General features: G+C 55.5%; 169 protein-coding genes, 2 tRNA genes and 1 riboswitch (1 of these 172 running past the window's edge). Of the genes, 101 read left to right on the top strand and 70 right to left on the bottom strand.

Annotated elements, in window-relative coordinates; translation table 11 throughout:
• The 4 genes from H6G53_RS04755 to H6G53_RS04740 form a co-directional block, all read left to right on the top strand.
• Positions 1–282, top strand: the 3' portion of a protein-coding gene (locus tag H6G53_RS04755) for a DUF3181 family protein (protein ID WP_099534787.1). The gene continues 27 nt to the left of window position 1, outside the view; only the last 282 of its 309 coding nucleotides appear in the window; its start codon lies off the left edge, out of view; its stop codon occupies positions 280–282.
• A 233-nt stretch (positions 283–515) separates the two neighbouring features.
• Positions 516–1,721 (top strand): argininosuccinate synthase, encoded by a 1,206-nt coding sequence (locus H6G53_RS04750; RefSeq protein ID WP_190531163.1) that lies wholly within the window; start codon positions 516–518, stop codon positions 1,719–1,721.
• A 304-nt stretch (positions 1,722–2,025) separates the two neighbouring features.
• A complete protein-coding gene (locus H6G53_RS04745; RefSeq protein WP_190531160.1) occupies positions 2,026–3,627 on the top strand; it encodes a HAMP domain-containing sensor histidine kinase in 1,602 nt (533 codons plus the stop codon).
• Positions 3,628–3,651: 24 nt separating this feature from the next.
• Positions 3,652–4,350, top strand: a complete 699-nt coding sequence (locus H6G53_RS04740) for a response regulator transcription factor (RefSeq protein WP_234407061.1) — start codon at positions 3,652–3,654, stop codon at positions 4,348–4,350.
• A 17-nt stretch (positions 4,351–4,367) separates the two neighbouring features.
• Here the strand turns inward: H6G53_RS04740 and H6G53_RS04735 are convergent, their stop codons facing one another.
• Positions 4,368–6,338, bottom strand: a complete 1,971-nt coding sequence (locus H6G53_RS04735) for a hypothetical protein (RefSeq protein ID WP_199309119.1) — start codon at positions 6,336–6,338, stop codon at positions 4,368–4,370.
• 66 nt (positions 6,339–6,404) lie between these two features.
• Between H6G53_RS04735 and cobJ the strand changes: the two genes are divergently transcribed.
• The 3 genes from cobJ to H6G53_RS04720 all read left to right on the top strand — a co-directional run bounded on the left by cobJ (position 6,405) and on the right by H6G53_RS04720 (position 16,508).
• Positions 6,405–8,306, top strand: a complete 1,902-nt coding sequence (cobJ, locus tag H6G53_RS04730) for a precorrin-3B C(17)-methyltransferase (protein ID WP_190531158.1) — start codon at positions 6,405–6,407, stop codon at positions 8,304–8,306.
• 1,440 nt (positions 8,307–9,746) lie between these two features.
• Positions 9,747–11,237 (top strand): response regulator, encoded by a 1,491-nt coding sequence (locus H6G53_RS04725; RefSeq protein WP_190531156.1) that lies wholly within the window; start codon positions 9,747–9,749, stop codon positions 11,235–11,237.
• Between the two features lie 600 nt (positions 11,238–11,837).
• Positions 11,838–16,508: a chemotaxis protein CheW gene (locus tag H6G53_RS04720; RefSeq protein WP_190531154.1), complete on the top strand. Its 4,671-nt coding sequence runs from the start codon at positions 11,838–11,840 to the stop codon at positions 16,506–16,508.
• On the opposite strand, the gene H6G53_RS04715 is transcribed toward H6G53_RS04720, so the two are convergent.
• Positions 16,505–16,705: a hypothetical protein gene (locus H6G53_RS04715; RefSeq protein ID WP_190531152.1), complete on the bottom strand. Its 201-nt coding sequence runs from the start codon at positions 16,703–16,705 to the stop codon at positions 16,505–16,507. The two genes, H6G53_RS04720 and H6G53_RS04715, sit on opposite strands and share 4 nt — an antisense overlap.
• 188 nt (positions 16,706–16,893) lie before the next feature.
• Here H6G53_RS04715 and H6G53_RS04710 point away from each other — a divergent pair, with 188 nt between their 5' ends.
• The gene (locus H6G53_RS04710) at positions 16,894–20,424 is read left to right on the top strand and encodes a GAF domain-containing protein (protein ID WP_190531150.1); all 3,531 of its coding nucleotides are present in this window, start codon (positions 16,894–16,896) and stop codon (positions 20,422–20,424) included.
• Between the two features lie 151 nt (positions 20,425–20,575).
• A complete protein-coding gene (locus H6G53_RS04705) occupies positions 20,576–23,638 on the top strand; it encodes a hybrid sensor histidine kinase/response regulator (RefSeq protein WP_190531148.1) in 3,063 nt (1,020 codons plus the stop codon).
• A gap of 64 nt (positions 23,639–23,702) precedes the next feature.
• Here the strand turns inward: H6G53_RS04705 and H6G53_RS04700 are convergent, their stop codons facing one another.
• A complete protein-coding gene (locus tag H6G53_RS04700; protein WP_190531146.1) occupies positions 23,703–24,956 on the bottom strand; it encodes a hypothetical protein in 1,254 nt (417 codons plus the stop codon).
• Between the two features lie 88 nt (positions 24,957–25,044).
• Positions 25,045–25,929, bottom strand: a complete 885-nt coding sequence (locus H6G53_RS04695) for an NAD(P)-dependent oxidoreductase (RefSeq protein WP_190531144.1) — start codon at positions 25,927–25,929, stop codon at positions 25,045–25,047.
• A gap of 254 nt (positions 25,930–26,183) precedes the next feature.
• Here H6G53_RS04695 and H6G53_RS04690 point away from each other — a divergent pair, with 254 nt between their 5' ends.
• Positions 26,184–27,608 carry an AAA family ATPase gene (locus H6G53_RS04690; RefSeq protein ID WP_190531142.1) on the top strand — a complete coding sequence of 475 codons (1,425 nt, stop codon included), beginning with the start codon at positions 26,184–26,186 and terminating at the stop codon, positions 27,606–27,608.
• Here H6G53_RS04690 and H6G53_RS04685 read toward each other — a convergent pair.
• Entirely contained in the window at positions 27,533–27,856 is a 324-nt protein-coding gene (locus H6G53_RS04685; protein WP_190531140.1) for a hypothetical protein, read from the bottom strand. The two genes, H6G53_RS04690 and H6G53_RS04685, sit on opposite strands and share 76 nt — an antisense overlap.
• Before the next feature lie 102 nt (positions 27,857–27,958).
• On the opposite strand from H6G53_RS04685, the gene H6G53_RS04680 reads away from it, so the two are divergent.
• The 6 genes from H6G53_RS04680 (at position 27,959) to H6G53_RS04655 (ending at position 33,129) form a co-directional block, all read left to right on the top strand.
• Positions 27,959–28,744, top strand: a complete 786-nt coding sequence (locus H6G53_RS04680; protein WP_190531138.1) for a hypothetical protein — start codon at positions 27,959–27,961, stop codon at positions 28,742–28,744.
• 172 nt (positions 28,745–28,916) lie between these two features.
• Positions 28,917–30,293: a hypothetical protein gene (locus H6G53_RS04675; RefSeq protein WP_190531136.1), complete on the top strand. Its 1,377-nt coding sequence runs from the start codon at positions 28,917–28,919 to the stop codon at positions 30,291–30,293.
• Between the two features lie 174 nt (positions 30,294–30,467).
• Positions 30,468–30,704 carry a DUF4160 domain-containing protein gene (locus H6G53_RS04670; RefSeq protein WP_190531134.1) on the top strand — a complete coding sequence of 79 codons (237 nt, stop codon included), beginning with the start codon at positions 30,468–30,470 and terminating at the stop codon, positions 30,702–30,704.
• Positions 30,685–30,981 carry a DUF2442 domain-containing protein gene (locus tag H6G53_RS04665; RefSeq protein ID WP_190531133.1) on the top strand — a complete coding sequence of 99 codons (297 nt, stop codon included), beginning with the start codon at positions 30,685–30,687 and terminating at the stop codon, positions 30,979–30,981. The genes H6G53_RS04670 and H6G53_RS04665 overlap by 20 nt, the downstream gene beginning before the upstream one ends.
• A gap of 15 nt (positions 30,982–30,996) precedes the next feature.
• Positions 30,997–32,352, top strand: coding sequence for a formylglycine-generating enzyme family protein (locus H6G53_RS04660; protein ID WP_190531130.1), 1,356 nt, complete (start codon positions 30,997–30,999; stop codon positions 32,350–32,352).
• A gap of 246 nt (positions 32,353–32,598) precedes the next feature.
• Positions 32,599–33,129 carry a transposase gene (locus H6G53_RS04655; protein WP_190531123.1) on the top strand — a complete coding sequence of 177 codons (531 nt, stop codon included), beginning with the start codon at positions 32,599–32,601 and terminating at the stop codon, positions 33,127–33,129.
• A gap of 163 nt (positions 33,130–33,292) precedes the next feature.
• Here H6G53_RS04655 and H6G53_RS04650 read toward each other — a convergent pair whose 3' ends face one another.
• Both H6G53_RS04650 and H6G53_RS04645 read right to left on the bottom strand, forming a co-directional pair.
• Positions 33,293–33,625, bottom strand: a complete 333-nt coding sequence (locus tag H6G53_RS04650) for a DUF86 domain-containing protein (protein WP_190531121.1) — start codon at positions 33,623–33,625, stop codon at positions 33,293–33,295.
• A gap of 2 nt (positions 33,626–33,627) precedes the next feature.
• A complete protein-coding gene (locus tag H6G53_RS04645; protein WP_190531118.1) occupies positions 33,628–33,987 on the bottom strand; it encodes a nucleotidyltransferase family protein in 360 nt (119 codons plus the stop codon).
• Positions 33,988–34,183: 196 nt separating this feature from the next.
• On the opposite strand from H6G53_RS04645, the gene H6G53_RS04640 reads away from it, so the two are divergent.
• Both H6G53_RS04640 and H6G53_RS04635 read left to right on the top strand, forming a co-directional pair.
• Positions 34,184–34,600, top strand: a complete 417-nt coding sequence (locus H6G53_RS04640; RefSeq protein ID WP_190531116.1) for a XisH family protein — start codon at positions 34,184–34,186, stop codon at positions 34,598–34,600.
• Positions 34,585–34,905 (top strand): element excision factor XisI family protein, encoded by a 321-nt coding sequence (locus tag H6G53_RS04635; protein ID WP_190531114.1) that lies wholly within the window; start codon positions 34,585–34,587, stop codon positions 34,903–34,905. Before H6G53_RS04640 ends, H6G53_RS04635 begins: the two co-directional genes overlap by 16 nt.
• Here H6G53_RS04635 and H6G53_RS04630 read toward each other — a convergent pair.
• On the bottom strand, positions 34,902–37,295 hold the full coding sequence (locus H6G53_RS04630) for an NACHT domain-containing NTPase (RefSeq protein ID WP_190531112.1): 2,394 nt from the start codon (positions 37,293–37,295) through the stop codon (positions 34,902–34,904). The genes H6G53_RS04635 and H6G53_RS04630 overlap by 4 nt on opposite strands.
• Positions 37,296–37,363: 68 nt before the next feature.
• Positions 37,364–38,203 carry a hypothetical protein gene (locus tag H6G53_RS04625; RefSeq protein ID WP_190531110.1) on the bottom strand — a complete coding sequence of 280 codons (840 nt, stop codon included), beginning with the start codon at positions 38,201–38,203 and terminating at the stop codon, positions 37,364–37,366.
• Positions 38,204–38,673: 470 nt separating this feature from the next.
• Here H6G53_RS04625 and H6G53_RS04620 point away from each other — a divergent pair, with 470 nt between their 5' ends.
• The 7 genes from H6G53_RS04620 to H6G53_RS04590 all read left to right on the top strand — a co-directional run bounded on the left by H6G53_RS04620 (position 38,674) and on the right by H6G53_RS04590 (position 42,977).
• Positions 38,674–38,922: a hypothetical protein gene (locus H6G53_RS04620; RefSeq protein ID WP_099534335.1), complete on the top strand. Its 249-nt coding sequence runs from the start codon at positions 38,674–38,676 to the stop codon at positions 38,920–38,922.
• Positions 38,923–39,155: 233 nt separating this feature from the next.
• Positions 39,156–39,293, top strand: coding sequence for a 50S ribosomal protein L34 (rpmH, locus tag H6G53_RS04615; RefSeq protein WP_099534334.1), 138 nt, complete (start codon positions 39,156–39,158; stop codon positions 39,291–39,293).
• 62 nt (positions 39,294–39,355) lie between these two features.
• Positions 39,356–39,778, top strand: coding sequence for a ribonuclease P protein component (gene rnpA, locus H6G53_RS04610; protein ID WP_099534333.1), 423 nt, complete (start codon positions 39,356–39,358; stop codon positions 39,776–39,778).
• Between the two features lie 100 nt (positions 39,779–39,878).
• Positions 39,879–40,265, top strand: coding sequence for a PH domain-containing protein (locus H6G53_RS04605; protein ID WP_099534332.1), 387 nt, complete (start codon positions 39,879–39,881; stop codon positions 40,263–40,265).
• A gap of 355 nt (positions 40,266–40,620) precedes the next feature.
• Complete coding sequence (gene yidC, locus H6G53_RS04600; protein WP_099534331.1) at positions 40,621–41,847, top strand: membrane protein insertase YidC; 1,227 nt, start codon at positions 40,621–40,623, stop codon at positions 41,845–41,847.
• Entirely contained in the window at positions 41,847–42,341 is a 495-nt protein-coding gene (locus H6G53_RS04595; protein ID WP_099534330.1) for a R3H domain-containing nucleic acid-binding protein, read from the top strand. Before yidC ends, H6G53_RS04595 begins: the two co-directional genes overlap by 1 nt.
• A 129-nt stretch (positions 42,342–42,470) precedes the next feature.
• A complete protein-coding gene (locus H6G53_RS04590; protein WP_190531298.1) occupies positions 42,471–42,977 on the top strand; it encodes a YceD family protein in 507 nt (168 codons plus the stop codon).
• Between the two features lie 66 nt (positions 42,978–43,043).
• On the opposite strand, the gene H6G53_RS04585 is transcribed toward H6G53_RS04590, so the two are convergent.
• The gene (locus H6G53_RS04585; RefSeq protein WP_190531108.1) at positions 43,044–43,706 is read right to left on the bottom strand and encodes a hypothetical protein; all 663 of its coding nucleotides are present in this window, start codon (positions 43,704–43,706) and stop codon (positions 43,044–43,046) included.
• A gap of 65 nt (positions 43,707–43,771) precedes the next feature.
• Complete coding sequence (locus H6G53_RS04580; RefSeq protein WP_099534327.1) at positions 43,772–44,332, bottom strand: response regulator; 561 nt, start codon at positions 44,330–44,332, stop codon at positions 43,772–43,774.
• Between the two features lie 653 nt (positions 44,333–44,985).
• Here H6G53_RS04580 and lipA point away from each other — a divergent pair.
• A complete protein-coding gene (gene lipA / locus H6G53_RS04575; RefSeq protein WP_347343093.1) occupies positions 44,986–45,906 on the top strand; it encodes a lipoyl synthase in 921 nt (306 codons plus the stop codon).
• Positions 45,907–45,990: 84 nt separating this feature from the next.
• Here the strand turns inward: lipA and H6G53_RS04570 are convergent, their stop codons facing one another.
• The gene (locus tag H6G53_RS04570) at positions 45,991–46,527 is read right to left on the bottom strand and encodes a hypothetical protein (RefSeq protein ID WP_190531104.1); all 537 of its coding nucleotides are present in this window, start codon (positions 46,525–46,527) and stop codon (positions 45,991–45,993) included.
• 435 nt (positions 46,528–46,962) lie between these two features.
• On the opposite strand from H6G53_RS04570, the gene H6G53_RS04565 reads away from it, so the two are divergent.
• The 5 genes from H6G53_RS04565 to H6G53_RS04545 all read left to right on the top strand — a co-directional run bounded on the left by H6G53_RS04565 (position 46,963) and on the right by H6G53_RS04545 (position 55,055).
• Complete coding sequence (locus tag H6G53_RS04565; RefSeq protein WP_099532479.1) at positions 46,963–47,958, top strand: aspartate carbamoyltransferase catalytic subunit; 996 nt, start codon at positions 46,963–46,965, stop codon at positions 47,956–47,958.
• 58 nt (positions 47,959–48,016) lie between these two features.
• Entirely contained in the window at positions 48,017–49,000 is a 984-nt protein-coding gene (gene holA / locus H6G53_RS04560) for a DNA polymerase III subunit delta (RefSeq protein ID WP_190530077.1), read from the top strand.
• Positions 49,001–49,225: 225 nt separating this feature from the next.
• On the top strand, positions 49,226–50,299 hold the full coding sequence (cheB, locus tag H6G53_RS04555) for a chemotaxis-specific protein-glutamate methyltransferase CheB (RefSeq protein WP_190531102.1): 1,074 nt from the start codon (positions 49,226–49,228) through the stop codon (positions 50,297–50,299).
• 86 nt (positions 50,300–50,385) lie between these two features.
• Entirely contained in the window at positions 50,386–53,952 is a 3,567-nt protein-coding gene (locus H6G53_RS04550) for a DNA polymerase III subunit alpha (RefSeq protein ID WP_190531100.1), read from the top strand.
• Positions 53,953–53,972: 20 nt separating this feature from the next.
• On the top strand, positions 53,973–55,055 hold the full coding sequence (locus tag H6G53_RS04545) for a hypothetical protein (RefSeq protein WP_190531098.1): 1,083 nt from the start codon (positions 53,973–53,975) through the stop codon (positions 55,053–55,055).
• Between the two features lie 65 nt (positions 55,056–55,120).
• On the opposite strand, the gene H6G53_RS04540 is transcribed toward H6G53_RS04545, so the two are convergent.
• From H6G53_RS04540 to purM, 3 genes are all read right to left on the bottom strand, one after another.
• Positions 55,121–56,485, bottom strand: a complete 1,365-nt coding sequence (locus tag H6G53_RS04540) for an esterase-like activity of phytase family protein (protein WP_242030736.1) — start codon at positions 56,483–56,485, stop codon at positions 55,121–55,123.
• Between the two features lie 205 nt (positions 56,486–56,690).
• Entirely contained in the window at positions 56,691–57,527 is an 837-nt protein-coding gene (gene lgt / locus H6G53_RS04535; RefSeq protein WP_190531294.1) for a prolipoprotein diacylglyceryl transferase, read from the bottom strand.
• A 137-nt stretch (positions 57,528–57,664) separates the two neighbouring features.
• Positions 57,665–58,693 carry a phosphoribosylformylglycinamidine cyclo-ligase gene (purM, locus tag H6G53_RS04530; protein ID WP_190531096.1) on the bottom strand — a complete coding sequence of 343 codons (1,029 nt, stop codon included), beginning with the start codon at positions 58,691–58,693 and terminating at the stop codon, positions 57,665–57,667.
• Between the two features lie 365 nt (positions 58,694–59,058).
• Here purM and H6G53_RS04525 point away from each other — a divergent pair, with 365 nt between their 5' ends.
• Together H6G53_RS04525 and H6G53_RS18655 are read left to right on the top strand one after the other, a co-directional pair.
• Entirely contained in the window at positions 59,059–59,451 is a 393-nt protein-coding gene (locus H6G53_RS04525; protein WP_190531094.1) for a hypothetical protein, read from the top strand.
• A gap of 317 nt (positions 59,452–59,768) precedes the next feature.
• The gene (locus H6G53_RS18655; RefSeq protein WP_190531092.1) at positions 59,769–60,824 is read left to right on the top strand and encodes a septal ring lytic transglycosylase RlpA family protein; all 1,056 of its coding nucleotides are present in this window, start codon (positions 59,769–59,771) and stop codon (positions 60,822–60,824) included.
• A 128-nt stretch (positions 60,825–60,952) separates the two neighbouring features.
• Here H6G53_RS18655 and nadA read toward each other — a convergent pair whose 3' ends face one another.
• Both nadA and H6G53_RS04510 read right to left on the bottom strand, forming a co-directional pair.
• Positions 60,953–61,909, bottom strand: a complete 957-nt coding sequence (nadA, locus tag H6G53_RS04515; protein WP_099532482.1) for a quinolinate synthase NadA — start codon at positions 61,907–61,909, stop codon at positions 60,953–60,955.
• Positions 61,910–62,317: 408 nt separating this feature from the next.
• Positions 62,318–63,607 carry a glucose-1-phosphate adenylyltransferase gene (locus H6G53_RS04510; RefSeq protein WP_099532439.1) on the bottom strand — a complete coding sequence of 430 codons (1,290 nt, stop codon included), beginning with the start codon at positions 63,605–63,607 and terminating at the stop codon, positions 62,318–62,320.
• A gap of 269 nt (positions 63,608–63,876) precedes the next feature.
• On the opposite strand from H6G53_RS04510, the gene H6G53_RS04505 reads away from it, so the two are divergent.
• Positions 63,877–64,758 (top strand): DUF1838 domain-containing protein, encoded by an 882-nt coding sequence (locus tag H6G53_RS04505; RefSeq protein ID WP_099532440.1) that lies wholly within the window; start codon positions 63,877–63,879, stop codon positions 64,756–64,758.
• An 81-nt stretch (positions 64,759–64,839) separates the two neighbouring features.
• On the opposite strand, the gene H6G53_RS04500 is transcribed toward H6G53_RS04505, so the two are convergent.
• The 15 genes from H6G53_RS04500 to H6G53_RS04430 form a co-directional block, all read right to left on the bottom strand.
• Positions 64,840–65,148, bottom strand: coding sequence for a DUF3593 domain-containing protein (locus H6G53_RS04500; protein WP_190355739.1), 309 nt, complete (start codon positions 65,146–65,148; stop codon positions 64,840–64,842).
• A gap of 15 nt (positions 65,149–65,163) precedes the next feature.
• Positions 65,164–65,619, bottom strand: coding sequence for a hypothetical protein (locus H6G53_RS04495; protein WP_099532442.1), 456 nt, complete (start codon positions 65,617–65,619; stop codon positions 65,164–65,166).
• Between the two features lie 79 nt (positions 65,620–65,698).
• The gene (locus H6G53_RS04490) at positions 65,699–68,935 is read right to left on the bottom strand and encodes a valine--tRNA ligase (protein ID WP_190531090.1); all 3,237 of its coding nucleotides are present in this window, start codon (positions 68,933–68,935) and stop codon (positions 65,699–65,701) included.
• Between the two features lie 172 nt (positions 68,936–69,107).
• Positions 69,108–75,191: a PAS domain S-box protein gene (locus H6G53_RS04485; RefSeq protein WP_190531084.1), complete on the bottom strand. Its 6,084-nt coding sequence runs from the start codon at positions 75,189–75,191 to the stop codon at positions 69,108–69,110.
• A 638-nt stretch (positions 75,192–75,829) separates the two neighbouring features.
• A complete protein-coding gene (aspS, locus tag H6G53_RS04480; protein ID WP_190531082.1) occupies positions 75,830–77,635 on the bottom strand; it encodes an aspartate--tRNA ligase in 1,806 nt (601 codons plus the stop codon).
• A gap of 419 nt (positions 77,636–78,054) precedes the next feature.
• On the bottom strand, positions 78,055–79,566 hold the full coding sequence (locus H6G53_RS04475; protein ID WP_190531080.1) for a GMC oxidoreductase: 1,512 nt from the start codon (positions 79,564–79,566) through the stop codon (positions 78,055–78,057).
• Between the two features lie 133 nt (positions 79,567–79,699).
• Positions 79,700–80,227 (bottom strand): heme-copper oxidase subunit III, encoded by a 528-nt coding sequence (locus H6G53_RS04470; protein WP_347278348.1) that lies wholly within the window; start codon positions 80,225–80,227, stop codon positions 79,700–79,702.
• Positions 80,228–80,321: 94 nt separating this feature from the next.
• Positions 80,322–82,004: a cytochrome c oxidase subunit I gene (gene ctaD, locus H6G53_RS04465; RefSeq protein ID WP_190531078.1), complete on the bottom strand. Its 1,683-nt coding sequence runs from the start codon at positions 82,002–82,004 to the stop codon at positions 80,322–80,324.
• Positions 82,005–82,089: 85 nt separating this feature from the next.
• On the bottom strand, positions 82,090–83,028 hold the full coding sequence (locus H6G53_RS04460; RefSeq protein WP_190531075.1) for a cytochrome c oxidase subunit II: 939 nt from the start codon (positions 83,026–83,028) through the stop codon (positions 82,090–82,092).
• Complete coding sequence (locus H6G53_RS04455) at positions 83,025–83,642, bottom strand: DUF2231 domain-containing protein (protein ID WP_190355757.1); 618 nt, start codon at positions 83,640–83,642, stop codon at positions 83,025–83,027. The genes H6G53_RS04460 and H6G53_RS04455 overlap by 4 nt, the downstream gene beginning before the upstream one ends.
• On the bottom strand, positions 83,642–84,139 hold the full coding sequence (locus H6G53_RS04450; RefSeq protein ID WP_190355758.1) for a DUF2231 domain-containing protein: 498 nt from the start codon (positions 84,137–84,139) through the stop codon (positions 83,642–83,644). The genes H6G53_RS04455 and H6G53_RS04450 overlap by 1 nt, the downstream gene beginning before the upstream one ends.
• Before the next feature lie 717 nt (positions 84,140–84,856).
• Positions 84,857–85,447 carry a Uma2 family endonuclease gene (locus H6G53_RS04445; protein ID WP_190531073.1) on the bottom strand — a complete coding sequence of 197 codons (591 nt, stop codon included), beginning with the start codon at positions 85,445–85,447 and terminating at the stop codon, positions 84,857–84,859.
• A 96-nt stretch (positions 85,448–85,543) separates the two neighbouring features.
• Positions 85,544–86,185: a hypothetical protein gene (locus H6G53_RS04440; protein ID WP_190531071.1), complete on the bottom strand. Its 642-nt coding sequence runs from the start codon at positions 86,183–86,185 to the stop codon at positions 85,544–85,546.
• Positions 86,186–86,307: 122 nt separating this feature from the next.
• On the bottom strand, positions 86,308–86,955 hold the full coding sequence (locus H6G53_RS04435) for a hypothetical protein (protein ID WP_190531069.1): 648 nt from the start codon (positions 86,953–86,955) through the stop codon (positions 86,308–86,310).
• A gap of 87 nt (positions 86,956–87,042) precedes the next feature.
• Positions 87,043–88,113: a DUF262 domain-containing protein gene (locus H6G53_RS04430; protein ID WP_190531067.1), complete on the bottom strand. Its 1,071-nt coding sequence runs from the start codon at positions 88,111–88,113 to the stop codon at positions 87,043–87,045.
• A 174-nt stretch (positions 88,114–88,287) separates the two neighbouring features.
• Between H6G53_RS04430 and H6G53_RS04425 the strand changes: the two genes are divergently transcribed.
• On the top strand, positions 88,288–89,787 hold the full coding sequence (locus H6G53_RS04425; protein WP_190531065.1) for a DUF2079 domain-containing protein: 1,500 nt from the start codon (positions 88,288–88,290) through the stop codon (positions 89,785–89,787).
• Between the two features lie 117 nt (positions 89,788–89,904).
• Positions 89,905–91,869 (top strand): FAD-dependent oxidoreductase, encoded by a 1,965-nt coding sequence (locus H6G53_RS04420; protein ID WP_099532456.1) that lies wholly within the window; start codon positions 89,905–89,907, stop codon positions 91,867–91,869.
• A gap of 15 nt (positions 91,870–91,884) precedes the next feature.
• On the opposite strand, the gene H6G53_RS04415 is transcribed toward H6G53_RS04420, so the two are convergent.
• Both H6G53_RS04415 and H6G53_RS04410 read right to left on the bottom strand, forming a co-directional pair.
• Positions 91,885–93,324: a sensor histidine kinase gene (locus H6G53_RS04415; protein ID WP_190531062.1), complete on the bottom strand. Its 1,440-nt coding sequence runs from the start codon at positions 93,322–93,324 to the stop codon at positions 91,885–91,887.
• 444 nt (positions 93,325–93,768) lie between these two features.
• Positions 93,769–96,357, bottom strand: a complete 2,589-nt coding sequence (locus H6G53_RS04410) for a glycogen/starch/alpha-glucan phosphorylase (protein WP_190531292.1) — start codon at positions 96,355–96,357, stop codon at positions 93,769–93,771.
• Between the two features lie 711 nt (positions 96,358–97,068).
• On the opposite strand from H6G53_RS04410, the gene H6G53_RS04405 reads away from it, so the two are divergent.
• Complete coding sequence (locus H6G53_RS04405; RefSeq protein WP_234406659.1) at positions 97,069–97,743, top strand: VWA domain-containing protein; 675 nt, start codon at positions 97,069–97,071, stop codon at positions 97,741–97,743.
• A 273-nt stretch (positions 97,744–98,016) separates the two neighbouring features.
• Here the strand turns inward: H6G53_RS04405 and H6G53_RS04400 are convergent, their stop codons facing one another.
• Together H6G53_RS04400 and H6G53_RS04395 are read right to left on the bottom strand one after the other, a co-directional pair.
• Positions 98,017–98,937, bottom strand: a complete 921-nt coding sequence (locus tag H6G53_RS04400) for an NF038130 family PEP-CTERM protein (protein WP_190531060.1) — start codon at positions 98,935–98,937, stop codon at positions 98,017–98,019.
• A gap of 593 nt (positions 98,938–99,530) precedes the next feature.
• The gene (locus H6G53_RS04395; protein WP_099532461.1) at positions 99,531–100,067 is read right to left on the bottom strand and encodes an adenine phosphoribosyltransferase; all 537 of its coding nucleotides are present in this window, start codon (positions 100,065–100,067) and stop codon (positions 99,531–99,533) included.
• 362 nt (positions 100,068–100,429) lie between these two features.
• Between H6G53_RS04395 and H6G53_RS04390 the strand changes: the two genes are divergently transcribed.
• The 7 genes from H6G53_RS04390 to H6G53_RS04360 all read left to right on the top strand — a co-directional run bounded on the left by H6G53_RS04390 (position 100,430) and on the right by H6G53_RS04360 (position 107,762).
• On the top strand, positions 100,430–101,065 hold the full coding sequence (locus tag H6G53_RS04390; RefSeq protein ID WP_099532463.1) for a DUF3038 domain-containing protein: 636 nt from the start codon (positions 100,430–100,432) through the stop codon (positions 101,063–101,065).
• On the top strand, positions 101,062–102,540 hold the full coding sequence (locus H6G53_RS04385; RefSeq protein WP_190531058.1) for a DUF4335 domain-containing protein: 1,479 nt from the start codon (positions 101,062–101,064) through the stop codon (positions 102,538–102,540). The genes H6G53_RS04390 and H6G53_RS04385 overlap by 4 nt, the downstream gene beginning before the upstream one ends.
• Before the next feature lie 86 nt (positions 102,541–102,626).
• Positions 102,627–103,952 carry a CAP domain-containing protein gene (locus tag H6G53_RS04380; RefSeq protein WP_190531056.1) on the top strand — a complete coding sequence of 442 codons (1,326 nt, stop codon included), beginning with the start codon at positions 102,627–102,629 and terminating at the stop codon, positions 103,950–103,952.
• A 174-nt stretch (positions 103,953–104,126) separates the two neighbouring features.
• The gene (locus H6G53_RS04375) at positions 104,127–105,002 is read left to right on the top strand and encodes an aldose epimerase (RefSeq protein ID WP_190531054.1); all 876 of its coding nucleotides are present in this window, start codon (positions 104,127–104,129) and stop codon (positions 105,000–105,002) included.
• 67 nt (positions 105,003–105,069) lie between these two features.
• Complete coding sequence (locus H6G53_RS04370) at positions 105,070–106,533, top strand: AAA family ATPase (RefSeq protein WP_190531052.1); 1,464 nt, start codon at positions 105,070–105,072, stop codon at positions 106,531–106,533.
• A complete protein-coding gene (locus H6G53_RS04365; protein ID WP_190531051.1) occupies positions 106,530–107,501 on the top strand; it encodes a hypothetical protein in 972 nt (323 codons plus the stop codon). Before H6G53_RS04370 ends, H6G53_RS04365 begins: the two co-directional genes overlap by 4 nt.
• A gap of 188 nt (positions 107,502–107,689) precedes the next feature.
• Positions 107,690–107,762 (top strand) — tRNA-Thr (locus H6G53_RS04360).
• Between the two features lie 41 nt (positions 107,763–107,803).
• Here H6G53_RS04360 and H6G53_RS04355 read toward each other — a convergent pair.
• The 3 genes from H6G53_RS04355 to murG form a co-directional block, all read right to left on the bottom strand.
• Entirely contained in the window at positions 107,804–109,480 is a 1,677-nt protein-coding gene (locus tag H6G53_RS04355) for a glycosyltransferase family 39 protein (RefSeq protein WP_190531050.1), read from the bottom strand.
• Positions 109,481–109,565: 85 nt separating this feature from the next.
• Positions 109,566–111,497 (bottom strand): hypothetical protein, encoded by a 1,932-nt coding sequence (locus tag H6G53_RS04350; protein WP_190531049.1) that lies wholly within the window; start codon positions 111,495–111,497, stop codon positions 109,566–109,568.
• A complete protein-coding gene (gene murG / locus H6G53_RS04345; RefSeq protein WP_190531048.1) occupies positions 111,494–112,585 on the bottom strand; it encodes an undecaprenyldiphospho-muramoylpentapeptide beta-N-acetylglucosaminyltransferase in 1,092 nt (363 codons plus the stop codon). The genes H6G53_RS04350 and murG overlap by 4 nt, the downstream gene beginning before the upstream one ends.
• A gap of 133 nt (positions 112,586–112,718) precedes the next feature.
• Between murG and H6G53_RS04340 the strand changes: the two genes are divergently transcribed.
• Positions 112,719–113,525 carry a nuclear transport factor 2 family protein gene (locus tag H6G53_RS04340; protein ID WP_190531047.1) on the top strand — a complete coding sequence of 269 codons (807 nt, stop codon included), beginning with the start codon at positions 112,719–112,721 and terminating at the stop codon, positions 113,523–113,525.
• A 61-nt stretch (positions 113,526–113,586) separates the two neighbouring features.
• Here H6G53_RS04340 and H6G53_RS04335 read toward each other — a convergent pair whose 3' ends face one another.
• Positions 113,587–116,478: a filamentous hemagglutinin N-terminal domain-containing protein gene (locus tag H6G53_RS04335; protein WP_190531046.1), complete on the bottom strand. Its 2,892-nt coding sequence runs from the start codon at positions 116,476–116,478 to the stop codon at positions 113,587–113,589.
• A 353-nt stretch (positions 116,479–116,831) separates the two neighbouring features.
• Complete coding sequence (gene smpB, locus H6G53_RS04330; RefSeq protein ID WP_099532473.1) at positions 116,832–117,296, bottom strand: SsrA-binding protein SmpB; 465 nt, start codon at positions 117,294–117,296, stop codon at positions 116,832–116,834.
• 413 nt (positions 117,297–117,709) lie between these two features.
• Here smpB and H6G53_RS18920 point away from each other — a divergent pair, with 413 nt between their 5' ends.
• The 3 genes from H6G53_RS18920 (at position 117,710) to H6G53_RS04320 (ending at position 120,047) form a co-directional block, all read left to right on the top strand.
• Positions 117,710–117,832, top strand: a complete 123-nt coding sequence (locus H6G53_RS18920; RefSeq protein ID WP_255512335.1) for a hypothetical protein — start codon at positions 117,710–117,712, stop codon at positions 117,830–117,832.
• Between the two features lie 51 nt (positions 117,833–117,883).
• Positions 117,884–118,039: riboswitch (Glutamine riboswitch) on the top strand.
• A gap of 39 nt (positions 118,040–118,078) precedes the next feature.
• Positions 118,079–118,546, top strand: a complete 468-nt coding sequence (locus H6G53_RS04325; RefSeq protein WP_099532475.1) for a DUF4278 domain-containing protein — start codon at positions 118,079–118,081, stop codon at positions 118,544–118,546.
• 541 nt (positions 118,547–119,087) lie between these two features.
• A complete protein-coding gene (locus H6G53_RS04320; protein ID WP_099532476.1) occupies positions 119,088–120,047 on the top strand; it encodes an ion channel in 960 nt (319 codons plus the stop codon).
• 109 nt (positions 120,048–120,156) lie between these two features.
• Here the strand turns inward: H6G53_RS04320 and H6G53_RS04315 are convergent, their stop codons facing one another.
• Entirely contained in the window at positions 120,157–121,803 is a 1,647-nt protein-coding gene (locus tag H6G53_RS04315) for a glycosyltransferase family 39 protein (protein WP_190531044.1), read from the bottom strand.
• A 284-nt stretch (positions 121,804–122,087) separates the two neighbouring features.
• On the opposite strand from H6G53_RS04315, the gene H6G53_RS04310 reads away from it, so the two are divergent.
• The 7 genes from H6G53_RS04310 to H6G53_RS18910 all read left to right on the top strand — a co-directional run bounded on the left by H6G53_RS04310 (position 122,088) and on the right by H6G53_RS18910 (position 130,378).
• Positions 122,088–123,587, top strand: a complete 1,500-nt coding sequence (locus H6G53_RS04310; protein ID WP_099532478.1) for a hypothetical protein — start codon at positions 122,088–122,090, stop codon at positions 123,585–123,587.
• A gap of 95 nt (positions 123,588–123,682) precedes the next feature.
• Positions 123,683–124,879: a tetratricopeptide repeat protein gene (locus tag H6G53_RS04305; RefSeq protein WP_190531042.1), complete on the top strand. Its 1,197-nt coding sequence runs from the start codon at positions 123,683–123,685 to the stop codon at positions 124,877–124,879.
• Positions 124,880–124,944: 65 nt separating this feature from the next.
• Positions 124,945–127,770 carry a PD-(D/E)XK nuclease family protein gene (locus H6G53_RS04300; protein WP_190531040.1) on the top strand — a complete coding sequence of 942 codons (2,826 nt, stop codon included), beginning with the start codon at positions 124,945–124,947 and terminating at the stop codon, positions 127,768–127,770.
• Positions 127,771–127,971: 201 nt separating this feature from the next.
• Positions 127,972–129,066 (top strand): potassium channel protein, encoded by a 1,095-nt coding sequence (locus tag H6G53_RS04295; protein ID WP_347343092.1) that lies wholly within the window; start codon positions 127,972–127,974, stop codon positions 129,064–129,066.
• Between the two features lie 90 nt (positions 129,067–129,156).
• Entirely contained in the window at positions 129,157–129,954 is a 798-nt protein-coding gene (locus H6G53_RS04290; RefSeq protein ID WP_190531038.1) for a pentapeptide repeat-containing protein, read from the top strand.
• Positions 129,955–129,979: 25 nt separating this feature from the next.
• Positions 129,980–130,069 carry a cytochrome b6-f complex subunit PetN gene (petN, locus tag H6G53_RS04285; protein WP_099531567.1) on the top strand — a complete coding sequence of 30 codons (90 nt, stop codon included), beginning with the start codon at positions 129,980–129,982 and terminating at the stop codon, positions 130,067–130,069.
• Between the two features lie 174 nt (positions 130,070–130,243).
• A complete protein-coding gene (locus H6G53_RS18910; protein WP_255407478.1) occupies positions 130,244–130,378 on the top strand; it encodes a hypothetical protein in 135 nt (44 codons plus the stop codon).
• 301 nt (positions 130,379–130,679) lie between these two features.
• On the opposite strand, the gene H6G53_RS19165 is transcribed toward H6G53_RS18910, so the two are convergent.
• Positions 130,680–131,258: a M23 family metallopeptidase gene (locus tag H6G53_RS19165; protein WP_370567064.1), complete on the bottom strand. Its 579-nt coding sequence runs from the start codon at positions 131,256–131,258 to the stop codon at positions 130,680–130,682.
• Between the two features lie 1,391 nt (positions 131,259–132,649).
• On the opposite strand from H6G53_RS19165, the gene H6G53_RS04275 reads away from it, so the two are divergent.
• From H6G53_RS04275 to H6G53_RS04255, 5 genes are all read left to right on the top strand, one after another.
• On the top strand, positions 132,650–133,546 hold the full coding sequence (locus H6G53_RS04275) for an alpha/beta fold hydrolase (protein ID WP_190531037.1): 897 nt from the start codon (positions 132,650–132,652) through the stop codon (positions 133,544–133,546).
• A 328-nt stretch (positions 133,547–133,874) separates the two neighbouring features.
• A complete protein-coding gene (locus tag H6G53_RS04270; protein WP_199291319.1) occupies positions 133,875–134,345 on the top strand; it encodes a bis(5'-nucleosyl)-tetraphosphatase in 471 nt (156 codons plus the stop codon).
• Positions 134,346–134,449: 104 nt separating this feature from the next.
• Positions 134,450–134,767, top strand: coding sequence for a hypothetical protein (locus tag H6G53_RS04265; protein ID WP_190531036.1), 318 nt, complete (start codon positions 134,450–134,452; stop codon positions 134,765–134,767).
• 117 nt (positions 134,768–134,884) lie between these two features.
• Entirely contained in the window at positions 134,885–135,460 is a 576-nt protein-coding gene (locus H6G53_RS19160) for an IS607 family transposase (protein ID WP_190531035.1), read from the top strand.
• Entirely contained in the window at positions 135,363–136,541 is a 1,179-nt protein-coding gene (locus H6G53_RS04255) for a transposase (protein WP_190531286.1), read from the top strand. Before H6G53_RS19160 ends, H6G53_RS04255 begins: the two co-directional genes overlap by 98 nt.
• A gap of 89 nt (positions 136,542–136,630) precedes the next feature.
• On the opposite strand, the gene H6G53_RS04250 is transcribed toward H6G53_RS04255, so the two are convergent.
• Together H6G53_RS04250 and H6G53_RS04245 are read right to left on the bottom strand one after the other, a co-directional pair.
• Positions 136,631–136,843: a DUF2555 domain-containing protein gene (locus H6G53_RS04250; RefSeq protein ID WP_304441447.1), complete on the bottom strand. Its 213-nt coding sequence runs from the start codon at positions 136,841–136,843 to the stop codon at positions 136,631–136,633.
• Positions 136,844–137,031: 188 nt separating this feature from the next.
• The gene (locus H6G53_RS04245; protein ID WP_099531564.1) at positions 137,032–137,325 is read right to left on the bottom strand and encodes a cytochrome c; all 294 of its coding nucleotides are present in this window, start codon (positions 137,323–137,325) and stop codon (positions 137,032–137,034) included.
• 356 nt (positions 137,326–137,681) lie between these two features.
• Between H6G53_RS04245 and petG the strand changes: the two genes are divergently transcribed.
• Positions 137,682–137,795, top strand: coding sequence for a cytochrome b6-f complex subunit V (gene petG, locus H6G53_RS04240; RefSeq protein WP_099531563.1), 114 nt, complete (start codon positions 137,682–137,684; stop codon positions 137,793–137,795).
• 402 nt (positions 137,796–138,197) lie between these two features.
• Here the strand turns inward: petG and chlP are convergent, their stop codons facing one another.
• Complete coding sequence (gene chlP / locus H6G53_RS04235; RefSeq protein ID WP_099531562.1) at positions 138,198–139,418, bottom strand: geranylgeranyl reductase; 1,221 nt, start codon at positions 139,416–139,418, stop codon at positions 138,198–138,200.
• Positions 139,419–140,356: 938 nt separating this feature from the next.
• On the bottom strand, positions 140,357–140,506 hold the full coding sequence (locus H6G53_RS04230) for an isochorismate synthase (RefSeq protein WP_099531561.1): 150 nt from the start codon (positions 140,504–140,506) through the stop codon (positions 140,357–140,359).
• A gap of 260 nt (positions 140,507–140,766) precedes the next feature.
• Here H6G53_RS04230 and rsmD point away from each other — a divergent pair, with 260 nt between their 5' ends.
• From rsmD to H6G53_RS04190, 8 genes are all read left to right on the top strand, one after another.
• On the top strand, positions 140,767–141,348 hold the full coding sequence (gene rsmD, locus H6G53_RS04225) for a 16S rRNA (guanine(966)-N(2))-methyltransferase RsmD (protein WP_190531034.1): 582 nt from the start codon (positions 140,767–140,769) through the stop codon (positions 141,346–141,348).
• Between the two features lie 350 nt (positions 141,349–141,698).
• A complete protein-coding gene (locus H6G53_RS04220; RefSeq protein ID WP_190531032.1) occupies positions 141,699–143,573 on the top strand; it encodes a TrkA family potassium uptake protein in 1,875 nt (624 codons plus the stop codon).
• A gap of 372 nt (positions 143,574–143,945) precedes the next feature.
• Positions 143,946–145,721 (top strand): ATP-binding protein, encoded by a 1,776-nt coding sequence (locus H6G53_RS04215; protein ID WP_190531031.1) that lies wholly within the window; start codon positions 143,946–143,948, stop codon positions 145,719–145,721.
• A 108-nt stretch (positions 145,722–145,829) separates the two neighbouring features.
• Positions 145,830–146,471, top strand: a complete 642-nt coding sequence (locus H6G53_RS04210) for a class I SAM-dependent methyltransferase (protein WP_099531557.1) — start codon at positions 145,830–145,832, stop codon at positions 146,469–146,471.
• Positions 146,472–146,759: 288 nt separating this feature from the next.
• On the top strand, positions 146,760–147,659 hold the full coding sequence (locus H6G53_RS04205; protein ID WP_099531556.1) for an alpha/beta fold hydrolase: 900 nt from the start codon (positions 146,760–146,762) through the stop codon (positions 147,657–147,659).
• A gap of 55 nt (positions 147,660–147,714) precedes the next feature.
• Positions 147,715–147,915 carry a hypothetical protein gene (locus H6G53_RS04200; protein WP_190531030.1) on the top strand — a complete coding sequence of 67 codons (201 nt, stop codon included), beginning with the start codon at positions 147,715–147,717 and terminating at the stop codon, positions 147,913–147,915.
• Positions 147,916–148,035: 120 nt separating this feature from the next.
• Positions 148,036–149,568, top strand: coding sequence for a hypothetical protein (locus tag H6G53_RS04195; RefSeq protein WP_099531555.1), 1,533 nt, complete (start codon positions 148,036–148,038; stop codon positions 149,566–149,568).
• Positions 149,569–149,722: 154 nt separating this feature from the next.
• Positions 149,723–151,252, top strand: a complete 1,530-nt coding sequence (locus tag H6G53_RS04190; protein WP_190531029.1) for a bifunctional pantoate--beta-alanine ligase/(d)CMP kinase — start codon at positions 149,723–149,725, stop codon at positions 151,250–151,252.
• 107 nt (positions 151,253–151,359) lie between these two features.
• On the opposite strand, the gene H6G53_RS04185 is transcribed toward H6G53_RS04190, so the two are convergent.
• On the bottom strand, positions 151,360–153,645 hold the full coding sequence (locus H6G53_RS04185) for an ATP-binding protein (RefSeq protein WP_190531028.1): 2,286 nt from the start codon (positions 153,643–153,645) through the stop codon (positions 151,360–151,362).
• 523 nt (positions 153,646–154,168) lie between these two features.
• Here H6G53_RS04185 and gcvP point away from each other — a divergent pair.
• Positions 154,169–157,069 (top strand): aminomethyl-transferring glycine dehydrogenase, encoded by a 2,901-nt coding sequence (gene gcvP / locus H6G53_RS04180; RefSeq protein WP_370567786.1) that lies wholly within the window; start codon positions 154,169–154,171, stop codon positions 157,067–157,069.
• 126 nt (positions 157,070–157,195) lie between these two features.
• On the opposite strand, the gene H6G53_RS04175 is transcribed toward gcvP, so the two are convergent.
• The 6 genes from H6G53_RS04175 to H6G53_RS04150 all read right to left on the bottom strand — a co-directional run bounded on the left by H6G53_RS04175 (position 157,196) and on the right by H6G53_RS04150 (position 167,735).
• Positions 157,196–157,645, bottom strand: a complete 450-nt coding sequence (locus H6G53_RS04175; RefSeq protein WP_242030734.1) for a cupin domain-containing protein — start codon at positions 157,643–157,645, stop codon at positions 157,196–157,198.
• 276 nt (positions 157,646–157,921) lie between these two features.
• Entirely contained in the window at positions 157,922–158,698 is a 777-nt protein-coding gene (locus H6G53_RS04170; RefSeq protein WP_190531025.1) for a Uma2 family endonuclease, read from the bottom strand.
• Positions 158,699–158,832: 134 nt separating this feature from the next.
• A complete protein-coding gene (locus H6G53_RS04165) occupies positions 158,833–163,602 on the bottom strand; it encodes a PAS domain-containing protein (protein WP_190531024.1) in 4,770 nt (1,589 codons plus the stop codon).
• A gap of 876 nt (positions 163,603–164,478) precedes the next feature.
• On the bottom strand, positions 164,479–164,646 hold the full coding sequence (locus tag H6G53_RS04160) for a metallothionein (RefSeq protein WP_099532687.1): 168 nt from the start codon (positions 164,644–164,646) through the stop codon (positions 164,479–164,481).
• 401 nt (positions 164,647–165,047) lie between these two features.
• Positions 165,048–166,832, bottom strand: coding sequence for an NAD+ synthase (locus H6G53_RS04155; RefSeq protein ID WP_190531023.1), 1,785 nt, complete (start codon positions 166,830–166,832; stop codon positions 165,048–165,050).
• A gap of 297 nt (positions 166,833–167,129) precedes the next feature.
• On the bottom strand, positions 167,130–167,735 hold the full coding sequence (locus H6G53_RS04150) for a gamma-glutamylcyclotransferase (RefSeq protein ID WP_099532689.1): 606 nt from the start codon (positions 167,733–167,735) through the stop codon (positions 167,130–167,132).
• A gap of 241 nt (positions 167,736–167,976) precedes the next feature.
• Between H6G53_RS04150 and H6G53_RS04145 the strand changes: the two genes are divergently transcribed.
• The gene (locus tag H6G53_RS04145; protein WP_099532690.1) at positions 167,977–169,173 is read left to right on the top strand and encodes a homocysteine biosynthesis protein; all 1,197 of its coding nucleotides are present in this window, start codon (positions 167,977–167,979) and stop codon (positions 169,171–169,173) included.
• Positions 169,174–169,209: 36 nt separating this feature from the next.
• Here H6G53_RS04145 and H6G53_RS04140 read toward each other — a convergent pair whose 3' ends face one another.
• The gene (locus tag H6G53_RS04140; RefSeq protein ID WP_234406718.1) at positions 169,210–169,626 is read right to left on the bottom strand and encodes a response regulator; all 417 of its coding nucleotides are present in this window, start codon (positions 169,624–169,626) and stop codon (positions 169,210–169,212) included.
• Positions 169,627–169,928: 302 nt separating this feature from the next.
• Complete coding sequence (locus H6G53_RS04135; protein WP_190531022.1) at positions 169,929–170,174, bottom strand: hypothetical protein; 246 nt, start codon at positions 170,172–170,174, stop codon at positions 169,929–169,931.
• 993 nt (positions 170,175–171,167) lie between these two features.
• Between H6G53_RS04135 and H6G53_RS04130 the strand changes: the two genes are divergently transcribed.
• The 5 genes from H6G53_RS04130 to H6G53_RS04110 all read left to right on the top strand — a co-directional run bounded on the left by H6G53_RS04130 (position 171,168) and on the right by H6G53_RS04110 (position 181,085).
• A complete protein-coding gene (locus H6G53_RS04130) occupies positions 171,168–173,411 on the top strand; it encodes an ATP-binding protein (protein ID WP_190531021.1) in 2,244 nt (747 codons plus the stop codon).
• Positions 173,412–173,482: 71 nt separating this feature from the next.
• A complete protein-coding gene (locus H6G53_RS04125; protein ID WP_099532695.1) occupies positions 173,483–175,171 on the top strand; it encodes a protein-glutamate O-methyltransferase CheR in 1,689 nt (562 codons plus the stop codon).
• A 686-nt stretch (positions 175,172–175,857) separates the two neighbouring features.
• Complete coding sequence (locus H6G53_RS04120; protein ID WP_190531020.1) at positions 175,858–176,985, top strand: chemotaxis protein CheW; 1,128 nt, start codon at positions 175,858–175,860, stop codon at positions 176,983–176,985.
• A 95-nt stretch (positions 176,986–177,080) separates the two neighbouring features.
• On the top strand, positions 177,081–178,547 hold the full coding sequence (locus H6G53_RS04115) for a methyl-accepting chemotaxis protein (protein WP_190531019.1): 1,467 nt from the start codon (positions 177,081–177,083) through the stop codon (positions 178,545–178,547).
• Between the two features lie 21 nt (positions 178,548–178,568).
• Positions 178,569–181,085, top strand: a complete 2,517-nt coding sequence (locus H6G53_RS04110; protein ID WP_190531018.1) for a hybrid sensor histidine kinase/response regulator — start codon at positions 178,569–178,571, stop codon at positions 181,083–181,085.
• 536 nt (positions 181,086–181,621) lie between these two features.
• On the opposite strand, the gene remA is transcribed toward H6G53_RS04110, so the two are convergent.
• The gene (remA, locus tag H6G53_RS04105; RefSeq protein WP_099532739.1) at positions 181,622–181,882 is read right to left on the bottom strand and encodes an extracellular matrix/biofilm regulator RemA; all 261 of its coding nucleotides are present in this window, start codon (positions 181,880–181,882) and stop codon (positions 181,622–181,624) included.
• A 479-nt stretch (positions 181,883–182,361) separates the two neighbouring features.
• Positions 182,362–183,099, bottom strand: coding sequence for a histidine phosphatase family protein (locus H6G53_RS04100; RefSeq protein WP_099532697.1), 738 nt, complete (start codon positions 183,097–183,099; stop codon positions 182,362–182,364).
• A 152-nt stretch (positions 183,100–183,251) separates the two neighbouring features.
• Between H6G53_RS04100 and H6G53_RS04095 the strand changes: the two genes are divergently transcribed.
• Complete coding sequence (locus H6G53_RS04095) at positions 183,252–183,584, top strand: NAD(P)H-quinone oxidoreductase subunit M (protein ID WP_190356055.1); 333 nt, start codon at positions 183,252–183,254, stop codon at positions 183,582–183,584.
• Positions 183,585–183,760: 176 nt separating this feature from the next.
• Here H6G53_RS04095 and menD read toward each other — a convergent pair whose 3' ends face one another.
• Both menD and H6G53_RS04085 read right to left on the bottom strand, forming a co-directional pair.
• Positions 183,761–185,503, bottom strand: coding sequence for a 2-succinyl-5-enolpyruvyl-6-hydroxy-3-cyclohexene-1-carboxylic-acid synthase (menD, locus tag H6G53_RS04090; protein WP_190531017.1), 1,743 nt, complete (start codon positions 185,501–185,503; stop codon positions 183,761–183,763).
• A gap of 75 nt (positions 185,504–185,578) precedes the next feature.
• Positions 185,579–186,769, bottom strand: coding sequence for an RNA-guided endonuclease TnpB family protein (locus H6G53_RS04085; RefSeq protein ID WP_190531016.1), 1,191 nt, complete (start codon positions 186,767–186,769; stop codon positions 185,579–185,581).
• Between the two features lie 274 nt (positions 186,770–187,043).
• Between H6G53_RS04085 and H6G53_RS04080 the strand changes: the two genes are divergently transcribed.
• Both H6G53_RS04080 and H6G53_RS04075 read left to right on the top strand, forming a co-directional pair.
• Positions 187,044–187,574 carry a DUF4330 domain-containing protein gene (locus H6G53_RS04080; RefSeq protein ID WP_099532700.1) on the top strand — a complete coding sequence of 177 codons (531 nt, stop codon included), beginning with the start codon at positions 187,044–187,046 and terminating at the stop codon, positions 187,572–187,574.
• 220 nt (positions 187,575–187,794) lie between these two features.
• Entirely contained in the window at positions 187,795–189,423 is a 1,629-nt protein-coding gene (locus H6G53_RS04075; RefSeq protein ID WP_190531015.1) for an alpha-D-glucose phosphate-specific phosphoglucomutase, read from the top strand.
• Positions 189,424–189,832: 409 nt separating this feature from the next.
• Here the strand turns inward: H6G53_RS04075 and H6G53_RS04070 are convergent.
• Positions 189,833–189,904 (bottom strand) — tRNA-Val (locus H6G53_RS04070).
• 120 nt (positions 189,905–190,024) lie between these two features.
• Between H6G53_RS04070 and H6G53_RS04065 the strand changes: the two genes are divergently transcribed.
• Together H6G53_RS04065 and H6G53_RS04060 are read left to right on the top strand one after the other, a co-directional pair.
• A complete protein-coding gene (locus H6G53_RS04065; protein ID WP_190531014.1) occupies positions 190,025–190,171 on the top strand; it encodes a hypothetical protein in 147 nt (48 codons plus the stop codon).
• A 252-nt stretch (positions 190,172–190,423) separates the two neighbouring features.
• Positions 190,424–192,145 (top strand): AarF/UbiB family protein, encoded by a 1,722-nt coding sequence (locus H6G53_RS04060; RefSeq protein WP_190531284.1) that lies wholly within the window; start codon positions 190,424–190,426, stop codon positions 192,143–192,145.
• 202 nt (positions 192,146–192,347) lie between these two features.
• On the opposite strand, the gene H6G53_RS04055 is transcribed toward H6G53_RS04060, so the two are convergent.
• Positions 192,348–193,091, bottom strand: coding sequence for a phosphoadenylyl-sulfate reductase (locus H6G53_RS04055; RefSeq protein WP_347343090.1), 744 nt, complete (start codon positions 193,089–193,091; stop codon positions 192,348–192,350).
• A 115-nt stretch (positions 193,092–193,206) separates the two neighbouring features.
• Between H6G53_RS04055 and H6G53_RS04050 the strand changes: the two genes are divergently transcribed.
• From H6G53_RS04050 to H6G53_RS04040, 3 genes are all read left to right on the top strand, one after another.
• The gene (locus H6G53_RS04050) at positions 193,207–193,374 is read left to right on the top strand and encodes a hypothetical protein (protein WP_190531315.1); all 168 of its coding nucleotides are present in this window, start codon (positions 193,207–193,209) and stop codon (positions 193,372–193,374) included.
• Positions 193,375–193,559: 185 nt separating this feature from the next.
• Positions 193,560–196,367: a type I DNA topoisomerase gene (gene topA / locus H6G53_RS04045; protein ID WP_190531013.1), complete on the top strand. Its 2,808-nt coding sequence runs from the start codon at positions 193,560–193,562 to the stop codon at positions 196,365–196,367.
• A gap of 39 nt (positions 196,368–196,406) precedes the next feature.
• Complete coding sequence (locus tag H6G53_RS04040) at positions 196,407–196,772, top strand: IS630 transposase-related protein (RefSeq protein WP_099531582.1); 366 nt, start codon at positions 196,407–196,409, stop codon at positions 196,770–196,772.
• A 390-nt stretch (positions 196,773–197,162) separates the two neighbouring features.
• On the opposite strand, the gene H6G53_RS04035 is transcribed toward H6G53_RS04040, so the two are convergent.
• Entirely contained in the window at positions 197,163–198,269 is a 1,107-nt protein-coding gene (locus H6G53_RS04035) for a tetratricopeptide repeat protein (RefSeq protein WP_158234476.1), read from the bottom strand.
• Between the two features lie 1,173 nt (positions 198,270–199,442).
• Between H6G53_RS04035 and prfB the strand changes: the two genes are divergently transcribed.
• Positions 199,443–200,568, top strand: a protein-coding gene (gene prfB, locus H6G53_RS04030; protein ID WP_190531012.1) for a peptide chain release factor 2 whose coding sequence is annotated in 2 segments (ribosomal slippage) — positions 199,443–199,517 and positions 199,519–200,568 — 1,125 coding nt in all. Because the reading frame shifts where the segments join, the coding sequence is not laid out codon by codon here.
• Positions 200,569–200,656: 88 nt separating this feature from the next.
• Here prfB and H6G53_RS04025 read toward each other — a convergent pair.
• From H6G53_RS04025 to H6G53_RS04015, 3 genes are all read right to left on the bottom strand, one after another.
• Positions 200,657–201,571 (bottom strand): branched-chain amino acid transaminase, encoded by a 915-nt coding sequence (locus tag H6G53_RS04025; protein ID WP_190354790.1) that lies wholly within the window; start codon positions 201,569–201,571, stop codon positions 200,657–200,659.
• Between the two features lie 205 nt (positions 201,572–201,776).
• Positions 201,777–202,868 (bottom strand): redox-regulated ATPase YchF, encoded by a 1,092-nt coding sequence (gene ychF, locus H6G53_RS04020; RefSeq protein ID WP_190531011.1) that lies wholly within the window; start codon positions 202,866–202,868, stop codon positions 201,777–201,779.
• An 81-nt stretch (positions 202,869–202,949) separates the two neighbouring features.
• Complete coding sequence (locus H6G53_RS04015) at positions 202,950–204,365, bottom strand: hypothetical protein (protein WP_190531010.1); 1,416 nt, start codon at positions 204,363–204,365, stop codon at positions 202,950–202,952.
• Between the two features lie 203 nt (positions 204,366–204,568).
• On the opposite strand from H6G53_RS04015, the gene cobA reads away from it, so the two are divergent.
• A complete protein-coding gene (gene cobA, locus H6G53_RS04010) occupies positions 204,569–206,251 on the top strand; it encodes a uroporphyrinogen-III C-methyltransferase (protein WP_190531009.1) in 1,683 nt (560 codons plus the stop codon).
• A gap of 150 nt (positions 206,252–206,401) precedes the next feature.
• Here cobA and H6G53_RS04005 read toward each other — a convergent pair whose 3' ends face one another.
• Positions 206,402–207,556 carry a hypothetical protein gene (locus H6G53_RS04005; protein WP_190531008.1) on the bottom strand — a complete coding sequence of 385 codons (1,155 nt, stop codon included), beginning with the start codon at positions 207,554–207,556 and terminating at the stop codon, positions 206,402–206,404.
• A gap of 459 nt (positions 207,557–208,015) precedes the next feature.
• Between H6G53_RS04005 and H6G53_RS04000 the strand changes: the two genes are divergently transcribed.
• Positions 208,016–208,399, top strand: a complete 384-nt coding sequence (locus H6G53_RS04000; RefSeq protein ID WP_190354795.1) for a histidine kinase — start codon at positions 208,016–208,018, stop codon at positions 208,397–208,399.
• A gap of 192 nt (positions 208,400–208,591) precedes the next feature.
• On the top strand, positions 208,592–208,951 hold the full coding sequence (gene folB / locus H6G53_RS03995; RefSeq protein WP_099534150.1) for a dihydroneopterin aldolase: 360 nt from the start codon (positions 208,592–208,594) through the stop codon (positions 208,949–208,951).
• A gap of 104 nt (positions 208,952–209,055) precedes the next feature.
• Here the strand turns inward: folB and H6G53_RS03990 are convergent, their stop codons facing one another.
• Positions 209,056–209,778: a DUF4079 domain-containing protein gene (locus tag H6G53_RS03990; protein ID WP_190529928.1), complete on the bottom strand. Its 723-nt coding sequence runs from the start codon at positions 209,776–209,778 to the stop codon at positions 209,056–209,058.
• A gap of 534 nt (positions 209,779–210,312) precedes the next feature.
• On the opposite strand from H6G53_RS03990, the gene H6G53_RS03985 reads away from it, so the two are divergent.
• The 12 genes from H6G53_RS03985 (at position 210,313) to H6G53_RS03930 (ending at position 226,554) form a co-directional block, all read left to right on the top strand.
• On the top strand, positions 210,313–212,712 hold the full coding sequence (locus H6G53_RS03985; RefSeq protein ID WP_190531007.1) for a glycosyltransferase: 2,400 nt from the start codon (positions 210,313–210,315) through the stop codon (positions 212,710–212,712).
• Between the two features lie 320 nt (positions 212,713–213,032).
• Positions 213,033–213,569: a pentapeptide repeat-containing protein gene (locus tag H6G53_RS03980; protein ID WP_242030733.1), complete on the top strand. Its 537-nt coding sequence runs from the start codon at positions 213,033–213,035 to the stop codon at positions 213,567–213,569.
• Between the two features lie 380 nt (positions 213,570–213,949).
• Positions 213,950–215,338 (top strand): hypothetical protein, encoded by a 1,389-nt coding sequence (locus H6G53_RS03975; protein ID WP_099534125.1) that lies wholly within the window; start codon positions 213,950–213,952, stop codon positions 215,336–215,338.
• A gap of 150 nt (positions 215,339–215,488) precedes the next feature.
• Positions 215,489–218,197, top strand: coding sequence for a DEAD/DEAH box helicase (locus H6G53_RS03970; protein ID WP_370567781.1), 2,709 nt, complete (start codon positions 215,489–215,491; stop codon positions 218,195–218,197).
• 24 nt (positions 218,198–218,221) lie between these two features.
• Positions 218,222–219,583 carry an MFS transporter gene (locus H6G53_RS03965; protein WP_190531006.1) on the top strand — a complete coding sequence of 454 codons (1,362 nt, stop codon included), beginning with the start codon at positions 218,222–218,224 and terminating at the stop codon, positions 219,581–219,583.
• A 386-nt stretch (positions 219,584–219,969) separates the two neighbouring features.
• Positions 219,970–220,311: a DUF760 domain-containing protein gene (locus H6G53_RS03960; protein ID WP_099534128.1), complete on the top strand. Its 342-nt coding sequence runs from the start codon at positions 219,970–219,972 to the stop codon at positions 220,309–220,311.
• Between the two features lie 110 nt (positions 220,312–220,421).
• Positions 220,422–221,093, top strand: a complete 672-nt coding sequence (locus H6G53_RS03955) for an RNA polymerase subunit sigma-70 (protein ID WP_099534129.1) — start codon at positions 220,422–220,424, stop codon at positions 221,091–221,093.
• Between the two features lie 374 nt (positions 221,094–221,467).
• Positions 221,468–223,228 carry an ABC transporter ATP-binding protein gene (locus H6G53_RS03950; RefSeq protein ID WP_190531005.1) on the top strand — a complete coding sequence of 587 codons (1,761 nt, stop codon included), beginning with the start codon at positions 221,468–221,470 and terminating at the stop codon, positions 223,226–223,228.
• 56 nt (positions 223,229–223,284) lie between these two features.
• Complete coding sequence (locus tag H6G53_RS03945; RefSeq protein ID WP_190531004.1) at positions 223,285–224,220, top strand: glycerate kinase; 936 nt, start codon at positions 223,285–223,287, stop codon at positions 224,218–224,220.
• Positions 224,221–224,279: 59 nt separating this feature from the next.
• A complete protein-coding gene (locus tag H6G53_RS03940; protein WP_190531003.1) occupies positions 224,280–225,119 on the top strand; it encodes a 3'(2'),5'-bisphosphate nucleotidase CysQ in 840 nt (279 codons plus the stop codon).
• A gap of 483 nt (positions 225,120–225,602) precedes the next feature.
• Entirely contained in the window at positions 225,603–226,262 is a 660-nt protein-coding gene (locus H6G53_RS03935) for a Crp/Fnr family transcriptional regulator (protein WP_190354801.1), read from the top strand.
• A 121-nt stretch (positions 226,263–226,383) separates the two neighbouring features.
• Complete coding sequence (locus H6G53_RS03930) at positions 226,384–226,554, top strand: DUF2256 domain-containing protein (RefSeq protein ID WP_099534134.1); 171 nt, start codon at positions 226,384–226,386, stop codon at positions 226,552–226,554.
• A gap of 139 nt (positions 226,555–226,693) precedes the next feature.
• Here the strand turns inward: H6G53_RS03930 and H6G53_RS03925 are convergent, their stop codons facing one another.
• Complete coding sequence (locus tag H6G53_RS03925) at positions 226,694–227,587, bottom strand: glutaminase (protein WP_190531002.1); 894 nt, start codon at positions 227,585–227,587, stop codon at positions 226,694–226,696.
• A 292-nt stretch (positions 227,588–227,879) separates the two neighbouring features.
• Here H6G53_RS03925 and H6G53_RS03920 point away from each other — a divergent pair, with 292 nt between their 5' ends.
• Positions 227,880–229,064, top strand: coding sequence for a transaldolase (locus H6G53_RS03920; RefSeq protein WP_099534136.1), 1,185 nt, complete (start codon positions 227,880–227,882; stop codon positions 229,062–229,064).
• 84 nt (positions 229,065–229,148) lie between these two features.
• On the opposite strand, the gene H6G53_RS03915 is transcribed toward H6G53_RS03920, so the two are convergent.
• Positions 229,149–230,459, bottom strand: a complete 1,311-nt coding sequence (locus H6G53_RS03915; protein WP_099534137.1) for a hemolysin family protein — start codon at positions 230,457–230,459, stop codon at positions 229,149–229,151.
• Positions 230,460–230,686: the final 227 nt, after the last annotated feature.

Below are 230,686 nucleotides of genomic sequence, written 5' to 3'. Positions count from 1 at the left end.
ATCGAAACCTTGGCCGCAGAGATTGGCGATGTGGCCTATCTGGACATTGCCAAATGGCATCTCGATTTGGCCCATGCCCATTTGCACAGTGCCCTCGCTGAAAAAATCTATCCCCTCTTGCTCGATCGCACCTTCAGCCGTGCCAAGCTGACCGCTTTGTTAGGGGAAATGGCGATCGAAATTGGGGCCGGCAAGCGATCGATTCCCCTGTTGGATTTCATTCCCGATCGGGAGGTGGAGCGGCTTTATCAGGCGATCGATGACTATCAAGCCAAGCTCTAGGGCGGCGAATCAGGGCGCTAATTGGGGGGACTCATTAAAAAACCAATGAGCCATTTTCGGTTACGGCCCCATCGCCCAGCCATCGATGCCAACCCTGCAAAATCCCTCCAAAATCATTCCCAAGCCACTCCAAAGTCAAGAAGTCCTCAAAGTTGGTACGCTAACTGACCGTTGCGATCGCCCGGGCCGTGCCTACAATATGGGGTTGTTTTCTCGCAGCTTGAGCAAAATACATGGGTCGCGCCAAGAAAGTTGTCCTCGCCTACTCCGGCGGTGTGGATACCTCCGTTTGCATTCCCTACCTGATGCAGGAATGGGGCGTTGAAGAAGTCATTACCCTGGCCGCCGACTTAGGGCAAGGCGACGAACTGGGCCCCATCAAGCAAAAAGCCCTCGACTCCGGAGCCAGTACTTCGCTGGTGGCGGATCTGCGGGCCGAGTTCGTGCAGGATTATGCGTTCCCGGCCCTGCGGGCCAATGCCCTTTACGAAAACCGCTATCCCCTTTCAACGGCCCTGGCGCGCCCGCTGATTGCCAAGGCGCTCGTGGAGGCGGCGGCGGAATATGGCGCAGACGCGGTAGCCCACGGTTGCACGGGCAAGGGCAACGACCAAGTGCGGTTTGATGTGGCGATCGCGGCCCTCGACCCCACCATTAAGGTGTTGGCTCCCGCTCGCGAGTGGGGCTTCAGCCGCGAAGAAACGATCGCCTACGGGGAAAAGTTCGGGATTCCCGCGCCCGTGAAGAAAAAGTCGCCCTTCAGCATCGATCGCAACCTGCTGGGCCGCAGCATTGAAGCGGGCCCCCTTGAGGATCCCTGGACGGAGCCGCCGGAAGAAATTTACCTGATGACCAAGGCGATCGCCGACACGCCGGATGAGCCGGACTACGTGGAAATTGGCTTTGAAGCGGGCACGCCGGTCACCCTGGACGGCCGCACCTTGGACTCGATCTCCCTGATTGAGGAACTCAACACCCGCGTCGGCAACCACGGCATCGGCCGGATCGACATGGTGGAAAACCGCCTGGTGGGGATTAAGTCCCGCGAAATCTATGAAGTGCCGGCCCTGTCGGTGCTGATCGCCGCCCATCGGGATCTGGAGAGCCTGACCCTGACCGCTGATGTGAGCCACTACAAGCGCGGCATTGAAGAAACCTACAGCCAACTGATCTACAACGGTCTCTGGTACAGCCCCTTGAAGGCGGCGCTGGACGGATTCATCAACGAAACCCAAAAGCGGGTAACCGGCACGGTGCGGATCAAGCTGTTCAAGGGCAATGCGGCGATCGTCGGTCGCAAGTCCGAGCAGAGTCTTTACACGCCGGAGCTGGCCACCTACGGGTCTGATGATGAATTTGACCACAAGGCCGCCGAGGGCTTCATTTATGTTTGGGGTCTGCCGACACGGGTTTGGTCAGAAAAACTGCGCCAAGGCTAGGACTCGCTGGTGAATTGCCTGAGACCCTATGGTCTGAAACTCTGATTCCGCCCTGAAGATCGTAGGGGGCAAGGGGCTTGATGGCCTGTCGTCATTTCCATCGCCGTAGGGGTTGGGTCTCCCAACCCTAACCCGAGCGATCGCCACAACCCCGCCCAGCCCTGGAACCGGGATCACAGGGGCTGGGCGTGGAGACCCCGCCCCTACGATTAAACCCATGAGGCCCTAACCCGTTTCAGCAAGTCCCGATCGGCCTGTTGGAACGGGTTTAAACTGGGAAAGCGACCCTGAGGCAAAGGTTCCCATGCTGTTCACTCAAGTGCTTCGGGGAAGGATTGCCCATTGGAGGTCTAAGCCCTCCCAGCGATCGCCCCAAACCGCAACCCCAACTCTGCCCGAGCGAGGGACTGACGCGATCTCCCCGCAACCCGCCCCGGGCGATCGATCGGGGCTATTGGGTCGATCGGGCTGGCGGTGGTCATCGTTGCAGGGGCGACTCACCCTTGAATTAGGGGCGATCGCGGTCTTGAGCCTGAGCACGGCGGCCCTTTGGTCCACCTGGCAAATGGAACAGACCCTCGCCACCGCCCACAAGCAAACCCTCAGTTATATTTCCCAGCGCTTTCCCGAGGAACTGGCCCTCTACGATCAGCACGAGGGGCTAGCCAGCGGATTAACCACCACCATCGATAAGGTGGCCATGGCGGGGCTGTTAGCTTGGGTCACCGATGATCAAGGGCGCTTGCTGGCCCAACCCAAAGATGATCAGAATTATCAAATCGTCCGAAATTTGGTGCAGTCTTTACCGGCCGCTGCCCAACGGTTGACCATTGTTCACCGCGATGGCCGAGTTTGGGTTTTATGCGAGCAGCCCTTGACGGTACGGGGCCGGGCGATCGGGCGGGTCTACTTTGCCCAAGACGTGAGCCATGATTGGCACAAGCTCCATGGCAGTTTGCGGCTGCTGTGGTTGGTGAATGGTTTAGCCATGGTGGTTGCACTGGGGGCGATCGGGCGGCGAATTCGCTTAGCCCTCCTGCCCTTGGCCACCATGAGCCAAGTGGCCAGCGCCGTTTCTGCCGATGACTTGGCCGGGGCCCGCCTGGAGTTGCAAGGGGCCCCCGATGAAGTTCGGGGCCTAGCCCAAGCCTTTAATGAGATGTTGGCGCGGCTGTCGCGTTCTTGGGAGCAACAACGACAATTTGTGGGCAATGTTTCCCATGAACTGCGCACCCCGCTCACGGTGGTGCTGGGTTATTTGCAAAGCCTCCTGCGGCGCAGCACCAACCTGAATGACTATCAGTTGCAAGCCTTGACCACGGCGGAAGCGGAGGCCGATCGCACCGTGCGCATGTTGCAGGATTTGTTAGATCTGGCCCGCATTGACAATCGGCAACTCCACTTGCGGCAAGCGCCGATCGTCCTTAATACCCTGCTGTCAGAGGTGACGGATTGGCAACGGCTGGCCTGCGATCGGCCCATTCATTTGCATTTGGTGGCGGAGGATGTGGTGGTTTTGGCTGACCGCGATCGTCTGACCCGCGCCATTCGGAATTTGCTGGACAATGCCGTGAAATATTCCGCCCCCGAGCAGCCCGTAACCCTGCAACTGAGCTATCAAGCGGGCTGGACCGCCATCGAAGTGCGCGATCGCGGGATGGGCATTCCTCCGGATCAACAAGGCCGGGTTTTTGAGCGCTTCTATCGGGGCGAAGATGAAATGACCCGATCGCGCGATGGCACGGGTTTGGGCCTGGCGATCGCCAAGGGAGCCGTGGAAGGAATGGGCGGCCGCATCGATCTGCAATCGCAACCGGGCCTGGGCAGCACCTTCACGATCAGACTTCCTCGCTGGCACATGTCCTCTGCATCCGATTCATCCGTTGATCAATTGATCAATTCGTGATTGATGGCCACTATGGTTTCACCCTTGAAGCTTAATCCCCCCACAGCCCGAATTCTGGTGGTGGAAGATGATGCCAATTTGGCGCGATTTGTGGCGGGAGAATTGGAACTGGAGGGCTACGGGGTAACCGTGGCAACCACAGGACTGGAGGGGCTGAACGCCGCCCGATCGCACCCGTCGCCGGATCTGTTGATTTTGGATTGGATGTTGCCGGGGCTGTCGGGCTTGGATCTTTGTTTGCGGTTGCGGGAAACGGGCTTACAGGCCCCCATTATTCTGCTGACGGCCCGGGATGAAATTCTCGATCGGGTCACGGGCTTGAATGCGGGCGCGGATGATTATGTGGTGAAACCCTTCAGCATTGCGGAGCTGTTGGCGCGGGTGCGGGCCCATTTGCGGCGAGTTTCGCCCCACGAACCCGATCAAATCACCCTGGCAGATTTGACCCTGAATCCGCTAACCAGGGAGGTGCAACGCGGGGGCGATCGGGTGGACTTAACGGCCAAGGAGTTTGATTTACTCGAGTTTTTGTTGCGCCATCCGCGTCAGGTGATTTCGCGCGATCGACTGTTGGAATCCGTTTGGGGCAATAACTTTGGCGGCGAATCTAACATCGTGGAAGTCTATATCCGAGCCTTGCGGATCAAATTAGAAATGGCCCAGCGCCCTCGCCTGATCCACACCTTGCGGGGGGTTGGTTATGTTTTGCGCGAGTCGCCCTGATTGCGCGATTGCTTGATCTAGCGATCGGGAGCGGAGCCTGTCCAGGTTTGCTCACCAACGATCACGCGGAGGGTTCCCCCTTCCCAATCTTGGGTGATCAGCGGTCGATCGGGGCGGGCTGGGTTGCGCGATCGATAGGCCGCAAACTGGCCCCAATCGAGCTTTTCCCCGTTGCGTCTCACAACGGGGCGATCGGGCCCCCGTTGGGTCACGGCCAGTTGATCGCCTTGGGAACCGGTGAAAGTGACCGTGTTTTGGTTCACAACCCAGCGCGATCGCCCCAACACCGCCGCCCGAAACGCAGCGAAATTCTGATTAGTTCCCGGTTCCCCAACTTCCATGGCCCAGCCCGTGAGGGTTCCGGCAGGTCGATCGGGGCGAGCTACCCACAGTTGATCCGTGGGATAGCGCTTTTGTAGCTTGGTCGTTTCGCTGTTGTTTACCTGGGGCAGCGTCAGCCCGATCGGGTAAATGGCAATCCAAGTTTCGGCCAACTGCCAAAACAAAACCGGCTGACCGGCGGCGGTTTGGGCCGTTTCGCTGGCGGCCGCTTGGGGCAAACTCCACTGAAACGGGGCCCGCCCGTCATTCAGCCACACCAACAGGGGCCCAAACTGCCCGATCGCGTCGTGGGTGTCCGGTTGGTGGTGGGTAGAAATTTTCTCGGGATTCACCCCGGAACCGGCCAGCAGGTAATCCACGCCCCGGCTGGGGTGGGTGGCTAGCAGTTTAAAACCGTTTACATCATCGATCGACCCTTGGGCCAGGCTGCCCAATTGGAAGGTGCGGCCAAAGTAGAGCGTTTCGTAATACAAGGGGCGATCGCGCGCGCCCGGTTTCCAATGTTCATAGGTGGGTTTGCCCGCAAACACCTCTTGGGGGTGATCGAACCGTTTGCGGGCCAGGGCCACCGCCACGGCCGGCGGTCGGTAACCACTGGTGAGGGCATGAACACCATCGGGGTCGGGATCCGGATCCGGGGCGATCGCCTCCCCAAAATATAAATTCAGTAGTTTGCTCGCCAAAGCCGTCAAGGGCGCATTTCCCTTGCTAGCGTCGCGTTTGCTGGGGCCCCCAAAGCCGCCGCGCCAATATTTCAACGCTCCGGTGATGCTTAACCAATCCAGGGCGGCCTTGGCAGTGGCCCGCATTTCCGGTTCCGGCGCAAAGTCGTAAAGATTCAGCCAGGCGGTGAACGTGTGGCCCCAGTAGGTTTCCGAGTCCCATTCTCCCTGACCAATTTTGTAAAGATTGCGGGCGAAACTTTGCAGGCGATCGCGGTAAATGGCGGCGGTTTCTCGGTTGCCGGCTTCCATGGCAAACAGATAAACGGCCGTTTCTCGCATCGATCGCAAATTATCGGTGTTGCGGCAATCTACCCAGGTGATGCAGTTATCGCGCGATCGATTCCAAAAGGGCTGCGGGGTGCTGAAAAACTGCTTCAGGGGATCTAACTTTGTCCAGAGGGCGGCTCCCTGCTTCATCCGATCGCGATAGGCCGGATCGAGAAATTGCCCAAAATAAAAATATTTGCGCACCTGCCCCTTCAGGGTGAAGGCGGGATAGAAATCAATGCCAAGGGTATGTTCGGTGCTGCTGGGGATCGGGTCGGGTTTTTGCAGGAAGGCGATCGCCCGATCGCGGTTGCCCGCCAAAAAGTCCAGCATGGCCTTGGGATAGGACTTTTTCTCATTTTCAAAATAGCCATTGCCGTAGGTTTTGGGGTTGGCAAATTGGGCAATGAGGGCCCGTCCCCGAGCTTGGTAGGCCGCTTCCCACTCGGCGGGCCAAGGGTTGGTTCCGTCGGGCGGGACGATCGGGACGTTGGTGGCGATCGGGCTGGGGTTGGGCGATCGCTGTTCGGGTGAGGATTGAGCCGATCGGGAGGATTGATCCGATCGGGGGGCTTCCGCCTGAACCGCACAGCCCGCCACCATCACCCAGCCGATCGTGGCCACCCATCCGTAGGTGCTAGTTTTTTTACTCACAGTTCAATCACCCTCGCCCCTCAGTCGGTAAGCTGAAAAGTCCTGTCTCTTCCTGGCACCCAACCCATGAGCGATCGCCCTTCCGTTGCCATCCTAGCGCCCACGCCTCGCGGTCTGCGGTTGGCCCAACAAATCCAAGCGGGACTGCCCGGCTCCGTGATTTGGACGAAGGATTCGGCCCGGGGCAGTGCGGCGGCGGGTTCCCAGAATGCCCTTCGCACCTACGAAGACTTTCGGGCCCTGGTGGCCGATCGCTGGGCGGCGGGGCAACCGCTGATTTTTGTGTTGGCGGTGGGGGCCACGGTGCGGGCGATCGCCCCCCATTTGCAAGACAAACGCACCGATCCGGCCGTGGTGGTGGTTGATGAAACGGGTCACCATGTGATCAGCCTTTGTGGGGGACATTTGGGCGGGGCTGATGCCTTGACCCGGCAGGTGGCGGGACTGTTGGCGGTGGAGCCGGTGATTACCAGTGCCGCCGAAGGGCAGCAGCTCCCGGCGATCGATCTGTTGGGCGATCGCTACGGTTGGCGACGGGGCCAAGGGGATTGGCTGGGGGTGGCCAGCGCGATCGCCCGGTTCGAGACCGTGGGCGTGGTGCAAACCTGCGGCTGGAATCTGTGGATTGAGGAGTTGCCGGAGTTTCACCCCTTTGTGCTCCTGTCGGAAGCGGACTTGGTGGATTTGGACGAGTTGCCCCCCAATTTGCGGGCGATCGTTTGGATTAGCGATCGCCCCTTGCCGCCCTTGCCCTTGCCCGCCGTGGCCTGGCATCCGCGCACCCTTTGGGTTGGCATTGGTTGTGAGCGTTACACCCCCGAAGGTCAGATGGCAGCGGCCTTGGCCCAAGTATTGGAGGAAGCGGATTTGGCTCCGGAGGCGATCGCCGGGATGGGTTCGATCGACCTGAAACAGGATGAGGTGGGTTTGCTGGCTTTGGTCGATCGGCTCGATCTGGCCGCCCGTTGGTTCACCGCCGCCGCCCTAGCCCCGATCGCCGTACCCAACCCTTCGGAGGTGGTGCGCTCAGAAGTGGGCACGCCCTCGGTGGCGGAAGCGGCGGCCCGGTTGGCGGCCGACGGAGCCGAACTGATCCGGGAAAAACAGGTGTTTCGGGCCCCCAACGGCGGCTCCGGCGCTTGCACGATCGCCCTGGCCCGGGCCGATCGGGAATATACCCCCCACCTGGGCAAGCTGTGGCTGATTGGTACGGGCCCCGGCTCCTTGGATCAGCTCACCCCCGCCGCCCGCGCCGCCCTCAGCCAGTGCGACGTAATCATTGGCTATCAACTCTACCTAGACCTGCTGCGCCCCCTGTTGCATCCGGGGCAAATCATTGAAGGCAGCCCCATCACCCGCGAAAAGCAGCGTGCTGAACGGGCGATCGACCTGGCGGAACGGGGGCTAAGGGTGGCTGTGGTTTCCTCCGGCGACTGTGGAATTTATGCCATGGCCGGGCTGGTGTTGGAATGTTTGGCGGCCCGCCATTGGGACGGCCAGACTCCACAGGTGGAAGTGTTGCCCGGCATCACGGCCCTGCAAGCGGCCGCCGCCCGCGTGGGTGCGCCCCTGATGCATGATTTTTGCGCCATTTCCCTGTCGGACTTGCTCACGCCCTGGCCCGTCATTGTGCAGCGGTTGCAGGCGGCGGCGGCCGGAGACTTTGTGGTGGCGTTGTATAACCCCCGATCGCAAACGCGCCAAACCCAAATTGAAACGGCCTTCGAGATTTTGCGAGCCAAGCGATCGCCCGAAACCCCCGTGGTTCTGGCTCGATCGCTCCACCGGCCCGACGAACAAATCACCATTGCCACCTTGGCTACGGTTGATTTACAGGCGATTGATATGCTCACCGTCGTTTTAATTGGCAACGCCAGCACCTTCACCCACAGCGGCAAGGTGATCACCCCCCGGGGCTATGCCGTGGCTAATGGGATCCTTGCCGCCACAGCCCCCGCCACCGATTGATGAGAAGTTGAATGATGAGAAGTTGAATTGGGGTCTCATTCAAAATGCCCTAAATGACCCAAAATTAGCGATCTCCTTCATCATTGCTCCACAATTCCTTCGCTTTCCGACCAATCTTTGAAGGTTGAATAAAGTGGCAGGATGCAAAGAAAAACCTGGGAATGATCGAAAAATGCCAATCGGCTCATTTTGGCGGAATTTTGAGCATATCGACCGCATTTTGCTGGTCAATCTGCCCCAGTCGCGACCAGAGTGTCAAAATTGACGCTTGGTCAGCTTTCTGAAAAAACACTTTTCGTCATTGTTTTAGACCTTGGCAGCATTGGTGAAAACTTAAACTGACCAGAGTTGCGATCGCATGGAATAAAGTTCCATTCATGATTTGCTAATTAGGCGCAACAAGTTATGCGGTAGCTTGACTTGTTGGTGGGTTTAAATGCGCAAAAAATTAATAGAATCAATATTTCTTGGGAATTTTTTCTAAATCATTCAATTACTTTTGGGTGATTAATCTCTTGAGAATTATTCCCTGAGTGGGTCGAGCGATCGCTTGATCATGAGTGATTTTTGTAAACATGAAAAAAATCTAAAATTTCTTAAAGACAGATCTGGTAAACATCCAAGCAACCAGTGGATTAAAAATACCAATCATTCATATGTTAGCCGGCAAGTCCTAAACTGTTCTGAGGAGCGGTTTTAGTCTGCGAAAGACGCGAGAGAGCAGATCCGAAGCCAACACGATCATCAAGAAAAGTTAATAACCGTTTGAAATCAATTAAGTTATTATTTAATAATTGAATATGTCCTCATGATCTCTGGGTTAACTCTCGCCATTTCTTCGGTAAATTTCCCGATTGCTGCTAGGCGACTGTTTGTAGACCACGACAACGTTTGAGCTTGCTCAACCTGTTCTCAAATCAGTTCAGTAGGAGGTGAACTTGGAGTATCAATTAATACATAACATTCACATCGGCTTTGGGTTCATCGCCATTGATTAGCAAAATCAAGCAATTTGGCGAGCAAAGTTGACCATCACTCAGGAATCTATCGCCCAGACGGAATCAGTTTTACAGCGGCAGAAATTCCCTGAAAACTGACTCAAGACCAAGATCAAACTACTGTGCCAATTTTGCGGGGCCTGTCGTAAAGCTTCAGGTCTTTGGGCAAAACTGGCGCAGCGGTTGCCATTGGGTTGAAGGTTGGTTTCATGACTGTCATTAAGGTTCGCAAGGGAGCATTAAGGACGATCAGGGTGGAATTGGGGGTGTGAGTCCAGGGCCAAGGAATTGGCCAGCGATCGATGAATGGGATCGATGAATGGTCTGAGGAATCGGTGACTGGTGAATGATTCTCGAATGATTATTTGAGGACGACGGGAGCGTCGTGATCAATTAGCCATGGGTCAAATGGGTCAATGGGTTGGATTGGGAGTGTCCATCGATGACTGAAGCAGCAACGGGATGGACAAAGGTGTCGCGGACGCTGGCGACGGTGGTGCAGCGACGGGCTTCGGGGGTGTTGGTGCTGGAGCGGGGGCCGAGTCGCTGGCGCTTGATTTTTTTGCAGGGTCGCTTGTTGTGGGCGATCGATGAGCAGTTTCGGATTCGCCGTTGGCAACGGGCCCTGAAGCGATCGGGGGTGAATTTGCAGCCGGTTCCGCTGACGGAAACGGCACGGCCCCTATGGGAGGTGTGGTGGTTGGCGACGGCGCTGTTGGCGGGCCAAGTCACACCGGCCCAGTTGCACTCGGTGCTGGAGTCGGTGGCTCAGGAGGTGCTGTTTGCGGCGGCGAGTGATCCCACGGTGGTGTCTCACTGGGATAAGTATGTGCCCGCTTTGCCGGACACGCGGGCGGTGGCGCAACAGTTGCTCGGCAGTGAGGCCCTGTTGGCGGTGATGCAGTCGGTGGTGAAGTTGCTGCAACGGTGGGAGTCGGTGGGGTTGTCGCCAGAGCAGGCCGATCGCGCGCCGCAGTTGGCCCAGTTGGATTGGTCTCCGTCCGCAACAACTCAAAATGACCGATCGACGTTTTTAACGTTGGCTCCGTTGCTGAATGGTCAACGATCGACCTGGGATGTCTCGCTGGTGATGAAACAGCCCATGTCGATCGTCGTGCATCTGCTGCATCACTTGGTGGAGCGTGGGGGCTTGGATTTTCTGCCCTTGGACGATCGCCCGGCGGATACGGTGCTGAATTTGCTGTTCACGCCGCAAGCAGCGCCAGTTAAGCCCCCACAGTCCGCAGCGCCCCGGGACAGAGCCGCCACTGCTCCAGGGCGATCGGGTGGGCCGGCGGCGACCCAGACCCCAACACCCCAGCCCACTCCAGCAACCCAAGCCCCCAACTCTGAACAGCCCTTGGTGATGTTGATTGACGATGATCCGATGGTGGGCAAGCTGCTGCGCCCTGTGGTGCATCGTTTGGGTTGTCGGTTTGTGCATATCACGGAGGCGACAAGGGCCTTGGCGGCGGCGATCGAGCAGCGACCAGATATGGTGTTGCTGGATTTGGTGATGCCGATTGTGAATGGCTATGAGCTTTGTACCCAGTTGCGACGGGTGAACCTGTTGGCCAATGTGCTGATCGCGATTGTCACCAGTAATCGCGGGGCGATCGACCGGGTGCGGGCCAAGCTGGTTGGGGCTTCGGTGTTTGTGCCCAAGCCTCTGCGCCTGGAAAAGGTGGCTGCGCTGCTTCAGCAATATTTGCCCGATCGATTGCAACCGCCACCCCAGGACAATTCCCAACGACCACAACCCTCGCCAACAACCGCAGGCACCCTCCCCACACCGCCGCGCAATGGTGGTGGCTGGCATCCGGCCCCCGCCGCTGGCATTCAACCCAACAACGCCGGCCCCCTGAATCGATACTTACTCGGTGAAGAAATGCTCAACAATCGCTATGAATTTGGAGTTTTGGCGAAACAATAGAGAAAGGATTGTATGGGGTTGCCACCTACGCTCGATCGGGATGTGGGAATTGTATGTGGGGACTATGTGGGGATTGGGGTTTAAGTTCATCCGTTGAGACAGACGGATGTAACAGATGGATCGGTAAGCCATGAAAAATCAAGCCGATTGAGTCTCATTTGCACTGAATTGGGATTGAGGTTCAGCTTGAGGTTCATCAACAAAAAACCACAATTCTTGCAGGAAATTGACAATTTGAAAGCTGCGAGATCGATATCAAACAGGGGCGATCGGGGCAAGTTAAAACTACTGATCCAACCGATGTCCTAAGCAATGACCCAACCGATGATCAAGCCAATCCCAGCTACCAATCCCAGCTAATTGAATTGATCAACCAGTGATTAGGCATCAGTCCGGCAATGATCAGGGTGTGCGATTGGGGTTGCCATTGGGCCCGTGGGGCCTGGAATTGAGAGAAATAATCGGGTTCGGGACACTGAACCATGGATTGTTCATGGGCCGGGGCCTGCACCATGGCCGGGTTCCGGCTGAAGCGTCAGCCGAGGCGGGCCAGGACGGCCAATTAAAAATTGGGTTTTTGGATGTGGGAGAACGTGGGCGATGGACGCACAGCAGCAAACCGCATTGATTCAGCAGGCTTTGGATGCCAATCCCCAGGCGATCGCCCTGCTCATTCGCGATCGACTGGAACCGACCATTACCGTGAAGGCGGCCTTGAAGGAGGGATGTTTATATCTGCTGCTGGCCAGTGAGCAAGCTCCTTCGGCCCGCTTGGCCTTGGAAACCGTTGAGCCGGCGATCGAGGATTTGGCCGTGGCCGGATTGAACCGGGCTGTGATCCAATCGGTGAAAGTGGGCGGCCAAGCGCTGGATGAGCGATCGCCCAAATGGTGCTATCACATCGACTTGCCGCCCTTGCCCTATGGCCAAAGTGGCGATCAGGAAGCAGACCCGATCGTCAACTTCTTGGAGTCCCAGGTGCAAAGCATGGCCAATGGGGTGGCGGCCTTGATCAGCGATCCGCCCTTGGCTGTCCTGTCGGGTGTTGCTGGGCCAGAGTCCCAAAATGGTCATGGGGTTGCGGTGGCCCCACCGGAACCCGCGATCGATCCGGAACCCGCGATCGAGGTGGGAGAAGACACAACCGAAGATGTAACCGAGGACTGCAATCAGTCAGCGGCAACGGATCTTGACCGACCGGATTTAGACCCGATCGCCCCAGAGCCGATCACCCCGGAAGTCAGCACGCCGGAAGTCAGCACGCCGGAAGAAGTACCAACGCCACCGTTGCCCATTCCCACTGAAGCAGCCCAACTGCAAGCCACCCTGGCCGCCCTGACGGGTTTGGCCAGCACCCTGGAAAAGGCCGCCGCTTCTCTGGTCACGGCTGTGGGGTCGATCGCTCCATCGCCGTTGGCAGCTCCCGAGTTGAGTGCTGCGGAGTTAAGTGCTGCGGAGTCGATCGCGCCGGCCGTTGAACCGGTGGAAATCCTCGAATCACCACCCGAGCCGGAACCCATCACAGAACCAGAGCGGGCGATTGTTGAGTCACCGCTAGAGCCAGAGCCAGCACCAGAACTCGCATCAGAAACCGAGGAACCCGATTTCGCGGTGGATGAACAGGATTTAGGGGCGATCGATGCCCTAGATTCGTTGCCCTCAGAGGAAACCAGCGACCTAGAACCGGAGACCCTCAGCCTGGATCCGGATGCCTTGGCCCTCACCGAAGCAGAGTTAGCCGACTGGGCCGCGATCGAAGAAGAAGGGATGGCGGAACCCAGCTCCGAGGCCGTAGCTCCAGAACCGGAACCGGCGATCGACTCCTTGCCTGAGCTGCCAACCTTGGTGGAACCGGCGATCGACTCAGAAGACCCGATTGATGAGTTCGCCAGCGATGCCGCGCTTGATGAAATGATCGACGAAATGATCGATCAAGTCATTGATGAAGCGGCGGAACTGGTGGCCGAGTTGGCGGCTGATTCCGAGCTGCTGGATCCCTTGGCAGATGCGGCACAAGAAACGGCAGATTTGCTGGAATCCCCTGACGCATTGGGGGATGACGGGGCGAGCCTGGACTTTGATCGAGAAACAGCGATCGACCCGATCGACCTCGCAGAGCCGCCCACGGAGTCAACGGAAATTTCCCCAACGCCAGAGCTAGAGCCAGAATCAGAGCCGATCGGGACAGTGTTGGCTGCGATCGCCTCAGACAACAGCAAAACCATCGCTGAAAAAGTGACCGACGCAATCAGCAGTCTGGTGCAGTTGGTGGAACATCATCCCAACGCGGATGTGAACACGGCGTTGGCGGCGATCGCCCGGTTGAGTGCCTTGGCCAGTCCGCCCCCGGTGGCAGCGCCGGAACCACCCCCTTCAGATCGATCGCCCGAACCCTCCTCGGAACCCTCCTCAGAACCTTTAGATGAAGGAGAGCAAGCTGCGATCGATTCAGCGAATCTGGAATTACCCGATCCAGAATTCCCCAATCCAGAATTACTGGATTCGACGATCGTTGATCCAGAAACTCAGGAACTAACTGATCCCGAACCGATCGATCAAGACCTCAGTGATTTGCAATTGAATTTGACTGAATCAGATGAATTGAGTGACTCGACTGATTTGATTGATGCGCAGGACTCTGACCAGTTAATCACTCTAGATCAGCTACCGGAATCACCAGAAATTGCAGAACTCACTCAGGAAGAGGCTGACCCGATCGGGGAACTGAATGATGAATTAACCAGTGATGAACTTGACGATCAATGCAGTGATGAGTTGACTGGTGAACTAAATATTGAGTTAACAGGTGATGTGCTCAGTGATGAATTTGGCAATGAACTGAGTGATGAATTAACGAGCGATGAATTTGGTGATGAGCTGAGTGATGAATTAACAGGCGATGAATTAACGAGCGATGAACTGGGTGATGAACTGAGCGATGAATCAACAGGCGATGAACTGAGCGATGAATTAACAAGCGATGAGCTGAGTGATGAATCAACGGTCAATGAACTGAGTGACGAACTGGATGATGAATTAACGAGCGATGAATTTGGTGATGAACTGGATGATGAATTAAGCCTGCTTGATCAAGATCCAGCGGGTGAAGATCTAACCAATCCACCAGCCAGTGCAGACCCAGAAATCGCACAACCTGGCACAGCCGCAGCGGAACTGATTGCAGAACCCACAACCATCAGCCCTCGGGAAGCCCTCAGCACCATTGCGCAACTGACCCAACTGGCAGAACATCGCAGCGATTTGGATCTGAACGCCGCGATCGCCACGATCGCCCGTTTGGCTGGCTTTGCCCCCGAGCCGATCGCTCCCCCACCAGAACCACCTCCCGCAGCGGCGGCCTCCACTGAATCGACAGACCCGGAATCGGCAGTAATTTCTGAATCGGCCGCAATTGTTGACGAATTGGCAGAGAGTGCTGAATTAGCTGAATCAGCAGATGCTGAATCCGAATCGCTGGATTGGGTGGAACCCGAAGAGGCGATCGATTCCTCGGATCTCTCGGATCTATCCGATGATTTATCCGATTTGTCAGATCTGGCTGATCTATCGAATTTGGCCAATTTAGATTCAACGGCCGTTGAGGTAACTGACCCGATCGAGTCAGCTTCTCCCGAGGTGGTGGCCGACGACTTAGCCAATGAATTAGCGGAAGATGATCTAGCTGAATTAACTGATTTGGCTGAGGAAGTTGAGCCAGATGATTTATCAGACTTGGCCGATTTATCAGACCCGATCGAGCCAACCAATGTTGATGAAGATGATCTAGCTGAATTAACTGATCTGGCTGAAGAAGTTGAGTCAGATGATCTAGATGATCCAACCGATGATTTAGATGATTTATCCGATGATCTAGCCAATTTCACCGAATTCCTAGAGCCGGTGAATTCAGAGCCGATCGAACCATTATCCGACCCGATCGAACCGGTGCAATCCCCGGAATCTACCGTTGTTTCGGATGAGCGCAGCGGTTTGGTCAATTTGGTGGCGCAGTTATTAGCCGAGTCCAGCGATCCCCGATCGGCGCTGCTGGCCCTGGCGGAATCCTTGGGTGATGGCGCGTCGGCTGCCCCTCGCGAGCCGGAGCCTGTCCCGATCGCCCCTGCGGAACCTGCTGAATCTGTCCCAGCGGCCGAGTTAGCGGCATCCACCGAGCCGATCGCAGCGGCTGCACCCACCGAGGTAGTTGAGGCCACCGAATCTCATGCCTTGACGGAATCGACTGAAGCGGCCGACTCAGAGGCATTACCAGAACCACTACCAGTGTTGGCCGATGTTCTGGATTTGCCTGAGGAACCGGAACCCGATCCCGCCGAGCCGTTGCCGGAGCTGCCGGAGCTGCCGGAATTGGTGGAGTCGCTGCCGGAGGCCCCCGCCGTCATCGCCTTCGATGCGGAACCCGATCTGGGGCCAGATTTGGATCAAAACGATCAACCCTTGGGCTTTTTCGGGGATGACGACGATGAGCCTTCGGGGTTCTTTGGGGATGAAGGATTCGCGGCCCTGGTGGACATTGCTAACCAAGCCCTAGCCGCCGACACCGCCGCTGAAGTGCCTGCGACTCCGGTGGCAGCGGTGGCTTTCGAGCCTGCGCCGGTTCGTGAATTGGTGGATGAATCGGTTCGCGCGCCGGAACCGCCCTTGCCGGTGGTGGAGGCGGCCGAGCCGGCCCCGATCGCCCCGTCGGAGCCGGAACCCAGCGCCCCCCTGGATCCGCTCACCCAATGGCTGCAACAGGGCGACGGATCCGCCATTTTGAACTTGCCCACCAGGTCGGCCGGCAGCGCCCTGAGTACCGATGGCCAGCGTTTCCTGCGTTTTCACCTGGGCTTTGAGGATACGGCCCTGCTCCCGATCGATGAAGTGCGGGAAGTGCTGCGAATTGCGGCCACGGACATTCTGCCCGTGCCACATATGCCAGAATCGGTCTTAGGGGTGTACAACTGGCGCGGTGAAATCATTTGGACGATCGACCTTAACCAGTTGGTGGGTTTCCCGGCCATTGCGCCGGATTTGACGGCCACCTCATCCGCCATCGCCATTGTGCTGGAGTGTGATGGCCAGAATCTGGGGCTGGTCGTGCCCCAAATTGAAGATATCGAGTGGCACGATTCTCCAAATGTTCAGCCGCCCAGCGCGGGTTTGTTTCCCGATCGGCTCTTGCCCTTTGTTCAGGGCTACCTCAGCGAGGCCAGCAGTATGGTGTTGAACCCCAGCGCGATCGCCAGGGCCAGCGCCCAACAGGCCGGCTAGGACGCTTGGCCATCGGGATCGGGATTGGCCCTCGGGGCGATCGCGCCAATCCTGCCCCGCCATTGCTGGGAAATTTCCCAGTCCTGAGCCTGTTTTCCCAACTCACCTTTGCTCAAATCCGCTTCTGCTCCTTTGTAACTTTTGCAACCTTTGTAACTTTGTTTGATTGTTTGATGTTGCTTCATGTTTTTGGACATGGCTTGACGTTCCCTTGCTTGATGTTGCTTGGCTCCCCTTGCCCCGAGGGCCCCAGTGTGGCCGTGATTTCCACCGTGATGGGGAACTGCTGAATGGTTGCTGGTCTCTTGGCTGGCGGCCTGGCGGGCCCACTGGTAACGGCTCCCTGACTCTCTGTTTTTCCGATTGCTCTCTGGCCTAAATTCCTATGACTGCTTACTTTGATGCTTCGCGCACGGTTCGTGACGATCGCCCGGCCCGCAACGGCACTCCCCCCGTTGAACATAGCCCCGCTCCTGATTTGCGCCGTTTCCAAGATGCAGTCGATGCCCTGAAGGCGGAGTTGGAACGATCGGGCCGGCCCGATCGATTCGTGATGGAAAAGATGGAGCAAATTGAGCAGTTTGCGGAGTCGATCGGCACGGCCCTGGTGACCACCGATGGGGAAGCGGCCAGCGGGAACCGCCTACCGGTGGATGGGATCGATCGCACTATCGAAGACAGCCAAAGTTTGGATGAGCTGCTGCGGCGGCTTTGCCAAGAATTGCGGTTGCAACTCTCGGCCGATCGGGTGGCCATTTACCGGTTCAATTTCGACTGGACTGGGGAATTCATCACCGAATCCATGGCCCCCGGTTGGATGGCCCTGGTGGGGAACACCTTCCGCGACACCTACTTTGAAAGCACCCAAGGCAACCGCTACAACACCAAGGATGTCTACCAATGCGAGGACATCTATCGCGGTGGCCTCAGCGCTTGCCATGTGCAGCTCATTGAACGGTTCCAGGGACGAGCCTACATGATTGCGCCGGTTTTCCAGGGCGATCGCCTGTGGGGGTTGCTGGCCATTTATCAAAACAGCGGCCCGCGCCCCTGGAGTCCCCTGGAAGCGGAGCTGGTGAAATATGCCAGCGATCAGGTGAGCCGCAGCATTGCCCAGCTCAGCGCGATCGAGAAACTGCAAAAACAAGTGGGCCGCCAACGGGCGATCGCCACGATCGTGGACAAGATTCACCAATTCCTGGATCTGGCCACGATTATGCAAACCACCACCGACGAACTGCGAATTTTGTTGGAGTGCGATCGCGCCGCCGTCTATCGATTCAGCGACGACTGGAGCGGCGATTTTGTCTCGGAATCCGTGGGTCGGGGCTGGAAACCGCTGTTGGGCAAAACCTTCCGCGACAGCTATTTTGAGCGCACCAAAGGCGGCCGCTACATCAACGGCGAAACCCTGACCGTGGCGGACATCCAAACCCAAGACTACGATCCCTGCCACCTAAAACTGCTGGAACAGTTCCAATGCCGGGCTTACATCATCGCCCCCGTGATTGCCAGCGATAAGCTGTGGGGACTGCTGGCGGTCTATCAAAACGATCGGGTGCGCAGTTGGGAGCCGGAAGAAACCGACCTGGTGACCCAAATGGGCCAGCAAATGGGTGTGGCGGTGCAACAGGCGGAATATCTGAAGCAGCTTCAGGATCAAAAACTACAGCTTGAGCGCAATGTGCAGCAAGACCGCGCCCTGCTGACGGTGATGAACAAAATCCGCGAATCCCTGGACATTGACAGCCTCTTTGCCACCACCACCCAGGAAATTCGCCAAATTTTCCAGGCCGATCGCGCCTGCATCTTCCGGTTCGATCCGGACTGGAGCGGTGAGTTTGTGGCCGAAGCGGTCACCCCCGGTTGGCAACGACTGCTCGATCGCGATGGGGCCGGCCTGCGGGATGGCAACAACCGACGGGGCGGGCGCTCCCTGGCCCGCGTCGAAGACAGCTATTTGCAAGACAACCAGGGCGGTCGCTATCGCCAGGGCGAAACCCTGCTGGTCAACGACATTTACCAAGCCAACTTCAGCCGCTGCTATCTTGACCTGCTGGAGCAATTCCAGGCCAAGGCCTACGCGATCGCCCCGATCTTCAAGGGCAATGACCTTTGGGGCCTGTTGGCGGTTTACCAAAACAGCAACTCCCGCCAGTGGGAAGAACTGGAAGGGCAGATTCTGTCTCGGTTGGGAACCCAACTGGGCTTGGCCCTGCAACAGGCCGAGTATGTGGAACAGCTCAAAACCCAAGCGGCCCAGCTCCAAAAATCTGCTGAACGGAATAAGGCCATTTCCGCGACGATCGACAAAATTCGTGCTTCCCTGGACATCCGCACCATCTTCCGCACCACCACCACGGAATTGCGCCAAATTCTGGAGGTCGATCGGGTCGGAATCTATCAATTCCAGCCTGACTGGAGCGGGCAATTCATGGCGGAATCCGTCGGCCCCGGTTGGTTGCGGCTGTTGGACTCTCCCGACAGCGATGGCAGTGTCCAAACGGAAATGAGCGATTGCGAAGCCATCAACAGCTTGACCCAAGCTCGCCCCGCCAACGCCGGCCGAGTGCGAGACACCTACCTTCAGGAAAACGAAGGGGGCCGCTATGCCCGAGGCGAAAGCTTTGTGGTTCCTGATATCTACAAAGCCGGGTTCACCCCCTGCTATTTGAGTGTGTTGGAACGGTTCCAAGCCCGCGCCTACGCCATTACCCCGATCTTTCAGGGCGATCGACTGTGGGGGCTGCTGGCGGTTTACCAAAACAGCGGCCCGCGTCAGTGGGAAACCTCAGAAGTGGAATTCGTGGCCCAGGTGGGGGCACAGTTGGGCATTGCCTTGAAGCAGGCGGAAACCCTGGCAGAATTGCAGCGGAAATCAGCCCAGGTGGAAGAGGCCGCCCAACGGGACAAGGCCGCCCGCGAAGCCCTGCAACAGAAGGCCCTGAACCTGCTGATGGCGGTGCGGCCCGCCCTGGAAGGGGATCTCACCGTGCGCGCGCCGATTACCGAAGACGAAGTGGGCACGATCGCCGATGCCTACAACAACACCCTGCAAAGCCTGCGACAGATTGTGGTGAAGCTGCAAGAAACGGCGGCCAAGGTGTCCAATACCTCCACCACCAGTTCCAGCGCCATTGGTGAGCTGTCTAACCAAGCCCAGCAACAATATCGGGCCCTGCTGGAGGCGGTGCAGCGGGTGCAAACCATGGCAGAAGCTAGCACGGACGTGACCCAAAACGCCCAGCAGGTGACCCAGGCGGTGCAACGAGCCACCAACACGATCCAGGAAGGCGATGCAGCCATGAACCGGACGGTGGATGCCATTCTGTCGATTCGGGACACGGTGGCGGAAACGGGGCGTAAGATTCGGGCCCTGAGCGAATCGTCCCAAAAGATCTCGAAGATCGTGAGCCTGATTGGCAACTTCACCACCCAAACCCAACTGTTGGCGCTGAATGCTGCCATTGAGGCAACGCGCGCCGGGGAATATGGTCGTGGCTTCACGGTGGTTGCCGATGAAGTGCGATCGCTCGCCCGCCAGTCGGCCGATGCCACCACGGAAATTGCGGCCCTGGTGGAAGAGATTCAGGCGGAAACCCAGGCGGTGGCCCAGGCCATGGAAGCGGGGATTCAGCAGGTGGTGGCGGGGACGAATCTGGTCAGCGATACCCGATCGAACCTGAGCGAAATTGTGGATGTGACGGCCCAAATTGGCCAGTTGGTGGAGGGCATTAACCAAGCCGCCGCCAGCCAAACCCAACAGGCCCAAGCGGTGGCCCACACGATGACGGAGGTGGCGACGATCGCCGATCGCACCTCTTCCAGTTCCGTGGCCCTGACCGCTTCCTTTGAGGATCTATTGGCCATGTCCCAAGAGCTGCAAGCCAGTGTGGGCCGGTTCAAGGTCAACTAACGGCTGAATGCCTTAGCCCCGATCGCCAGGGGGTGATCGGGCCGCTCCTGAGTTGCGCCTCGGTTGCCCCCGATGCCCCCTGTTGCTGCTTTGCTTAACCCCCGTTCGTTTTTCCAACAGACCAAAACCAGGTCGTTTCCGGTAGCCCCCTATGCTCGATCCCGCCATCCGCGAGGAAGCCTACGGATACTTCCTCAGTGAGTCCCAAGACCTGCTGCGATCGATCGAGACGGATTTGTTGCAACTGCGCGACGATCCCTCGAAACAGCGGATCCATGCCCTGATGCGTGCCACCCACACCCTGAAGGGGGCTTCCGCCAATGTGGGGTTGGAAACCATCTCCACGATCGCCCACCACATGGAGGACGTGTTTCGGGCCCTGTTTGACCCGGAAGCGGAAGTGGAGGTGGAACTGGAGGGGCTGTTGTTTCAGCTCTATGAATGTTTGCGCTTGGCCCTGACCACCCAATGGGAACAGGGACGGGAGGCCGATCAAGAGGTGTTGGATCAGGCGATCGATGCCTTTGCCCGGATCCAAACCCTGTTGGGAGACTGCTTTGAGCGCGAACAAAAGTTGCCCACCTCTGCTGAACTGGGGTTTGACCTGGTGCAGTCGATTTTTGAAACGGGGGTGAAGGAGCGGATCGATCAGTTGGCGACGCTGGTGGCGGCGGGGGATGGGCCGGCGGCCTTGGAAACGGTGGCCACCCAATCGGAGGTGTTTACGGGCTTAGGGGAATCCTTGGGGCTGCCGGGGTTCCAGGCGATCGCGGAGGCGGCACTCCAGGCCGTGGCTCACCAGGGCGATCGGCCCTTGGTGGTGGCCCAGGCGGTGTTAAGCAATTGGCAAGCGGCCCAAGAGGCGGTTTTGGCGGGCGATCGCACCCAAGGCGGTGAAGTGTCGGCGGAATTGGCGGCCCTGGCGGGTCAGGAGCCGGAACCGGGAGACCTGGGCGATTTGACCGAGGGCACGTTGGATCTCAGCATGGATCTCAGTGATGAGATGCCGGCCGGGTGGTTGGACTTGACCGAGGGCACGTTGGATCTGACCACGGATTCCCCGCCAGCTCCCACACCTGCCCCCCCGATTGCTGGGGGATCGCCTGCGGTTGCCGCACCTGCTCCAGCGCCCGTTGCCGCACCGGTTCCGGCCCCGCCCAATTCCCCGCCTGCCCCTTTGGTGACGGCGGAAACGGCCCCCCGTGGAACTCCGGAACCGGCCCGATCGGCGGAACCGCAACGGGTGGACAGCAAACCGCTCACCCCAACTCCCCTGATTCGGGTGGAGATCGATCGGCTGCAATCCCTGCAACACCTGGTGGGGGAGCTGTTGATTAATGAAAATCGTCAAAGTTTGCAGGATGAACAGTTGCGATCGGCCCTGGAACGGTTTCGCCAAGGTCTGCGCCAACACCGTCGCCTGCTGGCGGAAGCACGCGATCGACTGGAAAAGCGTCCCACCGATCGCCGATCGCTCAATGGTTCTCCCGCCGCCACCAGTGCCAACGATCTGATTTTGCAACAGTCGATCGATGCGGCCCTCGACAGCGCCGAGCGGCTAGATTCCACGGCGGAAGTGGTGGAACGCTATGCCCAACAAACGGCCACCACCCTCGACAAACAACGCCGATTATTGGGCCAGGTGCGCGACAGTTTGATGGATACCCGAATGCAACCGGCGGCGGCCGTGTTCGATCGCTTCGGGCCCCTGGTGCGGCAACTGTGCGCCCGCTATGGCAAAACGGTGCATTTGCGAGTGGTGGGGGAGCGGGTTGCCATTGACAAGGTGGCGATCGAGCAGCTTTATGATCCCCTGCTGCACCTGGTGCGAAACGCCTTTGACCATGGCATTGAAGCGGTGGAAGAACGGCGCGATCGGGGCAAACCCGCCGAAGGGACGATCGAGCTGCGGGCCCAACAACAGGGCAACCATGTGTTGATTTGGGTGGCCGACGATGGCAAAGGCATCGACCCCCAACGGCTGCGACAGAAGGCGATCGAACGCGGTTGGCTCACGCCCGATCGGGCCCAAACCGCCTCAGACCAAGCCCTCTTGGATTTGCTATTTGAGCCGGGCTTTTCCACCGCCGATAAAGTCACCGATTTGTCTGGGCGCGGCGTGGGGTTGGATGTGGTGCGATCGCAAATGCGATCCCTCAAAGGCTCCGTCACCATCCAATCGAGTCCCGGGCGTGGCACGGCCTTCATTCTGCGCGTGCCCCTGAGTTTGATGACCGCTCGCCTGTTGGTTTGCCAGGCCGATCGCGCGGCCTACGCCCTGCCCTCAGAAAGCGTCCGCCAAATTCTGATTCCTCAACCGGAACAAACCCAAATGCTCGGGGGACAGCGAATTTTGCGGTGGCGAGCCAGCAGCGAAGATCCCGAAATCACCATTCCCATTCGCAAACTGGCGGAACTGATGCGCTACAGTTCCTTGGCTCCGGGCCTGTTGCGATCGGACATGGGCGCAATCACGCCATTTTTGAGCAATCGCCTCGCGCCCTTGCTGTTGATGGATGCCGGTGACACCCCCGTGGCGATCGAGGTGGATGGGGTTGTGGGTGAACAGGAACTGGTGTTGCGGCAACTGTCGGAAGCCCTGCCCGCCCCGCGCTACATCTATGGCTGCACCATTTTGGGCGATGGGCGCATGGTCTTGGCGATCGACGGTAACGAACTGTTGACCCAAGTCGAGGCCGTGCCGATCGTTGCTGCCGCGCCTCCGGAGTTGCCCCAGCCCGCCGCTCCGCCAGCGATCGCGCCGGAATTGCCCGCTGAGTTGCCCAATGCCCCGATCGCGCCCCACAGTCCCACCACCGCCCAAGGCAGCAAAACCCTGCTGGTGGTGGAAGATTCCGACACCGAGCGCCGCCTTTTGACCCTGACCCTGGAGCGCCAGGGCTATCGTGTGGTGCAAGCGGTTGATGGGTTGGAAGCCTTGACCCAGCTTCGGCAGCGCTCCGATATTGATCTCGTCATTTCTGATATTGAAATGCCGCGCATGACGGGTTTAGAGTTCTTAAACGCCCGCCGCCAGCATCCCAACGCCGCCCAAGTGCCCGTGATCCTGCTGACTTCCTGTAGCGGCACGCAATATAAACAGGTGGCCCTGAGTTTGGGGGCCGCAGACTATATGCTGAAGCCCCACGTTACCCCGGAGTTGGTGGCCAGCATTGAACGGTTAACGGGCGATCGAGCGGCGGCAGTGGTTTAGGCCTAAGGGTGACCTCAATCACCTCAATCATCCATGGAGCGATCGGGCAAAAACCAGCCAGCTCCTAGCTCCGGCGGCTCTTGTTGGTGGCCAGCTTCAAGAAACTCTGGTAAGTAGTGGCGATCGCCTGGACGCGACGGGCCTGATCCGCATAGACACATTCCCATTGCGTGACGGCGCGACCTTCCCGGGAGCAAATGCCCAACAGGCCCGAAGCCCGGTTCGTGCCATTGCGGATGTCCAACCGATCGTTGCTGTCTAAATAAAAGGAAGCCGTTCGGGCCCAAGCATAGGCCTCCAGCCCTGAGAGACCCCCCCGCCGAGCGATCGCCAAGGCCTGGGGGAACCAGCGGGAGTGAACCGGGCTGGCTTGGTTATACAGGTCGATCGCGTTGACCAAGGCTTGCAAATCTTCGTAGGGATCAATGCCAGCGGCATACAGATCCGTGAGGGCCGTGGGCAACCGCCCAGACAACCGCTCCACACAGGCGCGATCGGCCACGGCCAAGTTACCGCCACTGCGGCCCTGGTCACTGCAAGCCCCGTAGTTGGTGACCCGCTGCCCCCAAGACAAATTGCCCGGATCCGTGTGGCCGTAATAGTTCGGCGTGGGCTGCACAAACAAACTGCCGTTTTGCACCATCAACCGATAGTTTCCTTCGGCCACGCCCACAGCCACCACACCCATGGAGGTGGGGCTTTGGAAAATTTGGGCATAAACCGGCAGATCTTTTTGCAAATTAAACGCCCGCTGGGGAGCCTGCTCCATCCAAAACATCGTTTGACCGTTGGGAGCCGGTCGGGTGGGTGGCGCAGTGGGCGGCTTGGCATTGCTGGGTTTCAGCGGAGCGGCCGGCGTGGGACGGGCGGTGGTTGGGGCCGCTGCTGGGGCCGACTGGGTTGGGTTGGGTTGGCTACCGGTGGCTGTGCCTCCGGTGGCCCCTGTGCCGCTGTTGGGAGCAGCACCGGTTTGGCCGGGTGCTGCGCCGCTGGTGGTGGGAACCGTGGCCATGGATTCCAGGTTGGCGGCAAAGGGATCCGAAATGGGCACATCTCCGTTGCTGCCGCCGGTTGGCTGACTCGCGATCGAGCCGGAACCCGATCGGGAAGCATCATCACCGGGTAAATCAAAACTGAGAGGCGACACCGGCAAGGGTGTGCTGGCCTCCGTTTTGGGCTGGGTTTGCTTGCCGGCCGTGAGTGGCAGGGCAATTAACACGATTGCCGTGCCCGCAACGCCAAGGGCGATCGACCGTCCCCACAGGATACGCCCAGGGGAAGCTGGACTAGACACCAGGGAGTTTGCAACAGATTTCACGATCACAGGTTGCCAACCCAACGTTGACAAGAAAATAGAACAACCTACCGAGTGTCTACTTTAGCTTACGGTTTCAAATTGCACAGAATTATTTCGGGATCGTTGTCTTATAGGCGCGAATCGCTGCTTGTGTGCCTTGTTGTGCGCCTTGGCCGTCGTCAAGGGCGCTAACCTGCTGAAAAATCTGATTTGCCAGTTCTGTCACCGGCAAAGCACAGTGACCGGCAGCTTCCGCCACCAAACGCAAATCCTTTTGCATGTGGGCGATCGCAAAGCCCGGGGCCAAATCCTCCGCCAAAATTTTCGGCCCCAAATTCGCCAAGGCCCAAGATCCGGCCGCTCCGGTGCTGCAAACCTCAATCACCAACTGCGGATCCAAATCCTGGGCAGCGGCCAATTGCAGGGCCTCGCACAGGGCCAGCATGTGACCAGCGGCCAACACCTGGTTGCAGAGCTTCACCGCTTGGCCGCTGCCGATCGGGCCGCAGTGGCGAATGGTTTGGCCCATGGGAGCCAACCAAGGGCGCGATCGCTCAAAATCCGCCAGCTCACCCCCCACCATGATCGTCAAGGTTCCCCGCTGGGCCCCCACGTCTCCCCCGGAAACCGGCGCATCCAAAAACCCAAACCCCAGCGATCGCAAGGCTGTTCCCAGCTCGATTGCGGCCACACTCCCGATCGTGGTGAAATCCACAAACAGCGCCCCGGTTCGCGCCGCCGTTGCCGCGCCGCTCGCTCCCAACAACACCTGCTGCACATCGGGCACATCGCCCAAACAGGAAAAGACCAAATCCGCCTCGGCCACCGCTGCGGCCAAGTCGGGAGCGATCGTCACGCCCGCCGCCGCCGCTTGGGCCACCGTCGGGCGATCGGGCGTGCGATTCCAGCCCCGCACCGTTGCTCCACTCCGGGCCAAGTTGGCAGCCATGGCGCTGCCCATCACGCCCAATCCCAAAAATGCAATTTCGGCCATACTGTCTACTTCTTTGTTCCTAGTTCCTATTCTTGACCGGTCAGGATTCTTTGTTCGTAAGGAGTTCGTAAGGAGTTCCCAAGGAGATTGATGCAAGGGATCTGTGGGTTAGTTCCGGCAACAGCATCCCGATCGCAATCCCGATCGCACCCAAAACAATTGCTAATCAGGGTTCGATCGGGGAGGGGTACGGGATAGGCGATAATTGCCCTGGCGCTTGGGTTGCGCCGTTCCCGTTGTCTCCGTTGCGCACCATGTCCTACTTCGTTTCGCCCCGCTTCACCGAGAAAGTCGCCGTCCATGTGGTCAAGAACTTCTTGAACTTGCCCCGTGTGCCCGTGCCGCTGATTTTGGGCATTCATGGCAAAAAAGGCGAGGGCAAAACCTTCCAGTGCAACCTAGTCTTTGAGCAAATGGGCATCGACGCGGTGCATATTTCCGGCGGCGAATTGGAAAGCCCCGACGCGGGCGACCCGGCGCGGTTGCTGCGGTTGCGCTACCGGGAAGCCTCGGACATGGTGAAGGTGCGCGGGCGGATGTGCGTGCTGCTGATCAACGATATTGATGCGGGGGCGGGCCGGTTCGATCGCCTGACCCAATACACGGTGAACACCCAATTGGTGAACGCCACCCTGATGAACATTGCCGACAACCCCACCAACGTGCAGTTGCCCGGCAGCTACGACAGCGAGCCGGTGCGCCGGATTCCGATCATCGTCACGGGCAATGACTTTGGCACGCTCTACGCGCCCCTGATCCGCGACGGGCGGATGGACAAGTTCTATTGGGAACCGACGGCGGCGGAACGGCTGGAGGTGGTGCGCGGCATGTTTGAGGGTCTGGGTTTGGCCGATCGCGCCGTGGCCGAACTGGTGGAAACCTTCCCCAACCAATCCGTGGACTTCTTTGGGGCCATGAAATCGCGGGTCTATGACGACCTGGTGCGGCAGTTCATCCAAGACACGGGCTTGGCGCAGGTGTCGAATCGGCTGCTGAAATCCAAGGAAGCGCTGCCCCAGTTTGCAGAACCGCAACCGACCCTGGAGCAACTGAAGACGATCGGGGCGGCCCTGGTGAAGGAGCAAGATCGAATTCGGGAGCTGCACTTGGTGGCGGCCTACAATCCCCACGGCGAGGCCAATGCCGCCAGCGAAACGGTGAGCCAAAACGGCCAAGGCGAAACCAACGGGCTACAGGGTCGATCGCGCCCCTACAGCGCCACTGCCCAACCGGAGCCGATCGCCGCCGAGCCGGCCGTGGCCACCCACACCCAAACCCAACCGATCGCCCCGGAAGCCAAACCCAGCGGCGTGCCCCGGCCCAAGCTAGAACCGGAGTTGCCGCCCTTGAGTGGCAATCCCGATTTGGAAGCGAAGTTGGAATATCGCAGCAGCCAGCGGCCGAAGTTGGTGCAGCCCTTGGGCCCGACGATTCGATCGCAGCTTGTGCCGATCGTCAACAACGGCTACCGGCTGGGAATCGAGGTGGCCGACAAGCGCCACTACAACGCGAATTCCTGGCAATGCTACGGAACGGCGGAACCGCACCAGGAAACCGAGGCGATCGGGAAGTTGGAAACCTGCCTGGCGGAAAACCTGGATTGTTATGTGCGATTGGTGGCGATCGACCCCGATCGTAAGCAACGGATCCGCGAAGTGATCGTCCAGCGCCCGCAATAGCCCGACCCCAAACCTCGCAGGGGCGCAAGCACAACCATTTTCACGCCGTCTTCGAGCAGGGGTGGGTCTTCGAGCAGGGTTTGAAAGTTCTGTTTGACGCGATCGAGCAGTTGTTGTTCGAGGGCGCTGAGGCTCGCTTGGGGCGATCGCCACTCGGGAAAAAAGTCGGCATCATCGGTCAGTTGCAACCCAAAGTCTTGTTTCAGGTTCCGAAGGGTGACATCTTGGGCAGCAATAATCTGGATCATGATGCTTGCTGTTAATCGATCAGGTTTGGTTTGTATCATCGACTGTGTGATATTCGCGGAAGCTTGAGCTACCTTGAGAGAAAAGCTTGAGTGATCGTTGCTATGCAGCCACCCTTTGATGATGCTTTGGCTCATATCGCCCACTCCCACGGTCATGCCGATTATGCTGCTATAGAGCCAACTCATCAGCATGATCAAACTCAAAGCGGGTTGGATCTCAATTCCCCGATCACTGATCCACACCCAACTCTTTTAACCTCAGATCTACTAGCTCATGAGTCCTCCTTGGGGTTCGGAGAGCATCCGCCGACTACAGCTAATCATGGCTTGGGTCATACAGACGTTCTGAATCTGAACGATGATCGCGCCTGGGGACAAGAATCGGCAACGTGGAATCCAAGCCTCGATTATCCAAGCTTCGATCATGGTGGCGTTTCTCCTTTCCGTGATTCGTCGATTCACGGTCATGACAGCCACACGCTCGAATCAACCCATGATTCACACCTTACTTCATCGCTCGAATTCCTCGCAAATTCCACTTCTTCCCACAGCCTAGAAACCCACTCTTCCGCCTGTTCTAGCCCAATTCATCCCGGCGACGATAATAGTGTCAAGATCTACGACGATGGCGATGTTTACTGGCATCGTTATGGGGGAGGCAAAGTTGGCACGGTGAGTGGACATAAGTATTACGACTGTTCGGGAAATCTTCTGGGTACACTTAAAAGCAATCTAGAGGTGGTGAATGCCAACGGTCATGTTTTGGGTTATGTCACACCCGGAGGCTGTGCCTATGCGGGAACCGGCAATGATGCGACTTTGTTTGCGAGTGGACTTTCGGCTCGCTGGGCAGCCGCGACATTAATTTTCAACCTGTCCCGTGCTTAATTTCTCATCGTTCCCACGCTCTGCGTGGTAACGCATCCCCGACGCTCTGCGTCGCGTATCCCGTAACCGTTGATTAGCCCTGCAAACACTGTCACCGGGACGCGGAGCGTCCAGACGGCATTCCCACGCAGAGCGTGGGAACGATCAACAACCTTCAATTAACCGAAAACCAATGGGAAGTCTTGTTTCGATCGACTCGTCCCGCAGCGAGATGCAAAAATCAACCAACTGGTTTGACAAGGCACGACGCTGGGCGAGCAGTTGGCTCACACCGCCGAGCTATCAACAGCGAGCGGGAATGCGTGAAGCGGCGGACATGCAGCGCGAAAACGCCATGGCAACGTTGATGACGAACGTGAGATTGCAAGAGCAAAATCACGCTCATCAGGAACGACTCCAGAGTCTGGCGATCGCGGCGGCGGATGCGCGGGCTGATCTTGATCGGGCCTTCCAAGCAGCGCAACAGCGTCGCCAGATAGAATTTAACGCCCGGATTGAACGGGAACGCCAGGATCGGGAAGATGACCGCCTTGCTCAGCGCCTGAGTCATGATCTGGTCATCCAAGAAAAGCGGATGAAGTTCGACATCGCCCTGGCGGAATTCCAAAAAGCCAAGGAACTGATGTTAGCGGAACTGCACTTCATACGACAGCGTGAACTGGCGGACGATCGCGAGGTGAGTGCGGTGTATCCGCTGACGGTGACGGTGCGTAGTTTGCGGGACACCTATGATCGGTACTATGCAACCCAAAATGTGGTTCCCCCGTTGGTGGCGATCTCGCCGTTGGCGTTGGAACACGAACCGTCGCCTCGCGCCAATGTCGATCGCGGTTTTGTCAACATCAGTAATCGGATTGCCGACACGATCAGCCGGGTGTTTGGCGATCGGTGTGGTGCGGGTTCGTCCCATCCGGTGAACTACCAGGGTAACGGTTGGCGTAGCAAGCAATTCAGCGGCAAATCGGCGATCGACAATCTCCACACCGCCCTGCCCTTTGCGCCCGTCATCGTTCTGGAGTGCAAGCTCAACGGCAACAATATTGATTTGTACATTGGTCGCTGCAACCGCAGTGAGGGCAGCAGTTACGAACAGGTGTTTTCCATTTCTTGGAAGGATGTGCTGTACCCCACGGCGAAGCGCTATGCGGCGCAATGGCGGGATGATCGTTTGAAGTTGATCGATCGCGGCCGTAGCTTAGAGGAAATTGCCCAACGCCGGCCAGTTGATGAAGCCAATTTGAAAACACTGGAACGGGAGGAAGAAGATCGTGAGCTGAATATGTTTGATGAAACTCACGATTATGGCTACATCGTCAATGATGAAAAATACATTGAAGAATTAGCCGATTTCCTCGCCACGATCGGCAATCTCATCCTGATGATGCAAGTAGATCTGTATTACCTCTCGTTTTATGATCGCCCGCCCCAGCTTCCTCAACTCCTGCCAGAGATTTTGGACTCAGTGAAGGATGACGAGCTCAAAAAGTCATTAGTTCAACAACTGCAATCGCTCTTCTGGGAAAACCTCGCCCAATTCGACACCCTGTAAACACCTCCCATTGTTCCCACGCCGTCCCATCGTTCCCACGCTCTGCGTGGTAACACAGCCCCGACGCTCTGCATCCCGTAACCCTCTTACTCCTGTCACCGGGACGCGGAGCGTCCATACGGCATTCCCACGCCGAGCGTGGGAACGATAACGACCAGCAACATACTAAAGACTATGCCAACGCTCTTGCGGATTGATGGCTATCGTTTTTTCTGCTACGCAGGCGATCACGACGAACCGCCCCATATTCACGTTCGCACCAGCAACAATGAGGCAAAATTTTGGCTTGTTCCTGTCCGATTGCAGTCCAACCAAGGCTTCAGTGCCAAAGAGTTGAACCGTATTCAGCGTTTAATCGAAACCAATCAACCTGACTTGATGGAGAAATGGGATGAGTTCTTTCGCGACTGAAATAATCCAAGTCCCGCCAATTCTTGGCTTGACGCTCACCGATGAATTACTGACCGTTACCCTGACCGATGGTCGAATTATTTCTGTGCCGATCGCCTGGTATCCCCGCCTCTTCCACGGTTCACCCGCCGAGCGCGATCGCTGGGAAATTGCTCCGAACCAAACCGGCATTTATTGGCCAGATCTCGACGAAGATATCAGCGTCAAAAACCTCTTGTTGGGACAACCTTCTGGCGAAAGTCAACGATCGCTTCAAGCCTGGCTCGATCAACGATAATACCCACAAAAAACCATGAATAAGCTACCCATTCTTGATCCATCCAAACCCGCCACCAAGGTGGATTATTTGCTCGATGGCATCCTCACGATCGCCGAACAGTTCGCCCATCTCGACCCCGATCGCACAAGGTCAGACCTGAAGCGATCGATCCGCGAGATCACCCAACGGCGCGGGGGAAATCCACCGTCGGAAACTGCCGAAATGTCCGAGGCGATCGCCGCCTTCGGTCAAGTGCTGGTTGGTGCAGATGGCAAGCTGATTGAACGATTGCAGGTTTTGTTACGGCGTTTGGGTGATGAAGCCAGCGCGATCGCCTTAGATCGGGAATTTTTTGCTCTCCTGAAGCGGCTCAACGACCAGGAAGCAGCCGCCAAGCGTCGAGAAGCCGAGCGGCAGGCACAGGAAGAAGCCGATCGTCGGGCAGCCCAAGCCGCCAAAGAGCAAGAAGAGCAAGCAGAACGAGACCGCTGGTACAGCCAAACCTACACCTACACGGTCATCACCCTAGACTCATACGGCAGCATCGCGAAAGAAGAATCGGGCAGCAACCAAGGCTTCATCGAAACCGCCTGCGGCTTGAACCTCGAATTTGTCCGCATCCCCGCCGGAGACTTCATGATGGGATCACCGGACAACGAACAGGAACTAGGCAGCGCTGAAAGCCCCATTCACCAAGTCACGCTACCCGAATACTTCCTGAGCCGCACCACCGTGACCCAAGCCCAGTGGCGAGCCGTGGCAAACCTCGATCAAATTAGCATTCAACTTGATCCCGACCCATCAAACTTCAAAAATCCTGATCACCCCGTTGAGCGAGTGAGTTGGAAGCAGTGCATTGAATTTTGTCTTCGCCTCAGCCAAGCCACCGGCAAAGCCTACCGACTGCCCAGCGAAGCCGAATGGGAATATGCCTGCCGCGCCGGAACACAAACACCCTTTCACTTTGGCGCAACCCTTTCCACAGAAGTCGCCAACTACAACGGCAACTATACCTACGGCAACGGACAGAAAGGAAAAGATCGGCAAACAACCGTCCCCGTAAACAGCCTAAAAGCGCTCAATGCCTGGGGCTTGCACCACATGCACGGGAACGTTTGGGAGTGGTGCATGGATGACTGGCATGGAAGCTATAACGGCGCACCTACAGACGGTCGTGCCTGGATAGATAATGACAATCATTCTTATTCTGGAAATCATGAGCAATACTTGAAAGCTGTACTAAATTCAGGAAATTCAGCCAAACTGCTGCGTGGTGGTTCGTGGGGCGACTACCCGAAGCATTGCCGCTCGGCGTTTCGGAGCAACGACACGCGCGATCGCCAGAACTACTACATTGGTTTTCGGCTTCTTCTCCCCAGAACTATATAGCGCTCTACTCTTTTTCCCTCTTTCCCTCTTCCGGCGCGTTAGCGCCTTTTTTTATTTTTTTTCTATCGTTACCACGCAGAGCGTGGGAACGCAGCCCCGACGCTCCGCGTCGCGTAGCACACCAGCACCACCGGGACGCAGAGCGTCCACACAGCATTCCCACGCTCCGCGTGGGAACGATAGGGGGGTGGGGATGGAGAGGGGCGATCGACGGTAAAGTAGGGAAAAGTAGAAACCATATAGGTTATGGGTCGTAGCCGCTACGTCATCACTGAACCCGATCGCCCCCACTTCCTCACTTGCACGATCGTCCAATGGCTCCCCATCTTCACGCGACCCGAAGCCGTGGCGATCGTCTTCGATAGTTGGCAATACCTCCGCCAAAACGATCGCTTTCAACTCTACGGCTACGTCATCCTCGAAAATCACCTCCATCTCATCGCCCAGGCTCCCCAACTCGATCGATGTATCGCCCGGTTCAAATCCTTCACCGCTCGACAAACGATCGATTTACTCCAACGGCATAACGCCCAAACTTTGCTGGGACAACTTGCCTTCGCCAAAGCGGCCCATAAGGGCGATCGGGAGTATCAACTCTGGCAGGAAGGTTCACACGCTGAACTCATCTTGAGCGATGACATGATGCGCGAAAAACTGGACTACATCCACAACAATCCCGTCAAGCGCGGCTATGTTGACGATCCCGCCGATTGGCGCTATTCCAGTGCGCGAAACTATCTGGGGAAAACGGGACTGGTGGCGATCGATCCCTGGTAGAAACAGACATCGTTCCCACGCGAAGCGTAGGAACGATAGGGGGGTGGGGGCAGCACCAACACATCGATCCGGCCGCGAACGATCGCCCCTTGCTCTTCGGTGGTGATTTCGATGCGGCTTTCGGTTTGAATCAGTTGCAGCCCAAGGTCTTGTTTCAGGTTAATTAGAATTCTCCATCTAGCAAACTGTTGAGGAGTGGTAACAGTTGGGGAAGTTCAAAATTCACCACATCTTGGATGATTTCCAAATTGATAACATCATACTCATGGACGACAAAATCCCGTAGCCCAGCCATTGCTTTCCACGGTATTTCCGGATGGTTAGTGCGAAACTCCATTGATAGGCGCTTGGTCGCTTCACCAATAATCGTCAAGCGCCGAATAACTGCATCATATTCTATCGTTCTGGCTTGGCTCCAATTGTTCGATCGAGTATAGTTTTGAATGAGTTCAATCGAATCAATGATATCGAGAATAGCTTGCTGATCTCTGCTCATTTTTATACTCTAGAGACTTTATAAATTACTTGAGCGGCGTTGAGAATCTCTTGGCGACGTAGGGGATTGCGGCTCATTTCAAGTCCCTTTTTACTAATCAAGTCAACTTTACGTTGCAGTAATTTTTCTAGTTCTGATTGCAAATCAAAAAACTTGAAACCATAGTGCGCTTCCGGGGCGCTTTGATAGAGCAAATCAATATCGCTTGGATCAGCTCCGGTCGGTCGAAAGTCTGAGCGCAATACAGACCCAAACAGCGCTAGTTCTACGATCGCCCATTTTTCACAGAACTGCGCGATCGCTTGGGGGCTGGTTTGCAAGCGTTGATAGAGTTCTGTCACCGAGAGACCAGAGGGTGGCATGGGGCGATCGAGTGGGGTGGTTGCTGTCTAGTGTATCGGGCGGGAAATGGCAGCGGCTAGACTGGGAGTGAGCAGCATTTGCGGAGGATGCCTATGTCTGTTTCACCCGCAAAATTCGGGTGGAGTGGAACGGGACGGATACGTTGATCGATGACCTGATTGAGTTGGGGTTACGGGAGGAAGATTTTTAACTGCCATGTCACGCCGCGATCTGTACCATGACACTGTTCGCAATGCCCTAGAGAAGGATGGTTGGACAATCACCCACGATCCCTTGCCCTTGGGCGATCAAGAGCTATTGGTATTTGCTGATCTGGGCGCTGAAAAGCTTTTGGCAGCTCAACGGGGACTTCAAAAGATTGCAGTTGAAGTTAAGGTTCTTGGCGGAGTTTCTACAATTACTGAATTGCAGAAAGCGATCGGGCAATATGGTTTATATCGTTATCTGTTAGAGCGTGACGAGCCTGAGAGACGTTTATATTTGGCAGTTCCTCAGGAAATTTATTCTGAATATTTTTCAAAAGAAGTGATTCAGGGTTGGTTAATTCGAGAGCAAATTCAGTTACTAATTTTTGATCCTGAGCTGGAGGTGTTGCAATGGCTGGGGATGTAGATTTTCGGCAGGCGATTCAGACGGTTTTTCAGCGGTATGTGGGGTTGGCGCGAACGGATCGGGGGGTGGAGCTGATTGCGGTTTGTGATGGGGAAACGGGGAATTATTTGTTGATGAATGTGGGGTGGTCGGGGCACGATCGCATCCACAGTGTGGTGGTGCATTTACGGGCGATCGGGGAGCAAATTCGGGTGGAGTGGAACGGCACGGATACGTTGATCGATGACCTGATTGAGTTGGGGTTGCGGGAGGAAGATTTTGTGCCCGCGAGTCCCCGATCGCCTCTGTCTGCGATCGCGGGTTAGGGGTTGGGCACGGGTGGATAGGGTTTGCCTTTGGCGGCGTAGTAGGCCTCAATTTGGGCGATCGGGCGCAGCATTGTGGCTTCGATGTCTTGCCGCACTTCTCGGGACAAATAACAATCAGTATTCAAACATTCTGCCAATCGCAAATTGGCATCATGATACTTCCACAAAAGCTCTTTTTGTCGATCAGAAAATTGCCAGTCATGACCAATATTGCGATGCTCAATCATCACAGCTCGTAAAGATCTGATCCAGTCTTGTCCTTCATTTTTCCACCATTTTTTTCTCTGCTTCCAAGGTGAGCTTCGTATAGGCTGCAATTGGCCTTTTAGAGCAGTTAGTTGGGCTACTAGGTCTTGGTTATTCAGATTGCGAGCGTGAGCGTGAGCGCGATTAAGATTGAGATTAAAAACTTGCTCGCAAGATAGACCATAATCGGGAGAGGAATCCTGACTGAGAGCGAGAGCATAATTGAGAGCGAGAGCAAAAGCCTGATCGAAAGCAAAATCAATAGCGAAATTAAGCCCACGAAAAAGAGTAAGGTCAAAAGTCTTGACTATAGCGAGATCAGAAGCAATACCACGAGTGAGGGCACGGGTAGAGTAGAACGCAATTACTGCTTGTGGTTTGTAAGGCGCTTCTACCGATGCTGCTTTTTCAGTAGACCAGGCTAAAACAGCCTGCAACTGTGGATCATCAGCCAACAGATTGTCCGTAGCTTGTTTCAGCGTCAGAATTAATTGATCGCCTTGCCGAACGCTGCCCGCTACGAGTAAGGTGACTTCCCGCCAAGCTTTATCAAGCAAATGTTGAGTTAGCAGTTGCCAATTTTGACGATCAACAATTTCTCTGGCTGCAAAGTATTCATGAAAAGTCAAATGCGAAAAGGAATAAACTCCGCGCGCTCGTTCTGTCAGTAAGCCATGTTGAGCCACAATTGAGCGCAAAATAGCTTCGCTATCTAGCCGCAAGGCTTCTGGATCATCTTTAGCATCCGGCAAATTATGGATATAAGCCATAATTTGCTCTTCTGCCACTCGCTGATCAAAGAAATAAGACCCCTCTTGAAAGGTTGCCAGCGCCAACTGCGAGAGCAAATCTTCCTTTCGACCAATTGATAGATTCTTGTAGACCTGATCTCGCTGAATATTTCGCTTACCATCCCACTTCTTCAGCAGCAGATCCACACCTTCTTCATAAAGCTTGGCTCGGTTGACTGGAAAATCACCACTCTCACCAAATACTAAGCAAAGTAAGGTCAACAGCAGCGGATTGCTGGCTAATTCCAAAATTGGCTCTTCATTTGCTAGTCGTTCTAGAAAACGTTCGATCTTAGGCAAGTCCTGATGACAAGTAAACCAATTAGTAACAAATTCTTGAATCTGTTCTTCCGAAAAATCTGCCACCTCTACTTCAGTAAAACGCTCAAAGGTATATTCCTTGGCAGCAATTCGACAAGTGGCAAGAATATGATTTTTGGGAAAACGATCAACCCAGTTCCGCATTTCCCGAATCGTCCGATCCGTATGAGCTGCCAACACCTCATCTAGCCCATCCAACAAGACCAGAGCTTGACCATATTTCAGGCATTGATGCAAAACAGACTCAGAATCGGTAATCCCACAATCTGACCACTGCTGAGATACAAAATTCAGTAAATTTGGCTCGCCTGGAAATTCTGTCCACTCTTTGAGCGTGACAAAGATAGGCACAAGATTGCCTAAGAATTTTCCATCCAGGCAGGCAATTGTCAAATACTTCAAAAACGTAGTTTTACCCGCACCCGGCCAACCCAACACCATCAGCGCTTTATGTCGGGTAACAGCATCTAAGCCCGAGATCTTCTCTTGGCGCACTTTACCTAGACAAAATCGATCAAACTCCTCAATTTCATCCAAATTTCCTAGCAATTCCGATGAGCTGAGGCGCTGATTTGCAGTCAGCTTTTCCAGCACATTCACTTGGGTGTAAATCGTGCCCAGGGCGATCGGCTGTTCCATATCCAGCACCCGCATCGTGCCGCACCGCCGCCGCAAGTCCGCCTCCACCTGAGATCGCACCCACGCCACATCGATCGCATCCGATGCCACGCTCGGAGCAGGCGGCTCGCTAGTTGCTAACTCGGTAATCTCCTGCCAATTCAGCCCCAATAGCTTACATACTTCAAGAAAAATTCTGCGATCAACCTTATGTCCATTAAACATTTTGGAGATCGTCTGGCGTTTAACACCAACCTGTTTAATTTCTCTATCACCTTTCTCGCTAGAGCTTTTACGGTACTGAATAAAATCTCCAATTGAGCTTTTGGTGTAATTACTTTTTTTCAAGGACTCGGCTAGCTTCTCGCAGCCTACCGCTGTAGCTCGTAGTGATCGTTCGTAAAAATTCATGGGGCGATCGAGTGGAGAACCACCTCTATTTTGCGAGAAACCCCGCGCGATCGGCTATGGGTCAACCGCTACAGCCCGCCCGCCGCCAACAGATCGCGCAAATCATCCTCCAAACTCAGCCGCTCCGCCCAAGTCGCCAAATAAGCGCGATCGAGGCGATCGCCCTGAATTTTGACAATGCCCAAACAATCCCGCCACTGCTTTTCCGATCGGGAACTGCGCCGCCACAACAACTTCGCCAACACCACATCCTCAGCCGTGGCAATGTAGTGAACCGGAATCCCCGGCGCTTCCACCCGATACCGCCGCTCCAGCGCAGAACGTTCAAACGGAGTCTGCTGCGACAGGATCAAATCGGCATTGTCAATGCGATCGCGGTGGATGATGTTGATCGTGTGGTGCAGCGGTTCCGCCACATAAAAACCCGCCGCTTCCAGGGTTTGGGTCAGCGCCGAGAGTTGCGCCCCATCGATCGCCAGCAAAATATCCAAATCCGTCGTAAACCGTGGCTCACCCCAAATAATCGCCGCCTGCCCACCAGTCACCAAGTAGGGAATCGATCGCTGCTCAAACAGTTCATGCAGTTGAGCCAAAATCGCCGACTGATCTTGCTGCCAAGTCATGGGATCCCCGCCATAGGTCAACCGCTCCGAACCACCATCGCCCAACCGATCGCCCAAAATCGCCCGCGCAAATTCCTGAGCGATCGCCAAATCAGTCGCCGTTGCAGGCAACCGCTGCCGAGCCGCCCACAGAGCCAAACAACGCCCCTGACGCTGCAAACCACAGACCCGTTGCCAGCGCTGCTCGATCGACTGCGATCGCCACAGCTCAAACCACAGGCGATCGGCCGCCGGATGAATATCAACCGCTTGGGTTTGGTACGCCTCAGTCGATCGAGAAGGCATGAACTAAATCCTGAGAGACCGGCGATCGCGCAACGAGACTTTGGGGGAAAGCAACTCCATTCTGCGAGCAACAAGGCGCGATCGGCTATTTTCCCCAGACAAGGGATTTAAACCCTGTCGTCAAATCGCCCAAAACCCTAATGATCTCGCTGTCCCAACCGATCAGTCGTAGGGGCGGGGTCTCCCCGCCCAGTCCCCGTGATCCTGGCATGTTCCCAGGGGTGGACAGGTTTGTGGCGATCGCTCAGGTTAGGGTTGGGAGACCCAACCCCTACGGCGATGGAAATGACGACAGGCCCGAAACCCGTTGCCCCCACCGACCTCACCCGCCCCGGCGATCTCGCCGGGGCGATCGATGTCTTTGACAAAAATCAGACAGTCTGACAAAACCCGGACACTTTACTCAGACCACGTTTCAGCGATTTCGGGCAATCCTTGAATTGTTCCAGAAATCACCGGAGTCACCTCCCATGAAACGCCCCCAGATCTATCAACAACTGCTGATCGTCTCCGTTTTGTTCACCGCCCTCTCGGGTGGGGCCGCCATCCACCTGGCCAACCAGCCTCAGATCAATCCCCAACAGTCCGAACTGTTCCAAACCTTCAAAGGCCTGTTTGAAAAAGGCGTGTTGGGCATCGGCGGCCTGGTGCTGGGCAAAATGACCGGCTACTTTCCCGATCGCCCCCCCAGCAATCCCGACGACAACACCGATCAATAGAATCGCGGCCCCGCGCGACTTGCGGATCTCCGACCAACGCACCGGCTCGTGATATCATCGAAAGTCGCGCTTTCTAACACCTAGACAGGCGCAAAATTTGTTGAACCTATTTATATGGACTGCCAAGCCAGACAGCAGTTGGGTGCAGCCGTGAACCGTTCCCGTGCGATCGCCCCCGCTCCCGTTTGGTCAACGCTTAGTCCGCCAATCGCCCACTCGGAGCTAGCCCAACCATGACCAAGCGTACTCTTGAAGGAACCAATCGCAAGCGCAAGCGTGTTTCCGGCTTCCGTGCCCGGATGCGGACTAAGAACGGTCGCCGCGTGCTGAATGCTCGTCGCCGTCGCGGTCGCGCTCGGTTGGCGGTTTAAGGATTGCTCACCGGCAGTCCGCTCCAGGGTGGTTGAGCGATCACCCCTACACCCAAACGTGCATGGCCTTACCCCAAGCCTACCGACTTCGACACCGCCATGACTTTGACCGAGTGTATCGGCAAGGCAAACGGTATCGCAGCAAGCACCTAACCCTTTGGGTCTACCGGCCACCGGCAAGCCCCGCGATCGCCCCCAGCGAACCATCGGCGGCCGTTGCCCCCACGCTGCCCACCCTGGCCCCGGCTCCGAAAGTTGGCATCAGCATTAGCCGCAAAGTTGATAAACGCGCCGTTGTGCGCAATCGGCTGCGGCGACAAATTCACGGTATTTTGTGCCAGCACTTGCCGACCATGCCCCTCGGTTGGCTGGCGGTGATTAGTGTGCGTCCAGCCATGCCCCTGTGTCAGTACCCCCAAATTCTGCAAGAATTGGAGCAGTTGCTGACCGCCGCCAAGTTGGATTTGGAGCAAGCCAGCGTTTAGACCGTTGTGTTTGCGCTGTTGATTTTGCGCGATTCATCAGGGGCGGCGATCGCCCAATTCGCCCCATTTGGCCCGCACTGAACCTTACGAGCACTGGACTATGGGTATCAAGGAAGATGTTTACTATGAGGGCGGCCCCCACCGTGGCGATTTGATCGTCAATTTGCTGTTGGGTCTAACTGTGATTTGCCTGCCCTTAACCATCGGCTCGATCGTGCGGGCCTTTTGGTTGCGCTATCGCATCACCAGCCGCCGTATTTCAATCACCAGCGGTTGGCAGGGGCGCGATCGCTCCGATGTGATTTATCCCGAAATTCGCGCCGTTGTGGCCGTGCCCCGGGGTTGGGGTGCTTGGGGCGATATGGTGCTGACCCTCAAGGATGGTAGCCGCCTGGAAATGCGATCGGTTCCCAACTTCCGAGCCGTCGCCGACTACATCAACGAGCGGATCGGCGCAGCGGCCCAAACCGCCACCAGCAACCGCTAAACCGCCCGATCGCCCCCTCGCTGCTCATGTTCAACCCTCCTGCTTGCACGGCCCTGTGGCTTCCGGCGGAGGGTTATGTGTTGATTGGGCTGTGACGAATGGGGCGGCATCGGCGGCCCGCGGCCAGGGCGGTAGTCCCCACTTGATAACCACCCCCCAAGGGCCCCCACTTTGCATAAGCTGAAGTCACATCTTTGGGCTAGGGCAGCTCTGGTTCATGGGGTGAGCGTTCTGCTCGATCGAGTCACCCTTGGCCAGCCGCGCCGTTTTGCCTCCGTTTAACGAATCGTTGACCGCCCGTTGACGGTTTTTTGATAACTTTTAACAACTCGATCGCACAACCGACGCAACGCGCATGGATTTCGGAGTTGGATTTCTCTCAAACAACGTCATGCTGCCGATCCTGGATTTTTTCTATGGAATCGTGCCCAGCTATGGCCTCGCCATCATCGCCCTGACGCTGGTGGTGCGCTTTGCCCTCTATCCGATCAGCGCTGGCTCCATCCGCAGTATGCGGCGGATGAAGATCACCCAGCCGATCATGCAGAAAAAGATCAAGGACATTCAAGAGCGCTACAAAAGCGACCCCGCAAAACAGCAGGAAGAACTCAGCGCCGTTTACAAGGAATTTGGGAACCCCCTGGCCGGCTGTTTCCCGATTCTGGTGCAAATGCCCGTGCTGATTGCCCTGTTCACCACCCTGCGTGGCTCGCCGTTTGCGGATGTGCCCTACTCCGTGAATCTGCAAATTTTGCCCCAGGAGCAAATTGAGCGGGTGCAACCGGAAGCGTTTGCCACCCCGCCCAAGAACATCTACATTTCCGACAGCACCCACTATCCCGTGGTTGGGTTGTTGCCCGGTGGCACGCGCCTGGCCGTGGGTGACACCACCAAGCTGGAGTTCCAAACGCCCGAAGGCAAAACCCTGAACACCCTGGCCACAGAAGCCGGTGGGGACATTGATCTCTCGCCCAAGTGGCAAGTGATGAAGGGAGCCGAGCGGGTGCAGTTGGGCCCCAACGGTGAAATCACGGCGCTGCAACCGGGGGATGTGACCCTGCAAGGGACGATTCCCGGCCTGGCGGCGAGCAAGGGCTTCCTGTTCATCAGTGCGCTGGGCCATGTGGGCGCAGTGGACGATGAGGGGATCCACTGGGATATTGTGGCGATGGTGCTGCTGTTTGGTTTGAGCCTTTATGTCAGCCAATCGATTTCCAGCCAAGGGGCAACGGATAACCCGCAACAGGCGGCGGCCAATAAGCTAACGCCGATTATCTTTTCGGGGATGTTTCTGTTTTTCCCCCTGCCCGCTGGGGTGCTGATGTACATGGTGGTGGCGAACCTGTTCCAAACGGCCCAAGCGTTCATTTTGTCTCGGGAACCGCTGCCGGAGAATATCCAAAAGATGGCGGAAGCTCAGGGCATTGTGGATGTGAAGGCGGTGGCGGTGGATGGCGCGACGGGCCGGCTGCCGTTTGAACCCAAGGGCACGAAGGCCAGCAGCCCGGCGAAGAATCAGCCGAGCAAGGGCCCAGGCAACAAACCCAGCACGAACAACAACAAGCAAAAGGGCAAGTCGTGATGAGTGATCCGGGCGATCGGGGACGAATTTGGCTGGAGGGGCTGCTGGCGCGCTTGGGTTTGCCGACCCAGGTGCAAGCCCAGCACGACCCGATCGATAATGCGCTGAACTATTGGCTCACGATCGATGGTTCGCCCTGGTCTCCGGAGCAAATCACCAGCGTGGTGGGTGAAGCGGGGGTGACCCTGGATGCGATGCAGTATTTGGCGAATATGCTGCTGAATGTGGGAGTCGATCGGGATGACCATTGCGGTTACACGATCGAACTCAACGGCTACCGGGCCCAGCAACGGGCCGAGCTGGAGTCAGTGGCGGCCAATGCGGTGTCGCAGGTTCGTGAAACGGGGGAGTCGGTGGCGATCGACTCACTCTCCTCATCCCAACGCAAACAGCTCCACGCCATGCTCGCGGCCTACAGCGACATCGCCACCCACAGCGAAGGCCAAGAACCCCACCGCCGGTTGGTGGTGGCCCTGAAGTCAACCGAAGCCTAGCCTGACCCGTGCCGCTGGGCCTTGGGGGTTCGGCGGTTTGGGTTGGGCTGGCCATTCGGGAATGGCCCTCGGTCTGCTGCCATTCCCGATCGCACCCATCTTTACCCTCCCCGCTGCGGGGTTCCTACCGTGGATTCGGTCTATATTCCCCACATCCTGAAGGCCACCAATCGGACGATCGGTTGGGAATTCAAGGATTTTCTGCCAGGCTTGGAAACCCTCACCCCCGTGCGCGGCAAGTTGCGCGTGGTTCACCGGGGCAATTTCCTGGAGGTGTCGGCCCAGGCGGAAGGAATTGTGACTCTCACGTGCGATCGCTGCCTTTGTCAATACAATCAGCGGCTGGTGGTCGATACCCAAGAGCCGATTTGGTTGGATGAGGCGGCGGAGTCTAAAGATTTACCCCTAGAACGAGAGATCAGCGCTGAGGATTTACAAGAATCCTTGTCGCCAACGGGTTATTTTTATCCCGAAGATTGGCTCTATCAGCAATTTTGTCTTGAATTGCCAGCCCAGCAGCTTTGTAGCGAAGACTGCCAAGGAATTTTGGAGCCGGAAGACGCTGTGGAAACGCGACCGGCGATCGATGCCCGTTGGTCGGCCCTGGCTTCCCTGAAGAACCAGCTCGATCGCTAAGGTGCAATCTTGTGACGGGTTTGGGCCCTGGCTGGCCTTGTGGCGAGTAATCTTGTGGCTAAGGGCCTAGCGGGCTTGGCAACGGGGCGGCATTTCCATCAACGTCAAGGGTTCCAGCGGCGGATTGCCCACCCATTGGCGCTGAATCTCGCAATGACTCACCTGAAGGGCTGGGTTCGATCGCCCCTGAGCATTGACCTTGAGCTGAATTTGATAATCCGAGGGCAAATTGCGGGCAAAGGGTTTATTCACCAGCACCTGTGTCCAGCGTAGCGGCGTTAGCTCCGGGGGCGATCGATGCTCACCCATCACCCAAGCGGTGTCCGCATTGCCGCTGGTGTAGATGCGGTACTGCTGATTGAGCTTGGGCGACACTAGCGCACCCACCCGGGCTTGTAGTTCTGCGCCGTCGCGGGCAAACCGCCCATACTCCTGATAAAACATCTGCTGGGCCCGCACCACATGGCCCACCGAGGGCTTCAAGGGAGAACCACAGGCACAGGCCGGCGGCGAGGCCACCCAAACCAGACCGCCCGCCAGCACCGTGCTCACCACCAGAGCGCTGGTCAGCCAAGGAGAAACCCGCCAAGCGAAGAATGGGTGCTGCTGGCTGGGTGTTATGGGGCGATCGGGTGTTGGTTGTCCGTCGTTGGGTTGGTCGCCACGGTTTGCACCAAAATCCGTCTCAAAATCAGAACTTTGAAGATCAGAACTTTGATGCTGTTTCATACCGGTGCTTTTGAAGTGGGCTAAGGCGGCGGCGGGATCATGCCAGCGGGCCGGCGGCGCATGAACTAGCGCAACTTTTGCTTAATGAATGTCACAAGCTGGGTTAACTGCTTCTTCAGTTGATCCACTTCCGCTTGCAAGGTCGCCACTTTTTGCTCCAGGGCCTGGATTTCAGCGGCGGAAGCACCCGGCGCAGCCACGGGCGCGGCGGCCGGTGCAGCCACGGGCGGCGGGGCCACGGCTGGAATCCGCGAAGCAATCCGCATTGCTTCTTTGATGGATTCGATTAGCTCTTTCTTTTCAAAGGGCTTTTCGATGAAGGCAAATCGCTCGAAGGGTTCCGAAATTTTTTCGGTCACTTCTTCTTTGCGCCCCGACATCACCAGCAGCGGAATCGCTTGCAGGTGGGGTTGGGTTTGAATTTCTTGATAGACTTCCCAGCCGCTCTTTTTGGGCAACAGGAAATCCAACATGATCAGGTTGGGATGTTCTTGCTGAATGAGCTGTAGCCCTTCGAGTCCGTCTTTGGCTTCGAGAACCTCAAAGTTTCCGGCTGGCAACATTTCTTTGACGCGCTGCCGAATCACTTTGCTGTCATCGATGACGAGGATTTTGTGTGTTGCCACGACTTTCTCCTTAGGCTTGCGTGCAGACGATTCGGGAGTGATAGGGGCGATCGCCCTTCAAGGGGGCGGCGCGCTGCATGAAAAGTTAGGAAGCGATCGCTCAAGACCGCATTCAGCCACCATCGGGGCCGAAAACAGGCTGGCAATGGATACCCCTGCTTAAGATACGAGCGATCGGGACTCTCCGGTAGTCTCCAGGGGAAATATCTGGAAAAATCTTTCCGAAAACTCCCGAAGACCGTTGCAAATCCTGGGGTTGAGTCCGCCAGGGATGTTCAGCGATGTTTCCAGGTTACTGGATCGACAGCCAAGGCCCTTGGGCATCTGCGATTCCAGTATATGGCGATCGTCCCGAGGTTTGAAAAGCCCCGCCGCTGGTGCGATCAGTTTCCCGATCGCGAGTGCTGCTTTTCCCAAGCTTGCCCCCATGCGCGATCGCCCGGCACGGCTTCCCAAAATCAGCCAACTATTTCCCAAAATCAGCCAACTATCGCCCCCAAACTGCGCCTTGCAATTTTCCCCCAAGTGCCCCCAAACGCCCCCAAGCGCCCCCAATTTCTTCTCAAAATTTCCCCAAACAGCGGTCAAACAATCGCCCCGCAATTCTTACGCCACAATAGGGGAAATTCATTTGCAAAATCCATTTGCCGCCTGTGTCGCCGTCCTCTTCTTCCAGTGCCGCTAGTGCCCCCAGTTCCGCTGTGCCCGAAGGGTTGCCCACCTGGCTGAAACCACGCTTGGGCCGGGCCAGTGAGTTAGCCGAAGTTCAGCGCATCATCAAGCAGCGGCAAATTCACACTATTTGCGAGGAGGGCCGTTGCCCCAATCGCGGCGAGTGCTATGCCAATCGAACCGCCACATTTTTGTTGATGGGGCCCGTTTGTACCCGATCGTGCGGCTTTTGCCAGGTGGACAAGGGCCATGCGCCAATGCCGATCGACCCGAAAGAACCCCGCAAGGTGGCGGAATCGGTGGCGCTGTTGGGGTTGCGCTATGTGGTGCTGACTTCGGTGGCGCGGGATGATTTGCCCGATGGGGGGGTGAATGTGTTTGCACAGACGATCGCCGCCATTCGATCGCAATCCCCTGGCACGGAAATTGAAGTGTTGACCCCGGATTTTTGGGGCGGCCAGCCCGACCCCCAGGCTAAGCAGCGATCGCGGGTGGAAGCGGTGGCGGCCCTGCGGCCCGCTTGCTATAACCACAACCTGGAAACGGTGGAGCGGCTGCAAGGGCCCGTGCGGCGCGGCGCTAAATATCACCGATCGCTGGATGTGTTGCGCTGGGTGAAAGAACTGGATCCCACCATTCCCACCAAGTCCGGGCTGATGTTGGGTCATGGGGAAACGGAAGCGGAAATTTTGCAAGCCCTGGAAGATTTGCGATCGGTGAATTGCGATCGGCTGACCTTGGGCCAATACCTACGCCCGTCCCTAGACCATTTACCCGTCCAGAAATATTGGACACCGGCAGAGTTTGACCACCTGGGAGCGCTGGCCCGCGAGCTGGGATTTACCCAGGTGCGATCGGGGCCCTTGGTGCGCAGTTCCTACCATGCGGGGGAGGCGGATTGAGCTGAATGATTGCCCGTAGTTGCCGATGATTGCCCATCGTTGCCCCAATCATTGCCCATGGGTCGATCTCGCCTGGTCACTGCCTTATAGACTCAAGGGGCGATCGCCGTCGGTGAAATAGACCCGATCGACCGGCCAAAGTCGATTGCGCGTGAGGGTCGCCTGCAAGCTGCCAAACAGGGTTAACTGTTCGCAACTGGACAGGGATTGGAACTTGCGGCGGCCATCGGGATTCAAGCGCAGGTCAATGGTGACCGATCGCTTGGCCGTGTCCAAGCTGATGCGATAGTGGCGCAGGTCAAAGGCCGGATCGGGTTTGTCGCCGGTTGCTTCAATCAACAGCCGCCCCACGGCCGCTTCCAAGGGCCGATCGCGCGGGACTTTCACCGACTGGGCCACCAAGCCTTTGCAAGCACCGTCCGGCTTATACAGATCCACCGAAACCGTGTCGGGCAGCGGATCCGAATCAATTGCCGCTGCCTGGGCGGAAGGGTCGCCGGTCAAATTACAGCCCGCCAACCCCGGAACCATGGCCAGGGCCAGCAGCGCCAAGGCCAAAGGAGCGCGGCGAGGGGTTGCGGGTCGCGAAGCCTGAGAAAACTTGGGGCGATCGAGCATCATGGCGAAAATTCCAACGAGGAGTAGTGCTGAAGGGGGGGCTGAAAAGAAGGTGACTCAATCTTGCCGGTTTGGGCCAGCCAGCGTCTCCGAACTGGAAAGCTTTCTGAATTGGGTCTGAATGGAGTCTGAACGGGGGCCAGATCCCTGATTGGTCGGTGGCGGGGTGGCGCTGGGTCGGGGGCTGAATGGGGTGTTTAAAATCTAGTGCTGATTGGGTGTTGATTGGGTGCTTGATCGGTTCTTCAAAGGCGCGATCGCCCAATCCGTATAAACCACCGTGCAAATAAACCACCGTACAAACCGCCGCGCCAGTTCCCGTGTGAACGATTAATCGGCCCCTGATTCGATCGCCCAGTCAAATCCCCTCCACCAGCGCACCCGTTTGCGCTGCATTTGCGCTTCAATGGATTGCTGGCCCGCATTTCCCCTCGCCCCATGACCACTGCAAGCTGGACGCACCGCCACGTCTTATCGTTGGCGGAGTTCTCGCGCGAAGACTACGACACCGTGTTGACCACCGCCGCTAGTTTTCGCGAGGTGTTGTCCCGTCGCACCAAAAAAGTGCCCACCCTTCAGGGGCAAGTGGTCACCAACCTGTTTTTTGAACCCTCGACCCGCACCCGCAGCAGTTTTGAGCTGGCGGCCAAGCGCCTATCAGCGGATATTCTCAACTTTGCGCCGGGATCCTCTTCGCTCACCAAGGGAGAGACGATCCTAGACACGGCCAAAACCTATTTGGCCATGGGGACAGACATTATGGTGATCCGGCACAAGCAGGCCGGCGTGCCCCAGTCGATCGCGGCGGAGATGGATCGGCTGCAGTCCGGGGTGAGTGTGCTGAATGCGGGGGACGGCCAACACGAACACCCTTCCCAGGGATTGTTGGATCTGTTTTCCATCTGCCAGGTGTTGAATCCCCAAAAACCGTCGATCGGGGACTTGCGGGGCAAAAAGGTGGCGATCGTGGGCGATATTTTGCACTCACGGGTGGCTCGATCGAATCTGTGGAGCCTGACGGCCGCCGGGGCAGCCGTGCATTTGGCCGGGCCGCCAACCCTGCTACCTCGGGAATTTGCCCAATTTTTGCCGCCAACGGCCGATCGATCGCCCCTCCAAATTCATTGGCAACTGGAGCCGGCCTTGGCCGATGCGGACTTTGTGATGACTTTGCGGTTGCAACAGGAACGGATGAGCCAACACCTGCTGCCCAGCTTGCGGGAATATCACCAACGCTATGGCATTACGCGCGATCGACTGCGGCTCTGTCAGCCCCAAGTGCGGGTGTTGCACCCGGGCCCCACGAATCGCGGCGTAGAGTTGGCTTCCGATGTGATGGATGACCCGGCCCTGAGCTTGGTTCCGGATCAGGTGACCAGCGGCATTGCGGTGCGCATGGCGTTGCTTTACCTGATCGGGGGCGGCAAAGGCTAACCCATTAGCCCATTCTCCAGTCAAGCATCCGAGGGCGAGTTCGCCACCGTTTAACGAAATGCCGGTTTATTGGTTTTGGGGTGAGGATGATTTTGCGATGCAGCGGGCGATCGACCCGTTGCGATCGCGTGTGGATGCGGCTTGGGAAAGCTTTAATTTTGAAAAAATCCCGCCCGATCGCGAGGATGGCCTGCTGGCAGCTCTGGCCCAGGCGGTGACTCCTCCCTTTGGTGCGGGCGATCGGCTGGTGTGGCTGGCGGAAACGGCCTTGGCCCAGCGCTGTCCCGACGATTGGTTGCGAGAGCTGGAACGCACCCTGCCCCAAATTCCCGACAATGCCATTTTGCTGCTCACCTCCCGCCAAAAGCCCGATGGCCGCCTCAAGTCCACTAAATTGCTCCAGAAGGCCAAAAACACCGAAATTCAGGAATTTTCCCCGATTCCTCCCTGGAAAACGGAGGAGCTGTTGCAACAGGTGAAACGGGCCGCCCAAGCGATGAAAGTGAAAATTAAACCCGAAGCGGCGGAATTGTTGGTGAATGCGGTGGGCAATAACACGCGCCAACTCTATAGCGAGCTGGAAAAGCTGCAATTATTTGTGGGCGATCGCCCGATCGCCAAGGAAGATATTCACCACCTCGTTTCCGTTTCCACCCAAAGCAGTTTGGAGCTGGCGAAGGCCATTTCCCTGGGGCAAATTTCCCAAGCTTTGAAGCTGATTGCGGATTTGATCGCGCGGAATGAAAATCCTTTGCGAATTCATGCTTCTCTGGTCACCCAGTTTCGGCTGTGGCTGTGGGTGAAGCTGATGCTTGATCGGGGCGAGCGGGATGATTTGGTGATTGCCAAGGCGGCAGATTTGGGCAACCCCAAGCGACTTTTTTTCATTAAGAAAGAAGTGCAACCTATGGGACTCAAAGCACTTCAAAAAAGCCTCCAGCTTCTCTTGGAGCAGGAAACCCTCCTGAAGCGGGGCAGCGACCCGATCGAAACGCTGCAATCTAAGGCGATTGAACTCTGTTTGCTGTTCCAAAAAAACTAAGCAGCAGAATCATTTTCTTTAAAAAAAGCAATGGCTCGAACAGGATCAGAATCTCAAAAAATAATCAGCAAATGGTCGGCTAATGGATCGGCTAATGGATTAAATCCTTGCTGGTTTTAGCTTCAAACCCCCAGAAATTTGCGACAATAGGCATAGGACAAAAAATCAGACAAAGATTAATTGCCTCCCGATTTGCAGCACCAAAATTTCAGGCAGGGAATACCAGTGGCTCCACCCCCCATCCGAGTGCTGTTGGTTGAAGATTCCGAAATTGCCATCCGGCTCCTGCGGCGGGCGATCGAGAGTACCGGTGCGCTGCAAGTGGTGGGCACGGCCCGCACGGGGCTGGAGGGGTTGGAACTGCTGGAAACGACCTATCCCGACGTGATTTGCACGGATTTGCATATGCCGCGCATGAATGGGCTGGAATTGACCCGCGAGGTGATGGGGCGATCGCCCCGGCCCATTTTGGTAATCAGCAACTCCGTTCGCGAAGACGATCGGCGCACGGTGTTTGAGTTGCTGGAGGCGGGTGCGGTGGATGTGTTCCCCAAACCGGTGATAAGTTCGCCGGAACAATATGCTCAAGTGGCGGCCCAGTTAGTGGCCAAGATTCGGGTGCTGGCGGGGGTGAAGGTTTTCAAGCTGCGGCGATCGCTATCCCCCTCGCCGTCACCCACGATCGCGCTGCCGTCGGTGCTGGTGCAAGGGCCAGCGATCGAACGGGCGATCGGGGCGATCGGCGCTTCCACGGGCGGCCCCCAGGCCCTGCGGGAGATTTTGAGCCAATTACCATCGCGTTTTCCCCTGCCGCTGGTTTGCGTGCAACATATCAGCACGGGCTTCTTGCGGGGATTGCTGGATTGGCTCAGCCTCAATTGCGCGCTGTCGATTCAAATTGCCCAAGCGGGCCAAACCCCGCAGCAGGGCGTGATTTACTTTCCGCCGGAAGGTCACCAATTGGAGTTTGATCTGCAAGGGCGGTTCGTCACCTTTCGCACGGAGCCGGTGGATGGCCATTGCCCTTCGGTGACAGCCACCTTTCGCGCCATGGCTCGGGTCTTTGGCAAACGGGCGATCGGGATTTTACTGACGGGCATGGGCAACGACGGCGCAAAGGGCCTGCTGGAACTGTCCCAAGCGGGCGGCTGGACGATCGCCCAAGATGAGGCCAGTTCCGTGGTGTTTGGAATGCCCCGAGCGGCGATCGAGCTGGGCGCGGCCAAACAGGTGCTTCCCCTCAGCTCGATCGCCCTGCATTTGGTGGAACGCAGCGGCAGCCTGGCCCGTTCCGGCTGATTAACCCCGCAGGCACTCGCGTCCGGGAACCCGATAGGCCACAATGGAGAGCGCATCATCCATCGGTTCGATCGAGTTCTCCTGCCATGTCCTTTGTTGGTCTCCACATCCACAGCGATTACAGCCTGCTCGATGGGGCGAGTCAACTGCCCGCCTTGATTGATCGGGCCATGGAATTGGGCATGCCCGCGATCGCCCTGACGGATCACGGAGTCATGTATGGGGCGATCGAACTGCTGAAAGTTTGTCGCGGCAAACCCATTCGCCCGATCATTGGCAATGAAATGTATGTCATCAACGGCAGCCTTGATGACAAACGAAAATTACCGAAATATCACCAAGTTGTCCTGGCGAAAAATAAACAGGGCTATAAAAATCTCGTTAAATTAACCACCGTTTCCAACCTGCAAGGGGTGCGCGGAAAAGGCATTTTTGCCCGTCCTTGTATTAATAAAGAACTACTAGAAACCCATCGCGAAGGTCTAATCGTCACCAGTGCTTGCTTAGGGGGCGAAATTCCCCAAGCCATCTTGGCCGGGCGTTTTGACGTGGCGGAACGGGTTGCCCAATGGTACAAAGAAATTTTTGCCGATGATTTTTATTTAGAACTGCAAGACCACGGCTCCCAGGAAGATCGAGTGGTAAATGTGGCCTTGGTTCGGCTAGCCCGCCAATTCGATATTCAACTGATTGCCACCAACGACTCACACTTCATTTCCTGTTTTGATGTGGAAGCCCACGACGCATTGCTTTGCATCCAAACCGGCAAACTAATTACAGAAGATAAACGACTGCGCTACAGCGGCACGGAATATCTGAAATCGGCCGAAGAAATGGCCCAACTGTTCCGCGATCACCTCACCGATGATGTGATTCAAGAGGCCATTAATAACACCCTCAAGGTGTCTGCAAAAATTGAAGATTACAACATCTTGGGTCAACCCCGGATTCCCGACTTTCCGGTTCCTCCCGGTCACACCGCTGACACCTACGTGGAAGAAGTGGCTTGGCAAGGCCTTTGTCAACGCTTGGGTTTGGCCTCTCGACAGGAATTGATCGATCGACATCCTGAATATGTGGAACGCCAAACCTACGAACTGGAAATGTTGCAACGCATGGGCTTTTCGGCCTATTTCCTCGTAGTTTGGGACTACATCAAATTTGCTCGCGATCACAATATTCCCGTGGGTCCCGGTCGGGGCAGCGCTGCCGGTTCCCTAGTTGCCTATAGCCTCGGCATTACCAACATTGACCCAGTACACCATGGCTTACTGTTTGAGCGATTCTTGAACCCAGAACGGAAATCCATGCCCGATGTGGATACAGATTTCTGCATTGAAAAACGAGATCAAGTAATTGATTACGTCACCCAAAAATATGGAACCGATCGGGTAGCGCAAATTATTACCTTCAACCGGATGACCTCCAAAGCCGTGTTGAAGGATGTGGCGCGGGTGTTGGATATTCCCTACGGGGAAGCCGATCGAATGGCGAAAATGATTCCCGTTTCGCGGGGCAAGCCGGCCAAGTTGAAAGTGATGGTTTCCAATGAAACGCCTGCCCCCGAATTTAAGGAAAAATATGACAAAGATGAGCAGGTTCCCGGCGCGCTACCGGGGGTGACCTATCGCCGCTGGCTAGATATGGCGATGCGGATTGAAGGCACGAACAAAACCTTTGGGGTTCATGCGGCCGGCGTGGTCATTTCCGCAGATCCCCTGGATGAAATCGTGCCGCTGCAACGGAACAATGATGGCTCAGTGATCACTCAATATTACATGGAAGATATTGAGGCCGTTGGATTGCTGAAGATGGACTTTTTGGGTCTGAAAAACCTAACGATGATCCAAAAAACCATTGACCTCATTGAGCGTACCAGTGGCAAAACCATTGATATTGACAGTGTGCCGGAAGATGATCCCAATGCTTACAAACTGCTGGCAAGTGGCGATTTGGAAGGGATCTTTCAGTTGGAATCTTCCGGAATGCGCCAGGTGGTGCGGGATTTGAAACCGTCCAATTTGGCTGATATTTCTTCAATTTTGGCCCTCTATCGACCAGGCCCCCTTGATGCTGGTCTGATTCCACAGTTTATTAACCGGAAACACGGTCGAGAGGCGATCGCCTATGACCACGAAATGTTGGAACCCATTTTGAACGAGACCTATGGGGTTTTGGTGTTCCAAGAACAGATCATGAAGGTGGCCCAAGAGTTGGGGGGCTATACCTTGGGTGAAGCGGATCTGCTGCGACGGGCCATGGGGAAAAAGAAAAAGGAGGAAATGGAAAAACACCAAAGCATTTTTGTCGATGGGGCCGCACGCAATGGCATCAAGAGCAAAATTGCCGAAAGTTTGTTTGACCAGATGGTGAAGTTTGCGGAATATTGCTTTAACAAATCCCACTCGGCAGCCTATGGCTATGTGACCTACCAAACGGCTTATTTGAAAGCCAATTATCCCGTTGAATATATGGCGGCGTTGCTGACTTCCAACAGCGACGATCGGGATAAGGTGCAAATGTATATTGCCAGCTGTTTGCGCCTGGGGATTGATGTGGAGCCACCGGATATTAATCGATCGGATGTGGACTTCACACCGCTCAAGGATGCATCAGGAAAACGGGGCAAAATTCTGTTTGGCTTAGGCGCAGTTCGGAACTTGGGATTGGGGGCGATCGAGTGTTTATTGCAGGCGCGATCGGAAGGTGGTTCCTTTAAATCTTTGGCTGATTTGTGCGATCGAATTGACTTGCGATCGGTTAACCGGCGGGCCTTGGAAGCATTGGTGCAGTGCGGTGCATTGGACTGCTTGCAGGCTAATCGCCGTCAATCGATGGCTGATTTGGAGTTAATTATCGACTGGGCCCATAGCCGGGCCAAGGATCGAGCCAGCGGCCAGGGCAATCTGTTTGATTTGTCCATGGGACTGGAATCCGCAAGCCATGCCAAAACGCCAGACAATGTGTTGGATTTGGCTCCCAAAGCGCAACCGATGGAAGATTATCCCAAACAGGAACGGTTGAATTTGGAGAAGGAATTACTCGGATTTTATATTTCCGATCATCCCTTGAAGGATATTCAAAAACCCTCTCGGTTGTTGGCTCCCATGAACCTGTCAGAACTGGGCGAGCGACCCGATGACAAGGCAACGGTCAGCGCCATTGTGATGTTGAATTCCGTGAAGCCGGTGGTGACCAAAAAGGGCGATCGAATGGCCATAGTGCAAATTGAAGATCTGACGGCTCAGGCGGAGGCGATTGTGTTTCCCCGGGCCTATGAGCGAATTCACCCACTGATTCAGCCCGATCGACAGTTGATGATTTGGGGCAAGGTCGATCGCCGTGATGATCAACCCCAATTCATCATTGAAGATGCGGAACCTGTTGACCAAATTCAACTGTTAACAATCGAGATTTCTGCCGATTTGGCCGGCAACATTGAACAACAACACCAGTTACGAACCTTGCTGCTGAATTGGGCGGGGGATGATGCCAAAACACCCGTGATTGCCATTGTGCGCGGGGAGGATGGCCGCCGTGAATTAGTGCGGTTTGGCCCCCAATTCCGGGTGCGCGATCCAGGAGCCGTCACCCACGCGCTTTCCAACGCGGGATTCGCTGCCCGATCGATGGCCTTGGTCAGTGCATCCTAGGGTTGAGAGGGTTTTATAAAATGCGAATTTTGGTGGCGATTCCGCACTTTTTTCATCCTGACGCTGATGGGAAATATGGTTCCGCCAGGCGCGATCCCCGGCCGCGAATTGCTGCCCTCAGCCAGGGAATTCAGGCACTGCATAGCCTTTTTAATGCTCGCCAAATTGCCTTCCAAGATCAGCCCCAACAGGGACTACAAATTCAACAGGTGAACCAATGGACAAGTTGTGAACTAAATATCCTGCTTTGCACAACGGGCGATCGCCATTTGTTGTCACAATTGCCCGTCAGTCGCCATCTTTTTCAGCATATTGCCCTGAATTGTCCCGATCGGGAGTTGGGGTTTTATTGCCAGCGAGTTTTGGGCGATCGGCTCTCGGAAAATTATGACTATTATTGTTATTTGGAAGATGATTTAACCATTCGTGATCCCCTATTTTTTCTGAAACAACAATGGTTTCAGTCACTCCTAGGCGAGACTGCCATCTTGCAGCCCCATCGTTTTGAATGGTCAAATCCATGGCTCAATAATTCTTTAGCAACCGGTTCTTGGGCAACCGATGAAATCGGTGAATGCTCTGACTCATCTACCTCGCATTTGGTCAGCTCAACCCATCCTGATGTACTAGGCAGCAATCATCCAGAAAGCCATCATTCAGCGAACTATCACGCGAACTATCACAAGGTCTATGTTGATCCAGACTTTGAAAGCAAAACTGGCCAAAATCCGGGATTTGCCCACCATTTCACTGAGCGGCGCGTTTTGGTTGGCCAGTTTCTCGGTCAACCGATCCAATTCCAACGAGCGGGAAATCCCCATGCGGGTTGCTTTTTTCTGACCCGATCGCAAATGACCCTTTGGGCTTCGACAGTGGACTTTGGGCAACCCAGCAATCAGTTTATTGGCCCCTTGGAAAGTGCTGCTTCGCTCCACCTCATGCGCTATTTTCGGGTCTATAAACCGGCGCTATCATGGGCCAACTTTCTGGAAATTGAACATTGGGGACAGTACAACAGTCGAGACTTGCTGAATAACCTGCACTTAGTACAATTTCAGCCCAAAGTGGTTTCCTATGCAGCCAACAATTTTCCTAATGGATGATTTGATGGCTTGCTCCACGAATTCAGTACTCAGCTAACTGCTTACTGAGCCTTTTACTGAGCCTTTTACTGAGCCTTAAAACCATCCAGTGCCAACAAGATAAACTGGGTCACTTGGGCTTCTCGAAAGTTATTGTCACTCACCAAAATGATGCTTTGGCGACCGTCTGGTAACTGGGGGCCAAGGGCCAATCCTTCCAAGTTATCGATCGGGATGCCCAGGGTTTTAAAGTCCAGCAGTAGTTTTTTATAAGCGGGTTTCACATCGGGTAAAGCCCCCCGCAAATTGGCATAGCTGGAGGTGTCTGTGGCGGTTCCTAATTCCACCTGAAAGAGTTTGGCTCCAAAGCCTTCTAGGGGGTCAAAGGTGCGCTCCAAACTGAGGAAATGTCCGCCTTGATCGAGGGGCATCAAATCCACCAAACCGTTACTAATGGCGGTGCTGCTGGCCGGATCCATTTCGTACAAATGCTCAGAAATGGGAAATGGGGGCCCGTCGCCCAAACTGAAATGTAAAATGCGCGATCGGGGCGGAATCGTGGGGCGATCGCCCTCGGCTTGCTCGGGTTTCGGCTCCAAATCTTGGGCCAGGTTTTCTTCGGTGGCTGTGAACGCCCGAAACGGCTCTACAGGGGAGGGATTTGCTCCCACGGGCACAATGCCCAGCGCCTCAAAACCCAAATTATCGCGAATTCCTTGGGGCGAACCGTCCGCCGCGTTGCCAGGTAGATAGCGACTGGGCAAGGGCAGGGGCGATCGCGTGGCCATGCCCGTTTTGCGATCAAACTCGCGAATCATGGGCGGAATGCCCTGTTTTACGTCGCCTTCGCTGGAAATTAAAACCGTATTTCGTGGGGTAATTGCTAACCCTTCAGGATCAATTTCTCCTGCCGCAAAAGGCTCACCCGATTCATCTCGTAAAATGGTGACACTTTCAACCGTCACGCGATCGATAGTCTGCCCTGCTTTGACCGATGAAGGCGCTGAATTTTGATCAGAAATAGAGGCCCCAGAAGGATTAGGATTGTCGGTCGATCGCCAGGAAATTTTGAGCGTATAGAACCTTGCGGGAGCTAAGTTAGAGCGATCGTCAGAAAGGGCCAGAAATTGATCGGTTTGGCGATCGTATGCTAAGGCCGAAAGCCCTCCCACGGGCGTGTCCATGATCTGTTGAGTGGGCAACAAATAGGCCCCCAAAAAATCAACGGACAATGGCAATAGCAACCGAGACTCTGCACTAACTTGGGGCAATCCACAGCCGCCCACCATCAATCCAAAACAGATGAGCAAGGCCAGACCGCGATGGGCCAAGCGTCCCTTGCCGATCGCTTGCAGTCCAGAATGCCAGCCGAAGCCATCGAGCCTGGTTATTTTGGATAGGGATCGGAACCAAGGTTCCAAGAAGTTGCGATCGGGTGGGCTGCTGTGCATGGCGATCTCCAACGATCAAGGAAACGGGTTTACTTGGCTGGTAATTCTGTAGCTTTGTTAGTTTGGTTTTGAGTTGGCTTGGTTTTGATTTTTGGCCGTTGAAGATCTCTATTTTGGGGTCTGAACTGGGGAGCGTTATTGCCCTAATTTTTCAGCCTAATTCCTGGTTTGCTGGGTTACCTCTGATGATTATTGAAATGGAGCCTTAACCATTGGAAGCTTCGTGACCCACGCTCACCACATCAGGCAGCGATCGACGAAGTTTATAGAGCCAAAACAAACCCAAACCGCCCAAAATCACCCCGGTCAAACTCACCATCTGAGCCATGCGCAGGGGGCCAAACATCAGACTATCGGTGCGTAAACCTTCAATCCAAACTCGACCTAAACTATAGGTCACGGCATAAACACAACCGATCGTCCCGGGTCGCAAATTAGGCAACCGCAAAAAGAGGGTCATTAATAACCCGAAAACTCCCAAATTCCAGAGCGATTCGTACAGAAATGTGGGATGGAAATACTCAAATCCTTCATAGCCCAAGGGGCGACGATCGGGCGGAATATAAAGCTTCCAAGGTAAATCCGTTGGCCGCCCAAAAGCTTCGGAGTTAAAGAAATTGCCCCACCGCCCGATCGCTTGGCCCAAAATCAACGAAGGCGTAATGACATCCACCAACTGCCAAAAGGGAATTTTGTTGAGGCGAGAAAACAGCAACAATGCCGCCAAGCCACCCAAAATAGCGCCATGAATTGCAATGCCGCCTTCCCAAATGGCGATGATCCGCTCTGGATGGGCTGCGTAGGCTGACCAATTAAACAGCACGTAATAGATCCGAGCGGCCGGCAAGGCAGCTAACACCAACCAAATGGAGACATCGGCAACCAAATCCCGATCAATTCGACGCTTAGTTGCCAGCCATTGAGATAGGCTCACGCCCGTCATCAGGGCGATCGCAATTAAGAGTCCATACCAGCGGATGATGAGGGGGCCAAATTTCAGAAAAACGGGCCCTGGCGAAGTGAATTGCAAGGCAAGTGGCAGCACAACAGCTCTCTCAAACGCAACAGCAATGACAGGATCAAAACTTCTTCCAAACCACCTTTCAGCCGCTTCCAATCAGAAGGAAGAATGCGAAAAGATCGGCAACAATAGCCAAAAAGCTAATGAACCAGCCCTGATTACAACAGCCCTAGAATTTCGCCATTACCTGCCACCACTTCGCCTAATTGCCAAGCAGCAATTCCCACCTGGTTGAACTGCGTCAAGGCAGCCGCAGCTTCAGCAGCAGGCACCAAAACCACGAAGCCCACGCCCATATTAAAGGTATCGAACATGGCCGCGGTTGGCACATCGCCCGTTTGGGCCAACCACTGGAACAGGGGGGGAATTTGCCAACTGTTGCGATCGACCGCTACGGCTTGGTTCGGCCCCAAGGTGCGCGGCAAGTTCTCCGGCAGTCCGCCACCGGTAATGTGCGCCATGCCATGGATCGACAGGTCAGACTTCAGCAAGTTCAAAATGGGCTGAACATAGATTTGGGTGGGCGTGAGTACCAGCTCACCTAAGGTGCGATCGCCCGTCAGCCCTGCTACTCGATCGCCCCAAGTCAGGCCCGCCTGTTCAACTACCTTGCGCACCAGGCTAAACCCATTGCTGTGCAGTCCTGAGCTGGGCAGGGCGATCGCCACATCACCCACCTGCACCTGAGCACCGGTCAGGAGGCGGCTGCGCTCGGCAATGCCCACGCAAAAGCCCGCCAAATCATATTTTCCTTCGCTATAAAATCCCGGCATTTCGGCCGTTTCGCCGCCCAGCAGAGCACAACCCGCCTGCTCACAGCCGATCGCAATGCCTTCCACCACATCGGCCATAGCCTCCGGGCGCAGTTTGCCCGTGGCGATGTAGTCCAAGAAAAAGAGGGGTTCGGCTCCAGAGGTCAGCACATCGTTGACGCACATGGCCACCAAATCAATGCCCACGGTGTTGTGTTGACCGGTTTTTTGGGCAATTTCCAGCTTTGTACCCACGCCATCGGTTCCGGAAACCAATACCGGCTCCTGATAGCCCGTGGGCAGCGCAAAACAACCGCCAAAGCCGCCCAGTCCCCCAAGCACCTCAGGACGGAAGGTGCGTTGCACGCGATCGCGAATGCGATCCACAAAGGCGCGACCCGCTTCAATATCGACCCCTGCTTCCCGATAGTCCACGGTTGCTGTTCCTCTCGAAGTCGCCCGCCGCTCCTGAGGGAGACTTTCCTTGAGAAATAATCCCTTGAGAAGTAATCCCTTAAGAAATAGTCCCTTGAGAAATAACCCTTGAGAAATAAATCGTTGGGGGCGGGGCGCTGAACGGCATGGATTTTAGCATTCAGGTTGCCGCAAGCACTATGAACCTTCAGCCTTCCAAGCGTTTAGCCCAGCCTTCAGCCAGTTGCGATTCTGTCCTGTGGGCGCTCCCAAAGGAACTAATTTGGGGTCGGGAAATCTTAAATTTTTATTAAAACGATGATCGAGCCTAAGGGGCTGAAATCCTTTGTTTTCCATGGCGATCGAGCAGGGAGCGATCCCCACCGATGCCAGACCCAGAGCGCCGCCACTGGGGATCAGGCGGTCTGCTGCGGTTGACTGTGGTAACCTACGTCAATCTTGCAGTCAAAACTTTGCGGTTCTTAACAAAACCCTTGGTGGCAACTGCCGGAGAGTGCGAAGCGGTTGGAAATCTTGCCGATTCAGCTATCCACCCATTGATTGCGATCGCCACGGCCAATCGCTTTCTGTCCACTGTGTTGTTGCCCTGTGCAGCGTTGGTTCCCAGCTTTGGTTCCTTGAAACTATTGCTAACTGGGTTCCGGCATTGGCCAGCCTCCGAGTTCACCAAAGCCGCCATCTCCACTGTGCTGAATGTTGCGCTGGAGTTTAGACGGACGCTTGGTTGCTTCGGAGCCGCTGTGTTGATGCTCTGCTAGGGTGCATGACCAACCGACAGACCTCCTAGGTTCCCGGTTTTGCAATATCGAGTTCGATCGCCCCTGACTAACCTCCATGAACTCCCCCTGAGTTCCCCGGCGATTAACTGATACTCCAAAACCTGTTGATGCTCCGGTGCATTTTGCGCCAACGTCTCTAACTTTCCCGATCGCCCCTCGGTGGTCTTTTGTCAGTTAACTCCAACTAGCTCCCACTTCGTTTCCCTTCGACCATTGCATGTTCGTGAGCATCGGACGGCCAGAGCCTGATCACTGAACCTAGTTTGAGGCGCGCGTGACGTTTACCCCACCACGCCATGAATTATTCCATTCAAAAACTGACGTTGTTGGCTGCCTCGGTGGCCGCCGTCGCCTTCGGTGCTGAAGCTCCCGCCCTTGGGGAAGAAATTCAACCCATTCCGGCCCAAGCTCAGCCCACCCCCTCAGTCATCTTGGCAGCGGAGTTAACCGCTCCCACCCTGGCCCTCCAGCCAGCCGCTGAAATGACTGGCGCGCGCATCAGCGCCGCTGCTGCGATTCCACAGCCCACCGCGATCGGGTCGCAACTGTACGGAATCACCAAGGTTCATGCCCACCAACTGGGCAACCGGCCAGCAGTGACGCTCTATGTTCGCAACATCCCCGTGGTAACTTTCCTGGCCAACGACGAAGCCAGCACCACCAACGCCCTGGAACGGGCCACCGCCACCGCTCGCGAAATTGACCAACGCCACGCCAACGGCGTGGATGCCCAGGCCATTCGTTACGAGTGGAGCAACCGCGAAAATCGCTATTGGGTGACGATGGGCGGTCAGCCGCTGGTTGCGATCGATCAAACCACCCTTGCCCCCCAACCCACTGCCAGCTACTCAGCCGATGCAGTGCAGGTCGCCAACCGCCTGCGCCGTCAGTTGGGAAATGTTCAACCCTTGGCTTACAACGGCCAGTTGCGGATGCGGGCTGCCTCGAACCAGTCGGGCGATGATGCGCTGGGCAATCCCAACGCTAATGGCCTGCGACATAACGGGGTGCTCTACGCGGTGCGATCGAGCCAAACGGGACAGGCTTCCTGGTATGGGCCCGGTTTCCACGGCAACCGCACGGCTAACGGCGAGCGTTTTAACCAGAACGCCCTCACCGCTGCTCACCGAACCCTGCCTTTTGGCACGTTGGTGCGGGTCACGAACCTGCGCAACGGTCGATCGGTGATTGTGCGGATTAACGATCGCGGGCCTTTCACCCGTGGCCGCATTGTTGATCTGTCGGTGGCTGCTGCTCGCGAAATCGACATGTACAGCTCCGGGGTGGCTTCCGTCCGGTTGGAAGTCCTGCAAGCTCTCCCGGGTGATGTGGCATCGGTTCCTAACCCGTAGAATTTTCCTGTAAAGCTTTCCCGTAAAGCTTGCTCGTAAAACCTTAATCTTCGGTTTTCCGAAACAGGGGGGCTAGTTCTTTAAGAATTAGCCCCTTTTTGCATGACTGGTTTAGAAATCAACCGCTACTAACTCATCGCCAGCATTCGTTGAATGGGCTGGAGAGCGGCTGATCGCACGGACTCATCCATTGTGATTTCAGGCGATCGCGTCTTCATGCAGAAATAGAGCTTTTCTAAAGTATTCAGCCGCATGTGTGGGCATTCATTACAAGCACAATTGCCCTCGGGTGGCGCGGGGATGAATTGCTTTTGGGGTTCTGCCTTTTGCATTTGGTGCAAAATTCCAGGTTCCGTGGCCACAATAAACGCCGCCCGATCGCTCCGCTGCACATGGTTGAGCAAGGCCGTGGTGGAACCAATGAAACTGGCATGGCGCAGCAGGGGCGGTTCACATTCAGGATGGGCAATCACTTCCGCCTCAGGATATTGAACCTGAAGTTGCACCAATTTTTGTTCCGAAAAGGTTTCATGGACAATGCAACTACCATCCCAAAGCACCATCTCGCGACCCGTTTGTTGCATCACGTAGCGGCCTAAGTTGCGATCGGGCGCAAAGATAATGGGTTGTTCTGGGGGAATTTGTTGCACAATTTTGACCGCATTGGAACTGGTGCAAATAATGTCACTCAGGGCCTTAATTTCAGCGGTGCAATTGATGTAACTAATCACCAAATGATCGGGATGGCGAGCCTTGAAAGCGGCAAATTCACTCGCCGGGCAACTGTCCGCCAAAGAACAGCCCGCTTCTAAATCCGGTAACAACACCTGCTTGTGGGGGTTCAGAATTTTGGCTGTTTCTGCCATGAAATGAACTCCCGCAAACACGATCACATCCGCATCGGTTTGGGCTGCCTGCTGGGAGAGACCCAACGAATCGCCAATATAGTCGGCAATATCTTGAATTTCCGATTCTTGGTAATAGTGGGCCAAAATGACGGCGTTGAGTTCGCGCTTGAGGTCGCGAATGGCAGCAAAAAGATCGTGAGGAACGGCGGTGGGGCGATCGAGCGCGGCTGCAAACACGGCAGTATGAAGATAGGCGGGTGAAGTATGGCAATTATAGTACTTTTCACCAAAATATACACCCAGCCCCTCTGCCGGGAGATCGCGATTCGAGTCCGCTTTGATCGGGATGGCACTCGGGACTTGATCCGCTGTTGGCCCAATCGCTCCACAATCGAGCAGGCAACCATCCCACCGCCAGCAAAACAAAATCGGGAGTCAGCGAATGCCCACTCCCGATCGGATAGATCCGATAGATCCGGTCAATTCAGTTGATTGGATTGATCGATTGAATCGAGCACTGCTCGATCGACTAATCATCGATCACTGCTAGATCAATCACTGCCCGATCGACCTGAGCACTTCAATTCAGCCGTTTTAATAACCCAGTTTCCGGTCAGCCGGACTGCCGGGTCAAATACTCATGGCTTAAATGACCATACCGTCAGGAATGGTGGCGTTCTTGAGAACCACCACGATGCCGCTGCGAATGACAAAGCCCAACTCCTCGCGGTTGGCCTCTTGCACATTGTCCTTGTTGACGATCGCCACCTTTTGGCCAATGCGGGCGTTCTTGTCAATAATGGCGCGGCGAATTGTGGAATCTGGCCCAATCCCGATCGGCACGTAGCCCCGCTCAAGGCAGTCCATCCGCTCGGGGAAGGGTTGATAGTAATCCGCTCCCATCAACAGGGCGTTGTCAATCACAGAACCAGATTCAACCCGAGAGCGCACCCCCAACACGGAATGCTCGATCGTGCAGTTTTTGAGGATGCAACCCTCACTCACGATCGAATCAGTAACCTGGGCGTTCAAAATTTTCGTGGGGGGCAAATGGCGCGATCGGGTATAGATCGGCGCATGTTCATCGTAAAAACTAAAGGGTGGCTGCGGTTGCTTGGTCAGCGCTAAATTTGCATCAAAGAAGGCTTCGATCGTTCCAATATCTTCCCAATAACCGTCAAATAAATAGGCTTGAACGTTGTAATTGGGAGCCGCCTGCGGAATGATTTCTTTCCCAAAATCCGTGCGATCTACGGACTCATTCAACAGGTCAATCAAAACTTCTTTCTTAAAGACGTAAATGCCCATGGAGGCGATATAAGGCATCTCCTGGGCCCGGTCAGCCGGCAAACCCAAAACGGTGGTGTCCACCGCCATGGTCTTGAGGGCATCCCCCTTCGGTTTTTCGCTAAAGCTTGTTACCCGGCCGTTGCCGTCAATTTTCATCAGGCCAAAATCCGAGGCCCGCTTCTCATCAATGGGGATCACCGATAACGTGATGTCGGCATTGGTGGCGCGGTGATGCTCCACAAATTTTCGATAGTCCATCCGATAGAGATGATCGCCGGACAAGATGACGTATTCATCCACGTCCCAGTCGGCAAAAATCCACAGATATTTCCGCACCGCATCGGCAGTGCCTTGGAACCAATTGGGACTATCGGGGGTTTGTTGGGCCGCCAAAACCTCCACAAAACCATCGGTGAACCCGGACATGGCATAGGCCCGGGACAAGTGACGGTTCAACGAGGCAGAGTTGAACTGGGTGAGGACGTAGATTTTAAGAATTTCGGAATTGATGCAGTTACTAACCGGAATATCGATCAACCGATATTTGCCCGCCAGGGGGACTGCCGGTTTTGCCCGTAATTTGGTCAGCGGATACAGGCGGGTTCCTGCTCCGCCGCCTAGGATGATGCCTAAAACTCTTTTCACAAGACGACCTCTAGCGCTGCCAATCCACTTCCACGTCCAGTGTCCGTTGCTCGGTGGCAATTGACAAGGGGTTGACAGTAAAGCCATTTCAGCCCGATCGCTCCCGGGCCGATCGAACGGGAATTCGCGATCCCAAGCAGATTCTGAAGTCCAGAAAAACCGTAGCAAGGGTTACTGTTAAAATTTGTTGCGATATATTGAAATTGTGACAAGCGTGTCAACCACGCCACAGTTCTCTTGGGCCAATCCCCCGAGGTGGAGGCTGAACCATGAGTATCCAGACCGGCAACCCTAGTTCATTGCGCAGTTCCCCAGCACCGGCCCGCCCTCACCCGATCGCGCCTGGCTCCGGGCGATCGGAATTTGATGCGGCCACTTTCCTCAAGGCCCGAGCCGCCACGGACGATCGGGACGTGTATGTGGAATGGACTGGCTCCATCTACGCCATGCTGCCCGACCAAACCCAATGCCACCTGTTTGACATCGTGGGCATGAACGTGGCCCGGGGTGTGAACAACGGAGATGGCAGTTGGAGCTTGGTGTCCCGGGAACTGACCTACTATTTGGATCCCGATACGGGGGCCGTGCTCCACAGTTGGGATAATCCCTGGACGGGGGAAACCGTGCCGGTGGTGCATGTGGCCAATGACCCGGTGCAAAGTCGCCTCACGGGCACGTTCGGAGCGACCCTGGCGGGCGATGCGGTGATTTTTACCTGTGACGTGTTTCCGGCCTATCCCAACCCCTTGGGCAACGACCCGCGCTTTCAGGACTACAGCCCCAGCCCCCACTACAGCGCCGCTGAGTTTTTCAAGCTGACCGTTCCGCTTTCGGAGCTAACCAATCCGGAGTTGGCCGCCGTTGAAACCATGACTGTTGCTTGGCATCGGATTGGCCCTTGGTTGCCTTGGATGAAAATGGGCGATCGCTCCGGGCAGTTGGTCTACAGCGCCTGTGGTCAACGGGTGGCGGGCTTCGAGGCCTTGCCGCCCCTGCTGCAAACGGAAATCCGCGATCGCCTCCCGAAATATCGCCACGCGCCTGATCACCACAGCACCCAGAAAAACATGACCTCTTGGCGCTACTTCAAAGAGCACTTTGAGGCTTATCTGCGGGGTGAAATGTTCCCGCTGCCAGAACTAGCGGTTTAGCCGCCGCCCGCTGAGCCATCCCCACCGCATCAATCCTGGGCAACCCCAGTTCGAGTCCCCCAACTCAGCGGGCTAGCGGGCCTATGGGGCCTTTTTGGTGGCTTTCAGTTGGCTGATGGCCCGTTGAAACCCAAGCACCAAGGTCAAATTCGCCAAGGTCAAGAAAACCTCCGCGCTGCCATGGAGCCAGTCCACATCGGCAAGACTTTGGTTGTAATGCACCTGGGCGTAGATACCAGCGGGAATGGTAATCGCCACAAATAAAAGGGTCAGGTAAAACCCAATCAGACCGAGCTTGGGCGCTTGACCCGATCGCGTCAAAAACCACAGAAACCCCAAATAGGGAAACAGAGATAAACCAAACAGGGTTTCTTTGGATAAAAAAGACATTATTGATTTCCCCCACTAATCCTCAGTGGCTTCGGCGGCTTCCTCATCTTCCGGGGAAGATGTTTTGAGGGCCGCTTCCAGAGCCTGTAGCTGATCGCGGCGAATTTCCAACTCAAGCGATCGCCGCGATAGCTCTTGATTTTGCAGGGTCAGAGACTGTTTCCACTGCTCTAGGCGGTTGGCTTCGTGGGCCAACTCCTCGGGCGTGACTCCCAAGCTCAAGTAGGTTTTAATCAGCTCCAAAATCCAATCGGTTGCATCCTGGCAGTCGGTCACCAATTGGGCGTTGTCCACCTCAATCAGCACCAACTGCTGGGGATGACATTGAGCCTGTTCCGGCAAGGGCAGGGTCTGGCGTTGGCGCTCTCGGGTAATTTGCCATCCCCGATCGACGGACTGCACCGCCAGCGGCATCAGGGCTAGGGAGTGATCCGTTTCCTGTTGTTGCACTTGGGCTAAATAAAGCACCATGTCCCCTCCGGTGAAGCCATACGCTGATTTGTTTCTTGAACTCAGGAAATTGCTGGAATTCAGGATTTTCGGGGCAATTTTATTGCAACTGGGCCAGGCGATCGCGCAGCAATTGGGCTTGGGTTTCCGCTTCCGCCAAGGCGGCCCGGGCGCTGGCCACCACTTCCGGGGGAGCCTTGTCCACAAAGCCCGAATTGCTGAGGCGACCCGACAGCCCCTTGATTTCCCCTTCGGCCTTGTTCAGGGCCTTGGTCAACTTAGCGCGTAGGGCAGCCAAGTCCACCACACCATCCACCAGGGGCAGCAACACTTGGGTCGTACCCACCACGCCGGCCATGGCCCGCTCGATCGGGACGGCTTCCGGTTCCGCCTGGCCCAGGTCGATCGGCAAGGTCACTTCCGGCGCTTGGGCGGCCGGCAACTGGAGCGGCTGCGGCTTGGTCGGAGCGGCGGCCGGGGTTTCTCCAGGATAGGCCCGCACCGCGAAGGGATTGCCCTCGCCGATGTAGGTCAGTTTGGTTTGCCGCACGCCATTCGCAAAGGCCGCTCGATCGCGCGCAAACAGCAGGGTCTTGGGCAGGTGGTAGACCGTCCAGAAGAAGCCAATCAACTGGAAGATCGAGGGCAGCAGCGGGATTTCGTCGATCGCGTCCAGGGTGCTGTTGGCCAAGTAGAGCGCAAAGGCCGCTGTCCCGATCATGGCCAGGGTCAGCAGGGCTACCCGCCGTTTTTCGCTTTGCTCCCAAGCCAGTTGGTCGGCATCCAGATTCATTTCGTCAGCGGCGATCGCCTCTAGCAGGGCTGCCGTGTCCGCATCCATCAGGGTCGGCTCTGGGGCGGCTGTCGGTTTCACCGGGGTTGCACCGCCCTGGATCGTCAGGTCGGACACCTTGGCCAGATTGCAAATGTAGGCGCGGCCAATTTCAAAGGCCGTCCGCTCCCGATCGGTCTCCGGTTGCAGGACGATCGGCACTTTCTGACCGGGCTTGATATCTGCCTCGGCCCGCAGGTTCCGGATCGTGCGGATCGCGTTGATGATCGCCTCGAACTGGGCTTCTAGCTCCCGATCGATCGCCTGTTCGATCGCCACCGGGTAGGCTTGCAGGGCCAAAAAGTCCGTCGCCGCCGCCCCTGTCAGGGCGTGCCACACCTCTTCGGTGATGTGGGGCATGAAGGGATGCAACAGCTTCAGCGTCCCATCCAACACCAGCGCCAACATCTGCTGCACCGTCCGCCGAGCCGCCGGATCATCCCCATTCAACCGGGGTTTCACCAACTCGATATACCAGTCGCAGAAGTCGCCCCAAATGAACTCGTAAAGCCCCTTGGCCGCCTCGCCCAAACCGTAGTGATCGATGTCGTGGCGGGTTTGGCGCACGGTTTGGTTAAACCGCGACAGGATCCAGCGATCGGCCAACTCCAGGCGATCGGCCTCCGGCGCACCCAAGCTGGCCGGCGTTTCCCCAGCCAAATTCATCAACACAAACCGCGACGCATTCCACAGCTTGTTCGCAAAGTTGCGTGACGCTTCCACCGACACCGACTCATCGGTTTTGCGGTTGTAGTCCAGGCGGATATCCTGACCCGCGCCGGCCACTTCCCGCACCAGGGTGTAGCGCACCGCATCCGTGCCGTATTTGTCGATCAACAGCAAGGGATCAATCCCATTGCCCTTGGATTTCGACATTTTTTGGTTATTTTCATCCCGCACCAGCCCGTGAACGTAGACCGTTTTGAAGGGCATTTGACCGGTGAAATAGCCCGCCATCATCGTCATCCGGGCCACCCAGAAAAAGATGATGTCAAAGCCCGTCACCAGCATCGTGTTCGGGTAATAGGTTTGGAAATCGGCCGCCGTTTCATTGGGCCAACCCAACGTCGAAAAGGGCCACAAACCGGACGAGAACCAAGTATCCAGCACGTCCTCATCCCGCTCCAGCACTGCACCTTCGCCGTAGCGGGCCTGGGCTTGCTTGAGAGCATCGGCTTCCGTGCGGGCCACGATGAAGGGCGTGTGTTCCGTCACTTGGCCGTTGGTTTCGCTGATCACGTACCAAGCGGGGATTTGGTGGCCCCACCAGAGCTGGCGGGAAATGCACCAATCGCGCAGGTTCAGCAGCCAATCGCGGTAGACCTTCGTCCAGCGATCGGGCACAAACAGCGGCTCCCGGTTGTTTTCCAGATCCGCCAGGGCCTTTTCGGCCAAGGGGCGCACCTGCAAGAACCACTGGGACGACAACAGCGGCTCCACGGGCACTTTGCCGCGCTCGCTGTAGGGCACGGAGTGGCGATAGGCTTCCACCTTTTCCAGGTAGCCCAGCTCCTCCATCTTGGCCACAAGGTTCTTGCGGGCCACGAAGCGATCTTGGCCGCAAAATTCGCCGCCGTTTTCGTTGACCGTGCCGTCTTTGTTCAGGATTTCGATTTGGGGCAGGTTGTGGCGCTTGCCCATCTCGAAATCGTTGGGATCGTGGGCTGGCGTGACTTTCACACAGCCCGTACCAAAGGTCGGATCAACAAATTCATCGCCAACGATCGGGATTTCCCGGCCCACCAGGGGCAGGGTGACGGTTTTGCCAATCAGGGCCTTGTAGCGATCGTCCTTGGGGTTCACCGCCACCGCCGTATCACCCAGCATCGTTTCCGGGCGGGTCGTGGCCACCACCACTTCGCCGGAACCATTGGTCAGCGGGTAGCGGAAATGCCAGAGGTTGCCGTCCACCTCTTTGTTGTCCACTTCCAAATCGGACACGGCCGACTGGGAGGCGGGGCACCAGTTGACCATGTATTTGCCGCGATAGATTAGCCCGTCTTCGTAGAGCCGCACAAAGGCTTCCAACACGGCATTGGAAAGGCCTTCATCCATGGTGAACCGCTCGCGATCCCAATCGACGGACAGGCCCAGGCGGCGCATTTGCCCAACGATCGTGCCGCCGGATTCTTCTTTCCAAGTCCAGGCCTGATCGAGAAACGCCTCACGACCCAAGGCAAAGCGATCGGTTCCTGCCTCCTTCAGTTGCTTATCCAGGATCGATTGCACGGCGATGCTGGCGTGGTCGGTTCCCGGCAGCCACAGGGTGTTGCGCCCGGTCATCCGGTGGTAGCGCACAAAGGCATCGATCAAAGAATGCTCAAAGGCATGGCCCATGTGCAAACTGCCGGTGACGTTCGGCGGCGGAATCACCACACAAAACGGCTCGCCAGCGGCATCAACATCGGCCGCAAAGGCAGCGGAGTCCTCCCAGGTGCTCTGCCATTTGGCTTCGGCAGCTTTGGGATCGTATTGGGTGGGAAGCGCGTCTACCGGGGCAGTCATGGCGACGAGGGCTGGGGCAAATGAAGGTCAATGATTCAGGCTGTTATCTTACCCGGTTGCGCACCCCTGTTCGCGCTCGATCCCGGAACCGGCTTCCTGGGAATGATCGCCGCGATCGGCAGATTTTTGGGGATCCCGTGAGATCCGCAGCACCCACGGCCGCCCCCTTAGCTTAGGAAATGGCCGCGAGGAATTCTTGAATCATGGCTGCCAACTGCTTGAGTCGCACCGGCTTGCTCAGATAATCACTGGCTCCCGCCGCCAAACATCGTTCCCGATCGCCCGCCATTGCCAAAGCCGTTAGGGCAATGATCGGCACATTGGCCAGGGTCGGATCTTGGCGAATTTGGCGAGTGGCTTCCAAACCATCCATCACCGGCATCTGAATATCCATCAGGATCAGATCCGGCGGCGCGGCCTTGGCGAAAGCAACGGCCTCCTCGCCGTTTTTGGCCAGGGTCAGGCGATAGCCCTTCGCTTGCAGATACGCCACGATCGTGCTGACATTGGCTTCGTTATCCTCCGCCAACAGAATCAGCGGCGATTCCAAGGGTACGGCCGGACTGGGTTCCGCCGCCTCGATCGCCCCCGTTGCCGGTTGATCCGGCCCAGACAGCGTACTTGCACAGGGCAAATCGACCGTAAATCGACTGCCAACACCTACTTCACTCACGAGGGATACTTCTCCACCATGCAATTCAACAATTCGCTTCACCAGCGCTAACCCCAACCCTGTGCCGGTGTACTGCCGATTCAAAGCACTGTCCACCTGTACAAAGGGCTGAAAGAGCTTGCGGATATCTTCCGGCGAAATCCCAATTCCGGTATCCACAACCGAAATTTCCAAAAACTGGTGGACTTCTGTTTCCCCCAAACTACTGTTCAGTTTAGGGACTCGTCGTGATGTTCCCAAACAAACTTCCAAAGAAACAGATCCGTGGTCGGGGGTAAATTTAACCGCATTATTTAACAGATTAATCAATACCTGGCGCACCCGGCGTTCATCCACCAGCAAGTCTGGCAACTTGGGAGGAAGCTGAATCGCCAGTTGAATTCCTTTTTTGAAAGCCTGTTGCTTAACAAACGCCAAACTAGATTGGCACAGGGGCGAAACAGGAACCGCTGCAATGTCTAACTCTAGCTGTCCGGCTTCAATTTTGGCCACATCGAGAATGTCATTAATCAATGATAAAAGATGGGAGCCACTGCGTTCAATGGTTTGCAGCACGCGCTCCTGTTGCTCAGTGATGGGACCAAAAATCGACTCCTGAAGCCCTTCAGTAATTCCCAAAATGGCATTCAACGGCGTTCGCAGCTCATGGCTCATGTTCGCCAAGAATTCATCTTTTAGCCGAGTGGCCCGTGCCAATTCTTGATTAGAAACGGCCAATTCTTGGTTGCGATCGGTCAATTGCTGTTGAGCCTGCTGGCGCTCTTGAAGCTCCCGTTGCAATTGTTCAAATAAATTAGCCTGTTGAATTGCCGTGGCCAACTGGTTCGCAATTTGTTGCAAAAGTTTGGCCTCGGCCCCCTGCCACACCCGCTGTTCCTGGCAAGCATGGATTACTAACACTCCCCACAGGCGGTTATTGTGCCCCACGGAAACCCAGCGATCTTCGCTGTGAACATGCACCTCCTGCAAAATAGGAGCCACCACTTTGGACTGAATTTGTCCTGCTTGGGAATATTCCCGTAGGCAATCTGTCCACCGATCGCTCATCACATCCGGCACAATTCGTGGCTCTCCCTGCCAATAATGCTCCAAGATTTCTATAGACCAATGCTCATCATCCCACTGGCGGTTTTTGAGAACTGGGAAACCTGGCGCAACAGATTCTTCAAAAATTTGGCTGTGGCCATCTGGGAACACCTGAAGTATGATTGCGCGATCGCACTGAAAGACCTGCCGCACTTGGTCGGTGACCACTTGCAGAATTTCAGCCACATCCAACGATTCTCGAATTCGTTGGGAAATAACGCCTAATAATTCCTGTTGATGGAGTTGGAGGGCGATTCGCTTCTCCGCTCGCTTGCGAACTAATAATTCGGCTTGCATTCGGTCATAGAGGCTGGCCTGTTGAATCGCAATTTCTAATTGATTGGCAATTTGCTTAATTAATTCAATTTCTGAAAGCTCCCAATGCCGGACTTTCATGCATTGATGAACACAAAGCAGCCCCCACAAGGCTCCATTACAAAGCAGAGGCATCACCAAATTAGCCCGCACCGCAAGCCGCTTTAAAACATCCGCATGGCAGGTGCTGAGGCTGCCGTCATAGATATCGTCGGTTGCACAATATTGTCCTTGGGCATAGCGCTGGAAATAGCTTCCGCCAAAACAGCGATCATCCATCGAAACCGCAATCACCGATGGATATTTGTCATCAACGGATTCCGCCACAAACTTGCCATCTTGCCATTGGGACTCGGGATTAAACTGAAAGATGCCAACTCGATCGGACTCCATGAGCTGCCGAATTTCCTGACAAGCCGTTTCAAACACGATCGAAAGATCCAAAGACTGACGAATTCGCTGGGTAATTTCTAAGAGCAGGGTCTCGCGCTTGGCCTGCTGAACCACGATCGCTTCCGTTTGCTTGAGATCGCTGATATCCGCAAAATAGCCCACAATCTCTAGGGGCTGATTCTGCTCATCGCGCACCAGGTAAATTTCATCCCGCACCCACAAATAATAGCCATCCGCATGAAGTAATCGGTACTCATACTTGTAGCGATCTGCTTCAAATGAACCACTGAGATCACTGAGCACCCTGTCCACATCTTGGGGATGAATTCGGCTAATCCAGAAGTTTGCATCCTGAATAAACTCCTGGGGCGTGTAGCCGAGGATAGATTCCACATTGGGGCTAACAAAGGTTGTGGTGTAGCGTCGATCGAGCTTGCGACTGTAGATTACAGCGGGACTGGAGGCTAATAGAAACTCCAACCGCTCTTTGAGTAAACGATTCTCTTGCTCTGTGCGCTTGCGATCGGTAATGTCTTGGGCAATGCCTAAAAAGCCAATGATTTGATCATTGCGATCCCTCAGGCAGCTCACGGAAAGGGCGGCGGGAAACCGAGAACCATCCTGGCGAATACAATTCCACTCGTTCTCGTCCACAATGCCTTGGCGGGCCCGGGCCACGAGCACTTCAAACCCTTGGGCGATCGGCTCGCCCAACTCTGCCGATCGCTGAGCAGCCCGGGCGGCCACCTCCTGACGGTCGTGGAAAATTTCCGGCGTAAGCTGGCGGATCACTTCGGCGGCCCGATATCCCAACATGCGCTCGGCGGCTGGGTTGAAGGTGGTAATTAGCCCCTGGATGTCGGTGGCGATCACCGCATAGGGGGCACAGTTCAGAATGGCCTTATGCAGATTGTGAACGCGCCAAAGCTCTTGGGTTCGCCGTTGAATCGTAATTTCTAGATCCTGATTGAGCTGCTCAAGGGCGTTGGTGGCTTGCTGGCGTTCCAGTTCGGCTCCAGCCCGAGCCGCAAAGATGCGCAAGACGGTTTCGGCTCGGCGGGGCGCTTGAATGGGCCCTTGGTTCAAGATGCAGAGGTGACCAATTTCCAGACCGTGGGAATCTTGAAGGGGAACGCTCAGATAGTTGTTGTCGGTGATTTGCGTCAGGCCAGGCACTTGGGGAAACAGAGACTGAAGCAACTGTGGATGGCAGTTCCCGTGCCAGGGGTAGGGCAGTTCCTGATCGAAGTGGTTGAGGGCACAGGTGGCGATCGTTTCTACGGTTCCCGCATTCCAAAAGGCCAACACTTGGATTCGATTGCCCATGCGCTCGGCCACAAAAGCGTGGGAAACATTGAGAGCGGTGGCCAGATGTTTGACCAGGGCAGGGAAAAAATCGAGGCCAGTGGCGGCGGTTCCTTCGATCAGGTTTTGCAGGGCAAAGTCAGCCTGTTTACGATCGGTGATGTTGGTGATGGCTCCCACATGGCCCACGATATCGCCGTTGAAATGGCGCTCTACCACCGATTGGCCATAGACCCAAAGCACTTCCCCGTCGGGACGTGCCAGGCGATATTCGGCCTTCCAGGGGCGATTGGTCTGGATGGCTTGCATCCAGCCATTGGTGACTAAGGCGCGATCGTCCGGGTGCAGGGTGAGCTGCCAACCATGACCAAGGGCGGCCCGATGATCGAGGCCGGTCATTTCACACCAGTGATCGTTGACGTATAGGCAATGGCCGGCAGTGTCGGTGCGAAAAATCCCGACGGGGGCCACGGCCAACAGACTGGCGTATCGCTGGCGACTTTCGCGGAGTTCGAGGGCCGATCGCTTCCGATCGCTGATGTCTGTGAGGGTTCCCACATAGCCGATCGGTTGACCCGTGGCATCCCGCTCCACCACCACCCGCATATCCACCCACGTGACAGCCCGATCGGGGTCGGGGCCGTGGCGATGCTCGCGCGATTGGAACCGGCATTCCAACTGACAGGACGATTGCTCTCGCAGATTTTGCTCCCGCAGAGCCAACACCCAATCCCGATCGTCCGGGTGCAGGGCTTGCTCCCAATCCCAATCAAGACCCTCTTCAATGGAGCAGCCTAAAATTTGGCAGTAGCGTTCGTTCACGTAGGTGGGCCGTCCCTGCAAATCCATGCGGAAGATGCCCACGGGCACAACGGCCGCGAGATTGGCATAGCGCTGCTCGCTTTCCCGCAGGAAGGCTTCCGCTTGCGTGCGGGTTTCCAATTCCTGTTGCAGTTGCTGGTGCGTGATGGCCTGCTTGAGGGCCACTTCCAATTGCACCGACAGGCCCTTGAGCAATTTCACCTCGTCGGGCAACCAGTTTCGGGTGGTTTTGCTTTCGGAAACGCTCAACAATCCCCACAGTTCCTCTTGATAAAGCAGGGGAACCAGAATTTTGGCGCGGGGCCGCAGCTCGATCGGTAACTGGAGGTGACACCCGCCCATGTCACTGGCGGCCACGTCGGGTTCAACCCGGATGTAGCCCTGCCGATAAACCGGTTCTTGGTCATGCTGAAACCAGGTACCCTCCAGTTCCGTGCCGATCATGGAAATGGGTAAGTCCGTTGATTCTGCCACCACCCGGGCCCGAGCCTTGTCGGCGGTTTGAAATTGCCAAATATTCACCCGATCGCACTGCAAGACCCGCCGCACCTCCTGCACCGTGGTATCCAAAATGCTCTGTAAGCTCAGGGACGATCGAATCTGAGTGGCCAACGCCACCAACAGCAGTTCCCGTTCTGCCTTGGCCCGCAGGGCCGCTGTGCGGGTTTCCACCCGCTGCTCCAGTTCCTGGTGATGCAGCGTTTCCAGGGCCTGTTTTTCCGCTTCGAGCTGGTTCACCTTGTGCTCTAGCAGTTCCGCCAGTTTGTATAGCTCCAGGGGATTCAGAACCCGCAGCAAACTGGTTTGGGTGACGATGCCCACCAACTCGCCCCGATCGCCCATGACCAAAACGCGCTGGATGTTGCGCTTGGCCATCAACTCATGAACCAACCACAGGGAACTATCGGCGGCCACGGTGAAAACCGGTGTGCTCATCACCTCTCGCACCGTGAACTGCTGAAAGTCCAAACCCAGGGATTGAAACTGCACCAAGTCCCGTTCCGTCACAATTCCCACGGGCTGCTGTCCTGAATCTGCTGCACCCGGCTCCACAATCACCACGGATCCCACCTGGCACTCAGCCATCAGCCGCGCCACATCAAGCATGGAACTGGTGACCGCGATCGCCACCACATGCTGGGTCATCACCTCTGAGGCCAACCGCATCCGCAGCAGGTCGATCGGGCGGGTGGTTTGGCAGAGGCTTTCGTGGGTCATCAAGCCCACCAACCGGCGATCTGCATCCAGCACGGGCAAATGGCGAATGCCGTGTTTGTGCAACAGCGTGATGGCCGCCATCACGTCCAGGTCTTCACAAGTTTTGGTCTGCAAGGTCACCAAGGGCTGGATCATGATCTGGGAGACCGTGAGTTGATCCAAGCAGGTTTGTTCGGCCAACAGCCGCACCACATCTCGCTCGGTCACAATCCCGATCGGGCGGTCTTGATCCACCACCAGCACACAGCTCCCCCGAGCCTCTCGCAGCACCTGCTGGTTGTTGTTTTCAGGATCGGTGGATTCCGCAATTCCACAGCTCGATCGCACCTGACTCATCCGATGGAGCGCCGCTACCACGGGTGTGTCCGGTGAAACAATCAGCGGGTTCTGAATCAAGGCAGCCTGCGGATCCAAAGGAGTCAGGGTGACAGACAAGGCAGCCATATGCATTGCAGAAGGGAAGTTCTTCTATTATTTACTACCCAAGGAAAAAGCGCCGGGCTGCTCATTTCGCCCATTGATTTTCTCAAAGCGATCCAACTCTTTCGTCAATTGTCAGTCAAGCGAGTTGTAAACAGATATAAATTAGCGGAAAAATTAGTAAAAAAAGAGTAAAAATGCAAAGTATGTATCAAATCAAACTAAGTAGCTGAAACCCAAGAAATGACAGTCGATCATGTTTTTGTATGGTTTTCAACCTTTTTCAAGAATTAATTCTACTGAGTTTTCTTCGAAATCTATCGTAGTTCCAGAAAAGCACAGCGAATCAGTCTATTTGTACTGATTAATTTGCATCAATCGGGAAACAGATCCGTTGTCACAGGTCACAGGTCTGCGTGATTTCAAACGCAAGCCATCTTTAAAAACACTTTAAAAAGACAGAGGGCTGTCACCGAGTTACTGATGACAGCCCTTGTAATTTAGGCGACGAGATTTAGGTCATGAGGCTGAGAGGAGGTCTGCCCAATTGTCGGGTGACAAGGGCCAAGCATCAACAGCCGTGGGGCAAGGGGCTGAAGCCTCTGGTCTTCATCGGTTTGCCAGACCCGCAAGGTCGCAATTGAGGCTTTTGCGACACCCTCCTAGGCCGAGGCTTCGGCTTCCGGCTTCTTGGGTTTGTAGGTGGAAGCCACTTGCAGCTCCTTCAGTTGTTTGGCTTCCACCGAGGAGGGCGCATCGGTCAACAAGCAGCGGGCCTGTTGGGTCTTGGGGAAGGCGATCGCGTCGCGGATCGAGTCTTCGCCGGTCAAAATCGACACCAGGCGATCGAGACCGTAGGCAATTCCCCCATGGGGTGGCGTGCCGTATTCAAAGGCATCGAGCAGGAAGCCGAACTTGGCGCGGGCTTCTTCGTCGGTCAGGCCGATCGCCGCGAACACCTGCTCCTGCACATCCCGTTGGTAGATCCGCAGGCTGCCGCCGCCGATTTCCGTGCCGTTGAGCACGATGTCGTAGGCCAGGGCGCGGGCGGTTTTCAGATCCGCCAAATCTTCCGGGTTGGGGGCCGTGAAGGGGTGGTGCAGGGCTTCTAGGCGCTGTTCGTCGGCGTTGTACTCGAACATCGGGAAATCCACGACCCACAGCAGATTGATCGCATCGGGATCAATCAGGTTCAGCTCTTTGCCCAGGGCCAAGCGCAGGCGATCGAGCGTTTTGTTCACGATCTCCGCCGGGCCCGCACCAAACAGCAGTAAATCGCCCGATTGTGCGCCCGTGCGTTGCAGCAGTTCGGCGGTGATTTCCGGGGTCAGGCTGTCCTTGAGCGCCCCGATCGTGTCCACTTCGCCATTGTCGCGCACGCGGATGAAGGCCAGACCCTTGGCTCCGGCTTCCGAGGCGATCGCGAACAAATCCCCACCGGGCTTGATCCGCACATTGGACACCGCATCGTTACCGCCGGGCACGGGCAGGGTTTTGACGATCCCACCGGCCGCGATCGAGCCGGAGAACACCTTGAACCCACAACCCTTGAACAGATCCGAGCAGTCTGCCAGTTCCATCCCAAAGCGGGTGTCGGGGCGATCGCTGCCGTAACGATCCATGGCTTCGGCGTAGGTCAGGCGCGGGAAGGGGCGCGGCAGGTCAATGTTCTTGACGGTTTTGAAGATGTGGCAAACCAGTTGCTCATTCAGGTCCAGGATTTCTTCCATGGACATGAAGCTCATTTCCATGTCGAGTTGGGTGAACTCCGGCTGGCGATCGGCCCGCAAATCTTCATCGCGGAAGCAACGGGCGATTTGGTAGTAGCGATCGAACCCGGACACCATCAGCAATTGCTTAAACAATTGCGGCGACTGGGGCAGGGCAAACCACTCGCCCGGATTCACCCGCGAAGGAACCAGGTAATCGCGTGCCCCTTCTGGCGTGGATTTGGTTAGGACGGGCGTTTCGATTTCCATGAAGCCCTGGGCATCTTCCAGGAACCGGCGCATGGCCTTCACCACCGCATGGCGCAGTTGCAGGTTGTGCTGCATCCGGGGGCGGCGCAAATCCAGATAGCGATATTTCAGCCGCAATTCTTCGCGAACGGTTTCGTTTTCGGAGGTGGAAACCTGGAACGGCAGTTGCTTGCTGACAGCGCTGAGGATTTCGATTTGATCCGCCAGCACTTCCACTTCCCCAGTAGCCAGCTTGGGGTTCACGGACTCGGGCGGCCGCTGGGTGACGGTTCCCGTAATCCGCACCACATATTCATTGCGGAGGGAGTCGGCAATTTGAAACGATTCGGGCAAGTCCGGGTTCGAGGCCACCTGAACGATCCCCGAGCGATCGCGCAAGTCCACAAACACGACTCCCCCGTGGTCGCGGCGGCGATCGACCCAACCGCAAAGGGTGACGGTTTTACCAACCTGTTCGGCGCGCAGTTGACCGCAATAGTGGGTACGCATGGTGACTCAGAATGGGACTTGAACTTAACTGGACGAAATTAGGACTGACGCGGTTGCTTCCAAGACAAAGGGCGGCCGCTCTCCAGACAAGGGGCTTAAGCCCCTTGCCCCCACGATCTCGCGCTGCACGATCGCGCAGTGGCGAAATGGGGTTTCAGGGAATCCATTGCCCCTGGCCCCAAGCCACTTGTGACGGTTGCGTCAGTCCGCAAAAATCTTGACGAAACGCAAATGCGCTGGGGTGCAAGTCCAATATCCTACCCCGATCGCGCGGCTTGGCCCGCTGAGAAATGCCGCGACTTGCCGACAACCGGCGACGGTTTGGCACTGCGCCCGATCACCCAGATTGATTGTAAAGGATTGTTGCGATCGCCCCGTCTTGCTGCGGGTCATTCGCCCTCAAACTTCGATTCAGCCAGTTAAGCCAGTCGATCGAGCAGGTGATCGCCCACACGCAGCGCATTCGCAATAATCGTCAGGGCGGGGCTAACACTGGCATTCGAGGGGAAAAAGCTGCCATCCACCACATACAAATTATCCACATCGTGGGTGCGGCAGTTGCGATCAAGCACGGAAGTCGCCGGATCGTCCCCAAACCGACAAGTGCCGCATTGATTGGCCATCACCTGCACCGGAATTTCTCCGCGAGGATGGATTGTGCCCACCGGAAAACCATCGAGTTGCTTTTCTAGGGATTTCAACACATCAATCCAGCGGTGGGTGAGGCGATCGTGCGCTTCCGTATTGTTGGGTTGATAGTCAATACAAAGCTTGTGTTGATCTAGGTAAACTCGGTTATTGGGATTGGGCAAATCTTCCGTTTGAATCCACCAACCGATCGAGCGGGTCGCCAATTGTTGCAACCCAAATCCCGGCATGAATTTCGCCAGCACTGAAAACATCGGCGGCGCTTCTGCAAAAATCACATCGGTTAGCAAGCCACCCGTATTGTAAATATGACCCATGGGGTAGGGAAAATCCGCATCTCCCCAATAGAAATCATTCACACAAACGGTTTTTTGAAACGCACCGGAATTGGCTTTACTGCTGACCTGCACGATCGCAGTCATCAGATTTTTCATGAGGTTGCGGCCCACCAAATTGGAGCTATTGGCTAGTCCTTGTGGGTGACAATCATTAGCCGATCGCAACAACAGGGCCGCAGAGTTCACCGCCCCGCAGGCCAAGACCACCAAATCTCCCAAAAAGAGATAGGGTTTACCATCAATCTCCGCTTCAACGGCTTTCACCAAGCGTCCTGAGGAGTTGGTATGCAAGCCCACGACTTTTGCCTTGGTTTTGAGGGTGACGTTGGGATATTCCACCGCTGGCAACACGCCACTCACTTCGGAATCATTGGTGGGGTCATCGTCCTGGCGAGTTAACCCCAAGGGCAAGGCAGATGGGTGCAATCCTTGCTGGGCGATCGCTCCCGTAATGGCGGCAATTTGCGGATCGGATTCGATTGCTGGAAAGGGATAGTCGCTGCTCCGAAATGGCTCGGTGGGGTCTTGGTCAGCCTGACCATGCACTTTATAAAGCGCTTCGGCAGCGGTGTAATAAGGCTCGAATTCCGCATAGTCCACACACCAAGCCGGTGAAATTCCCTCGCGATGGGTAACGGCAGCAAAATCCTGTTCTCGCCGCCGCATCAGCACAGCTCCATAGATTTTGGTGTTGCCCCCGATCGCGTAGTTCATTTGGGGCGAAAAGGGTTCGCCCGTGTTGTCGTACCACTGTTCCGGCGCGTGATATCGCTCGCGTTTAAAAACATCCACATTGCTGCGATTTTGTTCTTCGAGGGGCATAAAATCTCCCCGCTCAAGAATCAAAATACGCTTGCCGGTGGGTGCTAATTTATAAGCCAGCGTCCCACCGCCAGCCCCAGTACCAATAATAATCACGTCGTAATGGCAATCATCAATAATCATAATTAGATCGTCCTGACTACTCAACGATTGAAACGATTGCTTACCGATTCACTGGCATTGCGAAGGGGTTGCTGGGCGATCGCTCATCTCATTCCAAAATCGCCGATCACCCTCATCTTGATCGGTGTTTTGGTTACTGCCAGATGTAAATCAACAGGAACAAAATAATCCAAATCACATCCACAAAGTGCCAAAACAATGAGGTCGAAGCCACGCCAAATTCGCCGCGATCGTAATTACCCGGAATGAACGATCGCACCAACATGATCAGTTGCAGCAACACACCCGCAAAAACGTGCAGACCGTGGAATCCTGTCAGCAAATAAAACGTGCCGCCAAACACCCCATCGGTGAACCCAAAGTCTAAGTGACTCCACTCGATCGCCTGGCCATACAAGAAGTAGCTACCCATGGCGATCGTCAGCAACCAAAATGCCCGAAAGCCCCAGAGCTGCTTAACGTGCAAATAGCGCTCAGCTAGATAAATCGTGAAGCTGCTAGACACCAAAATGACCGTGTTGATAGCTGGCTCGCGCACCTCCAAACCCAAAACACCTTCTGGTAACCAGGTTTGGGCAGTGGTTTTGTAGACAATATAGCCCGCAAAGAAGCTGAAGAAAATAACACTTTCAGACAGCAAAAAAATCACAAAACCAAACATTTGGTCGCCGGGGGATCCATGGCTATGGGCCGCATGGTGTGCGTCATCATGGGCCTCCGCAATTCCCGGCAATGCATCGTCTCGCAAGTTCGTTTCAGTTGGGTTCATGGGCCACCTCTAATTCGTCGGGATTAGACACCAAGGGATCAGATTTGCCATAGCCATAAGGCTCAGAAACCACGATCGGGAGTTCCTCGAAGTTCTCAACCGTTGGCGGCGAAGACAACAGCCACTCCAGCCCGATCGCCCGCCAGGGATTTTTGGGCGCTTTTTCACCCTGCACCCAAGAACCAATCATGTTCAAAATAAACGGCAGGGTAGACATCCCCAACAAAAAGGCTCCTAGGCTAGCCACCACATTCCAAAACGTAAATTCGGGATCGTAAGACGCGACCCGGCGCGGCATCCCTTGCAACCCCAAAGGATGCATGGGAAAGAAGTTCAAATTAGTGCCAATGAAAGTTAGGGCAAAGTGCAATTTCCCCAGCCCTTCGGAATACATGCGCCCGGTCATTTTGGGAAACCAGTGATAGATTGCTGCATAAATTCCCATCACCACTGCGCCGTAAATCACATAGTGAAAATGCCCCACCACAAAATAGGTGTTGTTCACATGGATATCAACCGGAACTGCTGCCAACATAATGCCGGTGATGCCTGAAAACACGAACATCACCAGCCCGCCCAGGGCAAATAGCATGGCTGTGTTGAGGCGCAATTTACCCCCCCAAATGGTGGCAACCCAGGCGAAAACTTTAATCCCCGTGGGCACCGAGATCAGCATGGTTGTGGCCATGAAAATCATCCGCATCCAGCCCGGTGTGCCACTGGCAAACATGTGGTGAACCCAAACAATGGCACTCAAACCCGTAATAATGAGGGATGAAATGGCAACTACTTTGTAGCCAAAGAGGGGCTTACGGGCATAGACTGGCAAAACCTCAGAGAAGATGCCAAAAATCGGCAAGATAATGACATAAACGGCCGGGTGAGAATAGAACCAGAAAAAGTGCTGAAACAGCACCGGATCGCCACCTTTGGCCGGATCAAAAAACGTTGTCCCCACGGTCAGATCCAACAACAGCATCACCGCGCCAGCGGTCAAAGCGGGCAGACCAAACAGTTGAATAATTTGGGCGGCTAACACCGTCCACACAAAAACCGGCATCCGAAACCAAGTCATGCCAGGGGCGCGCATGCGGGCGATCGTGGTGACAAAATTCACCGCACCCATAATCGACGAAACGCCGGAAATCGCCACCGCCAATAGCCATAGCATTTGACCATTGATCAGGTTGCCCGTGGGATTTTGAAGGCTGACAGGTGGATAGGCCCACCAACCGGCTTGGGCTGGGCCGCCCGGCACCAAAAAACTCGCCATCAGAATCGTGCCGAAGACAGGCACCATCCAAAAGGCGATCGCATTCAGCCGAGGAAAAGCCATATCCCTTGCGCCAATCATTAGGGGCACGAGATAGTTTCCCAGACCCAATAGACAAGGAAATGTCCACAAAAACAACATCACCGTGCCATGCATGGTGAACATGGCATTGTAAACGGTGCGATCGACCAAATCCGCTTCCGGTGTGATCAATTCGCCCCGAATAATCATGGCAAAAATGCCACCTACTAGAAAGAAAAAGAAGGAGGTTACTAGGTACTGAATCCCAATCACTTTGTGATCGGTGCTGAAGCTAAAAAAACGCTTCCAGTCATTGGGCGTACCGGGCATAGGTGGCTGAGAAGCGGCGATCAATTCGGTAGCAAGATTGGTCATAAATCGGTTGGAGGAAACTATTCTGAAATGCCGAGATCTTTGCTCAAAGCCTGGTGAAACGGAGTTGAGCGAAAACGACTAATGGCTAACTGGTTCCTTTGCCGGGATAGTTCACGAGGGGCGGCGGCGCTGGCTGAACCGTTTGCCAGCCAGTGCGTCCACCGGGGGAGCGCTGGAATTCATCAAAGGCTTGGTTATAGGCGGCGGTGAGCTGTTGGTTTGCCGCATCCGTCAGCCATTGTTGATAGGAATCAGAGGATTCCACTACCACATCGGCTTGCATGGCCGCAAAGTAAGTGCCGCTGTACTGAGAGTCGCGCAAACGATATCGACCTTCGCGGATGGGCGTAAATTTCAGGGTAATAGCACGCCCTGGAATGATATCTTGCTTCACCCGAAAGGCTGGAATATAAAACCCGTGGATGACATCTTCCGAGGTGAGTTGCAAACTAATCCGTTGGTCGGCTGGCAAATGCAATTCAGCCGTAGTGACTTGCCGATCGGGGTAATAGAATTCCCAAGCCCATTGTCGAGACTTCACAGCAATCATAACCTCTGGATTTGCGATCGCATTGCTATCGCTTGATTCAGCAGCAACCGGGGCGATCGCTGGAGCCTCTGGTGCCATGTCATGTGCCATTGATTCATGCACATGCTCCATGGGGCCCAAGATAGAAATGCGATCGTAAATGTGGTAGCTGTAGGCGGCAATTCCAACGACGAGGATGAAGGGAATCGCCGTCCAAACTATTTCCAACGTGACGTTTCCTTCAATGTGCGGGCCATCGCTGGTGTCATATTTACTGGCTTGTTGAAACAGCACCACATAGACGATCGTCCCGACCACGCCTAGGAAAATAAATGTCCCGATCGCCACTAAAAAGCTGAATAGGCGATCGATCAGTTGGGACTCCGCCGAGGCTTGGGGGGGAAACCAGGTATAGGACTGCTCTCCCATCCACCAACTGACGAGGGCCAGGGCGATCGCTAGGGTTCCTAAGGTGAGGATGGTGCGAATCTTCATGGATTGAATGATTTCAAAACGAGGTTAGGATTTTCACCCAAATCCAACAGGCGATCGGCGGTGATGTGCACACCAAATTCAGCGGCTAGTTGTGCCCCCAAGGTTCCATGGACAAACATCAAACCGAAGATGATTAGCCCCACTAAAAGATAGCTCCATTGCACTTGGCGCGATCGATCTTTCAGCCAAACAAACCGCTGAAATCCTCGCCAAACGGTCATGCCCACAATTAATAACAACAGGACAACGCCACCCACGCCATGCCACAACATGGTTTCCATGGCCTGCAAACCCCAAGCGCTTTTCACATCTGCTGGTGGCCGAGCCAATAACATTTCATAAAAGCCCGCAGCCACCGTCAAAAAGGTGACGATCGCCCCGGCCAGCATGTTGTACCAGCCCACATCAAAAAAATTAGAGCGCGTGGCAGGAATCGCTAAAAACTTGAAAACCGGCTTTTCGAGGGGAAACAAAACACCAACAATATCAAAGGCGATCGCCACAATAAACAAGCCCAAGGTCAAGTGCACCAAGTTGGGATGAATCGGAATTGTGTAGGGTAATCCATTGATCCCCAACTGGTTTTGTAATTGCTCAATCAAATCATTATTCATTACAACAATCCCTCCCGCACTGCCTCAACCACGGGCACGGTATGAAGTCCGTAGACCCAAACCAAAACATCACCCAGATAAATTTGGAAACACACGATTACGGTCATCAAAACTCCCACCCCTAAAAAAGCATTGGGCAAGGTTTTTGGATCGCGTGATCGCAACACATAGCGCCAAGCTGTCATTGCTGCGATAATTCCCGACAGCGACCAACCCAGAAGTGTGTGCAAATTTAAAGTGGCTTCAGCAGCATTGTAGGGTTCAGCTAAGCCCGCTTCGATTTGCCCAAAAATAATGGCAACGAAGATAGAAATGGTTGCAAAAAACAAATTCCACCAGCTCACTTCATAGAGTCGCGGATTGCGCGTGAAGTAGGCAATGCCATCGCATAAAACCGAAAATAACACCATCGCAATGACAAAATGCACCACGATTGGGTGCATCGTATCTGGATAAGGCAAATTATGATCGTTGAGCGGGGGGAGATACTCCAACATATTGGTCAAAAGTTTGTCAATTGATTGAATATACCGGTCTATTGGTCAATAATTATCATAAATTTCGCGATTTAGTCATTACTAACCTTGTTGCCAATGGCAACGATATTTCTTGAAGGAACAACCATTTATGAGCCGATTTTTCAAAATCCGATTACTCGACGAAACACAATTCATGAGGCTGACAGCCAGTGATGATAAATTCATCAAAAACTAACCGCTAAGTGTTGATCAAATGTTTCAACGCAAAAAGGTATTTTGTAAACTGGGCTACTGTTTAATTGAAATGAATGCTGACCATTTCGCCTATTAGTTTAGTGGATACATAGGAAATGTCAGTAAGTTATACTGGTTTTTTTAAGATTTTTATCAAGAGTATTACCAATTGCTTCACATTTTTCAGAATTTTTTGAAAGTTGGATGCCAACTTGCTCATTTTTCTATAGATTCTCTATCTATCAATCTGTGCGACCAGGCCTCAATGTCAGATTCATTGAACACTAATTCAATAATGTCTTCATACTGAAAATTAAGATTTTTGTATGTTGAATAACACTTTGATTAATTCAAAATTAATTATTTAGTTCAAAGCAGAGCTGATTTTTAGGTTTTCTTAGCTGAAATTCTATCTAGTTCAAAATGCTGGACTAGTCATTCACTAGCCTCTGAAAATTTCCAACTCTGGAATCAATCGCCAGAGAGAGGAACTGAAATTTTTTAAATTTCAAGTAGTTCTGGAGGAATCTGGTCAAAAATTACATCTTCATAAAGGTGATCGAACCCAGCTTGATAATTTACAGTTTCCAAAACCAATTTCGCATCGATGCCTTCGTAACTTTCCAAGATCCATTGGCCCGCTGCGGAGCGCCGAAAAATATCCACCTGGGGCTGTTGAGCAGAAATTAAAACGTATTCTCGCAAGCTGTCGAGGTGGCGATAGGCGGCAAACTTGCGTCCCCGATCGAAGGCTTCTGTGGAATTTGATAACACTTCCACAATCAAACAAGGGGCTGATTTATAAAGCGGCTGATTGCGATCGCCCGGATCACAAGTCACCATCACATCGGGATAAAAAAACTTCGTGCCCTGATTAATCTGCACCTTCATATCCGACATAAAGACACGGCAACCAGTTCCTCTCAGGTGCGATCGCAGTTCGCTTGCCAAATTTAGCGCGATCGTCGTATGCGCATCTGTACCACCGGCCATGGCATAGGCTTGCCTATCGAGGTATTCATGCCGAATATCGCTCTGGGCTTCAAGAGCCAAATACTCGTCAGGGCTAAGGAATTGGGGAGGAGCAATCATGATTGTGGAACAATCGCGCAATTTTTCCCAGCATATCGTAACTATCTTGGGAAAGTAATGAAGATTAGTTGATGAGTCATCATAGACAACTTTCAATTACTGAATGTAGCCTGTTTTGGCTTGGAGGGCATAGTTGCGAATCACTGGATTTTGTGTGTTCGAGTTCGCTAACCATTGCTCCAAAATGGTGATCGCCCGTTGATCATGCAATGCCCAATGCCCCAATCCGTGAATTGCCGAGACGATCGCGTTGCCATTTTTGCGATCAAGAGTGGCACTCATCACCTCCAAGCTGGCTGCAATCACCGATGAAGAAGCACTGCTAGGGTAAACCACAAACAAATCCCAGAACATATAGCACAGAAACTCTAGGCGATCGCCCGCTTGAATTGCTCCAATTTCTTGAATCGATTGAATCGACGCAAAACAGTATCGATCAAAATAGTTTTGATAGAGATAGTTGAGGTTTTGAATGCCCTTAATGATGCGAGATTCTGAGCAGCGCAAATAGCAAAAGGGCAGATCACTACAGCTATTAGAAAAAATGTAGTTCAAGCCGAAGCCAATTTGATTGCGGGAAAATCGCTGGTGAATTTCCGCATCCACCAAAACCTGATCAATGTAATCAAAAGCGCGATCTCGCGGCAGTCGATCAAACTCGGGACTCATCTCAGCGCAAACGGGATCGGCTTGTTCCGGCTGGCTAAAGAGTTGATCGCGCCATTGTTGATAGTTCATGGGCGGGAGCGGCTGAGGAATGGGGCGGCGGCTCGATCGATTCTAGCCATTGCCGCCACTGCATGTGACTATCATGATGAATATTCGCTGTGAAGATTTGAGGTTGACTTTAATTCGGTGAGTTACTCGCAACATAGTTTTTGAGCTATTCTTCGTAGCTCGGTGATATAAAATTCGTACCTTGTAATATCAATGCGCTCTCTCCTGCTGTGGACACCGGCTAGAAATCCTGCAGGTGTTCTTTCTGAAGTAGGCAATGATCTAGATTGAATAACCTTTTTATGAAAAGTTTTTGTACTTTGAGGGCTTTTGTGTGCTATCGCATTACGAATTGCATTGCATTGGCTTAAATGATCAACGTCACGTTTATCTAGATTTGTAAATGGATACCCATCCCGGACGAAGAAAATCTTGGCTCTTTCCTGTGTTCTTTCGTAGGGTAACCAATCTATATATTTTCCAGAGGTTGAGCCTGAAACGATATCACGGGCAACTGCGTAACTACGAATCAGCAATCTAGGCTTAATGCCTGATCTGGAAGTTCTTAGTCCTTGGCTTTTTCCTTGAACGAGAAGACCTAAGAATAAATCTTCCAAAAGACTTTCAAATCGAATATGTGCATTTAAAAATAGTCCCTCATAGGCAACGTGAAGAGCCTTGCGATCAATAATCCGTTGTTGGGCAAGACTGACAAACTTCTTTCTGGTTTTATCAATTGTTTGTTGCTGTTTCTCAAAAGACAGAAACAGATCTTGATCACTTTTCCTCATCGGATCAATTTTCTTTCAAGAACCGAAACTCAACTCTTCAACTTTCAGCACTGCTAGTAGTTGTGGTGGTGCTACGTAAGCTTTTCGCTATTTTAAATTTTCTTTCAAAAACTCAAATCGAACTCTTCGACTGTCAGCAGTCGTAGTAGCACCACGCAAGCTCTTTGCGACTTCAGCCGAGTATTGTTTATTGTCATAGATGACGTTTGCTTGTTCTAGGTGATCCCGCAGACCAGAAAGAGAAGTTCGTGACTTAGAGGTTGACAGTTGGCTTTCTAGACCAAATTTAGTGTCATAGCAAAACAGAAAAAATGGGTAGAACCAAGAGGCAGTCTTGCATATGAATGTGTGCTTAATGAGATCCCCAAATTCATCATCAATTTCATCCATCATCAAGCGAAAACGATTTTCAAACAAGTCTTGGTTTGGGAAGATTTCATCATAATCTTCGTAAGTTTGATCGAGTGATTTTTGATCCTTTCGAGTAATTTTTCCCAAGATAATACTCTGCAAAATATCACTAACTTCTTCAACTTCTCTCATTCGAGCAATTTCAGACTCTGAAAATAGTCCCCATTTTCTCCATCGATTGAGCTGCTCATATGCTAATTGATAGACGGATTGTTTGAAAGCACCATGATACTGAGCATTTCTTAGCTCCTGAGAATTTAGCGAAACGCCTGTCGAGTTCATTCTTGCAAAGATTCTTAAAACCTCGCTATCCTCTGTATCACTGGGTAAAATGTCAACGCTAAATTGATAATCAAGGATAGATTGCTTAATTGAATTAGGAAGATCAGAAAAAGGCTTCCCGGCAATCTGATCATTATGTATTTTCTTGACCAGAAAACTATCTTTTTTTGAGTCCAGCATGGGGAGTGATGGATCTACAAAAGACAAAACTGCTCGTAAGCGCTGTTGACCATCTACAACTTCGCGCTCTACTTTGAGATTTTTGATATTAGTTCTTGTTCTGATCAGAATCACTGGAATAGGTAAATTCCGAACAACTGTGTCAATGAGAAAGGACTTCTCACTAGGGTTCCAGACAGAGCGTCTCTGAAAATTGGGACTTAGAATTAAGCTTCCATCGCGCCCCCAGCCATAGAAGTCTCCAACCGTAAATACTGTTTTCTGTACGTGACGAAAATTGGACATTTATTTTCTGTGATTTACCTTGGCAGCCTTGAATAGTATCGCAAAAATATAGCGATTTTCCAAGGCTAGAAACTGTAGAGCTGACCTCATGACTGATCCCAGTAAGGTGTCTGATACCGTTACTGTGTCCAGGCGGTGGTAGGCTGTTGGCGATTTGTGCTGCAGGAACCCGAGATGCGATCGCCCATCTGGACATCTATTGCAAGTTCGATTGCAGTCTGGTTTCGATCGATCCCCCGATCGCTCTGGTGGTCGGTGGGCATTTGGGCGATCATGCTGTTGGTTTGCAGTGTGGTGCGCCATGAACTGCTGCAATCAACGGCCTTTGATTTGGCAATTTATGACCAAGTGGCCTACCTGATGGGGCGCGGCGAAACGCCGTTTTCCACCGTGTCGGACATGCATCACATGGGTAACCACGCGGCCTACAGCTTCTTTGGGGTGGGGCTGCTCTACGCCATTTTTCCGAGCATTTACTGGCTGTTTTTGGTGCAGGCGATCGGGCTGGCGGCGGGGGCGATGCCGGCCTGGGCGCTAGCGAAACAGGCGGGGCTGAATCCGGGCCAATCCCTGGCGATCGCCTGGGCCTATTTGCTCTATCCCGTGGTGTTCAATGTCAATTTGTTTGACTTCCACCCGGAGGTGATGGGGATCGCGGGGTTGCTGGGGGCGATTTGGCTGGGGCGAGCCAACCGGCCGATCGCCCTGGCGCTGGTGCTGGTCTGGGTGATGGGCTGCAAGGCGGTGCTGTCGATTACGGTGGCGGCCATGGGCGCTTGGTTGTTGTTGCTCGATCGCAAACGGTGGCCCGGGCTGGTGGCGCTGGCGATGGGGGTCGGTTGGTTTTTGGTGGTGAACCAGGCCGTGATCCCCGCCTTTAATCATGGACTGAGCCACGATGCGATCGGGCGCTATGCCTACTTGGGTTCCAGCGTGTCCGAGGCGGCGCTGAATCTGTTCCTGAAGCCACAACTGGTGCTGGGGAAGCTGTTCTCGGGGGACACGCTGATCTATTTACTGCTGATCTTGGGGCCGTTGCTGCCTTGGTTCGGGGGCGGCCGGCTGCGGGCCTGGGCGGCGGCGGCTCCGGCGATCGGGTTGAATGCCCTGTCCACGGTGGCCGAGCAGCGGGATTTGGTGCATCAATATTCCCTGCCGATTTTGCCGTTTTTGCTGGTGGCGGCGATCGATAGCTTGGCGCGGGGTCGCTGGGATTGGCTTGATCGCCTGGGATCAATGGGCGATCGGCTCCGTAGTTGGATCGCCAGCGGACGGGCCATTTGGGTTTGGTCACTGATTGGCTTTTTAGCCCTGGCCAAATTCGGCTATTTTGGCTCCATTTATTTGGCGGAACTGGACACTTGGGCGGACAGTCACGCGGCGATCACCTTGATCCAAACCCAGGAGCGATCGATCCCCGCTAGCCAACGGGGCGGCATCCTCACCACCGCTGATTTGGGGCCACACCTCAGCCACCGCACTATGCTGCGCCAAACGATCGCCACCGCGCCGCCGCCCAACTGGGGCGAATACGATTGGGTGTTGCTGAACCTGAAACATCCGGGCTGGGGCAGCACCCATGAGTTTGCTCAATCATTGGATCGGGAATTGCGATCGAATCCGGCCTACAAAATCGCCTTCGATCGCGGTGGGATCGTCCTCTTTCAGCGCTAGCCTAGTACGAGCGCATCGCCAGTCAGCATCAATTTCCGTAATTGCTGTGATTTTCGCGGGCGATCGCACCCTTTTCCATTCCCCTCGCCTTTCGGCAACCAAGGATAAGACGGCAACATGCAGCGACTGATTGGGTTGTGGCAACGGTTTGGACAAGTGACCCTGGGGCTGGGGGTTGTTGTGGCGGGCGCAACCCTGGCCGCGTTCGATCGCCCCGATGCCATCAACTCACAGTTGCCACCGCCGAACGATCTGCAACCCCTCAGCGTCACCCCGGGCCCCGCCAAGGACTTGGCCAACGAACTCCGGATCACGGCTTCCTTTGGCAGCAATGGCCGGCCCGTATTGTCGCCCCTGCCCCAGGCCCAAGAGGTTTGGCAATGCGAAGTGGTAGTGGTGGGCGGATCCTTGGGGGGCGTGGGGGCCGCCGTTCATGCCATGCAGTCGGGCGCACGAACCTGCGTGATTGAGGTGTCGCCCTGGATTGGAGGGCAAATTAGCACCCAAGGCGTGTCGGCGATCGATGAGTCGGCGGACATGATTTTGGCCGGCAACCTCTCGGAAAGCTGGAAAGCCTTTAAATCGCGCATCTATCGCCAACCGGTCAAGATTCCACGCTGGGCCGATCGCAACCAGCCGATCAAAACCGTGCGCGAGGTGGATAGCTGCTGGGTTGGTTCCCTATGCTTTCCAGCCTCGGCCGGCGATGTGGCCGCGCGTGAGGCGTTGGCCGCGGCCGCCCAATTGGCTCCCGGTAGCCGCTGGAGCAGTGCCACGGCCTTCAAGGGCGCAGCTTTTGATGCAACGGGCCACAATATTACGGCGATCTACGCAGTGCGGCGCACACCTCGGGCGGACTATGTGCCCTCGGGGCGCTTGTCTCAGGAACTGCCGGCTTGGTATTCCTGGAACAGTGACGACACGTTTCGGAAAACACCCATTCGCCTAGAACCAGTACCGGGCAAGCGATTCACGGTGATTGATGCCACGGATACCGGTGAGCTGGTGGCCTGGGCCCGTGTGCCGCACCGGTTGGGATCGGAATCGCGCCGCACCTTGGGTGAGCCGAATGCGGCCAATTGGGACAATCCCCAATGCACCCAGGCCTTTACGTTCCCCTTTGTGGTGGCGATCGCCAATGATGAGGGTCGCAGCCTCAAGCAACTGGGCCGACTGCAACCCACTTTCCCCAAGCACGAACACCAACGCACCTTTTCCCTCTGGGGTTTTCCGCCCTTTCTCGATCGCAGCTTTTTCAAATATCGGCGGATCGTGAGTATGCGGCTGGATAACCGAATTACCGGCAAGCCCAGCCCCGGGGACATGGCCATGATCAATTGGGGCTATGGCAATAACTGGAATCTGATGAACCCGCCCTTGATCCTGACGGGCGATCGGCTGATGGATACGGATCAGTACCGAAACTGGATGGGCGGCGTTTCCACGGAAGCCTTGCACCACGGCGAGGAACGGGCGCTTATTTTTTCAGAATGGGTGCTAAAAACCCTGGCCACAAAAGAATTTCCCCTGATGCATTTGGCGGGGCCCAACACGCCGATGGGGACGCGATCGGGCTTGAGCCTGATGCCCTATATCCGCGAGGGGCGACGCATTTTGGGCCGCAGTGCCTATCGCCAAAATGCCTTCATGATTCGGGAAAACGACGTGCATCGGGGCATTGAGAATATGCGCGACTTTTCCGCCACCTCAATCTCCATGGTGCATTACGACATTGATATCCAGGGCTGTGCCTATCGCAACTGGGAAGACCCCGGCGAGGCCACCAACGCCAGCGCGGATATTGCCCATGTGCGGCCGGTGGCTGTCCCGATCGAGGCACTGATTCCTCGGGGCGTGGATAATCTGTTGATTGGTGGCAAGGCGATCGCCGTTTCCCACATTGTGAACGGGGTCACCCGCATTCACTACAGCGAATGGAGTTCGGGGGCCGCTGCTGGTTCGATCGCCGGTTGGTTGCACCGGCAACCCAAGAGTTTAATTGCGGCCGAGATTGTGCCCCAAAATCGGTTTTCCTTGGTGCGTGAACATATGAAAGCCCAAGGATTGCGCTGGTGGTGGTAAGCACAAAACAGCGTCTTAGGACGTGAATGAGCCTGGGGGCGGTGTTACGGGAATGCGAATGAGGAAAGTGCTGCCCTCGCCGGGTTCAGAGGTGCAAATCAGTTCGCCCTGATGGCGATCGACAATGATTTGATAGCTGACGGAAAGGCCTAAACCCGTGCCTTTCCCGATCGGCTTGGTGGTGAAAAAGGGATCAAAAATATGCTCCATCGTTTTGGAATTCATGCCCAAACCACTATCCGTGATTTGCACCTCAACCCAATTTTGATCACATAGGCGCGTGCTGACCTGAATACTGTAGGGAATTGCACTGCCGGAACGAGGGTGCATCAATCCCCGCTTGAGCTGGCGGTGATAGTCCTCGATCGCATCAACCGCATTCACCAAAATATTCATAAACACCTGGTTCATATTGCCCGAATAGCACATCACATTGGGCAGCGAACCATATTGCCGCAAGACTTGAATTTCAGGGCGATCGTCGTGGGCTTTCAAACGATGCCCCAAAATGGTCAGCGCACTGTCTAAGCCATCATGCAGATTTGCCAATTTCAACTCTGCTTCATCCAAGCGTGAAAACGTGCGCAACGACTTCACGATTCCACAAATCCGGTGAGTGCCCAACTTCATGGAATTCAAAATATCCAAGAGGTCGGATTCCATGAAATCCAAATCAATTTCTTCAATTTTGGCAGCAATTTCTGGCGTTGGCTGGGGATAGCTTTTGCGATATAGCTCCACCAATTGCACCAGTTCTTTCGTGTAGGTTTGGGCAGGGCTGATATTCGCCGCAATGAAATTCAAGGGGTTATTAATTTCGTGGGCAACGCCTGCCACCATTTGCCCCAGGCTCGACATTTTTTCCTGTTGCACAATTTGCGCCTGGGCCGCCCTCAAATCCGCCAGGGCTTTTTGTAGCTCCTCGTTCCGTTGCCGCAGGGCCAGTTCTGACGCTTGCAGGGCCTCTTCAATCCGCTTGCGATCGGTAATATCCGTGCGCACTGACAAATAGCGCACGGGTTTTCCTCGCTGACTCACAATTGGCACAATGATGGTGTAAACCCAATATTCAGATCCATCCTTGGCGCGATTTTTAATTTCGCCGCGCCAGATTTTCCCCCGTGAAATGGTTTGCCACAGTTCCGTGAAAAATTCCGCAGAGTGATGGCCAGAGTTCAGAATTCGATGATTCTGCCCCATCAGTTCCGAGAGTTCATATTTTGAAAGCTTGCAAAAATAGTCATTGGCATAAATGATCTGACCCTTGTGATCGGTAATGGCCACGATGGCTGTCCGATCGATCGCATATTCCCAATCGCCCAACCAAGCATCAAAGGTTTTATCATCCCCTTCTGCTTTTCCACCCAGGCTGTTGGCATTTTGGAGGTCATGAAATGCATTTGCGTTGATATTAAACGCAGTAGCATTATTGGCAGCATTATTATTAGTAACCATGACTGATTCCTGAGAACAGTGCGAATTAATATCCAATGACCGAGCCTCGTTTTTAGGAAAGAGAGTGCAGAATAGGTGATGAGCAGTGTAATTAATGCTACAAGGCAGGTCTTGATAATGTTCAGATGATGTAATTAATGCTACAAGGCAGATATGGATAGAATTGGATCGATGTTTGGATCGATGTGCTGAAAGGGCTTGAACTGACTGTATTTGATGAGAACCATGAATGTTGATTATTTTAATGAACAATTAATAGGAGATCATTAGGAGATCATACTGATTTTCTCTATGAATATTTCTTGTTCTATTTGAACTTTGTTTAAACCTTTGGTTTCAAATTTGGATTCTATTCCCATAGGCATAAAACGACAAAACACCGCCAAATCTTGCGATCGGGCGGTGTTGGGATAGGGAATATCTTCAAGAGATCAGTGGGATCAGCTAGGTATTGTTGCTGACTTTCAGACCGGCATTGGATTGGGAATAAGTCTCCAGGGACACGGGCACGGGCGACACATGCCAAATATCGCGGCAATATTCCCGAATGGTGCGATCGCTGGAGAAGCGACCCATCCGCACGGAATTGAGAATTGAGGATTTTGTCCACCATTCCCGATCGCGATAGGCCTGATCGACCTTGCTTTGGGCTTCAGCATAGGCACGGTAGTCCGCCAAGACCATGTACTCATCCCGATAGAGCAGGGCATCGAGCAGGGGGCGGAACAGCTCCCGATCGCCCCGGCTGAATTGTCCCTCAGCGATCGCATTCAAGACCCCTTGAATTTCCGGATCACCGTAGTAGTAGCCCATGGGATCGTAGCCTTCGGCCTTGAGGGCCACCACTTCCGCCTCCGTGAGTCCAAACAGGAAGAAGTTGTCGGGCCCCACGGCTTCGCGAATTTCGATGTTTGCCCCATCCAACGTCCCGATCGTCAGGGCCCCGTTGAGCGCAAACTTCATATTTCCCGTACCAGATGCTTCCTTACCCGCCGTGGAAATTTGCTCCGACAAATCCGCCGCCGGATAGATGCGCTGGCCCAAGGATACGGAATAGTTGGCCACAAAGGCCACCTGCAACCGCCGGGCGATCGAGGTGTCGTTGTTCACCACCTCCGCCACACCGTTGATCAATCGGATGATCAGCTTGGCCAAGTAATAGCCAGGAGCCGCCTTGCCCGCAAAGATAAACACCCGAGGATGCAAATCCATGCTGGGATTTTGCTTGAGCTGTTGGTAGAGCGAAATCACGTACAAAATGTCCAGCAGTTGCCGCTTGTATTCGTGAATTCGCTTCACTTGGATATCGAAAATGGCTCGGGGATCCACTTCCAAATCGTTGTACAGCAACAGATAGTCCGCCAGTTCCCGCTTGTTGGCCTGTTTGATTTCGGCCCAGCGGTGTCGGAATTCGGGATCATTCGCCAACGGCTCCAGAGATTGCAACAACTCCAGATCCTTGACCCAGCGATCGTCCCCAATTTTTTCCGTAAACAGCTTGGACAGTCGAGGATTAGCCAACAGCAGCCAACGGCGGGGCGTTACGCCATTGGTTTTGTTCTGGAACTTTTCGGGCCAGAAGGTGTAGAAGTCGTTGAGGACGTGCTTTTGCAGCAAGTCCGTGTGCAAGGCCGCAACCCCATTGATCGCATGGCTGCCAACGCAGGCCAGATGGGCCATCCGCACCATCCGCTCTGGATTTTCTTGAATCAACGACATCCGACCGGCGCGGGCTTCGTCGTGGGGATATTGCAGCCGCACTTCGTCCAAGAAGCGCTGGTTGATTTCGTAGATGATTTCCAAGTGGCGGGGCAAGAGCCGCTCGAACAGGTTGACGGGCCAACGTTCTAGGGCTTCCATCAACAGGGTGTGATTGGTGTAGGCCAAACATTGACGGGTGACGTGCCAAGCGCGGTTCCAACCCAAATCGTAGCGATCGATCAGTAGCCGCATTAGTTCGGCCACGGCGATCGCGGGGTGGGTGTCGTTGAGCTGAATGGCGATGCTTTCGTGCAGGTATTCCAGTCCCCGCCGCCGATCGCGCCGGTAGCGGTTGATTGCGTCTTGCAGGGAGCAGCTCACGAAGAAGTATTGCTGCTCAAAGCGCAGTTGCTTTCCTTGGGCCGTGTTGTCGTTGGGGTAAAGCACCTTGGAGATGTTTTCCGACAAAATTTGGTCGGCCACGGCTCCGGTATAGTCACCCCGATCGAACACCTGGAAATTAAACTCTTCACTGGCGCTGGCTTTCCACAGGCGCAGGGTGCTGACGGTGTTGTTGTTGTACCCCGCGATCGGCACATCGTGGGGCGTGCCCAAAATGCGTCGGGCCGGAACCCAGCGACAGCGACCATGGCCATGCTCGTCCACGTACTGTTCCGTGTGTCCCCCAAAGCCCACTTCCACGGTCAATTCCGGGTGACGAATTTCCCAGGGATTGCCGAACCGCAGCCATTTATCGGGCCGCTCCACCTGGGCCCCATCTTCGATCCGCTGATCAAAGATGCCAAATTCGTAGCGGATGCCGTAGCCGATCGCCGGAATCTCTAAGGTGGCTAGCGAGTCCAAAAAGCAAGCCGCAAGCCGCCCCAAACCACCGTTGCCAAGCCCCGGTTCTGGCTCCAATTCCAACAGGTGATTGAAGTCTAAGCCAGCTTCCGTAACCACCTGCTTGGCTTTTTCGTACATCCCCAGGTTGAGCATGGTCTTGCCCAACTGTCGCCCCAGCAAAAATTCCGCTGACAGGTAACAGACCGTTTTCACGTCCTGTTGCATGTAGGTGGTGTTGCTGGCGATCCAGCGGTGCAACAGGCGATCGCGCACCGTGTAGGCCAGCGCCATGTAGTAGTCAAAGGGCGTGGCGGTGAGTTCGTTTTTGCCTTGGATGTAGTACAGGTTGTCGGCAAAGGCACGCCGCAACGTGTCGGGGGCCATCCCGGTGCGATCGTCCTCCACGTGAACGGTAATCGGGCAGTAGTTTCCCTGAATGTCAAATGATTCCGTGTAATTCGAGAGCGGTTGTCCGGTAGAGGTCATAGGGGCGGCGGTGGGTAAAGAAATCAGGTGAGAGGCCGAACGGCCGTGGGGGCCAAGGGGACGATCGGGCATGGGCAGGGAGCCGGAACCGGCCCTGGCACTGCCCAAGGTTCAAGGGAAAATAGACTTGATCCCGATCGTAGCGATCCCCACCGGATATCCAAACTGCCTATCAACTCAATCAACCAGTGCAGTGAATCAAACCTTTGGGGTATCAACCTTCGGAAATCTCAATCTTAGGAAATCTCAATCGTGGTGATTGGGTGTGGCGATCGGGGTTCCCGATCGAGGCCCGGATTAACCAGGGCGATCGAACAGGGCGATCGGGTCGGAGGAGTCACTGGCGCTGGCTGACTGTTTTCTAACTGGATTGATGTTGTCTAATTGAGTTAGTTGATTGTGGCCAGTGGAACCCATCACCCCAAACCGGGTCTAGGGGAAAGTAACACCCAAAAGCCGGGTCTGGGAAACTCAATGGTGCGTGGGGAGCAGTTGATAACTGAAGTTATTGGCTTGGGTTATGACCCCACTCCTCAAACAAATGATGCGGATCAGGCCTTGGGATGCACTCTAACCTCGTCTTGCTTGGAAAACTAGAGCTGTGGTCAGCTCTGGCAGTCCGCAGGGAGTCAGCGGTTGATCATCCTCAGGTTGAGTCCTAGTCTAGCCGAGTCATTTTCGTCGCTTCCGTCGTGTCTAGAAGTTTTAATGGTGTCTGGAAATTTTGACTTTGAAGAGGCGATCGCCTTCGCAGAAAACCCAGAGCCGCGCTGCCCTTGCGTGCTGCTGCTGGATGTCTCAACCTCCATGCAGGGCGCGCCTTTAACCGCTCTGGAAGCTGGCTTGCAAGCTTTCCAGGCTGATCTCAACGGCGACTCCCTAGCAGCGAAACGGGTGGAAGTGGCGATCGCAACCTTTGCCGATCGGGTGGAAGTGCTTCAAGACTTTGTGACGGCCGATAGTTTTGAAGCGCCTCGGCTCCGAGCCGGCGGCATGACCTACATGGGAGCTGCAATCCATGCGGCCTTGGATTTGCTGCGCGATCGTAAAGCCCAGTATCGCAGCAATGGCGTGGCTTACTACCGTCCTTGGATTTTCTTAATTACTGACGGTGCGCCCAGTGATGATGCGGAAGTGCTAGGAGCCGCCGCCACCCGAATTCGCGATGAAGAAGCCCGTAAAGCACTCGCCTTTTTTGCCGTGGGTGTTGAAGGTGCAGACATGGAGCGGCTGGGATCCCTCACGGTGCGATCGCCCCTGAAGCTCAAAGGTCTCAGCTTCCAGGAGCTGTTTCTGTGGCTTTCGGCCAGTATGCAGCAAGTGTCTCGATCGCGCCCCGGCGAACAGGTTCCCCTCCCTTCCCCCACGGGTTGGAGCGAAGTTTAGCGATCGTTAATTGGGCAGATTCAATATTAGTCAGTACTGGTCAAGATTGGTCAGTACTGACTGTTCAATCCTCTTTAAGCTGGGGAGGATGTCAATACTCAATTCAGATTGCCAACTACAGTCAAAATCAGCGATCCCAGACCCGATCGCTGATCCCCGAGAATCAAAATCAGACTCAAAACAAGTCCCAAAACGAATGGGGGGTGATGCCAAGTTCATGGCATCACCCCCCATTTTTCAGCTCAATTTTCAAGAGCGACTTTCTGAGGCGAATTAGGCACGGTTTTGGCGACGCTTCAGCGCCACCCAGCTACCCACCGCAGCCAAACCAACCATCAAAGACGGCTCCGGCGTGGCGGCTGGCGGTTCCGGCAACTTGCCTTGGAACTGCACCAGGTAGGTTCCGTTGTGGGACTTTCCATCACCCGCTTCCACCTGACCAGAAGCGATCCCCTGACCACCGTAACGGACAGTTTCTTGGCCATCGTAAAGCACCTTCACCAGCTCGCTGGCTTGCAGCTTCACCCCTTGCGTTCCCAGGGCTTTGATGACGTTGCTGTACTGAGTTTTTTGAATATTCGTCAGGGTTTTGCTGGTGGCAATCAGCCCCGACACAATACTGGTCACGTCCATGTGACCCGCTAGACCCACCGAAATCACCCCGCTTACCAGGTCTTGGTTCACGAAGGCGACGTTCGGGTCACTCAGTCTGGCCAAAGCGGCATTGGCTTCCGTCGTGTTGGAGGTGAAATAACCAACCGCTTCTGACAGAAAATTACCGGTCAAAATGCTGCTAATGCCGTTTTGGGCAGCCACATCCGTCAGCCAAGCTTGGGTAAATTGGGCTGTCCAGTCGGACTTAACCAGGCTGCGGAACTCAATGGCTTGACCGTTCAGAGTGCCAGTGAGGGTGCTGTAGGTACCGCTCAGGAACTTGGCTAGACCGGGTGCAGTTTCGCTGTCTGCGAATAGCTCGACGTTGCCACCCGGCGCGGTCAAGTCCCCTTGCAGGGCAGTGCCGAGGTTGCTGTTATCGCACAGAAAGGTGTTGGTGCCGTTCGAGCAATACACCAGAATATTGCCGGTGGTGCTGGCACCTTGGAGGCTGGCGGCGAGGGCTGGTGCTCCGGCAAACAACCCCACGCCAGCGGCCATTGAGGCGCTTACGACCAGTTTGGGGAAAAGTCCAACCATGTTTTCGACTCCAACAGTCTTGAGCTAACTTGGGCTAAAAATTTTGGGCTTGTTTTTAAGGAGCACCCAGCTAGGACGCGCTTGTCTTTGCGCTGGTCAGCCATCAGGGTTTTGGGCGCACTGGGCTGACTTAACCTGCTACTGATGTAATCCTATGGGAAGGGCCAGGGCGATTAGGTAAAGACTGGATAAAGTTGTGCAGATGGTTCTTAAGGAGTTGATGAAGTTCTGCTGAAAGCTTCGATGATTGATCTTGATCACACCTTGCGATGGGGATCTGAGATTGATCTCTTTGATCGTTGATTTCGATCACACATCACATGCTCGGATGAATCAAACAGAATGAGGTTGCGAAAAAAATCGCAATGAATAGACCATTCCCAAGCAAGTCAAGAAAATAAGGTTGCCAATACGCATCTCGATCAAGTTGCTAAGAATGGTTAAGAGTTACCAATCGGAGTCCATCCCAACTGGTCACACCCAATCAACATCCTTGCTCAACAGACCAATCTTTAGTTCCTAATCTCCCGCTTAACGAACCAGCGCTGATTCAGGGCCCAGTCAAAGGGGTGAGTAGCCGGTCAATTTGCTGATCAATAAACCAGCACTGATCGAACCGGCACATCGGGCAGGCGATCGCGCCCCTTCAGGTCTTGGAGTTCAATCAAAAAGCCATAGCCCACTAGGGTTGCTTCGATTTGATGGATCAGTTGCCCAGCGGCGGCGGCAGTGCCCCCGGTAGCGATTACGTCATCCACCACCAACACCCGTGAACCGGGGCTGATCGCATCTTGGTGAATTTCCAGGCGATCGCGCCCATATTCCAAGTCATATTCCACACCATGGGTGGCGGCGGGGAGTTTGCCCGGTTTGCGCAGGGGCACAAAGCCCACACCCAAGGCCAACGCCAAGGCCGGGCCGAACAGAAACCCGCGCGCTTCGATGCCGGCCACAAAATCCGGGCGCAGATCATGACAGCGATCGTGTAGGTGATCCACGGCCTGTTGCAAGCCATCCCGATCGCGCAGAAGGGTTGTAATATCTCGGAAAACAATTCCGGGCTGTGGAAAATCAGGAATAGCACGAACCAGACGATGCAAATCCGTCGGCTGGGATTGGGGTGTGGTCATCTGAGTTTTCTCCAGGAGATTGCCTAAAACTGCTTAAACTGGTGGGGATCGTTTGGCGGAATCATGGCGAAGTTCAGTGTGAAATTCAGCGCGAAATCAGTATCGCTGAATTACAGGGCTGAATTTTGTAACCGATCGTCCGGGGGGTGGTGCTTACGGGATGATTGCAGGATTGTTCAGAGTCCGATCGCCCAAGTGGCACAGGCCGCCTGATCCTCCCCGATCGCCCCAGATCCCTGGGGTCTTCGCTTGGGCGGGATTGACCCCCAGCCCCCGCAAGGACAATTGGACGGATTGACCGATGGATCGAAATGATTTTCTAATCAATGGTTTCATTGAATTGCTGATGTGATTCTGTGCCGATGACTTCTTCGAGTGCAATGTTTGCCGATCGATCGCCTGTTCCCGCAGATTCACCGGAGATCCCGCCGATTTTGGAGCGGTTGCCCAACCCGCCCGTGAAAGATGGTGAATGCCCCCGGCGGGCCCGCCAACAACTGGACTTGATGCTCCTGGCGATCGAAGCCCTCGATCTCAGCGGGTCTGAGGCGATTCTTTACTGTGCCCAAGAGCTGGGAATCACGAGCGTGGTTGGCACAAAGGTTAACCTGTGGCGACTGCGAGCCACGAATCCTTTGCGGCGGGCGGTGCAACGGCGGCCCCTGAGCTTGAATGAGGCCAAGGCCCTGACCACGATTGTGGTTTATTTGGCCAAGCGACTGACGGTGCTGATTCGGCAATTACTTCTGGCTTGCGAGCGGCTGGAGGAGCAGGATCTATCCTTCGAGCACCATTTTCGGCTGGCGGATTATCTGGAGCGGTTCCGGGCCCACTTCCGGGCCCGGATGAATCCACGCCGATCGGCCGTGACGGTTTACAACACCGACGAGGCCCTGAATACCCTGGCCCTCCGCTTGCTGGAACAGTTACTGTACTGTTCGTCAACGGCGGGGCTGGAACGCTTTTGGATTAGTTTGTTTGACGGAGAAGTGGCGTGACAATTCAACGACAGTACAGCTTGCCCAATTGTGTCCTGACCCTGGAGGGCATGGATTCATTGGCAGAGGTGGGGGAAGCAAGACCGACTTTATCGGTGCTGTTGACGGTGAATTGTCAGTTTCCTGCCCATGGCCAGGGATTTTTGTGTGATCGCAGCTTTTTTGAGCGGTTTGCCCAGGTGGTGAGTCAATACGCCCAGGGTTGCTTCAGCGGCATTCAATCGCCCCAGTTACCCACAGCGATCGATCCCAGTCAGCCCAATGTGGCGGTTGTGGCAGCCGATGGGGGCAAACATCGATTGTTGGTGATGCCGCCGCCGAATCCGGAGGGGCCCGGCGATGGCCCGCCGCAGCCGATCGAGCTATTGCTGACCCCGCTGCAACTGTTTGACTTGGTGGAAACGATCGACCAGTTCTACGGCGATCCCAAAACCTTGCCCGACATCCAGCAGGTGTTCTCTCCGGTGTCTCGCCATGACCTGGTGCAGGCGGAACCGCTGGTGCAACGGGCGGCTCCCGTGGCCTTGGGCGCTTCCGGGTTGGCCGTGGCGGCGGGGTTGTTGTTTATGCTGCCCGTGCCCAAGGTGCAACAACCCAAGGATCTGTTGCGGCCCACGCCCACACCCACGCCTCAAAATCAGTCGGCCTTGCCCGCACCCTCACCGGCCACCGCCCCCAGCCCCACCAAACCCCAACCCCAAACCCGATCGCTCCCGGCGGCATCCCCAGCCAGCACGAGTGCAGCCATTCCCCCCTCGTCGGTGCCAGTGCCCTCGCCCCTGGCCGGAGAAGGAGCCGATACGCTGTTGACTCCCGCTAAGCCGGTGACGGATCCCAAACAGTTGGCAGCCTTGGAGCGATATCTCCTCGGTCAGTTGGATCAGGCTTGGACCGATCGCCAGAATTTGGCCCTGACCCTGAACTACCGGGTGAGTGTGGGCGAGGATGGCTCGATCGTGGGCTATTTGCCGGAAAACGCCATGGCCCAAGAGGCGATCGCCCGTACCCCGTTGCCCAAATTGCTGTTTAAGCCCCTCGATCGGGCTAATACCGGGGAACCGCTAGCCACTTTCCAGGTCTCCTTCAGCGCTGCCCAGGGGGTGCAAGTGATCCCCATGAAATCGGTGAACGCCAGCAATGCCGCTGTCAACCGAATTCAGAATCCCAGCCTCAGCGACGCGATCGCCCGTGAAACTGCCCGCGCCCAGCTCGAAAAGAGCTTGCGAACCGCCTGGCAGGGCAAATCTGCGCCCAGTATGCCCCTGATGTATGACGTGCGCACCAACGCTGTTGGCATCGCCGTAGACGCGGATCCCGCCAATCGCAATGCGGCCCAAAAACCCTTCCCCCTGGGCCCATTGCTGAACCCGGCCGCCAGCGCCATCAAAGGCGACAACGGCAAGGTGCAACTGGCTCCCTTGGCTCAGTTTCGAGTGGTTTTTTGGCCCGACGGGTCGATCGATGTGCGTTCCTAACCTGATTCTTGGGGATTTCCTGGGTATGTTGGCCTTGGGGTTAGGTCGATCGCTGGGTCGATCGCTGGGTTCATGGCTGGGTTGATTTGGCTCAAGCACCCACACCGACTCGATCGCCCCAATCCCAATCCTCCATTCCCCTGGTGTTCCTAGCTATGGCTGGTCTTTCTCCCGAAGGATTTTTTGATCTGAGTACCGGTAACGATAACTACACCGTTCCGGCCAACTTGCTCGCCACCGCCCCCCAAGGTTTGCGGGCCCTGGAAGGTGCAGACAGCGTTCAAGGTTCCGAAGGGGGCGACTTTATCTATGGCAACTTGGGCAACGATCGGCTGCGGGGCAACGGTGGAAACGACAGCCTGTTGGGCGGTCGCGACCAAGACGACCTCGATGGCGGGCTGGGGGATGACCTCGTGGCTGGGAACTTGGGTAACGATTGGGTTGCGGGTGGCGACGGTAACGATACGCTAGTGGGAGGGCGCGATTCCGATCTGCTCCTGGGCGGGGCGGGCAATGATTTCCTGAGCGGCGATTTGGGCAGCGATGTGCTGATCGGCGGTGCAGGAGCCGATACCTTTAGCCTGCGGGGTGATGCCACCGGCCTCAGCAATGTGGACGTGGTGTTGGATTTTGATCCCACGGTCGATCGCCTGCAACTCAACAATCTGAATGCCAGCGATATGCGCTTCCAAGCCACCAGCTATTCCCTCAGCTTCCTGGTCACCCTCCTGCAAGGCAGCAGCGGCATCTTGCCTCCGGGTTTAACCCTGCCTGCCAATGCCACGGCCGCCACCATTCGCCAAACGATTCAGAGCACCGTGGGCGTGGACATTGATCCCGACGGCGACGGCTCCATTACCGGCACGCTAGTGACCAATGCGGCCGGTCAAGAAATTGCCTTCTTTTTGGGGGCTACCCCCGATGCTGTGGCCCGCGCGGCCGGTACTACCACCAACGGCGGCGGAACCAGCGGCGGCGGAACCAGCACCTTCACGAACGACATCCTCACCACCCACAACAGCTATCGATCGGCGGTGGGCGTTGCCCCTCTCACTTGGTCAGACTCCTTGGCCAGGGATGCCCAGGCCTGGGCGAACCAATTGGCATCCACCGGAGCCTTTAACCATGCCCAAAACACCGGCCAGGGCGAAAATTTAGCCCGAGGAACCAGTGGGGCCTATTCCACCAAAGCGCTGGTGGATTTGTGGGGAGCCGAAAAGCGGTTTTTCAAGCAGGGAATTTTCCCCAACGTCAGCACCACCGGCAACTGGGCCGATGTGGGACACTACACTCAAATCGTTTGGCGCAACACAACGCAAGTGGGCTGCGGTCTGGCCTCGGGCGGTGGTAACGATACCTTGGTTTGTCGCTATTCACCGCCGGGGAATTTCACTGGTCAAGCCCCGTTCTAGTCGCATGGCAAGCGGATTTTGATAGGTCAGACCCAATGACTGTTGCCGCCGCCAAACGGTTAGGCAGCAAGGAGCTTAAGCCCCTTGTGATGATGACTGATCCCGCAACCTTGACCCTATGAACTAGGGCAGCCCCGTTCTAGCCTCTGCCACTCATTCAGGATTCAGAACCTCATGTTTCAAGTTGAAGAATTAGCTGAACAGTGGCCGGTCTTTCGCTTGACCGATGGGGCTGCCCAGTCCGTTTTGGAAGTGGTTCCCGATCGCGGCGGCATCATCACCCGCTGGGCAATTCAGGGCCAAGAGTTGCTTTATCTCGATCGCGATCGCTATCAAGATCCCAACCTCAGCATTCGTGGCGGGATCCCCATTCTGTTTCCCATTTGCGGGAACTTGCCGGACAATCGCTATCAGCTACCCAGTGGAGAAGCGGGCATTCTCAAGCAGCATGGTTTCGCGCGCGATTTGCCTTGGATGGTCACTGGCTCCGACTTGCGCGACGCAGCGAGCATTACCCTCACCCTCGATGCCACGCCCGCAACCCTCGCCGTTTATCCCTTTCAGTTTCGATTGGATTTCACCTATCGATTGCAGGGCAATCAGTTAGAAATTATTCAAAACCATCACAACTTGGGCGATCGCCCCATGCCCTTTTCTTCTGGGTTGCATCCCTACTTCAACGTGGCGGATAAATCGGCCCTGGCGATCGATCTTCCGGTTACTGAATACTTTGATCAAAAGCGCCAATCAACTGGGGCATTTGATGGCAATTTGGATTTTGAGCAAGATGAATTAGATCTGCGATTTCCTGTGGTCGATCGCCTGTCGGCCACGGTCACAGATCGTCAGCAACAACAAACCCTCAGCCTGGAGTTTGATGCCAGTTACCGCACCTTGGTGTTTTGGACGTTGAAGGGTAAACCTTTCTATTGTCTGGAACCCTGGACAGGGCCGCGCAATGCCTTAAACACGGGCGAACAATTGCTATGGCTTGATCCCGGTGCAACTCACACCAATCAGGTGCGCTTACAACTGCAACATAACTGCTAGAATTATGGCCGCTCAGCGGCTCTCTATTTTCGGTTGATGTCGTCAGTTCGCGATGAGTTCTTGATCGATGATGCTCACGCCCGAGGAGTTTCAGCAGCAATGGACAGCCCTGCTCGATCGGGTGGAAACCTGCACCACTGAAAAAGCCCTAGAAGATCGAGTTTTGACCCCGCTGCTGATGCTACTCGGCTATGACAAAGCCGATGTGACCCAACAGGTTCCCTTTGGGCGAAAACGAGTTGATTTTTTAGTCAAGGCCCAGCAAGCGGCTCCCTCTAGCCACTATTTGGTCATTGAGGCCAAAGCGCCCCACAAATCGATCGCCCACAATAGCTGGCAACTGCGGGAATATCTCCGTGAATCGGGCAGTTTGTTGGGCCTATTAACCAATGGCAATCAGTTCAAGTTGCTCTATAACGATGGTAGGGCAATTCACATTCTGTGGGAGTTTGAGCGAGCCGATCTTTACGATAACTATCGGCTGCTGGGATCGTTGCTGTGGCAGCGCAATTGCGATCGGGTCATGGCCGCCTTTGCCGATAGCCATCGAAAGGTTCATCACCAATTCATTCGGGCGATCGCGCGGCTTTCTCACGATCCCAAAATGATGAGCCTGTTGGCGATTCACGATCGCCAAACCTCAGACCCAGAACCTCAACGGCGAGAGTCTATGATCATCACGGTTTTTAACAACAAAGGTGGAGTCGGTAAAACGACACTCACCATCAACTTAGCCGCTGCCCTAAGCCAAATGGGCAAGCGAGTTTTGCTGATTGATATTGATGCTCAGGCGAATTTAACCACCGGCCTCGGAATTGATCCCCTGGAAGATATTGAAAAAGCGGGACGCAAGGATATTACCCACCTGCTGACGGAACCCAAAACCACGGCCGCCTCCGTCACCATCAGCAAACGTTGGGGCAATGTGACTTTGGATGTGATTCCTTCCCATATTCGGCTTAGTAATATGGAAAATCAACTCATTCAGTTAGTGGATAGCGATCGAATCCTGGCCAAAAAACTCAAAAACCATGACTATGATTTTGTATTCGTTGACCCACCGCCCTCCTTTGGGAAAGTGAACCGAATTTCTCTGATGGCTTCGGCGGGAGTTCTGGTTCCCACGCAGCTTTCCCCCTATCCCATTCGTGCCTTGGAATATGTGCTCAGCCAAGTGGAAGAGGTGGGGCAATTCCGAGAAACGCCCCTGCCGATTGTGGGCATTGCCGTCAGTATGTATGATCGCCAGTCCAAGACTTTTAATCAAGCGATGGTGGATGATTTGAACGCCAAGCTCGATCGGCTCCCGGGGGGCGATCGCACGGCGCTTTTCCGCGAGGCCACTTGGGTTCCTCGGTTAAATGTTTTGTCCAAATCCCAGTCGAAAGGCTATCCTCTTTGCGCGGCTGATTTTGATGAGGATCTGGGATCTCAGGATCGCAATTCCGTTGAAAATGCCCTGGCGGCCTTTGAGAATTTGGCCAAAGATTTGATTCAAAAAGTTAGTGTTGACGCTGAACCTAACCCATGAGCGATTATCAAGAACGTCGCCGCCTGATTCGCGAAAACCTGAAGATTCAACCCGTTAACCATGGCCAGGTTCATACCTGTTTGGTGGGGATGCGATCGCAACCGGAAATTTCACCCGATCGCTATGAGGAACTGCGGTGGAGTTTGCAGAATCACAACAGCAATTTGATCCCAATTTTGGTTCGCCGCACCGATCAGCTTGGGGATGAAGTGGAATATGAAGTAATCCACGGGGCTGATTGGGTGGTGGTGGCCAATGATTTAGACATTGGGATGCTGTGGGCCTGGGTTTTTGACCTGAGTGATGCGGAAGCGGCATTAGCCCAAGAAGAGCTGGCGGTTTTGTTAGAAGGCGATCCCCCGTCGGCCTCGATTGCCAACCCCGACTCAATCCCTCAGCCAGTTGTGGAACTAGGCATCGATTCAACTTTTGGCCAGCGCCTGGAAGAACGATTAACCCAACGGTTGGAGCAACTCCTCGATCAAAAACTAACCCAGTCTCTTGCGGGAGTGACCGTTGCCGATCGCCATGCTTTGGGGGATGCCAACTCAGCGCAAACATTGGCCAAGCTAGAAAGCCAAATGACCGATCTCAGTCAACAGTTGGCAAACCTCAGCCAGACTGGGAACCCGATCGCGCAGCCACAGCCACCCGGCCCCACGAGCGAAACCAGCTCCAGCAGCGCCGCACAGGAAATAGTTGCCTCTTTGGAGCGATCGATCCATCGCCTTTGCGAAGTGGTGACCGAAGGATCAAAAATCACCCTGACGATCGAGCCGCCGGCCAAGTCGCCAGCCCCAGTTGTTGATCCCCAGGAAGCCGAACTGCGGAAAATTTACAGTGTGGTTGCGTTGGCCAAGCTCAAAACCCTCGCCAAAGATAAGGGGATTGCGGTCAGCAGCAAGGCGAAGGCTGAGGAAATTATTGAGGCCCTGATTGAATCCCATCGTCCATCGGTCGCGCCCTAGGCTCAATTACATTTGGCCTTGGGCTAGTGCTGAGTGAGGACGGGCAACACTTGGCGCGCAAGACTTGGCGAGATCGATCGGGGCAGTTTCCGCAAACTTTATCAAACTTCATCAAACTTCATCGCCACCCTTGAAGCGCGATCAGTTGTGGGTTAAAGTATCAAACGTCATCCCCAGGATGGCCAATCGCTGGCGTAGCTCAGTTGGTAGAGCAACTGACTTGTAATCAGTAGGTCAGGGGTTCAAGTCCCCTTGCCAGCTTCTAAATCGGGTTAATCAGGTAGCTCCATGATCGGGCCGGCCTAGGAGTCCCTGGTGGCTTCTAGCAGTTGTCCTCGCTCAACGGTGGGGGCAATTTGCCAACCCCGACTCTGTAGGGATTCCAGGATTTCGCGGGAGGGGCGATAGAGCCAAACCCGATCGCCCAAGGGCCGGCCCGCCAAATCAGCGGGCGATCGCAAAAATAGAAACTGCACGGCGGGATCGGTGCGATAGCCCAGGCCGATCGCCCGGCCCACCTTTTCCGGCCCCGTCAGCACCCATTGGTTAGGGCGGTTGGCCAGGGCGGCGGCCACCTGACCATCGTAAAAACTGCTGTATTTGTTCCACCAAGTATCCGCTCGCACTATGGCGATGCTGGAAGCAAGGCTAACCGACACCAACAGCACAGTAACGATCTGGCCCAATCGTCGGCCATATTGCCCCGCCAGGGAACGGGAAGCGCGTGGCGTGACCCAAAATTCCGCCAAACTGTAGGCCACTGCCAAAATCACCCCGATCGAGGGGCCCAACAAAAAACGCGGCACGGTCGATCGCTGCCCCCCATCAATCAAGTCGGGAATTGCCAGGGCCAAAAAGGGCACAGCCAACCCACAAAGCACCAAACATTTCGCCGCTTCATTGGCAAATTGGCAGAGAATTCGGAAACTCCAAACCACCAAGCCCCCCACTGGCAACAGCACGCCCCACCAAACCCAGCTTGCCAATTGGGCTTCGTCCTGGCCCGTTTCCACATTCACCAGCCGATCGCTCGTCAGGCCCTGCACATCCGCAAACAAACCCACCAGGCCAATCAACCAGCGCCGGCCGATCGTCAGCCAACCCACATCGCGCCCCACCCAAGCCATGCCGTCAAAGTGGATCAAATAAACCACCAACCAAGGCAAAAAGGCCGCACTACCCAGCGCCGCCGCGATCGCCCAAGCACGCATTTGACGATTCCAACGAAACCGTTCCAGCCAGGTCATCCACAGCCCATGGCCAAAAATCGTCAGTGCAAAGGTGGGGTGAGCATACAAACCCAGGGCGATCGCCCCGCCATAGGCCAGCCATCCCCGCTGCACCCGTCGCAGTCGGCCTGCCGGGTCAAAGGCGCGGGACTCATGCCAAGCCCGCTGCACCCGCACCAACAGTGCCCCGGACACCAACACCAACAACACCACTAGGCTATATTCCCGGGCCTCTTGGGCATAGACCAAGTGCAGCGGCGACAGACTCAGCAGCAAAACCGACAGCAGCGCCACGGCCCAAGAGCGGAAGAGTTCCCAGGCCAACCAAACCATGGCCGGAAAGGTGAGCCAACTGATCAGGGCAGCAGTCAGGCGAATTTGATCAATCGCCCGGCCGCCAAACCCGGCCAACACCCTGGCAAGTCCATAGAACAGGGGGGGATGTTGGGGATTGTCCGTGGCCAGGGCCACGGTGGTGGCTCGCAAGCCCTCCAGCAGATTTTGATTGGCGGGCAGGGTTTGGAACTGCATCAGGTCGGCCATGGTCACCGGCTGGCGATCGCTGGCGGCCCGAGTGGCCCAAGCCACGGCGGTTTCCTTGCCCACGCCGGCCACCCGCATGGCGCTATGGATTTCATCAATCCAGTGAAATTTCTGGGACAAGTTGGTGACCCGCAACCCCAGGCCCAGCCCGATCGCCAGAACCAAAACCAGGGACAGCAGCCAGCTCGATCGTCTTAGGGCATACATGGCAAGGTTAGGGGCAACGGCAAAGGGGCAAAATCGCTCATGTCTAGCGGTGCTCAGCGAAATCAGGCGGGTGGCCGAGGGCTAATCAACGGCTGGCCGCGACGGCCACCTTGGCTAGGCACTTCGCATCGAGAACCACCAAATCCGGTTGTTGATAGGCCTGGCAGGGGTGATCGGGGGCTAAAAAGCTGCTCAGGGCTGGCTTTTCGCCGCGATTGAGGCGATCGAGCGCCTCCTGTTGCACCGGTTGAAATTGGCGTAACCAGCGGTTGGCCCGCCGCTCCTTTGCGCTCAGGTAATCGATCGTGAAGGTATCGCGATCGAGCAGCCAAAAATCAATGCTGTATTGCTGATTGAAGGCCAACACCACCGCCAGATTTGGGCTATAGAGTGCTTGCAGCAGATCCATCATCCGTTGTCGAAACAAGCGGTAATAGCCCCAGTGGTAAGGAATGGCATATTCACGGGCCACCAGAACCGATCGCCCGGCAAAGGTGGGCAGATTATCGGCCTCTTTGGCCAAGGACGCAACCCGCAGATCCACCGGCTGGGTTGCAAAAAATTGGTACAGGCCCGGCGATTCTCCCGCCACGTAGTTGGCCTTGGGAAAGCGTTTCAGGCTGAGGGGATAGAGCACTGCACCGCTGAATAGCCCGATCGCCAAGAGCACCGCTAACAAGCGCTTGAACCCTCGGCCAGCGCCTGAGGCTGGGGGCATGGTTGGGGTTGAGCTTGGGCTGGGGGATGGGGCGTGGGCTTCGGGGTTGGTGAATTGGGTGCTGATCACTGGATCAGTTAAGCCAGGCCGCGATCGCCCAGCGCCCAAGAGTTGATCCAGCAGCAGCGTCAACACCAAGGCCGCCGCGATCGGCAACATCATCCGAATGCTGTGTTGGGTGTAGCGACCGGGTAAATGGAGCCGAAACAGCAGCAAATGGGCCAAGGTATAGCAACCGATGCCAGAGGCGAGCCAAATGGGCAACAGGGCCAGACGATCGCTCAGGTGTTGCCCCAAACGCCAGCGATCGCGCTGCCACCAGGCCACCGGCAACAGCAACCCCAAAACCAAGGTGGCCGGTGTGAATGGATCCTTGGGCAACAGGCTGCTGCGTTGCCCCAAAATCCAAAAGTCAAACCAGTTGTCATCAAAAAAATTGGCCCGGCCACTGGAGAAAAATTCCGGGAGCGATCGTGCTTGGCTGACGGTCACCACCGGGCCATAGTCCGAAGCTTGCAGGGCATAGAGACCCAGAACAGCGATCCCCGCAATCCCACCGCCCAGGGCCAGGCGATCGCGCCGCTGAGTTAGGGTGGCGGCGGGGCCCCAAGGGCTGGCAATTATCGCTCGCAATCCGGCCGGCCACTGCCAGCGCCAGCGCCAACACCAGTCGATCGCCAAGATACCCAAGGCCACCAAGACGTATTGGGGATAGAACAGGCCCAGCAGCCCGATCGTGCCCAAAACCCAACCCAGGCTGGAGCGTACCCAACCCCAGGCAAAGGCTAAAAACAGCGGGTAGAGGAACGATCGGGGGGTGGCGGAAGCCAAGTCATCGGTCATGGCCAGCACTTGACTGGTGAGCACCGATCCCAAAAATCCAGCCACCGGAATCGGCAACAGGGCCGTGGTTAAACCAAAAGCCAACCCCGCCACCACCAACCCCAGCCCGATCGGCAGAATTTTGCTCACCGCCAGCGGATTCAACCCGGCCCAAGCCAGCAACCGGTAGAGGGTGCGATAGCCTTCCGGGGCCACGGATTGGAAATAGTCCGCAATCCAATCCTGAGGAAAGAGGGTGGGGTCTAGCCAGCGCTGCATCCAAAACACATGCTGGCGAGCATCGTCTTGGACAATGTAGGGGCCGCCTGTGGCCTGGCGATAGCCAGCCCAGCCAATGGCCAGGGCGATCGCCCCGCTGGCCAACAGCCAGCCCCACCAATCGCGCCGTTGGGGCTGGGCCGGAAACAGCCAGCACCGGAGCCGATCGCTCCAAGGGGTGAACCGTGGGGCCGTCATGGGCGGCGGGCTGCGCGGTCGATCGCCGCCGTCATCAACTGGGCCAACTGGGCGGCACTGTCGGGCACAGCCAGGGCGCGGGCCCGCTGGGCCATGGTGTCCAGGCGCGATCGATCCGCCAGCAGCTCCAAAACCAAATCCCGCAGGCGATCGGGAGACAGTTGCCCCTGAGGAAACACCTGTGCTGCCCCCGCTTCCACAAAGACTTGCGCATTAAACGTTTGGTGATCATCCGCCGCAAAGGGATAGGGCACCAAAATCGAAGGGGTGGCGGTGGCGGCCAATTCCGTTAGCGTGCCTGCGCCCGATCGGCTAACGGCCAAATTCGCCCGCCCCAGCAGGCTAGCCATATCGTCATAGAAAGGAAGGGCAATGTATTGGGGATGTTCCAAGCTGGCCGCATCCGGATCCCGATCGCCCGTTAAATGCACCACCCAAGCCCCCATCGCAAACCAAGCCGCCGCCACTTCCCGCACCAACCGATTCAGGGCCACGGCCCCTTGGCTGCCGCCAGCCACCACAATCAACGGCGCATCCTCCGGCACGGGCAAGGCCAGCGGTTCCGGCTTCCAGAATTGATCGCGGGCCGGTGTGCCGGTACAGAGGGCCGCAATTTTTCGTTGGCGTAACCGCTGGGCCGCCGCCTCAAATCCCACGGCCACCGTGTCGCACCAGGGGCCAAACCAGCGCGTGACCCGGCCAGGAATGGCGTTGGACTCGTGTAACACCACGGGCAACCCGAGCGATCGAGCGGCCACAATGGCCGGCCCGGCAATATACCCCCCGGTGGTCAGCACGCCAGCAAACTGCCCTCGCTGCAACAGCCGACGCACCGCAAAGACAGACTTCACCAAGCCATAGGCCGTGGCCAGGGTTTTCCAGCCCAATCGCTCCTGAAAACCGGTCACCGGAATGGTGTGCAATGGGAAGCAATCGGGCACTAGCTTGGTTTCCAGGCGATCGGGCACACCAAGCCACTCGATCGTCCATTGATCGGTCAACTCCTGGGCCGCCGCCAGCGCCGGGAACAGATGCCCCCCCGTGCCACTGGCAGCCACTAACAATCGCTGCGGGGCGGTTGCTGTCAAACCGTTTCTCTCTTTCAACCGCTACAATCGGACAGGCAAGGCGGGACTTGATCCCAAAGCGACGCGATCCGGCCGATCGCCCCCTTTGAGTCATCAATTCCGGCCACTTCCCGACTTCCTAAATTATCATTCCATGCTTCTTCGCGCTTGTTACGTCTTGGGAAATCCGCAACCGATCCAGCGGGCTAGCCGGTGGGGACTCGCCCTCGGAGCCAGTCTGCTGATGGCCATGGGCACTGTCGTCAACCCCGCCGCCGCCGTGACGATCGATCCCAGCGTGCAAGCCCTATTGAGCGACATCGATCGCGCCGCCAGCGCCAAAGATGCCGGTTTGCTGCAACGGTTCGCCCCCAACTTCCGCAGCGCCGATGGCCTCAGCCGCGACGAGTTGGGCCGCTCCCTCAGTCAGTTTTGGCACTCCTTTGATCAGGTGACCTACAGCACCACCGTTGAAAAGGCCGATCGAGACCGGGACACCTGGATTCTCGAAACCCGCACCGACATCACGGCCACCAAAGCCAACACCACCCTCGGGCCCGCCAAATTGGTCACGGAAGTGCGGGCCCGCCAAACCATTCAAAACGGCCTGGTGATCCGTCAAGAACTGCTTGATGAGCGCACCACCACCCAATGGGGCAGCAAACCACCCCGCGTGAGGGTGCGGCTGCCGGAGCGAGTGCGCCCGGGGGATACTTACACCTTCGATGCGATCGTTCAAGATCCGTTGGGCGACACCCTGTTGGCTGGCAGCGCGATCGATACGCCTGTGCGCCCGGAACTGTATGCCATTCCCCAAAATGCAGCCCTAGAACCTATTTCCGCGGGAGGGTTGTTCAAGGTTGGGCGCGCGCCCAACAGCCCAGGATCTCGCTGGATTTCCGCTGTTTTGGTGGGCCCCGAGGGCATGACTTGGATTACGGAACGATTGGAAGTGCGCTAGGTAGAAGTGCGCTAGGGATTTGTAGGTATTGGGCAACTAGCCTGATGGAGCTTGAGTTGGATTAGTGGGGCTGGCGGAATTGGCGACAGTTCAACGGGAAACCCAACTGGGGCGTTGCCGGATTGGCCACAAGGGCGATCGAGCCGTTGGCCCGAGTTACCCAACCCTGGGCTTCAATAATTGGCTCAGAAACTGGCTCAGGTGCTGACTCAGAACCTGGCTCAGAAAGCGCTGCGGTAGGCACTGGGCGATCGGGTGGATTCGGGGCGATCGCCCGATCAGGAGTACCCGTCGCCTCCCCCGTCAGATTACCGCCCAACCACCGCACATCATCCCAATAGGCCCCCGCGCTGCTGGCTGGCTGATCGGGTTCCGCCGGGACTCCCCCTCGCCCTGTCACCACAAATCGGTTACCCTCATCCGCTGCGCAACCGATAATAATCGCCGCCGTTGGATCCAAAGTATCTTCCGGTAAGTCAATCAACCCCGATTCATCATTGAAATTTTGGGTGTTGATTTGCACCGCCCCGCTGAAATTTGCTCCCAGCCCCGAAGTGGCCGTGATGTCGCTTTGGGGGGTGAGCTGCTGTCGAAAGGCTGTTCCCACAACTGTATCCGCCTGAATTTCAACGCGCCCGCCCCGCCCCGCCTGAGCATTGGCCGTAATATCGCTGTTTTGCAGGGCCGCCAGGGAAGAGACCTGAAACCGGATGTTCCCGCCATCACTGCGCACGGCGTTGGTGGCGATCGAGCTGCCGGCCAGCATTTGCAGCGTGTTCACCTGCACATCAATGTTGCCCCCACGACCGGAGGCAGTGTTGGCGGTGATGTTGCCGTTTTCCAAACGTAGGCGATCGCCCGTGATGCTGAGGCTGCCCGCATCCCCCGTTAGGCTGCTGTTGACGGCAATTTCTCCTTGGTTGCGAATCACCAAATCGCCCACCTGTAGGTTCAAGCTGCCGCTGTTGCCCGTGGCAGTGATTTGGGGCAAATCTGCCCGCCCGGAAACCGCCAACAGCCCGCTGCGGAACCCATCAGCCGATCGCCCACTAATTTCCATGCGATCAGCCTTGATGGTGATGTCTCCCCCTTGGCCCAACCCCAGCGAGGAACTAGAGAGGGTTGCGCCGTCCAAAACCCGTAGGAATGGCGTTTCAATCAACACGTTGCCGGCCGGATATTCCGTGAAGGTATCGGTGGCAATCCCACTGGAGAACAAGCGATCGCCGGAACTACCAATCAGGTCAATTTGGCGGGCGGCCCGAATCGTGATTTCACCGGGTACTCCTCCCATTGCGAACACCCCGATCCGAATGTTGGCCCCGCTCTGCCCCCCAATAAATGCCCCATCACGCACCGTGAGGGTATTGGTTTCAATGAGCATGGCTCCGCCCCGACCATTGCCAGCGATGGTGTTCGTAAAAATCCCACTGGCCACGGAAGCAAGGGGCACTGCATCTTTAATTTCAATGCTGTCTCGGGCTTGCACCGTCAAAGCGCCGCCGGGGCCATTACCTAAATTCACCGTCACCAGCAGCGCTCCCCCCTGCACCAGCAAGGATCCAGCACGGATGGTGAGGGTGCCGCCTTCGCCCGTGGACTCGCGAGCGTTGCCTGTACTGATCAGGGAACTGGCGGCATTCATTTGCTCGGCATCGATGATGATGTCGCCGCCTCGGGCTGTGCCAAAGGTGGGCGCAAACACAACGGCCCCATCGGCAACTGTGAGGTTGCTGGTATTGAGCCGAATGGAACCCCCATTCCCCAGACCGGCGGTGTTGATGTATAGGCCAGCGATGCGAACTTCGGGGGTAATTTGCCCCACCAGGCTGCCGCCAACAATTACCTCGTTCACAAACTGCAATCCTAGACCGCTGAGGGTGATGGCATCGGTGGCACGAATATCAATGTCGCCGCCCTGGCCGGAGGCAAAGGTACTGGCGGAGAGGAGGGCGGGCCCTTGGGTGTTGAAGCGGTTGGCTTCAATGACGATCGAGCCACCTCGGCCGGAGCCGCTGGTGTCGGTCACGATCGCACTGGGCTGTTGACCGGTGGGATCAATGCCCGCCACCACCACTTGATTAGCCCCGATCGCGATCCCTCGGCCGTTTATTTCTCCTTGCGTGAGGGCCGTGACCGTGGAGCCGTTGAGAATCGCCACTTGACCCGCCTGAAGATTCAGCAGGCCACCGCCGGGGCCGCTGGCATCGATCGCGGCTTGCTGATCCAAATTGATCACGCCGCTGCGTTGGGCCGTACCCAGGCCGATCGGCCCGTTGGTTTGCCAGCGCACCGTGCCACCGGCCGCACTGATCAGATCAATTTGCCCTTGGGGAGCCACGGCCCGCCCGCCCGCCAGATCGATCGCCCCGCCCACCAACGACAACCGCTGAGTCGGAGCCACCACCAAGCTCCCCAACAGCCGAATCGGAGCCGGTTGCTGACCTAACTGCAATCCCAAGGGAACCTGGGAAGACAACAGCGGGGGCCCACCCGATCGCCCCGCATCAAAGGTCACCCCATCACCAAACACCAACCCTTCGGCCGTGCTGGCCCAAAATGCGCCCCCCAGTTGCAACTGGGCATTGGGCCCAAACAGAATTCCGTTGGGATTCAGCAAAAAAAGATTGGTGGAGCCATTGGCCCGAAGCGTGCCCAAAATCTCCGACCCTTGGCCACCGGTCACCCGAGTGATGGCGTTTTGCACCTCCGCGCCCGTGTTGAACCAAGCGGTCATGCCCTCGGGAACCGAAAAGCGCTCAAAGCTGTGGAACAGATTCCCACCCGATCGGGTGCCCCCGTCGATTTGGATGGTGTCGCCCGTGGTTTGGATGCGCGACGGTTCCGGCAATGTGCCATCAGGGGCGATCGGCCCCACTTGGGCCCCGGCAGTGCCTCCCCAAAGCCAAACACAACAGCCCGCCGCCAGCCATCTTCGCCGCAAATTTCCCATCGTTTTTTGGATCGGTGTTTGGCCTGTTTGACCCGTTTGGCCAAGGCCCCTACCCAGGAAGATAACAAACGGCCACCGGGTGCTGAGGCTCCCCGCGTTTGCTGTGTTCACCCGATCGCCAGTTATGAAACAACGCATCCAAAACGCCTCATGGGCGGTCAAGCAAGGAGTCCGCCTTGCTGTGTTATACCAACGGCCCGAGACACACCCGAAAAATTAACCCACTTCAAACGAGCAAATGACGATCAAATCATGAAAATTCATGATCGAAGATTCATGCTCGAAAACGCATGACCGAAATCCATGATCACAATTCATGGCCAATCAACCATCAAACTAACTGACTAATCGAGCTACCGCTTGAGGGCCCGTTCCATATCGCGCTGATCTTGCTTGCGCTTGAGGTCTTCCCGCTTGTCGTGCAGTTTCTTGCCTCGGGCCAGCCCGATCGCCACCTTGACCCATCCCCCCTTCAAGTACATGCGCAAGGGAACCAGGGTTAGCCCCTTTTGATCCACCTGTCCTACCAGTTTGCGGATTTCTTCCTTGTGCAACAGCAGCTTGCGCGTGCGGCGAGGGTCGTGGTTAAAGTAGCTGCCCGTGGTGTCGTGGGGCGAAATATGCACATTCAGCAGCAACGCTTCGCCATTGCGGATGAGGGCAAAACCATCCCTGAGGTTCACCTTGCCAGCCCGAATGGACTTCACCTCAGTGCCCTTGAGTTCAACCCCCGCCTCGTAGGTTGCCAAAATTTCGTACTCGTAGCGGGCTTGGCGGTTGTCAGCGACAATTTTGTACCCACTTTGCTTGTCGGCCACGCTGTTGATTAACCCTCCGTCGCGCTCTGAACCCAGTCGGAAATTTGCAGGTTGGTCACTGGACTCAAGCCTGACCGGGATCGATAGGAGGTCTATTCTAACCGCTGATTCATCTCAAGCGGCGCAGTACCGGGATTTTGCAAGATTTGCGAGCCGATGGCGGTGGTGATGAGTGGCGATCGGTAGAGATCTCGGTAGAGATCAGTGACGATCCATGGTGGTGATGAGTGGGATTGCCCAAAAACTAGGCAAGCAATTGGGCAAGAAATTAGACAAGCAATTTAGACAAAAAAGGAGGCAAGGCGGGAACCAATCAACCTTTCAGCCAACTTTCAGCAACCTTTTCGCCAAACTTTCAGAAAACTTTTCGCCAGACCATCGCGATCGAATCCTCAACTTGCGATCGATCCATGATGCAGTTTCCAAGGTTCTCGATCGCCCTCAGCAGCTTCCAGGCAAGGGTTTTGGGCGAGGGCCAACGGTTCGATCGCCGCCCATTCATCAGCCCCAGCGATCTTTGCTTCACAAAATATTAAGTGCCCCTTGACTATTTTGGGCTTAAACCGTATCTTTAGATACAGAAACCAATCGTTCATCTTTCCCCGCTAACACCACAGCTCGCAGGTCACCCTTGCAGCCGTTAGTTAGAAAGAAAGACGGAAGTAGGGATTCTAGGTCAATGTCGATTTTGGGTTAAGTCCTAACCACCGATCCACAACCCGCAAATCCCGAAGGAACGCGCCTCAGTCAGATCCTGAACGCATCTCCTGGAGGCGATCCTCATGAAACTCATTTATCGCGGTGTCCGGTACGACAGCACAGAAACCCCTCTGCCCACGGTAGAAACGGGCCACACTGGTCGATATCGCGGATTGGAAGTGCATTTTCGCCATGCCGAAAGCATTCCGCCGCAACCAGTCAATGATCTGACCTATCGGGGTGTCGCCTATCGCACGGGCGCTGAGGCCTTCGCGCCCAGCAGCGTCCCCGCTAGCCGCCCCGTCACTTCGCCGATCAGCCAACCCCTTACCGCAGGTTCTGTTATGTCTACCCAATCGATCTCCGCTCGTGCTCGTGTCCAAATGATGTCCCGTCATCATCAAGCCGCTGCTCGTGAACAATTGGCACTCGATCGCGCAGCAGCCGAATTGGGTCTGGGCCACCTGTCGTCTACTTTCAGCCGCATCCAAGGCAAAATGCAGCACGACATCGCCATCTCCTGCGAACCCAGCTCCGTCGCCATGAGCTAAGCAACCCTTGCTGGGTTTTGGGCCACCCGGAAGTCATTTGGGTTTCGTTGAGTGGTTCCTAAGCTGAATTGTCTTGAACTTGTCTCAAACCTTTTTTGTTGTGAACTCTTTCTCGAATGCTGTTCGGTAGAGCAGGGTATCGGTTGAATGAAAGGTTCTGATCCAAGGTAGTTGGCTTGCGGGCTGGCTGCCTTGGACTCTTTCCTGAATTCGTTCTGGCTGATATTTTGCGAAACTCGAATATTTCAGTGAGCGTTAGCCCCATGCCCCCAGTGCTCCTTGAGCAGGCTGGGGGTATTTTTTTGGGTTTTTCGGTGGGACAAGACCCTTGCTAAGATGCGGGTGGGAATGGGGCGATCGCCCGTTGGGGCTTTTCTGTTTCGATTTTTCGGCATTTATTTCGAGATCTCTTTTTGAAGATTGATTTTTGGGAAATTTCTGAAAATCTATTTTTAGACATCTATTTTTAGATTTTAGATATTTATTTATCCTTGGGGAGTCTATTTTTCTGGGTCTAGGTCTATTTTCTCTGGGTCTATCTATGTTGAATTTCAAGCGATCGGGTCAAGCTCGCGCCCCCAAAGAACCCCATAGTCAAGTGACTTCCGATCGCAAACGGCTACGCATCGTGCGCATGGGACACCGTTTCCACCCTTGGGAAGATGCTTACCATTTATTACTAACCTTGAGCTGGCCGAAGTTTTGGCTAGCGATTATTGTGGGCTATGGGCTGGCTAATTTCCTTTTTGCTGGGTTATACCTTTTGGAACCCGAAGGAATCGCCAATGCCAAGCCGCAATCTTTCATGGATGCGTTCTTTTTTAGTGTGCAAACCATGGCAACGATCGGCTATGGCGCAATGTATCCGGCCAAGCCTTGGACACAGATGCTCACGGCCGTTGAAGCCTTGGTGGGGCTGATGGGATTTTCGGGAGCAACGGGGCTAATGTTTGCCCGATTTTCGCGGCCAACCGCTCAGGTGCGCTTTAGTCAGGCGCTCCTGAAAACAACCCATGAAGGTCAACCTACGTTGCTGTTTCGGATGGCAAATCAGCGGCAAAATCAGATTATTGAAGCCCAGGTGAGTTTGGTTTTCATTGAGGATACGGTCACTCAGGAAGGGGAATATTTACGCAAGATTCAGGATTTATCGTTGGTGCGATCGACTTCACCCATGTTTGCCCTGTCTTGGTTGGTGATGCATCGAATCGATCAGCAAAGTCCCTTGTTTGACCGCTCGATCGAGTCTTTGTGCAATAGCAATGCTACCTTTGTGGTGTCCTTGACTGGAATTGATGATGAACTGAGCCAAACGGTTCATGCTCGCCATATTTATGCAATTTCTGATGTTTTAGAAAATCACCGATTTGTGGATATGCTGACCCATCAGCCCAATGGGGTTATTTGTATTGATTACCGATTTTTTGATCAGGTGGAATCGGTGGCTCAATTCACACCCAAAATTACACCCAAGATCGCACCCAAGAGCACTCCCAATTAAAGCAATTGAAAGCAGGTTTCGGGGAAATTTTGCTCATAGCCTGTTGATGCTGATTTCAGAAATCAAAGCTTCAGGGCCACAAGCCGCAGCACTGGAAGTTTGGGGGCGATTATTCACTCCGACGAATCACCAATCGATCGCCCGCTTTGCCAACTAAAATTCCTGCCTGAAACGGAGGACGATCGCGATCTTGAGGCCGAATTACCCACAGGGCCACGCGGCGATCGACCCAATGTTTGGCCTGTTCCGATTGAGGCACGGGAATCACTTCACAGTGGCAATAGAAATCTAGGGAAGGACGTTGGGTGCGATCGCTCGTGTAAACCTTTGAGCCGGAATGGGCGACCGATCGCAGCAGATTTGCCACCGGCCGCACGGGATATTGTTCATTCAGTTCCCAAAGCCAACTGCCCGACGAAAAAAACAGCGTTAACCCCACAAACATGCCCCAAAAAGCCACGGGGATCAGTTGTCGATCGCCCTGCTGGGCCAACAAGACCACGGCTCCCCCCGTTAGCCCCAAGGCCGCCAGCGCCAGGGCGAGCATCGGCTCCAATGGTGTGGCCAAGAAGCTGAAGTAAACGGCTCCAGCTCCGCCACCCAAGGCCAACAGACCAAAAATCACCTGCCACGATCGCCCAAACCGGGCCGGCGGTTCTTCCCACAAAGACCCCAGCAAGGGCCCGATCGCCAAGGCCAAGGGGGGATAGAGCGGCAGACCATACCAGGGCAGTTTGGTTTCCATCACGGAAATGGGCAGCAGATAGCCCAAGCTCCAAACCAGCACCAACTTGCCCCAGGGCCAATCCCGATCGCGCCAGGCCGCTTGGAAGCCCGCTGGCAACAAAAACAGCCAAGGCCAAGCCAATTCCAACAGCTCTTGCAGATAAAACCAGGGCGGGCCGCCCCGATCGCTCACGGAATCCCAAACCCGCCGCAGGGACTGATTCAGCAAATTGGTCTCAAAAAAGGTGGGGCCGTAGTGTTGCCATTGGGCCCCATACCAAGCCAGGGCTGGGGCCAAGCCCAACAGCCCCCCGAGCCAGAGATAGGGCGATCGCAACAGCCGAGGCGTATCCCAAACTAAAAAACCAAAGATTAGTCCCCCAAACAACAGGGCCACCAGTCCCTTCAACAGGGCGATCGCGCCGAGGGCAAACCCAATTCCCAGCGTCCACCGCAAATCCCGCCGGGCCCGCAACAGACAGCACCAGGCCAGCAACCCAAAGGCCACAATTGCCGCATCCAACATGGCTAACCGCCCATGGCGCACCACGGGCAACCAGGTGAGATACACCAAGGCGCTGAAGATGGCGGCGGCCCGGTGGGTGAAAATTAACCGCCCCACCGCAAAAACCAGCGGTACGGCCGCCGCACCCAGCAAGGCTCCGGGCAGTCTTGCCGCCCATTCACTTTCGCCAAAAATCCGAAACAACAGGGCGATTGCCCAATGGAGCAGGGGCGGCTTGTTGAAATAGGGGCGATCGTGCAGGGTGGGAAACCACCAAGCCTCGGAGCCGATCGGGACGCGGGCCAACTCCCGGGCCACTTGGGCCACCGTGCCCTCGTCCCAATCGCGCAGGGGCAACCCACCTAAGTTGATGCCATACAACACCAGGGCCAACAATCCCAGCCCGATCGCCCAGGCCCAATCCACCGCCCGATCGTCCCTGCGCCACAGTTGCCGGGCCATGGCCCCCATACGGGACGATCGCACCGAGGCCGAAGAACCAGCCGGGTCAGGATTAGGGGCCATAGGGATGGGGAAAAGGGATTGGGAAATTGATCGCGAGGTTGAAATCAATGCCCAATCTAGCGAATTAAGGGGCCCGAAAACCCAGAATCAATCCGTTTTCGGAGGCTGACATGGCCGTTGAAATGGTCGTTGGCAACGGTGCCATTCGTGGGGCCCAGACCGCACGCCCGACCCCGATCGGCCGGCTTATACTGGCTGGCATCGTGGGCCCCATAGCGTCTTCAAAAATTTCCAGCTAAATCAACCGAACCATTCAACCTAGCCATTCAACCTAACCATTTAAGATGCAGCTTTCACCCATCGTCGATATCGTTATCGGCCTCCTATTCGTTTACTTAACCCTCAGTCTGTTGGCTTCGGAAATTCAAGAACTGATTGCCACCCTGTTGCAATGGCGAGCCGCTCATCTGAAACAGTCGATCGCCCAATTACTGGGCGGCGGCAGCCAATCCACCGTCAGCGGCCGCGCCCCCCAGCGTCCCGGCGACAGCACCCGTGCCGAACAACTGACCGAACGCCTCTACGATTCCCCCACCATCAACAGCCTGAACCAAGAGGCTCGGGGGTTGTTAGCCACCGGTTTTCGCAAGGGATTTCGGGTTCTCTGTAACCTGATTGGCCTCAGCAATCCAATCTTTGGGCAACATACCAGCGCCCCTTCCCATATTCCGCCCAGTTCCTTTGCCGATGCGTTGCTGTCTTCGGCCAAAATTCCCGAGCTAATTCGTACTGTCAGCCTGCGGCGGTTTGAGCAATTTACCCAAGATTTGGGGCGACAAACCCGCCAACTGTTGCAACCACAACTGAGCGATTCGCGATTGACCCAACTGCTCGATCGCTTTGAACAACGCCTGCGAGACATCACCACCGACTATCGATCGGGCAAATTTGACCTCAAAATCAGTCTCACTCGAGTGTTGAACTCCGTCGATCGGCTCATTAGCATTCTGCAAGCGGCCCATGTGCCCGAGGTCGATCGACTGGTGATCCTGCGGGACGACACCTTTGAAGACCGCGAGGGCCACACGATTTTGCTGGCGGCCCTGTTGCCCTCCACCGAAGAAGTGCTGGATGGGTTGCGCCACAAACGCGCCATCTACCAGGAAGTGCAATCGGTGATTGCCGAATTGCGCGATGCCAATGACCCCACTCGCAAAGGATTGGAAGAGGCCCTGAACCTGTTACCCGAGCCTGTGCAAGACAACCTGTTGCTGCTGGCAAAGCGGGCCCGATCGCGGGCAACCTCCGTGCAAGAGGATTTCCAGGAATTCCAAAAGGAAGTGGAAGGTTGGTACGATCGAGCGCGCGATCGGGCATCGGGGGTCTATCGTCGCAATGCGCGCGGGGTTTCGATCCTGTTGGGCATTGTCCTGGCGGTGGCCAGCAACGCCGACACCTTCAACATTGTGAGCAAGCTGTCTCGGGATACGGCCCTGCGGCAAGCGGTGAACGCCTACGCCGATCGAGTCGTCCAAACGGGCAGTGCCCCTGGAGTTCCTTCGCGGCCCATGCTGCCCAAGTGGTCGGAAGTTAGCCAGGACATGCAGGCGGCTTTGGATGAAACCACCCTCCCGATCGGCTGGGATTCCAACAAACTAAATGAGCAACTGCGCTACGACAATCGCAAACCCAAAAACCAAGGAGAAGTGATTTGGGTCTTAATTCGCACGGCTTTGGGCTGGCTGGTCACGGGCTTGGCGATCGCGATGGGCGCACCCTTTTGGTTTGACCTACTGGGCAAAATCATGCGAGTTAAAAACACCGGCAAATCAGAAGCATCCTAATTGTCCAGATTGTCTAGCACTATATTGGCGGTGATAAAATTTCGTGAGTAGGTTATCGGCTCACTCACAACGCTTCAGGGCCGAACCATTCGCCCATGCCAAAAGTCACAACCACAACGTCTGAGTCTGGCGGTTCGGGTTGGGTTTGGTTGCTGTTGGGTGTGGGGGCGATCGGGGGTGGGCTTTGGGGGCTAACGAGCTGGCTGCTGGGTCGATCGCCCGCCTTGCTCACCCAGGCCCGCCAAGCGCGATCGACTCCTTCAATTCCCCGCCTTGCGGAAACCAACCAGCAACTCACCCAGCAAATCAACTGGCTGCAATTGATTCCCCCTTGGCCCCTGTTGCCCCATGACCAGGCCCAAGCCCAATTGCCCACGCTCAAAGAACAGCAATCCGCCATTAACCGCGAGCTGACGATCGCCCGGGGCCTGAACACCGCTGAAAATGCGGCCATGAAAGCCGCCCGCTTGGTGCAAAATCCGCCCCACCCGCCGGATGTTTGGCAACAGGCCAAGCAGCAATGGCAGTTGGCCATTCAAACGTTGGCGAGTCTGCCGCCGGATGCGTTGACGGGGGCAGTGATTCAAAGCAAGCTAGCCACCTATCGATCGAACCTGGCGGCGATCGAACAGCAATTGGCGGTGGCAGTGCAGGCGGTGGAATTTAACAATCGTGGGGTTGAGGAACTGAACAACGAACGCTACCGCGAGGCGATCGCTTGGTTTCAGCAGGCCCTGGCTCACAATCCCAAGATGGCGGAGGCCCTGTTGGGGCAAGGGTTGGCGCAAGTGGCCCTCCAAGACTATCGATCGGCATTGGAGTCCTTCAATCGATCGATTACTGCCAAGGGTGACTTTGTTGATCCCTATCTCTATCGGGCGGAAACTCGCTATGAATTTGGTGATGCGGCCGGGGCGATGGCGGACTTGGATCAAGCCATTGCCCTGGATAACCAGCGGGCGACGGCCTACCTGCTGCGAGGGGTGATCCATTTTGCCGAAGACCAAGCCAATCAAGCCCGATCGGACTTAAACAAAGCCGTGGAGCTGTTTTCGCAACAGAAAGATTTTGATGCTGCCACCCAAGCCCGCACCCTGCTGGCGCAACTGCCCGCTGAATTGCCGCCCGCTGAATTGCCGGTGACAGAATCTGCCCCGCCAGACAATCCAGCAGTGGCGTTGGAGGACGATGACGATGATGATGACGATGACAAACGTCGTCGTCGTCTCTCGTTGCAGGATGTGCGATCGACCTGGGATCGGGTGCGCCGCTCTGGTCGCCGCCGCCGCTAGGCTTTGCGATCGACCACTTTCCCCCATGCCCGCAGGATGCCCAATTTCAGGATCCCCAACTGTCCATGACCGCGAACCGATCGAGCATCAACGCCCCAAGAACAATCTGGCTGGGAGCCAAGGCCGCCCAGGTGCAACGGGCGATCGCCCAAGGTCTTTGGGGCCCCTTTGATTGGGTGCTGACCCCTACCCGGCAAGCGGCCCGGGCGATCGGGGTGCAGGCCCAATCGCTCGATCAACTCCTGAAGCGGTTGCGACTGGATGGCAACCTGGCTCCGATGCTGATGCGTCAGCGGGCTTTGCGATCAGCCGTGGCGAAGGTTTGGCCTGAGGTGGAAGCGGGTCAATATGCCAATACGATCGCCCCTGTGATTCGGGAAATGTTGCACAACGGCTGGTCTCTGGCGATGGCGGCCCAGGAACCTACCTTGAGCGATCGGGCGCGGCGGTTGGTGACCATCGCCCAGGCTTATTTGCAAGCACTGCAATTAGCGGGCGATCAGAAATTGGGCGATCAGAAACTGGATGATCAACAACTGAGCGATCAGCAACTGGGTGATCAACAACTGGGCGATCAATCCATGCAGCGGCGGGCTGTCGATCGACCAGCCGATCGACTAGATGCGGCCCAAATTTATGGACAGGCGGCCCAGGCGATCGCCCAGGGCGCAGTGGATCCCCTGGTGTTGGGCCTGTGGGGCTATGGCTATTTGGCTCCCGATGCGATCGCCCTTATCGATGCCCTGGCGGGGCCCGGCAGTTGCCTTTGGTGGCCCGACCACCCGGCCTTGCATCGTCTGCTGCCGGACTGGGAACAGCGGGGCTGGACGGTGCGATCGGCTGCGGAATTCTTTGCGGAATTCTCTGCGGAATCTGAGGCAACAGCCTCCCCAACCGAATGCCAACCCTGGCAACGGGCGCTCGCCTTTCCCACCCTGGAGGACGAGGTGCGCTGGGTTCTGGCCAAGGTCAAACAGCATCTTCACCAAGGCGTACCGGCGAACCAAATGGTGCTGATTGCCCGCGATGAGCAACGCTACGGGCCCAAGCTGTTGGAGGTGGCGCAGGAATTTGAAGTTCCGGTGCGGTTGCTGTATGGCGTGCCCCTCACGCAAACGCGGGTGGGCCATTGGGTGCAATGCCTGCTGGAAGCGGCCCAACAACAATGGGCCTATGAGCCAGCGGTGCAATTATTGCGCCACCCGATCGGGCGCGATCGCCTAGAAGGTCAATGGGAAACGGCCCGCCGCCTACGCCCCGATCGCCCCAAGGCCTGGGTTCATGCAGGCCTTGATCTTGCCGATTTGGCCCCACCGGCCCAATCGGCCCGCCGCAGTGCCACCCGTGAGCAGTGGGTGAGTTGGGTGCAGGACTGTGCCCGATCGCTGGAGATTCGATCGGGCGCACAGCATTGGCCCAGTGAAGCCAACGCCCTCAGCAGCCTGAATCACCACCTGATTGAGCTAGCCCGTCCCAGCCACGAAACCTTAACCCTGGCCAGCTTTGCCCAGGAATTGCGGGAACTGTTGAGCCTCATTTCCGTGCCCCGTCACCCCGGCCGAGGGGGCGTGGAATTGCACAACCCCGCCAGCCTGATTGGGGCCCAATATCGCTACGGATTTGCCCTGGGAATGGTGGAAGGCTGGTGGCCCGCCCCGATCGCCCCAGATCTAGCCCTCGACTGGTTCGATCGACGCGCCCTCACCCAAGCCGGGTTTCCGATGGCTGGCACTGCCGAACTGGCGGATCAAGAACGCCTCCACAACAGCGCCGCCTTTGCCACCATCCAAGAGCAATTGGTGTTCAGCTATCCCCAGTGGCACGGCCAGCAACCCCAATCCCCCAGCGCCCTGCTCCGCGATCCCCAAGTCAAACCCACCGAGCCGGAGCCGGTTCCCGATGTCAGCCCTTTGGCCAGTTGGCAGCGGTTTTTAACCCGCCCCGATCGCCCCGCAGACCTGGCCCAGGATCCCTTCGGCCCAGTGCTAGAGCGAGCTTGGCGGATGGAATGCCAACGATTGCGCGGCGGCCAGCCCGATCGCCCGGAAGATTTGGCGTTTCACGGTTTCCTGGGCTCCCTCGCCGCCATGGATCCCGATCGACATACCTTCAGCGCTTCCCAAATCACCGATCTGGGGCAATGTCCGTTCAAATACTTCGCGCGGCGCGTTCTGCGGCTCCAAGAACCCCAAGAAGCCGAAGCCGACTTGCCCCGCAACAGCAAAGGCAACCTTTACCACCGCGTTTTGCAAAAGCTGGGGGAACAACAGCGCGATCGGCAAGCGCCCGTTTTCAATGACCCTGAGCAACGGTTGGCGGCCCTCGAAACCTGGCTGACCGAAGCGGCCACCGAACTGCAACTGCCGCGCCACCTCACTTGGACAGCCCAGCGCCAAGAACTCCTGGCCCAATTGCAGTGGTTGATTTTGCAAGACACCTTTTTACCTGCCGAGTCCACAATCCTCCATTGCGAAGTGCCCTTTGAAGGGGAGTGGCTGGGCCTGAAGGTGAAGGGCATGATCGATCGGGTGGATCAGTCCCCCGATGGCTTGGTTCTGATTGATTACAAAACCGGCAAAGCTGAAGGAGCCAAAGTCAAAGACCAAACCGGCCAAGCAAACCTGGATGTGCAACTGTTGGTTTATGCCAGCGCCGCCGCCCAACTGGCTCCCGAAACCCCCGTCGCCAAGGCCTATTACTACAGCCTGCGGGAAGCGAAACTCGTCTCGCCTCAATCGCTCACCAGTGACAACCCAGAGGTGGGAGCCTTGGTGCAACGGTTGCGCCACCACCTGGCCGCAGGGGAATATCCCGTGGATCCCGATCGGGAATATAAAGCCTGTCAGTTTTGTGAAGCCTCATCGGCCTGTCGTTGTGTCCAGGATGGCTGATTACAAGCGGAATTCGCCCTACGATGAGCTGAGCAACCGCCACAGAATGGTCTGAAATTAGTCTGGAAGTAGTCTGAAAATTTCCTGAATTTGAGACTCTTTTCCCTGCGATTGTTAGCCGTTACGATGCACGGGTGCTGATTCTCGATCGCGATCGGGTCGATCGCTCAGCCTCCTCCCCTTTCTCCCCCCTCCTTCCAGGTGTCTGAACGTCGCCGTTTTCGTCCGATCGACCAACGACCGTTCCAAAAAATTTGGATTGGGGCTGCGTTCTTTGCAGTCACCCTCATCATCTCCGTCACGGGCTACATGATCGCCGGTTGGGGGTTCCTTGATGCCTTCTACATGACCATCATCACCGTCTTTGGCGTGGGTTATGGGGAAATTGGCCCCATGACCCCCCATTTGCGGGCCTTCACGATTTTTGTGATTATCGCGGGCACTTCTTCGGCGGTCTACACTGTAGGGGGGGTCTTCCAAGCCCTGGCCGAGGGCGAAATGAATCGGCTACTGGGGGCCAGGCGCATGAGTCGAGATATTGATCGCCTCAAAGATCATGTGATCATTTGCGGGTTGGGCCGCATTGGTCGGCTATTGGCCCGCAAGCTGGTGGAAACGGGCCAGCCCTTCGTGGTGATTGACTCCAATCCCGATCGGGTGGAGCGGGGTGTCAATCTGGGCTATTTGGTTTATGAAGGCAACGCCACCGATGAATCGGTTTTGCGAGCGGCGGGCATTGAGCGGGCCAAGGCCCTGGCCACGGTGTTGCCCGATGATGCGGAAAATGTGTTCATTACCCTGACCGCCCGGGGCATGAATCCCTACATGACGATCGTGGCTCGGGGCGAAGCGGCCAGCACCGAAAACAAGCTGAAGCTGGCCGGGGCCGATCGAGTGGTTTTGCCAGCTAATATTGGGGCGGAGCGGATTGCTCAAATTTTGAATCACCCCTCTGCCCTCTATTTTTTGGAAGAAGACAAGGGCCGAGCCACCCTCAGCGAAATGCTGTCGCGGTTGGATGTGAAGCTGGACGAAGTGCCCGTGCGTCCCCAATCCCCCTTGGATGGCCGGACGATCGGGGACGTGGAAGTGCGTGGCCATGGCACATTCATCGTTGTGGCCCTGCTGCAAAAGGACGGCAACACCATCATTCACCCACCCCAATCGACGCAACTTTATCCGGGCGATACGCTGATCGTGATGGGTCACAGCGACGATATGCCCACCTTCGTGTTTGGTCGGGAATATAGCCGCAACCACAACCGCAACCAACGCTATCGCGGCCTCCCTCGTTAGCGGGCAGCCACCAGTCTTAGACCGAGGTTCAAGGAACGAATGCCGCTAATTTCAGCCCCAATGACCAACGCTGACTCGGATTCGAGGCCCGTGGTCAATCATCGCCGCCCGTTGTCTTGCTGGGCGATCGGGATCGATCGGTCCGGGTGGTTGCGGGTTCGCCCCACCCAAGTGCTGCGAGGGTTGCTGATGGTGGGGGTGTTGTTGTGGGGTTGGGGGTTAATGGCGTTGCCGGTACGGGCCGAGAGCCTGACGGATTTACAGCGATTGTTTCGGAACACCGTTTGCCGCCACTGCGATCTCAGCTATGCCAACTTGGCGGGGGTAAACCTCAGCGATGCCTACTTGGGCGACACGGATTTGGTGGGGACTGATTTACAGGGGGCTTTGCTTGATCGGGCCAACTTGACCCGGGCCCGGGCAATTGGGGCCAGCTTTGCCCAGGTGCGTGCTGACCATGCCAACTTCAGCAACGCCGACCTCAGCGGAGCCAACCTCGCCCAAGCCCACTTGGAGGCAGCCCGCCTCAACCGCGCCACGATCGTTAGCGCATCGCTCGAAGGCAGCATCCTGCACCAGGCCGAACTCACCGAAGCGGACTTGCGAGACAGCAACCTCACCCGCGCCAACCTCTCCCAAGCCGACTTAACCCGTGCTTCTTTGACCTATGCCCGCTTGAACCAGGCCGACCTGCGGGGCAGCATTTTGCGAGGAGCCGACTTGCGCCAAACAGACTTCAGCGGCGCGGACTTAACCGGCGCAGACCTGACGGATACCAATCTGGAAAAGGCGATCCTTTGCGGTGCTCGTCTGGCTGATGGCAAAGTGTCGCGCCAAGGCTGTCCCCGATCGCCTGCGGGTGATACCATCAAAGGCGGAAAATTTTGACGCAAACGCATAGGGGACGGACATCATGGATATCATCACCCTCGGTTGGGTTGGCTTGCTGACGGTTTTCACCTTCTCGATTTCGATGGTGATTTGGGGCCGCAACGGCTTCTAAGTTCCCGGGGCTGTGGCCAAGTCTGTTGCCGAAGCTCGATGTTTAAGAATGCATTTCAGGGATCAATAAAGATTGTCGATCGGGTTGATTCATACACCCTCGATCGACAGTTTTGTTTAAGTGGCTTTATCTTGTTTTTTGACCCTTGATTTTTGATTTTTGGTGAGGATTCCCGTGGAAACTTCGGCCTTAACCGTTTTATCGATCGTGGCCATGGGCTTGATGGTGGTGGTTACGGGCGGCATTGTGTACCTAACGGCCGCTGAGTGGCGCGATCGCCGCCGCCAAAAAACTCCCCAAAAGCGCTAGGGCCTGCCGTCAAATTGCCTAAAATCCTGATTCCACCGTTAGCAGATCGTGGGGGACAAGGGGCTTGAGCATCTTGCTGCCTAACGATTTGGTGGCGGTAACAGCCATATAATTTAACCCAGCGAATTAAGGCAGCTACGCTAGTAGGGGGGCAGTGCCCACCAAATTCAGGTAAACAAATCCAGGAAGGCAAATTCAGGGAAATAGAAGCCTAGAAGTGCATTTTTGAGTTTGCGCATTCTTGGCTAGGTAGACTCTTTTGGGGCTAGATGAACTCTGGACTAGACTGCGAAATTTTCGGCTAGTTCCTGGCCTGTTGCTGATACATTGCTCGCAACACCAAGGCCGGATCAATCCAATCTTTCCCGTATTTAATACCCCAATGCAGGTGCGGCCCCGTGGTGCGGCCCGTCATGCCCACACGCCCAACCCGCATCCCCGTGGTCACCGTTTGCCCCTGGAAAATACGTAATCCCCCATCGGGATCGCTCAGATAGCGGCGACCTTGCCAGGTGGCCACCCGCCCCATCATGTGACAGTAGGTGTGTTCCCAAGCGCCGGACTGGATCGTGATTGCCGTGCCACACAGCCCACCGTCAGACACTCGGATGACTCGGCCGGCCCACCAACTGCGAATATAGCTACCTTTGGGGGCGGCCAGATCTAGGCCCTTGTGAAACTCCACGCTGCCCCCCCGACGACGGTAGCCAAAGGGCGAGGTATAGGTCTGGAAGTTCTCGACGGGAAATGAACCCTGTTGCCATGAGGTGCGACGGCCCGATCGATCCCATTGATTGCCTTGTCCCGAGTTGCCATAGGGATTGACATAGTTGGGATTGTAGCCCCCGGCATAGTTCCCAACGGAGTTGACCTGGTTAATATTCCTGTTGTAATTGCTGCCGGAATTATTACCATTATTACGAACAGGATTACCGTTGTTGTAACCGTTGCTGTAGCTGTTGTTGTAGTTGCTATAGCTGTTGAAATTGCTGGAATTAGTTGGGCTATTGGTTGGGGAGTTCCGATTAGCAGGACGGTTGGCCGCTGGCTGTGCAGAATTGAATCGATTGTCTGAAGAATTTTGGTAATTGGTGTAGCTATTACTGTTCTGATAGCTGCTGTAATAGCTAGTCGCGTTGGCGCTTTGGCGTTGAGCTTGGGCAGTATAGTTCGTCACGTTCAAGGGCTGAACAGGGCGCATCTGCGGCTGCCAGTTTGGGTCGGCTTGGCCACGAACGATCGCTGCCGACTCGGCAATCTGTCGCCGAGAGTCCTCGATGATTTCGGCAGGGGGCGAGGTGGGAGGCGCGTCAAGGCTGGTGGTGGCGGTGTGCTGGGGGCGCTGCCACCAAGGGGCGATCGCCTCTGCTGACAACAGCCCCACTCCAAATAACCCCGCGATCGCCGCCAATTGCCAGTGGGCGCGAGCGAGGGCCCGGGGCGATCGGGCCTTGCGCACCAAAGCCTCGCCAGTCAGGGGCAGGGAAGGAGGCTTGGAAAGTGAGAAGCCGTGGTTCGATCGAGCTGGGGGCAAAGCAGGACGGTGCAAGGTGCGTGGCGGCATGGGCGGTGGAGCGTTAGCGCCCGTCAACGTGACATAACGTCACCGACTCTACAAAAAAAAATTCGCTCCGTCCACTCCTGACCAGCAAGCTAGCCCCAAAACGACGAACGCTGAATCCTAGGAAGTTGCCGATCGTTCAGCCCCCCAAGAAACGCAAGAATTTTGTTCTAAAAGGTTAGCCTAGGTGCAGGCTAGAGAAGAAAATGTGCTTTTTTATCCACAAAGCTTCGTTCAAGCTTCGTTCAAGCTTCGTTGTAGCTCCATGGAAAACACTGGGGCAACCTCTACATCTTTTCTGCAATCATGGGGCCATGGTTTTGCGAAAGAGGCTGAGCCATTAACCTTTTAAGAATCCAGCAAAAAAACACAAATGCCTTGAAGATCAATCGATCTTAAAGGAAATTTCTGAGATAGAAGGTCTTTAGATAGAATGAACCCAGGGTGGATTTTAGAACAATCAGGAATGGTGGGTTAGCCCTTGGGTATTGTCTGGGAAAGAGTCTTGGGGGAATTGCTCAAGACTAGGCACAGAATTAAGTGCTTAAGGCTGGGCGCTCAAGACTAAGTGCTCAAGACTAAGTGCTCAAGACTAAATGCTTAAGACCCAAGACCCATGATTGGACTGAGGTGATGCTGAGCTGAGGTGACGCTGAAGTGATCGAGTTCCTTGTCAAGTTGCACTACAAGCTATTACAGCGGGTCTGATTATGAATGACCAACAACAGTTGGGGTTACCTGGCCGATCGAATCAATTTCTGACCTATTGGCAATGGGGAAATCTGAGCGATCGACCGCTACTGCTGTTGCACGGGCTGGGCGATTGTGCGGCGGTTTGGGAAGGAGCAGCCCAAGAGCTGGACAAAAAAGGCTATGGCGTGGTTGCGCCGGATTTGCCCGGCCATGGGAACAGCAGCAAGGGCGATCGCCCCTACACCACTGAAGCAATCGTTGAAGACTTGGAAGCCCTTTGTAATCACCTGGGCTGGTCTCGGGTGACGGTGGTGGGCCACTCTTGGATGGGTAAGGTTGCCACCCGTTGGATGCAGGATCTGCCCCAGCGATTTCAGCAGGCAGTCATTGTTGATCCATTTTTTATTGGCAAAATGCCTGATTGGCTGCGTTTAAGCTTCCCAATTTTGTATCGAACCCTGCCATTTTTGAAGCTAACGGGCCCGTTTCCGGATCAAACTTCAGCGGAAGACTGTGCTCGACAACTCAAGCAATATCGTGAGTGGAATCCTTGGCAAGCGGCGGCCTTTGCGGCAAATCTGGAACAGAAAGATGATGGTACTTGGGGTAGCAAACTAGATTTGCTGGCGCGCGATCGCGTGTTTGAAGATGTGCTTGGAATTGCGGGCTTCCAAAAGTCAGTTTCCTTGCCCACGTTGTTGATTTTGCCGGAACAGGGCTTGAATCAATTTGCTTGGCAAACTCGCGATTTCCATCAGTTCTGCGAGCGGCTGACGGTGCAAACGGTTCCCGGCAATCACTGGCCCTTTCTGAATGACCCGATCGGGTTTGCAGAAACGATTGATCGATGGCTCATTGCGCCCGCCCAAGAACGCCATAATTTTGGTCAAGTGGCACAATTTGATGTGGTCTGAACGCTGGGTATGAACGCTGGGTATGAGGGCTGGATTACTCTGTGCAACTATCCTGAGCGAGGCTCAACAACCAACCGGAGATTCACCGAACAGCGGTGCTGAGGGACGGAACTGCTGTTGAGAGCATGTTTTTGGTTAAGCTGTTTGTTGAGATCGTGCTATTGAGATCGCGTTGTTGAGATCGCGTTGTTGAGATCGTGCTTAGACGGCAAGTGGTTTGGATCGCGATCGCGTGATTGGGGGCAATTGGAACCCAAGCGATTCAGACCCACGTGATTCAGACCCGGATAATTTTTTTAGATTGGCACTCGCCCAAGGAGATGTTCCCGTGCCGACGGATGCCCAGCCTGTGACCGAAGAAGCCTTTGGAATTGTGCCGATTTATTTGCCCCAGTCGGGCGATCGAGCAGAGGCTTTGTTTTTGCTCGTGCAGCACCGGGCAGGACATTGGGCGTTTCCCAAGGGCCATGCGGAGCCGGGCGAAAGTGCCCTTGAAACAGCGCTTCGGGAATTTACCGAAGAAACCGGCATTCAACATTGCACTCCCGTCACCGATGTGCAGTTTGTTGAAACCTACTGCCGACAGAATAAACTGGTGCAAAAAACGGTGACTTATTTTCCTGCTTGGGTTTTGGATCGGGAAACCAACCTGCAACCGGAGGAAATCCAAGACAGTGCTTGGTTGACAGCGGAAGAAGCCCGATCGCGCATTACGTTCCCGGCTAATCGGGGGGTTCTTGAATCGGCGCTGGAATGGCTGCAAGCCCTGGCAACTTTGCCTATTCAAACCGAAGAGTAACGCAGCTCCGTTGCGCTAATTCCCGTTCATGCAACTCCAATTAGCGCCAACCCCCATTAGCCCGTATTTCTTGCCCCGTATTTCTTGCCCAAGCCCCTTCGCCCATGCTGCTCGATCGCCCCGTATTGTTTACCCTTCTGGTTGTCGCGACGCTAACCATTGGCGTGGGGGCGATCGGGCTATTCATTGGTGCCATAGCAAGGCTCTTGGGTCGGCGTTGCCTGCGCAAAAGCCTCGTTGCGGCCTATGGCAGCGCCTTGGTGGGTGGAGCCTTGGGGGCCCTGGCTTCCTTGTCGGTGACTTTCCCGGTCTCTTTGTTGACCCTGGGCATGGCGGGCGCTTTCGCGGCCACCCCGATCGGCACACTCATCGTTCTCTATGTGACGGGCAAGCGCCGTCCTCGCCGCCGCGCTTCCACCTGAGCACCTGAGCATTCAGCGGGCCCAAAAACCCGCCCCCAACTCCTTTAGTGATTGGCTGGCGGTTGATCAACAGTAATTGATTTACTAACATTCGCTAACATATGCCAATATTTAGGCATGGCATACATTCCTCTCAGAAAAGCGGTCGAATTTCTGGGATTGCATCCAAATACGCTAAGGAAGTACGCAGATGAAGGGAAGATCGAGTCCATCCGAAACGAGGCGGGCCAGCGACTCTACAACGTCGAGTCATATGGACGCAAGGCAACTCGATCTATCGTCGTTTGCTATTGCCGCGTCAGTTCTGCCAAGCAACGAGACGATCTCGCAAGACAAATCCAGTTCATGCGAGATCGCTACCCCGATGCCGAAATCATCCAAGACATCGGATCAGGTCTCAACTTCAAGCGAAAAGGACTGCAATCCCTACTGGTCAGACTCATGCGCGGCGATCAGCTCCAAATTGTGGTTGCCTGCCGCGATCGACTCTGCCGATTCGGATTCGAGTTGTTCGAGTTCATGGTTCAACAAAACGGTGGCGAACTCATGGTTCTCGACCAATCTGTTCACTGCCCAGAATCCGAACTCACAGCGGATCTGCTCGCCATCCTTCACCTCTTCTCTCGTCGAATGCCCGGACTCAGAAGCTACCGCAAGGCGATCCAGGAAGATCCGAATCTTCCTAAGCCCTGATCAAAAAGCACTCCTGAAACAATGGTTTGGCGTTTCGAGATACGTCTACAACGCCACAATCAAGCATCTTCAGGAGCCGGGAACCAAAGCCAATTGGATGGCAGTTGCACCCATCATCTTGGGTGCGCTTCCTGAATGGGCTAAGTCAGTTCCCTACCAGATCAAAAAGATTGCGGTCAAAGATGCTTGCACTGCCGTTCGAGAAGCTAAAAAGGGCTTCAAGACAGATGGGCAAATTCGAAAGTGCCGTTTCCGCAGTCGAAAAGATCGACAGCAAACGATCTACATCCCCAAATCAGCCATCAGTGAAAACGGTGTCTATCACACTATCTTAGGGAAAGCGACCCTGAAAGAATCAATTCCTGATGGCTTCAGCGATGGTCGGTTAACACTTGCCTATGGTGAGTATTACCTGATCACCTCAACAGAAGTGCAACCCATTCAGTCCGAAAACCAAGGGCGAGTGGTTGCCTTAGATCCCGGTGTTCGCACATTCATGACCTTCTTTGCTGAATCCTCCTACGGATGGATTGGCAATGACTCGAACTTGCTGATTCAAAAGCTGTGCTTCAAGCTGGATCGCCTGATTTCCAAAATTACCAAGGCTAAATCAGCTCAAAAGCGTCGCCTTAAGAAAGCCGCCGATCGCCTGCGCTCCAAGGTGCAACATCTGGTGAAAGAACTTCACCACAAAACCGCACGGTTCCTGACTGAAAACTTTGATGTGATTTTGCTGCCCAGCTTTGAATCTTCTCAAATGGTGAGCAAATCACGTCGAAAAATTAAGTCGAAAACCGTGCGGCAAATGTTGACCCTATCGCATTACCAGTTCAAGAGACATTTAGAGTGGAAAGCTTGGGAGTTGGGCAAGATTGCCTTGACCAACATCAATGAAGCCTACACCTCTAAAACCGTTTCGTGGACAGGTGAAATCGTTAAGATTGGCGGCTCTCGGGTCATCAAATCGAAGGTTGATGGGCGGTCAATGAATCGGGATCTCAATGGTGCTCGTGGGATTTTCCTACGGGCATTGGTTGATACGCCTTGGTTGAGAGACCATCTCAACTTATGCATTTGTTAGCATCCGTTAGCAAAAAAGTATCGGTAGTGATTGGCTGGCGATTTGCTTGACCCTTGCCACTGCGAGCCGCCCACGGGACTCGGCAAAGCTCAAGACTCGTCGTAGGCCTCCAAATCCAGTAAGTAGATGTAAGGCTCAACTAGCTCTGGCCGCTGAAAGGCGATCGCCCGCAGCAAGTGCCAGTCTCGCAACCCCTCAAAGGGCGTGGCATAATCATCCCGCTCCAGCCGGAGCGCCAACTCGGCCACATCTTGCTCAGTCATTTGGGCAACGGCCGGTTGTGAAATATGCAGTACTTCCACGGTTAAACCTCCTCCAAGCCCTAGACTGATCTTAAGCCGGATGAACCACCAAACAATCGATTTCCCTTGTTTTGGTACGTTAGTTCATGAAAGCGGCCATCGTTCGCCCAAAAGTTAAACCGAAAGTTAAGCCACCAGCTAAGCCACCAACTAAGCCACTAGCTAAACCAAATGCCAAACAATGACCGCTAGAGGGTTTCTAGGTAGCGCAGTAGGTCGGCCATGTCCTGGGGAGCGGGCTGAAATTGCGGCATGGGGGGCGTTTTGCCGCTAATCACCTGTTCAATCAGGGCGACTTCTGATTTTCGGCTCGCCACATCAAGCAAGCTGGGGCCCACATGACCCGCGCCATCAGCCCCATGACAAACGGCGCAGTTCATGGAAAAAATTGCTGCTCCCCGATCGCGATCGCCCTGCAAAGCTAAGACACTTTCCGCGTAGGGATCCATGGGCTGAAACCACTGGCCCAGGGGCCAGACCATCAGCAAAACGGACAGGACAAGGAGTATCGCGATCGCAAGGGTACGACGCGCCCAAGGTTGGACTGGGGACTGATTAACTGGCGTTTCCAAGGCGATCGCGTTGCTGAGGAACCGACATGAAAGTTTTCATTTAATAACATAGCTCAAAGGTTGCCCCCGGGCCGCCGAAGTTCCCCCCTACTCGCCCACTCAGGACAGAATCAGTTTTCGGGCTGAGAAGCCGGTAAAATCGGAGGGCGCGTTGCCCGATCGGGAACAGCCACCGCACCAGATCCGCAGTCTTCACTGCTGGAATCTGACTAAGTGCTTTAAAAATGACTTAATGTTTTAGACGATTTAGGGAAGGAGAATCCGCCGTGATCGAACCTCGCTTGCTCGGTATTGTCTTGGGTCTGATTTTGGTGACGCTGAGTGGCCTGTTTTTCGCAGCCTATCAGCAATATCGTCGCGGCAATCAGTTCGATCTGTAGGTTGATTTGGCCCCGATCGACCCGCTCGATCGTCCCATTCAATTTGAACCTGTGTTTGGCATTCGCGCATCCTTGCGATCGCAATTCCAAACTTAATTCAATCGCTGTATTCACAGCAGCAATGCAGTGGAGGTCTGTTTTAAGCAGGTCTCCACACTTTTTTGATCATGAATTACAGCCCTTACCCAAAACACTTGGTGCGACATATCGTAGATACCATGGAGCAATGATGAGGTGAGCATTGCCCACTACGGCCTTTGATTATGACTACTTCCTCATGATCACAATTATTTGTCCATTCATTTGCTCATTAAAAATATTTGCTCATTAAAAAGCGCCCAGCCCAAAGGCCGAGCGCTGATGAATCTTCAGTCCAATCCGGCTTCGTCTCAGGAAGCTGGACTAGGGAGCCAGGGCACTACCCCGCAGCAAACTCCCGATCGTCTTCGCCGTAATCTTCAGTTGAGTCAGCGGATTGGCAGGCACAACCGTCTTGTACAAATAGCTGTCAAAGGTCAGCTTTTGCACATCGATGTCTTCGCACATTTCCACAAAGGCTTCGCGCGTCGCATCGGAACGGTAAAACACCCGTTGCAGCAGATCCAGCACCAAATAGGTTGCACCATACTGCCTATCCCAACGCTTCAGATACTGCTTCAGATCTGCTTCATTGGGAACGCGCTGGCCCTTGTTGGAAAATTCCACAATGGTTTCCGCACACATCCGAGCCGACTTGGCCGCGAAGTAAATCCCTTCGCCAGAAGACTTGGTGACCGTACCGGCCGCATCACCCACCAGGGCCACACGACCCACCACCCGACGAGGGCGGGGATGTTCCGGAATTGGGTGTGCTTCAACTTTGATGATTTGCCCACCTTCGAGGCGCTTGGCTGCTCGGGCCCGAATGCCCGCTTGCAGTTCCTTAATCCGGGCTTGGTTCACGCGCATTGTGCCCGTGCCCACTGCCACGTGGTCATATTTGGGGAACACCCAGGCGTAAAAGTCGGGGGAAACATCGTCACCGACGTACATTTCCGCCAAGTCCTGGTAGTAATCCATCTTGTCTTCGGGCAGACGGATTCGCTCTTGGAAGGCGATCGCGTAGTTGTAGTCCCCCGCGTCGATCGCCTTGGCAATTCGGGAGTTAGCCCCATCAGCCCCAATCACCAAATCCACTTGCAGGGTTTTGGCCACGCCCGCCACCGAACCATCGGAGTGGTCAGCATAGTGCAGGGTGTAGGGAGCCTTGTCACTGCTGGGAATTTCCAGCTTGTGTACCGTGCCGTTAATCAGGTTCGCCCCCAGCTTCACCGCCCGATCGCGCATGAACCCATCCAGGACTTCCCGGCGGCACATACCGATATATTCATCAGGCTTGAGGGTTGAACCGATGTTCACCTCAATATTGGACGGTGAGATCATCTTCATCTTCCGCACGCGGCGATCGATGATCTCCGGCGGAAGTTCAAACTCACCAACCATGCATAGGGGAATTGCGCCGCCGCAGGGCTTGGCGTTGTCCAGCTTGCGCTCGAACAGATAGGTCTCAATTCCAGCTTTAGCGAGCGTTTCTGCGGCTGAGGAACCGGCCGGCCCGCCGCCAACAACAGCAACCCGTAACACGAACAGCTTCTCCTAATTACGCGTGTGGCTGAGGCTTCGACATCACCCTCGTCCTGATGAAATTTCGATCGCGCCTTAGATCCAACCGCACTGGCCAATGGCTCACAGAGGGGTCTAATTCAGAACTCAAAATTCAATCAAGGCGAGGAGCTTTGAGAAGGCTTGCGATTTTGTTCTGGACTCCAAAGCCACGCGATTAACGTGGATTACTGCCGCCGTTGGGTTTTTCCCGTCCACTGAACGGATTAACCCGTCTCTGTTCAATAACCGTTGGATTACCCGCTGATTATTAATTGGATCATTCACCGCGCTGCCCATCGGCAACAAAGGTAAAAGGGGGCAATAAACCGCAAAAACCGCTCTGGCCGCCCAAAGATTGGATGTCATCCTATCACGGGGGTTTCCTGTGGCTGGGCGTGCCCCAAGCTTCTATAACGAGAATGCAACAGAGTTTAACGATCTGATACCCCCCGTTCACCAACCTTGAGATCCACAGGCTGAGTTTTTGGGCCATCAAGCTTCGGGCATGGGGCAACGGGCCGGGGGTTAGGGCGATGGTTGACTGGGGGCCCGCCAAGGGATCCAAGGGCATGGGCAAAAATCAGCTAAAAACAAGCATAAATAGCCGTAAATAGGTGCAAATAAACACAAATAAGCACAAAAAGATAAAAAGCGACAAAAAAGAAATCGAGGAACTGGACGCTCCTCGATCGCTTAGTTTGATATTCATCAACCGGGTTCAGCAGTCGATCGCCCATGAATCAGCCACATGAATCAGCCAATTAATGGCGGAGAATTGCCACTGAACCCATTAAGAACCTCATTCCTAGAGGAGTCCCAATACCCCTAAATATTCAGTCACGACCAGGAGAAAAACCAACGAGCGCTAGGTAGGTGATCAAACACTTAACTTAACCCTTGGGGATCAGCTCTTTGGGCTATTCAGTCCAATTGGAGCCGAGATAGGGTTCATCTTCAAAAGGCTGCACGCCAACTGCGGGATAGTCGTCGTGGTCGGGCGCGAAAATTTCACCAAAGCCTTCCAAGACGTATTGCATTGAGGATGAGAGCGAAGTCCAGAATTGCATAACCTAACCTCCGGCTCCATCAATTAAGAGGGAATGAAATGGCTTACCTTCAGCATAGGGAAGTTTCCTGAGAGCTGGGATCGCTCCGTGATAAATCGATGAATTTCGATGAATTTCTCAATGTTTTGTGTGCTAATTTTGCGCAGGAACTTCCTGGAAATTGAGAATTTCAAACAATTCTTGGCAATTTGCCAGCTTTGCAAGTCCCCTCAGTGACTGCTCAGATGTTCCTTCAGAATTCGCTGTCGTTAACCTGTTCTATGGCCATTCGGATTTACGGTAACCGATCGCTGAAAACGCTACCTGGCCAAACAACTCGGCCGACTGTTTCGCGGGTGCGGGAGGCGTTGTTTCAAATTTGGCAAGGAGCGATCGGGGGTTGTCGTTGGCTGGACATTTGCGCTGGATCTGGATCCATGGGCGCGGAGGCCCTGGCGCGGGGGGCGGCTTTGGTGGTGGGGGTGGAACAGTTGCCCCAAGCCTGCGGAGTGATTCGAGACAATTGGCAACGCATTGCCCGATCGCCCCAGCGGTTTGAAATTGTGCGGGGAGATGCGCCACGGGTCTTGGCTCGGTTGCGGGGCCAGCGGTTCGATCGCATCTATTTCGATCCGCCCTATGCCGGTGATCTATATGAATCGGTTTTGCAGGTTGTGGCTGAGGCGCAATTGTTGGCGGAGGCGGGTGAATGTGCCGTTGAGTTTAATCCTCGACAGTGGCAGCCGCCGCTTCAGGTGGGCCAGCTCCGGTGCGATCGGGTCAAGACCTATGGCAACTGTGCCCTGGCTTTTTATGGCTGGTCTGAAGCGATTACGATCGAGGAGACCCAAAACCTTGGCTGAAATGACTTTGTGAAATGACTTTGGCTGATGGTGTTTGTTCCAAAACTTGCGTGGTTGTCCTGTTGAGATCCGACGGTGTGGGCGTTGATCATTGGCTTCAACTTAAGACCGAGAAAATCCGGGTAGGGGCGTACGGCCGTACGCCCCTACAGGGTTGACTTTGGTGTAGCCCCGCTGGGGTCGGTCTTTTTGGATCGATTTTGTACAGAAACGATGACTCAATCGCTTTCCATCAGTCCCGCAGGCCGCAACAGGTAGTCTGGCACACAGCAACGGCGGCAACGGCTGCACCATACTCGATGGTTGGAAACCCAGCGTGTGAAGCGATCGCCGCTGTCTGTCCGGGGGCCATGAAACCGCGAATTATCATTTGTGGCTTGGGGCGCACGGGTTACAAGGTTTTTAATTTGTTGCACCAGCAGGGGGCGGCGGTCACGGGCATTAGCGATCGCCCTTTGCCGGGAGTGAACAATGCGCAGGTGGTGGTGGGGGATCCCACTTCGGCGGCGGTGTTGCTGTCGGCGGGGGTTGCTACGGCCCAAACCCTGGTGTTGGTGGGCGATCGGGACTCGCAGAATTTAGCGATCTTGATGCAGGCGCGGTTGTTAAACCCAAATTTGCGGGTGGTGCATCGCCTCTATAACGCTCAGTTGGGCGATCGCCTGGATTCCACCTTGGCGGATCACAATAGTTTGAGCGTGTCGGCCTTGGCGGCTCCGGCGTTTGTGTTTGCGGCCTTGGGCAGTCGGGCGATCGGGCAAGTGCGACTGTTTGATCGCCTTTGGCCGATGCGGGAAGAGGCGATCGATTTTGGCCATCCCTGGCTGGGGCGACGGCTTTCGGAACTGTGGGACGATCGGGATCGGATGCTGATCGACTATTTGCCAGTTACGCCAGTCGATCGAGTGAGCCATCGTTACGAAGCAGAAGACCCACACCGAGAGGGCCATCGCGAGGGCCATCGCGAGGCCGCACGCGATTTTCCCCGGGATCTTCAGGGTTATCCCGATGAGCCACGAGGCGATGTGCGCTTTGCCGATCGCCCCAACTTGGTGGCCGCCCTCAGCCTGGCCCGGGAACTGCAAGTGGGCGATCGGCTGATTGTGGCCACGCGCCCCACGCGCCGACCGTCCCAACTGAAACGTCGCCAACGGCTACAAAGTTTTCTTGATGGTTTGGGGCGCTTGGGTCACCAAGGCCGCCCGGCGGCGATCGCCTTTGTGGTGCTGTTGCTGGCGATTGTGGTGTCCACCATTCTCTATGACGTGGCTGCCAACACCCATCTATCGCTGATTGAAGCGTTCTATTTTGCCGTGGGCACAATTACCGGGGCCGGCGGCAAGGAAGATATGCTCGATCGGGCCCCCGATGCCCTCAAAATCTACACCGCTCTGTTGATGTTGGTGGGCGCTGGCATTGTCGGGATTTGCTACGCCCTGCTGAACGATTACATCTTGGGAACTCGGTTTCAGCAGGTTTTGGAGGTGGTGCGGCTGCCCAAACGCGGCCACTTCATTGTGGCCGGGCTGGGAGGTTTGGGCCTCAAAACCGCCCGGGAACTGCGGGCCCAAGGTTGCGAAGTGGTGGCGATCGAACAAGATCCCCATAATCGATTTTTGGCCACCGCCCGATCGCTGCAAATCCCCGTGGTGATTGGGGATGCCACCCTGCCAGAAACCTTAGTTGCCGTTGGGGTTGAGCGTGCTGAGGCGCTCCTAACCACAACTCAAGATGAATTGGCTAACCTGGAGATTGGGCTAAATGCCCGTACCATCGCCCCTCGGCTGGCGATTGTGTTGCGCAATCAGGATCCCCAATCGGCCATGATGATGCAGCAGGTTTTTGAATTTGAAACGGTGCTCAGTCCCGTGGAGCTTGCTGCGCCGGCCTTTGCGGCGGCCGCCTTGGGAGGGCGGATCTTGGGCAGCGGGGTCACGGGCGATCGGCTGTGGGTGGCCCTCGGAACCCTGATTACTCCGCTTCATCCCCTTTGCGGTCTGGATGTGGAAACTGCGGCCATTCACCTCGACTTTGTGCCGCTATACCTGGAGCGTCCCGACCACGCCACCATCCACGGCTGGGAACTGCTGCGAACCGTTTTGGGGGCCAACGATGTTCTGTATCTTTCCATTCCCGCCTGTTACCTCGATCGGTTATGGCGTTTGGCGAGCGATCGAATTCTGAATCAACATCACGACAAGCAATTTCGACGGATCGATCGCTAAAACTCCCCCTTGTGCCACCGCCCAAAAACAGCGCGATCGCTGCATTTTGTATAGTTTTCATGAAGTTCCCCTGATTTTCATTGCCACCACTGATGGCGATGAAATCGTGTCTTCAACCCAACTTGATCCATAGCCCGTTACAGGGGCCTAATAACTGCGGTATGATCAGGAGCGTCAGATAATTAAGAAAAAATTAATAACAAAAACAAATGTGTATTTGTACTTAGGACTGGGCAAAATCAGCCGCTTCAGTCGATGTTTAATCAGATCTTTAATCTGTCACTTTCCTTTATTCTGAAAGATCCGCAGTTTATCAGGGACACCAGGGCGCAATTCAGCTTTCATCAGTACGCAAATTTCTACTAAAACCCCATGGCCTCTTCTAGCTTATCTTTCCTTTCTGTGGCCAAGCAGCTTCAATTTCAGCTTCAGCAGTGGAAAACAGCCGTGATTAACTTCAAACCAACCGCTATTCGCTCCAAAATTGCCAGTGGTTATCTGGTTGCGTTGGGTATTCCAATCATTGGGGCCTCAATTGGAATTCTGATTGGTAATCATTACCAAGCGGCTGCCGACCAAAAATTAGCGGAATATCGCGAAGATCAAAAGCGATTGTTGGATTTACAAATTAATATTTTGTCCAACTTGCCCGCCAAATCCTTGAGTCCCTTTACCCATGATCCGGTCACCTTTCGCAAAGCCGGTCAAGCTTTGATCAAACGAATTGAAACTGTCAGCGAATTAACAGAGGGAATGGCCATCGATGATCGGCCCCTATTCACCCAAAATAGAACTGCCTTTAAGCAATATGCAACGGTGGTGTCAGAGTTTTCAAGATTTGTTCAGCGATCTATTGAAGTTATTCAACCGCTGACCGGCAGCGTCAAAAATCAGTACAAGGTTGATGCGGAAATTGGCAAACTGCTCCGCAGTCAAGAATTTAATAACTTCATTGCTTTCACCAATGTTTTGGAGTCCTTAAACATTGATGCCAATCAAGAACTATTGACTGCGGTTCAGGAACGACGCGAGGCCGAAAACTTTCGGCTGATGATGGCGATCGGGAGTATTTTCCTGGCGTTGTTGGTGTCGGTGTTGCTCGGTAATTACACCAGCCGCACGATCGCCCAACCGATCGAAGATCTGGCCAGCCTTGCCCAACAGGTGACCCACGATGCCAACACCCGGTTGCGGGCCGATGTCACGACCGTTGACGAAGTGGGAACCTTGGCCCAATCCGTGAATCAATTGATTGAATGGGTGGAAAACTACACGCGAGACTTGCAAGCGGCCCAACTGCAATTGGTGCAAACGGAAAAGATGTCTAGCTTAGGAGAGTTGGTGGGCGGTTTGGCCCATGAAATCAACAATCCCATTAGCTTTATCTACGGCAATTTGGGCTATGTCGATCAGTATGTTTCGGATCTGATTTATTTGGTGAAATATTATCAGGAAAAATATCCCCAGGAAGTAGCTGATGTTGATATGGAAGAAAAAATCGAAGAACTGGAATTTGTGATCGAAGATCTGCCTAAACTACTCATTTCCATGAAATCGGGTGCAGAACGAATTCGAGAACTCGTGGTGTCGTTGCGCAATTTTTCGCGGTTGGATGAAGCAGATCTCAAAACCGTTGATTTGCATGAGGGGCTAGAAAATACCCTTTTGATGTTGAACTATCGCCTACAGCATTGTCGTTTGGAAGATGATATTAAAATCACCAAGCGCTATGGCGATTTGCCGGAAGTTGAATGCTATCCAGCACAGCTCAATCAGGTTTTCATGAATGTGTTAGACAATGCGATCGATGTTTTGAGTGATGAATCAATCCTCCATCCTGAAATTACGCTCAGCACTCGAGTGATTGATTCTCAATGGGTGCAACTGAGCATTGCCGATAATGGCCCAGGAATCGAAGCAGCGATTCAAAGTAAGTTGTTCGACCCGTTTTTCACCACTAAGCCGATCGGGCAGGGAACGGGCTTGGGCTTGGCGATCGCCTATCAGGTGGTGCAGCAACATGAAGGACAAATTCAAGTGATTTCAGCGCCGGGTCAAGGAACCACCATTCAAATTGAGTTGCCGATTCGACAAAAATTAGAAGCCGAGGACACTGTGAAACCATTTCTGGAAAAGGCTTTGGCATAGTAATCCAGCGCATGAATCTGGTGCATGAATCTGGTGTATGGGTTTGGTTCATGGGTTTGGTGTATACACTTGGTGCATGAGTTGAGCGCATCAAGTTACATCAATTCGATGACTGAAATTTCTGTAAATCGTTGGCAATCCACAGACCACGCCCTGAGTTATTTGGCCCGGGCCGATCGAATTCCGCGTCGCACTGAAGGGGAAGCGGCCCTGCTGGAACAAGTGCCGCGAACCGTGCGTAGAATTTTGGATTTGGGTACGGGCAATGGGCGACTACTAGCATTGCTTAAGGTCGATCGCCCGGCGGCGGCAGGCGTGGCGCTGGATTTTTCGGAAACGATGTTGGCGGCGGTGCGCGATCGCTTTGGGGCCGATGACAAGGTGACGGTGGTGGCCCACAATCTCGATACAGCCTTGCCAGAGTTGGGGCGATTTGATGCGATCGTGTCGAGTTTTGCGATTCATCACCTCAGCCATGATCGCAAGCGATCGCTCTATCAAGAGGTGTTTCAACGATTGGAGCCGGGGGGCATTTTCGCCAACTTGGAACATGTGGCTTCGCCAACGCCCCAGCTTCATGAGCAGTTTTTGAAAGCCATTGGCTATCGACCGGAAGAAGATGATCCGTCAAACCAATTGCTAGATGTTGAAACGCAGCTTCAATGGTTTCGAGATATTGGTTTTCAGCAGGTCGATTGCTATTGGAAATGGTTGGAAATGGCGCTATTGATCGGTCTCAAGCCGGCCTAGTTTTTTGAGGATTGATGAGCGAATTTCAGGATCTTTTCTGGATTTTTGCGTTTTAAATCCAGCACGATCGGTTACAGTTCTTTACAATCGAATTTAACGAAGCCAGTCAGGTCGCAACCCCAGACCGTGACGCGACAACGGGGCAAGATGGCCGAGCCGATCGCCCGCTGAATCCATAGCCGGGGCATCGAAAGCTGACCTGAAGCCTGTCTGAGCGATGCCGATTTGGGTTGCGGTTGTCTGGCCCTTTCACCCATTTGTAAAGCACTTTAGAAAACCCGAAGCCCTATGACTGCGCTGGTTTCCCCGACTGACTCCCTGGCCCAGGAGGCCTTTCAAACCTGGCTGTGGCGTGGCTACCGAGTGCAATGGTTAGCCCAGGGCAGCGGCCAGCCGATCGTGCTGTTGCATGGGTTTGGGGCTTCGATCGGCCATTGGCGCAAAAATATCCCCGTGCTGGCCGCGGCCGGCTACCGGGTCTATGCGATCGATCTGTTGGGGTTCGGCGGTTCCCAAAAGCCCCCGATCGATTACAGCATGGAGCTTTGGCAAGATTTGGTTTTGGATTTTTGGGCTGAATTCATCCAAGAGCCAGCCCTGTGGGTGGGTAATTCGATCGGGGCACTGTTGGCCCTGATGTTGTCGGCGGCGGCTCCGGAACGTACCCGAGGAACGGTGTTGCTGAACTGTGCCGGGGGGCTAAATCACCGCCCCGAGGAGTTAAATCCGGTGTTGCGGTTGGTGATGGGTACGTTTGCCCAAGTGGTGAATACTCCAGGCATTGGGCGGTTTATGTTCAATCAAATTCGCCAAAAACACCGGATTCGCGGCACGCTCAAGCAGGTTTATGGCAACCCAGAGGCCGTTACGCCGGAACTGGTGGATTTGCTGCATGAACCTTCCGGGGATGAGGGCGCATACGAAACCTTTGCCTCGATTTTGGCTGCACCACCGGGCCCCAAACCCGAAACGCTGCTGCCGCAAATTGCCGGGCCCCTGTTGGTGTTGTGGGGAGAAACGGATCCTTGGACACCGATTCAGGGAGCCAAAATCTATCAAGATTTGGCGAAAACGGCGGGCGATCGGGTGACGTTTGTGTCAATTCCCAAGACGGGCCATTGTCCCCATGATGAGCGTCCCGAAGTTGTCAACTCGGCGATCGTCAACTGGCTGAGTCAGATGGCTTGAGTGGGGCAGAAAATTTTTGACTTTAACCTTTGATTAGCCGCGCAACGAGGGCCCGTTGCGCCTAATTCACGCGGCGGCCGGGCCGATCGCGTTGCAAAACCTTGCAAAATTCAAGTCAAGTTCACCGCCAAGCCGGGCCCAATGGCAATATGGACGGGCCCGATGCAATGAGCAACCCGACCCCAGGGCGATCGGCTGTTCCCGCATTTTGGAATCAGCCCCAGGCCATCCCGGCGATCGGGGTCGCCCCGGGTGAAGCAGCCGCAACGTTCACCAACAGGCAGGTTTAGGGATAGGTGCTGTGCGAGCGCAGTGCCGACGACTTGCCAATGACGCGCAAATTACGAGACACAGCTCTGAGCTGGCCGCTGATCGCATGACTGCCAATCCATCTTCCACCTCCCGATCGAACCGTCGCGCCAAAGCTGTCAAGTTTGTGAGGCGCTGGCATTTGGTGCTGTGGACTGAGCGGCTGCTGATCCTTGTGGCTTGGCTGAACTTGATGTTGGTGGCGTTCCACATGACCTATGTGCCGCTGCGATCGTGGTATTTGCGCGCGGCCCTGCTGGTGCGAGATTGGGGCACGGAAGTTCCGCTGCTGGGCCAGGTGGTGGGGCCGCCGGGAGAAGTGCGGCTGTTTTATGACCCGATCGTTGGGATTGAGCCGGAACGCCAAACCCAGGCTTACCTGAAAGTGGTTGATCAATTGGTGACGGTGCTGGAGCGCGGGGGAGTTGACTCGCCTCAGGTGTCGCCCCTGCTGGCGGATCTGCGCGATCGCAGCCAGGAAATGATTAACCAAAATCCTTTTACCCTGTCCGATCGCAGCGGTAGCCTGGAGATTATTAAAAACCGAATGCGCGATCGACTGGGTGTGGAGTCCTCCAAACGCGCCTTTGACACCTTTTGGAGTGTTGACTATCTTCGTTCGCGCACTTGGACTAGGGAACTCCGATTTTTTGATCGGGAAATTCGGTTCCAACTGCAAAGTAACTATTTTCGCAGTATTGGAGAAGACGGGCGACCCGCCGACTATTTTGGAATTTTAGATACGCCCTTTGTCATTCTGTTTGCGGTGGAATTTGTGGTGCGGACTTTGTGGATTCGTCGCCGCTATTCTGCCCTCAGTTGGCAAGCTGCCGCCTTCAGCCATTGGTGGGATTTGTTGTTTATTAGTCCCTTCTTCCGTTGGTTGCGTATTATTCCCGTGGTGATTCGTAGCAACAAGGCGCAATTTCCTAATCTGGAACCCATTCGGGCCCTGATCAGCCGAGGAATTTTGGCGGGTATTGCTTCAGAATTGACGGAAGTGGTGGTGCTGGAATTTATCTATGGCCTCCAGAGTTCGGTGAAATCCGGCAGCCTGTCCCAGCAAATTTTGGATGTGGCGAATAATCCCTATGTGGAAGTGAATGATGTGAACGAGATTCAGGCGATTTTTGATCGCGTTTTGCAACTGAGTCTCTATCGAGTTTTGCCGGAAATTCAAGAAGATTTAGCCAAACTTTTGGCCTATCAAATGGAGTCGGTTTTGGCTCGCACACCAACCTATCAAGCCCTGCGAGCTTTGCCGGGATTCAGCAACTTTTCAAACCAATTGGCGGGGCAAATTGCGGCCAATCTATCGGCTATTGCCACTAATGTGCCCCAAAAGGCCTACAAAACCTTTGCGGTTGCTGATCCTGAGGCGGAAAAGTTGCTTGAAAAATTAGTCGAGGACGCTTCGGCTGCGTTTCGTCAGGGATTGGCAGAACCCAAAACTCAGCAGGAGTTGCAAGAGCTGATTTTTGATTTGTTGGAAGAGCTGAAGTTGAGCTACATCAAGCGATCGCGCGATCGGGCGGATTCGTTGCAGATTTTGCAGGAAACGGAGCAGTTGCGGCTCAAGGCGGGTAAGCCCAAGCTTTGATGTTGCTCAGCCACTTGGATTCCGCTCAGCCCAAACCCAGCCAGCACAGACCAGCCGATCGCAACCGAAATTTCTTAACTCACGCTTAACGAACATGCTTAACTAAACTGTCGTTGGGCAAAGCGCTGAGCAACGGTTAAGCGGCAGGTGATGTATGCAAGTGGTGAAAACTGTGGCGGCCTTGCGCTGCGCAATGGAATTGTTTCGATCGAGCGCTGCTGGCATCGCGATCGGCTTGGTTCCCACCATGGGGGCCCTGCACGAGGGCCATCGCAGCCTGATGACCCGGGCCCGATCGCAATGTGGCCGGGTGGTGGTCAGCATCTTTGTCAATCCGCTGCAATTTGGCCCCCAAGAAGATCTGGAGCGCTATCCTCGAAATTTGGCGGCGGATTTGGCCCTTTGCGAAGCGGCGGGAGTGGATTTGGTCTTTGTCCCCACGCCTGCGGCATTGGGCGTGGCTGATCGCACGGAACTGACCCAAGTGGTGCCGCCGGACGGTTTGGCCAACGTGCTCTGTGGGCGATCGCGGCCGGGGCATTTCCAAGGGGTAACCACGATCGTGACCAAGCTGTTGAATGTGGTGCAGCCTGATTTGGCCTTTTTTGGCCAGAAGGATGCCCAGCAGGTGGCGATTTTGCGGCGGTTGGTGGCGGATTTGAACCTGCCGGTGGAGCTGATTACCTGCCCGATCGTCCGGGAGAGCGATGGCTTGGCCCTCAGCTCCCGTAACCAATACCTGAGCGCTCCGGAACGACAGCAGGCCTTGGCCATTTTCCAAAGCCTGCAAGGGGCGATCGCCCAGTTCCAGGCCGGCGAGCGATCGGCGGCGGCCCTGCTGGAACCGGTGCGATCGACCCTGAGCCAAGCGCCGGGCCTGAGCCTGGACTATGCCGAGCTGGTGGATCCCGACTCCCTCGCGCCTCTCCAAACCCTGGACCAGGCGGGCCTGTTGGCGGTGGCGGCCCAGGTGGGATCGGCGCGCCTGATTGACAATGTGATTCTGCAAACGCGCCGGCCGATTGTGGCGATCGATGGGCCAGCGGGCGCGGGCAAGTCCACCGTAACCCGACGGGTGGCCCAACAATTGGGGTTGCTTTATTTGGATACGGGAGCCATGTATCGATCGGTGGCTTGGTTGGCCCTCGATCGGGGTTTGGATCCCGCCGATCGCCTGGCCATGGCCGAGCTATCCGCCGATTGCACCATCCGCTTTGGCGAACCGGTGACCCCCGGTGGTGAGCAGCGCGTTTGGATCAATGGCCAAGAGGTGACCAGTTTGATTCGGACTCCGACCGTTACGGCCCAAGTATCCGTGGTGGCGGCCCATGCGGAGGTGCGGCGGGCCTTGGTGGCCCAACAACGGGCGATCGGGCACTGTGGTGGCCTGGTGGCCGAAGGGCGCGACATTGGCACCCATGTTTTTCCCGAGGCGGAGGTGAAAATCTTTTTGACCGCCACCCCCCGAGAGCGGGCCAAGCGACGACTCCAGGATTGGCGCGATCGGGGCCAAACCGACCTACCCGATCTAGACAGCCTGGAAGCCGCCATCACCGAGCGCGATTACCAAGACAGCAACCGTGCGGTGGCCCCCATGGTTAAGGCAATTGACGCTTGGGAGTTGGTCACCGATGGCATGACGATCGAGCAAGTGGTGCAAGCGATTGTGGCGCGGGTTCCTTAGGGGCTGTCATCCTGGGGCTGAATTTCGATTCGGGGCAACTGGCGACCATCTCCGGGGCGGAGTAGGCGCGATCCCTTGGGTTCAAAATCCGATGACAGGCCCTAATTTTAGGCGGCGACGGTGACCAATGCTTGGGTGGCTGGGGCGATCGAACCGGGGGCGGCACGTTGACCGGGAATCGCCACCGTGAACTCCGTGCCCCAGGCGGGATCCGTGGTGCAAATCAGTTGACCGCCGTGTTTTTCCACCACGATTTGATACCCGATCGCCAGGCCCAGCCCCGTGCCGCGGCCCACCGGCTTGGTGGTAAAGAAGGGATCGAACATCCGTTGTTGCACCGATTCCGGAATCCCGGGGCCATTGTCCCGAATCCGCACCACAAACAAACCATCGCTCACTTGCGCCTCCGTGGAAATCACAATTTCTGGGTGTGGACATTGGCCCCGCAACGCCGCCTCTTCCAGCGCATCCACCGCATTCACCAGCAAGTTCACAAACACCTGGCTCATCAAACCGGGGTAACAGTCCACGGGCCAAGCCTCGTCGTATTGCGTCACCACATGAATGGTGGGCGACGAGCCATTGCCCTTTAATCGATGCCCCAAAATCATCAGAGTGCTGGTGAGGGCTTCGTGCAAATCCACCCGGCGCATTTCCTGGCCATCCATGCGCGAAAAATTGCGCAAGTCATGCACAATATTGCGAATTCGCTCTGTGCCTTCGCGCATCGATCGCACCACCTTTGGCAAATCATCCACCAGGAAATCGAGGTTTAAATCATCCTGGTAATCTCTAATTTCTTCAGGGGGATGGGGATAGGTTGCTTGATACATTTCCAGTAGCGTTAGCAACCCGTTCATATATTCCTGAACATAGTCCAAATTGCCATAGACAAACGAGGTGGGATTATTAATCTCGTGGGCAATTCCGGCCAACATTTGGCCCAAGCTGGACATCTTTTCCGTCTGAATGAGTTGGGCTTCCGTGTCCTTCAAATCCGTGAGGGCGGCCGACAATTCACGGGTGCGCTCTTCCACGCGCTGCTCCAAGGCCAAATTGGCTTGTTCCAGGTGCTCGTTCGCCTGTTCCAATTTTTCAAAGGAGGCTTTTAATTGCCGACCCATGGAATCAAAGGAATGGGAGAGCGCACTGAGTTCCACAATCGGCGATCGGGGCGGTAGGGTTTGTTTTTGATCGATCGCAAACCGTTCCGCCGCTTCGGCCAACTGTTGCACGGGCCGGCTAATCGTCCGGGTGGTAACCACTCCCAACACCACCGATCCCGCCACGGCCAAGGCACAAATCCAGATGGTTTGTTCAGTGCTGCGATCCACTTCCCGGGTCAAGTCCGATCGGGGGATGGCCAACAGGATTTGCCAATCTAAGCCCTCTAAACCATTCCAACTGGCCGATCGCACAAAATAAGGCTGATCTTGTAAGGGGGTTTCCAGCTCCACATTTTGCAAAAGCTGCCCATCTTTGGCCCGCACCAGACCCCCCAAAGATTTCAAGACCTGATCGTTGGTGTTATCCATCGACAGGCGCTGAATGGAACCGCTTTCTTGCGAGAAGCTATTACCCTTAGAAGCGGCAATTACCTTACCGTCTCGCTCCAACAAATAGACCCTGGCGTTAGGGGTAATGTGGAGGGCTTGGAGTTGTTGTTGCAAGGCATCAAACAGAAAATCGATGCCAATCACGCCCTTGAGCGATCGATTCTTTTCGCTATAAACGGGGTAGCTGGCAGACACCGCCAGCCGCTTGGTGGGTTCACCGGTCTCCCAGGTATAAATGGAACTCCAGGTGGGACTTTTTGCCCGAACACCTGCTAAATACCAGTCGTCCGTTCGCGGCTCATAATCATACAAATCAAGTTGCTTTTTAACCTGCCCATTGCTGTCCAACAGCGATCGTGTAACCTTGCCCGAATGCTGTTGGGGATCAATCACCTCTGAGACCAAATCGCCATTACTCAGCCGTTCAATCCCGACAAACAACCCTCGAGGATTGGCAAAGTTAATGTAGGTCATGCCGGGATAAATCCGCATACTTTGCCAGAGTTGCTGTTGGATGGCTCCCAAATCTTCGGAGGAAATCACATCCCGAGCCAGAAGCTGGGCATTGATGGCATTGATTTGATGAGGCTGCCGCAGCTCCTGTGACAACTTAGATTCGACCGTTTCAACCGTGTGGTTTTCCAGATGATCCACCATTCGACCAACGGCCTGGCGGCTATTTTGGATCGACCAATAGGCACTCAGACCAACAGCCAAGCCCACTTCCAGGCAAAACGGAATAATTAACAAAAACTTGAGGCGAATCCAAGCACCTTTGCGGATTCCTGCCCCTTTGGCCGCACCACTCGATCGCTGTTGATGTTGAACCATCGTCATAGCCGCCATCCACTTTCCTAGATGAATAGTTGTAGACCGTCAGTTGGAAAAAACTAGGGAAGGCGCGATCGCGCTGCGAGTCCACGGCAGAACATCCCAGACAGATGCTCAGCAAACGACGCTTCACACAACAATTGGTATGCCAGGATACCATCTGACTTCGATTGTGACCCAAGAAATTTAGGCTAATTTGAAAGTTCTTTGGAAGTTTTGAAGTTTAAATTTGCTGGAATTGACTCATTTTGTTTAGATTTAAGGAGTTTTTAAATTCCCAAGCGCTGTTGCTTGCTTAGACTCGGCTTTTTGCCAGCCAAGCCCGCAGACTCGATCGCCCCTTCAGGATGGAATCCGGCGGCCCTGGAGCTTTGGGCAAAAAGCATCAGAATAGAAACGGCCGGCGAATATTGCTGCTGGTGGCCATTCGGTGTTTGATGGATGGTTTGGCATGTTGGGTGGTTGGGTTTGTGCCTGGCTCTTGCAGTAGGAGGTTAAAAACGTGGCTAGCGGATTTGTTTCGCAATCGATCGCCCCTGGGGCAACATTCCCGATCGTGGATCCCCATCAGTTTGCAGCGCGGCACATTGGGCCAGACGAGATCGAAACGGCGGCCATGCTGGAGGCCATGGGGCTGGAGTCGATCGACCAATTAATCAATAAAACAATCCCGGCAGATATTCGACTGACGCGATCGCTCCAGTTGCCCCCGGCCATGACGGAAACGGCGGCCCTGGCCCGACTGCGGGAAATTGCCAGCCAAAACCAAACTTGGCGATCGTTTATTGGCACGGGCTACTACGGCTGTATTGTGCCCGGCGTGATTCAGCGGAATGTGTTGGAAAATCCCGGCTGGTACACGGCCTACACGCCCTACCAGGCGGAAATTGCCCAAGGTCGGCTGGAGGCGCTGCTGAATTTCCAAACCCTGGTTTGTGATTTGACCGGGTTGGAAATTGCCAATGCGTCCTTGCTCGATGAGGCGACGGCGGCGGCGGAAGCCATGGCCCTCAGCTACGGCGCGACCAAATCGAAAACGGCGCGGGCCTTTGTGGCCGATCGCGGTTGCCATCCCCAAACGATCGCCCTGTTGCAAACCCGGGCCCAACCGCTGGGGATTGAGGTGATCGTGGCGGACTGGCGATCGCTGACGGCGGCGGACTGGACGGCCCAGGGCATTTTCGGGGCGATCGTCCAATACCCGACCACTTTGGGGGCGATCGAGGACTACCGCCAACTGGTGGAGCAGGCCCGCGCCGCCGATGCGCTGGTGACGGTGGCCACGGATCTGTTAGCCCTGACGTTGCTGGAGCCGCCGGGGGACTGGGGCGCAGACATTGCGATCGGCAGTTCCCAGCGGTTCGGTGTGCCCCTCGGTTATGGCGGCCCCCATGCGGCCTTTTTTGCGACGCGCGATCGGTTCAAGCGGCAAATGCCCGGCCGGATCGTCGGGGTTTCCAAGGATGCCCAGGGCAAGCCGGCCCTGCGCCTGTCATTGCAAACCCGCGAGCAACATATCCGCCGCGACAAGGCCACCAGCAACATTTGCACGGCCCAGGTGCTGTTGGCGGTGATGGCGGCCATGTATGCCACTTACCACGGGCCGGCGGGCTTGCGGGCGATCGCCCAGCGGGTGCGTCACCAAACCGTCAGCCTGGCCCAGTCGCTGCAAGCTCTGGGTTATGACCTGGCGGAAACGGCCCAACTGTTCGACACGATCGCCCTGAAACCCACGGCGCGATCACCCCATCGATCGGCCGCCGAAGTGCAAATCGCCGCCGAAGTGCGCCAGGTAAATTTGCGCTACTTGCCCGACGGGTCGATCGCCCTCAGCCTGGACGAAACGACCACCGAACAGGATCTGGAGCAACTGATCAAGATCTTTGGCGGCGACGGGTGGCAACCGATCGAACCGCCCGCCCTGAGCCGATCGCGCACCAGCGACTACCTGACCCACCCGGTCTTTAACCGCTACCACAGCGAAACGGAACTGCTGCGTTACCTGCACCGCTTGGAAGCAAAGGATCTGGCCCTGAATCAGTCGATGATTCCGCTCGGGTCTTGCACCATGAAGCTGAACGCCACGGCAGAGATGATTCCCGTCACCTGGCCGGAGTTTGGCAACCTGCACCCCCACGCGCCCCGATCGCAGGCGGTCGGCTACCAGATCCTGTTTGAGGAACTAGAGCGGGATTTAGCGGAAATCACCGGCTTTGCGGCCGTGTCCCTGCAACCGAATGCCGGTTCCCAAGGGGAATACGCTGGATTGCTGACCATTCGCCACTACCACGCGGCCCGGGGCCAGGGCGATCGCACCGTTTGCCTGATTCCCCAGTCGGCCCACGGCACCAACCCCGCCAGCGCCGTGATGGTGGGCCTGCAAGTGGTGCCCGTGGCCTGCGATGCCAACGGCAACATCGACCTCGACGACCTGCGGGCCAAGGCCGACCAACACGCCGATCGCCTGGGTGCGTTGATGATCACCTATCCCTCCACCCACGGCGTGTTCGAGACGGCGATTCGGGAAATCTGCGCGATCGTCCACGATCGGGGCGGCCAGGTCTACATGGACGGCGCAAACCTGAACGCCCAAGTGGGCCTCTGTCGTCCCGGCGACTTCGGGGCCGATGTATGCCACCTGAATTTGCACAAAACCTTCTGTATTCCCCACGGCGGCGGCGGCCCCGGCATGGGGCCGATCGGGGTGGCGGAGCACCTGGCTCCCTTCCTGCCCCCCACCGATTGGCAGGCGATCGCCCAAACCCCAACGGGTGACGGCTCGATCGGCTTGGTGTCCGCGGCCCCCTTCGGCAGCGCCAGCATTCTGCCCATTTCCTGGATGTACATTCGGATGATGGGCGCGGACGGCCTAAAACGGGCCACGGAACTGGCAATCCTAAACGCCAACTACATCGCCCACCGACTCGATCGCCACTTCCCCGTGCTCTATCGCGGTGAGGCCGGCTTCGTGGCCCACGAGTGCATCCTCGACCTGCGCGGGGTGAAACAGTCGGCGGCGATCGAAGTGGACGACATCGCCAAGCGGCTGATGGACTACGGCTTCCACGCCCCCACCGTTTCCTGGCCCGTGTTGGGCACAATCATGGTCGAACCCACCGAAAGCGAATCGAAAGCCGAGATCGATCGCTTCTGTGATGCCCTGATCGCCATTCGGGAAGAAATCCGGGCGATCGAATCTGGCTCCATGCCCCGCGACAACAACGCCCTGAAGCACGCACCCCACACCGCCGATGTGCTGCTGAAGCCCGACTGGGATCGCCCCTATAGCCGCGAGCAGGGAGCCTACCCCGCCCCCTGGACGCGCGAAGTGAAATACTGGCCACCAGTTTCTCGAATCGACAACGCCTGGGGCGATCGCAACCTGGTTTGCGCCTGTTTGCCCATGGAGGCCTACGCCGAACCCAGCTAGAACGGGTAACAAATAACCGAACGTGAATTGAGGAGATCTTGAGCAGTTGCCTAGGCGAGCGCCTCTGTAACTTATCAAGGTCTCCGCTTTCTGATGGGCACTTTCTATAGACGATCAACAGTTCTTCTACTCTGCGTTAGCGCGATCACTGCTCCAGAACAATTCCAAAGCCGATTCATCTAACAGATAAGCCGAGGTTTGATCGCCAATCACACGCTTGCCCACCCTCGGAAAAATAGCCATATCCAAGGGTTTATTTTCGCCACCCATTAGATAAACCAACTCTTCATCAAACGGGTTACGCAAGTGGTGTGGCTGTTGCGGAATACCAAACCCCATGAAGTCTCCGGGCCCCACTTCGTATTCCGCCTCACCAATTTCCGCAATGCCCCGACCCGACAAAATATAAACCCACTCTTCTTCAGTTTGGTGGGCATGGTAAATAAACGACTCTTTACCGGGTGGCACTCGGGCGATCGTGATGCCAATTTGCTTGAGACCGGCCACCCGACCCAAAAACCGCATATCAATTTCTGAATTGGGATTCAGTGGATGTTGGAATTTGACTGCATCCATCGCGTCAATTTCAGATGCTTTGATCAAGGCAGGTGGCTTTTCAGGATTCATGATCTGGACTCTTTAGGGTAATGCGTGAATTGGAACCAGACGGGCTGTTGTTGGATCATATTGAAACTGATCGATCGTACCCTCGTGGATTTTTTGAATCATGGCTTCAATCACCGCCAACAGATTAAAAAATCATTTCTTAGGGTTTACGGGCTTTCCAAATCGATCAAGCAGTTTCAACGCCAAGCAGGCAAGATCAACATTCCATGTAATAGCAGTTGGCGGTTAAATTGGGCTTTGCTCGGATGGATTTTCGACAGAGGATTGCGGTTCAGTATTCTCGGTTGTCGTTTGGGTAGTATCTGGACTGCTAGGGGGCGTTTGCAGTTGTTGCATGAACCAAGCCGCAGCGGCCGTGTTGGTTTCCGTGGCCAGTCGCTCCAGGGTTTGTTCTAGGAGGGCGATCGGCAAACCGGCTAACACCTGTGATTGTTCCAACAATCGATAGTGACCCGATTCATCCAAACCAAAGGCAAAAATCCGCGACCCCTTAACATCAACCACCCAATATTCAGAAATCCCTAAACTCGCATAGAGCTGTTTTTGTTCATCCAAATCTAGGCTGAGGGTGGTGTCAGCAATTTCGCCCACCAAGTCGGGCCGGCGATCGCGTTGCAGATTAATTCGACGCGGCTGGCCCGGTTGCCACTGGGGAATATTATCCCCTCGATAGAGTACCAAATCGGGCGAACAGGCGTGGGTTTCTGGCGATTCCAGTAGGCAACGACCGTAGGATTGCAGGGTGGTTTCTGGATGGAGAAACGCCCAAACAAAGAAAACAGCCGTCATTAAATCGCTAAACGCCGCATGATTCGGCCCTTCAAATCCCATATTGACCCACAACCAATCGTGATGAAATGCAATTTTTTGCCAACCTGAGTGAACGTCACGAACCGCTAGGTAATCTGCCCAAGTTGCGTCGTAGTTTTCCCAGATTGCGTCGTGCTGTTTCCAGTGAGGCACTGGTGGTGGAGCTGTAGTTTTGTCAATTGCTAAGGTCATCGATCGCCTCCTAGGATCTCTGATCTGCTCTCACTTTGCTGGCCGAAAACGCGATCACTGCTGTTATTGCTGTTATATAGATTCTCTTTGCAAGTCAGCTCTCAATCAGGTCTCTAATCAAGATTGTGATCCTGTTAGTTGGGTTTTGGGTAGGTGTTGCCAATGGGGTTCCCGATCTCGCTGGTGGGGCAATGGTTCGCAGGGCTTGAGGTTAGCGGATTTTGCTGATCTGCGAAGGTGCGTAAACCGTCCAAAATATTCAGAATTTGAGCGGTGTTCAGGCGATCGAGTGCCTCTTGGCCCTGACTGGCCCAGGCAACCCAAGGCTCTGTGCCGCTGGCCGCTGACCATTGGGCTAACTGCTCCACAAAACCACGCATCTGTCGCAGGGTCATGGTTTGGCGCAGGGATCCTTCATAAACCAAGAGCCACGATCGCACCACCAGGGGATTGGGGGCCGCGTCGGTGAGCTGAATCGGGGCGATCGCCCGGCTCTGTGCAGCTAAATCCGTTGGGGCCAGAGGCGGCGGGGGTTGCTCTGCGGCCTGTTGCAAGGCAGCTTTCAGAGCCACGTCCAGGCTGGAGGGATGGTCGGCCCCTGAGTTTGTCGGGGGGGTGGCTGGGATTGGGGGTTGGGCTGGGTTGGGGCCGTTGGGTGGCGGTTCTGTAGGCGATTTTGTGGGTAATTTTGCGGGTAATTCTGGGGCTAGCGCTGGAGTCAGTTCAAAATTGAACGCCTTGAACGCCAGCGCCGGATCTCCTGTGGACTCCGTTGTTAGGTTGGGTTCCGGCTCCGGTGCAAATGTCGGCTCTGATCTCCATGGTGCTTGCGGAATCCAGTCTTCAAAATTCTCTAACCCTCTCCAAGTCTCTAGGGCTTCTGGGTTGTGGGGTGGGTCGGGGGCGATGGGATGCGGGTTCGATCGCCCCGCGATCGGTGTTGGAACCACCGGAACCGCCGGAAAGTACAAACAAAACTGGCTGCCTCGCCCCAAGGTGCTGCGTACTTGGATTGTGCCCCCCAGCATGGCCGTGAGCCGCTTGACGATCGCCAGTCCCAACCCTGTGCCGCCATATTCTCGCTCGCACTGCCCTTCGCTTTGAATAAAGGCTTCAAAAATTCGGGCCTGCTGGTCGGGCGCAATGCCAATTCCCGTATCTGTGACCGTCAACCGCAGATTGAGCGCGGGTTCCGGAAGGGCTTCGGGGTTGGGTTGTCCCGTAAAGTTGGGATTAACAAACGTGGGATGAGCGGGCGGCGGTGGCGGTGGCGCTGGGCGATCGGGGTTGTTGGCCGCCTGGGGAACCGCATGGCTGGGGATGGTTTGCAGGGAAATCGTGACATGGCCACGCTCGGTGAACTTCACGGCATTGCCCACCAAGTTGACCAAAATTTGGCGGAGGCGCACGGAGTCAAAGGTGATCAACTCAGGGATTCGATCGGCCACGGCCACCTGCACCTGAATGCCTTTTTGTTGGGCCGCCACCGTAAACATTTCCGCCACCTCACGCAACACTAAGCGCGGCCGAATGGGGCCCCAGTGCAAAACCAGTTTTCCCGCTTCAATTTTTGAGAGATCCAACAAATCGTTAATTAAAGCCAACAGGGTTTCCCCGCTTTGGGTCATGACCTGAAGCCACGATCGGGTTTTGGGGTCTCGGGCTTCCCGTTGCAGCAGTTCACAAAATCCCAAAATGGAGTTCATGGGGGTGCGAATTTCGTGGCTGAGGTTCGCTAAAAATTCGCTCTTGGCGCGGTTAGCTAAGTCGGCGGCTTCTTTGGCTTGGCGCAGGGCGGCTTCGGCGGTGGCGCGGGATTGGGCCATGGCCATCAATGTGCCGACTTGCTGGGCCCATTTGATGCTGCCGGGTTCCCAGGCGGCGGGCTGGTTCATGGCCAAGACAAAGCAAGCCACCAGTTCACTGCGGTAGTGAATGGGCAACACCCCGATCGAACTCATGCCCTGTTCGGCTAACCAGTGGTCAATGGCAGTGTTCAGGGAATTTGAGCGATCCGCAGAATCGGGCAACAGAATTGGTTCTGCGCGATCCAGGCGATCGCCCAACCAATCCAACGGCAACAGCAGTGTTGAGGGATCCGGCGTGAGCGGACAAGCCACCTGATCCGTGGGCCGCAACCAATAGCCATCCAGGCTCCAGGGCTGACCGGCGGCCGGCCGCGAACAAAACCAGGCATGGCTCAGATGCAGGGCGGAAACCACCGTGGACAGCGTAGTGGCCAAGGCAATGCCAATATCCTCGTTCAAAAACTGCTGGGATAGGCTGGCTAAGACCCGATCGCGGTGCGATCGCCGTTGCAAAACCTCCAGCAGCCGTTTCAGATCCGTGATGTCGTTGGCCGTTCCCAACAACAGTTGCGGTCGCCCCTGCTGATCCCAGCTAAAAACCGTTTCCCGACTGCTGAGGGTGCGCCATTCTCCATTGGCATGACGCATTCGATATTCCCGCTCCAAAACCTGGCCCACCTCAGTTCGCGCACAGGTGCGCCCATATTGCAGCAGTGCCAACCAGTCATCGGGGTGGAGCACATCCACAAAGGAGCCTTGGGCCATTCGCTGAATTTCCGGCACTGAGTAGCCCAGCAGGGTTTCCACCGCTTGATTGACATAGACCAACTCTTGATCCAACAGGTTGTAGAGGTAGAGCAAGTTGGGGGTGGAGTCGGCCAACTGCTGCACAAACCGCTGGCTTTCGGCTAGTTGGGCCGTGCGTTCCTGAACGCGCTGTTCTAGCTGTTCGTTCAGTTGGCGCAAGGCTCCTTCAACGGCCTTGAGGGGGGTGATGTCTGCAATGTTGCCCAGCAGTTGGGTGGGATGACCTTGGCGATCGCGTGAGAAGATCGTTAACCGTTCAAAGAGCCAGCGCCATTCCCCGTCCGATCGCTGCATTCGATATTCCCGCTCGCAAATTTCCCCATCCGTGCAGCTCAAAACGGTGTCGTAGTGATGGGCCAAGCGCTCAAAATCGTCGGGATGCACCAGGCGCACCACCATGGCGCTGGTCATGGCCTGGATTTCCCGAGGGGTGTAGCCCAAAATATCCTGCACCGCATGGTTGATGTAGAGGGTGCGGTGCTGGGTCAGGTCGTAAAGATAGACCATGTTGGGGTTCGCGTCGGCCATTTTTTGCAGCATGTGTTGACTGTGGGCCAGGTCGGTGGACTGTTCGGCGGCGCGGGTCGCTAATTCCGTGTTGAGGCGATCAATCGCGCGGTTTGCCCGTTGCCGTTCCAGCTCGGCCGCAGCCCGGGCCGCAAAAATTCGCAAAATGGTGATGTGGTTGGGATCCTCGGGCAACGGCTGCGTATCCATCACAATCAAGGCCCCGATCGTTGTGCCTTGGGAGTCTTGGAGGGGCACACCTGCATAGCTTTCGGCTCCCAGGTTGCGCAGGTTGGTTCCTTGGGGAAATTGGGATTGCAAACTTTGCCCACAGGTGTAGGTTTGACCGCCAAAGACGATCGCACAGGGGTGATGGGTCCAGTAATAGGCAAAGCTGGTTCCCCATTCCGTTTGATTCCACCAGGCCAACACCTCCGCTTGGTGGCATCGATGATCCATGACGCTGGTGAGGAAGGCATAGCGAACGCCCAGGGATTCTGCCAACAGCCGCACGCAGTTCTCAAAAAAGGCTTTGCCGGTGCTGGTGGTGGCTTCGACCAAGGCCCGCAACATGGCTTCCCGGCGCTGGAGGTCGCTGATGTCTTGGAAGGCTAAGAACAAACAGGCTTGCCCGTCCAGCTCGATCGGGGCGGCAGACAGTTGCACCAATTTGCGCTGGCCGTTGAGATCGTGAATCGCCAGTTCCGGCGACTGGTAATAGCGACCGGTTTGGATGGTGGAGCGAATTTGTTGATAGTCCCGATCGCGCAAAAATCCCTGAAGTGACTGCACGCTGAGGCCTTGCACTTCTGCTGGTAAGTAGCCGGCCAAGCGCGTGAAGGCTTCATTGGCTTCCAAAATCAAACCTCCTCCATCCAAAATTAGGCCAGGAGAAGGATTAAGTCGAAAAACCGCCATCCAGCGCGATTCAGTCAGGCGCAAGGCTTGGGCAATGGACTGACTGACCCGATCGCGATCGGGATTGCGATAGATCAAGGCGCGATCGGTGGCGGCCAAGGTTGGGAGGTGCGATCGGCTCCAGGGGCGCTCAAGGGCAGGTTGGCTAGATTCCGGTTTGCCGGATTCTGGTCTGATAGATTCTGGTTTGGTCGATCCAAGTTGTAAGCGATTCGGTTCGATCGCCCCTTCAGACCCCTTGGATTCGGCCGACTCCGACAGGCCCAGCTCAGGAACTGCCGCTGCCTGCGTTTCGGCGGCCTGCTCCAATCCTTCCAACCGCAAGCCCACCGCCAACGACAGGGCCACCGCTTGCAATTCCCGCTGGGCAAAAATGGACAGGGGCGGCACTGGAGCCGACTGCACGGCCATGAGCCAACCCCAATGGTGTTGTTGGGGAGCCATGGGAATCGCCACAAAACATTGAATTTGCAAGGCCTTGAGATGTTGCGACAGCAGGGGCGATCGCCCTTGCAGCGGCCCTGCCACACCGATCACCGGCTCCACCACCGTGATCGGCAGCAGCGGAAACTGCAACGGCAACTCCCCACCCAAGCGGCTGTCCTCGTCGGGGCGGCTGGATTCATAAACCACCTGTAATGCTTGGTTATGGATCCGCTGGGCAATCAACACCGCATCCACCCCCAACTGCAGCCGCAAATCGTGCAGGGCGGCTTGGGCAATGCGCGGCCAGCGATCGCCCCGGGCCAGCCGCTCCATCACTCGCTGGGCCAGATTTCCCGTTTCCGTTGCCCGCTGTTCGCGCGATCGCTCAACGCTGTGGCCCATGTCTGGGCGATCGAGAAAGGTCTCACTCAGTGCCATAGCAAAAACGAACCGCACCTCAGTTTGGAATAGGCGGAACCTTCTATTCTGCATTTGCACTAGGAGGCTGGGGTGATGGCAATCAAGCACCATTACCGCCCAAGAATCCTTCGAGGCTTCCCAATTATTTGCCGAAACTCCCGGCCTTCCTCAGACGCTTGCAAGTCAATGAACTGGCGAGCAAATTTCCCAGAAATACCGCCAAGAAATGTTTCTCGGAAAGATCACCAAAGGTATTCCCCAAGGACATTACTCAGGGATATGGCCCAGAAACAGGTCTGAGCAAGCCGGGATCCTCACACCAGGAATTGGCAATTGGCAAGCTGCACTTGAACTTAGGTTCTACTTCAATTGTGTCTTTTTTAAACTGTAATGGCCTTAAATGATCAAATTGTGTCGATCGACCCAACGAAGGCGCGATCGCACGTCACCGCTAATCAATATTTGTTGCTGTATATCAATATCTGTTGATCATCTGTCGATTACCTATCGATTACCTACTGATCATTTTTTACTGATTATCTATTGATCTCTTGATCTCTATCGATATTGGTCTCTATCAATCTTTGCCTATAAAAGCGTGAATTTAAAATATAAAAATGAGTTTATATGTGAGTTTAGAAATATGAATCAACAGCTATATCAAAAATCAACAGCCATATCAAACCGCAAAGGGGGCGCACGGCCGCACGCCCCGATCCGAACTGTCAGAAATTAGGGCCTATCGTCATTTCCTAGGATCAGGCGGAAACGATTGATTTTCCATGTCCCAGTCGTCGTAACAAGGGGCTTAAGCCCCTTGCTACCCACGATTTGCTAACGATGGAATCAGGGTTTCAGGCGATTTGACGACAGGCCCTACGGCAAAAACTTAGCCTAAGCTTGACCGCAATTGCAGCCGGAATTGCCACAGCAAGCGCCGCCTTCATGGCCATTGGCGCAGGCTTCGCTGCAATAGTGTTTTCCGTCTTTTTGGATGGCGGTTGCCAAGTCCACGGTGCAGAGGCAAGGGCCGCAGTCACATTTTTGAGTGGTCGTCGTCATGGGTTGCTCCTAGCAATCTCACTGAGCAGTGAGGCGAGTGGGTTAAAGATCCCTAAGATCCCCGATCGAGGATGGTGCGTCGCTGGGTCGTTGGTTGTTGTCCAAGGGGGAGGTTCCCCGAGTTCTGGGCCCGGCGTGGGGTTCCAGAAATGACTCCAAGCCATGACCTGATCGCGATTAGCGTTTGAGGTGGGGATCTCAAAATTGGGGTCTGAGTTGGGGTCTAAGTTGAAACCTAAGTTGATCTTAGGTCAGCTTTAGATGAATAGCTGAACGTTTGTTCAGATGTTGCTACTTTAGCATGACTTTTCCCACGACTGTCAAGGGTCGATCGGGGAAAGGGAAAATTTACCGAGAATGCTGAGGCCCTTAAGCCATGCCCCTAGGCAATTTTGATGACCCTAGGCATCGCTCAACTGCCAGCAACTGGCGATCGGCATTCGCCAACCCACCCCAAAGGCCTGATCGCTGACCTTGAGCACCGGGGGCGTTTGTCGCCGTTTAAATTCAGCCCGAGCGACAAGGTGCATCACCCGCCGCACGGTGGCCGCCTCGTGACCAGCGGCCACCAAATCCGCGAGGGACTGCCGACGATTCACCAGCCGATCGAGAATGTCATCCAAAACTTCATAAGGGGGCAAGGAATCTTGATCCAGTTGATCGGGGCGCAGCTCGGCGCTGGGGGGCTTGTTCAGTACGTTGCTGGGCACGATTTCCGCCCCCTGGGACACCAACCGCGCAAAGGCAGCCGCGCCCACTTGCCCCTGATTGAGCCAGTGGCAGAGGGAATAGACACGGGTTTTGGGCACATCGGCGATCGCGGCCAAGCCGCCGTTGGTGTCGCCATAGAGGGTGCAATAGCCCACGGCCATTTCGGATTTGTTGCCTGTGGAAATGAGCAAATAGCCAAATTTGTTGGCCAAGGCCATTAACAAATTGCCGCGAATGCGCGATTGCAAATTCTCTTCGGTCACGTCCGGTTGGGTTTGGGCAAAGGGTTCCGCTAGGGTTTGCTCAAAGGTGGCCATCAAGTCCCCGATCGGGAGTTTCAGGGTTGGGAAACCCAAGTTTTCCGCCAGGGCCAGGGCATCGGCGATCGAGTGGTCGGAACTGTAAGGGGAAGGCATCAACACGCCCAAAACGTTTTCGGCCCCCAATGCCGCCACGGCCAAGGCTCCAACCAAAGTGGAATCAATCCCCCCACTGAGGCCCAGCACAATTTTGCGAAAGCCACATTTGCGGGCATAGTCCCGAATGCCCAACACGAGGGCTGACCACAGTTCCGCATCGGTGCTGGGAGCCAGGGGGGCTAGCAATCCAGTTTGTTCTGGCAGGGGTTGCTCATCTGCCAACAGGGGCAAGCTGTGGGGCCAAGATCCTTCCTGGCCGGTGACCACAAAATCGCGGGTTTCCGGATCAAATTCCGTGATGATTAACCCGGTTTCAAAGCTCGCTCCCCGGGCCGCGATCGCCCCTGTGCGACTGATGACCAAGCTGGTGCCATCAAAGATCAGATCATCATTGCTGCCCACCTGATTGACATAGGCGATCGGGAAACCATAATTCAAAACCGAATGTTGCAGCATTTCTTCGCGCAACCGAGGCTTCCCGATCGTGTAGGGCGATGCGGACAGATTCACCACCCAATCCACATCACAATCCGCCAATTCTGCCAGGGGATCCACATCATAGAATTTGCGGCCCCAAAACTGATTGTTGTTCCAAATATCCTCACAGATTGTTACGCCGATTTTGATGCCATCGAGCGTGAACCATTCCGCTTTTTTACCCGGCTCAAAATAGCGCCCCTCATCAAAAACATCATAGGTGGGCAGCAGTCGTTTACTAAACACATGCCGCAGGGCACAACTATCAATCAGCACTGCGCTATTAAAGAGACTTTTTCCACCTTCGGTCGCCAACAAATTGCCAATGATTGTCCCCGTCAGCACGGCCAGATTAGGCGGCAGCTCACGGGCCAGCTTGGTCAACTGTTGTTTGGTGGCTTCCAAAAAGCTGGGCCAAGCCAACAAATCGCGCGGTGGATATCCACAAAGGGCTAATTCCGGAACCACCAACAGCCGCGCACCTTGGCGACTGGCCTGCTGGGCAGCGTTGAGGATGGCACGGGCGTTTCCCGCCAAATCTCCGACCACAAGGTTCAGTTGAGCGAGGGCAATTTTCATGGGGGCAAGCGGGGGAGGATCGATCGGGATATCGACGGAATTACGAAATTATCGATATAGCCTATCGGCAAATTAGCGATCGCGTAATGGGAATTGATCTGCAATTTGCCGAGTCGATCGCCCCTTTCCTTGGGGCCCCGGTACTTTTGTTGCACCACCGTGGAGAACAGGCTGAGATGTCTGTTCTGAAATCGCTAGCCGTTGATTAGCCCCCAAACATCAACCGTTTGATTGGATTTGATCGGGTTTGATTCGGACTAGATCGGATTTAGTCCCGTTGAATCCATGCTCCAAGGCCTAGCTGGCTTGGGGGTGATAGGGATGAGGATGAGGGTGGGGATATTGATGGTGATGTTGGCGCTGAAGTTGAGCCATGTGATGGAAGAGTTTCCAGCAATATTCTTCTGGCAGGCCGCAGGTGGTGGCTCCGCGCATCACGACGGTGAAATACCAATCATTGGGGGCCAGTTCGCGGGGCAATTTGTCCACAACCACGTAGGTGCGCACGTCGCGGTAGGTTTGGCCCTGGCTGGTGACGGTGATGGTTTCGCGACGGTAGCCGCCTCGGGGCACATCTTCGCGATCGTCCAGTTGGTCGCTTAAGCGCCAGGGCAGGGCATAAAGAACCCCAAAAACGCGCGATCGGGCATCGGGAACCACATCCAACACGCCGCATTCTCGCCGGGGCGATCGCCAGTTAAACCCCAACCGATAACCCTCAAGCATGGCCGTGCCCACCAGGTAAGGATAAGCCGGCTCTCCGAGGGTGCGCTGCAAATCCACCGGGCACATGCAGGAGCCATAGGCAAAGTACAGAAACGTGGGTTCAGCGGGAGAACCGTTGGTCAGCGAGGCTTGGGGGGCGACGGGTGCGGCGATCGGGGCGGGGCGAGAGGGGTTCATCGGCAGACGGAGGTGGATGGGGAAACGTTGATCCGATTGTCACCGCTGGGGGCCGTTGGGTTACGGAGGATTAAGCATTCGATCGAACCCGAAGCGAAGGGGTCAGCAGCGAGCAAGATTGTGCCAGCATTGTGCTGGTTTGCATCCTAGCAAAACTGTTTACCGAAATACAACTAAAACTCGATCGAAAAACCGTAGATTCAACGGTAGATTCAGATTACGTTACCGAGTTCCGAAGCCCATGCGATCGATTGCCGAGATCAACGACAAAATCCGGAGTGGCCAAGTCACCGTTTGGACGGCCGAAGAACTGAAAGCCCAAGTGGCCACAATCGGCATCCAGGCGGCGGCCGCGCGGGTAGACGTGGTGGTGACCGGAACCTTTGAACCCATGGAGGCTTCTGGAGCCTTTCTGAACCTGGGGCAAACGGATCCACCGATCAAAATTCGCCGCTGCTGGCTCGATGGCGTGCCGGCCTATGCGGGCTTTGGGGCGGTGGATTTGTATTTGGGAGCCAGCCACCCGGTGGAATTTGCCGACGGAGAAGCGCCCGATGAAGGCCGCGATCGGGGCGGTGGCCATGTCATTGAAAGTTTGATCGCGGGGCATTCGGTGCAACTGCGGGCGATCGGGCATGTGACCGACTGCTATCCCCGAGGCTCCTTTGAAACCTCGATTTCCCGCGACACGATCAACCAGTTTTATCTCTACAACCCCCGCAATCTCTACCAAAACTTCATCGTGGGCGTGAATGGGGGCGATCGGCTGCTGAATACCTACCTGGGCCCCTTGCAACCCAACCTGGGCAATGCGGTCTATGTCAGCGGTGGGGCCTTGTCTCCCCTGCTGAACGATCCGGAACTGCGACTGTTGGGCATTGGCAGCCGCATTTGGTTGGCCGGCAGCCAGGGCTACATTGCCTGGGAAGGAACTCAGCATTTTCCGCTGCAAAAGCGCCTCCCCAACCAAACCCCGATCGGCCCGGCGGCCACCCTGGCTTTGGTGGGAGATGCCAAACAAATGCAGGCCCAATGGGTGCGCGGTTGCTATTTCAAAGGCTATGGGCCGTCCCTGATGTTGGGGGTGGGTGTGCCGTTGCCGGTGGTGGATGAAGCGGTGGTGGCCCGTTGCGCCGTCAAAGATGAAGAGATTGTGGCCCCGATCGTGGATTTTTCGATTCCCCGACGGGTGCGGCCCACCTTTGGCCTGGTGAACTATGCCCAACTGAAGTCCGGTCGCATTGAAATTGATGGAAAACTCGTGCGCACAGCACCGCTCACTAGCTTGGCCCTGTCGCGCCAGGTGTCCGAGGCGCTGAAATTGGAAATTCAACAGGGGCGGTTTTTGCTGTCGGAGGCCGTGGCCCCGTTGCCAAGCGATCGCACCTTTATTCCGCAGGATCGCTGGGGACAAATTGGGATGGAATCGGAACCTTAGGGCACAGAGATTGCGATCGCCCAAGGCATCACTCACCTAGGCGCGATCAAGCGTGTGGTAAGCCACCAAGGAGCGCAAAGCATCTTGATCGAACGGTTTGGTGATGTATTCCGTGGCTCCTGCCAGTTGCCCTTGAATGCGATCGAACGGGCGATCGTGGGAAGTCAACATAATCACCGGTAGCGCAGCAAACTGAGGCAAGCTGCGCAAAATTCGGCACAGCTCCAGCCCATTTAGATTCGGCATCGATACATCCAACAGCAGCAGATCGATTCGCTGGTGGTAGATCATCGACAGCGCCTCCACCGGATCCGCTGTCGTCACCACGTTGTACAAATCCTCTAACGTGCGGCGCACCAAGGTATGCACAATCAAGCTATCGTCCACCGCCAGCACCGTGGGCTTCGTCATGCTCGATCGAGCCACAGAAACGACATCAGAGGAGCTGTTCATGACTGACCCCAGGATTGAGATGATCGATGCGGCAATTGATGGGGCAAATTCCCAAACGCCTTGTGCCTCACCCCTCGCAGGTTGGTTTCAGGTCGCTGGTTGAATCAGCCTGCCCAATCCTGCAAGAAATAGCACTCTCGTTTGATTAATCCATCAATTGCTACCTTAGCTGCCTTATTAGATGATTATTCCTAGATTCCTGATTTCTTTCACCCATGTGGCTAATCTCCCAAGGAGAAAGACAAGGACTTTCAAGACAATTTCAAGGCGATCGAGGGACTGAGACTAAAGCAGGGAACTAATTAAATTCTGGCATTTTCCGTTGCGCCCTGGTCAAAATTCTGTCCATAGGCATCAATTTTTGATAATTGGTCAAGGTTGACGATTGGCGCGCGGATCGTGCCTTGGTTGCAATCTGCGCTGATCTTGCCCGCTGCGTCGCTCAGACTTCGACCCACGGCAACAGTAGCGCAATTTAAAAATAAGGAGTCTGAGTCTCTTGCGCTGGTTGGTGGCGAGGGCAGCGGCAATGATTTGGCCCTTGCCAAAGGTCTTGCAGGGGAAATGGCGTGGTTTTGGGCTGGTTGGGGCGGAATGGGTAGCTCAGGGATTTTTTGAAGAAAAGATCAAAAAAACATGAAGGGAATTTGAATATTGTCTCTATTAATAACTGTAATTTATCCAAAATTCATTCAAAATTCATTCAAGATTGATCTGATATTTGTCCAGTATTTGTCCAGCATCTATCCAGCGTTTATTGAGTGCTCCTCTGGTATTCATGAACCATTGCTCGACTGCTGATTGATGACTCATGAACGGTTTGTCAACTATTCGTCAATTATTCGTTATTAATCCAGTAGCAATGAATGGGCGATTGGGGCATTATTGGGGCATTGGTTGATGGGCCATATTGATGAGCCATTGGTGATGGAGTAGGGCCGCGATCATTCATGGGGCATCATCAGTTTACGGGGCATCTTGTGGGGCATTTTATGGGGTATCAGCAAGGCCCTATCAAGATTGAAAGTCATCAAGGCCAACGTTGGGATTTTGCGAGCACTGATGATGCCAAAGGCAAATTTGCATCCTCTCAGGATTCTCTGAGGGGATGCAAAAGCAATTGGGGTGGTCAATTGCGATCGGGAAACAATTGCCGTGGAATCAGGTTTTTGAACAATTATGAAGATCAAAAACTTAACCTGATTGGTCGAAGGAGTGATTGAGACCAGTAATGAGAATAGATTCAATTTCTGAAAGCTCTAATGGGCGATCGCCCGTGAAATCAAGACTTAGTGTCAAAATCAGCAAATTATCTGACGAGAATCAAGGGAAAGCGTGTTTATTTAAGGGTCGGAGAGTATTTACATAAATTTATGATCAAGGGTTTGCGTCCAATCTTTCGTGGATTTATCAATAAAACGCCACATTCGCAGATCTAGTGAAAGATCCTGGGCTAAAATTGATAGCAAATACAGATTTTTTTAACAGTTTTGGGGAGAGATGCCGCAACCATCCTCCAGCAGCCAATTTTGGAAATTGTAATGGTTACTCAACTACCGTCCTACGCCATGCGGCGATCGCCTCATCGATCCCAAGCTGGGCCGTTGTTAGTTCATTCCCTCGGAACTTCAGCGGTACGTCTCAGAAATAGCTCCTCTTGGTCTGACGGTGCGATCGAGTCAACGAATCATTCAGCGAATCAACCAGTGGCCAATTCGGCTTCCCTGAATCAAGAGCTGGCCTTCAGCACGGATCCAGATTCAACGGCTCATTGGCTAGATAGCAGTTCCGAGGCGGACTGTCGATCGCTGCTGACGATGCTGAATGGGGTGGGGGCCATTTTGACCGGCACGGGGCCCCTGGAACGGCGACTGCAACGAACATTACGTTACTTAGCCCGTTACCTGGATCTAAAGGAAGCGGAACTGTGGTCTTACGATCGGGTGCAACATCGGTTCAAGTTGGCGGCCCTGTTTGTGCGGGGACAGGGGCGAAATTTGGCAGTGCATTTCGATCGCTCCGTGTCGGAAGCGGAGGTGCGCAAGCTGGGGCGGCGGGGCAGTCGCTCCATGGGCAAGCTGGAACTGTCGCAGCTTTCACCCCAGGGGTTGGAGACCGGTTCCGAGGCGGCGGCATCCTCTGCCCAGGCTTTTTATTGGGGGGCTTATCCCCTGCGCATGGAGCGGCATCCCCTGGGGATGTTGTTGCTGTGGCGCGATCGCCCCTGGTCGTTGGCCATGCAAGAGGCGGTGGAACAGGTGGCGCGGTTGGTGGCGCTGGCGCTGGGCCATGACTTGGCTAAGCAGGGCGATCGGCAAAAACCAGAGGTGCGGCTGCGACCTTGGCTCGAAAAAATCCGCTCATCCCTCGATTTGGATGCAATTTTGGCGGCGGCGGTGCGGGAGTTGCGTTTGGTGTTGCGGGTCGATCGCTGTGCTTATTTGTGGGCTTTGCGGGGCCCCAACGGAGCCATGCAGCTCACCGTTAGCCACCAGGACAGCCGCCAACCGGCCTTGGATGGGGCCTTCACCCGGGCGATCGCCCAAGGCCTGCCCTCCCTATTGATGCCAGCGGCGCTCGATCGGGCTGATCTGAGCACCACTTCCACCCTGCCCTGGACACAACTCACCCACCTGCTGCACCACCCCGATCCCCAAGTGGCCCACTGGGCCGAGTCCGCCGGGATCAATGCCCTGTTGATTGTGCCTGTGCAGACGGCTTCTGGCCATTCCGGGGCGATCGCCTGCACCACCACTAGCCAGCGTCGTCAATGGTCGAGCGACGACTGCGAGGCCCTACGTTGGGCGGCCGATCGCCTGGCCGTCGCCATCAGCCAAGCGGAACTGTACGATCGCTCCCAGGCCGCTGTACGCGCCACCGAAACCCAATTTCACGAGCTAGAACGTACCCTTGAGGATTTGAAAAAAGCCCAAGCCCAACTGGTTCACTCCGAAAAAATGTCTAGCCTGGGCCAGTTGGCGGCCGGCATTGCCCACGAAATTAACAACCCCGTCAACTTCATCAGCGGCAACCTGGATTGGGCCAGCGATGCCCTCACGGAATTGATCGAACTGGTGCGCCTGTACCAACGCCACACCCATGACCATGATCCCGAAATCATGGCCCAGGCCGAGCAGATGGACTTGGAATTCGTGCTAGAAGATTTGCCAAAGGTCTTGCATTCCATGCGCCAAGGCACAGAACGAATTCAAGGCATTGTGGCTTCCATGCGTAATTTCTCGCGGCTCGATCGCGCGGAAGTTTCCTCCGTGGATTTGCATGAAGGCATCGACAGTACCTTGCTTATTTTGCATAGCCGCCTGGAGCGTAAAGGTCGGCAAAATCGGATTGAAGTGGTGCGCGATTATGGTGAGTTGCCCTTGGTGGAATGCCACAGCGGTCAGCTCAATCAAGTGTTTATGAACCTATTAAGCAACGCGATCGATGCGCTCGAAGACCGAGAAACCGATCCGCGTATTGTCATTCGCACCCAATTAATGGCAGCAAATCCGGCAGTAGATGGGTCTGATCAGCCCTCAAAACCGGGCGTTGAAATCACGATTCAAGACAACGGCAGCGGAATTCCCTCAGAGGTCACTTCTCGAATTTTTGACCCATTTTTCACCACAAAACCTGTGGGCAAAGGCACAGGGTTGGGCCTATCTATCAGTTACCAAATTGTGGTCGATCGGCATGGGGGCAAAATTGCCTGTGAATCGCAACCCCACAAGGGCACAACCTTCCGACTGTGGCTCCCCCTAGCAGTGACCGATCGTAACCACTAAACTCAAGACAGCTCGTTGCATGAGTTACTCGTGAGGACAAGGGCTATTCCCTGTCTCTTTCTGTCAAGGTTATGCCCCCAGAGGTTATTGCGCTGCTCCATGAACTGGTTCCCATCATCTACGATCGCTATGGCCTCCGGCTGCGGGCTAGCGATCTCGAAGATTTGACCCAGTTTTTGCATAATCGTTGGCGAGCGGGCAGCCCCCAAACCTGGGCTACCTATCGTCAACTACTGTTGGATCGAAGTCCCTATGGCCAACAGGCTTGGCAACCCTTAATTAATGTCATCACCAATACGGAAAGCTATTTTTTCCGCGATCGGGGACAGTTTTCGCTCTTGCAACGGCAGATTTTGCCAGAGCTAATCCTGAGTCGGCAAGGAAGTCGGCGGCTTTGTTTGTGGAGTGCGGCTTGCGCTGGGGGCGAAGAACCCTATTCCTTGGCGATTGCTTTGCAGGGCATGTTGCCGGCCCATGAAAATTGGCAAATTCGCATTTTTGCCACGGATATTAATGAAGAAGCACTCGATCGGGCCCGATCGGGTCGTTTTCGATCGTGGTCATTCCGAGCCATTGATTCCACCACTTGGCAAACCTATTTTCGACCCCTGGCGGATGGCTGGCAAATTGACCCGGCGATTCAGCGATTGGTGACCTTTCAAAACTTCAATTTGGTGAATGATGAGTTGCCTTTAACGGATGTTGGCAAATTTGATCTAATTCTTTGTCGAAATGTTTTTATCTACTTTGCCACGGAGTCGATTACGCGAACCGTTGATCTGTTTGCCAAGGCCCTTGCTCCTGGAGGATATTTGCTCACGGGTCATGCGGAATTATGCCATCAACCGCTGCAATCTTTTGCAACTCAAATTTATCCAGAATCGGTGATCTATCGTCGGCGATCGGGACAAGCAACCGCAACCCCTTTGCCTCCAATCAATGGCTTAACCCAACCTTATGCCGCTGCCAGCAATTTAGAAAATCCCTTGGGGAATCCCTTAGAAAACACGGCGGGGCTGAAAAATGGGATGGAAACGCTTCATCCGGCTCCGCTGATCAATGCTGATGCCCAAGCGATCGCGATTGAAACGGCGATCGCCAATCATCAGGAACGGCCCAATTATTCGCGATCGGATCATTTAAATGACTTAACTAATTCCAACCATTTAAATAATTCCCGATCGAGCAATCCCCGGCCCACCGACTCATCCCCCCATTCCCTTCAGCCGTCGTCCCCCAAAGTGCCGGTGGTTAAGCCCCTTTCCACACCCTATGCCGTTCCCAAAAATCAAACAGAACAGTTACACAATCGCATCAAGCAAAAATTGTTGCAACTGCTAAAGCACTATCCCAACAGCAGCGCCACACTCTATGCACTCGCTTGCCTGCACGCCAATTGGGGAGCCAGCCAAGAAGCCAACCAATATTGTCAGCAAGCCTTGGAAATTGAGCCGGAGTCAACGGAAATTTGCTGTCTGTTGGCGCGTATTTGGGAGGAACAAAACCAGCTCGATCAAGCCAAGCAATTTTTGCGGCGGGCGGTATATTTGGATCGCCATGCCCTGCCTCCCCGACTGGAATTAGCCAGCTTATACGAACGAATTGGGGATGCCACGGCGGCGCGTCGTCTCTATGCTTCGGCGTTGGAACTGTTGCAGGATTTTGCCCCCCATTGGCCGGTGTTTGACCATCACCATTTAACGGCGGGGGAGTTGAGCGATCGCCTCAAGGAACATCTGGCCGCGATTGGTGCTAACTGAACTCATTAGGGCTTCCCGTGGGATGTTCCGGGTTTTGATTGATTTTTCATTCACGGGCGATCCGTTGGTTGTCAATTGGTTGTCAATTGGTTGTCGATCAGTGGTTAATTAGTGATCCATTGGCGATCAATTAGTGGTCAATGAACTGGCAATCTGTTAGCCATTGGCTATTGATTGTGCAAAAAAATATAGATTTCACACAAAAACATAAAGAAAACGCCAAAAATCCCAAAGATCGGAAAAATCGAAAGTAAACTCAAGTTAGTTCGTCAGGGCAACGATCGAACAAAAAGCCATGGCAGAGTCCCCGTGACTCAGGAATCCAAGGTAAAAAGCGAAAGGTAAAAGCGCAAAAGGTTTTTGTCAAATCTGTGTGATCCCCACAAATCAGGGGTTGTAACAGATTTCTAAGCGGTTGTTTGAAAAGCCAAAATTGCTACTCTGTACGCTTCAGTAATCGACGCAGACAAGGGGCTTAAGCCCCTTGCTCCCCACGATTGTTGGTGCTTGGCCCGGGCCAAAAAATACTTTTCAAACATCCTCGAAAAGAAAAATATGGCAAAAAGCCGCATATTTTGCCTGGTAACTTTGAGCTTTCGAGACTTCAAACTCACCCTAGTATTGTGGCGAGTCTGAGGTTGATTTCTGGTGCGATCTCTTGGGGGCGATCGCTAGCGTGATGCTCGATGCGATCGAGCGGGGCTAGCTGGTTCAGCAAAATGGGCGGTGAAGGGGGCGGTGAAGGGTTTGTGGCGACTGAACAAAGCTATTTGATTGTGGATGTGATGGGAACCCTGTGCGGTTTGGAGGCCCAGTGGGTGGAGGAAACTTTGCCCCTGGTGGAGCTGAAGCCGATCGCAGGGTTGGGAGCTGGCTATTTGGGAGCGATCGACCGGCGGGGAAAACTATTGCCGGTGGTGGATCTGGCAGATTGCTTGGGCCTGGCTCGATCGCCCTATGGCCTCTCCGATGCGATTGTGGTGTTGCGATCGCCCCAGGGGGTGAGCTTGGGGCTGATTGTGAATGAGGCGGTGGATCTGCAAGGGGTGATGCTGGATCCAGACCCCAGCCTGTTGGTGGCGGAACTGTCAGCCCAGGCCCGCGAGATTGTGCGGGATGTGGTGCTTTTGGCCGGTCAGCCCATCGCCCTGATCAACAGTGAAAATCTGTTCACGGTGTTGCAACGGCCCGAATGGCACCAATCGCCCCTGGATTCTGCCACTGATCGCTGGCAAACCCTTTCCGCGATGGATCAGGCCCTGTTGCGGGCGCGGGCGGTGGAACTGGCGGAGGCCGATCGCGCCGACAGTGACCAAGGGGGGCAACCCTGGATCGTGGTGGAAGTTGGTGGCGAACGCTTTGGCATTGATGCGGCGGCCGTGCGGGAGTTGGCGGAGTTGCCGGTGATTGTGCCCCTGCCTTGCTGTCCCAGCCACGTGCTGGGGAATGCGAATCTGCGGGGCGAGATTGTGACGGCCATTGATATCAGCCCCTGGCTAGGCCAAGAGCGCCGGCCCGCCGTCACCCGATCGCTGGTGGCGATCGTGCAGGTGGAGGACTTAACGGTGGGCTTGGCGATCGATCGGGCGATCGAAACCCAATGGGTCAGCACCCAGCGTTTAGCCCCCGTTCCCTTTAACGCCAGCACCGCTGAGCAACTGGCTCCCGTCAACGGCTCCCTAGATTCAGCAATCGTCAACCGAGAAAGCGCCTACATTCGGGGCATCCATGTGGATGGGGGCCAAGCCACCAGTTGGCTGGATGTGGCCACCCTGTTGCGCGATCCGAGCTTGGTGGTTAACGAAAGTCTTTAGGCAGGTCTTGAGGCCCACGGGGCGATCGGCCCCCAAGCTTCCGAATTTCCCCCAACTTTATTTCCCTATTTCCCCCAACTTTGCAGGACAAAACCATGAATTCCCCCCTCAAAAACGATAGCCACTGGCGGCTGCGGTATCAAATCTCCTTGGGATATGCCATGCCGATCGCCCTGTCGATCGTTGCCACCACCGTGGTTTTGAATAATGTGCAATCCGTTCGAGAGCAACAGGCGACTTTTAACCGAGTCACGCAAGTGGAAGAAAAAATCGGTCTGTTGGGGTTCAATGCCCAAACGGTTTCCCGGTCTACCCGAGGATACTTGCTCGATCAAAATCCCGTTTCCATTACTTCCTTTGATCAGGCGCGTCGGAACGCTGACAAAGCCATGACCGATTTGGAAGCGATCGTTGTGGATGCTCGGCAGCGGGAAACCCTGGGCGAACTGAAACAGGATTTGGCGCAATTAATTTCCATCAACGAAAAACTATTGACCATTGCTCGTCAAAATCCGGCCGGGGCGATCGCGGAATGGAAGCGGGATGGGGGTCGCCAGGCCATTCAAAGTGTTGAACGGTTGGTGGAAATTCTGCGCAGTCGGCAATCGGAATTGGTGGACAAAACCCTGAAGGATCAAAACGATGCCCTGACGGCCCTGTCGAATATTTCCCTGTTGACCACGGGGCTGGCGGTTTTGGGATCCACGGTGCTGGGGATTTGGATCGTGGTGGCGGTGAGTCGGCAAATGTTTGAAGTCAGCAGCAGCCTGGCAGCTTCATCCAGTGAAATTGCGGCCACGGTGGAGCAACAGGAACGCACTTCCAGCGCCCAAGCCGCTTCGGTGAATGAAACCACGGCCACGATGGATGAGCTGAGTGCTTCATCTCGGCAGTCGGCGGAACAGGCGGAGTCGGCGGCGGCGGCTTCCCAGCGGGTTTTGCATTTGGTGGAGGATGGCAACCGCACGGTGGGCCAAACCCTGGAGAGCATGACGGAAATGCGAATGCAAATGAATGCGATCGCCCAACAAATTTCCCAACTGAGCAGCCAGGCGGCCCAAATTGGCAGCATTACGCAGTTGGTGACGGATGTGGCCAATCAAACCAATATGTTGGCCCTGAATGCGGCGGTGGAGGCCGTGCGGGCCGGGGAACATGGCAAGGGGTTTTCGGTGGTGGCGGCGGAAATTCGCAAGCTGGCCGATCGCAGCAAGGAATCGGCCCAAAAAATTGATGGGTTGGTGACAGAAATTCAAGGGGCGATCGACACCACAGTCATGGCCACAGAAGAGGGCAGCAAGCGCGTGGAAACGGGCTTAACGGCCAGCCAGCAAACGGCGGGAGCCTTTGACGAGGTGGCCCGGGCGATCGATATGGTGGTGGTGAGTAACCAACAAATTTCGCTGAATATTCGCCAGCAGGCGATCGCCGTTGATCAAGTGGTGCAGGCCATGAACGCCTTGAACCAAGGGGCCAAGCAAACCGCCGAAGGCATTGCCCAAACCCGCATCGGCACTCGACGCTTGGAAGAGGCGGCCCGCGACCTACAAGAGATGGTTTAGATTCCGGATGGGGAACGGCTGATGGCAATCATTGACGATCGGGATCTGCGGGAACTCTATCGCTTGTCCAGTGGCGAGCATCTGCAAACCCTGGAAACGGGACTGCTGCGGTTTGAACAAAATCCCAGCGATCGCGATGACTTTGCGGAACTGTTGCGGGCGGCCCACACCCTGAAGGGAGACTCGCGAATGTTGGGGGTGAACCATGTGGAAAAACTGGTTCATCAGGTGGAGCATGTGCTGAAGCAGTTGCAGAGTCAGGAAATCAGCCTCACGCCGCTGCTGGCAGAAACGCTCTACAACACTCTGGATGCGGTCAAGCAGTTGGTGCAGGAGGCGACGGAGGAGCTACCAAGTGAGCTGCCTTCTGCGATCGATCCGGTGCGGGTGTTGGCTCGGCTCATGCAGGCTAGCAGTGGGGTGGCTGAGTCGGAGTTGATGCCGCTGGAACCCAGTCCGCTCCCGATCGCCCAAACGACCCCAGCGAGTTTTGAAGGAAACTCAGAGCTAATTTCAGAGCCAATTCCAGAGTCAATTCCAGACCCCCAATTAATTTCAGACTTAATTTCAGAACAGCCCAGCGAACCGGAAGTAACCCCCTCAACAACACCGCCAGCAGTTTCTAATTCGGTTCCAGCGCTTGGAGCCGATCGCCCCGCTTCTTCAGTCCCCACTTCCCCAGCCACCACATCGCCCCCACCGGCTCGATCGCTTGATCGGCCAACCAGTCCAGTTCATTCAATCCATTCAGTTAATCCCATCACGCCCCCCAGCGCCGAGCCATACCACATCGACACGATCCGCGTTGCCACCCGCCATTTAGATGGCCTGGTCGATCGGGTGGGTGAGTTGGCGGCCATTGAGCGACGACTATCCCACCAGGCGGCCTTGCTCGATGGGTTGGTGCGGCTGTGGGAAGAATTGCGCTTGCTCGATCGGGGGCAGCAGCGGATTAGTGATCACACCCTAGCCACCGATCGTCGTCGTAGCGATCAGCAACGGCATCAACTGCACGAAGAATTTCAACAGGCCCTCTATGGCTTGCGGGAACGAGTCCAAAACGCCAACCACCGCCTGGAGGCGATCACCGATGACCTGAAGGATCGCACCCGTTCCCTGCGGTTGTTGCCCTTGGCCACGGTGTTTCAACATTTTCCGCGCATGGTGCGTGACTTGGCCCAGCAGCAGGGCAAAGCCATCACCCTGGTGGTGGAAGGGGGCGAAACCACCGCCGACAAACAGGTGATTGAGGCGCTGCGAGATCCCCTATTGCACCTGGTGCGCAATGCGATCGACCACGGCATTGAGTCGGCGGCTGAACGTCAAGCAGCCGGTAAACCCGCCTGTGCCACCTTGCAGTTGCGGGGTGCTCAACAGGGCGATCGGGTCTTGATTTCCCTCAGCGATGACGGCCGCGGCTTGGATCGTCAGGCAATTATCGCCACCGCCGTTCGTCAGCAGCTTTACAGTGCCGAAGAACTCGCCCATTGGCAGGATGAACAGATTTTTGAGCTGATTTTGTTGCCAGGATTTTCCACCCGCCTGGAAGCCACCGAGCTATCGGGACGAGGTGTGGGCCTTGATGCGGTGCGGGTTTGTGCAGAACGGCTGAAGGGGCGGGTGATCGTGCAGTCCAAGCCGGGTCAGGGTTGCACCATCACCCTCACGGTGGGAACAACCCTGGCGGCCACCCAAGCCCTGTTGGTGATGACGCGCGATCGCACCTTGGCCATTCCTTTGGAATATGTTCACGAAACGCGCCTTGTGCCGGTCAGTCAAATCACTGCCTTGGAAGGTCGCCCCGTCATTTTGCTGGAAGGGGAACCGGTTTCCGCCACCGACCTGGGGGATTTGCTGGAGTTGCCGGGATTGCCGCCGGGGCCCGCGCCCGATCGGGTCGATGTCATTCCCCATGCCTGTGTGGTGTTGGTGATGGGGCGCGATCGCCTGGCCGTGTTTGTCGATCGGCTGATTGATGTGCAAGAAATTATGCTCAAGCCCCAGAGCAAACTACTGGTGCGCGTGCGGAATGTGTCTGGGGTGACGATTTTGGGCAATGGAGACGTGTGCCCCGTGCTGCACCCGCCGGACTTGTTTGCCACCTTGGGCGGCCGCACCAGCCGCAACAGCAGCCTGAGCACGGCCGATTCCCTGAGCATGGCCCGGCCGCCAGCGATTTTGTTGGTGGAAGACTCGATCGCCACCCGTACCCAAGAAAAGCGAATTTTGGAAACCGCTGGCTACGACGTGGTGACCGCCACCGACGGAATGGATGCACTGCACAAGCTGCGATCGCGCACTTTCGACGCGATCGTCTCCGATATTCAAATGCCTCGTTTGGATGGGTTGGGGCTAACGGCGCGAATTCGTCAAATGCCCGAATACGACGACCTCCCGATCGTACTCGTATCCTCCCTGAATTCCGACGCAGACAAACGACGGGGCGCGGAAGCCGGAGCCAATGCCTACCTAACCAAGGATGCATTTAACCAAGCGGCGCTGCTGGAAATTTTGCGCGAACTGGCTCGATCGCCCTAGTTACTGGTTATGAATTACAGCCCTTACCTCGCTAAATGTGAATTCGGGATAAGCACAGCACAGTAGGGTGGGCACTGCCCACCTAATAATTGCTTCATGGCACTAATTGCTTCATGGCATCTGTGATTGGCGTACCAACTCTTCTCAGCAACCCCGAGGCATAAACGGCTAGACGTGATTGGTGAACGATTTAATGGCGTTCTAGCTCGTGACCGGCAACGGTTGACCCATGCCAACCCGGAAACTCGACAGCTTCCTCAATTACCCAATTGATCTAGCGATCGCGAGCTAGAACGTCCCCCCCTAATCGATCGACAACTCCTCATGAACAAGTCATGAACGAATTGTGATGCCTGTTTGCCCTAAAACTCCCTAGATAAGATTTCTTGAGCAAACACACCATGAAATGAAGCCAAAAAGCTGAGAGCGAAAGCGACTCAGAATTTCCCAAAGACTTGACGGATTCCTAGAGCCGTTAACCAATTCCCATCGAATGATCCATGCGATCGGGTGGATGCTGGCGGCGATCGGAAAGATTAGTCCCCTTTGGGTTCCTTGCCAACCACCAAGCGATTGGCAACGGTTTCGGGTTGAATCGCAGACAACACCACATGGCCCGAATCCGAAATAATCACAGCTCTCGTACGGCGACCATAGGTGGCATCAATGAGTTGACCACGATCTTTTGCATCAGTAACTAGGCGACGAATCGGAGCCGAGTCAGGGCTGACAATGGCGATGATTCGGTTGGCCGCCACAATATTACCGAAACCAACATTAATTAGTTGAATGTCCATCGACAAATTCCTCAAAGAGAAAACCCGTGAAGGTTGATTGAGTGGTTGGTAGATAATGATTAGTCACTCCGGGGCAGAATCGATCCCAGCCCAATTAGGCAGGTTATGACCTGGTTGATCGCCGTTGTTGAGCACAGCATGACTATCCCAGGCAGCAACCGAATGAGCGGTTATACCTACTGAGTGTTATCTGAGTGCTATCTCAATGAACCAACCCAGAATGAATGGGTCTAAATCTCCTATTAGGAGGATTAGCCCCAGTTAATCAGGGTAGGGGATCGATCGGGAATCGATATCCCAAGGGGAAATTCAGTGTGCATCAGGACGATCTAGCACGAATGAACCAGGATAGATCGTCATGATGTATCACAACATCGATCAGGCGGGGCAGATTTGCGCGGACTGACTAACACACATGGAAAATTTAGCTCGAAAAATGAACATTCAGTCTATTTTCACAAAATTTCCCAGGAAGTTGATCAGTCTCTGTTCTCCAATAGTTGATTGAAGCGGTGAATTTGCCAAAAAACATGGTTCAACCGCTGTTGATCGTCTAAACCCATGGCGAGTTCCTGGGTAGTTTGCCAGCGGGTTTGATCGAGCCATAGCTCAAAAACTGCTCCGTGGGGGATGGAAATTTGCCATGTTCTTGGGGAGCCGAGGATCTCTGAGATTAGGTGTTGCAAGATCCAGTGATGGGTGATGATCCAAAGGCAGGGATCGGGATTTTGTGGCTCTGTTTCGGTGGGGTTTGTGTCAATAAATTGGCTAATTAGACCTTGTAAAAAGATCTGTGCGCGAGATCGCCCGGCTTCTAGGGTTTCTGATTGCGGAATTGGGATCCATTCCCAGGAATTTTCCAGTTTTTGGCAAAGTTCGGGATATTGTTGCCTGGCTTCGCTCCAGGTCAGCCCCTGAAAAATGCCGTTGTCAAATTCGCAAAGGTGGGTGTCGGTGATGATCGGCGGTCGGGGTCGATCGCCCGTGGCTGGGTGGGCCATGGCGGCTGATCGCGCCAGTTGGGCGGTTTCTTGGGCCCGTTGTTGGGGGCTGCTGTAAATGGTTTGGGGATGGGCCCCCTGTTGGGCCAGGGCCCGGCCGAGCGATCGCGCTTGGGTTTGGCCCCGATCGGTCAAGGGGTCGTCGGCTCGCCCCATCATCCGCCCCGCTGCATTCCCGATCGACTCCGTATGACGGATAAAAAAGAGTTTCAGCATCAATTAGAATTCGTGGCCCTTAGGAAGGGGTAGAACGCATTGGGCAAGCTCCTACAATAATTGGGGAGTTTGGAATTGGGGAGTCTGGCGATCGGGCCTTGGCTGTCCATGCCCAGATCCCTTCTCAACCGCCGCGTTCAAAACCAGAGCCGATGCTACTAAAGTCCACCACCCGCCATATCCGCATCTTCGCTGCCGAGTTGGTCAATGATGACATTGTGCCCAGCGAAACGAAGCTCACGATTGATATTGATCCTGATAATGAGTTTTTGTGGAGTCCGGAGGCGCTCCAGCAGGTTTACCGCAAGTTTGAAGAGTTGGTGGCCCAGTCGGCGGGTCAAGATTTGACAGAATATACCCTGCGGCGGATTGGGTCAGATTTGGAGCATTTTGTGCGATCGCTGTTGCAAAATGGCACGATCGCCTACAACTTGGAAACCCGCGCGGTGAATTACAGCATGGGCTTGCCGCAGGTTTCGCCCTAGGGGAACTGGGCAGGGAGACCCATGGGCTTCAACCTCAGACCGAGAAAATCCGGGTAGGGGCGTACGGCCGTACGCCCCTACAGGGTTGACGGGTTTCGATCAACGTTGGTTGGGATAATTTTGAACAAGCTAACCGTTCAGTTGAAGCACATGGGGAAGACCCCGCCCCCACGGCCCTAAACAGCCAACTGCCGGAAAAAAGATTGTCGCCACTGGGCATCCCGCTTGCGATCGCACAAAAATTCCAGCACACGAATGCCTTGGGCGGGCAGTTGGCTCAAGGAGTCGCAAAACTGCTGCCATTGGGTAATTTGCCGGTACTCAATGCCATAGCTCTCGCAGAGGCTGGCAAAGTTGACCGATTGCGGTGTGGCAAAAAACTCCTCAAAAGGGGGTTCAAACTGCGAAACGGGCAGCATTTCAAAGATGCCGCCGCCGTTGTTGTTAATCAGCAAAATGGTGAGGCTGCCTTGGAAGTGGCGACGGGCTAAGAAGCCGTTGGTGTCGTGCAACAGGGCCAAATCTCCGGTGAGCATCACGGCCGGTTGATGGTGTTGGGCGAGGCCGATCGCGGTGGAAAGACTGCCATCGATGCCGTTGGCTCCCCGATTAAAAAAGGGCTGAATTTCCCGGTTGTTAATGCCCCAAAAATATTCCACATCCCGCACGGGCATACTGTTGCAAATGAAGATGGGGGTGCGATCGGGCAGTGTTTGCGGCAACAACCAGGCGATTTTGCTCTCCAGACGTTGGGGCTGTTCCGCTAGAGCCTGTTTCACGGTGATTTCCATGGCTCGATCGCCCGCTAGCCAAGTTTGCAAATAATCGGAGGGGGGCAAGTCCGGTTCCGGGGTTTCCCAGAGTTCGATCGCCCCCTGGATCGATCGTGTGCGGCCATGGAGGGGATCCAGGTTGCGATCGCCCGGATCTAGAACCCATTGGGGCGCGTCGGTTTCCATTAACCACAGGCGCAGGGTCTTGCTGATTGGTAAGCCCCCCAGCCGCAGCACCATCGTGGGTCGCAGTTGTTCCCGCTGGTGGGGATTACGCAACATCAAGTCGTAGTGGGCCACCAAGTGCTGATTCAGGGCCCCAAAATTCCGCAACGGCGAGAGGCCCTCCGCCAACACGGGCCAACCGAGCGATCGCGCCAAGCGGCCCACCGCTGCACAATAGGCCGCCGGATCCGCCGGTTGGGCCGGCCCCGCCACAATCAGCCCCCGTTCCGTTTGGCGGGCCCCTTGCCAAAACTCCTGCCAGGGCAACCGGGAAAAGGTAATCGGTCGGCGCACCGGCTGCAAATGCCCAAAGAACTCCTGATCATGCCAATTGGCCCGTAGCTGGGCCAGGGCATCGGCCACGGCCGGCTCCGGCAAAGGGGGCAACGGATCCCGCAAGGGAACATTCAGATGCACGGGGCCCGGAGCGGCGATCGCCCGTTGGGCCGCCTGGGCCAGGGTTTGGCGCAAATAGGCCAACAGGTCTAACCGAGGTTCCGGCAGGGCCAATTCTGCTTGCCAAACGGGATAAATCCCAAAGAGCTTGAGCTGATCGATCGCCTGGCCCGCCGCACAGTCGCGCAACTCTGGTGGACGATCGGCCGTGAGCAACAACAGGGGCACACCACTTTCGCGAGCCTCAATCACCGCCGGGAAAAAGTTGGCTCCCGCCGTGCCCGATGTGCAAACCACCGCCACCGGCCGGTGCGATCGCCGGGCCGCCCCCAGGGCCCAAAATGCCCCCGATCGCTCATCCAAAATCGGAATCGCCGTCATTCGCGGATGGCTGGCCAGGGCGATCGTTAACGGGGTCGATCGGGAGCCTGGGCAAATCACCACCTCCGTCACCCCCACCCGCACCAGCGTTTCCGCCAACACCGAAGCCCACAACGTATTGCGATTCGTGAAATCTATCCCCAAGATCAAACCCCTATCCAACCGCGCATGACCCGCGTGTTGACACTCCCCGCCCTAAAAAGACAGGGATTCTTGATTCTACGAGGTTGCTTGCCTTGGCAGGGTTTCCCCAACCAAAGTAGAGGCATCCTCTCCCCAAGCGTTGCACGGTTCAAGACCGTAGCTTCCGGTATGCCCTACCGTAGCCAATCCCCGACTGAGGATATTTCTAGCTGCATTGTGGTCATGATTGAGAACAGCTCCGCACCGACAAATATGCGTCCTTGTTGACAGCCCTTTCTTGACAATCGCGCCACAGCTAGAGCATTCCTGGCTGGTGTAGTGAGGCAGGACGGCAACGGTAATTTTGCCAAACACTTTGCCAAAGTATTCCAGCCACACTCTGAACTGATACCAGGATGCATCGTTAATCGACTTGGCAAGGCAGTGATTCTGCACCATGTTTTTGATTCTCAAATCTTCGTAGACGATCAAGTCGTTAGACTGAACTACGCACCGTGCCAATTTCACAGCATGGTCTTTACGCTGCCTACTTATCTTGAGATGGCGCTTGCCTAAAATCACCCTTGCCTTGCGACGATTGCTTGACCCTTTAACCTTTCTGCTAACCCTCCTTTGAGCCTGCTTGATCCGTTGCTCTCCCCTGCGAAGAAAGCGCGGATTTTCCGCTCTGCCGCCATCCTGAGTGACGTAGAAATCGTTGAGTCCCACATCTAACCCAATCGCCTTACCAGAAGGCTGGACTACTTCAAAGCGTTCAACAGATACGGCAAATTGAACATAGTACCCATCTGCACGTTTTACCAATCTGACCCGCTTGATTTGGTTAGGTTGGTAAAAATGCAAATCACGAGTTCCCTTCAGTTTCAATCTGCCGATCTGCTTACCATCAGTGAACGTGATTGATTTACGATCCTCCGCTAGTTTCCACCCAGTCGTTTTATATTCCACTGAGCGAACGTCTTTCTTAAATTGCGGAAAACCTTTCTTGCCTGGGATCTGCTTTTTGCAGTTCTCATAAAACCGCGAAATCGCAGACCAAGTGCGTTCTGCCGATGCTTGACGAGCCATTGAGTTGAGTTCATTAGCAAACGGAAATTCTTTTGCCAGCACCGCACAATACTTGTTGAGGTCGTATTTAGACAAGCCTTTATTGTCCATCCAATAGCGCAAGCACTTGTTTTGGATGAACTTGGCAGTCCTCAGCGCCTCATCAATCGCGCTGAACTGAGCAGGCTTTCCGTAGACTTTGAACTCAAGAATTAGCATATTTGCATTATATCTTATGCTGACCTACTTGGCATAAGAATGACGGACGCTAAAGTACCCCTGTCGCCTTTTATCCTTGCTCTAAAGAGACAAGGTTTTCATGCTCCCGTGCGACCTGATAACCTTACTGCTGTCTAGGCTTTCTAGGTTATCTAGACCGCGCAGGTTCTTGGATCTCATTTCCCCTTGGATCTTGGATTTTGAATCTGGGATCTAGGGGTTGGTCTTGGGCTGCACAACCCTCGCCCCTTTCGTACACCTTCGGCATACCGCCATGAAACTGCTCGACTCACAGGGTCGCCTCCTTGGCAAACTCAGTATTTTAGACCTCGGTGCAGGCCTGGTTATCCTGCTTGTGCTGGTTGGGATCTTCTTGGTGCCCGGAACCGGCGGCTCCGTGGCCCAAGTGGGCGCAGTAAAACAAATGGTTGAAATTGACGCGGTGGCTCGGGGTCTTTCCATTCGGGATCCGCAAACCGTGATCCAAGAAATGACCAGTTCCGGCAAAACCAACGTGATTATTCGGAACCAACCCTACGGCAGCATCACCGTGAAATCGGTGCAAACCCTCACCCGCACCACCCTGGTTCCTCAACCCGATGGCACGGTGAAGGCCCTGCCAGATCCCCGCCCTGATTTATATAACAGTGACCTGTATTTGACCCTCAGCGGCGAGGCCACCATGACGGAAAATGGGCCCGTTCTGGGGAATAACAAGCTCAAAATTGGCATTCCCGTGGAATTAGAAGGAAAGGCCTATAACTTCAATGCCAGCGTGATTGATGTGCGGTTGCTGAAGAAATAGGACTGGTCTTTTGGTTTCTGCTAGTGCGAGTTCCCGGCACATGTCTTTTGGGCAGATTTTTACTTTGGTGTGATTGATTTCTGTGTGATTGATTTCTGCGTGATTGCTCGCTGTTTGTTTGCATGATCGACTTTTGAGTCATCGATCGAACCGATCTCGGCAATCAGCGCGATCGAGGCGATCGCCCCCATGACCCCATAAAATTTCGCCCTATTACCCTATGAATATTCACCACGTCGCCAGTCAGCCTTTTTTAGATCAAAAACCCGGCACTTCCGGTCTGCGGAAGCGCGTGCCCGTTTTTCAGCAGCGGCATTATTTAGAAAACTTTGTTCAATCCATCTTTGACAGCCTCGAAAATTTTGCCGGCCAAACCCTAGTCCTGGGTGGCGATGGGCGCTACTACAACCGCACCGCGATCCAAACAATCTTGAAAATGGCCGCGGCCAATGGGGTGGGGCGCGTGTTGGTGGGTCAGGGGGGAATTTTGTCCACTCCGGCGGCCTCCTGCGTGATCCGCAAAAACGAAGCCTTTGGCGGCATCATCCTCTCGGCCAGCCACAACCCCGGCGGCCCCGATGCGGACTTTGGCATTAAGTTCAACACGGCCAACGGCGGCCCGGCTCCCGAAAAGGTGACGGATGCGATTTATCACCGCACCAAAACCCTGGACGGCTATCGAATTCTGGAGGCGACGGATTTGGATCTCGATCGCCCCGGCACGAGCCAACTGGGCGACATGACCGTTGAGGTGATCGATTCCGTCAGCGACTACGCGGCTCTGATGCAGTCGTTATTTGACTTCGATCGCCTGCGGGATTGGTTCAAAACCGGCCGCGCCTGTGTGGATTCCATGCACGCCGTGACCGGCCCCTATGCCCAGGCAATTTTGCAAGGGCTGTTGGGTGCGCCGGCCGGCACGGTGATGAACGGTGTGCCCCTGGAGGACTTTGGCGGGGGGCATCCGGATCCCAACCTGGTTTATGCCCATGACTTGGTGGAAATTCTGTTTGGCGACGGTGCGCCGGACTTTGGGGCCGCTTCCGATGGGGACGGCGATCGCAACATGATTTTGGGGCGTAACTTCTTCGTCACCCCCAGCGACAGCTTGGCCGTGTTGGCCGCCAACGCCACCCTCATTCCGGGCTATCGCGAAGGCTTGGCCGGTGTGGCGCGATCGATGCCCACCAGCGCCGCAGTCGATCGGGTGGCGGCCAAGCTGGGCATTGATTGCTATGAAACCCCCACCGGCTGGAAGTTCTTCGGTAATTTGCTGGATGCGGGCAAGGCCACCCTCTGCGGTGAAGAAAGCTTCGGCACGGGGTCGAACCATGTGCGCGAAAAAGACGGTCTTTGGGCGGTGCTGTTCTGGCTGAACTTGCTGGCGGTGCGTGGCCAGTCTGTGGAGGCGATCGTGCGGGAACATTGGCAAACCTACGGCCGCAACTACTACTCCCGCCATGACTATGAAGAGGTGGAGAGCGATCGGGCTAATACCCTGGTCGATAACCTGCGGGTCAAGCTGGGCGACCTGAAGGGCCAGAAATTCGGCTCCTACGAGGTGGACTACGCCGATGATTTTGCCTACACCGATCCTGTGGACGGCAGCCTCAGCCAAAAACAAGGGATTCGGATCGGGTTCACGGATGGCTCCCGGATTGTGTTCCGCCTGTCGGGCACGGGAACCCAGGGAGCCACGCTGCGGTTGTATTTGGAAAGCTACGAACCCGATTCCGCCAAGCATGATCAAGACACCCAAGTGGCCCTCGGGAATTTGATCGCGATCGCGGAGGAAGTGGCCCAAATTAAGTCCCTGACCGGGCGCGATCGCCCCACGGTGATCACCTAACGATCAGTCGCTGCGATCTGATTGCTGATTAGACTTCTTGCGCGAATCAGCTAACAGCCCTCATCCCCCAACCCCTTCTCCCAAGGCGGGCGAAGGGGAGCCAGAAATCAGGAATAGCGGCGATTTCGTTGTTGATTTTCAAGTCCCTCTCCCAAGTCGGGAGAGGGATTTAGGGTGAGGGTCTGGATTGATGCAAGCGGCCTATTGAGGATGAGGCGAGTTCTGCACCCAGCGAGCGGCTTTCGTGGTCGCATTTTCACCGATCCTGGATCTGGGATCAGTTACCGGATACTTGGCTGATCAACCCTGAGTTTTCCGGCTTGGCCTCGACAGCCTCGATCGAAACTCTCGATTGAATTGGTGAGTTGGCCCATCAAGACCCGTTGAGCTTGTGTTGAACCTGTTTAGATGGGCGATACTGGATTTGAACCAGTGACCCCTTCCGTGTGAAGGAAGTGCGCTACCACTGTGCTAATCGCCCGCGCTCAGTGCGTTTCCGCCTTTGCAGAATCAAAGATTAGCATGGTGACCGCAATTGCTCAAGTCATTTGGCAAAATTTTTTGAACATTTTCTGAACTTCCATTGGGAACTTGTTTGCCAATGCTCGCGCATCAGCCACGATCGGGCAGCGGTACAGGAGCTGAAACACCCGATTTTTCGAGCGATCGGGGGCGATCGGGCGTAATCATTTCCAGGGCCACTCCAGGGGAACACCAATTCCACGGGCGATCGGGGGCGATCAAATAAGGGCGATCGAGCGGGGCAATGCGATCGGCTGGTTGTAACCAAGGGCTGCATCCCCTTGCTTCCTGCGATCCGGCAACGGCAGCATCAGGGTTTCAGGCGATTTGACGACCCCCCAAGCTGGTTGTAACGAAAAGCTTTGATTGTTTTTCGATTTTTGTAGTTTCCTATACGGGTGCTACAGCTAAAATAAATACCGGCTTTAGGTTGGTTGAGGCTGCTAGCGTGAACGCCACTTCGGTTCTTTTGGAAGATTTGCGCGCTGGCACAACCAGCAATCGCGCCCGTCGCTACGATCCCAAGGAAATTGCCCGATTTTACGGCCGGCGACCTTGGATTGGCATCTTGCGACTGTTGCAAATTGCTTGGTTCAGTGCTGCATTCGTGTTTGGCTGGTTGAGCGATCAATTGTGGGGCGAGCGGTCTGACCAAGTGGGCCAGCGAGCCGAGCAACTGCGTCAAATTTTGATCCACTTGGGCCCCACGTTCATCAAAGTTGGGCAAGCCCTGTCCACTCGGCCCGATCTGGTGCGGGTGGATTATTTGGCGGAACTTGAGAAACTGCAGGATCAGCTCCCGCCGTTTTCGACGGAACTGGCTTTCAGCATCATTGAAGCGGACTTGGATCGCCCCCTGCGGGACATCTTCCGCGAAATTTCCCCCGAACCGATCGCGGCGGCCAGCTTGGGACAGGTCTACCGCGCCAAGCTCTACAGCGGCGAGGACGTGGCCGTGAAAGTGCAGCGGCCGAATCTGCTGCCAACCTTGACCCTTGATTTGTATTTAATTCGCTGGTGCGCCAGTTGGGCCGCTCCCTGGTTGCCGCTCAATTTGGGCCATGATTTGACCCTGATTGTGGATGAATTTGGCAGCAAACTTTTTGAAGAAATTGATTACCAAAACGAAGGACGCAACGCCGAGCGATTTGGTGAAAATTTCCGTGATGATCCCACGGTCAAAGTACCGGTCATTTACTGGGACTACAGCAGCCATCGGGTGCTGACGTTGGAATGGATTGATGGCCTCAAGCTGACCAACACGGACTCGGTGCGGGAAGCGGGTCTCGATCGGGATTCTTTGATCGGAATTGGGGTCACTTCTGGTCTGCGACAGCTCCTAGAGTTTGGCTTTTTCCATGCGGATCCCCACCCGGGAAATCTGTTTGCCCTGCGCGATGGTCGAATGGCTTACATTGATTTTGGGATGATGGATCAGTTAAACGAATCCACCAAGGAAACGATCGTGGATTCGGTAGTGCATTTGTTGAACCGGAAGTATGAGGAATTGGCTGGGGATTTTGTGCGCCTCGGCTTCCTGGCTCCGAATACGAATATTCGTCCCATCATTCCGGCGTTGGAGTCGGTTTTGGGCGAGGCGATCGGGCGGAATGTGGGTAGCTTCAACTTCAAAACCGTCACCGATCGGTTCTCGGAATTGATGTATGACTATCCGTTCCGAGTGCCGGCCAAATTTGCCTTGATTATTCGATCGCTCGTCACCCAAGAGGGCTTGGCCCTGAGTCTGAATCCTCAGTTCAAGATTCTGGAAATTGCCTATCCTTACGTGGCGCGACGGTTGTTGATGGGGGAATCGCCCCAACTGCGTCGCCGTCTGATTGAAGTGCTGTTTGAAGATGGCAAATTTCAATGGACGCGCCTGGAAAATATGCTGGCGATCGCCCGTTCAGATTCCGGGTTTGACCTGGTTCCCACCGCCGGTTTGGGATTGCGCTATTTGATGTCCGAAGAGGGGCAATTGCTGCGTCAACGGTTGTTGTTGGCCCTAGTGGAAGATGATCGCCTCCATGGGGCTGAATTGCAACGCCTGTGGGATTTGGTGAAGGATGATTTGGAACCCAGCCGCCTGATGCAAGTGGCGTTGGACACTGCTTGGGATGCGATCGCTGAGTTTTCGCGCGATCGGGCTGCTCAATTGTTGCCCACTTGGGGCGCACCGGCTGCCGCCTTTAAAAGTTAGCCTGCAACCCATAGTTAATTGTGGTTAATGAACGCCAACTAATTCACACCAACCAATTAACGTCAACCAACGCAAACTGACGAAAACCAACGAAAACTTAACCAATTAGATCAGGGGCTTAAGCTATGGAACAAGGGGCTTAAGCCCCTTGTCTGTTATGGTTGCATCCGTTTTGGTTGCGCTGATCGCTGGAGCTACTAGCCTACTTTTGCTCGTTCAAGTTCACCGCATGGAGACCGCATTCTTTTTTGCCCGCATCTTCCCACCACCAACGACCTTCCCGCTCATGTTGGTTGGGCAATACGGGCCGGGTGCAAGGTTCGCAACCAATGCTGATAAAGCCCTTTTCATGGAGTGCGTTATAGGGCACTTCGTAGGCGCGAATGTACATCCAAACATCGCTGGAAGACCAATTAGCCAGCGGATTAAACTTCACCAATTGATGGTCGGGTGTGGAAAATCCACCATCCACTTGCACGATCGGGACACTATCCCGAGTGGCAGGATTTTGATCTTTCCGTTGACCCGTAATCCAAGCATCCAGAGTGGTTAATTTACGGCGCAGGGGGGCAACCTTACGGATACCACAGCACTCTTTATGGCCATCTTCATAGAAGCTAAATAGCCCCTTGGCGTTCACCAATGCTTCCACGGCCGCTGCATCGGGAAACATCACATCGATCGAGATGTTGTAGCGTTGACGAACGCGATCGAGCAGTTGATAGGTTTCCGCATGTAACCGCCCCGTGTCCAGGGTAAAAACTTTAAAGGGCTTACCCAATCGATGGGCCATATCAATCAAAACCACATCCTCAGCGCCGCTGAAGGAAATGGCCAGATTGTCATACAAACTCAGGGCCCGATCGAGAATTTTTTGGGGGCTTTCATTCTCTAATTCCTGAGCCAAACTGTTAATGTCAATGGCGGGGGCAGCTAAGGATGTCACGGTTGGTGTTCTCCCTTGGATCGTGATGAAAATTGAGCGCAATTGAGCGGGAAGCGAACGGCGAGGCAATCCCACCCCAATTTGCTGAAATGCTGAAGTCCAAGGGATCCATTCTATGATGGCGACGACCATTCAGGGATTCAGGGTTGGCGTTGCGGCCGGCCCCGAAGGGGATCCACCGTCGATCGTGAGCAAACGGCCGTCTGTTGGCAAAAGCCGGGTTAATGGCAGCGCCCATGCATCCAAGCCGGCCAATCTTGTCACCGAAGCGATCGCGACTTGACATTTCCCGAAATTTCTTCCACTCTGTCCAATTAGTCTTTACGGCTAGTCTTTGCAGCCACTTCGATCGCCCGTTTTGTCCCGATCGCGTCGTCCGCCTCAGCCTGTGACCGCGATCGCACTGTCATCTATCCAAGTTTCGATCTATCTATATATTAGGAATACTGGGTCAGCCCTCCGCCATCCATGACAACCCTTGTTATTGTCGAGTCCCCGACCAAAGCGAAAACCATTCGTAACTTTCTGCCGTCTGGCTATCAGGTAACGGCTTCGATGGGTCATATTCGCGACTTGCCCCAATCGGCAAGTGAGATTCCGGCGGCGGTTAAGGGCGAACAGTGGGCCCAATTAGGGGTCAACATTGAAAAGAACTTTGAACCCCTTTACGTCATTCCCAAGGACAAAAAAAAGGTCGTTAAAGAGTTACAAGACTCTTTGAAGCTGGCTGATGAATTGGTCTTGGCCACTGACGAAGACCGGGAAGGGGAAAGCATTAGCTGGCATTTATTGCAGGTTCTGAAACCGAAAGTGCCCGTGAAACGAATGGTCTTCCATGAAATTACGGAAGAGGCGATTCGATCGGCCATTCAAAACTGTCGCCAGGTGAACGATAACCTCGTTCATGCCCAAGAAACCCGCCGAATTCTCGATCGCTTGGTGGGCTATACACTGTCGCCTTTGCTGTGGAAAAAAATCGCGGCGGGCCTGTCGGCAGGGCGGGTGCAGTCCGTGGCGGTGCGGATGTTGGTGATTCGGGAACGGGCCCGGCGAGCATTCAAAACCGGAACCTATTGGGACTTGAAAGCGGCGTTGACCAGCTTGGACGATCGCCCCTTTGAAGCCAAGTTGGTGGCCCTGGACGGCAAAAAATTGGCTACGGGGGCGGATTTTGACGAAGCCACCGGGCAAATTGCGGCGGGCAAAAAGGTTGTTTTGCTCAACGAAGAGCAGGCCCAAACCCTGCGCGATCGCCTGCGATCGGGCGATTGGACAGTGGCGGACATTGAGGAGCGACCCAACACCCGCAAGCCATCGCCTCCCTTCACCACCTCCACCTTGCAACAGGAGGCGAACCGCAAACTGCGGCTCTCGGCCCGGGACACCATGCGCACGGCCCAAAGTCTCTACGAGCAGGGCTATATCACCTATATGCGAACCGACTCGGTACACCTGTCTCAACAGGCGATCGAGGCGGCCCGTGCTTGCGTGACGGAACTCTACGGCGCGAATTACCTGAGTCCCCAACCGCGTCAATATGCCACCAAGGCCAAGGGAGCCCAAGAAGCCCACGAAGCAATCCGCCCAGCCGGCAGCACGTTCCGCACACCGCAACAAACGGGCCTCAGCGGACGGGAACTGCAACTCTACGATTTGATTTGGAAAAGAACGGTGGCCTGCCAAATGGCCGATGCACGCCAAACCTTCGTTTCGGCCCAAATTCGGGTGGAAAACGCTGAGTTTCGGGCCAGCGGCAAGCGGATTGACTTCCCGGGCTTTTTCCGAGCCTATGTGGAAGGGTCAGACGATCCCGATGCGGCGATCGAGGATCGGGAAGTGCTGTTGCCGCCCCTGACCAAGGGCGATCGGGTCAATTGCCAAGACCTGGAAGCCCTGCGCCACGATACCCAACCCCCCGCCCGCTACACGGAAGCGGCCTTGGTGAAAATGCTGGAAAGCGAAGGCATTGGCCGCCCCAGCACCTACGCCAGCATCATCGGCACGATCGTCGATCGGGGCTATGCCCAACAGCTCGGAAATGCCCTGGTTCCCACCTTCACGGCCTTTGCGGTCACGGGGCTTCTGGAAAATCATTTTCCTGACCTGGTGGACTTTGGGTTCACGGCCCAAATGGAACGCACCTTGGACGAAATTTCCACGGGCAAAACCTCTTGGCTGCCCTATCTGCGTCAGTTCTACTTGGGCGATGGGGGACTGGATACTCAGGTGAAGGTGCGCGAAAGCGCGATCGACCCGGCCGAAGCCCGCACGATCGTTTTGGAAGATTTGAACGCCGATATTCGGATTGGGCGTTACGGAGCCTATGTGGAAGTCGTGGACGACCAGGGCGCAACGGTCAAAGCCTCCTTGCCCAAGGATTTGACCCCGGCTGATCTAGACGCGGAGCAAATTGCCACCCTGATTCGCCAAAAGACCGAAGGCCCCGCTTCGATCGGCAACCATCCCGAAACCGGCGAATCCATTTACGTGCTGACGGGAGCCTATGGGCCCTACGTGCAGTTGGGCGAAGTAACTGACGAAAATCCCAAACCCAAACGCACCTCCTTGCCCCGAGGCGTGACCCCCGAAAACCTGACCCTTGAGCTGGCTTTGGGTCTGCTTTCTTTGCCGCGCTTGTTGGGGCAGCACCCGGAGACCAGCCGCCCCGTCAAAGCCAGCCTTGGGCGTTTTGGCCCCTACATTGTTCACGACATGGGCAAGGACGGGGGCCAAGATTACCGATCGCTCAAGGCCGATGATGATGTCACCACCATCACCCTGGAACGGGCCCTGGAGCTATTGGCCCAACCGAAGGCCAGCCGCAGCCGCAAACAGAAAACCCCGCTTCGCGAGTTGGGCCCCCACCCGGACGATAACGAACCGGTGAACCTGTATCAGGGGCCGTATGGCATCTATGTCCAACATGGCAAGGTGAATGCGGGCTTGGCAGAAGGGCAAACCGTGGAGAGCCTGACCTTGGCGGAGGCGTTGGAATTGTTGGCGGCCAAAGCGGGCAGCAAGAAGAAGACTGCCCGTAAGACTGCGAGCAAAACCACGGGTAAAACCACGAAAACCGCTAGCAAGACCACTAGCAAGACGACGGGTAAAACCACCAGCAAAACCACCAAGGCCAAAACCGCAGACGCAGAAGCGGCCTCAGAAGCAGCTCCCAAAACCACTCGCACCCGCAAAGCCAAAACCACCGAGGACAAGGCCCCGGAAGGCGAAACCACCCGATCGACCCGATCGAGTAGCACTCGCCGCAAGGCTTCCTAAACCGTGCTTTGTAGTATATTCAATTAGGAATGAGACAGCATGACCTACAGCAAAGACCTCAGACAACGAGTCTTGGCTGCGGTTGCGCAGGGAATGCCTCCCACAACCGCTAGTCGTACCTTCCAGGTGAGTCGAGCCACTCTGTACCGCTGGTTAGAGAATCCAACCCCCAAGCCCCTACCCAAGATTCGGACTCGAAAACTCGATCCCAAAAAGCTCCTCGACCATGTGCGACGCTACCCTGATGCCCGCCTGCGAGACCGAGCTGCTGAATTTGGGGTTTGTCCCAGTGCGATCAGCTATCGACTCAAGCAACTGAAGGTGACTTGTAAAAAAAACAGCTTCGCTATCGACAACGCTGCCCGCACCAACGCCAGCTCTACCTCCGTCAGTTACGGGCGCTGAAACAGGCCGGCTGGTCGATTGTCTACTGCGACGAAAATCGACAACGCTGCCCGCACCAACGCCAGCTCTACCTCCGTCAGTTGCGGGCGCTGAAACAGGCCGGCTGGTCGATTGTCTACTGCGACGAAAGCGGATTTGAGCCAGATGCCCCTTGTTTGTACGGCTGGGTTTGTACGGCTGGTCACCCCGAGGGGTTCCCGTCTATGAAGAGCGGAGTAACGAGCGCCGTCCAAGAGAAAATTTGCTAGCGGCCCGGAACTGATCGGTTTGAAGAACAAGGCCATCAGGGGGCCAGGCGATTTGACGACAGACCCTAGGCCCCTTGTCACGATGATTGAGGGCATGAAAAATCAACCGTTTTCGCTTGATTCCGGGAAACGACGATCGACCCTAGCTCTTCGCCTCATCACTCAGCATCCCGATCGTGGTTTCCACCGCACTGCTATCCACCTCCGAGTCATCGGGCGAGTGACCCACCAGCGCCTCCCGCTGCCGAGCATACTCATTGGCTTTGGCATAATTCCCCAACGAGTAATAGGCCACTCGCAAACTCGCTAGCGCCTGTAATTCCACATCCAAGTCAGGAATCAGGCGCGAAACGGTCAACCGTTGCTGGTAATACTCGATCGCCGTGCCATAGTCAGCCTGGGCATCGTAGGCCACACCCAGCGCTCCTAGGGTTTGCTCTTCACCTCGCAAATCCTTGAGGGCCCGCGTCACCGTTAGCCGCTGCTTGCAGTAATTAATGGCCTGTTGCATATTGCCCAGATGCCGACAGGCGCTCGCCAAACTGCGTAAAACCTGGTTCGCCGTTGCATAGTCATCATTGGCGTAGGACAGCCGCAGCAGTTGGTCATAATATTCCACCGCGCTGATGTAATCGCCGCAGGCATAGTAACTATTGCCCAAATTCTTGAGCACTTGCCGCTCGGCTTCCCGATCGCCCACCTGTCGCACTGCATCCAGGCTTTGGCGCTGATAAACGATCGCGTTGGGATAGTCCCCGGCGGCTTTGTAGGTCAAACCTAAATTATTCAGGATGGCAATTTGGCTATCTAGCTCCCCCATGTCTCGGGCGATCGCCAGGGCCTCCTGTTGATACACAATGGCGCGATCGAACTGGCCCAAGTGACGGCAAGCATTGCCCCAATGGGCCAAGGCGTGGGTTTGGCCTTGCCAATTGCCATGGGCCCGGGTGGTGGCCAGCCAGCGACGCGCACAGTCCAGGGCTTGCTCATACTGATGGCGGGCATAGTAGCCCAAAAACAGACCGTTATAGGCCCGTTCCTCGCGATGGTGATCCTTCACCGAGATCGCCAAGGTCAACAACGCCTCAAATAACTGTTCTGCCTGATTGAACTGCCGTTCTCGATAGGCCTCAAAACCGTCATGGAGCAGCTTGGCCATGGTGGTTTCCGCTTCTCGCAAGTCGGCATTGGTCGTGATTGTTTCATCCGAATCCATATCGTCCCCAGAGTCTCCGGCAGGATTCGACATAGGCGATGTCGAGAAATGACGGTTAGCAAACCAACCACGATCTTGGATTTGCACTTCCATATCTCTCAAGTTCCCGATCGCCTCGTTAGGAATAACCGCTCGGTCGTTACCCTTGAACCATTAATCAGCCCACCCATTAGGCCATATCAGGAGCAAGTTTGACCAACGCCCACTGATGATTCCTAAACGGTTTCATTATACGTTGGGTCAGAAAAGTGCGTTTGCAAGCTCCTAGGAGCGATCGCGCACCAACCACACTGAATTGCAACTTTGAACCTGTCACTGTCTCCCGAGAGGATGTCTGAAAAGCCAGAATTGAGACGATCCTTGCCCTGCCGATCAACGAAATCAGAGGTTTAAGCCCCTTACCCTCGTCCTCATCGGGATTCGGCAAGTCCCTAAGGGCGCTGTTCAGACATCCTCTAAGATTTGGCGATCAAATCTGCCACCTTTCTGAAGCATGGAACTCAAAAAGATCGCCATTCAGAAACAAACCCATTTGGGCAGATAGCTTATCAGAAACACCCAAGCACCCCACAGGGGATGAAACCCATCAGTGAGCGATCGCTCGGTGGTTATAGAGTCCCTGCAATCGGTCGCGGCGCAGCATCAATTTTGGAGATCATCTCCTCTGAAACGGCCACGACCCAGCCTTATTGTGCCCACAGCTCGCCTAGAACTTACAGGGGCGGCTCGATTGTCGCTACAGCCCAGCCCAGACTGGTCGATCGCAATTCCACTTCCGCATCAGCAAAAGCAGACAGGCAGAATGCCACAGGATTGCTATAGTCTTTAGGCTGTGACCTTGCCAACTGTTTACTGATCCTGTTTGCTAATCGCCCTTTGCTGATCGTGCTAATGACAGCGGCCTGCAAAGATACAGCCTTTGCCTAAAATAATTGGTACGCCATATTGCAAATGCCATAAAGCAACGGCTCGGTGGGCAGTGCCCACCCTACGGGCTACTGTGCTTAGTAATCGAGGTAAGGGCTGTATGCAAAACAAGATGTGTAAGCACGAACAAAGACCGATCCAAGGCCGATCCAAAACCGATCCAAGACCAACGAAAACGCACAAACCTGTACGAAAATGTACAGAAATGAGTAGCGCAAATCCCAGCGCTTAGCCCGTTTTATTACCTTGTTTCATCGCCTTAATTGCTAATTTGACCCTATGCTTGATGCCTCAGACCTGAAACGCCAAATTGATTTGCTGTGCGATCGCCTGGGCAACGCTCAGGACTGTCTTTGACCAAGCTGCTTTGAACGCCAAAGTGGCCGACTTGGAAAACCTAGCCGCCCAGCCAGACTTTTGGGACGACCAAAGCCAGGCCCAGCAAGTTTTGCAAGATTTAAATGATGCCAAGGGAGATCTACAACAGATCGATCGCTGGCAAAACACCCTCAACGACAGCCGCGCCGCCCTGGAGCTACTGGAATTAGAACCCGATGATGGTCTCCTCCAGGAAGCTTTCGCCTCCTTAAATCAATTGGCAGCGGAACTGGATGCCTGGGAACTGCAACGCTTATTATCTGGCCCCTACGACAGCAAAGGAGCCGTTTTAAGCATTAACGCTGGGGCTGGGGGAACCGATGCCCAAGATTGGGCCGAGCAGTTGATGCGGATGTATACCCGCTGGGCAGAAAAACAACAATATAAAGTAGCGATCAGCGAGCTTTCTGAAGGTGACGAAGCGGGGATTAAATCCGTCACCTTAGAAATTCAAGGTCGCTACGCCTATGGCTATTTGCGATCGGAAAAGGGTACCCATCGTCTCGTGCGAATTTCGCCCTTTAATGCCAATGGCAAGCGCCAAACCAGTTTTGCGGGCGTGGAAGTGATGCCAATTTTGGATCATTCCATTCAACTGGATATCCCAGACAAAGATTTAGAAATTACCACTTCGCGGGCCGGCGGCAAAGGCGGCCAGAACGTGAACAAAGTGGAAACGGCCGTGCGGATTACCCACTTACCCACGGGGTTGGCTGTGCGTTGTACCGAAGAGCGATCGCAACTGCAAAACAAAGAAAAAGCGATGGTTCTGTTGAAGGCCAAACTGTTGGTGATTGCCCAAGAACAGCGGGCCAAAGAAATCGCGGATATTCGCGGCGACATGGTGGAAGCGGCCTGGGGAACCCAAATCCGTAACTATGTGTTTCACCCTTACCAATTGGTGAAAGACCTGCGCACGGAATTAGAAACCACCGATATTCAGTCGGTGATGAATGGTGATTTGGGGCAATTTATCGAAAGCTATTTGCGCCAAGAAAGCCAAGCTGCTGATGCCGTTGGCTTGTAGTCCAGTGGTTTATAGTCGAGATTCCAGGTAGGGGCGTACGGCCGTACGCCCTTACGAGATTGACCAATTCTGTCGAGATTGTGGGAAATTACAGCGCGATTTTGTGAACCCAATCGGCGTAGGCCGGTTCGCGATTTTCGACGATCGCCGTGAGGGTGTCTCGCAACAGATTGGTGACGGGGCGATCGCTCCCCAAGGTGTAGTTTTCGATCTTGCTCACCGGGGCGATTTTGGCCGCCGTGCCGCTGAGAAACACCTCATCGGCGATGAACAATTCGGTTTTATCCACCGGACGAATTTCGACGGGAATCCCCCGATCGCGGGCGATCGTCAAAATGCTGTCGCGGGTGATCCCTTCCAGGATGTCTTGCTCAAAACCAGGTGTAATCAACGTGCCATTGCGCACCAAAAACACGTTCATCCCCGAGGCTTCGCTCACCTTGCCTTGGGAATTCATCATGATTGCCTCATCAAAACCCGACTCTACCGCTTCGGTTTTGGCTAGGGATGAGGTGATGTAAGCACCCGCGATTTTGCCGCGCAACGGCAGGCTGCGATCTTCTTGGCGTACCCAGGAGCTAATCCGGCAAGCCACCCCTTCTTGGGACAGGTAATCGCCCATTTCCAAACCGTAGATAAAGAAGCTCTTTTCCACGCTGTGCAAACGGGGCGCAATCCCTAAGTCAGAGGTGTAAACAAAGGGGCGGATATAAAACGATTTGGTCGGTTTGTTTTGGCGGACAAATTCTTCGATCGCCCAAAGAATTTTGTCGGCGGGCAAATCGTAATGCAGGAATTTGGCGCTTTGGCTGAGACGCTTGCTGTGGCGATCGAGCCGGAACAGCAAAATCGTGTTCGGATCCGCCGGGTCAGGAATCCCGCGCAACCCGCCAAAGGCCCCCGTGCCGTAGTGCAGCGCGTGGGTTGCGATCGACAGGTTGGCATTTTCGAAGGGAATAAATTCGCCTTTGTAGTAGGCGATCGGCATGAAATTTTGGTGCATGGCGGGTTGCTGCGGAATCGAAATCAACAAAAACCAGGCGATCAAACGGGTAAGCAGTGATGAACGAATTCGTCGAGGGCAAGGGGTCTAGGGGCTGTCATCAAATCCCCGAAACCCTGATTCTTGCGTTATGGGATCGTGGGGGGCAAGGGGCTTAAGCCCCTTGTCTGGATCGATGCAATTCACATCGATGCCATTGACAGGGCTAGACGTTAAATCTAAACAGCATAACATCGCCCTCTTGCACCACATATTCTTTGCCCTCACTGCGCACGAGGCCCTTTTCTTTGGCGGAAGAAAGAGAGCCGGTCGCCACCAAATCCGCGTAGGCCACGGTTTCGGCGCGAATGAAGCCCCGCTCAAAGTCCGAGTGAATCACGCCAGCCGCTTGGGGGGCCGTCATGCCCGCATGGATCGTCCAGGCGCGGGTTTCCTTTTCGCCAGAAGTGAAGTAGGTGCGCAAGCCTAACAGGTCGTAGGTGGCGCGAATTAGGGACTTCAGCCCCCCTTCGGTCACGCCCAATGAATCGAGGAAGTCCGCCCGTTCTTCATCGGATAGTTCAATCAGTTCCGCTTCCACTTGGGCGGAAATAATCACCGTTTGGGCGTTTTCGGTCTTGGCCAGCTCCCGCACCTGCTCCACCCATGGGTTGCCGGTGGCCAGGTCATCCTCCGAAACGTTGGTGGCGTAGATCATCCGTTTACGGGTCAGCAGGCCCAAGGTGGCGATCAGGGGTTCCTCTTCTTCGGTCAGGCTGACTTGGCGGGCGGGGCGACCATCTTCAAGGACGGCCAGGATCTTTTCGAGCACGACCAACTCTGCTTGAGCCTCTTTGTTGGCGCGGGCTTGTTTGCGGACGCGATCGGCTCGGCGCTCCACCTGGGCCAAGTCCGCGAGGATCAATTCCAGATTGATGATTTCAATGTCGCGGATCGGGTCGATCGAGCCGGACACGTGGATGATGTCGTCATTCTCGAAACAGCGCACCACATGGACGATCGCATCCACTTCCCGAATATTGGCCAAAAACTGGTTCCCCAGCCCTTCGCCCTTGCTGGCTCCCTTCACTAGGCCGGCAATGTCCACAAATTCCACCCGCGTGGGGACGATTTGCTTGGACTTGGCCAAATCACTGAGCACTTGCAACCGTTCATCGGGCACGGAAACCACGCCGACGTTGGGTTCAATGGTGCAGAAGGGAAAGTTGGCGGCTTCCGCTTTGGCGTTGGCAACCAGGGCATTAAACAGGGTGGACTTGCCCACGTTGGGCAGTCCGACGATTCCGGCTCGGAGCATGGGTCGATCGGGCGGGGTGGCTGGGACTGAATTGCAGTCTACTAGCTTATCGGAAATGGGGGCGGCCGGCTGGCCGTGGCCCTAACGCGGGACGGTGGCAACCTGGGCTAACCAGCGATCGATCCGTTGATCCCACTCCACGGACTGGCCCGGCTGGGAGCGATACCAGGCGATCGCCGCCGGACGACCTTGCCGCGCGGCCAGGGTGGTGGCTTTCCAAAACATCACAGAGGCTTGGTTTGGGGCAAATTGCAGCACCAAATTAACCTGTCGCTCCAGTTTTTCCCCTTCAGCGGAACGCAACCACCGCACCACCGTTGCCTGATCCCCCAGGGAGGCTTGTGCAAAGCGATCGAGTGCCCGTTGCCAACGGCTGTCGCCTAGGTCGGCCAAAATCTGGCTGGGGATATCTTTTTGGGGTGAGTCGGCTCGCACCCGGGCCAGATCCGCATGGTAGCGCAGGGCATCGTATTGGGCCTGTACCCGATCGTCCCAAACCAGCGATCGATTCACCAGCCGATCGCGCAGGGGCTGCAATTTGGTTAAGGCCGGCGACCAAAGTTCCAGCTTGACCAGCTTCAGGGCCTCTTGGTATTGGGCTAAGTCGGTTAAATCGGTCGATCGCAGCAACGGTTCCGTCAGCACGATCGGTTCCAAGGAAACGGGATCCGGCGCAAACCCGGAGGGGATCGCTCGGTAAATTGCTAAGTCCGGTGCATCGGTGGCCGATTGATCGACAATTAATTCCGGTTCCCGATTGCCGGTGATCGATTCCCAAACGGGCGATCGATCCTTGGGGCTGCTCCACTGGCCTTGGACGCTCAGGTGGCCCGGTCGCCCCAAACGGCTAATGTTCAAATGCACAATCACGCCGTAGCGAAGTTGCTGGTTCGATCGGGGCAACTGTCCGCTCACCGTTAACCAACCGCCGCCCGCTGGGCCGCCTTTCAGGCCTTGCACCGCCATGAGCGGCAAGGGATCCGTGGAACCGCTGGTGGCCACACCGGCCTTGACCAAAGGAGCCAACACCAAGGATTCCGGCGGCCCCTCTAAGTCGAGCGTCGTAGTGAGCCGATAGGCCAAGGGGCGATCGCCCTGGGGTTCCGGGTTCGGGGCCTGGTAGGCCCGCAACTGGACGATCGGCCAACATTGGGGCCCCGCCGTGCAGTTGGGTTGCTGTTGCCGCACGGTGGCCACCAACCATTGACGACCCAGCGGCACAATTTCCCCCATCCGTTGGTTGCCCTTGGTCAATTCCGCCCGCAGTTGGGCCACGGTTTTCAGGTCGCGGGGCGTGATGCCTCCGGTGGCGGGCAACCATTGATCCAACCAAGCAGCCGCCTCGGGATCAACAATTGAGCGAACTCCCACCGCAAAGCCCGTCGTTACCAGGGCGATCGCCCCGCCCAGGGTCAACAGCGCCGCCACAGACAGGGACAGGGAAGCCGCCCGTTTCCAGGGTGCAGCGGGCGAAACTGTGTGGCGAACTTTGGCCATAACCAAGACCGGGGATGCAGCAGGTTGAATCAATCTAACCGATCGATTCACTCCATCGATCGCTCAAAAGGTATCTCAACCCGGATCGGCGGGGCGATCGGTTGGGCTAATCGGCGGGAGGCAGTGGTGCAGCCCTGGGGGGCGGCGGCCTCGGGCCGCAGATATGCGAAGTTGGAAATAACCGTTGCGTATAGGAGCCAACCATGGCCACAGCCTCGCCCAACCCGATCGACCCGTCCGTTGTGAACCCGCCCGTGGCCTTGGTGGGAGCCGGGCCCGGCCATGGGGACTATCTCACCTTGCAAGCGGCTCAGGTGCTGCGCCAAGCGGAAGTGTTGGTGCATGATGCCCTAGTCGATCGAGCGCTGTTGGACTGGATTCCCGCCACCTGTGAACGAATCGACGTGGGCAAACGGGGCGGCCAGCCCTCCCCCAGTCAACCGGAGATCGATCGCTTGCTGGTGGCACAGTGGCGATCGGGAAAGCGGGTGGTGCGTCTCAAGGCGGGCGATCCCTTTGTGTTTGGGCGTGCCAGCAGCGAAATCCAAGCCCTGCAAGCGGCGGGGGCAACCTTTGAACTGATTCCCGGTCTGTCCAGTGCCCTGGCGGGGCCGCTGCTGGCGGGCATTCCCCTCACCGATGCGGTGCTGAGTCGTTGCTTCGCGGTGGCCAGTGCCCATGAACCCGATGAGTTGCACTGGGAAGCCCTGGCCCAACTGGAAACCCTCGTGTTTTTGATGGCGGGCCGATCGCTCCCAGAAATTACCCGCCAACTGATTCGCCACGGTCGATCGTCCGTCACTCCCGTGGCCGTCATTCGCGCCGCTGCCACTCCCCAACAGCAGGTTTGGACGGGCACGCTGGAATCGATCGCCCTGCAAACGGAGCGTATTTCCCTCTCGCCGGCTGTGGTGGTGGTGGGGGAAGTGGTGCGACTGCGGGATTTTCTGGCTCCTTGGGGCCAAGGGTTTGTGCTACCCCAACTGCCTGAGCTGCATGAGTTGGGGCCAGCCGAGGCGATCGACCCGGTGGATCATCCTCCCTTGGTTCAACCGTTCATGCTCCAGCCCTCGATGCCCCAACCCTCGATCGCCCAACCCTTAGCGGGCAAAACCGTGCTCGTGACCCGATCGCTCAACCAGGCAGGCAGCTTCACCGGCCGGCTTCAGGCCGCCGGGGCCCAAGTGCTGGAAGTGCCCGCCCTGGAAATTGGCCCGCCCAGCACCTGGGAACCGCTCGATCGGGCCATTGCTGACCTCCAACGTTGCCATTGGCTAATTTTGACCTCCACCAACGGTGTCGAGGCATTTTTTAGCCGCCTCCAGGCCGCTGGCAAAGACAGCCGCGCCCTGGCCCATTGCAAAGTGGCCGTGGTGGGTCAAAAAACCGCCCAATGTCTTCAGCAGTTCGGCATCGTGCCGGATTTCATCCCCCCGGATTTCATCGCCGATGCGCTGGTGAGCCATTTTCCCGAATCCCTGCGCGATCGCGCCGTGCTGTTTCCGCGCGTGGAAACCGGCGGGCGCGATGTGCTGGTCAAAGAACTCAGCGACCAAGGAGCCACCCTCTGGGAAGTGCCTGCCTACGAGTCCCGTTGTCCGGCAGCCCTCACCCCCGAGGCGATCGCCCTGCTGCGGGCCAAGCGGGTGGATGCCATCACCTTTGCCAGCTCCAAAACTGTCAAAAACTTCCTGATCCTGCTGCAACGGGCAGGCTTTGAAATTGATCAGGTGGCGGGGGCTTGCTTAGCCTCGATCGGGCCGCAAACCTCCCAAACTTGCCGTGATCTGTTCGATCGTGTCGATGCGGAAGCGCGGGAATATACCCTTGATGGATTGGCGGAAGCGTTGGAAACTTGGGCGATCGCGCAACAATCGACCCCCTAGCGCCAGCCGCCCAATCCCCAAGCCCAAGATTGACAGGCTCCAAATCAATTCCCCCCACCCAAGCAACCCAGGAAGGATCGTTAGGCAGGGGGAATTCGTTGTGCTGACTCTGAATCGAAGCTGATTCGGAATCGAAATCAGCCCGCGATGCTACTGCGGTGCTGCCTGGGCATTGGCCCGGGCGATCGCCGCGTTTTGGGCATATTGCGGGGCCCGATTTTGAGCAATGGAAGCATTCGGGCTGTCGGCCGGCACTTTCTGCATCAGAGCCGAAGCCGCCTGCCACTCTGCCGCCACCGTTGTCCATTCCGCCTTGGTCTTGGCCGTTTGGGCTAACTTGGCCGCGCTGGTGGCCTTGCGCACCGCTTCCGCAAAATCCGGATTCGGTTGATTGGCTGCGGGCGAAGCGGCCGGAGCGGGGCTGGCCGCCGGAGCCTCGGCGGCCGGGCTGGCCGGAGCGGGGCTGGCGGGAACTGCTGCTGGAGCTTCAGCGGCGGGGGACTCGGCCGCCGGGGCCGGACTGGCCGGCGCAGGGCTAGCAGCGGGCGCTTCCGCCGGGGCCGGGCTGGCGGCGGGAGATTCGGCCGCCGGGGCCGGACTGGTCGCCGGAGCCTCAGTGCCATCGGCCGTAATCGCCGGTTCCGCTGATTCTGGGGTGACGGGTGGCAAATAAACTTGCACTTCCGGCGGCAAACTGGCTACCACCTCGTTGAGATGCCCTTTGGTGTAGAGGTAATACAACCCGCCCCCAATGGCAATCAGCCCCAGCAGCAACCCAATCAGGCCGCCGCCACCGCCCTTTTTGGCAGGCTTGGCCGGCTCGGAATTGTCTTCCGACTCCAAGGATTCATCATCATCCATGGGCAGTGAGTCATCTTCCATGCCGTACTGCGCGCCGTAGCCGCCGCCGTAGCTGTCGTCATCCGATAGCGCATCCATATCCACGGGAGGCGTGTTGGGTGCTTCGATTTGCGACATGCTCAGCGCATCAAGGCCGTAGGGTTCGTCGTCGTCGAGGGAAATCGAATCAGTCCAATCGGTTAGCAAGCTGCCCGGCTGCCGCCATTCCACGGCGATCGAGCGGAGACCCTTCACCCCCAACTGGAGCATCCCCTTACGGATGAAGGCCAGCAGTGCTTCGCGGTTGACAGGCTGGGAGCCTTCCAACACCACACGCAGCACATCGCCACCACTTTCGGCTTGGACGTTGATGCCTTTGGGTTCCAGCGATCGCCGCATCAAGGCAGCAATCGCCTCCGGGTCGCCTTGTTTGGCGCGTTCCAGTTGCGGGTTCGTCGTTGCCATCGAAAAAATCTAACGAGGTTAACTCTGCGTTCGCGCGACTTCAGCACCCCACGGACGATCATGCCAACGGCCAGGGTGGCCCGACGAAAATCGGCGGCCGGTTGGACTGCATCGCACCGTTGCACCCTGTACGGTGGCTGGGGGCTGGGGCGAGGAACCCATTGGCTTCCAAGTCTAGGGGATTGTGGCGGCGGTCATGGTGTTACCGCAACGCTTAGTTATCTCCTAACCGGGTTGCCGGGCCCTTTCCTGAACGGTTTAGCCCAAGGGCCAAATTCAGGAAAGGAGGCTAGGGGCCTTCTTCGGTCATAAGCTTCAGCCAACATCCACGGGGCGATCGGGGCTGGGGCGGTCTCGCAGACTATCCTACTCAAAATTTTTCGAGATGAAGACGGTTTTGATGGTTTGATGGATGTGTCGCAAGCATTTGGGTCTTTTCACCAGTCTTTGGGCGCGGTTATGGGTACGGCGTGTCACATTCTTGTTGAGGGCAATTCCGCAGTTGTCTATTCCAGTCGGAATGGTCAACCTCAAAAGGTTTTGCCGGTTTTGGAGCCATTTCTAGACAAGTTTTGGCAGGAACGGGAAATTTCAGGCGAGTCGATCGACACTCCCGGTTGCCTGTTGGCACAAATCGTAGTGCGGTTTGGGTTTGAAAGCGCCGAAGATGATTTTTCCAACTTGCGGGTCGGGCCGTTGTTTGATGCCACGGTGCAATATCTTTACCAAGTGATGGGCGATCGCTCGGTGACAGTGTGGGTGCCAACGGATGCCTACCGAGCGGATCCCGGCTTGGGGTTATCGGCTTGTCAGCGGTTGGAACCCAGCACCCTCAGCAACTAAGTTTCCGCCACTCAACGCAGTGACTCAACGCAGTTCTAGGCAGGTCTAGATAGGTCTAGGCAAGGGGCAAAGTTATAGCTCCTGGTGTCTCCGTGCCGTAAGCATCGGAGCTGCGGAAATTTGAAACTGCCAACAGTGCCGCTGAATTGCTGCTGAATTGAAATGGTAGGGAGAAAAAACTTGGCTCAGAGTTTGGATCGGATCTATATCTCGCAAGTGCGATGCTACGGTTACACGGGACTTTTGCCAGAAGAAAAAGTTCTGGGGCAATGGTTTGAAGTGGATGCGACGCTGGATATTGACTTGGCTCCATCGGGCCAGAGCGATCGCATTGAAGATACGTTGGACTACCGCGCGGCGATCGAGCATATCCGCCAAACCGTTTCCCAATCCAAGGTGGACTTAATTGAACGGGTGGCCCAAAACATTGCTGATGGGCTGTTGACCCTGAAGGGGGTGGAGCGGGTGGTGGTGCGGGTAACGAAGCCAGCCGCGCCGATTCCAGAATTTGCAGGCACAATTGCGGTGGAAATTACCCGATCGCGCGGCTGATTCCTTATGGTTAATTCGGTTGCCGTCGATTTGGCTACAGTCGATTGGGTTGTAACCCCAATATCTGACCTTGGCTCGATCGCTTGGACGATCACCCTTACAAACTATGGAGCTGGCGGGGCAGGCGCTTGGCAGGTTTGAGTCTCAGCATTGCAGCCACCATACACAAAGCTCTTCTGCCAACTGAGGGGCAATTCCAACAAATCCCTTGCGCCAGTAAATCCCAGACCTAAGAACAGCAACAGGGCAACCACATTGGCCACAATATGGGCTTTGCGCCAGGTCTTGTTGCGATAAATTTCCGGCAAAATTGCCAGGGCAAAAATCATTAATAGGCCAGCCAGGGTTCCATAGTAAAAATGGGAAACCCACCATTCATGATCGCGGCGATAGATTCCTTCTTGGGCTGCAATGATGGTTAGTCCCATGCCGGACAGGGTGGCAAATGTGGCTCGCCACTGTTTGCTGCTGGAGCGATATAAACAAATTAGTGAGCCGATCGTTACGCCAAAAAATGCTAATTGGGTTGCCAATAGCCCACCCTTTTGGCTCCAATTAGCTGCATCCAACAGGTTGGTTTTGTCTGCAAATAAAATGTAGGCAAATGCAACCAAAATAATGCCAACAATGGATCCCGTCAGCCAGCGCCCAATCTCCACATGTTCGAGGCCAACGCTGGGCGGGATCTTTGATTTTTGACCGGCGGCGCTGGCAAGCCGACGCTGGCGAACCTGCCAAGCGGCCCGCGACACAATGCCAATCATTGGGAAGACAAGGACAACGGCTAGCCCTGGATGCAAAATCCCCAAAATGTCTACGGCTGTCATGGGTCTCTCTAGGTATTCGGGCTGATTGAAGGATGCTCAAGCACGATCGAGGAAGTCCGATTTTGGGCGGCTTTTAGATCGCCTTTAGGTGGCCGATCTAAGCACTGATTCAAGCCCCGCAACCCCTGATCAAAATTCTGATCAGAATATAGCTTGATCGCCCCGATGCCGTTGGTGAATTGTGATGGATCGAGGCGATCGCCGTTGTAACCCCATCTTTCAACCCTGTTGAAGATGGCGATCGCTCTTGCTGATAGTGCCCATTAGTGCCCGTTATTTTGTAAAGATATTTTTACAAAGAATTGTTACTCTGGCAGAGGGAGTGATGAACGACGCATCTTGCTCGATCGGGGGTCACCGCCGAATCAATCCGGAGTCCATAGGCTGGAATGGTTGAGTGAGCTTGGACTTGGAGATGAGCATGGCAGAGGCGACCAAGTGACCAGCGATCGAGTCAGATCCGATCGAGTCCTGACGGTGACATGAAATAGCGAAACGGAATGGCGTTTTGACGGTTGTAACGATTCTGAACCTATGACTCTTTCTTGGTTACGTCGTACCTCGCCGGCCCGGGCGCATGGTTCAAAACCACGGCGATTGACGGGGCGTTGGCTGGGCATTTTGGCTGGGGCGATCGGACTAATGCTGCTGTTGGCAGAATCCCTGGCTCGTTGCACTGGCCTGACGGAATTTGCCCAGTCGTCTTTGATGTTGCCCCTTTGGGGGTTGGAACTGTTGGGACAAACGCCCGACCAGCCCGAATATCGCAGTTGGTTAGTGGCGATGGTGGTGGGGTTGGTGGCAACGGTGGCCCTCGTACCTCGCTGGCGACGAATGCCCAGCCAACGATCGCGCGCCTTGGTGGTGGCGATCGTGGGTGCTTTGACCCTGCGCTACATCGTTTGGCGGGTCACCATGACGCTGAATTTCAGCACGGTGGCCGATGGGCTGGCCAGTGGCTTGCTGTTGGTTTGTGAAATTGCCCTTTGGGTGAATAGTGGTTTGGATTTGGCGCTGATGCTGCGATCGGGCGATCGCCGGGCCGAAGCGGCCCGAGCCGCCGCGTTGGTCGCCACGGGCTATCAACCCACCGTGGATATTTGGATCCCCACCTATGGCGAGCCGGTGGACGTGTTGCGCCGCACGGTCATTGGCTGCCAAGCGCTGAACTACGGCCCCAAGCAAATCTATTTATTAGATGATGGCCGACGGTCTGAAGTGCGTGACTTGGCCCAAGCCCTAGGCTGTCATTACCTGACGCGGGCGAATAACACCCATGCCAAGGCTGGTAATTTAAACCATGCCTTGGGTTGCACCCAGGGGGAATTAATTGTTTGTTTTGATGCGGACTTTGTACCCACTCGCAACTTTTTGCAGCGAACGGTAGGGTTTTTCCATGATCCCTCGGTGGGTCTGGTGCAAACTCGCCAGCATTTCTTTAACCCAGATCCGATTGTTTATAACCTGGGGCTGGGCGATCGCTTCACCACAAACCGTGACGTGTTCAGCCGCTATATCCAATCGGTGCGGGACGGCGTGGGCGCAAGCATTTGCTATGGCTCGTCCTTTGTGGTGCGTCGCAGTGCCCTGGAGCAGGTGGGCGGCTTTGTCACCAGCAGTCTTTGCGAAGACTACTTCACGGGGATTGCCTTGATGTCCAGTGGCTACCAAATTCGCTACTTGAATGAGGCCTTGAGTGCGGGGCTGTCGCCTGAGAGCATGTCGGCTTACATTGCCCAACAGCAGCGCTGGGCGGCGGGAACCATGCAGGGCTTTTTCATTCCGGAAAATCCGCTGACCATTCGGGGGCTGACGTTGGTGCAGCGGTTGCACTATGCCCAAGGTTGGTTTTACTGGGGCTTGTCGCTGATCCGGCTGTTGTTTTTGGTGGCTCCGTTGCCGATCGCCCTGCTGGGCATTTCACCAATGCAAGCGGATGTGATGGAGTGGTTGCTGTGGTTTTTGCCGCTTTATGTGGCCCATTTGGCCACCTGCAATTGGTTGAACCGGCGATCGTGTTCGGCCACCTTGGGCGATGTCTATGCGATTGTGAATTGCTTCCCGATCGCCCTCACGGTGTTGCACACGCTTTGGCGGCCCTTTGGCCGCGCCTTTCGGGTCACTCCCAAGGGCATTGCCCGCGATCGGGCGGTGTTCAACCCCATGCCGGGGCTGCCGCTGCTTGGCATTTGGGGATTGACGGCCATGGCTTGGGGCTGGTCTTTGGCGCAGGTGTTGGGGTGGTTGCCCTTGCCAGCGGGCCAAAGCGGCGGTGAGCTGAATTTGGCTTGGTTGACCTATAACTTGCTGTTGGTGGGGGCGGCGGTGTTGGCTTCCGTGGATGCTCCGAAGCCAAATCGGCATGAGTGGTTCCGGCGCGATCGCCCGGGGTTGCTGCAACTAGCCGATCTCCCCTGGCCCATGGGAGTGACGCTGCGTCTGGCTTCCGAATCGGGAGCCATTGTGGCCCTCACTCGATCGCCCCAACCCACGCCGAAATCGGGACTTGGGGCCCGTTGGGCAACGGTGCGCCGGATCCTGTTGGGAGAAGCGCAACCATCGCCAGTGACCCAGACCGCTTCGATGCTTGCGGATTGCTCGCCGCTGAGTGTCACCCCCGAGAACCCGGAGCAGGGGCAATTACACCTCATCGATCGCGCCTTTGGTCAGCCCTTGGTTTTGCCGGTGCGATTGCTCCAGCAGCCCGATCGCGATCCCCAAACCGGGGAAGCACTTTTGGAAGTGGCCTGGGAACCTCTGACCCCGACCCAACAACGGCAACTGGTGGAATGGCTCTATTGCCAGCCGGGCCAGTGGCAGTCTCGGGAATCGCCCGGGGAGTTGGCTTCCTTGGGGTTACTGTTGCGATCGAGCCTGTGGGCTTACCGACGACAGCGCGATCGCCGGGCCCGTGAGGCGATCGTGCTGCCCTAGGGGTAATCAACAGTGATGATTCTCAAAATTTCCTCAAGCATCACTCTCCAAGAATCATTCCCCAAGAGTCATTCCCCAAGAATTTTTTCCCTAAAGTCCTTCTTGGACAATTACCACCGAAAAAATCACCACCGGAAAAATCACCACCGGAAAAATCACCACCGACGGATCGGCTCGAAAAGGCTCATGGCAAAATGCCTATAGCCTCAAGCCGTTTCTCAAGCTGTCTTTCGGGGATCGCCGTCATGATCGTTTTTTCCCACCATGCTTCCCAACGCTCACGATCAGCTCGATCGATCCTGTCCTGCGGTTTTCTGTCTTTGGTTTTTTTGCCTCGTGGTTTCGTGTTTTCCCGGCTGCGGGCCGCCGTGGGGGCGATCGCGCTCACGGCCCTGCTAATGGTGAGTGGGCTGGGGATCGCTGCTCCCGCTTGGGCTGCCAGCTCTGCCGCCATCCGGGCCATTGACGATGCGGAAGTGAGCAACCGCAACTTCGCCGGCCAAAACCTGGAGCGGGCTGAATTTGCCAGCGAAAACCTGGAGCAAGCCGACTTCCATGGGGCCAATTTGCGAGGAGCCGTTTTCAATGGCAGCAATCTCAGCGGCGCAAACCTGCAAGGCGTGGATTTCAGCAACGGAATTGGCTACCTGAGCAATTTCAACGGCGCGGATTTAACCGATGCGGTACTGTCCGATGCGATGTTGCTGCGATCGACCTTCAAAGGGGCCAAGGTACAGGGAGCCGATTTTACCTACGCAGCGCTCGATCGCCTGCAAGCGGCCCGGCTCTGTGAATATGCGGCCGGCACCAATCCCCAAACCGGCGCAGATACTCGAGAATCGCTAGAATGCCCCTAGGGCAAATATCATTGGTTTTCCCCGCCGATTTCCCCCAGCGCTGGCCCCGAAGCGTCACTTCTGACCGATCGACCTCATGGGTACTGGTGTCAAAAATCACGCCTAGACCCTATCCCATGCGCTATAAATGCCATTGAGAGGAATGTCGCTGGATGCCATTGACTGGATGCCATTGACTGGTGTTTAGCTCATCGGACAGAGCCAGACCGCTGGGCGGGGAGCCAAACAGCTCAAAAGTGATGATTCCGACCGCCTCGCTCAGAATGTCGGTTAAGATTCGGAAGATTCAACCTCAACCAACCTAGACATTGAGATTCCCAACCGCCAACGGTGGGGAGGCTGTCTAATCACCATCAGGCAAACCTATCGGGGGCAACGCGATGAGCCGAGAACGCGATCGAGAAGAATGCCTTGAGAAGCTTGTGTGGGCGACTCAGGCATCGGGGCTGTCGATTGATCGGGCCCCGCTCGATAAGATTGCCGCCACGATCGTGCAAACCATGACCGGCCCGTGGCGCTATTTCCACACGCCGGAGCACATCTTTGAAGTGGGGGGCCATGAAGACCCGATCGAGGTGCTCTCGGCCCTGTTCCATGACTTGGTTTATGTCCAGGTCGATCGCAGCGTTAACTTCAACCTCAGCTACTTCATCACCCCCTTTGTGCGCGAAGAGGGAGAAGCTTTAATTATTCGCGATCAATCTGAACTCTTGGAAAAAGACCAAACCTTTGCGTTGGTCACCGATATTTTTGGCTTTGAACCGGGGCAAACCCTCTCTCCCTATGCCGGGATGAATGAGTATCTCAGTGCCCTGGCCGCCGGCAAAATTTTAGAAGACTATGCCCCCGCTGCCCTGATTGCCCAAATCACCGCCTGCATTGAGGGAACGATTCCATTTCGGCCCAAGAGTGCCGAGGGGTTCAGTAACTGTGATGTTCTGTATCAGCGCCTGAACTCGGTCAATGAAAAATATGATTTGGGGCTAGATGAGGCGTTAATTGAAAAAACCGTCAAGCGATCGGTTCGCTTGGCCAATCGGGATGTGGGCAGCTTTGCCAACCCCAGCGCCGCTCGGTTCTTGGACAACACCTGGAGCCTGTTGCCGGAAACCAACCACAACCTGAAGTTTTCCACCTCCTACACGGTCTATCAATACCGAGTTGCCCTCCAAAAAATGGAAGGCTTCATGAATTCCTTGCAACCGGAACGCATTTTTCATCAGTTCCGCGATGAGCCAGATGATGCCACCTTTAATGCTTTGGTGGAACAGGCCCGCAGCAACTTGGAAATTGGTCGCCTTTATCTGGGCACAAAATTATTTACGATCGCCTTTCTAGAGGCCCTGTCCATGCGCTTTGGCAAGGATATTCCCCTGTCAATGTTGATGGGTGAAATGCCAAGCGAAGGGTTCAATGTTTCCTCCTTGGCGGACTTTTTGCCCGCGCTGGATCATGTCTATTACCCCCGCAACACCATTGAAGAGGAGGTGTTGACCCTGGTGGAAGTGGGCCGGTTGCAGGATTTTGACTACGACATCAAAAACTCGCCCCTCACGACCTACATGGTGAAGGCCATGGGCTATGACGAAATGTCACGACTGCGCGATCGGGGCAAGGCCTTCTTTGCCGGTGAACTATCCGCCGAGGCCTTCATTGCGGAATGTCCCCAAAAGATTGTGGCGGACGTGACGGAAGGGCTGGGCAAGCTCTTTGACAGCCGCAAGTCTGCCCTCAGTGGCCACAAGTTGGTGGCGGAAGTACCCGCCTAGGAATGACCGTGGAGCCGGTTGGGGGATGGGGGCGTGGTGGCACGGGTTTTCCAATTCGCTCTACTATTGAAGACGGTTCTAGCCTGTGCATCACCCATCCAACAGGTTAGGGTCGATCGCCCCTTCACCCCGTTTGAGTAACTGCCGCGCGTGACTGTTTCCCCCATTTCGCCCCAGGCCGGCTCAGTTTCGATCGCTCAAGGGCCGCCTCCTGCCGATGTTTTTGCCTTTGACCTCGATCGCTTTCAATTGGAAGCGATCGAGGCGTTGAATGCCAACAAGTCCGTGGTGGTTTGTGCCCCCACCGGTTCCGGCAAAACCCTGGTGGGTGAATATGCGATCTATCGCGCCCTCAGCCAAGGCAAACGGGTGTTTTACACCACGCCCCTCAAGGCCCTTTCCAATCAGAAATTCCGCGACTTTAAAGAGCAGTTTGGCGAAGATCGAGCGGGGTTATTAACCGGGGATGTGTCTATTAACCGCGATGCCCCCGTGGTGGTGATGACCACGGAGATTTTTCGCAACATGCTCTATGGCACCCCGATCGGGCAAATCGGCACTTCCATGACCGATGTGCAAACGGTGGTGCTCGATGAATGTCACTACATGAACGACTCCCAGCGGGGAACCGTTTGGGAAGAGTCGATCATCTATTGCCCCTTTGAAATTCAACTGGTGGCCCTGTCGGCCACCGTGGCCAACAGCCAGCAGCTCACGGATTGGCTGAATTATGTCCATGGGCCCACAGAGTTAATTTATTCTGACTTCCGCCCAGTGCCCTTGCGGTTCAGCTTTGGCAACTACAAAGGACTGTTTCCACTGCTGGATGACGAAGGCAAACGGCTGCATCCTCAGTTCAAGTCGGAGCGCCGCAACCGTCGCAAGCCCCGTGACCAGGTGAAGCGGGATCTGCGGGCCGAAACCCCGGATATTGCCTTTGTGCTGGCCCAACTCCAGCAGCGGGACATGCTCCCGGCCATTTATTTCATCTTCAGCCGCCGAGGGTGCGATCGAGCCGTGGCCAATGCGGCCGGCCTCTCCTTGGTGTCCGATCGCGAAGCCGCGCTGCTGAAAACCCGCATCGATAGTTTTTTGGTCAAAAATCCCGGCGCGGCCCGCGATGGCCAACTGGCCGCCCTCTATCGGGGGATTGCCGCTCACCATGCGGGAATTTTGCCCGCCTGGAAAAGCCTCGTTGAAGAACTATTCCAGGACGGCCTGATTAAGGTGGTGTTTGCCACGGAAACCCTGGCCGCTGGCATCAACATGCCCGCCCGCACCACGGTCATTTCCAGCCTGTCTAAGCGAACCGATCGGGGACATCGCCTGTTAAACGCCTCCGAGTTTTTGCAAATGGCTGGCCGAGCCGGTCGCCGGGGCAAAGACATTCAGGGCTATGTGGTCACCCTGCAAACGCCCTTTGAAGGAGCCAAGGAAGCGGCCCACCTGGCCACCTCCCAACCGGATCCCCTCGTTAGCCAGTTCACCCCCACCTATGGCATGGTGCTGAACCTGCTGCAAACCCACTCCCTAGAGGAAGCACGCAGCCTGGTGGAACGCAGCTTTGGCCAATATCTCTCCACCATTCATCTGATTCCCTACCAAGAGGAAGTGGAGGAACTGGCGACCGAGCTGGAGCAACTGCAAGCCCAAACGGCCGAGGTGGACTTGGCCCAAGTGGCCCAATACGAAAAGCTCAACCAACGCCTTAAGGCCGAAGAACGGTTGCTGCGAACCTTGCAAGAACAAGCGGAGGTGGTGCGCGGCAAGGACTTGGCTCCCGCTTTGCAATTTGCCGTGGCGGGGACTGTCCTGGCTCTTAAGGGGCCGTCAATGCCGGTGAAGGAACCTTTGCCAGCGGTGTTGGTGCTGAAGGTGGCTGGCTCCGGGCGATTCCCCTATCTGGTTTGTTTGGGGATTGACAATGCTTGGCATGTGGTGAAAACCGAGGATGTGGCGGGCCTTTACGGTGAATTTCCGCGCATTTCAGCGGTCGATCGCCTGGAACCCCCGGTGGCTTTGCCCCTGCGACCTGGCCAGCACCTGGCCGGCGACGAAGAAACCCTGGCCATCATCCATCGAATTCCTGTGCTGCCCGATCCGGGGGATGCGCCGGAAGTGATTGAGCAGCGAGAACGGGTGGAAGCGGTGGCGGCCCAATTGGAAGAACATCCCGTTTCCCAATGGACTAATCGCAAGTACCTGTTCAAGGCGTTGCACAACTTGGATGCGTTGGCGGCCACTCTGGCGGAAAAACGCGGCCAGTTGGGGCGCATGTCTGAGCGCTATTGGCAGGAGTTCGTGAATTTGATTGAAATCCTGCAATATTTCGAGTGTTTGGACGAAAACCACAAGCCCACGGAATTGGGCCAGGCGATCGCCACGTTGCGCGGGGAAAATGAACTGTGGTTGGGGTTGGCTCTGATGTCTGGCGAGTTCGATCGCCTGGAGCCGCCGCAACTGGCCGCTGCCTGTGCTGCCCTGCTGATTGAAGAACCCCGCCCGGACACTTGGACGGACGCACTCCCCACGGATGGCGTGTTGGCCACCCTGGAAGATCTGAGCGATCAGCGGCGAGAACTGTTCAAGATTCAGCGGCGCTATCGGGTGATGTTGCCGATTTTGCTGGAAGACGAGCTGATCGGTTTGGTGGAGCAGTGGGCCTTGGGGGCAGAGTGGTCGGACTTGTCGGCCCGCACCAGCTTGGATGATGGGGATGTGGTGCGGATGGTGCGCCGAACGCTGGATTTGCTCTCCCAGGTGATTCATGTGCCCTATTTGGCGGGAGACTTGAAGGATCGGGCCAGCGAAGCGCGGGCCCTGCTCGATCGCTTCCCGGTTTCGGAAACGGTCGATTAAATCCTTGCGGGGTGGGGTCTGTTCATGGCCGTGTTGCGTCACACCAAAAAACGACTGAAACAGTGGCTGTTTCCCAAAGGCCGATCGCTCCGTTCCACAGTCCAATCCACGATTCAAGCCGCAGTTCAATCCACAGATCAAGTCACAACTCAATCCACTGGCCAACAATGGTTACCCCCCTTGTCCGGCGTGGTTTGGATTTTGACCCTGGGGCGCGTTTTGCTGCACCTGGGCACTGGCTTGGTCATGTTCTACGGAGCAATCTACTTTGTGGAACAGGTGGGCCTGTCGGCCACCGCCGTCGGCACGGCGCTGGGGTTGGGTCAGTTGTCGGGGGTGCTGGGCCGGGTGGCCAGCGGTTCTTGGTCTGATTCGCCCCGGGTGGGCCGGCGCAATGTGTTGCTGTTGTCGGCGGTGGCTTCGGCCCTGGGGGATGGGGTGTTGGGGTTTGCGGCGGGGTTTCCGTTGCTGATTGTGGGCAATCTGCTGATGGGCTTGGGCGTGGGGCTATATTGGCCGGCCATGGAGGCGTTGGTGGCAGACTTTACCCCGGAAGAACATCGGCGGGAAGCCTTTGCGGTCACGCGGCTGGCGGATGTGGTGGGGTTGGGCTTGGGCACGGCGATCGGGGGATTGCTGGTGGGCCAAACGGGTCTCTATCGGTTGCTGTTTTTGGGCGATGCCCTGTCTTTTGTGCTGTTTGCGGTGGCGGTGGTGGCCTTGGTTCCCGATCGCCGGCCCGCAGTCCAAACGGCGATCGGCCATTGGGCCGGCTGGCGCAAAACCCTGAGCGATCGACTCCTCGGCCTGTTTGTGATTGCTAATATTTTGTTCACCACCTATTTGGCCCAGGTGGAAGCCACCTTGCCCCTTTATCTCAAACGGATCGTGGGCTTGGCTCCCGCGCAAATTGGCGTGCTGTTCTCGGGGCATATTATTTTGGCCGCCGTGACCCAACTGCCCATGTCCCGGCTGCTGCGCCCCTATGGCCATGCCCGATCGCTGGCGATCGCTGCTGGGCTGTTTGGGGCGGGCTTTGTCGCCGTTTGGTGGATTCAGCCCGGAGCCTGGGCCTTGGCCGGGGCGATCGGGGCCTTGGCCCTGTTGTCCCTGGCCATGGTGGCCTATACGCCCTCTGGCTCGGCCCTGGTGGTGGATTTGGCTCCGGAATCCCTGCGCGGCACTTACCTTTCGATTAATTCCCTCTGTTGGGCCGTGGGCTATGCGGTGGGCCCGCCGTTGGGTGGGTTGGCCCTGGATGCCACCCCAGCGATCGCCCGGGGGTTCTGGATTTGGCCCGTGTTGAGTGTGGGACTGGTGTTGGGCTTGTTGCACTGGCTCGATCGCCTGCTCGATCGACACCTGAACCGGGCATCCTCAACTTAGGATCAGTGGGAAAAGGATTCGGCAAGAAAAATCACCGCCCATCAACTTCCGTTGCAGACTTGAACAAAAATGTCACAATAGGGCCAGATTGTTGAGCAATGTTCGTTAATTTCCGTTAGTGCTTCTATTTGTGCTTCCGTTGGTGCTATCCCACTCGATCGGGAATGCGTGCAAATTCATTCACCGTCCCCTCAACTGCCCTTTGCACCTTTCCAGTCCCGTTCTGGGTAATTCTTGAATCACCAACCGTTGCAATGTGCGGCAGATCGTTGTTGCATAAGGTTGCAGGTGAACTCAACAACATCGTTAACGCCAACCAGAACGCTAACCAGCATTTCTGTAGGATTCTCCAAGAGTCCGATCGTCCTTCCGACTGAATCGACGCTATGGTTTTTAACCCCGAAACGGCTGACTGGTTTGATGACGCATCGAATGACGATCGCGTCAATCCGCTGCTGCAATACCTCCAGCGTCAATCGCCGGAAGTGTTGGCCCGTGTGGCCCGGGCGGTGACCCCTGATGTGAAGCAAATTGTTTCCCAAAATGTTCAAGGCTTGGTCGGTTCCTTGCCCGGTGAACATTTCAGCATCCAAATCGTGACCGATCGAGAAAACCTGGCCGGATTGTTGGCCTCGGCCATGATGACGGGCTATTTTTTACGGCAAATGGAACAGCGAATGCAGATGGAAGATGCCCTGCATGATGTGGCTTCCTTGGGGGATGATTAGCCCCCGAAGGTAGGCTGATGGTTTCGGCCAGTGCCTATGCCTAATCCCAACGAGGGGATGAAGCCTCTTGGCCGAATTTTGCCACCGCAACGGATATTGCTTGATTGCCCATGGATGCACCCAGTTTTCATGAATGTCGCCATCCGATCGTTCAATCACTCAATCAATACAGTGATTCAGAATTATTGGACTTATTTAAACGCTATCCCGACTCCGGCCGCTATTTTGTAGCCTTGTTTTGTCGCTATAGCCCGATCGTCTATTCCCTGGTACAACATTCCGCTCCGTCTGATGCCCAGGCGGATTATTTATTTGCCCAAATTTGGTTCCGAATTTTTCGCGAATTACCCACTTTAGATTTGGAGCGGGCCCGGGCGACTCGCATCGATCGCGCCGATGAATTTACCTTGCAAAACTGGCTCATTAACATGACCGCTTTGATGGTGAATCAGGCGGAATTGCCCCCCGTGGAATCCATTCACTATTCCTTGACGGCCGCCCCGCCGCCCCTTTGGTGCTACCTGCAATCGGCGCTCGATCGGCAAGATCCCACGGCGCGTTTGATGGTGTTGATGGCCCAAACCCTGCATTGGAGCGAGCCACGGATCGCCGCCTATTTGCAAGCGGAAGGGGAATCCTTGTCGCCGGCCGCTGTTCGGGCCAAGTTGCGCCAAAGTTACCGCGCCTTGGAATCAGCCTTGCCGCCGGATATTCGGGCGATTTATTTGGGTGAATCCTTTGATGGGCCCGGCGCAGGAGAAGCGGAAACGGCCTTAAATTAAGACTCTGAACCAACGGTGCTCAACTCAAGACTAAAGCGCAAGATTCTGAAAACCTAAGAGGGTGTCTAACAAGCATCTTGTGGCACGGGTCAAGCACCGATAGTTGTGGGGGCAAGGGGCTTAAGCCCCTTGTTTGTGTCGATCGCTAGGGTTTACTGAGTAGCAATTTTGGCTGTTCAAACAGTCTCCAAGGCTCAAGGCTCAAAATTCAAAGCTCAAGATTCAAAGTTCAAGATTCAAGGCTTAAAATTCAAGAATCAAGGCCCAAAAAAAACCAAAACTCCGAGGTGAAAACCTGGGGGACAATTTGCGGGCGAAGCTGATTGGTTCAACAAATTCCTCCAAAGAATTCCTATATCAGGATGGTCTAATTTATGGCTGGCTCCAATCGATCGAACTTGAAAATTTTAGGCAGTTATTTACGACCCTATTGGAAAAAAACCTCGATCGGGATTGGCACATTACTGTTGGTGAATGTGTTGGGGGTTTATATTCCCCTGCTGATTCGGAATGGAATTGATGAGTTACAAGCGAGCTTCTCGTTCGATCGCGTCTTTGCCTTTGCCGTGACCGTGATGGTTTTGGCCTCGGTGATGTGGGTGATTCGGATGGTGTCGCGGGTGCTGGTGTTTGGGGTGGGTCGTCAGGTGGAATTTGACCTGAAACAACGCATTTTTCAACATCTATTGACCCTGGAGCCGGCCTATTTTGCGGTGAACACGGCCGGAGATCTCATTAACCGCACCACCAGCGACGTGGACAACATTCGCCGGTTAATGGGGTTCGCCGTTTTAAGCTTGGCCAATACCCTATTTGCCTATGCGTTAACCCTGCCCATTATGCTCAGCATCAACGTGCGGTTAACGCTGTTGGCTCTGTTGGTTTATCCCTTGATGTTGGTGTTGGTGCAGTTGTTTGCCAATCAGTTGCGAACCCAACAGTTGGAAGTGCAAGAACGGCTCTCGGAAATGAGCGACCTCATTCAAGAGGATATGAGCGGCATTTCTCCGATCAAAATCTATGCCCAAGAGGAGAATGAGCGGCAAGCTTTTCGGCGGGTTAATGATCAGTTGCTGCGGGTGAATTTGAGTTTTGCCAAAACCCGCAGTGTGCTGTTTCCATTGCTGGGTGGGCTGGCGAGTGTCAGCTTGCTGGTGCTGTTGTGGTTTGGTTCCGATGCGATCGCCCAAGGGGAACTGTCGATCGGGAATTTTGTGGCGCTGCTGATTTATGTGGAGCGATTGGTTTTCCCCACGGCGCTTTTGGGTTTCACAATCAGCACCTATCAACGGGGCGAAGTCAGCATCAATCGTGTGGAAGCGATTTTGCAAACGGAGCCAAAGATTATCGACAACAGCGAATCGATCGCCCTGCCGCTGGAGCAAGTGGTGGGCCACCTCAAAGCCACCCACCTCAGCTACGGCTATCCGGGGAGCGATCGGCTGGCCTTGAACGATCTGAACTTCGAGATTAAACCGGGGGAAATGGTGGCGATCGTAGGCCCCGTGGGTTGCGGCAAATCCACGTTGGCCAATGCCCTGCCGCGCCTGCTGGATCTGAAGCCGGGGCAACTGTGGCTGGATGGAATTGACATTACCCAACTGCGAATCCAAGACCTGCGCGGGGCGATCGCCTATGTGCCCCAAGATAGTTTTCTGTTCAGCACCTCGATCGCCAATAACATTCGCTACGGCAATCCCGCGATCGACCTGGGGGCCGTGGAAGCCGCCGCCGACACCAGCCAAATTCGCAACGAAATCCTCACCTTCCCCCAGCAATACGAAACGGTGGTGGGCGAACGGGGCATCACCCTTTCCGGCGGCCAACGCCAGCGCACCGCCCTGGCCCGCGCCCTATTGATCAGTTCCCCAATTTTGATTTTGGATGATGCCCTATCGAGCGTGGATAACAAAACCGCCACAGAAATTTTGCGCAATCTGACGGACGGAACCGCTAAGAAAACCGTGATTTTTATTTCCCACCAAATGTCCGCCGCCGCCACTGCCGATCGGATTTTAGTAATGGATCAAGGCTCCATTGTGGATATGGGAACCCACGATGAATTGCTCTCGCGTCCGGGGCTATATCGTGACCTTTGGAATCAACACACCCTAGAAACAATGTTGGTTGCTTAGGGGCTGTTATCAACTGATTGCTTACGGGAAAATTGCTCCTAAAAACTTTGGAATTCATGCCGAATTTTGAAGCATTTTGTGTCGCTTTGGTCCAGCGATCGCGCTTGGCCTTTTTGCTTAATCACCCCAGCAATCGGGCCATGATTGAGCAAGCTTGGTGGCCTTTGTCCTTGGAGTTAGGGCAATTACGCGCCCAGAGCGATCGCCCGATCGTGTTGGGAATTTTGGGTGTGCAAGGCGCAGGAAAGACCACCCTTTGTGAAGCGATGGCGGTGGCGTTGGAACTGTTGGGGTGGCGAACCCTCAGTTGGTCGATCGATGACCTCTACAAAACCTACGCCGATCGGCAACGGTTGCAAGCACGGGATCCTCGGCTTATTTGGCGAGGGCCGCCGGGAACTCATGATGTTGATCTGGGGCTAGAAACGTTGCGGGCCTTGCAATCACCCCAATCTTCTACCATAGCCATTCCGCGATTTGATAAATCCTGCCATGGGGGACAGGGCGATCGCGTGGCGGCGGAGATGATTCAGCCGGTCGATATTGTGTTGTTTGAAGGATGGTTTGTGGGCGTGAAGCCAATTGATTTCACAACCCTTGTTGATTGGCCAGCACCCATTTTTTCGGAAGCCGATCGCGCCTTTGCCCAGGATTGCAATCAACGATTACGGAACTATTTACCCCTTTGGGAATGGTGCGATCGGCTCTTGATTTTGAAACCCACCGACTACCACTTTTCAAAACAGTGGCGACAACAGGCCGAGCGCGATCGAATTGCCGCCGGAGGGCAGGGGCTGAGTGAGGCGGAAATTTCTGATTTTGTGGATTACTTTTGGAAAGCTTTGCACCCGAAGCTATTTGTTGATCCGTTGCTAGCCGCCGGGGCTGCCGATTGGGTGTTTGAATTTGGAATCGATCGACAGTTAACCCGAGTTACCCGAGTTACCCGATCACCCGGAAGCGACCTGAATTTTGGTCACCCAAGAACCTAATCCCCCAAGAACCTAATCAACTGATACCATCAAGGCTCCCATCCTGCATTTAAGCCACCATGCGACCCCTTGAGGATTTGTGCGCGATCGCCCGTCAAGCCGCCTGGGCCGCCAGCGACGTGCTGCGGGCCTATTACCGAGGCGATCAGTTGGCGATTGAAGACCAAGGCGACGGGCCCGTCACAGCCGCCGACCTGGCCGCCAATCAAACCATCCTCAGTCATTTGCAGCAGGAATTGGGGAGCGCCGAATTTGGCTACCTCAGCGAAGAAACCTATAAATCAGAAGGCATTCCAGCCGATCGGGATTGGATTTGGATTATCGATCCCCTGGATGGAACCAAGGACTTTATTCAAAAAACCGGCGAATATGCCATTCACCTGGCGCTGGTTTACCAAGGACGGCCGGAACTGGCGATCGTGGCTTGTCCGGAGGCGGAACGGTTGTATGCGGCCGTGAAAGGGTCGGGAACGGTGGCGTTCGATCGCGCTGGCCAAACCCGATCGCCCCGGGTGTCGGCCTGTGCCCAACTGTCGGAGCTGACCGTGGTGGTCAGTCGATCGCACCGAGACCAGCGGTTTAACCAATTGCTGGCCGCCCTGCCCTGCCAAAATCAGCACGCCGTGGGCAGCGTTGGTGGCAAAATTGCCGCGATCGTGGAGCAAAAAGCAGATTTATACCTCTCCCTTTCGGGCAAATCGGCCCCCAAGGATTGGGACATGGCGGCCCCGGAATTGATCTTGACGGAAGCGGGCGGCCAGTTCACCCACTTTGACGGCCAACCCCTGCGCTATGCCACGAGCGATCTGAACCAGTGGGGCGGCCGCATTGCCAGCAACGGCCCCAACCATCGGGAACTCTGCCAAATCCTGCAAACGGAACTGGCCCGCCTGCCGTGAGAGGGTGTCTGAAAAGCCAAAATTGCCACCCTGTAAGCTCCAGCGATCGACGCAGACAAGGGGCTTAAGCCCCTTGCCCCCACGGCAATTGATGCTTGGCCCATACTGAAAGATGCTGCTTAGACATCCTCGGAGAGGGGGGATCATCCCTAAGCGCTGCGGCACAATCTTCATGGATCGTTAACATTCCCTTGGCAAGGGGTTAAACGGTCGCCGTTAGCCTGAGTTGGTGTGGGGCACTACAGTTTTGACCCAGTTATTGCAGAGGCTATTGACAAGCTGAGACCTCCAGCCTCGCAATCACTAGGGTTTTGCCGATGATTTGGTTATTGCTTATTGAAAATTAATGTCAATTGATCAAAAACTGATACGATCTCAATTGGCAGTCATCGAGCACAGATCATTCAAGTCCCAACTCCCAAGACTCAGCACCCGCAATTTGCGTCCTGGGATCACACCCCATCGCCCTCTGCTTCCCCTCCCATGCCCAAAATGATCCGATCGACCCTGGCCAGTAGCACCGACCTGGAACTGCGCCGGTTGCTCGAAGCCCAATACCGCAGCCAAAACCTCGAATCTTTTCGCACCAACCAAACCATTCCCCTCCAACCCGATCGCCTCTGGGTTGTCTATCGCGGGGCCGTGGCCCTCGAAACCCTGCTGCCGGACGGTTCCGAAGCAATTTTGGGCTTTGCGAGCACGGGGACATTTTTTGGACAGGTTCTGAGCGCGGTGAATCCTTACCGGGCTTCGGCCTTGGCTCCCACAGATCTGTTGCCCCTCTCGATCGACCAGGTGCAACGATCCCCGATCCTGGCCCGTAACCTGCTGTTCCATGCCCTGCGCCGTTTGGATCAGGCCAGCGACTTGAAATCCTTGCTCACCCTGAAGCGCGCCGATGAGCGTCTTTGGCAATTGCTGCAACTGCTCGATCGGGAATTTGGGCAGCCCCTTGGCTCAGCGCGTCGTTTGAACTTGCGCCTCACCCATCGGCAATTGGCCAGCGCCGCCCAAACCACCCGGGTCACCGTGACTCGGCTGTTGCAACTATTCCAAGCCCAAGGCCGAATCGAGATTGATGCCGATCGACACCTTTGGTTTCCCGCCGGAGGCAAGAATTCGCCTGATGCCCGCGGCCTTTGATACCAGAGGTCTTGGAGACCAAAGGACTTTGGGAACCTGCCAAGAATCCGGGGTGAAAATTCGTTAGAATGCTTGCGCCAATTGAATGTTGAATTGTGCGCCCCATCCGCCTGAAGATTCCATGCCCAAACAACGCAAGAAAGCCGACTTTCCCACCAAAGTTTGTGTCGTTTGTGGCCTGTCGTTCACCTGGCGCAAAAAATGGGCAGACTGCTGGGACGAAGTGAAATACTGCTCCGATCGCTGTCGTCGCCGCAAAAATCAAGCCGATCGCCCCGAGTCTGCCTCCTGAACCGTTGCCCAATCAATAATCTTGACAATCACAATCTTGACAATCAACAACCCTTCAATAACCTTTCAACGGAATTTGAAGTGATTATTGGATCATTTGAAGTGATTGATTGGATTCAGGCTATTGGGTTCAGGGTAAATCAAAACCAGCGAATAGCCCCTTCCACAAAGTCCAACCCCAAAATCGAATGGCCTTGGGGATTCAGCAGAGGACTGTAACAGGCGATCGATCCTTGGCCGGGCTGGATTGACCAAACCACGCCGCTCACGCCGGACTTGGTGGGCCAGCCCACGTGCGCCATCCAGGTTTCCGAATCTTGGTAGAGACCCCCCACAGCGATCGCCCCTAGGGTTTGCTGCACCAATTCAGCCCATTGGGACGGCGGGTTGGCAAACCAACAGCCCAAAGCCGCCAACTCAGGCATCGTGATCCCCAGGCAACAAAGCCGGTTGTAAATCTCCAGGGCAATTTCCGGCTCTGCCACCCGGCCAGAATCCACCAAGGTTTGCACCAAAGCACGATTGCGGCCGTTGGGCAGGCTTTGCACCGAAGCCAGCACCGTCTCATTCACGGGCATGAGGCAGCCCGTTTCCCGATATAACCAAGCTTGGAACCGCCGCACCCGATCGCGCGCGGTGGTTCCAGGCAGGGCCCCCGCCAGGGCCAGGGCCCCACTGTTGAGCATGGGATTGCGAGGATGGCCCGCATCTTCCAGCAGTTGATCCAAGTCGTTATAGGCCTTGGCGGATGGTTGACAGCCCACCAAGCCGCTCACAACCTCGGGGCCCAGAAGCGCAAGGGCATAAAACAACAGCAGGGGTTTCATCACGCTCATCAACACCACCCGCCGCCCCGGGGGCGATCGATCCCAACTGCGGCCATCCACGGCCTGCACGGCGGCCGCAAACTCTTGCGGATTGGCCTTGGCCAGAGCGGGCACGTAGTCTGGCAAGTAGCCACTGATGCCCGATCGCGCTCCTTGTCGAGCCAGATCATCCAACAACAACCGAGATGTTGCGATTAGTCCAGTCATGTCGCCTGCATCGCCTTGGGCCGGCATACAGGAAGCAGCCACCAGCCCTGCTAATACTCTAGAGAAGGCCAGGGAGCCTGATAAGCAATTGTGATCAAGTGATGAGGTTTCTTATCGATCGCTGATTGAACACTTACCGGGAACTCCCGCTCTCTTTGAACTTTTCTGTGATTTTGTTGAAGTTCTCATCGGGAGCGTCACCATTCCCGGTGGGATCGGCCACACTGGAAGCACATTTCCCGGCCCAACCGAGAGGGCGGGACACTCGCAACGCTCTCAGCGAGAAGTGATCATGGCTCAGACCTTGCTTGAACAATTACGCACAATGACGATCGTGGTGGCCGATACCGGCGACATTCAGGCGATCGAACGACTCAAGCCCCGCGATGCCACAACGAACCCTTCATTGATCACCGCCGCGGCCCAAATGCCGCAATACCAGGAAATTGTGGATCAAACCCTGCTGGAGGCCCGCACCGAAAAGGGCAAACAAGCCAGCGCGGAGGAGGTAGCTTCCTTGGCCTTTGAGCGCTTGGCGGTGGCCTTTGGTAAAAAGATTTTGCAAATTATTCCCGGTCGGGTCTCCACGGAGGTTGATGCGCGCCTGTCCTATGACACGGAAGCGACGATCGCCAAGGGCCGCTATCTGATTTCGGAGTACGAAAAAGCTGGTGTTTCACGCGATCGAATTCTGATCAAAATTGCCGCCACTTGGGAAGGCATTCGCGCCGCCGAAGTGTTGGAAAAGGAAGGCATTCACTGTAATCTCACCCTGTTGTTTGGGTTGCACCAGGCGATCGCCTGTGCAGAGGCGGGCGTGACTCTCATTTCGCCCTTTGTGGGTCGAATTTTGGATTGGTACAAGAAAAAGACCGGTCGCGATTCGTTTCCAGCCCCAGAAGATCCCGGTGTGTTGTCCGTCACGCGGATTTACAACTACTACAAAACCTTCGGCCACAAAACGGAGGTGATGGGGGCGAGTTTTCGCAACATGGGCGAAATTGTGGAACTGGCCGGTTGTGATTTGCTGACCATTTCGCCGGCCCTTTTGGACGAGCTGGAAAGCAATCAGGGCGAGCTAGTGCGCAAGCTGAGTCCTGACTTGGCCGGTGCAGAGCCGATCGAAAAAATCGAGATGAATCGCGAAGTTTTCGATCAAATGCACCAAGACGATCCAATGGCTTCCGAAAAGCTCACGGAGGGGATTGAAGGCTTCTCGAAAGCGCTGGAATCTCTGGAGTTGCTGTTAAAAAATCGTCTGGCTCAACTGGAAGGCCAAGAAGCCCTCAGCCATGCAGCCGATGACATTTTCCATGTCTACGACTTGGATGGGGATGGCTTCATTACCCGTGAAGAATGGGCTGGGAGCGATGCGGTTTTTGATGCCCTAGATTCCAACCGAGATGGCAAAATCACCCCCGCTGAAATGGCGGCCGGTCTTGGGGCAGCCTATCACCACCACTTGGTAGGTGTTTAGGGCCTGATTTGGGTCACGGCTGCAAGATTCTCCAGTGGGGAATCTGAGGAACTGACGAAGGATTTTTAAGGATCTAGTCAGGATCTAGTGAAGGCGGCGAATGCGGATCCGATCGAGTCGGGCCCCATTGGCCGCTTCAATTTCAAATTCCAAACCGTTGTAACGAAAGCTTTCGCCCACTTGGGGAATTCGTTGCAGGTGGCAGAGCACAAACCCGGCCAAGGTTTGGTAATCGTCGGCTTCCGGCAGGGTTAGCCCCAGACGGCCATTCACCTCGTCGATCGTGATTTGGGCGGGCACGCAGGCGGTTTGTTCGTCGATCGCCTCGATCGAGCTGTCGTCGGCGGCCAGGGGCCCCACAATTTCCTCCGCCACATCGGTGAGCGTGACCAAGCCCGCCGTGTTGCCAAATTCATCCACCACGATCGCCATGGGTTGTCCCGATCGCCGGAGCGATCGCAGCAAGTCCGCCGTATTGGCAAATTCCGGCACAAAACAGGCGGGCTGAATCCAAGCGCTCAGGGGCGTATCCAGGCTCAATTCCCCAGCGGCCAGGGGCGTGGCTAAATCTTTAAACCGCACCATTCCCACAATGTCATCGATCGAGTCACCCATCACCGGGTAACGCAGGTGGCCGGTTTGGCCCACGGCCGCCAGCAAATCTGTCACGGAATCCGACTGCTCCAGCACCACCATCTGGGTGCGGGGAATCATCACATCTCGGGCCGTCACGGCTCGAAAGGTCAGAACATTTTGCAGCAGGCGGCGCTCATCGGCTTCCAAGTCCGGAGACTCTGTGGAATTCCCAACAATTTGTTGCAACTCCGAAAGGGCGATCGGGCTGGCCCAATGGCGATCGCTGGGCCGCAATCCCAAGGCCCGCAACACCCACCGCGTGGAGCGTTCCAAAAACCAAACGATCGGCTGTAAAAATCGCCCGATCGTGACGCTGGGCGGCCCCAACACCAAGGCCACCTGTTCCGCATGACGCAGGGCGATCGATTTGGGGCCCAATTCCCCAAACACGATTTGCAGATAGGCCACCAACAGGAACGCGGTTCCCACGGCCACCGCCTGCACCAAAGGGCGATCGGCCGCAGCGGGCCAGTAGTGAATTGCGCCGCTGACCAGGGGCGCGGCCAAGACCGACTGACCCAACCAACCCAGGGTGAGGGCCGCCAGGGTGATCCCCAACTGGGTTGTGGACAGCAACCGATCGACATGTTGTTGCAAATACTGGACGCTGCGAGCCGCCGGATCTCCACCCGCAACGAGTTGATCAATGCGCGATCGCCGCACAGCCACCATGGAAAACTCTGCCGCCACAAAGAACGCATTCAGCGTGATGGGCAACAGCAGCACCCACAAGCTCAACGTCCAGCCTTGACTATCCACCGCTACTAGATTCCGTTTAATTGAGTTTGATTGAGTTTGCTTGATCCTGGTTAAGTTTGCTGGATTTTGCGGAATTTTGCTGGGTTCTATTCAGAAACCAAGACTCGGCCATCTTGCTGGCGGGGATTTTTCAAAAGGAATTTCTCAATCAAATCTATCAATCCGATCTTGAAATCAATAGACCTCTTGCGCGAATTGGCTAGAAGCCCTCATCCCCCAACCCCTTC

The sequence above is a fragment of the Limnothrix sp. FACHB-406 genome (assembly GCF_014698235.1).
Classification (GTDB): Bacteria; Cyanobacteriota; Cyanobacteriia; order CACIAM-69d; family CACIAM-69d; genus CACIAM-69d.
The sequence above is the reverse complement of the archived record's forward strand: the minus strand, read 5'-3'. Positions and strand labels throughout refer to the sequence as shown.

Excerpts from the sequence above, each read along its gene's own strand:
- H6G53_RS04750 (WP_190531163.1), top strand. The coding sequence starts at position 516 with ATGGGTCGCGCCAAGAAAGTTGTCCTCGCCTACTCCGGCGGTGTGGAT.
- H6G53_RS04745 (WP_190531160.1), top strand. The coding sequence starts at position 2,026 with ATGCTGTTCACTCAAGTGCTTCGGGGAAGGATTGCCCATTGGAGGTCT.
- cobJ (WP_190531158.1), top strand. The coding sequence starts at position 6,405 with ATGAGCGATCGCCCTTCCGTTGCCATCCTAGCGCCCACGCCTCGCGGT.
- H6G53_RS04725 (WP_190531156.1), top strand. The coding sequence starts at position 9,747 with ATGACTGAAGCAGCAACGGGATGGACAAAGGTGTCGCGGACGCTGGCG.
- H6G53_RS04720 (WP_190531154.1), top strand. The coding sequence starts at position 11,838 with ATGGACGCACAGCAGCAAACCGCATTGATTCAGCAGGCTTTGGATGCC.
- H6G53_RS04715 (WP_190531152.1), bottom strand. The coding sequence starts at position 16,705 with ATGTCCAAAAACATGAAGCAACATCAAACAATCAAACAAAGTTACAAA.
- H6G53_RS04710 (WP_190531150.1), top strand. The coding sequence starts at position 16,894 with ATGACTGCTTACTTTGATGCTTCGCGCACGGTTCGTGACGATCGCCCG.
- H6G53_RS04705 (WP_190531148.1), top strand. The coding sequence starts at position 20,576 with ATGCTCGATCCCGCCATCCGCGAGGAAGCCTACGGATACTTCCTCAGT.
- H6G53_RS04695 (WP_190531144.1), bottom strand. The coding sequence starts at position 25,929 with ATGGCCGAAATTGCATTTTTGGGATTGGGCGTGATGGGCAGCGCCATG.
- H6G53_RS04690 (WP_190531142.1), top strand. The coding sequence starts at position 26,184 with ATGTCCTACTTCGTTTCGCCCCGCTTCACCGAGAAAGTCGCCGTCCAT.
- H6G53_RS04685 (WP_190531140.1), bottom strand. The coding sequence starts at position 27,856 with ATGATCCAGATTATTGCTGCCCAAGATGTCACCCTTCGGAACCTGAAA.
- H6G53_RS04680 (WP_190531138.1), top strand. The coding sequence starts at position 27,959 with ATGCAGCCACCCTTTGATGATGCTTTGGCTCATATCGCCCACTCCCAC.
- H6G53_RS04675 (WP_190531136.1), top strand. The coding sequence starts at position 28,917 with ATGGGAAGTCTTGTTTCGATCGACTCGTCCCGCAGCGAGATGCAAAAA.
- H6G53_RS04670 (WP_190531134.1), top strand. The coding sequence starts at position 30,468 with ATGCCAACGCTCTTGCGGATTGATGGCTATCGTTTTTTCTGCTACGCA.
- H6G53_RS04665 (WP_190531133.1), top strand. The coding sequence starts at position 30,685 with ATGAGTTCTTTCGCGACTGAAATAATCCAAGTCCCGCCAATTCTTGGC.
- H6G53_RS04660 (WP_190531130.1), top strand. The coding sequence starts at position 30,997 with ATGAATAAGCTACCCATTCTTGATCCATCCAAACCCGCCACCAAGGTG.
- H6G53_RS04655 (WP_190531123.1), top strand. The coding sequence starts at position 32,599 with ATGGGTCGTAGCCGCTACGTCATCACTGAACCCGATCGCCCCCACTTC.
- H6G53_RS04650 (WP_190531121.1), bottom strand. The coding sequence starts at position 33,625 with ATGAGCAGAGATCAGCAAGCTATTCTCGATATCATTGATTCGATTGAA.
- H6G53_RS04645 (WP_190531118.1), bottom strand. The coding sequence starts at position 33,987 with ATGCCACCCTCTGGTCTCTCGGTGACAGAACTCTATCAACGCTTGCAA.
- H6G53_RS04640 (WP_190531116.1), top strand. The coding sequence starts at position 34,184 with ATGTCACGCCGCGATCTGTACCATGACACTGTTCGCAATGCCCTAGAG.
- H6G53_RS04635 (WP_190531114.1), top strand. The coding sequence starts at position 34,585 with ATGGCTGGGGATGTAGATTTTCGGCAGGCGATTCAGACGGTTTTTCAG.
- H6G53_RS04630 (WP_190531112.1), bottom strand. The coding sequence starts at position 37,295 with ATGAATTTTTACGAACGATCACTACGAGCTACAGCGGTAGGCTGCGAG.
- H6G53_RS04625 (WP_190531110.1), bottom strand. The coding sequence starts at position 38,203 with ATGCCTTCTCGATCGACTGAGGCGTACCAAACCCAAGCGGTTGATATT.
- H6G53_RS04620 (WP_099534335.1), top strand. The coding sequence starts at position 38,674 with ATGAAACGCCCCCAGATCTATCAACAACTGCTGATCGTCTCCGTTTTG.
- rpmH (WP_099534334.1), top strand. The coding sequence starts at position 39,156 with ATGACCAAGCGTACTCTTGAAGGAACCAATCGCAAGCGCAAGCGTGTT.
- rnpA (WP_099534333.1), top strand. The coding sequence starts at position 39,356 with ATGGCCTTACCCCAAGCCTACCGACTTCGACACCGCCATGACTTTGAC.
- H6G53_RS04605 (WP_099534332.1), top strand. The coding sequence starts at position 39,879 with ATGGGTATCAAGGAAGATGTTTACTATGAGGGCGGCCCCCACCGTGGC.
- yidC (WP_099534331.1), top strand. The coding sequence starts at position 40,621 with ATGGATTTCGGAGTTGGATTTCTCTCAAACAACGTCATGCTGCCGATC.
- H6G53_RS04595 (WP_099534330.1), top strand. The coding sequence starts at position 41,847 with ATGAGTGATCCGGGCGATCGGGGACGAATTTGGCTGGAGGGGCTGCTG.
- H6G53_RS04585 (WP_190531108.1), bottom strand. The coding sequence starts at position 43,706 with ATGAAACAGCATCAAAGTTCTGATCTTCAAAGTTCTGATTTTGAGACG.
- H6G53_RS04570 (WP_190531104.1), bottom strand. The coding sequence starts at position 46,527 with ATGATGCTCGATCGCCCCAAGTTTTCTCAGGCTTCGCGACCCGCAACC.
- H6G53_RS04565 (WP_099532479.1), top strand. The coding sequence starts at position 46,963 with ATGACCACTGCAAGCTGGACGCACCGCCACGTCTTATCGTTGGCGGAG.
- holA (WP_190530077.1), top strand. The coding sequence starts at position 48,017 with ATGCCGGTTTATTGGTTTTGGGGTGAGGATGATTTTGCGATGCAGCGG.
- H6G53_RS04550 (WP_190531100.1), top strand. The coding sequence starts at position 50,386 with ATGTCCTTTGTTGGTCTCCACATCCACAGCGATTACAGCCTGCTCGAT.
- H6G53_RS04545 (WP_190531098.1), top strand. The coding sequence starts at position 53,973 with ATGCGAATTTTGGTGGCGATTCCGCACTTTTTTCATCCTGACGCTGAT.
- H6G53_RS04540 (WP_242030736.1), bottom strand. The coding sequence starts at position 56,485 with ATGCACAGCAGCCCACCCGATCGCAACTTCTTGGAACCTTGGTTCCGA.
- H6G53_RS04525 (WP_190531094.1), top strand. The coding sequence starts at position 59,059 with ATGCCAGACCCAGAGCGCCGCCACTGGGGATCAGGCGGTCTGCTGCGG.
- H6G53_RS18655 (WP_190531092.1), top strand. The coding sequence starts at position 59,769 with ATGAATTATTCCATTCAAAAACTGACGTTGTTGGCTGCCTCGGTGGCC.
- H6G53_RS04505 (WP_099532440.1), top strand. The coding sequence starts at position 63,877 with ATGAGTATCCAGACCGGCAACCCTAGTTCATTGCGCAGTTCCCCAGCA.
- H6G53_RS04500 (WP_190355739.1), bottom strand. The coding sequence starts at position 65,148 with ATGTCTTTTTTATCCAAAGAAACCCTGTTTGGTTTATCTCTGTTTCCC.
- H6G53_RS04495 (WP_099532442.1), bottom strand. The coding sequence starts at position 65,619 with ATGGTGCTTTATTTAGCCCAAGTGCAACAACAGGAAACGGATCACTCC.
- H6G53_RS04490 (WP_190531090.1), bottom strand. The coding sequence starts at position 68,935 with ATGACTGCCCCGGTAGACGCGCTTCCCACCCAATACGATCCCAAAGCT.
- H6G53_RS04485 (WP_190531084.1), bottom strand. The coding sequence starts at position 75,191 with ATGGCTGCCTTGTCTGTCACCCTGACTCCTTTGGATCCGCAGGCTGCC.
- aspS (WP_190531082.1), bottom strand. The coding sequence starts at position 77,635 with ATGCGTACCCACTATTGCGGTCAACTGCGCGCCGAACAGGTTGGTAAA.
- H6G53_RS04475 (WP_190531080.1), bottom strand. The coding sequence starts at position 79,566 with ATGATTATTGATGATTGCCATTACGACGTGATTATTATTGGTACTGGG.
- H6G53_RS04470 (WP_347278348.1), bottom strand. The coding sequence starts at position 80,227 with ATGTTTGGTTTTGTGATTTTTTTGCTGTCTGAAAGTGTTATTTTCTTC.
- ctaD (WP_190531078.1), bottom strand. The coding sequence starts at position 82,004 with ATGACCAATCTTGCTACCGAATTGATCGCCGCTTCTCAGCCACCTATG.
- H6G53_RS04460 (WP_190531075.1), bottom strand. The coding sequence starts at position 83,028 with ATGAAGATTCGCACCATCCTCACCTTAGGAACCCTAGCGATCGCCCTG.
- H6G53_RS04455 (WP_190355757.1), bottom strand. The coding sequence starts at position 83,642 with ATGAATAATGATTTGATTGAGCAATTACAAAACCAGTTGGGGATCAAT.
- H6G53_RS04450 (WP_190355758.1), bottom strand. The coding sequence starts at position 84,139 with ATGTTGGAGTATCTCCCCCCGCTCAACGATCATAATTTGCCTTATCCA.
- H6G53_RS04445 (WP_190531073.1), bottom strand. The coding sequence starts at position 85,447 with ATGATTGCTCCTCCCCAATTCCTTAGCCCTGACGAGTATTTGGCTCTT.
- H6G53_RS04440 (WP_190531071.1), bottom strand. The coding sequence starts at position 86,185 with ATGAACTATCAACAATGGCGCGATCAACTCTTTAGCCAGCCGGAACAA.
- H6G53_RS04435 (WP_190531069.1), bottom strand. The coding sequence starts at position 86,955 with ATGAGGAAAAGTGATCAAGATCTGTTTCTGTCTTTTGAGAAACAGCAA.
- H6G53_RS04430 (WP_190531067.1), bottom strand. The coding sequence starts at position 88,113 with ATGTCCAATTTTCGTCACGTACAGAAAACAGTATTTACGGTTGGAGAC.
- H6G53_RS04425 (WP_190531065.1), top strand. The coding sequence starts at position 88,288 with ATGCGATCGCCCATCTGGACATCTATTGCAAGTTCGATTGCAGTCTGG.
- H6G53_RS04420 (WP_099532456.1), top strand. The coding sequence starts at position 89,905 with ATGCAGCGACTGATTGGGTTGTGGCAACGGTTTGGACAAGTGACCCTG.
- H6G53_RS04415 (WP_190531062.1), bottom strand. The coding sequence starts at position 93,324 with ATGGTTACTAATAATAATGCTGCCAATAATGCTACTGCGTTTAATATC.
- H6G53_RS04410 (WP_190531292.1), bottom strand. The coding sequence starts at position 96,357 with ATGACCTCTACCGGACAACCGCTCTCGAATTACACGGAATCATTTGAC.
- H6G53_RS04400 (WP_190531060.1), bottom strand. The coding sequence starts at position 98,937 with ATGGTTGGACTTTTCCCCAAACTGGTCGTAAGCGCCTCAATGGCCGCT.
- H6G53_RS04395 (WP_099532461.1), bottom strand. The coding sequence starts at position 100,067 with ATGACCACACCCCAATCCCAGCCGACGGATTTGCATCGTCTGGTTCGT.
- H6G53_RS04390 (WP_099532463.1), top strand. The coding sequence starts at position 100,430 with ATGACTTCTTCGAGTGCAATGTTTGCCGATCGATCGCCTGTTCCCGCA.
- H6G53_RS04375 (WP_190531054.1), top strand. The coding sequence starts at position 104,127 with ATGTTTCAAGTTGAAGAATTAGCTGAACAGTGGCCGGTCTTTCGCTTG.
- H6G53_RS04370 (WP_190531052.1), top strand. The coding sequence starts at position 105,070 with ATGATGCTCACGCCCGAGGAGTTTCAGCAGCAATGGACAGCCCTGCTC.
- H6G53_RS04365 (WP_190531051.1), top strand. The coding sequence starts at position 106,530 with ATGAGCGATTATCAAGAACGTCGCCGCCTGATTCGCGAAAACCTGAAG.
- H6G53_RS04355 (WP_190531050.1), bottom strand. The coding sequence starts at position 109,480 with ATGTATGCCCTAAGACGATCGAGCTGGCTGCTGTCCCTGGTTTTGGTT.
- H6G53_RS04350 (WP_190531049.1), bottom strand. The coding sequence starts at position 111,497 with ATGACGGCCCCACGGTTCACCCCTTGGAGCGATCGGCTCCGGTGCTGG.
- H6G53_RS04340 (WP_190531047.1), top strand. The coding sequence starts at position 112,719 with ATGCTTCTTCGCGCTTGTTACGTCTTGGGAAATCCGCAACCGATCCAG.
- H6G53_RS04335 (WP_190531046.1), bottom strand. The coding sequence starts at position 116,478 with ATGGGAAATTTGCGGCGAAGATGGCTGGCGGCGGGCTGTTGTGTTTGG.
- H6G53_RS18920 (WP_255512335.1), top strand. The coding sequence starts at position 117,710 with ATGCAGTTTCCAAGGTTCTCGATCGCCCTCAGCAGCTTCCAGGCAAGG.
- H6G53_RS04325 (WP_099532475.1), top strand. The coding sequence starts at position 118,079 with ATGAAACTCATTTATCGCGGTGTCCGGTACGACAGCACAGAAACCCCT.
- H6G53_RS04320 (WP_099532476.1), top strand. The coding sequence starts at position 119,088 with ATGTTGAATTTCAAGCGATCGGGTCAAGCTCGCGCCCCCAAAGAACCC.
- H6G53_RS04315 (WP_190531044.1), bottom strand. The coding sequence starts at position 121,803 with ATGGCCCCTAATCCTGACCCGGCTGGTTCTTCGGCCTCGGTGCGATCG.
- H6G53_RS04310 (WP_099532478.1), top strand. The coding sequence starts at position 122,088 with ATGCAGCTTTCACCCATCGTCGATATCGTTATCGGCCTCCTATTCGTT.
- H6G53_RS04305 (WP_190531042.1), top strand. The coding sequence starts at position 123,683 with ATGCCAAAAGTCACAACCACAACGTCTGAGTCTGGCGGTTCGGGTTGG.
- H6G53_RS04300 (WP_190531040.1), top strand. The coding sequence starts at position 124,945 with ATGACCGCGAACCGATCGAGCATCAACGCCCCAAGAACAATCTGGCTG.
- petN (WP_099531567.1), top strand. The coding sequence starts at position 129,980 with ATGGATATCATCACCCTCGGTTGGGTTGGCTTGCTGACGGTTTTCACC.
- H6G53_RS04275 (WP_190531037.1), top strand. The coding sequence starts at position 132,650 with ATGAATGACCAACAACAGTTGGGGTTACCTGGCCGATCGAATCAATTT.
- H6G53_RS04265 (WP_190531036.1), top strand. The coding sequence starts at position 134,450 with ATGCTGCTCGATCGCCCCGTATTGTTTACCCTTCTGGTTGTCGCGACG.
- H6G53_RS19160 (WP_190531035.1), top strand. The coding sequence starts at position 134,885 with ATGGCATACATTCCTCTCAGAAAAGCGGTCGAATTTCTGGGATTGCAT.
- H6G53_RS04245 (WP_099531564.1), bottom strand. The coding sequence starts at position 137,325 with ATGGTCTGGCCCCTGGGCCAGTGGTTTCAGCCCATGGATCCCTACGCG.
- H6G53_RS04230 (WP_099531561.1), bottom strand. The coding sequence starts at position 140,506 with ATGCAATTCTGGACTTCGCTCTCATCCTCAATGCAATACGTCTTGGAA.
- rsmD (WP_190531034.1), top strand. The coding sequence starts at position 140,767 with ATGGCCATTCGGATTTACGGTAACCGATCGCTGAAAACGCTACCTGGC.
- H6G53_RS04220 (WP_190531032.1), top strand. The coding sequence starts at position 141,699 with ATGAAACCGCGAATTATCATTTGTGGCTTGGGGCGCACGGGTTACAAG.
- H6G53_RS04215 (WP_190531031.1), top strand. The coding sequence starts at position 143,946 with ATGGCCTCTTCTAGCTTATCTTTCCTTTCTGTGGCCAAGCAGCTTCAA.
- H6G53_RS04210 (WP_099531557.1), top strand. The coding sequence starts at position 145,830 with ATGACTGAAATTTCTGTAAATCGTTGGCAATCCACAGACCACGCCCTG.
- H6G53_RS04205 (WP_099531556.1), top strand. The coding sequence starts at position 146,760 with ATGACTGCGCTGGTTTCCCCGACTGACTCCCTGGCCCAGGAGGCCTTT.
- H6G53_RS04195 (WP_099531555.1), top strand. The coding sequence starts at position 148,036 with ATGACTGCCAATCCATCTTCCACCTCCCGATCGAACCGTCGCGCCAAA.
- H6G53_RS04190 (WP_190531029.1), top strand. The coding sequence starts at position 149,723 with ATGCAAGTGGTGAAAACTGTGGCGGCCTTGCGCTGCGCAATGGAATTG.
- H6G53_RS04185 (WP_190531028.1), bottom strand. The coding sequence starts at position 153,645 with ATGACGATGGTTCAACATCAACAGCGATCGAGTGGTGCGGCCAAAGGG.
- H6G53_RS04175 (WP_242030734.1), bottom strand. The coding sequence starts at position 157,645 with ATGGATGCAGTCAAATTCCAACATCCACTGAATCCCAATTCAGAAATT.
- H6G53_RS04170 (WP_190531025.1), bottom strand. The coding sequence starts at position 158,698 with ATGACCTTAGCAATTGACAAAACTACAGCTCCACCACCAGTGCCTCAC.
- H6G53_RS04165 (WP_190531024.1), bottom strand. The coding sequence starts at position 163,602 with ATGGCACTGAGTGAGACCTTTCTCGATCGCCCAGACATGGGCCACAGC.
- H6G53_RS04160 (WP_099532687.1), bottom strand. The coding sequence starts at position 164,646 with ATGACGACGACCACTCAAAAATGTGACTGCGGCCCTTGCCTCTGCACC.
- H6G53_RS04155 (WP_190531023.1), bottom strand. The coding sequence starts at position 166,832 with ATGAAAATTGCCCTCGCTCAACTGAACCTTGTGGTCGGAGATTTGGCG.
- H6G53_RS04150 (WP_099532689.1), bottom strand. The coding sequence starts at position 167,735 with ATGAACCCCTCTCGCCCCGCCCCGATCGCCGCACCCGTCGCCCCCCAA.
- H6G53_RS04145 (WP_099532690.1), top strand. The coding sequence starts at position 167,977 with ATGCGATCGATTGCCGAGATCAACGACAAAATCCGGAGTGGCCAAGTC.
- H6G53_RS04140 (WP_234406718.1), bottom strand. The coding sequence starts at position 169,626 with ATGAACAGCTCCTCTGATGTCGTTTCTGTGGCTCGATCGAGCATGACG.
- H6G53_RS04130 (WP_190531021.1), top strand. The coding sequence starts at position 171,168 with ATGGTTACTCAACTACCGTCCTACGCCATGCGGCGATCGCCTCATCGA.
- H6G53_RS04125 (WP_099532695.1), top strand. The coding sequence starts at position 173,483 with ATGCCCCCAGAGGTTATTGCGCTGCTCCATGAACTGGTTCCCATCATC.
- H6G53_RS04120 (WP_190531020.1), top strand. The coding sequence starts at position 175,858 with ATGCGATCGAGCGGGGCTAGCTGGTTCAGCAAAATGGGCGGTGAAGGG.
- H6G53_RS04115 (WP_190531019.1), top strand. The coding sequence starts at position 177,081 with ATGAATTCCCCCCTCAAAAACGATAGCCACTGGCGGCTGCGGTATCAA.
- H6G53_RS04110 (WP_190531018.1), top strand. The coding sequence starts at position 178,569 with ATGGCAATCATTGACGATCGGGATCTGCGGGAACTCTATCGCTTGTCC.
- remA (WP_099532739.1), bottom strand. The coding sequence starts at position 181,882 with ATGGACATTCAACTAATTAATGTTGGTTTCGGTAATATTGTGGCGGCC.
- H6G53_RS04100 (WP_099532697.1), bottom strand. The coding sequence starts at position 183,099 with ATGCTGAAACTCTTTTTTATCCGTCATACGGAGTCGATCGGGAATGCA.
- H6G53_RS04095 (WP_190356055.1), top strand. The coding sequence starts at position 183,252 with ATGCTACTAAAGTCCACCACCCGCCATATCCGCATCTTCGCTGCCGAG.
- H6G53_RS04085 (WP_190531016.1), bottom strand. The coding sequence starts at position 186,769 with ATGCTAATTCTTGAGTTCAAAGTCTACGGAAAGCCTGCTCAGTTCAGC.
- H6G53_RS04080 (WP_099532700.1), top strand. The coding sequence starts at position 187,044 with ATGAAACTGCTCGACTCACAGGGTCGCCTCCTTGGCAAACTCAGTATT.
- H6G53_RS04075 (WP_190531015.1), top strand. The coding sequence starts at position 187,795 with ATGAATATTCACCACGTCGCCAGTCAGCCTTTTTTAGATCAAAAACCC.
- H6G53_RS04065 (WP_190531014.1), top strand. The coding sequence starts at position 190,025 with ATGCTCGCGCATCAGCCACGATCGGGCAGCGGTACAGGAGCTGAAACA.
- H6G53_RS04050 (WP_190531315.1), top strand. The coding sequence starts at position 193,207 with ATGATGGCGACGACCATTCAGGGATTCAGGGTTGGCGTTGCGGCCGGC.
- topA (WP_190531013.1), top strand. The coding sequence starts at position 193,560 with ATGACAACCCTTGTTATTGTCGAGTCCCCGACCAAAGCGAAAACCATT.
- H6G53_RS04040 (WP_099531582.1), top strand. The coding sequence starts at position 196,407 with ATGACCTACAGCAAAGACCTCAGACAACGAGTCTTGGCTGCGGTTGCG.
- H6G53_RS04035 (WP_158234476.1), bottom strand. The coding sequence starts at position 198,269 with ATGTCGAATCCTGCCGGAGACTCTGGGGACGATATGGATTCGGATGAA.
- H6G53_RS04025 (WP_190354790.1), bottom strand. The coding sequence starts at position 201,571 with ATGCACCAAAATTTCATGCCGATCGCCTACTACAAAGGCGAATTTATT.
- ychF (WP_190531011.1), bottom strand. The coding sequence starts at position 202,868 with ATGCTCCGAGCCGGAATCGTCGGACTGCCCAACGTGGGCAAGTCCACC.
- H6G53_RS04015 (WP_190531010.1), bottom strand. The coding sequence starts at position 204,365 with ATGGCCAAAGTTCGCCACACAGTTTCGCCCGCTGCACCCTGGAAACGG.
- cobA (WP_190531009.1), top strand. The coding sequence starts at position 204,569 with ATGGCCACAGCCTCGCCCAACCCGATCGACCCGTCCGTTGTGAACCCG.
- H6G53_RS04005 (WP_190531008.1), bottom strand. The coding sequence starts at position 207,556 with ATGGCAACGACGAACCCGCAACTGGAACGCGCCAAACAAGGCGACCCG.
- H6G53_RS04000 (WP_190354795.1), top strand. The coding sequence starts at position 208,016 with ATGGGTACGGCGTGTCACATTCTTGTTGAGGGCAATTCCGCAGTTGTC.
- H6G53_RS03990 (WP_190529928.1), bottom strand. The coding sequence starts at position 209,778 with ATGACAGCCGTAGACATTTTGGGGATTTTGCATCCAGGGCTAGCCGTT.
- H6G53_RS03985 (WP_190531007.1), top strand. The coding sequence starts at position 210,313 with ATGACTCTTTCTTGGTTACGTCGTACCTCGCCGGCCCGGGCGCATGGT.
- H6G53_RS03975 (WP_099534125.1), top strand. The coding sequence starts at position 213,950 with ATGAGCCGAGAACGCGATCGAGAAGAATGCCTTGAGAAGCTTGTGTGG.
- H6G53_RS03965 (WP_190531006.1), top strand. The coding sequence starts at position 218,222 with ATGGCCGTGTTGCGTCACACCAAAAAACGACTGAAACAGTGGCTGTTT.
- H6G53_RS03960 (WP_099534128.1), top strand. The coding sequence starts at position 219,970 with ATGGTTTTTAACCCCGAAACGGCTGACTGGTTTGATGACGCATCGAAT.
- H6G53_RS03955 (WP_099534129.1), top strand. The coding sequence starts at position 220,422 with ATGGATGCACCCAGTTTTCATGAATGTCGCCATCCGATCGTTCAATCA.
- H6G53_RS03950 (WP_190531005.1), top strand. The coding sequence starts at position 221,468 with ATGGCTGGCTCCAATCGATCGAACTTGAAAATTTTAGGCAGTTATTTA.
- H6G53_RS03945 (WP_190531004.1), top strand. The coding sequence starts at position 223,285 with ATGCCGAATTTTGAAGCATTTTGTGTCGCTTTGGTCCAGCGATCGCGC.
- H6G53_RS03940 (WP_190531003.1), top strand. The coding sequence starts at position 224,280 with ATGCGACCCCTTGAGGATTTGTGCGCGATCGCCCGTCAAGCCGCCTGG.
- H6G53_RS03935 (WP_190354801.1), top strand. The coding sequence starts at position 225,603 with ATGCCCAAAATGATCCGATCGACCCTGGCCAGTAGCACCGACCTGGAA.
- H6G53_RS03930 (WP_099534134.1), top strand. The coding sequence starts at position 226,384 with ATGCCCAAACAACGCAAGAAAGCCGACTTTCCCACCAAAGTTTGTGTC.
- H6G53_RS03925 (WP_190531002.1), bottom strand. The coding sequence starts at position 227,587 with ATGACTGGACTAATCGCAACATCTCGGTTGTTGTTGGATGATCTGGCT.
- H6G53_RS03920 (WP_099534136.1), top strand. The coding sequence starts at position 227,880 with ATGGCTCAGACCTTGCTTGAACAATTACGCACAATGACGATCGTGGTG.